This is a genomic window from Pantoea sp. X-Soil-MYKO-1785 (assembly GCF_059730675.1).
The window spans coordinates 1833486-2056744 of record NZ_AP036000.1; the positions used below are offsets into that span (position 1 = coordinate 1833486).

General features: G+C 56.8%; 235 protein-coding genes and 3 pseudogenes (1 of these 238 only partly in view). 134 read left to right on the forward strand and 104 right to left on the reverse strand.

The window, feature by feature from the left end:
* Positions 1 to 208 carry the start of a catalase HPII gene (gene katE / locus AC6I8D_RS08530; RefSeq protein WP_312056989.1) on the reverse strand. It extends 2057 nt beyond the left edge of the window, so only the first 208 of its 2265 coding nucleotides appear in the window; the start codon lies at positions 206 to 208; the stop codon falls past the left edge of the window.
* 195 nt (positions 209 to 403) lie between these two features.
* Between katE and AC6I8D_RS08535 the strand changes: the two genes are divergently transcribed.
* Positions 404 to 817: a VOC family protein gene (locus tag AC6I8D_RS08535; RefSeq protein ID WP_312056987.1), complete on the forward strand. Its 414-nt coding sequence runs from the start codon at positions 404 to 406 to the stop codon at positions 815 to 817.
* An 86-nt stretch (positions 818 to 903) separates the two neighbouring features.
* A complete protein-coding gene (gene zinT, locus AC6I8D_RS08540; protein WP_497819944.1) occupies positions 904 to 1554 on the forward strand; it encodes a metal-binding protein ZinT in 651 nt (216 codons plus the stop codon).
* A 125-nt stretch (positions 1555 to 1679) separates the two neighbouring features.
* On the opposite strand, the gene AC6I8D_RS08545 is transcribed toward zinT, so the two are convergent.
* Together AC6I8D_RS08545 and AC6I8D_RS08550 are read right to left on the reverse strand one after the other, a co-directional pair.
* The gene (locus tag AC6I8D_RS08545; RefSeq protein WP_031377378.1) at positions 1680 to 1856 is read right to left on the reverse strand and encodes a con-10 family general stress protein; all 177 of its coding nucleotides are present in this window, start codon (positions 1854 to 1856) and stop codon (positions 1680 to 1682) included.
* A gap of 154 nt (positions 1857 to 2010) precedes the next feature.
* Positions 2011 to 2376, reverse strand: coding sequence for an MmcQ/YjbR family DNA-binding protein (locus AC6I8D_RS08550; RefSeq protein WP_497819945.1), 366 nt, complete (start codon positions 2374 to 2376; stop codon positions 2011 to 2013).
* A gap of 96 nt (positions 2377 to 2472) precedes the next feature.
* On the opposite strand from AC6I8D_RS08550, the gene AC6I8D_RS08555 reads away from it, so the two are divergent.
* Entirely contained in the window at positions 2473 to 3441 is a 969-nt protein-coding gene (locus AC6I8D_RS08555; RefSeq protein WP_497819946.1) for an apurinic/apyrimidinic endonuclease family protein, read from the forward strand.
* Between the two features lie 48 nt (positions 3442 to 3489).
* Here the strand turns inward: AC6I8D_RS08555 and AC6I8D_RS08560 are convergent, their stop codons facing one another.
* The 3 genes from AC6I8D_RS08560 to AC6I8D_RS08570 form a co-directional block, all read right to left on the reverse strand.
* The gene (locus tag AC6I8D_RS08560) at positions 3490 to 4353 is read right to left on the reverse strand and encodes a glucose 1-dehydrogenase (RefSeq protein WP_312056981.1); all 864 of its coding nucleotides are present in this window, start codon (positions 4351 to 4353) and stop codon (positions 3490 to 3492) included.
* Positions 4354 to 4439: 86 nt separating this feature from the next.
* Complete coding sequence (locus tag AC6I8D_RS08565) at positions 4440 to 5288, reverse strand: manganese catalase family protein (RefSeq protein WP_312056980.1); 849 nt, start codon at positions 5286 to 5288, stop codon at positions 4440 to 4442.
* A 288-nt stretch (positions 5289 to 5576) separates the two neighbouring features.
* The gene (locus AC6I8D_RS08570) at positions 5577 to 5834 is read right to left on the reverse strand and encodes a biofilm development regulator YmgB/AriR family protein (RefSeq protein WP_312056979.1); all 258 of its coding nucleotides are present in this window, start codon (positions 5832 to 5834) and stop codon (positions 5577 to 5579) included.
* A 539-nt stretch (positions 5835 to 6373) separates the two neighbouring features.
* On the opposite strand from AC6I8D_RS08570, the gene AC6I8D_RS08575 reads away from it, so the two are divergent.
* Positions 6374 to 6598 carry a hypothetical protein gene (locus AC6I8D_RS08575; protein WP_031377372.1) on the forward strand — a complete coding sequence of 75 codons (225 nt, stop codon included), beginning with the start codon at positions 6374 to 6376 and terminating at the stop codon, positions 6596 to 6598.
* Between the two features lie 92 nt (positions 6599 to 6690).
* On the opposite strand, the gene AC6I8D_RS08580 is transcribed toward AC6I8D_RS08575, so the two are convergent.
* Positions 6691 to 6942, reverse strand: a complete 252-nt coding sequence (locus AC6I8D_RS08580) for a hypothetical protein (protein WP_312056977.1) — start codon at positions 6940 to 6942, stop codon at positions 6691 to 6693.
* A 336-nt stretch (positions 6943 to 7278) separates the two neighbouring features.
* Between AC6I8D_RS08580 and umuD the strand changes: the two genes are divergently transcribed.
* The 6 genes from umuD (at position 7279) to AC6I8D_RS08610 (ending at position 10823) form a co-directional block, all read left to right on the forward strand.
* A complete protein-coding gene (umuD, locus tag AC6I8D_RS08585; protein WP_312056976.1) occupies positions 7279 to 7698 on the forward strand; it encodes a translesion error-prone DNA polymerase V autoproteolytic subunit in 420 nt (139 codons plus the stop codon).
* Positions 7699 to 7700: 2 nt separating this feature from the next.
* On the forward strand, positions 7701 to 8969 hold the full coding sequence (umuC, locus tag AC6I8D_RS08590) for a translesion error-prone DNA polymerase V subunit UmuC (RefSeq protein WP_312056975.1): 1269 nt from the start codon (positions 7701 to 7703) through the stop codon (positions 8967 to 8969).
* A gap of 152 nt (positions 8970 to 9121) precedes the next feature.
* A complete protein-coding gene (locus tag AC6I8D_RS08595) occupies positions 9122 to 9400 on the forward strand; it encodes a hypothetical protein (RefSeq protein ID WP_312056974.1) in 279 nt (92 codons plus the stop codon).
* Between the two features lie 293 nt (positions 9401 to 9693).
* A complete protein-coding gene (locus tag AC6I8D_RS08600; protein ID WP_409456010.1) occupies positions 9694 to 10224 on the forward strand; it encodes a TetR/AcrR family transcriptional regulator in 531 nt (176 codons plus the stop codon).
* Positions 10225 to 10370: 146 nt separating this feature from the next.
* On the forward strand, positions 10371 to 10574 hold the full coding sequence (locus AC6I8D_RS08605; protein ID WP_312056973.1) for a hypothetical protein: 204 nt from the start codon (positions 10371 to 10373) through the stop codon (positions 10572 to 10574).
* 108 nt (positions 10575 to 10682) lie between these two features.
* Positions 10683 to 10823: a hypothetical protein gene (locus AC6I8D_RS08610; protein ID WP_312056971.1), complete on the forward strand. Its 141-nt coding sequence runs from the start codon at positions 10683 to 10685 to the stop codon at positions 10821 to 10823.
* Between the two features lie 182 nt (positions 10824 to 11005).
* Here AC6I8D_RS08610 and AC6I8D_RS08615 read toward each other — a convergent pair whose 3' ends face one another.
* The 3 genes from AC6I8D_RS08615 to AC6I8D_RS08625 all read right to left on the reverse strand — a co-directional run bounded on the left by AC6I8D_RS08615 (position 11006) and on the right by AC6I8D_RS08625 (position 12163).
* Entirely contained in the window at positions 11006 to 11278 is a 273-nt protein-coding gene (locus AC6I8D_RS08615; RefSeq protein ID WP_312056969.1) for a hypothetical protein, read from the reverse strand.
* 404 nt (positions 11279 to 11682) lie between these two features.
* Complete coding sequence (locus tag AC6I8D_RS08620) at positions 11683 to 11913, reverse strand: YgdI/YgdR family lipoprotein (protein ID WP_031377364.1); 231 nt, start codon at positions 11911 to 11913, stop codon at positions 11683 to 11685.
* A gap of 16 nt (positions 11914 to 11929) precedes the next feature.
* Positions 11930 to 12163 carry a YgdI/YgdR family lipoprotein gene (locus AC6I8D_RS08625; RefSeq protein ID WP_031377363.1) on the reverse strand — a complete coding sequence of 78 codons (234 nt, stop codon included), beginning with the start codon at positions 12161 to 12163 and terminating at the stop codon, positions 11930 to 11932.
* 306 nt (positions 12164 to 12469) lie between these two features.
* Here AC6I8D_RS08625 and AC6I8D_RS08630 point away from each other — a divergent pair, with 306 nt between their 5' ends.
* Complete coding sequence (locus AC6I8D_RS08630) at positions 12470 to 13150, forward strand: SOS response-associated peptidase family protein (RefSeq protein ID WP_497819947.1); 681 nt, start codon at positions 12470 to 12472, stop codon at positions 13148 to 13150.
* A 69-nt stretch (positions 13151 to 13219) separates the two neighbouring features.
* Here the strand turns inward: AC6I8D_RS08630 and AC6I8D_RS08635 are convergent, their stop codons facing one another.
* Positions 13220 to 13423 carry a hypothetical protein gene (locus AC6I8D_RS08635; protein WP_031377361.1) on the reverse strand — a complete coding sequence of 68 codons (204 nt, stop codon included), beginning with the start codon at positions 13421 to 13423 and terminating at the stop codon, positions 13220 to 13222.
* Between the two features lie 189 nt (positions 13424 to 13612).
* Here AC6I8D_RS08635 and AC6I8D_RS08640 point away from each other — a divergent pair, with 189 nt between their 5' ends.
* From AC6I8D_RS08640 to pdxY, 4 genes are all read left to right on the forward strand, one after another.
* Positions 13613 to 13927, forward strand: a complete 315-nt coding sequence (locus AC6I8D_RS08640; RefSeq protein WP_497819948.1) for an MliC family protein — start codon at positions 13613 to 13615, stop codon at positions 13925 to 13927.
* 25 nt (positions 13928 to 13952) lie between these two features.
* Complete coding sequence (gene pdxH / locus AC6I8D_RS08645) at positions 13953 to 14609, forward strand: pyridoxamine 5'-phosphate oxidase (RefSeq protein WP_312056963.1); 657 nt, start codon at positions 13953 to 13955, stop codon at positions 14607 to 14609.
* 140 nt (positions 14610 to 14749) lie between these two features.
* A complete protein-coding gene (gene tyrS / locus AC6I8D_RS08650) occupies positions 14750 to 16024 on the forward strand; it encodes a tyrosine--tRNA ligase (RefSeq protein ID WP_312056961.1) in 1275 nt (424 codons plus the stop codon).
* Positions 16025 to 16080: 56 nt separating this feature from the next.
* Positions 16081 to 16941 (forward strand): pyridoxal kinase PdxY, encoded by an 861-nt coding sequence (gene pdxY, locus AC6I8D_RS08655; RefSeq protein ID WP_497819949.1) that lies wholly within the window; start codon positions 16081 to 16083, stop codon positions 16939 to 16941.
* A gap of 58 nt (positions 16942 to 16999) precedes the next feature.
* On the opposite strand, the gene gstA is transcribed toward pdxY, so the two are convergent.
* Both gstA and dtpA read right to left on the reverse strand, forming a co-directional pair.
* Positions 17000 to 17605: a glutathione transferase GstA gene (gene gstA, locus AC6I8D_RS08660; protein ID WP_497819950.1), complete on the reverse strand. Its 606-nt coding sequence runs from the start codon at positions 17603 to 17605 to the stop codon at positions 17000 to 17002.
* A 148-nt stretch (positions 17606 to 17753) separates the two neighbouring features.
* Positions 17754 to 19250 (reverse strand): dipeptide/tripeptide permease DtpA, encoded by a 1497-nt coding sequence (gene dtpA, locus AC6I8D_RS08665; RefSeq protein ID WP_031377355.1) that lies wholly within the window; start codon positions 19248 to 19250, stop codon positions 17754 to 17756.
* A gap of 679 nt (positions 19251 to 19929) precedes the next feature.
* Between dtpA and AC6I8D_RS08670 the strand changes: the two genes are divergently transcribed.
* Positions 19930 to 20628, forward strand: a complete 699-nt coding sequence (locus tag AC6I8D_RS08670; protein WP_497819951.1) for a CTP synthase C-terminal region-related (seleno)protein — start codon at positions 19930 to 19932, stop codon at positions 20626 to 20628.
* A 37-nt stretch (positions 20629 to 20665) separates the two neighbouring features.
* Here the strand turns inward: AC6I8D_RS08670 and AC6I8D_RS08675 are convergent, their stop codons facing one another.
* The 13 genes from AC6I8D_RS08675 to AC6I8D_RS08735 form a co-directional block, all read right to left on the reverse strand.
* Positions 20666 to 22012, reverse strand: a complete 1347-nt coding sequence (locus AC6I8D_RS08675) for an enolase C-terminal domain-like protein (protein ID WP_497819952.1) — start codon at positions 22010 to 22012, stop codon at positions 20666 to 20668.
* Positions 21990 to 23333, reverse strand: coding sequence for an MFS transporter (locus AC6I8D_RS08680; RefSeq protein WP_497819953.1), 1344 nt, complete (start codon positions 23331 to 23333; stop codon positions 21990 to 21992). The genes AC6I8D_RS08675 and AC6I8D_RS08680 overlap by 23 nt, the downstream gene beginning before the upstream one ends.
* 217 nt (positions 23334 to 23550) lie before the next feature.
* On the reverse strand, positions 23551 to 24285 hold the full coding sequence (locus AC6I8D_RS08685; RefSeq protein WP_497819954.1) for an HPP family protein: 735 nt from the start codon (positions 24283 to 24285) through the stop codon (positions 23551 to 23553).
* A gap of 215 nt (positions 24286 to 24500) precedes the next feature.
* The gene (gene nth / locus AC6I8D_RS08690) at positions 24501 to 25133 is read right to left on the reverse strand and encodes an endonuclease III (RefSeq protein WP_312056952.1); all 633 of its coding nucleotides are present in this window, start codon (positions 25131 to 25133) and stop codon (positions 24501 to 24503) included.
* Positions 25130 to 25831, reverse strand: a complete 702-nt coding sequence (locus tag AC6I8D_RS08695; RefSeq protein ID WP_497819955.1) for an electron transport complex subunit E — start codon at positions 25829 to 25831, stop codon at positions 25130 to 25132. Before AC6I8D_RS08695 ends, nth begins: the two co-directional genes overlap by 4 nt.
* The gene (rsxG, locus tag AC6I8D_RS08700) at positions 25824 to 26456 is read right to left on the reverse strand and encodes an electron transport complex subunit RsxG (RefSeq protein WP_312057699.1); all 633 of its coding nucleotides are present in this window, start codon (positions 26454 to 26456) and stop codon (positions 25824 to 25826) included. The genes AC6I8D_RS08695 and rsxG overlap by 8 nt, the downstream gene beginning before the upstream one ends.
* Before the next feature lie 3 nt (positions 26457 to 26459).
* Positions 26460 to 27518: an electron transport complex subunit RsxD gene (gene rsxD / locus AC6I8D_RS08705; RefSeq protein ID WP_312057697.1), complete on the reverse strand. Its 1059-nt coding sequence runs from the start codon at positions 27516 to 27518 to the stop codon at positions 26460 to 26462.
* A complete protein-coding gene (gene rsxC, locus AC6I8D_RS08710) occupies positions 27519 to 30263 on the reverse strand; it encodes an electron transport complex subunit RsxC (RefSeq protein WP_497819956.1) in 2745 nt (914 codons plus the stop codon).
* Positions 30256 to 30834, reverse strand: coding sequence for an electron transport complex subunit RsxB (rsxB, locus tag AC6I8D_RS08715; RefSeq protein ID WP_031377347.1), 579 nt, complete (start codon positions 30832 to 30834; stop codon positions 30256 to 30258). The genes rsxC and rsxB overlap by 8 nt, the downstream gene beginning before the upstream one ends.
* Positions 30834 to 31415, reverse strand: a complete 582-nt coding sequence (gene rsxA, locus AC6I8D_RS08720; protein WP_031377346.1) for an electron transport complex subunit RsxA — start codon at positions 31413 to 31415, stop codon at positions 30834 to 30836. Before rsxA ends, rsxB begins: the two co-directional genes overlap by 1 nt.
* Before the next feature lie 123 nt (positions 31416 to 31538).
* Positions 31539 to 31982, reverse strand: a complete 444-nt coding sequence (locus AC6I8D_RS08725) for a DUF2569 domain-containing protein (protein WP_312057459.1) — start codon at positions 31980 to 31982, stop codon at positions 31539 to 31541.
* Between the two features lie 102 nt (positions 31983 to 32084).
* A complete protein-coding gene (gene ydgT, locus AC6I8D_RS08730; protein ID WP_031377344.1) occupies positions 32085 to 32300 on the reverse strand; it encodes a transcription modulator YdgT in 216 nt (71 codons plus the stop codon).
* A gap of 383 nt (positions 32301 to 32683) precedes the next feature.
* Positions 32684 to 33217, reverse strand: a complete 534-nt coding sequence (locus tag AC6I8D_RS08735; protein WP_497819957.1) for a cysteine hydrolase family protein — start codon at positions 33215 to 33217, stop codon at positions 32684 to 32686.
* Positions 33218 to 33297: 80 nt separating this feature from the next.
* On the opposite strand from AC6I8D_RS08735, the gene AC6I8D_RS08740 reads away from it, so the two are divergent.
* The 5 genes and pseudogenes from AC6I8D_RS08740 (at position 33298) to yjfF (ending at position 38512) form a co-directional block, all read left to right on the forward strand.
* A complete protein-coding gene (locus AC6I8D_RS08740) occupies positions 33298 to 33501 on the forward strand; it encodes a hypothetical protein (RefSeq protein ID WP_312756843.1) in 204 nt (67 codons plus the stop codon).
* A 487-nt stretch (positions 33502 to 33988) separates the two neighbouring features.
* Positions 33989 to 34945 (forward strand): galactofuranose ABC transporter, galactofuranose-binding protein YtfQ, encoded by a 957-nt coding sequence (gene ytfQ / locus AC6I8D_RS08745; RefSeq protein ID WP_312057457.1) that lies wholly within the window; start codon positions 33989 to 33991, stop codon positions 34943 to 34945.
* Positions 34946 to 34999: 54 nt separating this feature from the next.
* Positions 35000 to 36520: a sugar ABC transporter ATP-binding protein gene (locus tag AC6I8D_RS08750; RefSeq protein ID WP_312057455.1), complete on the forward strand. Its 1521-nt coding sequence runs from the start codon at positions 35000 to 35002 to the stop codon at positions 36518 to 36520.
* Positions 36513 to 37536 (forward strand): annotated as a pseudogene (gene ytfT, locus AC6I8D_RS08755) (galactofuranose ABC transporter, ATP-binding protein YtfT); the annotation flags it as partial. The gene AC6I8D_RS08750 and the pseudogene ytfT, both read left to right, overlap by 8 nt.
* Entirely contained in the window at positions 37526 to 38512 is a 987-nt protein-coding gene (gene yjfF, locus AC6I8D_RS08760; protein WP_031377340.1) for a galactofuranose ABC transporter, permease protein YjfF, read from the forward strand. The pseudogene ytfT and the gene yjfF, both read left to right, overlap by 11 nt.
* Positions 38513 to 38556: 44 nt before the next feature.
* Here the strand turns inward: yjfF and AC6I8D_RS08765 are convergent, their stop codons facing one another.
* The 3 genes from AC6I8D_RS08765 to AC6I8D_RS08775 form a co-directional block, all read right to left on the reverse strand.
* A complete protein-coding gene (locus AC6I8D_RS08765) occupies positions 38557 to 39024 on the reverse strand; it encodes a GNAT family N-acetyltransferase (protein ID WP_312057453.1) in 468 nt (155 codons plus the stop codon).
* Positions 39025 to 40286: 1262 nt separating this feature from the next.
* Positions 40287 to 41786, reverse strand: coding sequence for an L-arabinose isomerase (gene araA / locus AC6I8D_RS08770; protein WP_497819958.1), 1500 nt, complete (start codon positions 41784 to 41786; stop codon positions 40287 to 40289).
* Positions 41787 to 41933: 147 nt separating this feature from the next.
* Entirely contained in the window at positions 41934 to 43631 is a 1698-nt protein-coding gene (locus AC6I8D_RS08775) for a ribulokinase (RefSeq protein ID WP_497819959.1), read from the reverse strand.
* Positions 43632 to 43996: 365 nt separating this feature from the next.
* Here AC6I8D_RS08775 and AC6I8D_RS08780 point away from each other — a divergent pair, with 365 nt between their 5' ends.
* The 5 genes from AC6I8D_RS08780 to AC6I8D_RS08800 all read left to right on the forward strand — a co-directional run bounded on the left by AC6I8D_RS08780 (position 43997) and on the right by AC6I8D_RS08800 (position 49897).
* Positions 43997 to 44980, forward strand: a complete 984-nt coding sequence (locus AC6I8D_RS08780; protein WP_312056167.1) for an arabinose ABC transporter substrate-binding protein — start codon at positions 43997 to 43999, stop codon at positions 44978 to 44980.
* A gap of 130 nt (positions 44981 to 45110) precedes the next feature.
* Positions 45111 to 46631 (forward strand): L-arabinose ABC transporter ATP-binding protein AraG, encoded by a 1521-nt coding sequence (gene araG, locus AC6I8D_RS08785; RefSeq protein ID WP_312056166.1) that lies wholly within the window; start codon positions 45111 to 45113, stop codon positions 46629 to 46631.
* 12 nt (positions 46632 to 46643) lie between these two features.
* Entirely contained in the window at positions 46644 to 47630 is a 987-nt protein-coding gene (araH, locus tag AC6I8D_RS08790) for an L-arabinose ABC transporter permease AraH (RefSeq protein WP_031377613.1), read from the forward strand.
* Between the two features lie 77 nt (positions 47631 to 47707).
* Positions 47708 to 48625 carry an arabinose operon transcriptional regulator AraC gene (gene araC, locus AC6I8D_RS08795; RefSeq protein ID WP_312056165.1) on the forward strand — a complete coding sequence of 306 codons (918 nt, stop codon included), beginning with the start codon at positions 47708 to 47710 and terminating at the stop codon, positions 48623 to 48625.
* A gap of 225 nt (positions 48626 to 48850) precedes the next feature.
* A complete protein-coding gene (locus tag AC6I8D_RS08800; protein ID WP_312056164.1) occupies positions 48851 to 49897 on the forward strand; it encodes an oxidoreductase in 1047 nt (348 codons plus the stop codon).
* Between the two features lie 71 nt (positions 49898 to 49968).
* Here AC6I8D_RS08800 and add read toward each other — a convergent pair whose 3' ends face one another.
* The 3 genes from add to malX all read right to left on the reverse strand — a co-directional run bounded on the left by add (position 49969) and on the right by malX (position 53883).
* Positions 49969 to 50964 carry an adenosine deaminase gene (add, locus tag AC6I8D_RS08805; protein WP_312056163.1) on the reverse strand — a complete coding sequence of 332 codons (996 nt, stop codon included), beginning with the start codon at positions 50962 to 50964 and terminating at the stop codon, positions 49969 to 49971.
* 140 nt (positions 50965 to 51104) lie between these two features.
* Positions 51105 to 52277 carry a MalY/PatB family protein gene (locus tag AC6I8D_RS08810; protein WP_497819960.1) on the reverse strand — a complete coding sequence of 391 codons (1173 nt, stop codon included), beginning with the start codon at positions 52275 to 52277 and terminating at the stop codon, positions 51105 to 51107.
* A 16-nt stretch (positions 52278 to 52293) separates the two neighbouring features.
* Complete coding sequence (gene malX, locus AC6I8D_RS08815; protein WP_497819961.1) at positions 52294 to 53883, reverse strand: maltose/glucose-specific PTS transporter subunit IIBC; 1590 nt, start codon at positions 53881 to 53883, stop codon at positions 52294 to 52296.
* Between the two features lie 175 nt (positions 53884 to 54058).
* Between malX and malI the strand changes: the two genes are divergently transcribed.
* Positions 54059 to 55084 carry a Mal regulon transcriptional regulator MalI gene (gene malI, locus AC6I8D_RS08820; protein WP_409456006.1) on the forward strand — a complete coding sequence of 342 codons (1026 nt, stop codon included), beginning with the start codon at positions 54059 to 54061 and terminating at the stop codon, positions 55082 to 55084.
* A 55-nt stretch (positions 55085 to 55139) separates the two neighbouring features.
* Here the strand turns inward: malI and AC6I8D_RS08825 are convergent, their stop codons facing one another.
* Positions 55140 to 56639, reverse strand: coding sequence for a YdgA family protein (locus AC6I8D_RS08825; RefSeq protein WP_497819962.1), 1500 nt, complete (start codon positions 56637 to 56639; stop codon positions 55140 to 55142).
* A 134-nt stretch (positions 56640 to 56773) separates the two neighbouring features.
* A complete protein-coding gene (manA, locus tag AC6I8D_RS08830; RefSeq protein ID WP_497820665.1) occupies positions 56774 to 57949 on the reverse strand; it encodes a mannose-6-phosphate isomerase in 1176 nt (391 codons plus the stop codon).
* A 200-nt stretch (positions 57950 to 58149) separates the two neighbouring features.
* Between manA and fumC the strand changes: the two genes are divergently transcribed.
* Entirely contained in the window at positions 58150 to 59547 is a 1398-nt protein-coding gene (gene fumC, locus AC6I8D_RS08835; protein ID WP_497819963.1) for a class II fumarate hydratase, read from the forward strand.
* A gap of 57 nt (positions 59548 to 59604) precedes the next feature.
* Here fumC and tus read toward each other — a convergent pair whose 3' ends face one another.
* Entirely contained in the window at positions 59605 to 60534 is a 930-nt protein-coding gene (gene tus / locus AC6I8D_RS08840; protein WP_497819964.1) for a DNA replication terminus site-binding protein, read from the reverse strand.
* A 204-nt stretch (positions 60535 to 60738) separates the two neighbouring features.
* On the opposite strand from tus, the gene AC6I8D_RS08845 reads away from it, so the two are divergent.
* The 3 genes from AC6I8D_RS08845 to AC6I8D_RS08855 all read left to right on the forward strand — a co-directional run bounded on the left by AC6I8D_RS08845 (position 60739) and on the right by AC6I8D_RS08855 (position 63395).
* Positions 60739 to 61923: an MFS transporter gene (locus AC6I8D_RS08845; RefSeq protein WP_497819965.1), complete on the forward strand. Its 1185-nt coding sequence runs from the start codon at positions 60739 to 60741 to the stop codon at positions 61921 to 61923.
* A 207-nt stretch (positions 61924 to 62130) separates the two neighbouring features.
* Positions 62131 to 62625, forward strand: a complete 495-nt coding sequence (locus tag AC6I8D_RS08850) for an RrF2 family transcriptional regulator (RefSeq protein ID WP_094121564.1) — start codon at positions 62131 to 62133, stop codon at positions 62623 to 62625.
* Positions 62626 to 62969: 344 nt separating this feature from the next.
* Complete coding sequence (locus AC6I8D_RS08855) at positions 62970 to 63395, forward strand: type II toxin-antitoxin system HicB family antitoxin (protein ID WP_031377623.1); 426 nt, start codon at positions 62970 to 62972, stop codon at positions 63393 to 63395.
* Between the two features lie 206 nt (positions 63396 to 63601).
* On the opposite strand, the gene oqxB is transcribed toward AC6I8D_RS08855, so the two are convergent.
* Positions 63602 to 66754 (reverse strand): multidrug efflux RND transporter permease subunit OqxB, encoded by a 3153-nt coding sequence (gene oqxB, locus AC6I8D_RS08860; protein ID WP_497819966.1) that lies wholly within the window; start codon positions 66752 to 66754, stop codon positions 63602 to 63604.
* 12 nt (positions 66755 to 66766) lie between these two features.
* Positions 66767 to 67921: an efflux RND transporter periplasmic adaptor subunit gene (locus AC6I8D_RS08865; protein WP_497819967.1), complete on the reverse strand. Its 1155-nt coding sequence runs from the start codon at positions 67919 to 67921 to the stop codon at positions 66767 to 66769.
* Between the two features lie 299 nt (positions 67922 to 68220).
* Between AC6I8D_RS08865 and AC6I8D_RS08870 the strand changes: the two genes are divergently transcribed.
* From AC6I8D_RS08870 to AC6I8D_RS08880, 3 genes are all read left to right on the forward strand, one after another.
* Positions 68221 to 68562, forward strand: coding sequence for a helix-turn-helix domain-containing protein (locus tag AC6I8D_RS08870; protein WP_013357796.1), 342 nt, complete (start codon positions 68221 to 68223; stop codon positions 68560 to 68562).
* Between the two features lie 86 nt (positions 68563 to 68648).
* The gene (locus AC6I8D_RS08875) at positions 68649 to 69083 is read left to right on the forward strand and encodes a ribonuclease domain-containing protein (RefSeq protein WP_312056154.1); all 435 of its coding nucleotides are present in this window, start codon (positions 68649 to 68651) and stop codon (positions 69081 to 69083) included.
* 2 nt (positions 69084 to 69085) lie between these two features.
* Complete coding sequence (locus AC6I8D_RS08880; RefSeq protein ID WP_312756863.1) at positions 69086 to 69352, forward strand: barstar family protein; 267 nt, start codon at positions 69086 to 69088, stop codon at positions 69350 to 69352.
* Here AC6I8D_RS08880 and AC6I8D_RS08885 read toward each other — a convergent pair.
* The 4 genes from AC6I8D_RS08885 to AC6I8D_RS08900 form a co-directional block, all read right to left on the reverse strand.
* Positions 69349 to 71715 (reverse strand): virulence factor SrfC family protein, encoded by a 2367-nt coding sequence (locus AC6I8D_RS08885; protein ID WP_497819968.1) that lies wholly within the window; start codon positions 71713 to 71715, stop codon positions 69349 to 69351. The two genes, AC6I8D_RS08880 and AC6I8D_RS08885, sit on opposite strands and share 4 nt — an antisense overlap.
* On the reverse strand, positions 71712 to 74675 hold the full coding sequence (locus tag AC6I8D_RS08890) for a virulence factor SrfB (RefSeq protein ID WP_497819969.1): 2964 nt from the start codon (positions 74673 to 74675) through the stop codon (positions 71712 to 71714). Before AC6I8D_RS08890 ends, AC6I8D_RS08885 begins: the two co-directional genes overlap by 4 nt.
* 2 nt (positions 74676 to 74677) lie before the next feature.
* On the reverse strand, positions 74678 to 76015 hold the full coding sequence (locus tag AC6I8D_RS08895; RefSeq protein WP_312056150.1) for an SrfA family protein: 1338 nt from the start codon (positions 76013 to 76015) through the stop codon (positions 74678 to 74680).
* Between the two features lie 157 nt (positions 76016 to 76172).
* Positions 76173 to 77351 (reverse strand): benzoate/H(+) symporter BenE family transporter, encoded by a 1179-nt coding sequence (locus tag AC6I8D_RS08900; RefSeq protein WP_497819970.1) that lies wholly within the window; start codon positions 77349 to 77351, stop codon positions 76173 to 76175.
* A 133-nt stretch (positions 77352 to 77484) separates the two neighbouring features.
* On the opposite strand from AC6I8D_RS08900, the gene AC6I8D_RS08905 reads away from it, so the two are divergent.
* The 3 genes from AC6I8D_RS08905 (at position 77485) to AC6I8D_RS08915 (ending at position 79110) form a co-directional block, all read left to right on the forward strand.
* Complete coding sequence (locus tag AC6I8D_RS08905; protein ID WP_497819971.1) at positions 77485 to 78039, forward strand: helix-turn-helix domain-containing protein; 555 nt, start codon at positions 77485 to 77487, stop codon at positions 78037 to 78039.
* A 67-nt stretch (positions 78040 to 78106) separates the two neighbouring features.
* Positions 78107 to 78538 carry a MarR family winged helix-turn-helix transcriptional regulator gene (locus AC6I8D_RS08910; protein ID WP_312056147.1) on the forward strand — a complete coding sequence of 144 codons (432 nt, stop codon included), beginning with the start codon at positions 78107 to 78109 and terminating at the stop codon, positions 78536 to 78538.
* A gap of 11 nt (positions 78539 to 78549) precedes the next feature.
* A complete protein-coding gene (locus AC6I8D_RS08915) occupies positions 78550 to 79110 on the forward strand; it encodes an isochorismatase family protein (RefSeq protein WP_497819972.1) in 561 nt (186 codons plus the stop codon).
* 51 nt (positions 79111 to 79161) lie between these two features.
* On the opposite strand, the pseudogene pqqU reads toward AC6I8D_RS08915, so the two are convergent.
* A pseudogene (gene pqqU / locus AC6I8D_RS08920) lies at positions 79162 to 81039 on the reverse strand (TonB-dependent receptor PqqU); the annotation flags it as partial.
* Positions 81040 to 81227: 188 nt separating this feature from the next.
* Here pqqU and AC6I8D_RS08925 point away from each other — a divergent pair.
* Positions 81228 to 82406, forward strand: coding sequence for a tyrosine-type recombinase/integrase (locus AC6I8D_RS08925; protein WP_497819973.1), 1179 nt, complete (start codon positions 81228 to 81230; stop codon positions 82404 to 82406).
* Here AC6I8D_RS08925 and AC6I8D_RS08930 read toward each other — a convergent pair.
* From AC6I8D_RS08930 to AC6I8D_RS08975, 10 genes are all read right to left on the reverse strand, one after another.
* The gene (locus tag AC6I8D_RS08930) at positions 82387 to 82578 is read right to left on the reverse strand and encodes a helix-turn-helix transcriptional regulator (RefSeq protein ID WP_497820666.1); all 192 of its coding nucleotides are present in this window, start codon (positions 82576 to 82578) and stop codon (positions 82387 to 82389) included. The two genes, AC6I8D_RS08925 and AC6I8D_RS08930, sit on opposite strands and share 20 nt — an antisense overlap.
* Positions 82579 to 82625: 47 nt before the next feature.
* Complete coding sequence (locus AC6I8D_RS08935) at positions 82626 to 82973, reverse strand: hypothetical protein (RefSeq protein WP_497819974.1); 348 nt, start codon at positions 82971 to 82973, stop codon at positions 82626 to 82628.
* A 10-nt stretch (positions 82974 to 82983) separates the two neighbouring features.
* A complete protein-coding gene (locus AC6I8D_RS08940) occupies positions 82984 to 83406 on the reverse strand; it encodes a hypothetical protein (protein ID WP_497819975.1) in 423 nt (140 codons plus the stop codon).
* Entirely contained in the window at positions 83396 to 84130 is a 735-nt protein-coding gene (locus AC6I8D_RS08945) for a hypothetical protein (protein WP_497819976.1), read from the reverse strand. The genes AC6I8D_RS08940 and AC6I8D_RS08945 overlap by 11 nt, the downstream gene beginning before the upstream one ends.
* A 199-nt stretch (positions 84131 to 84329) precedes the next feature.
* Positions 84330 to 84773 (reverse strand): hypothetical protein, encoded by a 444-nt coding sequence (locus tag AC6I8D_RS08950; RefSeq protein WP_497819977.1) that lies wholly within the window; start codon positions 84771 to 84773, stop codon positions 84330 to 84332.
* 10 nt (positions 84774 to 84783) lie between these two features.
* Entirely contained in the window at positions 84784 to 85188 is a 405-nt protein-coding gene (locus AC6I8D_RS08955) for a hypothetical protein (protein ID WP_497819978.1), read from the reverse strand.
* The gene (locus tag AC6I8D_RS08960; protein ID WP_497819979.1) at positions 85185 to 85628 is read right to left on the reverse strand and encodes a hypothetical protein; all 444 of its coding nucleotides are present in this window, start codon (positions 85626 to 85628) and stop codon (positions 85185 to 85187) included. The genes AC6I8D_RS08955 and AC6I8D_RS08960 overlap by 4 nt, the downstream gene beginning before the upstream one ends.
* Before the next feature lie 11 nt (positions 85629 to 85639).
* Positions 85640 to 85804: a DUF1317 family protein gene (locus AC6I8D_RS08965; RefSeq protein WP_497819980.1), complete on the reverse strand. Its 165-nt coding sequence runs from the start codon at positions 85802 to 85804 to the stop codon at positions 85640 to 85642.
* A gap of 394 nt (positions 85805 to 86198) precedes the next feature.
* Positions 86199 to 86336: a hypothetical protein gene (locus AC6I8D_RS08970; protein WP_497819981.1), complete on the reverse strand. Its 138-nt coding sequence runs from the start codon at positions 86334 to 86336 to the stop codon at positions 86199 to 86201.
* 190 nt (positions 86337 to 86526) lie between these two features.
* A complete protein-coding gene (locus AC6I8D_RS08975) occupies positions 86527 to 87261 on the reverse strand; it encodes a LexA family transcriptional regulator (protein ID WP_497819982.1) in 735 nt (244 codons plus the stop codon).
* A 53-nt stretch (positions 87262 to 87314) separates the two neighbouring features.
* On the opposite strand from AC6I8D_RS08975, the gene AC6I8D_RS08980 reads away from it, so the two are divergent.
* From AC6I8D_RS08980 to AC6I8D_RS09060, 17 genes are all read left to right on the forward strand, one after another.
* A complete protein-coding gene (locus AC6I8D_RS08980) occupies positions 87315 to 87560 on the forward strand; it encodes a transcriptional regulator (RefSeq protein WP_497819983.1) in 246 nt (81 codons plus the stop codon).
* Positions 87561 to 87601: 41 nt separating this feature from the next.
* Positions 87602 to 88138, forward strand: a complete 537-nt coding sequence (locus tag AC6I8D_RS08985) for a YmfL family putative regulatory protein (RefSeq protein WP_279810411.1) — start codon at positions 87602 to 87604, stop codon at positions 88136 to 88138.
* A 282-nt stretch (positions 88139 to 88420) separates the two neighbouring features.
* Positions 88421 to 88603: a DUF4222 domain-containing protein gene (locus tag AC6I8D_RS08990; protein WP_094106108.1), complete on the forward strand. Its 183-nt coding sequence runs from the start codon at positions 88421 to 88423 to the stop codon at positions 88601 to 88603.
* Positions 88600 to 89484 (forward strand): conserved phage C-terminal domain-containing protein, encoded by an 885-nt coding sequence (locus tag AC6I8D_RS08995; protein WP_497819984.1) that lies wholly within the window; start codon positions 88600 to 88602, stop codon positions 89482 to 89484. Before AC6I8D_RS08990 ends, AC6I8D_RS08995 begins: the two co-directional genes overlap by 4 nt.
* Positions 89485 to 89496: 12 nt before the next feature.
* Positions 89497 to 89931, forward strand: coding sequence for a PerC family transcriptional regulator (locus tag AC6I8D_RS09000; RefSeq protein WP_497819985.1), 435 nt, complete (start codon positions 89497 to 89499; stop codon positions 89929 to 89931).
* Positions 89928 to 90050 (forward strand): hypothetical protein, encoded by a 123-nt coding sequence (locus AC6I8D_RS09005; protein ID WP_257023971.1) that lies wholly within the window; start codon positions 89928 to 89930, stop codon positions 90048 to 90050. The genes AC6I8D_RS09000 and AC6I8D_RS09005 overlap by 4 nt, the downstream gene beginning before the upstream one ends.
* Positions 90047 to 91384 (forward strand): ParB/RepB/Spo0J family partition protein, encoded by a 1338-nt coding sequence (locus AC6I8D_RS09010; RefSeq protein ID WP_497819986.1) that lies wholly within the window; start codon positions 90047 to 90049, stop codon positions 91382 to 91384. The genes AC6I8D_RS09005 and AC6I8D_RS09010 overlap by 4 nt, the downstream gene beginning before the upstream one ends.
* On the forward strand, positions 91381 to 91746 hold the full coding sequence (locus AC6I8D_RS09015; protein WP_497819987.1) for a RusA family crossover junction endodeoxyribonuclease: 366 nt from the start codon (positions 91381 to 91383) through the stop codon (positions 91744 to 91746). The genes AC6I8D_RS09010 and AC6I8D_RS09015 overlap by 4 nt, the downstream gene beginning before the upstream one ends.
* Before the next feature lie 143 nt (positions 91747 to 91889).
* Entirely contained in the window at positions 91890 to 92669 is a 780-nt protein-coding gene (locus AC6I8D_RS09020) for a KilA-N domain-containing protein (RefSeq protein WP_497819988.1), read from the forward strand.
* A 7-nt stretch (positions 92670 to 92676) separates the two neighbouring features.
* Positions 92677 to 93693, forward strand: coding sequence for a DUF968 domain-containing protein (locus AC6I8D_RS09025; RefSeq protein ID WP_497820667.1), 1017 nt, complete (start codon positions 92677 to 92679; stop codon positions 93691 to 93693).
* 20 nt (positions 93694 to 93713) lie between these two features.
* Positions 93714 to 94508, forward strand: coding sequence for an antitermination protein Q (locus tag AC6I8D_RS09030; RefSeq protein WP_497819989.1), 795 nt, complete (start codon positions 93714 to 93716; stop codon positions 94506 to 94508).
* 418 nt (positions 94509 to 94926) lie between these two features.
* Complete coding sequence (locus AC6I8D_RS09035; RefSeq protein WP_239670355.1) at positions 94927 to 95289, forward strand: phage holin, lambda family; 363 nt, start codon at positions 94927 to 94929, stop codon at positions 95287 to 95289.
* Entirely contained in the window at positions 95273 to 95905 is a 633-nt protein-coding gene (locus AC6I8D_RS09040) for a glycoside hydrolase family 19 protein (RefSeq protein WP_497819990.1), read from the forward strand. The genes AC6I8D_RS09035 and AC6I8D_RS09040 overlap by 17 nt, the downstream gene beginning before the upstream one ends.
* Positions 95893 to 96351 carry an Rz lytic protein gene (locus AC6I8D_RS09045; RefSeq protein ID WP_497819991.1) on the forward strand — a complete coding sequence of 153 codons (459 nt, stop codon included), beginning with the start codon at positions 95893 to 95895 and terminating at the stop codon, positions 96349 to 96351. The genes AC6I8D_RS09040 and AC6I8D_RS09045 overlap by 13 nt, the downstream gene beginning before the upstream one ends.
* Positions 96245 to 96490: an Rz1-like lysis system protein LysC gene (gene lysC, locus AC6I8D_RS09050; protein ID WP_497819992.1), complete on the forward strand. Its 246-nt coding sequence runs from the start codon at positions 96245 to 96247 to the stop codon at positions 96488 to 96490. Before AC6I8D_RS09045 ends, lysC begins: the two co-directional genes overlap by 107 nt.
* Entirely contained in the window at positions 96487 to 96870 is a 384-nt protein-coding gene (locus tag AC6I8D_RS09055; RefSeq protein ID WP_497819993.1) for a hypothetical protein, read from the forward strand. The genes lysC and AC6I8D_RS09055 overlap by 4 nt, the downstream gene beginning before the upstream one ends.
* Positions 96871 to 97030: 160 nt before the next feature.
* Positions 97031 to 97246, forward strand: a complete 216-nt coding sequence (locus AC6I8D_RS09060) for a hypothetical protein (RefSeq protein ID WP_497819994.1) — start codon at positions 97031 to 97033, stop codon at positions 97244 to 97246.
* A gap of 154 nt (positions 97247 to 97400) precedes the next feature.
* On the opposite strand, the gene AC6I8D_RS09065 is transcribed toward AC6I8D_RS09060, so the two are convergent.
* Positions 97401 to 97610: a hypothetical protein gene (locus AC6I8D_RS09065; protein ID WP_497819995.1), complete on the reverse strand. Its 210-nt coding sequence runs from the start codon at positions 97608 to 97610 to the stop codon at positions 97401 to 97403.
* A gap of 13 nt (positions 97611 to 97623) precedes the next feature.
* Between AC6I8D_RS09065 and AC6I8D_RS09070 the strand changes: the two genes are divergently transcribed.
* The 29 genes from AC6I8D_RS09070 to AC6I8D_RS09210 all read left to right on the forward strand — a co-directional run bounded on the left by AC6I8D_RS09070 (position 97624) and on the right by AC6I8D_RS09210 (position 121902).
* Positions 97624 to 99078 carry a glycosyltransferase family 2 protein gene (locus AC6I8D_RS09070; protein WP_497819996.1) on the forward strand — a complete coding sequence of 485 codons (1455 nt, stop codon included), beginning with the start codon at positions 97624 to 97626 and terminating at the stop codon, positions 99076 to 99078.
* A complete protein-coding gene (locus tag AC6I8D_RS09075) occupies positions 99060 to 99653 on the forward strand; it encodes a hypothetical protein (RefSeq protein WP_497820668.1) in 594 nt (197 codons plus the stop codon). The genes AC6I8D_RS09070 and AC6I8D_RS09075 overlap by 19 nt, the downstream gene beginning before the upstream one ends.
* Positions 99650 to 99844 carry a hypothetical protein gene (locus tag AC6I8D_RS09080; RefSeq protein ID WP_448309802.1) on the forward strand — a complete coding sequence of 65 codons (195 nt, stop codon included), beginning with the start codon at positions 99650 to 99652 and terminating at the stop codon, positions 99842 to 99844. The genes AC6I8D_RS09075 and AC6I8D_RS09080 overlap by 4 nt, the downstream gene beginning before the upstream one ends.
* Before the next feature lie 2 nt (positions 99845 to 99846).
* Entirely contained in the window at positions 99847 to 100197 is a 351-nt protein-coding gene (locus tag AC6I8D_RS09085; RefSeq protein ID WP_448309800.1) for an HNH endonuclease, read from the forward strand.
* A gap of 198 nt (positions 100198 to 100395) precedes the next feature.
* Positions 100396 to 100869 carry a phage terminase small subunit P27 family gene (locus AC6I8D_RS09090; protein WP_058956833.1) on the forward strand — a complete coding sequence of 158 codons (474 nt, stop codon included), beginning with the start codon at positions 100396 to 100398 and terminating at the stop codon, positions 100867 to 100869.
* A gap of 3 nt (positions 100870 to 100872) precedes the next feature.
* Positions 100873 to 102603, forward strand: a complete 1731-nt coding sequence (locus AC6I8D_RS09095; protein WP_497819997.1) for a terminase large subunit — start codon at positions 100873 to 100875, stop codon at positions 102601 to 102603.
* Positions 102603 to 103907, forward strand: coding sequence for a phage portal protein (locus AC6I8D_RS09100; RefSeq protein WP_497819998.1), 1305 nt, complete (start codon positions 102603 to 102605; stop codon positions 103905 to 103907). The genes AC6I8D_RS09095 and AC6I8D_RS09100 overlap by 1 nt, the downstream gene beginning before the upstream one ends.
* An 8-nt stretch (positions 103908 to 103915) precedes the next feature.
* A complete protein-coding gene (locus AC6I8D_RS09105; RefSeq protein WP_497819999.1) occupies positions 103916 to 104767 on the forward strand; it encodes a head maturation protease, ClpP-related in 852 nt (283 codons plus the stop codon).
* A gap of 9 nt (positions 104768 to 104776) precedes the next feature.
* The gene (locus tag AC6I8D_RS09110; RefSeq protein WP_497820000.1) at positions 104777 to 105985 is read left to right on the forward strand and encodes a phage major capsid protein; all 1209 of its coding nucleotides are present in this window, start codon (positions 104777 to 104779) and stop codon (positions 105983 to 105985) included.
* A gap of 50 nt (positions 105986 to 106035) precedes the next feature.
* On the forward strand, positions 106036 to 106362 hold the full coding sequence (locus AC6I8D_RS09115; RefSeq protein WP_497820669.1) for a head-tail connector protein: 327 nt from the start codon (positions 106036 to 106038) through the stop codon (positions 106360 to 106362).
* 9 nt (positions 106363 to 106371) lie between these two features.
* Positions 106372 to 106710, forward strand: coding sequence for a phage head closure protein (locus AC6I8D_RS09120; protein WP_497820001.1), 339 nt, complete (start codon positions 106372 to 106374; stop codon positions 106708 to 106710).
* Positions 106707 to 107153, forward strand: a complete 447-nt coding sequence (locus AC6I8D_RS09125) for an HK97-gp10 family putative phage morphogenesis protein (RefSeq protein ID WP_497820002.1) — start codon at positions 106707 to 106709, stop codon at positions 107151 to 107153. The genes AC6I8D_RS09120 and AC6I8D_RS09125 overlap by 4 nt, the downstream gene beginning before the upstream one ends.
* The gene (gene gp17, locus AC6I8D_RS09130; RefSeq protein ID WP_285064996.1) at positions 107150 to 107497 is read left to right on the forward strand and encodes a tail completion protein gp17; all 348 of its coding nucleotides are present in this window, start codon (positions 107150 to 107152) and stop codon (positions 107495 to 107497) included. Before AC6I8D_RS09125 ends, gp17 begins: the two co-directional genes overlap by 4 nt.
* Positions 107498 to 107557: 60 nt before the next feature.
* Positions 107558 to 108025 carry a phage tail tube protein gene (locus tag AC6I8D_RS09135; RefSeq protein ID WP_497820003.1) on the forward strand — a complete coding sequence of 156 codons (468 nt, stop codon included), beginning with the start codon at positions 107558 to 107560 and terminating at the stop codon, positions 108023 to 108025.
* A 69-nt stretch (positions 108026 to 108094) separates the two neighbouring features.
* Positions 108095 to 108508, forward strand: a complete 414-nt coding sequence (locus AC6I8D_RS09140; protein WP_497820004.1) for a phage tail assembly chaperone — start codon at positions 108095 to 108097, stop codon at positions 108506 to 108508.
* A 23-nt stretch (positions 108509 to 108531) separates the two neighbouring features.
* Complete coding sequence (locus AC6I8D_RS09145; protein ID WP_497820005.1) at positions 108532 to 108795, forward strand: phage tail assembly protein T; 264 nt, start codon at positions 108532 to 108534, stop codon at positions 108793 to 108795.
* 33 nt (positions 108796 to 108828) lie between these two features.
* Positions 108829 to 112113 (forward strand): phage tail tape measure protein, encoded by a 3285-nt coding sequence (locus AC6I8D_RS09150; protein ID WP_497820006.1) that lies wholly within the window; start codon positions 108829 to 108831, stop codon positions 112111 to 112113.
* An 8-nt stretch (positions 112114 to 112121) separates the two neighbouring features.
* Positions 112122 to 112463, forward strand: coding sequence for a phage tail protein (locus AC6I8D_RS09155; protein ID WP_497820007.1), 342 nt, complete (start codon positions 112122 to 112124; stop codon positions 112461 to 112463).
* Between the two features lie 52 nt (positions 112464 to 112515).
* Positions 112516 to 113253 carry a phage minor tail protein L gene (locus tag AC6I8D_RS09160; protein ID WP_497820008.1) on the forward strand — a complete coding sequence of 246 codons (738 nt, stop codon included), beginning with the start codon at positions 112516 to 112518 and terminating at the stop codon, positions 113251 to 113253.
* A gap of 2 nt (positions 113254 to 113255) precedes the next feature.
* Positions 113256 to 113975: a C40 family peptidase gene (locus AC6I8D_RS09165; protein ID WP_497820009.1), complete on the forward strand. Its 720-nt coding sequence runs from the start codon at positions 113256 to 113258 to the stop codon at positions 113973 to 113975.
* A complete protein-coding gene (locus AC6I8D_RS09170; protein WP_497820010.1) occupies positions 113968 to 114591 on the forward strand; it encodes a tail assembly protein in 624 nt (207 codons plus the stop codon). Before AC6I8D_RS09165 ends, AC6I8D_RS09170 begins: the two co-directional genes overlap by 8 nt.
* A gap of 55 nt (positions 114592 to 114646) precedes the next feature.
* Positions 114647 to 117892, forward strand: a complete 3246-nt coding sequence (locus AC6I8D_RS09175; protein ID WP_497820011.1) for a TipJ family phage tail tip protein — start codon at positions 114647 to 114649, stop codon at positions 117890 to 117892.
* Between the two features lie 9 nt (positions 117893 to 117901).
* Complete coding sequence (locus AC6I8D_RS09180) at positions 117902 to 118207, forward strand: hypothetical protein (protein WP_497820012.1); 306 nt, start codon at positions 117902 to 117904, stop codon at positions 118205 to 118207.
* The gene (locus tag AC6I8D_RS09185) at positions 118204 to 118854 is read left to right on the forward strand and encodes a DUF8377 family phage-derived protein (RefSeq protein WP_497820013.1); all 651 of its coding nucleotides are present in this window, start codon (positions 118204 to 118206) and stop codon (positions 118852 to 118854) included. The genes AC6I8D_RS09180 and AC6I8D_RS09185 overlap by 4 nt, the downstream gene beginning before the upstream one ends.
* 82 nt (positions 118855 to 118936) lie before the next feature.
* Positions 118937 to 119221 (forward strand): TonB family protein, encoded by a 285-nt coding sequence (locus tag AC6I8D_RS09190; protein WP_497820014.1) that lies wholly within the window; start codon positions 118937 to 118939, stop codon positions 119219 to 119221.
* A 61-nt stretch (positions 119222 to 119282) separates the two neighbouring features.
* A complete protein-coding gene (locus AC6I8D_RS09195) occupies positions 119283 to 120515 on the forward strand; it encodes a tail fiber domain-containing protein (RefSeq protein ID WP_497820015.1) in 1233 nt (410 codons plus the stop codon).
* 478 nt (positions 120516 to 120993) lie between these two features.
* Complete coding sequence (locus AC6I8D_RS09200; RefSeq protein ID WP_354474027.1) at positions 120994 to 121158, forward strand: con-10 family general stress protein; 165 nt, start codon at positions 120994 to 120996, stop codon at positions 121156 to 121158.
* Between the two features lie 179 nt (positions 121159 to 121337).
* Positions 121338 to 121577, forward strand: coding sequence for a DNA polymerase V (locus tag AC6I8D_RS09205; protein ID WP_308546676.1), 240 nt, complete (start codon positions 121338 to 121340; stop codon positions 121575 to 121577).
* A gap of 1 nt (position 121578) precedes the next feature.
* Complete coding sequence (locus AC6I8D_RS09210) at positions 121579 to 121902, forward strand: LexA family protein (RefSeq protein WP_497820016.1); 324 nt, start codon at positions 121579 to 121581, stop codon at positions 121900 to 121902.
* Positions 121903 to 121932: 30 nt separating this feature from the next.
* Here AC6I8D_RS09210 and pqqA (AC6I8D_RS09215) read toward each other — a convergent pair whose 3' ends face one another.
* From pqqA (AC6I8D_RS09215) to AC6I8D_RS09230, 4 genes and pseudogenes are all read right to left on the reverse strand, one after another.
* Positions 121933 to 122004 (reverse strand): pyrroloquinoline quinone precursor peptide PqqA, encoded by a 72-nt coding sequence (pqqA, locus tag AC6I8D_RS09215; protein WP_010617686.1) that lies wholly within the window; start codon positions 122002 to 122004, stop codon positions 121933 to 121935.
* 172 nt (positions 122005 to 122176) lie between these two features.
* A pseudogene (locus AC6I8D_RS09220) lies at positions 122177 to 122455 on the reverse strand (TonB-dependent receptor plug domain-containing protein); the annotation flags it as partial.
* Between the two features lie 219 nt (positions 122456 to 122674).
* Positions 122675 to 123253, reverse strand: coding sequence for a diguanylate cyclase (locus tag AC6I8D_RS09225; RefSeq protein WP_497820017.1), 579 nt, complete (start codon positions 123251 to 123253; stop codon positions 122675 to 122677).
* Positions 123240 to 123569: a hypothetical protein gene (locus AC6I8D_RS09230; protein WP_497820018.1), complete on the reverse strand. Its 330-nt coding sequence runs from the start codon at positions 123567 to 123569 to the stop codon at positions 123240 to 123242. The genes AC6I8D_RS09225 and AC6I8D_RS09230 overlap by 14 nt, the downstream gene beginning before the upstream one ends.
* An 11-nt stretch (positions 123570 to 123580) precedes the next feature.
* On the opposite strand from AC6I8D_RS09230, the gene AC6I8D_RS09235 reads away from it, so the two are divergent.
* The gene (locus AC6I8D_RS09235; RefSeq protein WP_312756882.1) at positions 123581 to 124444 is read left to right on the forward strand and encodes an NAD(P)-dependent oxidoreductase; all 864 of its coding nucleotides are present in this window, start codon (positions 123581 to 123583) and stop codon (positions 124442 to 124444) included.
* Positions 124441 to 125223, forward strand: a complete 783-nt coding sequence (locus AC6I8D_RS09240; RefSeq protein WP_312056141.1) for an AraC family transcriptional regulator — start codon at positions 124441 to 124443, stop codon at positions 125221 to 125223. The genes AC6I8D_RS09235 and AC6I8D_RS09240 overlap by 4 nt, the downstream gene beginning before the upstream one ends.
* Here AC6I8D_RS09240 and leuA read toward each other — a convergent pair.
* Positions 125144 to 126859 (reverse strand): 2-isopropylmalate synthase, encoded by a 1716-nt coding sequence (gene leuA, locus AC6I8D_RS09245; protein ID WP_312056170.1) that lies wholly within the window; start codon positions 126857 to 126859, stop codon positions 125144 to 125146. The genes AC6I8D_RS09240 and leuA overlap by 80 nt on opposite strands.
* A gap of 217 nt (positions 126860 to 127076) precedes the next feature.
* On the opposite strand from leuA, the gene AC6I8D_RS09250 reads away from it, so the two are divergent.
* From AC6I8D_RS09250 to AC6I8D_RS09285, 8 genes are all read left to right on the forward strand, one after another.
* Positions 127077 to 128093 carry a dipeptidase gene (locus AC6I8D_RS09250; RefSeq protein WP_312056169.1) on the forward strand — a complete coding sequence of 339 codons (1017 nt, stop codon included), beginning with the start codon at positions 127077 to 127079 and terminating at the stop codon, positions 128091 to 128093.
* Positions 128094 to 128239: 146 nt separating this feature from the next.
* The gene (gene pqqA, locus AC6I8D_RS09255) at positions 128240 to 128311 is read left to right on the forward strand and encodes a pyrroloquinoline quinone precursor peptide PqqA (protein WP_009090272.1); all 72 of its coding nucleotides are present in this window, start codon (positions 128240 to 128242) and stop codon (positions 128309 to 128311) included.
* A 54-nt stretch (positions 128312 to 128365) separates the two neighbouring features.
* Positions 128366 to 129283 (forward strand): pyrroloquinoline quinone biosynthesis protein PqqB, encoded by a 918-nt coding sequence (pqqB, locus tag AC6I8D_RS09260; RefSeq protein ID WP_497820019.1) that lies wholly within the window; start codon positions 128366 to 128368, stop codon positions 129281 to 129283.
* A gap of 3 nt (positions 129284 to 129286) precedes the next feature.
* Entirely contained in the window at positions 129287 to 130042 is a 756-nt protein-coding gene (pqqC, locus tag AC6I8D_RS09265) for a pyrroloquinoline-quinone synthase PqqC (RefSeq protein ID WP_031377893.1), read from the forward strand.
* Positions 130043 to 130045: 3 nt separating this feature from the next.
* A complete protein-coding gene (gene pqqD, locus AC6I8D_RS09270) occupies positions 130046 to 130324 on the forward strand; it encodes a pyrroloquinoline quinone biosynthesis peptide chaperone PqqD (protein WP_312056139.1) in 279 nt (92 codons plus the stop codon).
* Positions 130311 to 131453 (forward strand): pyrroloquinoline quinone biosynthesis protein PqqE, encoded by a 1143-nt coding sequence (gene pqqE / locus AC6I8D_RS09275; protein WP_497820020.1) that lies wholly within the window; start codon positions 130311 to 130313, stop codon positions 131451 to 131453. Before pqqD ends, pqqE begins: the two co-directional genes overlap by 14 nt.
* Positions 131454 to 131455: 2 nt before the next feature.
* On the forward strand, positions 131456 to 133837 hold the full coding sequence (gene pqqF / locus AC6I8D_RS09280) for a pyrroloquinoline quinone biosynthesis protein PqqF (protein ID WP_497820021.1): 2382 nt from the start codon (positions 131456 to 131458) through the stop codon (positions 133835 to 133837).
* Positions 133838 to 133955: 118 nt separating this feature from the next.
* Positions 133956 to 134540, forward strand: coding sequence for a YceI family protein (locus tag AC6I8D_RS09285; protein WP_069728278.1), 585 nt, complete (start codon positions 133956 to 133958; stop codon positions 134538 to 134540).
* Between the two features lie 44 nt (positions 134541 to 134584).
* Here AC6I8D_RS09285 and dld read toward each other — a convergent pair whose 3' ends face one another.
* Positions 134585 to 136282 carry a D-lactate dehydrogenase gene (gene dld, locus AC6I8D_RS09290; protein WP_497820022.1) on the reverse strand — a complete coding sequence of 566 codons (1698 nt, stop codon included), beginning with the start codon at positions 136280 to 136282 and terminating at the stop codon, positions 134585 to 134587.
* A 458-nt stretch (positions 136283 to 136740) separates the two neighbouring features.
* Here dld and AC6I8D_RS09295 point away from each other — a divergent pair, with 458 nt between their 5' ends.
* The 8 genes from AC6I8D_RS09295 (at position 136741) to AC6I8D_RS09330 (ending at position 142091) form a co-directional block, all read left to right on the forward strand.
* The gene (locus tag AC6I8D_RS09295) at positions 136741 to 137721 is read left to right on the forward strand and encodes a 6-phosphofructokinase (RefSeq protein WP_497820023.1); all 981 of its coding nucleotides are present in this window, start codon (positions 136741 to 136743) and stop codon (positions 137719 to 137721) included.
* A gap of 10 nt (positions 137722 to 137731) precedes the next feature.
* Entirely contained in the window at positions 137732 to 138046 is a 315-nt protein-coding gene (locus AC6I8D_RS09300) for a PTS sugar transporter subunit IIB (RefSeq protein WP_031377537.1), read from the forward strand.
* Positions 138039 to 139406, forward strand: coding sequence for a PTS sugar transporter subunit IIC (locus tag AC6I8D_RS09305; protein WP_497820024.1), 1368 nt, complete (start codon positions 138039 to 138041; stop codon positions 139404 to 139406). Before AC6I8D_RS09300 ends, AC6I8D_RS09305 begins: the two co-directional genes overlap by 8 nt.
* Complete coding sequence (locus AC6I8D_RS09310; RefSeq protein WP_312056132.1) at positions 139393 to 140235, forward strand: class II fructose-bisphosphate aldolase; 843 nt, start codon at positions 139393 to 139395, stop codon at positions 140233 to 140235. The genes AC6I8D_RS09305 and AC6I8D_RS09310 overlap by 14 nt, the downstream gene beginning before the upstream one ends.
* Before the next feature lie 110 nt (positions 140236 to 140345).
* Positions 140346 to 140615: a hypothetical protein gene (locus tag AC6I8D_RS09315; protein WP_497820025.1), complete on the forward strand. Its 270-nt coding sequence runs from the start codon at positions 140346 to 140348 to the stop codon at positions 140613 to 140615.
* A 9-nt stretch (positions 140616 to 140624) separates the two neighbouring features.
* Positions 140625 to 141062, forward strand: coding sequence for a PTS sugar transporter subunit IIA (locus AC6I8D_RS09320; RefSeq protein WP_312056130.1), 438 nt, complete (start codon positions 140625 to 140627; stop codon positions 141060 to 141062).
* A complete protein-coding gene (locus AC6I8D_RS09325; RefSeq protein ID WP_497820026.1) occupies positions 141059 to 141682 on the forward strand; it encodes a P-loop nucleotide/nucleoside kinase family protein in 624 nt (207 codons plus the stop codon). The genes AC6I8D_RS09320 and AC6I8D_RS09325 overlap by 4 nt, the downstream gene beginning before the upstream one ends.
* Positions 141651 to 142091 (forward strand): thiol-disulfide oxidoreductase DCC family protein, encoded by a 441-nt coding sequence (locus AC6I8D_RS09330; protein WP_312056128.1) that lies wholly within the window; start codon positions 141651 to 141653, stop codon positions 142089 to 142091. Before AC6I8D_RS09325 ends, AC6I8D_RS09330 begins: the two co-directional genes overlap by 32 nt.
* A gap of 14 nt (positions 142092 to 142105) precedes the next feature.
* Here the strand turns inward: AC6I8D_RS09330 and AC6I8D_RS09335 are convergent, their stop codons facing one another.
* Positions 142106 to 143041: a quinone oxidoreductase family protein gene (locus AC6I8D_RS09335; protein ID WP_497820027.1), complete on the reverse strand. Its 936-nt coding sequence runs from the start codon at positions 143039 to 143041 to the stop codon at positions 142106 to 142108.
* Between the two features lie 72 nt (positions 143042 to 143113).
* On the opposite strand from AC6I8D_RS09335, the gene AC6I8D_RS09340 reads away from it, so the two are divergent.
* Entirely contained in the window at positions 143114 to 143599 is a 486-nt protein-coding gene (locus AC6I8D_RS09340; RefSeq protein WP_312756906.1) for a MarR family winged helix-turn-helix transcriptional regulator, read from the forward strand.
* A 24-nt stretch (positions 143600 to 143623) separates the two neighbouring features.
* On the forward strand, positions 143624 to 144523 hold the full coding sequence (gene psrA, locus AC6I8D_RS09345) for an L-proline-binding transcription factor PsrA (RefSeq protein WP_497820028.1): 900 nt from the start codon (positions 143624 to 143626) through the stop codon (positions 144521 to 144523).
* On the opposite strand, the gene AC6I8D_RS09350 is transcribed toward psrA, so the two are convergent.
* The 5 genes from AC6I8D_RS09350 to AC6I8D_RS09370 all read right to left on the reverse strand — a co-directional run bounded on the left by AC6I8D_RS09350 (position 144498) and on the right by AC6I8D_RS09370 (position 148321).
* Positions 144498 to 145319, reverse strand: coding sequence for a molybdate ABC transporter substrate-binding protein (locus AC6I8D_RS09350; RefSeq protein ID WP_497820029.1), 822 nt, complete (start codon positions 145317 to 145319; stop codon positions 144498 to 144500). The two genes, psrA and AC6I8D_RS09350, sit on opposite strands and share 26 nt — an antisense overlap.
* Before the next feature lie 10 nt (positions 145320 to 145329).
* The gene (locus AC6I8D_RS09355) at positions 145330 to 146640 is read right to left on the reverse strand and encodes an MFS transporter (protein WP_497820030.1); all 1311 of its coding nucleotides are present in this window, start codon (positions 146638 to 146640) and stop codon (positions 145330 to 145332) included.
* Between the two features lie 269 nt (positions 146641 to 146909).
* Entirely contained in the window at positions 146910 to 147620 is a 711-nt protein-coding gene (locus tag AC6I8D_RS09360) for an ArsR/SmtB family transcription factor (RefSeq protein WP_497820031.1), read from the reverse strand.
* Entirely contained in the window at positions 147598 to 148008 is a 411-nt protein-coding gene (locus tag AC6I8D_RS09365; protein ID WP_497820032.1) for an amino acid-binding protein, read from the reverse strand. Before AC6I8D_RS09365 ends, AC6I8D_RS09360 begins: the two co-directional genes overlap by 23 nt.
* A 1-nt stretch (position 148009) precedes the next feature.
* The gene (locus AC6I8D_RS09370; RefSeq protein ID WP_497820033.1) at positions 148010 to 148321 is read right to left on the reverse strand and encodes an antibiotic biosynthesis monooxygenase family protein; all 312 of its coding nucleotides are present in this window, start codon (positions 148319 to 148321) and stop codon (positions 148010 to 148012) included.
* A 127-nt stretch (positions 148322 to 148448) separates the two neighbouring features.
* Here AC6I8D_RS09370 and AC6I8D_RS09375 point away from each other — a divergent pair, with 127 nt between their 5' ends.
* Positions 148449 to 149342 (forward strand): dihydrodipicolinate synthase family protein, encoded by an 894-nt coding sequence (locus AC6I8D_RS09375; RefSeq protein ID WP_497820034.1) that lies wholly within the window; start codon positions 148449 to 148451, stop codon positions 149340 to 149342.
* A gap of 119 nt (positions 149343 to 149461) precedes the next feature.
* On the opposite strand, the gene AC6I8D_RS09380 is transcribed toward AC6I8D_RS09375, so the two are convergent.
* The 3 genes from AC6I8D_RS09380 to AC6I8D_RS09390 all read right to left on the reverse strand — a co-directional run bounded on the left by AC6I8D_RS09380 (position 149462) and on the right by AC6I8D_RS09390 (position 151319).
* The gene (locus AC6I8D_RS09380; protein WP_497820035.1) at positions 149462 to 149959 is read right to left on the reverse strand and encodes a P-loop nucleotide/nucleoside kinase family protein; all 498 of its coding nucleotides are present in this window, start codon (positions 149957 to 149959) and stop codon (positions 149462 to 149464) included.
* Between the two features lie 316 nt (positions 149960 to 150275).
* Positions 150276 to 150509: a hypothetical protein gene (locus AC6I8D_RS09385; RefSeq protein WP_497820036.1), complete on the reverse strand. Its 234-nt coding sequence runs from the start codon at positions 150507 to 150509 to the stop codon at positions 150276 to 150278.
* A gap of 480 nt (positions 150510 to 150989) precedes the next feature.
* Positions 150990 to 151319 carry a cupin domain-containing protein gene (locus tag AC6I8D_RS09390; protein WP_497820037.1) on the reverse strand — a complete coding sequence of 110 codons (330 nt, stop codon included), beginning with the start codon at positions 151317 to 151319 and terminating at the stop codon, positions 150990 to 150992.
* Between the two features lie 139 nt (positions 151320 to 151458).
* Between AC6I8D_RS09390 and AC6I8D_RS09395 the strand changes: the two genes are divergently transcribed.
* A complete protein-coding gene (locus AC6I8D_RS09395) occupies positions 151459 to 152097 on the forward strand; it encodes an RpiB/LacA/LacB family sugar-phosphate isomerase (protein WP_031377996.1) in 639 nt (212 codons plus the stop codon).
* A 502-nt stretch (positions 152098 to 152599) separates the two neighbouring features.
* Positions 152600 to 154456: a methyl-accepting chemotaxis protein gene (locus AC6I8D_RS09400; protein ID WP_497820038.1), complete on the forward strand. Its 1857-nt coding sequence runs from the start codon at positions 152600 to 152602 to the stop codon at positions 154454 to 154456.
* A gap of 230 nt (positions 154457 to 154686) precedes the next feature.
* Here AC6I8D_RS09400 and AC6I8D_RS09405 read toward each other — a convergent pair whose 3' ends face one another.
* The 6 genes from AC6I8D_RS09405 to AC6I8D_RS09430 all read right to left on the reverse strand — a co-directional run bounded on the left by AC6I8D_RS09405 (position 154687) and on the right by AC6I8D_RS09430 (position 161154).
* Positions 154687 to 155451, reverse strand: coding sequence for an ABC transporter ATP-binding protein (locus AC6I8D_RS09405; protein WP_312056116.1), 765 nt, complete (start codon positions 155449 to 155451; stop codon positions 154687 to 154689).
* A 9-nt stretch (positions 155452 to 155460) separates the two neighbouring features.
* Positions 155461 to 156327 carry an ABC transporter ATP-binding protein gene (locus AC6I8D_RS09410; protein ID WP_312056115.1) on the reverse strand — a complete coding sequence of 289 codons (867 nt, stop codon included), beginning with the start codon at positions 156325 to 156327 and terminating at the stop codon, positions 155461 to 155463.
* Entirely contained in the window at positions 156299 to 157204 is a 906-nt protein-coding gene (locus AC6I8D_RS09415; RefSeq protein WP_312056114.1) for an ABC transporter permease, read from the reverse strand. The genes AC6I8D_RS09410 and AC6I8D_RS09415 overlap by 29 nt, the downstream gene beginning before the upstream one ends.
* Positions 157201 to 158232 (reverse strand): ABC transporter permease, encoded by a 1032-nt coding sequence (locus tag AC6I8D_RS09420; protein WP_069728294.1) that lies wholly within the window; start codon positions 158230 to 158232, stop codon positions 157201 to 157203. Before AC6I8D_RS09420 ends, AC6I8D_RS09415 begins: the two co-directional genes overlap by 4 nt.
* Positions 158229 to 159863 carry an ABC transporter substrate-binding protein gene (locus AC6I8D_RS09425; RefSeq protein ID WP_497820039.1) on the reverse strand — a complete coding sequence of 545 codons (1635 nt, stop codon included), beginning with the start codon at positions 159861 to 159863 and terminating at the stop codon, positions 158229 to 158231. Before AC6I8D_RS09425 ends, AC6I8D_RS09420 begins: the two co-directional genes overlap by 4 nt.
* A 136-nt stretch (positions 159864 to 159999) precedes the next feature.
* Positions 160000 to 161154: a mandelate racemase family protein gene (locus AC6I8D_RS09430; protein ID WP_312056112.1), complete on the reverse strand. Its 1155-nt coding sequence runs from the start codon at positions 161152 to 161154 to the stop codon at positions 160000 to 160002.
* Positions 161155 to 161628: 474 nt separating this feature from the next.
* Between AC6I8D_RS09430 and AC6I8D_RS09435 the strand changes: the two genes are divergently transcribed.
* From AC6I8D_RS09435 to AC6I8D_RS09450, 4 genes are all read left to right on the forward strand, one after another.
* Positions 161629 to 162744, forward strand: a complete 1116-nt coding sequence (locus AC6I8D_RS09435) for an ABC transporter substrate-binding protein (RefSeq protein WP_312054705.1) — start codon at positions 161629 to 161631, stop codon at positions 162742 to 162744.
* A 165-nt stretch (positions 162745 to 162909) separates the two neighbouring features.
* Positions 162910 to 163317 carry a DUF2231 domain-containing protein gene (locus AC6I8D_RS09440; protein WP_031377392.1) on the forward strand — a complete coding sequence of 136 codons (408 nt, stop codon included), beginning with the start codon at positions 162910 to 162912 and terminating at the stop codon, positions 163315 to 163317.
* Positions 163318 to 163329: 12 nt separating this feature from the next.
* Positions 163330 to 164631, forward strand: a complete 1302-nt coding sequence (locus AC6I8D_RS09445) for a PQQ-dependent sugar dehydrogenase (RefSeq protein ID WP_497820040.1) — start codon at positions 163330 to 163332, stop codon at positions 164629 to 164631.
* Between the two features lie 611 nt (positions 164632 to 165242).
* On the forward strand, positions 165243 to 165884 hold the full coding sequence (locus AC6I8D_RS09450) for a DapH/DapD/GlmU-related protein (RefSeq protein WP_497820041.1): 642 nt from the start codon (positions 165243 to 165245) through the stop codon (positions 165882 to 165884).
* 32 nt (positions 165885 to 165916) lie between these two features.
* Here AC6I8D_RS09450 and AC6I8D_RS09455 read toward each other — a convergent pair whose 3' ends face one another.
* Together AC6I8D_RS09455 and AC6I8D_RS09460 are read right to left on the reverse strand one after the other, a co-directional pair.
* Positions 165917 to 167242, reverse strand: a complete 1326-nt coding sequence (locus tag AC6I8D_RS09455; protein WP_312054701.1) for an MFS transporter — start codon at positions 167240 to 167242, stop codon at positions 165917 to 165919.
* Positions 167243 to 167445: 203 nt separating this feature from the next.
* Complete coding sequence (locus tag AC6I8D_RS09460; protein ID WP_312054699.1) at positions 167446 to 168426, reverse strand: GT-D fold domain-containing glycosyltransferase; 981 nt, start codon at positions 168424 to 168426, stop codon at positions 167446 to 167448.
* A 689-nt stretch (positions 168427 to 169115) separates the two neighbouring features.
* Between AC6I8D_RS09460 and AC6I8D_RS09465 the strand changes: the two genes are divergently transcribed.
* The 7 genes from AC6I8D_RS09465 to AC6I8D_RS09495 all read left to right on the forward strand — a co-directional run bounded on the left by AC6I8D_RS09465 (position 169116) and on the right by AC6I8D_RS09495 (position 178113).
* Positions 169116 to 171473 carry a membrane-bound PQQ-dependent dehydrogenase, glucose/quinate/shikimate family gene (locus AC6I8D_RS09465; protein WP_312054697.1) on the forward strand — a complete coding sequence of 786 codons (2358 nt, stop codon included), beginning with the start codon at positions 169116 to 169118 and terminating at the stop codon, positions 171471 to 171473.
* Between the two features lie 311 nt (positions 171474 to 171784).
* Positions 171785 to 172765 (forward strand): TIM barrel protein, encoded by a 981-nt coding sequence (locus tag AC6I8D_RS09470; protein WP_312054695.1) that lies wholly within the window; start codon positions 171785 to 171787, stop codon positions 172763 to 172765.
* A 63-nt stretch (positions 172766 to 172828) separates the two neighbouring features.
* Positions 172829 to 173869 carry a sugar ABC transporter substrate-binding protein gene (locus AC6I8D_RS09475; RefSeq protein ID WP_312054693.1) on the forward strand — a complete coding sequence of 347 codons (1041 nt, stop codon included), beginning with the start codon at positions 172829 to 172831 and terminating at the stop codon, positions 173867 to 173869.
* Between the two features lie 16 nt (positions 173870 to 173885).
* A complete protein-coding gene (locus AC6I8D_RS09480) occupies positions 173886 to 175376 on the forward strand; it encodes a sugar ABC transporter ATP-binding protein (RefSeq protein WP_312054692.1) in 1491 nt (496 codons plus the stop codon).
* A gap of 45 nt (positions 175377 to 175421) precedes the next feature.
* Positions 175422 to 176393 (forward strand): ABC transporter permease, encoded by a 972-nt coding sequence (locus tag AC6I8D_RS09485; RefSeq protein ID WP_312054691.1) that lies wholly within the window; start codon positions 175422 to 175424, stop codon positions 176391 to 176393.
* Positions 176393 to 177250, forward strand: coding sequence for a MurR/RpiR family transcriptional regulator (locus tag AC6I8D_RS09490; protein ID WP_312054690.1), 858 nt, complete (start codon positions 176393 to 176395; stop codon positions 177248 to 177250). The genes AC6I8D_RS09485 and AC6I8D_RS09490 overlap by 1 nt, the downstream gene beginning before the upstream one ends.
* A gap of 2 nt (positions 177251 to 177252) precedes the next feature.
* On the forward strand, positions 177253 to 178113 hold the full coding sequence (locus AC6I8D_RS09495) for a PfkB family carbohydrate kinase (RefSeq protein WP_312054688.1): 861 nt from the start codon (positions 177253 to 177255) through the stop codon (positions 178111 to 178113).
* 40 nt (positions 178114 to 178153) lie between these two features.
* On the opposite strand, the gene curA is transcribed toward AC6I8D_RS09495, so the two are convergent.
* On the reverse strand, positions 178154 to 179185 hold the full coding sequence (curA, locus tag AC6I8D_RS09500) for an NADPH-dependent curcumin/dihydrocurcumin reductase (RefSeq protein WP_312756935.1): 1032 nt from the start codon (positions 179183 to 179185) through the stop codon (positions 178154 to 178156).
* A gap of 262 nt (positions 179186 to 179447) precedes the next feature.
* On the opposite strand from curA, the gene AC6I8D_RS09505 reads away from it, so the two are divergent.
* Positions 179448 to 180260: an AraC family transcriptional regulator gene (locus AC6I8D_RS09505; protein WP_312756937.1), complete on the forward strand. Its 813-nt coding sequence runs from the start codon at positions 179448 to 179450 to the stop codon at positions 180258 to 180260.
* Here AC6I8D_RS09505 and AC6I8D_RS09510 read toward each other — a convergent pair.
* Entirely contained in the window at positions 180236 to 180874 is a 639-nt protein-coding gene (locus AC6I8D_RS09510) for a LysE family translocator (RefSeq protein ID WP_312054684.1), read from the reverse strand. The genes AC6I8D_RS09505 and AC6I8D_RS09510 overlap by 25 nt on opposite strands.
* 138 nt (positions 180875 to 181012) lie before the next feature.
* On the reverse strand, positions 181013 to 181546 hold the full coding sequence (locus tag AC6I8D_RS09515) for a GNAT family N-acetyltransferase (protein WP_497820042.1): 534 nt from the start codon (positions 181544 to 181546) through the stop codon (positions 181013 to 181015).
* 95 nt (positions 181547 to 181641) lie between these two features.
* Here AC6I8D_RS09515 and AC6I8D_RS09520 point away from each other — a divergent pair, with 95 nt between their 5' ends.
* Positions 181642 to 182034: a VOC family protein gene (locus AC6I8D_RS09520; RefSeq protein ID WP_497820043.1), complete on the forward strand. Its 393-nt coding sequence runs from the start codon at positions 181642 to 181644 to the stop codon at positions 182032 to 182034.
* Here the strand turns inward: AC6I8D_RS09520 and AC6I8D_RS09525 are convergent, their stop codons facing one another.
* Positions 182035 to 182409: a DUF4440 domain-containing protein gene (locus AC6I8D_RS09525; RefSeq protein WP_497820044.1), complete on the reverse strand. Its 375-nt coding sequence runs from the start codon at positions 182407 to 182409 to the stop codon at positions 182035 to 182037.
* Positions 182406 to 183782 (reverse strand): MFS transporter, encoded by a 1377-nt coding sequence (locus AC6I8D_RS09530; RefSeq protein WP_312756946.1) that lies wholly within the window; start codon positions 183780 to 183782, stop codon positions 182406 to 182408. Before AC6I8D_RS09530 ends, AC6I8D_RS09525 begins: the two co-directional genes overlap by 4 nt.
* Before the next feature lie 112 nt (positions 183783 to 183894).
* On the opposite strand from AC6I8D_RS09530, the gene AC6I8D_RS09535 reads away from it, so the two are divergent.
* Positions 183895 to 184803 carry a LysR family transcriptional regulator gene (locus AC6I8D_RS09535; protein WP_497820045.1) on the forward strand — a complete coding sequence of 303 codons (909 nt, stop codon included), beginning with the start codon at positions 183895 to 183897 and terminating at the stop codon, positions 184801 to 184803.
* Positions 184804 to 184860: 57 nt separating this feature from the next.
* Positions 184861 to 185490, forward strand: a complete 630-nt coding sequence (locus AC6I8D_RS09540; protein WP_497820046.1) for a glutamate racemase — start codon at positions 184861 to 184863, stop codon at positions 185488 to 185490.
* Here AC6I8D_RS09540 and AC6I8D_RS09545 read toward each other — a convergent pair.
* Complete coding sequence (locus AC6I8D_RS09545; protein ID WP_312054678.1) at positions 185483 to 186232, reverse strand: DeoR/GlpR family DNA-binding transcription regulator; 750 nt, start codon at positions 186230 to 186232, stop codon at positions 185483 to 185485. The genes AC6I8D_RS09540 and AC6I8D_RS09545 overlap by 8 nt on opposite strands.
* An 82-nt stretch (positions 186233 to 186314) precedes the next feature.
* Between AC6I8D_RS09545 and AC6I8D_RS09550 the strand changes: the two genes are divergently transcribed.
* Entirely contained in the window at positions 186315 to 186899 is a 585-nt protein-coding gene (locus tag AC6I8D_RS09550; RefSeq protein ID WP_312054676.1) for an NUDIX domain-containing protein, read from the forward strand.
* A gap of 45 nt (positions 186900 to 186944) precedes the next feature.
* Here AC6I8D_RS09550 and AC6I8D_RS09555 read toward each other — a convergent pair whose 3' ends face one another.
* Positions 186945 to 188048: an NADH:flavin oxidoreductase/NADH oxidase gene (locus AC6I8D_RS09555; RefSeq protein ID WP_312054674.1), complete on the reverse strand. Its 1104-nt coding sequence runs from the start codon at positions 188046 to 188048 to the stop codon at positions 186945 to 186947.
* A gap of 269 nt (positions 188049 to 188317) precedes the next feature.
* On the reverse strand, positions 188318 to 189067 hold the full coding sequence (locus AC6I8D_RS09560) for an SDR family oxidoreductase (protein ID WP_497820047.1): 750 nt from the start codon (positions 189065 to 189067) through the stop codon (positions 188318 to 188320).
* A 152-nt stretch (positions 189068 to 189219) separates the two neighbouring features.
* Here AC6I8D_RS09560 and AC6I8D_RS09565 point away from each other — a divergent pair, with 152 nt between their 5' ends.
* Positions 189220 to 190131, forward strand: coding sequence for a LysR family transcriptional regulator (locus AC6I8D_RS09565; protein WP_312054671.1), 912 nt, complete (start codon positions 189220 to 189222; stop codon positions 190129 to 190131).
* 37 nt (positions 190132 to 190168) lie between these two features.
* On the opposite strand, the gene uraH is transcribed toward AC6I8D_RS09565, so the two are convergent.
* Positions 190169 to 190597: a hydroxyisourate hydrolase gene (uraH, locus tag AC6I8D_RS09570; protein WP_312054669.1), complete on the reverse strand. Its 429-nt coding sequence runs from the start codon at positions 190595 to 190597 to the stop codon at positions 190169 to 190171.
* Positions 190598 to 191041: 444 nt separating this feature from the next.
* On the opposite strand from uraH, the gene AC6I8D_RS09575 reads away from it, so the two are divergent.
* From AC6I8D_RS09575 to AC6I8D_RS09590, 4 genes are all read left to right on the forward strand, one after another.
* Positions 191042 to 192061, forward strand: coding sequence for an alpha/beta hydrolase (locus AC6I8D_RS09575; RefSeq protein WP_497820048.1), 1020 nt, complete (start codon positions 191042 to 191044; stop codon positions 192059 to 192061).
* Positions 192062 to 192468: 407 nt separating this feature from the next.
* Positions 192469 to 192639: a hypothetical protein gene (locus tag AC6I8D_RS09580; protein WP_312054665.1), complete on the forward strand. Its 171-nt coding sequence runs from the start codon at positions 192469 to 192471 to the stop codon at positions 192637 to 192639.
* A 24-nt stretch (positions 192640 to 192663) separates the two neighbouring features.
* Positions 192664 to 193677 (forward strand): hypothetical protein, encoded by a 1014-nt coding sequence (locus tag AC6I8D_RS09585; RefSeq protein WP_497820049.1) that lies wholly within the window; start codon positions 192664 to 192666, stop codon positions 193675 to 193677.
* A 934-nt stretch (positions 193678 to 194611) separates the two neighbouring features.
* Positions 194612 to 194947, forward strand: a complete 336-nt coding sequence (locus tag AC6I8D_RS09590) for a gamma-glutamylcyclotransferase family protein (protein WP_497820050.1) — start codon at positions 194612 to 194614, stop codon at positions 194945 to 194947.
* Positions 194948 to 195288: 341 nt separating this feature from the next.
* Here the strand turns inward: AC6I8D_RS09590 and AC6I8D_RS09595 are convergent, their stop codons facing one another.
* From AC6I8D_RS09595 to AC6I8D_RS09615, 5 genes are all read right to left on the reverse strand, one after another.
* Positions 195289 to 196257, reverse strand: a complete 969-nt coding sequence (locus tag AC6I8D_RS09595) for a VOC family protein (protein ID WP_159222972.1) — start codon at positions 196255 to 196257, stop codon at positions 195289 to 195291.
* 177 nt (positions 196258 to 196434) lie between these two features.
* Positions 196435 to 197304 (reverse strand): NAD(P)-dependent oxidoreductase, encoded by an 870-nt coding sequence (locus AC6I8D_RS09600; protein ID WP_046288315.1) that lies wholly within the window; start codon positions 197302 to 197304, stop codon positions 196435 to 196437.
* A 7-nt stretch (positions 197305 to 197311) separates the two neighbouring features.
* Complete coding sequence (locus tag AC6I8D_RS09605) at positions 197312 to 198400, reverse strand: 4-oxalomesaconate tautomerase (RefSeq protein WP_497820051.1); 1089 nt, start codon at positions 198398 to 198400, stop codon at positions 197312 to 197314.
* Entirely contained in the window at positions 198397 to 199119 is a 723-nt protein-coding gene (locus AC6I8D_RS09610) for a 4-carboxy-4-hydroxy-2-oxoadipate aldolase/oxaloacetate decarboxylase (protein WP_069728314.1), read from the reverse strand. The genes AC6I8D_RS09605 and AC6I8D_RS09610 overlap by 4 nt, the downstream gene beginning before the upstream one ends.
* Complete coding sequence (locus AC6I8D_RS09615) at positions 199116 to 199853, reverse strand: PIG-L deacetylase family protein (RefSeq protein ID WP_497820052.1); 738 nt, start codon at positions 199851 to 199853, stop codon at positions 199116 to 199118. The genes AC6I8D_RS09610 and AC6I8D_RS09615 overlap by 4 nt, the downstream gene beginning before the upstream one ends.
* A 129-nt stretch (positions 199854 to 199982) precedes the next feature.
* Here AC6I8D_RS09615 and AC6I8D_RS09620 point away from each other — a divergent pair, with 129 nt between their 5' ends.
* Positions 199983 to 201209 carry a LysR family transcriptional regulator gene (locus AC6I8D_RS09620; RefSeq protein WP_031376888.1) on the forward strand — a complete coding sequence of 409 codons (1227 nt, stop codon included), beginning with the start codon at positions 199983 to 199985 and terminating at the stop codon, positions 201207 to 201209.
* Between the two features lie 240 nt (positions 201210 to 201449).
* Entirely contained in the window at positions 201450 to 202829 is a 1380-nt protein-coding gene (locus AC6I8D_RS09625) for an MFS transporter (RefSeq protein WP_069728316.1), read from the forward strand.
* 65 nt (positions 202830 to 202894) lie between these two features.
* On the opposite strand, the gene AC6I8D_RS09630 is transcribed toward AC6I8D_RS09625, so the two are convergent.
* The 5 genes from AC6I8D_RS09630 to hipB form a co-directional block, all read right to left on the reverse strand.
* Entirely contained in the window at positions 202895 to 204940 is a 2046-nt protein-coding gene (locus tag AC6I8D_RS09630) for an FUSC family protein (protein ID WP_497820053.1), read from the reverse strand.
* A gap of 146 nt (positions 204941 to 205086) precedes the next feature.
* Positions 205087 to 205728, reverse strand: coding sequence for a LysE family translocator (locus AC6I8D_RS09635; protein ID WP_497820054.1), 642 nt, complete (start codon positions 205726 to 205728; stop codon positions 205087 to 205089).
* A 61-nt stretch (positions 205729 to 205789) separates the two neighbouring features.
* Positions 205790 to 207190, reverse strand: coding sequence for a M24 family metallopeptidase (locus AC6I8D_RS09640; RefSeq protein ID WP_497820055.1), 1401 nt, complete (start codon positions 207188 to 207190; stop codon positions 205790 to 205792).
* Between the two features lie 67 nt (positions 207191 to 207257).
* On the reverse strand, positions 207258 to 208571 hold the full coding sequence (locus AC6I8D_RS09645) for a type II toxin-antitoxin system HipA family toxin (protein ID WP_312054641.1): 1314 nt from the start codon (positions 208569 to 208571) through the stop codon (positions 207258 to 207260).
* A complete protein-coding gene (gene hipB / locus AC6I8D_RS09650) occupies positions 208571 to 208819 on the reverse strand; it encodes a type II toxin-antitoxin system antitoxin HipB (RefSeq protein WP_312054639.1) in 249 nt (82 codons plus the stop codon). The genes AC6I8D_RS09645 and hipB overlap by 1 nt, the downstream gene beginning before the upstream one ends.
* Before the next feature lie 188 nt (positions 208820 to 209007).
* On the opposite strand from hipB, the gene AC6I8D_RS09655 reads away from it, so the two are divergent.
* Positions 209008 to 209442 (forward strand): GNAT family N-acetyltransferase, encoded by a 435-nt coding sequence (locus AC6I8D_RS09655; protein WP_497820056.1) that lies wholly within the window; start codon positions 209008 to 209010, stop codon positions 209440 to 209442.
* 48 nt (positions 209443 to 209490) lie between these two features.
* Here the strand turns inward: AC6I8D_RS09655 and AC6I8D_RS09660 are convergent, their stop codons facing one another.
* The 4 genes from AC6I8D_RS09660 to AC6I8D_RS09675 form a co-directional block, all read right to left on the reverse strand.
* A complete protein-coding gene (locus AC6I8D_RS09660) occupies positions 209491 to 210285 on the reverse strand; it encodes an inositol monophosphatase family protein (RefSeq protein ID WP_497820057.1) in 795 nt (264 codons plus the stop codon).
* A 24-nt stretch (positions 210286 to 210309) separates the two neighbouring features.
* Positions 210310 to 211371 (reverse strand): ABC transporter ATP-binding protein, encoded by a 1062-nt coding sequence (locus AC6I8D_RS09665; protein WP_497820058.1) that lies wholly within the window; start codon positions 211369 to 211371, stop codon positions 210310 to 210312.
* Positions 211368 to 213587: an ABC transporter permease gene (locus tag AC6I8D_RS09670; protein ID WP_312054632.1), complete on the reverse strand. Its 2220-nt coding sequence runs from the start codon at positions 213585 to 213587 to the stop codon at positions 211368 to 211370. The genes AC6I8D_RS09665 and AC6I8D_RS09670 overlap by 4 nt, the downstream gene beginning before the upstream one ends.
* 88 nt (positions 213588 to 213675) lie before the next feature.
* Positions 213676 to 214704 carry an ABC transporter substrate-binding protein gene (locus AC6I8D_RS09675; RefSeq protein WP_497820059.1) on the reverse strand — a complete coding sequence of 343 codons (1029 nt, stop codon included), beginning with the start codon at positions 214702 to 214704 and terminating at the stop codon, positions 213676 to 213678.
* A gap of 225 nt (positions 214705 to 214929) precedes the next feature.
* Between AC6I8D_RS09675 and AC6I8D_RS09680 the strand changes: the two genes are divergently transcribed.
* The 3 genes from AC6I8D_RS09680 to AC6I8D_RS09690 all read left to right on the forward strand — a co-directional run bounded on the left by AC6I8D_RS09680 (position 214930) and on the right by AC6I8D_RS09690 (position 219039).
* Complete coding sequence (locus AC6I8D_RS09680) at positions 214930 to 215964, forward strand: LacI family DNA-binding transcriptional regulator (RefSeq protein ID WP_312054629.1); 1035 nt, start codon at positions 214930 to 214932, stop codon at positions 215962 to 215964.
* 265 nt (positions 215965 to 216229) lie between these two features.
* On the forward strand, positions 216230 to 217123 hold the full coding sequence (locus AC6I8D_RS09685) for an SDR family oxidoreductase (protein WP_497820060.1): 894 nt from the start codon (positions 216230 to 216232) through the stop codon (positions 217121 to 217123).
* Between the two features lie 92 nt (positions 217124 to 217215).
* Complete coding sequence (locus AC6I8D_RS09690; protein WP_497820061.1) at positions 217216 to 219039, forward strand: glycoside hydrolase family 15 protein; 1824 nt, start codon at positions 217216 to 217218, stop codon at positions 219037 to 219039.
* Between the two features lie 29 nt (positions 219040 to 219068).
* On the opposite strand, the gene AC6I8D_RS09695 is transcribed toward AC6I8D_RS09690, so the two are convergent.
* From AC6I8D_RS09695 to AC6I8D_RS09715, 5 genes are all read right to left on the reverse strand, one after another.
* The gene (locus tag AC6I8D_RS09695; protein ID WP_497820062.1) at positions 219069 to 219542 is read right to left on the reverse strand and encodes an RES family NAD+ phosphorylase; all 474 of its coding nucleotides are present in this window, start codon (positions 219540 to 219542) and stop codon (positions 219069 to 219071) included.
* The gene (locus AC6I8D_RS09700; protein WP_031376718.1) at positions 219542 to 219994 is read right to left on the reverse strand and encodes an Xre family toxin-antitoxin system antitoxin; all 453 of its coding nucleotides are present in this window, start codon (positions 219992 to 219994) and stop codon (positions 219542 to 219544) included. Before AC6I8D_RS09700 ends, AC6I8D_RS09695 begins: the two co-directional genes overlap by 1 nt.
* A 218-nt stretch (positions 219995 to 220212) precedes the next feature.
* Complete coding sequence (gene ampC, locus AC6I8D_RS09705) at positions 220213 to 221352, reverse strand: class C beta-lactamase (protein WP_312054621.1); 1140 nt, start codon at positions 221350 to 221352, stop codon at positions 220213 to 220215.
* A 31-nt stretch (positions 221353 to 221383) separates the two neighbouring features.
* Entirely contained in the window at positions 221384 to 221629 is a 246-nt protein-coding gene (locus tag AC6I8D_RS09710) for a hypothetical protein (RefSeq protein ID WP_312054618.1), read from the reverse strand.
* Between the two features lie 67 nt (positions 221630 to 221696).
* Positions 221697 to 222884 (reverse strand): glycosyltransferase family 4 protein, encoded by a 1188-nt coding sequence (locus AC6I8D_RS09715; protein WP_497820063.1) that lies wholly within the window; start codon positions 222882 to 222884, stop codon positions 221697 to 221699.
* Between the last annotated feature and the right edge of the window lie 375 nt (positions 222885 to 223259).

The following is a 223259-nucleotide window of genomic DNA, read 5'->3' on the forward strand; positions in this document are numbered from 1 at the left end:
CGTTGAGCTGGTCGAGTTTAGCGTTATGGGTCTGCGGGGCTTTCAGGCTACCTGGCGCGGTCGGTTGTTTGCCAGGAGGCGTCGGTTCGGCTGGCGGCTGATGTGATCCATCCTGAGGTGCCAGCGAACCGAGTCCTGGCTCTGACGACTCCGGTCCGGTAGTGGGGGCGCGGTGGCTCAGTTCTTTCTTCTCTGTTTCTTTCGACATTAATCCATGCTCCAGCGGTTATTTTACTTTCGACGACACTAAATATAGAACAACCTGACCAATGCTGGGGGTAAACCGCGACGTTAACTGACCTCACCGGGTTTCTTTTTGGCGGACTAAAATAGAACCTTCACCCGGTGCGGCAGCCTGTCGTTTCGCTTATTGCCGGCCAACAGCAATTACCCGGAGGTCTGTATGCTCAGCTATCTGTTTATTGGTGCAAATGACGTGGCGCTGTCCGGTCACTTTTATCGGGCCGTTCTGCTGCCGCTCGGTTATCTGGCTGAGCCCGATGGCGAACAGCTGATCTTCTCACTGCCGGAGGTGCCCGATCGGCAAAACGGACCCGGTGCCGTTTTCATTGCGAAGCCGTGGGATGGAGCAGAAGCGCAGCCCGGTAACGGCAACATGGCCGGATTCCGCGCGCCAACGCGGCAAAGGGTTGACGAGCTTTACGCGGCGGGCCTGCGGGCAGGGGGCACAGATGAGGGCGCGCCAGGCATTCGTGAACGCTACAACCCGAATTTTTACGTGGCTTACCTGCGCGATCCGGCAGGCAATAAGCTGGCGCTGTTCTGTAACGACGATCCGGCCTACGCGTCGGTTTAATTGCCGCCGGCGTGCATTTCCTGATTGAAGTTGGAAATGTTATATCATAACATTTCACTTTGTAACTTCTATTGAGGATCGCGACGTTGGCAAATCATACAGGTAAGTGGGCGATGGCGCTGGGCGCGCTGTTGATCAGCAATCAGGTGGCGGCGCATGGCGATCATGCGCACGGCAAACCGTTGTCAGCTATGGAACAGAAAGCGGCGGAAGGGGACTTTGCCGATGTGGATGTTAAAGATCGCCCGCTGTCGGACTGGGATGGCCTGTGGCAGTCGGTCTATCCGCTACTGGAAAGTGGCGAGCTGGACCCGGTATGGCAGAAAAAAGCGCAGCAGGATGGCAGCAAAACGGCGCAGCAGGTTAAAGACTATTACCGCAAAGGCTACGCGACCAATGTCGACACCATCGGCATCGAAAACGGCGTGATGGAGTTTCATAGCGGCGATCGGGTCAGCGCCTGCCGCTACCATTATGCCGGACACCGCATCCTGACCTACACCTCGGGCAGGAAAGGGGTGCGCTACCTGTTTGAATGTCAGGAGGCGAACAGCGACGCGCCGAAATATGTGCAGTTCAGCGATCACACCATCGCACCGCGCAAATCAGCCCACTTCCATATATTTATGGGTAACCGCTCGCAGCAAGACTTACTGGCAGAGATGGATAACTGGCCGACCTACTATCCCTGGCAGATGATGAATGCGCAGGTGGTGGATGAGATGTTGCATCACTAAGGGTTCGCTTCGGCTTGTGACACACCCGCCCGCGACGGCGGGTTCTCAGGCGACAAACGCCGCCGGTTTATGCAGATAAATCGCCAATCCGTGGCGTACAAAATCCTAAAGCGCTTCACTCAGATCTACTTAGAGGTGCGCCGACTGACTTTACCGCCCTTGCGTCCAGCTTCCCTGGCTCTTTCAGGATCGTTCTTGAAATTGCCTCCGCTGGCTTTGCCACCGGCACTTCCAGCTTCACTGGCACGGTCCGGGTCATTGGCAAAGTTGCCTGCGCCACCGCGGTATTTCTGTTGTGTCATAGATAGGCCTCGTATCAGGTTCCTTAGATAAGAAGGACTAGCTAGTCACAGCATTAAGTTTAGTTTGCCGGCTGGATTATGCCAGCAAAACGGCAAAATCGAGGCGGCTGTCGCCTCGCTAATCTGTTGATTAATGACGTTAATTGTGTTGCTGTTAACCAACCCATGCTGGCCGGCGCGAGGCCGGTATTCCCTTCACTACCTGCTGGTACGAATCGCCGACCAGTTGCTGGATCAACCCTTCGGACAGTGCGTCGCCCGGGTAGACGGTGATCCAGTGCTGCTTATTCATATGGTAACCGGCGGTAATAGAGGGATAGATGGCGCGATGCAATTCCGCCTGCTGCGGCTGGCATTTCAGGGTGATGATCGGCACCCCCCGCAGCACGGTCAGCAGTAGAAACACTTTACCGCACACTTTATACACCTGATGTGCCGGTCCAAACGGATAGCTGGACTCGGCGGCAGGCAGCCGCTCGGCCGCCTCAATAGCGATGCGCTGGATATCAGCACCCTGCATAGCGAATCTCCTTGTTACCGGGTTGGTCAATCTCTGCCCACTGGCTGAGTGACTGAGGCCTGTTACACTTCTGATAAGCATAAATCAGGAGCAGACATGAAATTAGGCTTTGCATGTAAGTATCTCAACCACGATGGCAAACAGTTTTTCCCGTTCCGCGCCACCACGCGTAAACGGTTTCTGAGTTTACCGCACGATCAACGTAATCAACTGATTTATGAGATATCCGTTACCAACCTTAACCAGCTCTACCTGACGCTGGAGCAGCTGGCGACCTTACCGGAGCCGTTAAGGATGATGCGCATTGGCAGCGATCTGCTGCCGCTTTATACCGTTCCGGAGGCCACGTCGCTGTTTGCCGCGTTTTTACCCGAGCTTCATCCGCTGTTCGCCCGCTGCGGTGAACTGGCACGCGCGCATCAGATCCGGCTCTCCTTCCATCCGGGGCAATATACGGTGCTGGCGTCAGATAATCCGGATGTGGTGAGCCGCGCGCTGGAGGATGTCGAATATCACACCCTCTGCGCCTGCCTGATGGGCTACGGCCAACGCTTCCAGGATTTTAAAATCAATATTCATATGAACGGCAAGGCGGGATTCGACGGTTTTAAACGTTCGTTTGGTCAGCTGAGCGAGGAAGCGCGCCGGATGCTGACGGTAGAGAATGATGAAATATCCTGTTCGCTGGATGACGTATTGCAGGCCGCCGCGCTCTGCCCGGTGGTGCTGGATATTCATCATCACTGGGTGAAAGAGAATCAGTTTATCCAGCCTGACGATGCGCGGATTGCTGCGATAATCGCCTCATGGCGCGGCGTCCGGCCGGTGCTGCATTATTCGATTTCACAGGAGGGGATGATTCCGCCGCAGGGCTGGCCGGATCAGCAACAGCTCGGCGTGTCGAAAAGCAAACTGCGGGCGCACTCCGATTACTACTTCAATGACACGCTCAATGACTGGGCTCTGTCGTTTCAGGATTTCGACATCATGTGCGAAGTGAAAATGAAGAATCTGGCGCGGGAACAGCTCTATCAGTGGGCGAAACAGCAACAGCGGATGGCGTAACAGCCGACAGCGTTCCCCTTGCTGCCGATGCAGCAAGGGGAAGCGTCCTCAGATAATCGCCACGCCGCCGGTGACGGCAATGTTAGCGCCTGAAATATAGCTGGCCTCATCGCTGGCCAGCATCACATAGGTCGGGGCCAGTTCAGCCGGCTGACCGGCACGCTGCAACGGCACTTCGCTGCCAAAATTTTTCACCTGCTCAACCGGCATGGTCGACGGGATCAGCGGTGTCCAGATCGGACCTGGTGCGACCGCGTTGGCGCGGATGCCTTTTTCCGCCAGCATCGCGGCGAGGCTACCGGAAAAGTTGACGATAGCCGCTTTGGTCGCAGAGTAGGGCAGCAGCTTCGGTTTCGGCTGGTCGGCGTTGATCGAGGCGGTATTAATGATCGAGCCGCCCGCCGGCATATGCGGCACCGCCGCTTTGGTGATGCGGAACAGGGCGTAAAGATTGGTTTTCATCGTCCGGTCAAACTCGTCATCGCTGATTTCATCCAGCGATTCACGTGTCATCTGATAAGCCGCATTGTTCACCAGAATGTTGATCTCACCAAATGCCTCTACCGCTTTCTCAACAATGGCGGAACAGTGTGCTGCCTCAGTAATATCGCCTGGCACCAGAATCGCTTTCTGGCCTGCAGCTTCGACCAGCCGGGCGGTATCCTGCGCATCTTCATGTTCATCAAGGTAAGAGATCAGGACATCGGCCCCTTCGCGGGCAAACGCGATGGCGACCGCCCGGCCGATGCCGGAATCGCCGCCGGTAATAATGGCTTTTTTGCCCGCCAGCCGGCCTGAACCCTGATAACTTTGTTCACCATGATCGGGCTGTGGCTGCATGGCCGCGGTTTTACCCGGCGGCGTTTGTTGCTGTTCGGCGAAAGGGGGTTGCGGGCGTTGAGTTGATGACATGAATATTCCTCCATAAAAATCCGTTAGCGTAAAACAACCAATCAGGGCCGCGGGAATGGCGGCCCTGACTGACACGCTGGCGTCAATTAAGGTTTCGGTGACGCAACGCCGTTAATCTGCTCCTGCTGCGCGCCTGAGCCTGGACGAGCGTTACCGAGCAGCGGCTCATCACCGAGGATCTCCGGCTGCTGTTTCGCGCTGAACTGACCGTGACCGTCATAGGCCGGGCCGTTGCTCCAGCGGCCTTCCGGCAGCGGTTTATCCAGCGAGGTGTTCAGGCAGTAGTAAGAGTGCTCCTGCGCTTCATGCTCCTGCGGGAAGCTGTTCGGAATCGGCAGCGAAGCATTCAGGCCGCCCATCTCTTCAATCACCGCCAGCCACTGCTGCTGATGCATGGTGTCACGGGCGATAAGGAACGACAGGAAGTCCTTCATCCCTTTATCTTCCGTCATATTGTACAGCCGGGTCGCCAGCACGCGGCCGGTGGCTTCAGCCGTGACGTTAGCCAGCATATCGGCCGCCACGTTGCCGGAAGCATAGATATGGCTCATGTCGAACGGCATACCGTTGGCGTTCACCGGCATCGCTGACAGCCCGGATGAGAGAATATGGCGCGGGTTCATACCGCCCAGAATGGCGTTAACCACCGGATCTTTGGCTGAGGCTTCCTGATAGGAGAGCGGTGCGCCCTCAAGGTTGAGTGCCACTGCATAGCCCAGCATTTCGATATGGCTGAGTTCTTCGGTTGCGGTGGAGATCAGCAGATCCCGAATCCGGGCATCGCCACGCGCGCCCATTGCCTGGAAAAAGTATTGCATCGCCACACGGATTTCACCCTCTACGCCACCAATGGCTTGCTGTAACAGCATGGCGAATTCTGGATCTGGTTTCTCGACGCGAACCGGGAACTGGAGTTTTGATGAATGATGAAACATGATTTTTTCCTCGTCAGTGTTTGCACTCGATGCAGGAAAAAGCCTGGACAGGGATAGCGAAAAAAGAAAGCGTAACGAGAGCAATTAGCTGGCAAGTAAGGGGCGATAAGCGGCAAAAAAACGCGAAAAATGGATAAGCGGCTGGCCCGCCGATGAGGGCTGATTACAGCAGAATGACGACGCTGAACACCGGGAAAAAGGGCGTAAAAAAGCCCCGCAGGCGGGGCAAATTTTCGGAAAGAAAAGCATCCGTGCTAATCAGTGATCCCTCACAACAGACACAGGATGTCAGCTGTTACTGGTCGACGACGCATTTTGCAGAACGTGTTCCAGTGCCTGACGATAAATATCCTGTTTAACCACGTCACGCTCGCTCTCCAGGCGATGAATCAGGCCCAGAACGAGGTCTTTGTCGGAAACATGGGTTTTGTAATGCGCGAGTTCAGCATGGACGGCTGCAATAACTTCTTTCTCGCTGGTAACCGGAGTGCCAGAGTTCATGAAGTATTCAGAAATCTGAGACTCTGTATTGATTGTCGTTTGCATATCAGGCCTCATCAAAAAGGGGGGGTAAATGCGCCATTTCAGGTCCGGTCAGGGGACGACGCAAAAAAAGAGCATCTGAAGGTGGAAATCCACGACACCTTCAGATGCGGTGCAAGGCACCTTTCGTTACAAGTGACTTAACATCACGGCGCAAAGTTATACAAAAACGACAAACTTGTACAACGAAATTCGATAAAATTTTACTGGTCGGTGGTGTATTATATTTGCATGTTTAAAAAATTTAAGGTTTTTTATTATAAAACCCCATTAAATACAGCAATTTAAATATTTATGTTTGCGTTTCAGGCTCTTTATCCATCAAATCCGCTGAAACGATATCTCCGCTAAACGCTGTCCGGTCAGGTGATTTTTTACGAAAACCTGTACAGGTTTGGGCAGTAAAACGGCGTGGCGAGACACCAACAGACGACGCACCGGTTGCAATCTTATTCACCTGACCGTGAAGCCAGCACAATTCACTTCACACCTGCGACGCAGAAGGCTAAGGTTTAGCGCTTACTTATCAGAAGGAGATGATCATGATTAACGACTATTTCGCGCTTCCGCCTGCTGGCATCACGCAGGAACAACACAAGCGCACGGTGGCAGTGGCAGCTGCGCTGGCGGTAGCTAAAGAGTCAGTCAGTGCGTCAACCTCGGCGACCGGTTCCAAAACGGCGTGGGATCTGCAGGCGGTAGCCAATGAAATTGCTAATCTGGCGGATGCGATTCAGGATGCGCTGGAAAGCGATAGCGAGGTGTAAATCTGGCACCTGATGCGGTGTGGCGTCGGGCCGGGCGCCAGCACCGGATCGCCGCTGAGGCCCGGCAACGTATCGGCTGCCGGGTATAGCGCTTATTCTACTGACGGCGGCTCATATTTAATGTACTGCCGCAATGTGTCATGAATTGCCCGGTTATTGCCTTCATCCAGACCGCGTCCGGCATATTCTTTCGCCAGCGCCGCCAGCACATCATCAAACTTACCTTTGTAGTTGAGATTATTCAGCGCAATTTGCTGACCGAGGATCTCTTTTAATACCGTGGTCTCTACTTTTAGCTGACGGACTTCCTCTTCAAGATGTTTGATTCGCGCATCGTCTGACATAACACCTCCATGATTAAACACCGCAGAATAACCATGCCGCGCCGGATATTCAAACAACGCAGGTCGCCAACAGACTTTGTCAGATTTTCCTTAAGTCAGAATAATACAGTAGCCGGCGAGGTTATTCCGGCACTTCCGATCAACACTCCGCGTCAGTCAGGTAGTGCAGTGATAGCGATCACTTTCTGCTGAATATTACGCCAGCGCAAAAAAACGCCACAAAAAAAAGTGCATTGTCATCAACCCCTTCGCTTAAACCTTTTCCGTTGCGCTTGATTAAAAGGGTAATTCGATATTACTGTGTTTATATACAGTTATCTGAAAAGGAGTGTCATTATGGAATTCATCAAACCTGCGGACCTGCGCGCCGTTATGCCGTTGCCGTTGTACATCGAACGGGTACCCTGCGGATTTCCCTCTCCGGCGCAGGACTATGTCGAACAAAGAATTGATTTGAACGCGCTGATGGTTCAGCGGCCCAGCGCCACCTATTTCGTCCGGGTGAGCGGCGAATCGATGATCGACGCGGGTATTAACGACGGTGACATGCTGGTGGTCGACAGTTCGCTGACCGCCGCCCATGGCGATATTGTGGTCGCCGCCGTTGACGGTGAATTCACGGTCAAACGCCTCCAGCTCCATCCCTGCCTGCAACTGATGCCGATGAATACCCAGTTCAGGCCAATCGCCATTAAAACGGAAGATGCGCTTGAGGTGTTTGGTGTGGTGACCTTCGTCATTAAATCGACTCATTAATCATGTTCGCGCTGGTCGACGTGAACAGTTTTTATGCCTCGTGTGAAACGGTGTTCCGACCCGATCTGCGCGGCAAGCCGGTGGTGGTGCTGTCGAATAATGACGGCTGTGTCATTGCCCGCAGCGCTGAGGCGAAACGGGTGGGCATCAAAATGGGCGCACCCTATTTTAAAATGCGTGAGGAGCTGACGCGCCATGGGGTGCAGGTCTTCAGCTCGAACTATGCGCTTTACGCCGATATGAGCCATCGGGTGATGACCATCCTGGAAGAGATGGCCCCTTCGGTTGAGATCTATTCGATCGATGAAGCGTTTCTGGATCTGACCGGCGTGCGTAACTGTACGGTGCTGGAAACCTTTGGCCGCCAGGTCCGGGATCGGGTGTTGAAAGAGACGCATCTGACCGTCGGCGTCGGCATCGCCCAGACTAAAACGCTGGCGAAGCTGGCTAATTTTGCCGCCAAGAAGTGGAGCAAAACCGGCGGTATCGTCGACCTGTCGGACCCTGAGCGGCAGAAAAAGCTGCTGGCGTTAATTGATGTCGCCGACGTCTGGGGCGTGGGCCGCCGCATCGCGAAACGGCTGAATGCAATGGGGATCGAGACGGCACAGGATCTGGCCGCCCAAAGCCCCCCGTCCATTCGTAAACATTTTAATGTGGTGCTGGAGCGCACGGTCAGGGAACTGCGCGGCGAGCCCTGTCTGGAACTGGAAGAGTTCGCCCCGGTGAAGCAGCAGATCATGTGTTCGCGATCGTTTGGCAGCCGCATTTCAGATTACCAGCAGATGCGACAAGCCATCTGCGCCTACGCTGAACGGGCGGCAGAAAAACTGCGGCGGGAAAAGCAGTATTGCCGTCAGGTTGGCGTATTTGTGCGTACCAGTCCGCATGCGGCCAACGAAACGTTCTATGGCAATCAGTCCACCGGTCAGCTGCTGACGCCGACTCACGACACGCGTGACATTATCCGCGTCGCCATGGCGTGCCTGGATAATATCTGGGTAGAGGGCCACCGCTATATGAAAGCCGGTATCCTGCTGGGTGATTTTTTCAGTCAGGGCGTTGCCCAGCTTAATCTGTTCGATGAGGTGCCACCGCGAGCTGACAGCGAGGTACTGATGCAGCTGGTTGACCGCATCAACCAGAGCGGCGGTGGAAAGCTGTGGTTTGCCGGTCAGGGCATTCACAAAGAGTGGGCGATGAAGCGCGATATGCTGTCGCCCGCCTATACTACCCGTCTGACCGATTTACCGGTCGCGAAAGTGAAGTAAGAGCCTGCTATTTTTACTTGCGTTGTCGCATGATGATTTCTGGTTAAAAGCTTTTTTTATCACGAACTGAAATTATTTGGCCGTTATCCTTTACCTGGCCCGACCAGTTGTTAGCTGTTTGGGTATATTGATAAAATATTTAGGTGAATGTGATGAACTTTAGACAATTTGAAACCAGAATTAATCAATGGCCTGCCATACATTTCACCGCGATGGTAAAAAACCGTCGCGAAGATGAATATGAAATTTATGCAGTCGATGAAAGTAATAATATAAAATCCCAGCTATTTATCTGTTATGCGGATAATGAAAACCATGCCAGCCTGCTTATTAAACAGTTTATGCTGTGGCTGATCAAAATAAATAGCGAGAAACGTCGCCAGCAAAAGGCCGAACGTCAAGCCGGGTCGGCATTACTGCCGAATCAATAAGCATCGGGATTGTTCTGATAGCGAGAAAATAAATCGGCACTAAAAAGCATAAATTGAGTAGTATCATTAACCATTCAGCAGGTTAAATTTTCGGCCAGCCGATCTCCGGCCCGAGGATAAATCCTCTGCGCGGTATACTTATTATCAGCGACTGGGCTACAATCCCCTGTTGATTTTTACGGGAGCACCTTTCCCCCTGGCCGGTAATGATGATCACGATAGCCACAGTGCATAAAAACAAAGAGCGGGGCCGCCCGAGAGAGTTTGATATTGAACAGGCTCTGGACCGCGCCATGATTGTTTTTCGGCAAAAAGGGTATCACGCGGCATCACTGAGCGATCTGGGCGAGGCGATGAAGCTCTCTGCAGGCAGCATCTATAAGGCGTTTAAAGATAAACGCTCCCTGTTTTTGCAGGTGTTTGAACGTTATCTGCTGCTGCGTAATGCCGAGCTGCGCCGCCGGCTGCTGCCCTGTACCAGCGGCCGGGCAAAGATCACCGAACTGCTGCAGTTCTATCTCGACTCCGCGCGTGCCGTTGAAGGGCGACGTGGCTGTCTGGTGGTCGCCAGCGCGATTGAATTGCAGACGCTGGATGAGGCGCTGGCGTTACGCATCAATCAGGTGGTGGCGCGTAATCAGTGTTTCCTGGTCTCGCTGCTGGAGCAGGGACAGCAGGATGGCTCGGTCTCCGCCACGCTGGACGTTGAGTCGGCTGCCGGACTGATCCTCTGCATTGCCTATGGGATGCGGGTAGCGGGCAAAGTCAGCGATGTGGTAAACGAACAACAGACCCTTGCCCTGGCGTTAAAAGTGCTGGGTTAACATTTACCTGATTAGGAGGCGATCGCTTCCTAAAGTTGTTGATAAAACTGACAGAGGTCACCAACAGCGAACAAGGAAAACGCAGTGTCAAATATCATAACCTGCGGCAGGACCATCGCCGCCAGCCAGACGTCCGGGAGTGTGCAGTGACAGACGAAGACCTGACGATTAATGATGAAATCCGCGCCCTGATAGGAAAAGTGGTCTCACGCCTGATCAGGCCCGATGAAGTGCTGAGCGTTCATGAAATCATCAACGCGCTGCACAGTTTGCGCGTCCGTTCACCCGATCGTAATACCCGCTTATCCTGCCGGAAAGCGATTCGCATTCTGGCACGTAAACTCCATTAGCCTACCGCTTTTCAGGCAGAGAAATGCGGCGGCGGCCTTTCCGAACCGCTTATTGTGTGCCAGGCTTTTCTGCTCCATTCTCCTGCGTAAAAAATTAAGGCCTGTTTCGTGAAAACCTCAATCTTACTGACCCTGGTGGCCGCTATCGGCTGTTCTGTATTTGCCGCCCGTGGCGGGTTCGAAACCCATGCGACAAAGCATCCGTCGCAGCAGAGCGTCACCGAAAACGGCGAGCCCCTGACGAAATAAACCAGTGAATAACGCCACAGTCAGCTCTGACAGGCCAGTCTGCCGATGGCCAATACGCCGCAGAGCAGAGGGTTAGCTTTTCAGTTAGCGCCTCTGACGCAGGTTGATACGGTGTCAAAAGTCAGGCGATACGGGCACCAGAGAAGGTGCCCTCGGCAGGAACGTCAGCCGGAGAGGAAGGATTAGCGATAGTTTTTCAGTTCAACCGGTTCCTGTCCGGTCACCACCAGCCAGTTCAGCTCAGCCCGATCGCGGGTAGAGGCATTAATAAAGCTTTTCAGCCAGCTACGCGCATCAGCAATTTGCGCCACGCGATCGTCGTTACGCTCATTTTCAGCCATCTCACCCAGCTGTCGAATCAGTGCGACCAGCGTAATATCCTGTTGTTCAAACGCCAGGTTAATGGCGGCTTCACCAAGAATCATATGACCGGCTGATTTATCGTGAAATACCATGGGTAACCTCCTGAGTGAAAATGTAAGTAATGCAGTAATTATTTTAGTAAAAAGCAGCTTAAACGAAAGTGGAATAAACCAGGGCTGGCGCTATTAAAATCATCAGCAAATAAAATGAACTTTTATGGCTACCGTTAAATTACTGATATCTGGTTAAAACGCGGCGCTGCACTGTTTTTGACGCAAAGTGGATGTACGCATAATACCGGTAACAAAATCCGCATGTGCCTGAAATTCAGATAAGCGAAGGGGCGGAATAAAGCGCGGTACTCGCACCGGGCAGCCTGGTACAGATGAATAGCGGCGGTGATCAGCGTGACAGGGCAGGGAACGATTAAGCGGCCAGCTGAAAAAAGGCAAAAATAAAGCCGCCAGGCGGCGGCTTTATATCGCAATACTATTGATTATTTATTGGGTACTTCAGAGACCGCTTTAACGTCAGCTTTATTAATTTGCTGCTTAACGCCGTTGGCATCTTTATACGCCAGCAGGCCGGCATCTGACTCAGAAGGTTTGCCATCACTAATAATGGTGCGTCCATCATTGGTATGAATGGCATAGCTGGTACGGGTGCAACCGGTTAATACGGTCATACCAATCAATGCAGCAAGAGGTAAAATCAGCGCTTTTTTCATCGTATTCACCTTATAATTAGTTGTCGAGTTCACTCATGTTACTAATTTCGTTGCGATTGATTTGCTCGGTTTTGCCGGTCTGAGCATCGCGATATGACACCAGACCGGTATCATCATCAATTTGTGGCTTGCCGTCGGTTACAATAGTGCGGCCATCGGTAGTCTTAATCGATTGATTAGATGCGCAACCCGCCAGGGTGCCTAAGCAAAGGGCCACCAAAGCGACAGCCGAGAGGGATTTCATTTTCATTTTTTCATCTCCTTGAAGTAAATCCAGACGTATACAGCATAGACGCCTTTATAAATTTTGCTGGCCCTGTCGCGTTTCGTTGGCTATTTTTTCACCAGAAAGGCGCGTGCAGGGGAATAATCATCCACCTGCGCGCCGGATATAGCATTTATTGCCAATGAAAGGGGTCGGGCAGGATATTTGTCCGGCCGGTTAAATCGCAGGCAAATAACCCGCAGTGAAAAGGTCAGACCAGTAAAGTTAATCATGCTGCCGTCGCCGATGTTGTGATACCCGCATCAGCTATGCTTAAGCGAGGAGGTGCTTATGTGTGGACGATTTGCGCAGTACAGCAGCCGGAATGACTATTTCGATGCGCTGGGTATTCTGGCAGATGAAATTATTTACGACCCGCAACCGATCGGCCGCTACAACGTTGCGCCCGGCACCCGGGTGCTGTTGCTGAACCAGCGCGACAACCGGCTGCATCTTGATCCGGTGTTGTGGAGTTACGGTCCCGACTGGTGGCACAAGGCACCGCTGATCAATGCGCGCAGTGAAACCGCGGCGCAGGGGCGGATGTTTAAACCATTGTGGGCGCACGGTCGCGCTATTGTGCCGGCAGACGGCTGGTACGAATGGCAAAAGCAGGGCAAACAGAAGCAGCCGTGGTTTATCTATCATCGTCAGAAGCAACCGCTGTTCTTCGCCGCCATCGGCAAAGCGCCTTATGACCGTGAGCACGGTAAAGAGGGATTTGTGATTGTGACTGCCGCCAGCGATAAAGGGATGGTCGATATTCACGATCGGCGGCCGCTGGTGCTGGCGGCCGACGCTGTGGCTGAGTGGCTAAGCCCGAAGACCACGGCAGAGCGGGCAGTTGAGATTGCAAAGCAGGCGGCATTACCGGAGCAGGCGTTTGCCTGGCACCCGGTGAGCCAGGCGGTAGGGAATATTCATCATCAGGATGCCAGCCTGATCGCGGAGATTGTTGACCCGGCAGAGTGAGCCGTGACCGGGTCGGACAGGACGGATTAACCGTGCCGATCCACTGAGCCGATCGGCAGTGTGAGCCGATCAGAGAAGCGAGTCTTCCCCGGCTTTGGCGGCCGCTTTCTCAGCTTTCATCGCATTGATCGGATCGGAGGCGCTCAGCCAGCGATCGAATTTCTGGTAGGTGTCGATAAAGGTTTTAAAGTAGCTACTGGCTATGGTGGCGTTCTCTTTGTGGTTCATAAACGCTACCGCCAGTTTGAACGCATCTTCGTTATCAAATTTCATTTTTGTCTCCCTCGCTTCAGATCTATAGAGCGTAGCCTGATTAAGCCGCGCGTGCATTCAGACAACCGGCTGATAAACCGCAATAAAGCCCCTCAGGGTCAACTGTTGGCCAGATTGGCGTGGATTCCCACTTACTTCACGTCAAATCCTTCTTATAATGCCAGCTTCACTCGTAAAGGAGACCCGCTTATGTTGAAAGGATTAACCGTGGCCGCTGTGCTGCTGCTGTCGGGCTGTAGCCTGATGGATAAACAGCCACCGGCACCCCAGACCCTGCACTATCGCTGTGGTACGTTACCGCTGACCGTCACCCTTGATGACGCACAGCAGCAGGTCAGCTTTATTATGGATGGCCAGCCGCTGACGCTGAAACAGACGATATCCGCCTCGGGCGTCCGCTACAGCGACGGCAACTACGTCTTCTGGTCCAAAGAAAACGGCGCGTTTATCGAACGTAACGATAAAATTGTCGTCAATGATTGTGAGCTGCAACCCGCCAGCTGACTGTTTACCTGAATGAGCGAACATTATGAGCGACAGCGATACGCTACACACTATTGCCCATCTGCGACGTGAATATACCCGCGGCGGGCTGCGCCGTAAGGATCTGCCGGACGATCCTATCGCGCTGTTTGAACAGTGGCTGAGCCAGGCCTGCGAAGCGAAGCTGCCCGATCCGACGGCGATGACCGTGGCGACGGTGGATGAACAGGGGCAGCCGTGGCAACGCATCGTCCTGCTGAAGCATTTCGACGCGCAGGGCATGGTGTTTTATACCAACCTCGGCAGCCGTAAGGCGCTGCAGCTGGCGCACAATCCGCGTATTTCGCTGCATTTTCCGTGGCACTTTCTGGAGCGTCAGGTGCTGGTGTTGGGTGAGGTCGAAAAGCTGTCGCCGCTGGAGGTGCTGAAGTACTTTCACAGCCGTCCGCGTGACAGCCAGATTGGGGCCTGGGTGTCGAAGCAGTCGAGTCGCATCTCTGCGCGCGGCATACTGGAAGGCAAGTTCCTTGAGCTTAAGCAGAAGTTCCAGCAGGGCGAGATCCCGCTGCCCAGTTTCTGGGGCGGCTACCGGGTAAAATTTCATACCCTGGAGTTCTGGCAGGGAGGTGAACATCGCCTGCACGATCGTTTCCTCTATCAGCGCGATCACGACGGCTGGAAAATCGACCGACTGGCACCCTGAATCGGTAAGATTCCCACCTTTCAGCGCTGGCACAGAAGTCGTCAGCGCTTTATGCTATAGCCCTCATTTTTTTCGATTCCGCAACTCAGCGGAAAGCTGTGTACCAGCATAGGTGCAGTCTGATCAATTTGGAGTCAGTGATGACCAGCAGTAACCTGATACAACAATTGCAAGAGAGGGGCCTGATCGCCCAGGTGACGGATGAAGACGCGTTAACAGAGAAACTGGCGCAGGGGCCAATTTCGCTCTATTGCGGCTTTGATCCCACTGCTGACAGCTTGCATTTGGGCCATCTGGTACCGCTGCTCTGCCTGAAGCGTTTTCAGGATGCCGGACACAAGCCGGTCGCGCTGGTTGGCGGTGCTACCGGCCTGATTGGCGACCCCAGCTTTAAAGCAGCAGAGCGTAAACTCAATACCAGCGAAACCGTCAATGAATGGGTCGAAAAGATCCGCCAGCAGGTGGCACCCTTCCTTGATTTCGATTGCGGCAGCAACAGCGCCATCGCCGCCAATAACTATGACTGGTTTGGCAGCATGAATGTGCTGACCTTCCTGCGTGATATTGGTAAGCATTTCTCAGTGAACCAGATGATCAATAAAGAAGCGGTGAAGCAGCGTCTGAACCGTGACGATCAGGGCATCTCCTTCACCGAGTTTTCTTATAATCTGCTGCAGGGCTACGACTTCGCCTGTCTCAATGAGCGTTACGGCGTCTCGCTGCAGATTGGCGGCTCCGATCAGTGGGGCAACATCACCTCCGGTATCGATCTGACCCGTCGTCTGCATCAGAACCAGGTGTTTGGCCTGACGGTTCCGCTGATCACCAAGTCTGACGGCACTAAATTCGGTAAAACCGAAGGCGGCGCGGTCTGGCTGGATGCGAAGAAAACCAGTCCTTATAAGTTCTACCAGTTCTGGATCAACACCGCGGATGCCGATGTGTATCGGTTCCTGAAGTTCTTCACCTTCATGAGCATTGAAGAGATCAATGCGCTGGAAGAAGAGGATAAAAACAGCGGTACCGCGCCACGTGCGCAGTATGTGCTGGCCGAGCAGGTCACCCGTCTGGTGCACGGCGAGGAAGGCCTGGCCGCCGCCAAACGGATTACCGCCAGCCTGTTCTCCGGTTCGATCAGCGAAATGACCGAAGCCGATTTCGAACAGCTGGCGCAGGATGGCATGCCGACCATCACCCTGAGCGCTGAGGACGATCTGCAGCAGGCGCTGGTGAAAGCGGAGCTGGTGCCGTCACGCGGTCAGGCTCGCACCATGATCGGCTCAAACGCCGTCTCACTCAACGGTGAGAAGCAGTCGGACGCGGAGTACCGCTTCAGCGACAGCGATAAGCTGTTTAATCGCTACACGCTGCTGCGTCGCGGCAAGAAACATTACTGCCTGATTAACTGGCAGTAAGATTTCAGGGCCGGTTTCCGGCCCTTTTTTATGGCAAGGCAGGACAGGGCAAACAAGTGAAAAATATTTTAGCGATTCAGTCGCACGTTGTTTTTGGTCATGCCGGTAACGCGGCGGCCGAGTTTCCGATGCGCCGCATGGGCGCGAACGTCTGGCCGCTGAATACCGTACAGTTCTCCAACCATACCCAATATGGCCACTGGACCGGCACGGTGATGCCAGCCACTCATCTGACCGATATCGTGAAAGGCATTGCCGACATTGACCGACTGAAGACCTGTGATGCGGTGCTGAGCGGCTATCTGGGATCGGCGGAACAGGGCGAACAGATTTTAGAGATTGTCCGCCAGGTCAAAGCGGCCAATCCCGACGCCTGGTATTTCTGCGATCCGGTGATGGGCCATCCTGAAAAGGGCTGTATCGTGGCGCCGGGCGTGGCGGAGTTTCACTGTAAAATGGCGATGCCGGCCAGCGATATCATCGCCCCGAATCTGCTGGAACTGGAGATGCTGAGCGAGCGCAGCGTTACCGATGTTGATGCCGCAGTAGACGCCGCGCGGGCGCTGATTGCTCAGGGACCGAAAGTGGTGCTGGTGAAACATCTGGCGCGGGCGGGCCGTCGCAGCGATCGCTTTGAGATGCTGCTGGTCACCGCCGAAGATGCCTGGCACATCAGTCGTCCGCTGGTTGATTTTGGCGTCCGTCAGCCGGTTGGCGTCGGCGATCTGACCAGCGGTCTGCTGCTGGTGAATCTGCTGCACGGCAAGAGCTTACAGGATGCGCTGGAGCACGTAACGGCGGCGGTATATGAAGTGATGCTGAAAACCCATCAGATGGGCGAGTATGAACTGCAACTGGTGGCCGCGCAGGATGCGATTGCCGTGCCGACCCAGCACTTCGCGGCTGAAAAGCTGTAAAACAGAGCAGGGCCGGAAAACCGGCCCTGCTGACTGACCGCCTCATCGGGTTGCAGGGTTACTGCAAGCCTTCCGCGGTTAACGCCGCCTGCACCGCCGGCCGCGCAGCCACCCGACTGAACCAGCTTTCCAGCGCCGTACACGCCGATAAATCGAGCCTGAGCGCTCTGGCCCAGCGCGTCACCACATACAGATAGGCATCTGCCACGCTGAAGTGCAGCCCCATCAGCCACTGCTTGTCACGCAGCGCCTCATCCACAAAGCGGAACTTAGCCGTCAGCAGGGTCCGCGCCCGGCTTTTTTCCTCTTCCGTGCTATCCGGACGAAACAGCGGGGTAAAACTTTTGTGCAGTTCGCTGCTGATGTAGCTCAGCCATTCCACGGTGTGATAGCGCGTCAGGCTGCCGACCGGAGCCAGCAGATGGCGGTCAGGCTTGAGGTCCGCCAGATACTGCACAATCGCCACGCCTTCGGTCAGTACCGTGCCGTCGCTGAGCTGCAGCGCCGGTACCTGTCCTTTGGGATTGATTTGCCAATAATCGTCACCCCGTTCCGTGATTTTTTTTGCCAGATCAACATTCACCTGGGTGAAGTCGAGCCCGCATTCGCGCATGACAATGTGGGGTGAGAGAGAACAGGCACCCGCTTTGCAAAACAGTTTCATGACCAGCCTCCTTGATGCGATGGGATCATTGCATCATAAGGGCCTGGCCCGGAATTGCCAGTGACGACGATCGGGGAACGGAGAGAGGGCGACTGGGAGAGGAATAAAAAAAGCCGGGCAGTGCCCGGCGGGTAAGGGATCAGGCGGTTTACGCCTCGACCTCTTTAGTTTTAGCGTCGTTGTCCTGAGTCATACGGTTCAGCAACGGTGCCGTGATCAGCATCAGCAGGGCAATGACCGCGGTCACGATACCAATCTGCTGGAACACACGGCTGTAAGTGGCCAGCGAAATCAGCGGATCGGTCACGTTTTCCGGCACCGCCATCAGGTTAGCCACTTTACCGGCAATCACTGCTGCGCCGGCAGTAGTCAGGAACCATGAGCCCATGATAAAGCCCATCAGACGCTGTGGCACCAGCTGAGCGACCATCGCCAGGCCAAGGCCGGAGATCATCAGTTCACCGATACTCTGCAGCGCATAGCTCAGAATCAGCCAGTTAACCGAGACGATACCGGCATCGCTGGCGAACTTCGCGCCCACCGGCAGCACCAGAAACGCGCCTGAGCAGAGCACCATGCCGAAAGCGAACTTATGCGGCATCGGCAGTTTATCGCCCAGCTTGTTGTAGAGCGCCGCCAGCAGCGGACTGGCCAGCATAATCCAGAACGGGTTCAGTGCCTGGAACTGTTCCGGCGCAAAGGTGATGCCGAGAATGCTGTGCTCAACGTTGCGGATGGCAAAGAAGTTCAGCGAAGTCGGCATCTGCATGTAGAGCACAAAGAACAGAATCGCTTCGACCATCAGCAGGAAGGCGACGATCATCTTACGACGCGCGGCACCCTGCAGAGCAAAGGCCTCTTTGGCAAACACCAGCACGATACCCAGTGCAATCACCGCCAGCACCAGACGGGCGATAGACTGGTGATGCAGCATCCAGTTAGCCAGCGCCACCAGCACCACCACGCCAACCAGCGTCATCAGCAGCTTACCGATTTGCAGCGGGGCGAAGTCCGGTTTAGAACCGTAATCTTTAACCATGCGCTTGCAGAACAGGAAGTTGAACAGGGTGATCACCAGACCAATGACCGACAGCGAGAACGCCACGTTGTAGCCATATTTCTCGGCTAACCACGGGGTCAGCATCATCGAGAACAGCGAGCCGATGTTGATCGACATATAGAACATGGTGAAAGCACCGTCGATACGCGGGTCATCTTTGTCGTAGCAGGTTGACAGCAGCGAAGACGGGTTCGCTTTAAACAGGCCGCTACCGACGGCGATGGTCGCCATACCGATATAGACAATGCTGACGTTGTGTCCGGAGAAGGCCACCAGCGCATAACCCAGCGCCAGCACCAGCACGCCCAGCACAATCACGCGTTTGGTACCCAGCACCTTATCGCCGAGCCAGCCGCCAATCGCCACCAGTCCGTAGACCAGTGCGCTGAACGAGGAGAACAGCGTGATGGAGTCTGATTCGGACATCCCCAGCTGTTTCACCAGGTAAACCGCCATGATGGCCTGCAGGCCATAGAAACCAAAACGTTCCCACAGCTCAATCGAGAAGATTAAGTAGAACGCCTTTGGCTGTTTAAACGCATTGAGACTGACTGTCTCATCAGTGTGTTTGTTTGCAGTTGACACATGTACCTCAGTTTTATCACACCCTGTTTCGGGACAGGAATTAAGTCCGCGTCATGTGAGTTGTCCATGCGCAAGATTGTTATTAGAAGGGAAAAGCGGCGACTAATTTGGCTGATTAAGCGCGACAGGGCAAGAATTTTCTGACCACTGGTTTAGCCTGATATTGTCGGGTTAAAAAACTTATAACAAACTGTTAATCGGATTTAAATATTGCAAGTGTCGATTATAGCAGTATAAATGCTGTGGATGCGAGCCGGTAGCTGGATAATATTGATATTAACTGCTAACGGTGGATTATGCAGATTAATAGTTTGTTGAATAATAACTATCCAGCACTATTCGTCAGTCAGCGACTATATTCCAGGCGAAGCGGCGAAATATCCGTCATTTATCCGTCCGCTTTGCACTAAAAGTGAACAAATGACGATCCTGCGCACAAACAGATGATTTAATTCAGGAAGAAAAAGAAGAAACCGTTTGCGTGCTGAAAATCTACGCAGCAAAAAAAGGCCACAGGTAACAATCGAAGCATAAAAATTGCCGGCGCGGTCTGACGATCAGGCATCAGATGCCGGGTTTGATAGAGGGCCAGGCGCGGAAGAACGGGGCGCGTCCGGCCTCGCTCGACAGAAAATTAACATTGCTGTAACCTCATTCTTTCCCCTCATGAGGATGGTTTATGTCTTCCCCTTTACGTTTATCCCTGGTCGGCGATTACCGTGCTGATGCGGTAGCCCATCAGGCAATTCCGCTGGCGATAGAACGAGCCGCCGCCCATCTGAATATCGCCGTTGACGCTGAGTGGATCGCCACGGAACAACTAGGCGATCTCAGCCGGCTGCAACAGCGTGAGGCGATCTGGGTGGTGCCAGGCAGCCCTTATCACCATGATGCCGCGGTGTTTGCTACCATCCGTATGGCGCGGGAACAGGGCAAACCTTTTCTCGGCTCCTGCGGCGGGTTTCAGTATGCGGTGATTGAGTATGCCCGTAACGTGCTTGACTGGCAGGATGCGGCACATGCGGAGACCGACCAGAGCGGACGGATGGTGATAGCGCCGCTGAGCTGTTCGCTGGTGGAGCAGCGCGGCGCGGTCAGATTTGCCGCCGGTTCGCGTATTGCCAGGGCCTACGGCACGCTGAACAGCGATGAGGGTTATCGTTGTAACTTTGGCGTTAACCCGGACTTCAGCGCAGCGCTGGCCGACAGGACGCTGGCTATCACCGCCTGGGACTCAGACGGTGATGTACGCGGTGTTGAGCTGGTCGATCACCCGTTTTTTGTCGCCACGCTGTTTCAGTCAGAGCGGGCCGCGCTGCAGCAGCAGAACTCGCCGCTGCTTGTCGCCTGGATGCAGGCCGCGCTGGCGCAGCGCTGACCGCCAGCATCCAGTGACAGTGTCACCGGATGCGCAATTAATCGCGTAATAGCGCCGGGCGTCTGGCATCAAAGCGCCAGTTATTAATCAGGAACTGCATGCCGATTGCATCGTTACGGTTCTTATCCGGCAGCGCGTTGTAGAGAGCATGTGCCGCGTCAACCTTCGACATATCTAACGTAATACCCAGTCCAGGCCCCTCAGGCAGTTCCAGATAGCCGTCGCGAATCTGCGGCGCCTGCTGCGTCAGCTGCTGTCCATCCTGCCAGATCCAGTGGGTGTCGAAGGCGGTTAGTCGATCGCCAGGCGCAGCCGCTCCCAGGTGCGCCACCATCGCCAGCGAGACATCAAAATGGTTATTCGAGTGACAGCCGGTGGTCAGGCCCCATTCGTGGCACAGTTGCGCCACGGTATGCGCATTCCGCATCGTCCAGAAGTGCGGATCGGCCAGCGGAATATTGATGGCATTAAGCTGTAAAGCATGCTGCAACTGACGCCAGTCATTGGCAATCATGTTGGTGGCGACCGGAATGCCGGTGGCGCGCTTAAATTCTGCCAGCGTCTCGCGGCCGGAATAGCCGTTCTCCGCGCCGCAGGGATCTTCCAGATAAGGAATGCGACCCGCCAGCTGGCGTCCATAGTAAATCGCCTCATCCAGTGACCAGCTGGCGTTGGGGTCCACCGTGACCCGCGCATCAGGAAAGCGTGCCAGCAGGGCATTAACGGTTTCAACTTCCACCTCTGCGTGGTGCACGCCGCCCTTTAGCTTAAAATCACGGAAACCGTAACGATCCGTCGCAGCCTCCGCCAGCTGCACCACGGCAGCGGCATCCATCGCTTTTTCATGGCGCAGTTGCAGCCAGCCATCGCCACCGGCAGGACCGGACTGATAATTCATGGTGGTCAGTTTACGGTCGGCAATATAGAACAGGTAACCCAGCACCGGCACTCGATCGCGCTGTTTGCCGCTGGCCAGCAGCTCGGCGACCGGCAAATCGAGATGCTGTCCTAGCAGGTCAAGCAGCGCCGCTTCAATCGCCGCAGCGGCATTGTAGAACTTCTCGGGGTTCATCTGCGGAATGTGAATGTCATTGGTATGCGCGCTCTGCTGGTGTCGCGCATCGCTGGCAAACAGCGTCGAAATCGTTGCGTTGAGCCGCAGCAGATCGCTGCCCTCAATCTGTGGCCGGAAGCGCTCCAGCAGCGCCAGCGTCGAGGCGTGGCACGGGCTTTCGCCGACGCCGGTGCGGCCGGCGGAGTCGGTCATAATCACCAGAATGCGGGTGAAATAGCAGTTATGCGCGCCGCCAATATTCAGCAGCATGCTGTCATAGCCGGCGACCGGCACCACCCGCATCGTTTTAATGACTGGACTGGCTGACATGTTGATTCTCCATAGGTACAAGGGAAGACGGGGTGGGTTTACGGCGCAGCAGCAGCCACAGACCGGTCAGCAGCGACACGCTGGTCAGTGCGTAAAGGCCGCCGGTGGTCGAGCCGGTCTTCATTTCCAGATAGCCGAACACCGTCGGCGCGAAGAAACCGCCAAGATTGCCGATGGAGTTCACCAGCGCAATTCCCGGGGCGACAATCGATGCGGGCAGTTCACCCTGCGGCATGGGCCAGAAGAAGGTGGCGCTGACTTTCGAGCCGATGCAGGCGACGATCATCGCCAGAAAACCAAACCACGGCGATCCCAGCGTCGCCATAAAGGTACCGCAGGCGGCCACCAGCATGGCGACACCCAGCGCTTTATCCAGCTTATCGCGATGGCGATCTGAAAAGCGGCTCAGCAGATTGATGGCGACAATCGCGCACAGCCAGGGCACGGCGGTCAGAATGCCGATGCCAAAGCTGCTGAAGCCCTGGATACGCTGAATAATCTGCGGCAGCCAGAACACCAGCGTGTAGCCGGTCATGGTCATGGTGAAGAAAATGGCGCAGAAGAATAGCAGGCTACGGTTACGCAGCAGCGACATCCGGCCCGGCTGCTGGTTAAGCCGATCGCGATGGGCTTCTTCGTGCTGCAACTGCTGTGCCAGCGCCTGCTTTTCCGGCTCGCTCAGCCAGCGGGCATCGGCGGGCCGCGAAACCAGCACCCAGGCGGCTACGATCCCTACCAGCACCGAGGCACCACCTTCGAGGAACATCACCCATTTCCAGCCAGCAATAGCGAGAAAATTATGCAGCATCAGGATCGCGCCGGTGATCGGGCCGGAAAACAGAAATGCCCCGGCGGTGGCGCTCAGGACCATCGCAGTGGCCCGGCCGCGCCAGGCATTGGGCACCCACTGGCGAAAATAGAACAGCACGCCGGGGAAAAAGCCCGCTTCGGCAACCCCCAGTAAAAAGCGCAGCAGGTAGAACTGCAGCGGGGAGGTGATAAAGCCGGTCAGCACCACCACCAGACCCCAGGTGATCATGATGCGGGTTAGCCAGACCCGGGCGCCGTAACGCTTCATCATCAGGTTACTCGGCACCTCAAACAGCGCATAACCGATAAAAAACAGTCCGGCACCCAAACCAAAGGCCGCCGCGCTGATGCCAGCGTCGGTGTGTAGCTCTGACTTAATAAAGCCAATATTGGCACGGTCAATCTGGTTAATGATCAGCATCACGGCCAGCATAGGAATGATGCGGGTAAAAAACTTTTTGATGGCGGAGGTAATCAGCTGATCGTGCTGCGGTGACAGGGCGCTATCCATCGGTCTTCCTCGCGGCTGCGTAAAGAAGAGTAAAGTGTAGGGCGCTGAAAAGGCGGGCTCTATGGGCAATCGCCCAGGGGACACTGGGCGTCCGGCCTGGGCATGATTGTTATCAATATGTTACTTCAATAGCGTTTCGCTTTGACTGCGCAAAACTGTGGGGCGGATCATGTTCAGGGCCGGTCACGTCGGGCTGAAGCCGACCGGCCACGGCGGCTCACGCTTTGGCGGCCTGACGACGCTGGGCGATCTGCTCGGCACGCTGCAACAGCGCCTGCAAATCATCTTCATCGATATCCAGCAGTTCGCCGCCTTCCAGCGCCTGATGCAGATCCGCGCGCGTCAGCGGCACCGGAATTTCAACCGGAGCCGGTTTCACCTCTTCCGGTGCCAGCGGATGAGGATAGCGCCGCCCGGCGAGGTTGTTGAACAGGATAGCCAGCAGCGCCAGGGTCAGGGAGTTGAGCAACACCGGCGTCAGGACAAAATGATAGCCGAGCTGATTCACCGTTGGCCCGCCCAGAATGGCGGTCAGGGCGACTGCGCCGCCCGGCGGATGCAGGCAGCGTAGCTGAAACATCAGCAGGATCGCCATGCAGGCGGCGACGCCACAGGCGATCGCCGGATTGGGGATCAGCTGACCGATCGTCACGCCAGCCAGCGCCGACAGCGTATTGCCGCCGACGATTGCCCACGGCTGCGCCAGCGGACTGGCCGGTACGCCAAACAGCAATACCGCCGATGCACCCACCGGCGCGACAAACCACAGGTTCAGCTCGCCCAGCACCCAGTGACTCAGCAGACTGGTCAGGATCAATCCGATACCGGCTCCGAGGCTGGCGATCATCACATGCTTTTTACTCACCGCCAGCGGATGGGGCCACAGTCGGGACAGAAACAGACGCACCACCTGCCGCACACTGGAAGAACTTTTGTTGATTACTTTACGCACCGTGTCATAACTTTTTCTTATCGTCGGGGTCGGCGATTTTCCATCATCAACATCAATGTAACAACCCGACAAATTGTGCAGGTATCTTCGGGGCGATATTTACCCCGGAAAAAAGGGGAAATAATGGTGCCAGCAACGATGTTTATCGGTTGTCATTGACGCTGGCTGGTGAGCGCTAAATAAAAAGACCCGCCGTGGCGGGTCAGAAATGAAGGTTACTCAACCTTATCGGGATACTCACACAGGTCTTCAATCAGACAGGCACCACAGCGCGGTTTTCTCGCCACGCAGGTGTAGCGGCCGTGCAGGATCAGCCAGTGATGGCAATCGACTTTATACGCCGCCGGCACCACCTTCAGCAGTTTCTGCTCCACCTGCTCGACATTTTTACCCGGCGCAAAGTGGGTGCGATTGCAGACGCGGAAGATATGGGTATCGACCGCGATAGTCGGCCAGCCGAAGGCGGTGTTCAGCACCACGTTGGCGGTTTTACGGCCGACGCCGGGCAGCGCTTCCAGTGCCGCACGATCTTCCGGCACCTCGCCGTTGTGCTGTTCCAGCAGGATGCGGCAGGTCTTAATCACATTTTCCGCTTTGCTGTTAAACAGCCCGATGGTTTTGATGTACTCCTTCACGCCTTCTACGCCCAGCGCCAGCATCGCGGCCGGGGTGTTCGCTACCGGATAGAGCCGGGCGGTGGCTTTGTTGACGCTGACGTCAGTGGCCTGCGCCGACAGCAGCACCGCAATCAGCAGCTCAAACGGCGAGTTGAAGTTTAGCTCGGTGGTCGGATGCGGATTATTCTGCTGCAGCCGACGGAGGATCTCATTACGTTTGGTCTGGTTCACACCGCTTTCCCGGTCGCGCCCTGTGGAGCAGAGGCAGCGGCTTCTGCGCGCTGTGCTGCCCGCTGTTTCATTTTCTGGTCGATCAGATATTTACCCGCCAGCATCATGCCGAGGCCGATAAAGGCACCGGGCGGCAGCATCGCCAGCAGCATTGGCGAGTCAAAATGCACCACCTCAATCCGCAACGATTTAGCCCACGGACCCAGCAGCTGATCGGCGCCGTTAAACAGCGTGCCGCTGCCGATGATTTCACGCATCGATCCCAGCACCACCATGGCGCAGGTGGCACCCATACCGATAGCGAAACCATCCAGTGCCGCCAGCGGAATGTTGCTTTTCGAGGCGACAGCTTCGGCCCGGCCAACCACGATGCAGTTCGTCACAATCAGCGGGATGAAGATGCCCAGCGACTGATACAGACCATAGGCGTAGGCGTTGATCAGCATCTGCACACAGCTCACCACCGAGGCGATGATCATCACGTAAATCGGGATGCGGATCTCCGACGGCACCCAGCGGCGTGAGGCGGAGATAAAACTGTTGGTCAGGGTCAGCACCAGGGTGGTCGCCAGACCTAATCCCAGCGCGTTGGTGGCGGTGGCGGTCACGGCCAGTAGCGGGCAGAGCCCCAGCAACTGAACCAGCGCGGAGTTATTTTTCCACAACCCGCCGACCAGCAGGCTTTTAGCTTCACTCATTTGCGTCTCCACATGCCGGTAACGAAGAGAGTTTCTCCGGAAGGGTTTCTATTAATAGTGCGGCGCGTTTGGTGGCGTTGACCACCGCGCGTGGGGTGATGGTGGCCCCGGTGAACTGGTCAAACTCACCGCCATCCTTTTTCACCGCAAAGGCTTTATCTGTCGGACCCTGAACCACTTTGCCATTAAAACTGTTGATCCAGTCCGAAATACGCAACTCGATTTTATCGCCCAGACCCGGCGTTTCATGATGTTCGACTACCCGCACACCCAGCACTTTACCGTGAAAATCGGCCCCGACCAGCATCTGAATGGCACCGGAGTAACCATCCGGCGCGGTCGTTTCCAGCGCGGCCGCCACTGGCTGACCGTTGTTACGCGCCAGATAAAGATGGTGGGGCGCAGCATTGCCTAACGCCGGGTCCGTGACAACGTAACAATCCTGCTGGATGTTGTTGTCGTAGAGCGCGGTCGGCACCACCTGGTCGAGCAGGTTTTTCTGCTGTAGCTGAGTCTGATGTTCCACCGTGGGTTTGGTCACGGTGTTAACCACTGCGGTCGCCGCAGTGGTGATCGCGGCAAAAATCGCCAGCGTCACGCCATTTTTACGAATCGTCTCCAGCATCGCTTAATCCTTTAGATGGCCGTAAACGCGCGGCTGGGTGTAGTAGTCAATCAGCGGCACGCAGATGTTGGCCAGCAACACCGCGAAGGCCACGCCATCCGGGTAACCGCCGAAACTTCTGATCAGCCAGACCAGCAGGCCGATCAGCGCGCCGTAAATCAGTCGGCCGCGGTTAGTGGTGGAGGCGGTAACCGGATCGGTGGCGATGAAAAATGCCCCCAGCATGCTGGCACCGGAGAACAGGTGAATCAGCGGACTGTTGAGTGACTCCGGTGAAAATATCCAGCCAAGCGTAGCGCAGAACGCCAGCGACAGCAGCATAGCGGCGGGAATATGCCAGCGGATCGCATTTTTCCACAGCAGAAACAGGCCGCCCGCCAGATAACCGAGATTGACCCACTGCCAGCCGAGACCTGCCAGCACGCCGCTGTAGATCGGCTGCGCCAGTAACTGATCGGCGCTATGACCGGCGCGCAGCCCGGTTTTAAAGGTATCCAGCGGCGTCGCCTGGCTGACGCCATCAACACCAATCTGCAACTGCTGCATGGTTTCGCCCGCCAGCGTGTGGCCGCGGAACACCATGCTCAGGCTGTCCAGCAGCGTCGGTTTAATTGCCTGCAGCGTGTCGGGCGGCAACCAGCTGGTCATCTGCACCGGGAAGGAGATCAGCAGCACCACGTAACCGACCATCGCCGGATTAAAAGGGTTCTGGCCCAGCCCGCCATACAGCTGTTTGGCAATCACGATGGCAAATACCGTGCCGATCACCACCAGCCACCACGGCGCCAGCGGCGGCAGACTGATACCGATCAGCACGGCGGTCAGCAGCGCTGAATTATCTGCCAGGTTGCTGCCCACCGGCGCTTTACGCAGCCGTAAAATAGCGGCTTCGGTCAGCCAGGCGGTCAGCGTAGCCAGTAAAACCTGTAAAAAAGTGCCGTAGCCAAAGAAATAACACTGTGCGGCAAAACCCGGCACCGCCGCCAGCACCACCAGCAACATGATATTGCCGGTACTGCGGCGGTTATGGGTATAAGGAGAACTTGCGATACGAAAAGCCATTTAATCCTCAAGCGTCGTAGACGACTGCGCTTTACGCGCTTTGGCACGGGCGATGGCTGCCGCTATGGCGGCTTTACGCGCATCATCGGGTTGATTCAGTTCAGGTGCCTGTTCCGGTTCAGCATTGGCGTTGTTCGCTTGCTCCTGCGCCTGTTCGGCTTTTTCGACGGCGTAGTGTGCCTGGGTGGCCACTACCGCAGCATCACGTGAGGCTTCATCGGCCGCCGCTGCCTGCGCCTGTGCTTTCTTCGCTTTCGCACGGGCAATGGCGGCCTGCACCGCGGCTTTGCGCGGATCGTCAGTTTCAGCGGCAGGCTGTGCATCAGCGTCCGTTACCGGCTGTGGCTCCGCCGCGCTGTCTGCCTGGGCGGCTTTCTTCGCCTTCGCGCGGGCGATAGCGGCCTGCACCGCGGCTTTGCGCGGATCGTCAGTTTCTTCAGCAGGCTGTGCATCAGCGCCCGTTACCGGCTGTGCGGCTTTCTTCGCCTTCGCGCGGGCGATAGCGGCCTGCACTGCGGCTTTGCGCGGATCGTCAGTTTCTTCAGCAGGCTGTGACTCAGCGTCCGTTACCGGCTGCGCACTGTCTGCCAGGGCGGCTTTCTTCGCCTTCGCGCGGGCAATGGCGGCCTGCACCGCGGCTTTGCGCGGATCGTCAGTTTCAGCGGCAGGCTGTGCATCAGCGTCCGTTACCGGCTGCGCGCTGTCTGCCTGGGCGGCTTTCTTCGCCTTCGCGCGGGCGATAGCGGCCTGCACTGCGGCTTTGCGCGGATCGTCAGTTTCAGCGGCAGGCTGAGCGTCCGCGTCCGTTACCGGCTGCGCGCTTTCTGCCTGCGCCTGTGCTTTCTTCGCTTTCGCACGGGCAATGGCGGCCTGCACCGCGGCTTTACGCGGATCGTCGGTTTCAGCGACAGGCTGAGCGTCCGCGTCCGTTACCGGCTGCGCCGCGCTGTCCGCCTGGGCGGCTTTCTTCGCTTTCGCGCGGGCAACAGCCGCTTCAACCGCCGCTTTACGCGGATCGACTGCCGCCTCTTCACTGGCCTCGGTTCCGGCCCCGGCTGGCGTCATTTTCTTCGCTTTGGCGCGGGCAATCGCCGCCTCAACCGCCGCTTTACGCGGATCGGTGGTCTGACGGCTCAGCGCCTGGGTTTCTGCCTGAGCCTCGGCCTGACGCAGACGCGCCTGTGCATGACGGGCTTCACGCTGCGCTTCGGCGGCGGCTTCATCCGGTTCGGCACGACGGGCGGCGGCCCGCGCTTTCGCTGCCGCCAGCTCGCCGCTGTCACTGCGGGCAACGCGCTGTTTCGCCTCTTCATGTCGCGCTTCACGCGCCTGCTTCTCACGTTCCAGTCGGGCCTGGCGTGCTTCAAAGCGCGCTTTGGCTTCGAGGGTACGTTTCGCTTCCAGATCGATGGCGCGCAGCTCAGCTTTTTCCTGCCGGTAATACTGCACCAGCGGAATATTGCTCGGGCAGACATAGGCGCAGGCCCCGCATTCAATGCAATCATCAATGTGATGCGCACGCGCCTTATCGTGGTCGCCGCCCTGGCTGTACCAGTAAAGCTGCTGTGGCAGCAGTTTAGCCGGGCAGGCATCCGCACAGGCAGAACAGCGAATGCAGGATTGTTCTTCGTCGTTGTTGCCCATTTCGCTGCTGGACGGAGCCAGAATGCAGTTGGTGATCTTCACCACCGGCACGTCCAGCGACGGCAGGGTAAAGCCCATCAGGGGGCCGCCCATGATCACCATCTGGCGCGGGCCAGGACGGAACCCAACCTGATGCAGCAGATGGCTGATAGGCGTGCCGAGACGGCTCCAGACGTTGCGCGGCTGGGCGATCGCCTCGCCGGTCAGCGTCACGACGCGTTCTGTAATCGGTTCACCGTTGATAATCGCGCGCTTAACTGCCCAGGCGGTCCCGACGTTCTGCATCAGCACGCCGATATCGGTCGAGCGCCCGCCGTGCGGAACCTCCATCCCGGTCAGGATGCGGGTCAGCTGTTTAGCACCGCCAGAGGGGTATTTGGTCGGGATCACCCGGATTTGCAGATCGCGCTCGCCGCCTAACGCCTGCTTCAGTGCCGCAATGGCTTCAGGTTTATTATCTTCGATGCCAATCAGCACCCGTTCTGCCTGCAAAACCCAGGCGAGAATCCGGCTGCCTTCCAGCACTTCTGACGCGTAGTCCTGCATCAGGCGATCGTCTGCGGTAATGTAAGGCTCGCACTCTGCCGCATTGATGATCAGGGTTTTGACACCGCGCAGGCCGCCTTTCAGCTTGGTGGCGGTCGGGAAACCCGCGCCGCCCAGACCGGCGATCCCGGCATCGTGAATGCGCTGCACGATGTCGGCGCGCGGATGCTGTCGATAATCGGGCAGGGGATCAAGCGGCATCCAGCGGTCTTCGCCATCGGGCGTCAGGAAAATGCACAGCTCTGACAGGCCAGACGGATGGGCGGTCATGTGCTGACCGATTTCCTCAATAGTGCCGGAGGTCGGGGCATGCACCGGTAACATCCGGCCGGTGCCAAAAGTCAGTGGCTGACCGCGCAGCACCTTATCGCCCGGCGACACGCAGATTTCACCTTCGTGACCGATGTGTTGTTTCAGCGGGATGATAAAACGGTGTGGCAACGGCAGTTCGCTCAGCGGGGTACCGTTGGACTGGGTTTTCATTTCCGGCGGATGAATGCCGCCCTGAAAATCCCAGATCTTCTCTTTTTTAAAAAAATTCAACAAATTAAGCATGAGTTTCTACCGGAATCACCCGCACCGGGATGCTGTTAAGATCCCACTTCCAGTTGGCAGGCGTGGTCTCAACCGGCCGCATCTCAATGCAGTCAGTCGGGCAGGGCGCAACACAGAGATCGCAGCCGGTGCAGACATCGCTCAGCACGGTGTGCATGGCGCGGGTCGCCCCGACAATCGCATCGACCGGGCAGGCCTGAATACACTTGGTGCAGCCAATGCAGTTCGCTTCATCAATAAAGGCTACGGTGCGGACCGGTGCTTTGGCCGTCTCATCGCCATCAATCGGCTGCGGCTCAACGTTCAGCAGCTCTGCCAGCTTGAGCATGGTCTGCTCACCGCCTGGCGCGCACTTGTTGATGGCTTCACCGTTGTTGCCCACCGCATCGGCATAGGGCCGGCAACCGGGATAGCCACACTGCCCGCACTGACTCTGCGGCAGAATGGCATCAATCTGCTCAACGATCGGGTCTTCTTCGACCTCAAAGCGGCGCGAGGCGTAGCCCAGCAGCGCACCGAACACCAGGCTCAGCGCACTTAATACAGCCACTGCTATCCAGATCGCGGTCATCAGAATTTCACCAGGCCGGTAAAGCCCATAAACGCCAGCGCCATCAGGCCAGCGGTGATCAGGGCAATGGAGTTACCTTTGAACGGGGCCGGCACGTTGGCCAGCACCAGACGTTCACGCATGCCGGCGAACAGCACCATCACCAGCGAGAAGCCAAGGGAAGCGCTAAAGCCGTACAGTGCCGCCTGCAGAAAGGTGTGATTGAGGTTAACGCTCAGCAATGGCACGCCCAGCACCGCGCAGTTGGTGGTGATCAGCGGCAGGAAAATGCCCAGCAGGCGATAGAGCGACGGGCTGGTTTTACGCACCACCATCTCGGTGAACTGCACCACCACCGCGATCACCAGGATATAGGCCATGGTGCGCAGGTAGACCAGATCGAGCGGCAGCAGGATCAGATGATTCACCAGCCAGGCACAGATTGAGGCCAGTGTAATCACGAAAGTGGTGGCCAGGCCCATGCCGATTGCCGTTTCCAGTTTTTTGGAAACGCCCATAAACGGGCACAGGCCAAGGAACTTCACCAGCACGAAGTTATTTACCAGCACAGTACCAACAAACAGCAGCAGATAATCGGTCATTTTTTCGCCTGAAATCCAGAAAGCGGCTTATTATCATTGATAGCGCGGCGTATCTCAACAGCTACGCCGCAACCGGCCGGGCAGACCGCACTCAGAATTAAATTCCTGACACAGCTCACAGCGTTACGGCTCAATAAAGGTGCTCTTTACCCGCTTAGATCGTTTGAAGTAGGGAGCAAACACCGCTGCCGCCAGCAGTGAAAGCAATAGCGTCTGCAGAGCACGGCTGTCGGTAACCGGGGTAAAGGCGAAGGTTTTCAGCGCTAACAGCACCGTAATCAGCAACCACAGCAGATAGTGGCGCGGTAAACGGCGTGAGCGCTTAAAGAACAGCCAGCTAATCCACAGGCTGTAAGCCCAGACCGCCACGGCAGTCAGCAGAGAGATGGCCCAGTAAGAGAAAAGGGTGCTGCCATGGGAGAAGAGTGTCGCGCGCCATGCCGGATTAAACAGCGGTGTGAGGTACATCGCCAAGACCAGCGCAGTGGTTAACAGGGTCATAATCAGCCAGGCCAGCGGCAGCAAAAGCCAGCCACCGATGCGCGGCGCAGCAACCTGTTCATTCATAGTGGTAATTCCTGTCCTGAGAAGTCGAAGCGCAGCAGAATAGCATGTCCAGATGGGGCGCGCCCGCCTGGACAACGTGACAAAAAATCAGGCAGCAGGGAATTATACCACGTAGCGCCACACCGTCTTAGGCACACAGCCAAGATCATATAACCGTCCGCCCGACGCCAGTTCGGCGCGCCGGTGATCGGCAGCACGGTACATATTGATGATATCCATCTCATCGGTGAGCGAGTAATTGAGGTGATCGAAGAGCTTTTCCAGACTGTCTGAGTTATTCACTTTACGAAATTTAAGCAGGTAGTCGTACGCAGTCATCATTGCCATAACAGTAGAGGGAACAAAGGAGTGCTCAGTATAGGGGGCAAGCTAAAGCTGTCCAGATCCTGCGGTGAAAAAAAGGCGAAAATCAGACAAACGACCGGGATACGCGGCTAAAAGTCCATTTTTGCACGTTTATTCATGGATAGGGCCGCCTGGCCGGGACGCTGAACGAGGGATTTTGCACCAAAGCCAGCGTCAGAAAAGGCCTGGTCCGCGTTGACGAGCCAACAGCGACACTCCTCAGTCGCACGTAGCACCGCACGGTTTTTGCTGCTGTTCTGACCCGCCACCAGAGTGAGGTGCGGCAGCGGTGCAGCAAGCGGTTAACCGGCGCGGCAGTTGTTCTGACCGCGCAGATTTTAACGAGTCCATGCTGGCTAAAACTGCCACTCAGCGGCAGTGGTGAGGCTAACAAACGGACCGGCCAGGGTCAGATTATGGTGAGCAATGATTTTTTCTGCGGTCAGATGGGGATTATCCACCGTGGTGTGGGCATCAGAAACCAGCACCACTGAAAAACCGCATTCTGCGGCTGCCCGACAGCTGGTATCGACGCAAAACTCGGTTTTCATCCCGGTCACCACCAGCTGTTTAATCCCTTTTTCTCGTAACTGGCTCAGCAGCGGCGTGTCTCTGAAACAGCTGGGGAATTTTTTGATAAAAACACCCTCCTGCGCGTCATCAACGCCCAGTTCCGGCAACAGACGGGTTAACGGGCTCCGGGCGCTGAATGGGGAATCATCGGGTCCGGTATGGCGTGCAAAAAAGATCGGGACCTTAGCCTGACGCGCTTTTTCAATCAGCTGGCAAATATTCGCTAACACCCTATCGGCGTGATAAGGCGTGACAGCTCCGCTGAACAGGCCCTGTTGCATATCGATGACTAATAATGCGCTTTCAGATGAACTCATGTTGTTTCTCCATTCAGAGGGTAAAGAACGGAGAACAGGTCCCCGTCCGGTTGGGCGGGGAGCGAAGATCTGTTTGTCAGGTGCCGGTCACAGATACGCTCACGCCGCCGCTCAAAGCGGTGCGGGTGGTGGTAGTGGTGGTGATCGAACCTGAGATCAACATGATGTTGCCTTCCGTGGTGACTGCTGAACGAGTGGTGACTGCTGAACAACACGCTAACACAGATGGTGCAGTAAATACGCCGCAGCGGAGTAAAAAAACGCCTGGTCAGGGTCGCCCTTAACCCGGCAGTGCGCATTGCCTGCCGTCGTCTCAGGCCACCCGTGGTGGTCAGACGGCGTTGCGCTGTCAACCGATCGCCCGCAGAAGCCGCCAGAGAAACTTTTCGCCCGCCAGTCACCTGAAAAATGCACTCTGTAGGCACTATGCGAGCACGACGCTAGCACTATGCAAGCAATGTGCGGGCAATCACAAATCCCATTTTTTGTTCATCCCGCAGGCGGATAACCCATTTTGTACGCCTGGCTGTAATCGCTTTCAGTGGGGCTGAACATAAGCGATTCTGTTTATTACAATTATTTAACCCGTCCGGTTTTCACTTTCAGTTGTTTTATCCATAACAGCCTGCGCTATAAAACGGTTGCTGTTGACGTAACTCCTTTAAATTGCTCAATTTTGTGAAGCATGTCGCCATTATGCACCCTTTTTTAGTCCAGGCTAAGCGAGCTCTCTACCCTAAACAGCAAATGCCCTTCAGAGGAATAAAAACTATGTGGAAACGTTTACTTCTGACCACGCTGGTCAGCGCCGCGTTGACCGGACCAGTGTTGGCTGCGGACATGACGGTCGGCTTCTCGCAGGTGGGTTCGGAATCTGGCTGGCGCTCCGCCGAAACCAACGTGGCGAAAAGCGAAGCTAAGAAACGCGGTATCACGCTGAAAATCGCCGATGGTCAGCAAAAACAAGAGAACCAGATTAAAGCGGTGCGCTCGTTCATCGCTCAGGGCGTGGATGCCATCTTTATCGCGCCGGTGGTGCAGACCGGCTGGGAACCGGTGCTGGAAGAAGCCAAAGACGCCAAAATCCCGGTCTATCTGCTGGACCGCGCCATCGTGGTCAAAGACAAATCGCTGTATCAGGCGGTGGTTACCGCAGACAACGTGCTGGAAGGCAAGCTGATTGGCGACTGGCTGGTGAAAACCGTCGGCGACAAGCAGTGTAACGTGGTGGAACTGCAGGGTACGGTCGGGGCCAGCGTGGCGATCGATCGTAAGAAAGGCTTTGCTGAAGCGATCAGCGGCCATCCGAACATCAAAGTGATCCGCTCCCAGTCCGGCGACTTTACCCGCAGCAAAGGTAAAGAGGTGATGGAAAGCTTCATCAAGGCGGAAAACAATGGCAAAAACATCTGCATGGTTTACGCCCACAACGATGACATGGCGATCGGTGCCATCCAGGCGATCAAAGAGGCCGGCCTGAAGCCGGGCAAAGATATTCTGACCGGCTCGATTGACGGGGTACCGGATATCTATAAAGCGATGCTGGCAGGCGAAGCCAACGCCAACGTTGAGCTGACGCCAAACATGGCTGGCCCGGCCTTTGATGCGCTGGAGAAATTTAAGAAAGAGGGCACGCTGCCGCCAAAAGTGATCAAAACCGAATCGAAACTGTTCCTGCCTGCTGACGCTCAGCAGGAGCTGGAACGCAAAAAAGGCATGGGTTACTAAGCCGCAGACCGCCCTGCGGGGCGGTTTTTCATGACGTGAGGCGGAGTTAGCAGAATGACCACACACAATGAAACATCGCTGTTAACCATCAGCGGCGTCAGCAAAGGGTTTCCCGGCGTTAAAGCGTTGGACAACGTCTCGTTTGATATTCGCAAGGGCGAGATCATGGCGCTGCTGGGCGAGAACGGCGCGGGTAAGTCAACCCTGATCAAAGTGCTGACCGGCGTCTACAGCCGCGATGCCGGCACTATCACCCTTAACGGTAAGCCGATTACCCCGCACAACACCGCCGAGGCGCAGGAGATGGGCATCGGCACCGTTTATCAGGAAGTGAACATGCTGCCGAATATGTCGGTGGCCGATAACCTCTATATAGGCCGCGAGCCACGACGCTTCGGCATGATCGATCGGCGGCGCATGGTGCGGGATGCCGACGCGCTGATGCGCAACTACGGTTTTTCACTCGACGTGACGCGCCCGCTGGGACACTACTCAGTGGCGATGCAGCAGATTATTGCTATCTGTCGCGCGGTCGATCTCTCCGCCCAGGTATTGATTCTGGATGAACCGACCGCCAGCCTCGACGCCAGTGAAGTGGAGATGCTGTTTACCCTGATGGCGCAGCTAAAAGCCAAAGGGATGAGCCTGATTTTCGTGACCCACTTTCTCGATCAGGTTTACCGCATTACCGATCGCATCACGGTATTACGCAACGGGCAATTTATCGCTACCCGCGATACCGCCTCGCTGCCGCAAATTGAACTGATCAAACTGATGCTGGGGCGCGAGTTGCTGGAGACGGCGCTGCAGCGGCAGGGCAGTACTCTGCGCAGTAATCAGCCGGTGGTCTCGTTTGAAGATTACGGCAAAAAAGGCACCATCGAGCCGTTTAATCTGCAGGTCCGGCCGGGTGAAGTGGTCGGTCTGGCAGGGCTGCTGGGCTCGGGACGTACCGAAACCGCAGAAGTGCTGTTTGGTATTCGCCGCGCCGATCGCGGCACGGCAAAAATCAAAGGCAAGGTGCAGCGCATTACTAACCCGGCCCGCGCCTCGCAGCTGGGCATGGGGTTCTGTCCGGAAGATCGCAAAACTGACGGGATTATTGGCGCGGCCTCGGTGCGCGAAAACATCATTCTGGCGTTACAGGCGCAGCGTGGCTGGTTACGGCCGATTAAAAAGCGTGAGCAGCAGGCGATCGCCGAACGCTTTATTAAGAGCCTCGGCATTCGTACGCCGCACGCCGATCAACCGGTGGAGCTGCTGTCGGGCGGTAACCAGCAGAAGGTGCTGCTGTCGCGCTGGCTGGTGACGAAACCGCAGTTTCTGATCCTCGACGAGCCGACGCGCGGCATTGACGTGGGCGCGCACGCCGAGATTATTCGTTTAATTGAATCCTTATGTGCTGATGGACTGGCGCTGCTGGTTATCTCCTCTGAGCTTGAAGAACTGGTGGGTTATGCCGATCGGGTGCTGATTATGCGCGATCTGAAGCAGGTGGCAGAAATTCCGCTGGAGCAACTTTCGGTAGCGTCGATCGTCAACGCTATCGCTGACGGAGGGGCACAACATGCTTGAGACCCCTATGACACCTGAAAAACCGCAACGCCGTAAGCTGAAACTGCCACCGGGCATGCCGCAAATTGCGGCGCTGCTGCTGGTGCTGCTGATCGATAGCCTGGTAGCAAATAACTTTTTTGCTGTCCATCTGCAGGATGGCCGACTGTTCGGCAGTCCGATTGATATTCTCAACCGCGCCGCACCGGTGGCGCTGCTGGCAATTGGCATGACGCTGGTGATCGCTACCGGCGGTATCGACCTGTCGGTTGGCGCGGTGATGGCGATTGCTGGCGCGACGGCCGCCACTCTGACAGTGGCCGGACACAGCGTGCCGTTTATCATTGCCGCGACGCTGGCTACCGGTCTGGTCTGCGGCATCTGGAACGGGGTGCTGGTGGCGCTGCTGCGTATTCAGCCGTTCGTCGCCACGCTGATTCTGATGGTGGCGGGGCGCGGTATCGCCCAGCTGATTACTCAGGGCCAGATCGTTACCTTCGACAGTGACAGCCTTGGCTGGTTTGGCAACGGCTCGCTGCTGATGTTGCCGGTACCGGTGTGGATCACCCTGCTGGTGGCGCTGGCGGTCTGGCTGCTGACTCGCAAAACCGCGCTCGGCCTGTTTATTGAAGCGGTAGGGATTAACCTGCGTGCCGCGCGCAATGCGGGCGTCACAGGCTGGCTGGTGGTGATGTCGACCTACGCCATCAGCGGCGTTTGCGCTGCAGTAGCCGGGCTGATTGTTGCTGCCGACATTCGCGGTGCGGATGCCAATAACGCCGGATTATGGCTGGAGCTGGATGCGATTCTGGCGGTGGTGATCGGCGGGGCGTCGCTGATGGGCGGACGCTTCAATCTGGTGCTGTCTTTGATCGGCGCGTTGATTATTCAGTCGATGAACACCGGTATTTTGCTCTCCGGCTTCCCGCCAGAGCTGAATCAGGTGGTCAAAGCGGTGGTGGTGATGTGCGTGCTGTTACTGCAGTCACCCCGGTTTATTGCGATGTTAAAACGGAGACGCCCGACATGATCAAACGCCATCTGCCGTTGATGATCACCTTACTGGTTTTCGTCGCGGGTTATCTGTTCTGCCTGAGTCAGTTCCCTGGCTTTGCCTCAACCCGGGTAATCTGCAATATCCTGACCGATAATGCCTTTCTCGGCATTATCGCGGTCGGTATGACGTTTGTGATTTTATCCGGCGGTATCGATCTGTCGGTCGGCGCGGTGATCGCCTTTACCGGGGTGTTCCTGGCGCGGGCGATTGGCGATTTCCACCTCGATCCGCTGCTGGCCTTTGCGGTGATTCTGGCGCTGGGTGCCTTGTTCGGCGCGATGATGGGCTGGTTGATCGATGCGCTGAAGATCCCGGCCTTTATCATCACCCTGGCCGGCATGTTCTTTCTGCGCGGCTGCAGCTATCTGGTGTCGGAGAACTCGATTCCGATCGATCATCCGTTCTATACCATGCTCTCCAGCCTGGCGTGGAAAGTGCCAGGTGGCGGACGTCTCAGCCTGCTGGCGGTGATTATGCTGGTAGTGGTACTGGGCGGGATTATTCTGGCGCACCGCACCCGCTTTGGTAATCAGGTCTACGCGATTGGCGGTAACCTGACCTCGGCGCAGCTGATGGGGGTGTCGACTCGTGCCACCACCATCAAAATCTATATGCTTTCCACCACTTTAGCCACGCTGGCCGGTATCGTCTTCTCTATCTACACCTCGGCCGGTTATGCGCTGGCGGGACTGGGCGTGGAGCTGGATGCGATTGCTTCGGTGGTGATCGGCGGCACGCTGCTGTCGGGCGGGGTTGGCACGGTGCTGGGTACGCTGTTCGGCGTGCTGATTCAGGGGCTGATCCAGACCTGGATTAATTTCGACGGCACCCTCAGCTCGTGGTGGACCAAAATCGCCATTGGTATTCTGCTGTTTGCCTTTATCGCATTACAACGTCTGCTGACGGTGATCTGGGATCGCCAGCAGAATGCACCGGTAAAACGATTGAGTTCCTGACTACCTGAGTATCCCGCTAAAGGGCGGCTCGCCGGAGCCGTCCTTTACTGCGCCAGAGGCAACTTCATCACCGTGACCTCTTCACCCGCTATTTGCCGCTGTTCCACCGCCTGCCATCCTGAACGCTGATAGTACGCTTGCTGATCGGGCGTATAGAGCCACAGTTCACTGATTTGTTGTTTGATTGCTTTCGCAATCGCCAGTTGGATCAACGCTTTTGCCACGCCCTGACCGCGGAATCTCTTATCAGTGACCACCTCGCCAATCCAGTATTCCCGCGCGGCAATGTCATCCAGTTCATAGCGAATGACGCTACAGGTCGCAATCACCGTTTCGCCATCTGGCGTGGCAATAAGCGTAAATTCTGCCGAAGGTTTCTGATTGCGCTGTTTTAAACGCGCAACAATGGCAGGCGGGTGAGACCATGCAGGAAGATGTGACCATTCAGTGTACAGCAGCTGTGCGGTTTGTTCGGCGTAGCGGGGATGTTGATTCAGCTCGGCAATAAGCATGTGCGGGGCGCCTTTATTTTGTCAGGCATCAAGCAATACAGGCTGGTCGGTGAAAGAGCAAGATCATGAAGAGGTTACATTGCAGTAAAGGATGTTTGTATGTCCGGCTAAAACAATCGCTGGTAGCTTAAGGGGCAGGGTCAGGAAAGGCATGCCCGATCGCAAAGGATTCCCGCCTCCCTGCTGATCGGCCGCGCCATCCCGGGCGCGGACGCTTTGCTCTTCAGGCATGCATTTCCTTCCCGGCTGGGCTGATGTGTCGCTTTAAGAAGCAGGAAGCGGAGCGTTTTCTGGTGGATGGATAAAACAATGGCGGGTGGCTGAGGGGGCAGGGTCAGGAAAGGCATGCCCGATCGCAAAGGATTCCCGCCTCCCTGCGGATCGGCCGCGCCATCCCGGGCGCGGACGCTTTGCTCTTCAGGCATGTCTTTCCTTCCCGGCTGGGCTGATGTGTCGCTTTAAGCAGCAGGAAGCGGAGCGTTTTCTGGTGAATGGATAAAACAGTGGCTGGTGGCTGAGGGTGCAGGTGCAGGGTCAGGAAAGGCATGCCCGATCGCAAAGGATTCCCGCCTCCCTGCGGATCGGCCGCGCCATCCCGGGCGCGGACGCTTTGCTCTTCAGGCATGTCATTCCTTCCCGGCTGGGCTGATGTGTCGCTTTAAGCAGCAGGAAGCGGAGCGTTTTCTGGTGGATGGATAAAACAGTGGCGGGTGGCTAAGGGTGCAGGGTCAGGAAAGGCATGCCCGATCGCAAAGGATTCCCGCCTCCCTGCGGAGCGTCCGCGCCATCCCGGGCGCGGACGCTTTGCTCTTCAGGCATGCATTTCCTTCCCGGCTGGGCTGATGTGTCGCTTTAAGCAGCAGGAAGCGGAGCGTTTTCTGGTGGATGGATAAAACAGTGGCTGGTGGCTGAGGGTACAGGGTCAGGAAAGGCATGCCCGCTCGCAAAGGATTCCCGCCTCCCTGCGGATCGGCCGCGCCATCCTGGGCGCGGACGCTTTGCTCTTCAGGCATGCCTTTCTATCCCGGCTGGGCCGATGTATCGCGTTAAGCAGCAGGAAGCGGAGCGTGTGAGGCGAGTATCCTGGCGGGCGGGACTAGCGGGATCTATTGCCGGCGATGTTACGGAACGCCCACTGTTCCCGACTGAATAGCGCCGTTTTTATAAAAAAAACCGATGCCGCATAAGCCTGCATCGGTGGTTTCATTGACTTTAGCACGCGGCTAATCGTTAAAATGAGCAGTGCTGCCTCAGCGGCGTAGTTAACGTTTCAGCCGGTAGTACGCTTCATTCCAGCGCAGCGCATCTTTGAAGGCGGGCAGTCGGGTATGCTCGTCAATCACCAGCACTTCGATGTCGTTCATCTCGCCGTACAGATACATATCATCCAAAGTCAGCGCCTGGCTGAACACCGTATGGTGCGCGCCGCCGCCAAGGATCCAGGCTTCGGACGCGGTCGCCAATGACGGCTGGGCTTTCCACAATGCGCGCGCAACCGGCAGCTTCGGCAGCGGTTTCGGCTGTTCAATCGCATCTACTACATTAACCAGCAGACGGAAACGATCGCCCATATCAATTACGCTGGCGTTAATCGCACGCCCGGCTGGCGTTGAGAAGATCATGCGGGCCGGATCGGCTTTATCACCAATGCCGAGGAACTGCACATCGATTAATGGCTTCTCTTCAATGGCAATCGACGGGCAGACTTCCAGCATGTGGGAGCCGAGCACCAGATCGTTCCCCGGTGAGAAGTGATAGGTGTAATCCTCCATAAATGAGGTGCCACCTTTGCGATCGCCCGCCAGCACTTTGAAAATGCGTAACAGCGCCGCGGTTTTCCAGTCACCTTCACCGGCAAAGCCATAGCCCTGACCCATCAGACGTTGCACCGCCAGTCCCGGCAACTGCGTCATACCGTGCAGCGTCTGGAAGTTGGTGGTAAACGCCTGACAGCCTTCCGCTTCCAGAAAACGCTTCAGGCCCAGCTCGATACGCGCGGCATCCAGCACGTTCTGCCGTTTTTCTCCGCCAGAGGCTGCCACATCGGTAAAGCGATAGAGGCTCTCGTACTCGTCGATCAGCGCATTGACGTCGCCATCACTGACCTGATTGATCACCTCAACCAGATCGCCGACGCCCCAGCCGTTGACCGCATAACCGAATTGGATCTGCGCCGCGACTTTATCGCCTTCGGTAACCGCCACTTCGCGCATGTTATCGCCAAAGCGCGCCACTTTTAGCTGCTGGCTGGCCTGTTTCGTCAGCGCCGCACGCATCCAGTTACCCAGACGCTGCTGGCTGGCCCCGTCCTGCCAGTGACCGGTGACCACGCTGTGCTGCAGACCCATCCGTGCGCCGATAAAGCCAAACTCACGGCCGCCGTGCGCGGTCTGGTTCAGGTTCATAAAGTCCATGTCCATGCTGTCCCACGGAATCTCAGCATTGAACTGGGTATGGAATTGCAGCAGTGGTTTATTCAGCACGCTCAGGCCGCCAATCCACATTTTGGCCGGCGAAAAGGTGTGCAGCCAGGTAATGATGCCGACGCAGCGGGTGTCATGATTCGCGTCGCGGCACAGCGTCAGCGCTTCATCCGGTGATTTTACCAGCGGTTTCAGCTCCAGCTGCAGCGGCAGGCCAGCCTGATTTAATCCTTCGACGACCTGACGTGCATGCTGTTCGACCTGGCGTAACGTCTCCGCCCCGTAGAGGTGCTGCGTGCCAATCACAAACCACACGCTGTAGTTGTTTAACTGTTCCATAAATCCACTCCTTTACTTTGAGCCTACCCCAATAGGCTATTTTATTTGTCAGTCTGAACCTGGGCAGTGCTCACAATCCTCACGTACTCCGTGTACGCTCCGGTTGTTCCGCGCTGTCCGTGTCCAGACTGCCTGCAACAATTACGCCTACTGGGATAGGCTCTTAGCGGAAGCGGGGCGGGCGGCATATTGCGGTTCAGCCGTCACGCACCATTGTTGATAGCGTTGATAGAGTTGTTGATAGCGTGCCACGCGCGCCGGGTCGGGCTGCAGGGTGACGGCAATCGGACTGGCCATCACCTGCTGTGCCTCGGGCACGCTGGGATAGACGCCGGCCGCGACGGCGGCGAAAATCGCCGCGCCCAGCGCACAGCATTCATCGGAGGCGACAATATCCAGTGGCCGGTTCATCACGTCGCAGCAGGCCTGCATAATCGCCGGTGATTTACGCGCGATGCCGCCGAGGGTCAGGATGTTTTCTACCGGGATCTGCTGCTGTTCGAAGCACTCCATAATGGCGCGCGCGCCAAAGGCGGTGGCGGCAACCAGTCCGCCAAACAGCGCCGGCGCATCAGTGCCGAGGTTGAGATCGGTAATGACCCCTTTCAGGCGCTGGTTGGCATTAGGGGTGCGACGGCCGTTGAACCAGTCGAGTACCACCGGCAGGTGGTCGAGCTGCGGATTGGCAGCCCAGGCTTCGGTCAGATCTTTAATCAGCGTCTGCTGCATCTCCGCCAGTTGCGGTTTCAGCGCCGGATGACGCTCAGCGGCCAGCTGCAGCGGCCAGCCCAGCAGGCGGCTGAACCAGGCATAGATATCGCCAAAAGCAGACTGTCCCGCCTCCAGCCCGACCGCACCAGGCATCACGCTGCCATCAACCTGACCGCAGATACCTTTAATTGCGCGATCGCCAACCTGTTCAGCATCGGCAATCAGGATGTCGCAGGTAGAGGTGCCAATCACTTTGACCAGGGTATAGGGCTTCGCGCCGCCGCCGACCGCGCCCATGTGGCAGTCAAACGCACCGCCGGACAGGGTGACCGTTTGCGGCAGACCGAGCCGCTGCGCCCATTCCGGGCTGAGGGTGCCGACCGGCAGGTCAGCGGTCCAGGTGTCGCTGAACAGCGGTGAATCGAGCTGTTGCGTCAGCATCGGGTCCAGTGCATTGAGGAAGTCTGCTTCGGGCAGGCCATTCCAGTCGCCGTGCCACAGCGCTTTGTGTCCGGCGGCGCAACGGCCACGCCGCAGCCGATCGGGCGCCGTGGTGCCGCTCAGTAACGCCGGCACCCAGTCGCACAGTTCAACCCATGAGACCGCCGCGTCACGCACCGCCGCATCTTCGCGTGATACGTGCAGAATCTTGGCCCAGAACCATTCAGAGGAGTAAATGCCGCCGATATAGCGGCTGTAATCCTGAAAACGGCCGCTGTGACACAGCTGATTGATCTCTTCCGCCTCTTCAATGGCGGTGTGATCTTTCCATAACACAAACATGGCGTTGGGGTTGTCGGCAAATTCGGGGCGCAGCGCCAGCACGTTTCCGTCGCGATCGATGGGGGCCGGGGTCGAGCCGGTGGTGTCGACGCCAATGCCGACTACGGCGGCGCGCTGCGTTTCGCTGAGCGCATTCAGAACGCCGAGCATCGCCTGTTCCATCGCATCGATGTAATCCTGCGGATGGTGACGAAAACGGTTGGTGTGTGGATCGCTGTATAAGCCCTGTTGCCAGCGCGGGTAGCTGACCACCGCACTCTGCAGCTCTTTGCCGCTGTGACAATCAACGGCCAGCGCACGCACCGAATCACTACCAAAGTCCAGCCCAAGGGTGATGGCTCCAGCACGCATCGGAATCTCCTGTAGTTAATGAACTCCTACATCCTGTGACCGGCGCGCCAGAACGGTTAGTCATGGCTGGCTGACAATATGCACTTTTCTGTCATCGACAGTGATTTTGTGATCCATTGCAAAAGTTAACGTCCGGTTAAATTTGCTGAATATATGGACCATTCTGCCGTGATTTTAAGATGTGATACCGCTCTACATTTTTCTTCGCTATTCCCGCTAAAACTAGGCCAGCGTCTGAACAGGCTTTCAGCACATAGCACTCTAACGCACTGATTTATGGCTGTACCTACAAATGAGAAAACACTGGTAGCGTTTACACCGATTCGTTATTAGCAGTGAAAAACAACCTGGCACCGGAGAGCATCATGCATAAATTCACTAAAGCGTTCGCGGCCATCGGCCTGGCAGCGGTTATGTCACAATCCGCTATCGCCGAGACCATGAAGCTCGGTTTTTTAGTCAAGCAACCGGAGGAACCCTGGTTCCAGACCGAGTGGAAGTTCGCCGATAAAGCCGGCAAGGATTTGGGCTTTGACGTGATTAAGATTGCGGTTCCCGATGGTGAGAAAACCCTCAACGCCATCGACAGCCTGGCCGCTAACGGCGCAAAAGGCTTCGTCATCTGTACGCCCGATCCTAAGCTCGGCTCAGCAATCATGGCCAAAGCGCGTGGCTATGGTCTGAAGGTAATTGCGGTGGACGATCAGTTCGTGACCGCCAAAGGCAAGCCGATGGATACCGTTCCGCTGGTGATGATGGCGGCCACCAAAATTGGTGAACGTCAGGGTCAGGAACTCTACAAAGAGATGCAGAAACGCGGCTGGGATGTGAAAACCACCGGCGTAATGGCGATTACGGCAAATGAGCTGGACACCGCGCGTCGTCGCACCGGCGGCTCGATGGACGCGATCAAAGCGGCTGGCTTCCCGGCCGCGCAGATTTATCAGGTGCCGACCAAATCGAATGATATTCCGGGCGCGTTTGATGCCGGTAACTCACTGCTGGTACAGCATCCGGAAGTCAAACACTGGCTGATTGTCGGCATGAACGACAACACCGTGCTGGGCGGCGTGCGCGCCACCGAAGGTCAGGGCTTTAAAGCCGCTGACGTCATCGGTATTGGCATCAACGGCGTTGATGCAATCAGCGAATTGTCAAAAGACAAAGCGACCGGCTTCTACGGTTCTCTGCTGCCGAGCCCGGACGTTCACGGCTATAAAAGCAGCCAGATGCTCTACAACTGGGTCAGCAAAGGCGAAGAGCCACCAAAATTTACCGAAGTCACCGACGTGGTGTTAATCACCCGCGACAACTTCAAAACCGAACTGGCGAAGAAAGGGCTGATGTAAAGCCTGCTCCTGCCGGTGTCTGAACACAACGGCGTCACGATTTAGTCAGCCCGTGTATTTCGCGCCGCCAGACTGCCGCCGGGCATTAACACCCGGCGTGGCCAGGCGGCGCGAAATAGTGAGGATAAACATGAACACTGATTCAGCATTTCTGTCGTTTCATGGCATCAGTAAAACCTTTCCTGGCGTGAAAGCGCTGCAGGATATCTCTTTCGACTGCCGCAGCGGTGAAGTCCACGCCTTAATGGGTGAGAACGGCGCAGGCAAATCGACGCTGCTGAAAATTCTCAGCGGCAGCTACCAGCCGAGCGGCGGCGAGATTCGGATTAAAGGCCAGCCGGTTAACTTCCAGCACACCACCGATGCGCTGGATGCCGGGGTGGCAATTATCTACCAGGAACTGCATCTGGTGCCGGAAATGAGCGTGGCGGAGAACATCTATCTCGGCCAGATCCCGCATAAGCATGGCCTGGTCAACCGTAAGCTGATGCGCTACGAGGCCGGTCTGCAACTGAAAAACCTCGGTATGGATATCGATCCGGATATGCCGCTGAAGTACCTGTCGCTCGGTCAGTGGCAGATGGTGGAGATCGCCAAAGCGCTGGCGCGTAACGCGCGCATTATCGCCTTTGATGAACCGACCAGTTCGCTGTCGGCGCGTGAAATCGACAACCTGTTCCGCGTCATCCGCCAGCTCCGCGAGGAGGGCCGGGTGGTGCTGTATGTGTCACACCGGATGGAAGAGATTTTTGCCCTCAGCGACGCCATCACGGTGTTCAAAGATGGCCGCTTTGTCCGCACCTTTACCGACATGGCCAACACCCATCATGACGATCTGGTGCAGGCGATGGTGGGCCGCAACCTCGGCGACATCTACGGTTATTCACCGCGTGAAAAAGGCGCGGTGCGTCTTGAGCTGGACCAGGTGGAAGCGAAGGGAGTGCGAACGCCGATTTCGCTCAAGGTCCACGCTGGCGAGATCGTCGGGCTGTTTGGTCTGGTAGGCGCCGGACGCAGCGAACTGCTGAAAGGGCTGTTCGGCGGCACGCGCCTGCGCGGTGGCCGGGTGCTGCTGGATGGCAAACCGCTGACGCTGCGCGAGCCGATCGACGCCATCCGCGCCGGCATTATGCTGTGCCCGGAAGATCGTAAAGCTGAAGGGATTATTCCGGTGCACTCGGTGCGCGACAACATCAACATCAGCGCCCGGCGTCACAACCTTACCGCAGGCTGTCTGATCAAAAACGACTGGGAGAGCCGCAACGCCGACAGCCATATCCGCTCGCTTAACATCAAAACGCCTGGGGCAGAACAGCTGATCATGAACCTCTCCGGCGGTAACCAGCAGAAGGCGATTCTCGGCCGCTGGTTATCTGAAGAGATGAAGGTGATCCTGCTGGATGAGCCGACGCGCGGCATTGATGTCGGGGCGAAACACGAAATCTATAACCTGATTTACCAACTGGCCAGCGACGGCATCGCGGTACTGTTCGCCTCCAGCGACCTGCCGGAAGTGATGGGCCTTGCCGATCGCATCGTGGTGATGCGTGAAGGAGCGATTGCCGGTGAAGTGCTGCACGACGACGCCACGGAGCAGCAGACGCTGAGCCTGGCAATGCCAAAAACCACACAAGCGGCCGCCGTGGCCTGACAGGAGAGCAACATGGCTTCATCCACGACCTCAAATACGCCGCCGCCAGCCTCACGCAGCGGCCTGCAGTTTGGTCGCATCTGGGACAATTTCGGCATGCTGGTGGTGTTTGCGCTGCTGTTTATTGCCTGTGCGGTGTTTGTGCCGAACTTCGGTTCATTTATCAATATGAAAGGCCTCGGGCTGGCGATGTCGATGTCCGGCATGGTCGCCTGCGGCATGCTGTTCTGTCTGGCCTCCGGCGATTTCGATCTGTCGGTCGCCTCGGTCATCGCCTGTGCCGGCGTGGTCACCGCGGTGGTGATCAACATGACCGAAAGCCTGTGGATTGGCGTAGCAGCCGGTCTGGTGCTCGGCATGCTTACCGGCTTTATCAATGGCTTTGTCATCGCCCGCCTGAAGATCAATGCGTTGATCACCACCCTGGCGACCATGCAGATCGTGCGCGGGCTGGCCTACATCTTCTCCGACGGTAAAGCGGTTGGTATCGAAGATGAACGCTTCTTCGCACTCGGGTTTGCCAACTGGCTGGGCGTTCCTGCGCCCATCTGGCTGACCATCGCCACCATGCTGATCTTCGGCTTCCTGCTGAATAAAACCACCTTTGGCCGTAATACGTTGGCGATTGGCGGTAATGAAGAAGCGGCGCGACTGGCCGGGGTGCCGGTGGTGCGGACCCGAATCATTATCTTTATTCTGTCCGGTCTGGTGTCAGCCGCGGCGGGCATCATTCTGGCTTCACGCATGACCAGTGGTCAGCCAATGACCTCACTGGGTTATGAGCTGGTGGTGATCTCCGCCTGCGTGCTGGGCGGCGTCTCGCTGAAGGGCGGCATCGGTAAAATCTCCTACGTGGTTGCCGGGGTACTGATTCTCGGAACCGTTGAGAATGCGATGAATTTATTGAATATCTCGCCATTCTCACAGTATGTGGTGCGCGGTCTGATACTGTTAGCAGCGGTGATATTTGACCGCTACAAACAAAAGCATAAAGCCTGATTTGGCGAGCAGTTAACCCGCGGATGCATCAGGTGTCCGCGGGTGATCCGATCAATGACAGACTGAGTGAGGACACTATGTATCACCGTGAATTACCGGCCGAGCAGCAAAATCCCTTACTGCCGGGCTATTCGTTCAATGCCTGGCTGGTGGCGGGGCTGACGCCGATTACCGCCGACGGTCCGCTGGACTTTTTTATCGATCGTCCGCACGGCATGAAGGGTTACATTCTCAATCTCACCATTAAAGGCAAAGGACGGGTATTCGATGGCGAGCGGGCCTTTGACTGCGAGCCGGGCGAAATGCTGCTGTTTCAGCCTAAAACCGCCCACTACTATGGTCGCGCGCCTGACAGCCCACAGTGGTTTCATCGCTGGGTCTATTTCCGGCCGCGCGCCTACTGGCACGACTGGCTGCGCTGGCAGGATGAGCAGGAGGGCGTCGGCCGTCTGCTGTTGCCGGAATCGCTGCGCGGCGAATTCGACCGGCTGTTTGCCAGTATCGAACAGACCCATAACTCCGGCCGCCGCTTTGCCGAAGAGCTGGCGATGAACCTGCTGGAGCGCCTGCTGCTGCGGGCGGTGGAAGAGGATCCGCGTAGTCATCAGCTGATCCGCGATCCACGGGTGATTGAAGCCTGTCAGTACGTCACCAATCATCTGGCCAGCGAAGTGAAAATTGAAGAGGTGGCGCGCCACGTCTGCCTGTCACCGTCGCGGCTGGCGCACCTGTTCCGCGAACAGATGGGGGTTAACCTGCTGCGCTGGCGTGAAGATCAGCGAGTGATTCGCGCCAAACTGCTGCTGCAAACCACCCAGGAACCGATCGCTACCGTCGGGCGCGAAGTCGGCTATGACGACCAGCTCTACTTTTCCCGGGTGTTCCGTAAGCGGGTCGGCGTCAGCCCGAGTGACTTCCGTCGCCGTAATCAGGATGCGCACGACAACCTGGCGGCGCAAACCGCCTGGCCGATGGCACAGAGTGCTATCTCTTAGTTTTTTCGGGATATTCCTCCTTGTCCTGGCCTGGTTAATAGTCTTAAATCAATCAGGTTAGCAACTAAGTGCCTATCCCTTTAGGCTATTTTATTTGTCAGTCTGAACCTGGGCAGTGCTCACAATCCTCACGCACCCGGTGTACGCTGCGGTTATTCCGCGCTGTTCTGGCCCAGACTGTCTGCAAAATTACGCCTGGCGGGATAGACTCCATGAGGAATTAAAATGAGCGATAAACTGCGTGTTGGCCTGATCGGTTACGGTTTTGCCAGCAAAACGTTTCATGCCCCGCTGATTGCGGGCACCCCGGACGTTGAGCTGGCCGCTATTTCCAGTAGCGATGCCAGCAAAGTCCACGCCGACTGGCCTGCCGTTCAGGTAGTGGCCGATCCTCAGGCGCTGCTGGACGACCCGTCTCTGCAATTGATTGTTATTCCTACCCCCAACGATACCCACTTTCCGCTGGCCAAAGCAGCGCTGAATGCCGGTAAGCATGTGGTGGTCGATAAGCCGTTTACCGTGACGTTGTCACAGGCGCGCGAGCTGGATGCCTTAGCCAGGGCGAAAGGGCTGTTGTTATCGGTGTTCCATAACCGCCGCTGGGACAGTGATTTCCTGACGCTGAAATCGTTGATCGACGCCGGTACGCTGGGCGAGGTCCGCTATTTCGAGTCGCACTTTGACCGCTTCCGTCTGGAAGTGCGTCAGCGCTGGCGTGAAATGAAAGGCGCCGGTAGCGGTATCTGGTATGACCTGGGACCGCATCTGCTGGATCAGGCGCTGCAGCTGTTTGGCCCGCCGGTGGCGATTAACGTTGATCTGGCCGAGATGCGGCCGGGCGCGCAAACCACCGACTACTTCCACGCGACGCTGACCTATCCACAGCGCCGCGTGGTGCTGCACGCCAGCATGCTGGTAGCGGCCGAGTCACCGCGTTACACCGTGCACGGCACCCGCGGCAGCTACGTCAAATATGGTCTCGATCCACAGGAAGATCGCCTTAAATCCGGTGATTTCCCGCCGCAGGAAGATTGGGGTTACGACATGCGTGACGGCACCCTGACGCTGGTCGACGGCGATTCACTGACCGAAACCAGCCAGTTGACGCAGCCGGGTAACTATCCGGCTTACTATGCGGGCATTCGTGATGCGATTGCCGGTCGCGGCAGTAACCCGGTGACGGCAGAAGAGGCGATTCAGGTGATGGAGCTGATTGAGCTCGGACTGCAATCGGCCGAGAAACGCCAGACGCTGTCGCTGAAGCGCGGCTGATCGCCTGATTAACTGTCAGATGCAAAACGGGCCGGTTATCCGGCCCGTTTGTTTTCTCTGAAGCTACAGCCTTACTGCACGCGGGCGCGGACTGCGGCTTTCTCGGCGTCGCTGAGAAACGCAATCGTCAGACCATTTTCCTGCGCCTGACGGATCTGCGCCGCGCTAAGACCGGCAGCCGGTGCGGCATGGTGATACTCATGCGCCAGCTCAATGCCCTGAACCGCCGGATCATCTGTGTTGATCGTCGCCAGAATGCCGTGCTCAAGGAAGGCCTTCAGTGGATGCTGCGCCAGTGACGCCACGGTGCTGGTCTGAATGTTGGAGGTCAGGCAGGATTCAATCCCGATGTGGTGCTCTGCGAGGAAATCCATCAGCGCCCGATCTTCAATCGCCTTCACGCCGTGGCCGATACGCTCGGCACCCAGCTCACGAATCGCCTGCCAGATGCTCTCCGGGCCGGCTGCTTCACCAGCGTGCACCGTCACCCGGAAACCGGCATCGCGTGCCTGGGTAAAGTGGCTGAGGAACTCGCTGCCGGGGAAGCCCAGTTCATCGCCCGCCAGATCGACGGCGGTGATGTGATCGCGATGCGCCAGCAGGCCATCCAGCTCGGCCAGGCAGGCTTCTTCGCCGAAGGTCCGGCTCATGATGCCAATCAGGCGCACGTCGATATTGTGCTGCTGGCAACCGGCTCTGACGCCATCAATCACCGCTTCGACCACACCAGCAATCGGCAGATGATGGGTCATCGCCATATAGCCCGGCGAGAAGCGCAGTTCCGCATAGTGAATGCCGGCACGAGCCGCATCTTCAACATTTTCCAGCGCAATACGGCGGCAGGCTTCGAGGTCGCCCAGCACCTTCACGCCCCAGTCGAGTTTTTGCAGGAAGCTTACCAGGTCAGGCTCGTTGTCGCCCACCTGCACGTGCGGACGCAGCGTGTCCAGCGTGGTGGCGGGCAGGGCAAGGTTAAACTGGCGACCCAGATCAAGAATGGTTTGTGCACGGATGTTGCCATCGAGATGGCGATGAATATCGGTAAGAGGAAGGGTAGTATCGATCATGGTGCACTCGCTCAGTGGTAACTAAAGTGCATAACATTATAAAAATATCTTGCGCAACAGCGCCAGCTATTTGCGCAACAACCGGCCCGGATGCTGTTTAATTACTCACAACCGGCCGGTATGGCGCGCAAATCGCTTTGTCAGGCGGACGAGGCGTGAATCGCGGCAATCAGCCGGCTGACGCCGTCTTCGACCTTGCTGCGCGGACAGCCCACGTTGAGGCGCAGGAAACCCTGGCCGGCGCTGCCGTAGGTTGAACCGGGCATAATCGCCACGCGCTGCTGAATCAGCGCCTGCTGCAACGTCTGTTCGGCGATGCCGAGCGGATTAAGATCGATCCAGGCGAGATAGGTCGCCTGAGGCGGCTGCCAGTCAAGCTGCGGGAAGGCGGCGTTAAGCCGGTCGGCCACCCGCATCAGGTTACCTGTCAGATAGTCACGCAGCGCATCAAGCCACGGCGCGCCGTGCCGGTAAGCGGCGATGTGCGCGGCAACCGCGAGCACCGCCGGTGAGGAGAGTCCGTCGGCGTTCTTAAGCGCCTGAAACCAGGCCGCCCGATCGGCTGGCTGCGGAATAATGCCCCAGGCGCCGGTCAGCCCCGGCAGGTTGAAGCTTTTCGATGCCGAGGTAAACAGCGCCCAGTCGCCACCCGCCACCCGGGCCCACGGCGTATGTGGCCGATCGCCGACCATCATATCCATATGGATCTCATCACTGATCACCCGGACGTGATGACGCTCGCACAGTTCAGCCATCTGCTGCAGTTCGGCTGCCGTCCAGACTTTGCCGGTAGGATTGTGCGGGCTACACAGCAACAGGATTTTGCAGCGCGGACGCGCCAGCTTCGCCGCCAGCGCCGTCATATCACAGTGCCACTGCTGGCCCACCCGCTGCAACGGCATTTCCAGCACCTGTCGCTGGTTGCCGTGCACGGTTTTGTAAAACGCATCGTAGGCCGGCGTGTGGATCAGCACTTCATCGCCCACCTCGCTCCAGTGCCGGATCATCTGCGCCACCATGTAGATCACCGAAGGCCCATAAACCAGTGAATCGGGCAACGGCTGATAGCCGAACCGGCTGGCCATCCAGTGGCAGCAGGCCGACAGGAATTCATCATGCTGCCAGCGGCTGTAGCCGAACACGCCGTGATCGAGACGCTGACGCAGCGCGTCGAGCACCACCGGCGCGGTTTTGAAATCCATATCGGAGATAGTGAATGGCAGCAGATCGGGCACGCCAAAGCGATCGGCGACAAAATCCCACTGGGTCGACCAGCTGCCACGGCGATCGATAACCTGATCAAAATTAAACATTTCGGCTCCCGGTAGGTTAAGCGGTGACGTTCATCAGCGTCGACAGTTCGTCTTTCACCGACTGCACCTGGGGCCCAATCACCACCTGCAGGCTGGTCTGGTTAAGGTGCACCACGCCGATTGCGCCGTTGGCTTTCAGCGCCGCATCGTTGACCTTGCTCATGTCGGCGATGGTCAGACGCAGGCGCGTCAGGCAGTTATCCAGCGAGGTGATATTTTCCACCCCGCCCAGCGCCGCCAGAATGGCCGGTGAGTTGTAGCCTGACTTGCCTTTACCGGCATTGCTGACCTGCTGCGCCAGTGCGCTGGCACTTTCCACTTCGCGGCCCGGCGTTTTGATATTGAAGTGTAGGATGGCAAAACGAAAGATCAGGTAGTAACCGGCAAACCAGATCGCCGCCACCACCGGCACCCAATACCATTTGGTCGACAGTCCATGCAGCACGCCAAACACCACGAAGTCGATAACGTTGCCGTCGGTGTTGCCGATGGTCACGCCCAGTATCGCCATCAGGCTAAAGCCGATGCCGGTTAACAGCGCATGGATCAGATAGAGGAACGGCGCGACGAATAAAAACAGGAACTCAATCGGTTCGGTGGTGCCGCCAACCACACAGGCCACCACGCCGGAAATCAATAATCCTTTAATTTTATGGCGATTTTCCGGACGGGCGCAGTGATAGATAGCCAGCGCAGCGCCAGGCAGGCCACCGAGGAAGGCGGGCATTTTGCCCTGCGACAGGAAGCGGGTGGCGCTTTCGGCAAAGCCATGGGTTTCCGGGCAGGCCAGCTGCGCCTGGAAGATGGTCAGAGCGCCGCTGACGCTTTTGCCGCACACCTCAAGCGTGCCGCCCGCATCGGTAAAACGCATGATCGCCACCAGAATATGCTGCAGGCCAAACGGCAGCAGTAAACGCTCACCGGTGCCAAAGATCATCGGTCCGAAATCGCCGGCGCTGTTGATCATCCAGCCGAGTCCGGTAATGCCGCGTGCGAAGAAAGGCCAGATCAACGGGACTACCAGCCCCAGCATGCCGATCACCAGCGTGGTAATGATCGGCACAAAGCGGGTGCCGCCAAAGAAAGCCAGCGCATCGGGTAGCCGGATGTTATGAAAACGCTCATGCAGCCAGAACACCACAATGCCAACAATCACCGCACCCAGAATGCCGGTATCAATCGACGGAATACCGAGTATCGACTGGACGTTGTTGGCTTTCAGCACGGCGGCATCGGTGGTAGGCAGAATGCCATTGATATTGAGCCAGAAGTTGATACTGAGGTTAAGCACCGCATAGCCAACAAAGCCGGCAAACGCCGCCACGCCTTTGTTTTCACGCGCCATGCCAAGTGGGATCGCCACGGCAAACATCACCGGCAAATAACTAAAGGCGAAGGAGCCAAGTTTCGCCATCCACAGAAACAGATACTGCAGCCACGGCTGATCGAGCAGCGGTAACAGCGTCAAAACATCATGGCTGCTCAGCGAACTGCCGATACCCAGCATGATGCCGCAGAATGAGAGCAGGGCAACCGGCAGCATAAAGGTTTTCCCCAGGCTCTGGAAAAACTCCCAGACAGACATTTTTTGTTGAGGTGCGGGCATGATGGCTCCGGCGGCAGTGAGTCACAGTGAAAAAGTGAACAGATGATAAAACGTTTTATCAGGGTGATTTGCGCGCTGAATCACACTCTTCCGGCGAGGGCTGATATTATTTTTCCGCTTTAAGGTGTAACGTTTTATCAATTATTCTGGCATTTTTATTCGGGCAAATATCCGCATGAGCAGAATTACCATCCATGATGTGGCCGCCGCTGCAGGCGTTTCGGTCACCACCGTCTCTCTGGTGCTCTCCGGCAAAGGGCGGATTTCTGCTGAAACCATGGCGCGGGTTAACCAGACCATTGAGCAACTGGGCTTTGTGCGCAACCGCTCTGCGACCATGCTGCGCGGCGGTGAAAGCGGGGTGATTGGACTGATCGTCCGCGATCTCAGCCAGCCGTTTTACGCGGAAATGACCGCCGGGCTCAGTGAGGCGCTGGAAAAGCAGGGCAAATTGCTGTTTCTGACCCAGAGCGGCCGTCAGGGCCAGCAGCTGGAGCGCTGCTTTGAGTCGCTGGTGGCGCAGGGGGTGGACGGCGTGGTGCTGGGCGGCGGGGCGGATAAGGCTGACAGAATAGTGGCCCGTGCCCGTGAGCTGAACATTGCGCTGGTCTGCGCCGCGCGTGCCAGCAGTCTGGAACAGGTGGATGCGATCCGGCCGGATAACGCTCAGGCGGCGCGTCTTGCCACCGAATATCTGATCCGCCAGGGGCATCAGCGCATCGCCTGGCTGGGTGGCCATAGCGCTTCGTTAACCCGGGCAGAACGTCTTGGCGGCTACTGCGCCACGCTGCTGCAATATGGCTTGCCGTTCCGGCCCGAGTGGATTATTGAGTGCGGTAATACGCAAAAAGAGGCGGCCGAGGCGGCGGTCCTGCTGCTGCAACAGCATCCGCGACTGACGGCGATACTGGCCTACAATGCCACCACCGCGCTGGGCTGTTATTTTGGCCTGCTGCGCACCGGTCGGACGTTCGCCCGCGGCGCGGTCGACAGCTACTATGGACAACAGCTGGCGCTGATGGGATTTGGCGACGAACCGCAGGCTGAGCTGACCGATCCGCCGCTGACGGTTGTCACCAGTTCGGCGCGCGAGATTGGCCGCGTGGCGGCAGAACGTATCCTGCAACGGCTGGCGCAACCGGATGCCGCACGGCAGAATGTGATTATGCCGCCGCAGCTGATTATTCGCGGCTCAGCATAAAAAAAGGCGACGCCAGCGTTAACCCTGGCGTCGCCTTTTTATCACCGGTCAGCCGTTACTGCGGCATGCCTTCACTGGTCGGCATACCCAGCATATAGCGAGACATAAACTGCTCCAGCGTCATCTTGTCGCCGTTCATATTCACCTGGCCGTTAGCGTACTGCAGGCTGGTGACGATGTTGTTATCCTGCTGCTGGGTCAGACGGAACATCTGTCCCATCGCCGCCAGACCTTTAACCTGCTGATCGGCCAGCTTCTGTGCATCATCGGCCTGATAACCTTCCGCCAGACCCACTTTGTGCATGGTTTCGGTCGCCATCGGCATGTTGATGATCAGTTTCGCATCCAGCGTTTTCAGCACCCGGTCAACCATCGCGTTCAGCGTTTGCGGTTCGCCGGTCACGGTAGCGGGATCGTTAAAGTTGGCGGTCAGATTAAAGGTGCTTTCACCTTTATCATTCTTCCAGCTCAGCGGGGCGATGCTGATCGAAGGCGATCCTTTCAGCAGAACCGGCAGGTTGCTCATCAGGATGGCGTTGACGCCCGCCTGGTAGCGAATCGGATCGTCCGCCAGGCCTTTCTGGCTGGTGAGATCCTGCATCTGGGCGTTGTAGCGATCGGAGAAAGCTTTCACCGCCTGCGCATCGAACTGCGACAGCTTCATTTTCAGCGCAGCCTGACCGAAATCCTGTTTCTGCAGCTGAACGCTATCAACCTTGTAATCAATGTTGCCGCCGATCTTACCGGCACTGTTGTCGAACGAAGAGGAACCCTTCATCTTGTGCAGCGTCAGCGCATCCTGACCGTTAATGCTGGCGTTGACCTTCTCAACATCGATCGACTGATCGCCGACCCGCACGCCTTCCGGACTCAGATGGGTATTGCCGTTGAGCTTCAGGCCATTGACGGTGAACAGCACCGGCTGACCCATCTCATTTTTGCTGGTCAGCGCCAGGCTATCAACGTCACTTTCCAGCGAGACTTTATCGCCTTTATTGTCGGCGCTGACGTTAAGCGTGCCGCCATTGGTCGCCAGACGCTCGCCGCTCTGTGCATTCTGATAGTCGATCGGCAGAATACGCAGTGCGGTATCGGTCGCGCCGCTGTAGCCAATGCGGGTATCGGCATTGATCAGCGATTTGTTTTGCGTCAGTTCAAACAGCTTCTTCACCGCATCGGTGTTGGCCAGTTCACTGTGCACCGAGGCCATGCTCGGGATCAGATTGAAATGCTTCAGCTGCGCAAACGGGAACGGGCCGTGATCGATGGTTTCGTTCAGGATCACGCTCTGACCCGGCTTCAGCAGGGCGTTATCTTCCGTCTGCGAGCTGGCCTGAATCACCAGGTTGGCTTTGCTGCTGAAAACGCCGCGCTGATAATCCTGATAGCTGATCTTCAGTCGGCTGTTCGGGGCATAAGCATTCAGCTGGGTATTGGCGTTCTGCACCAGCTGGTCCATGTGATTTTCAAGCTGCTTGCCGGTGAACCATGCCGCGCCGGTCCAGATTACGCCCAGCGCGATGATCACGCCCACGGCAACGTTGGTCTTTTTCATTGCTGATTCGTCCTTATCCTTGAGTCCGCTTACGCCGCAGGTTAGCCCCGACGACTGAAGAAAAAACGCCCGCGGGCGTTTTAAAAGCTAATAGGTTGAAATAATAGCAGTTAACCGCAGATCCGTCAGCCGTATCACCCTAACTGGTTAAATACCCGTGCTAACCGGCCGGTTCCGGCGACCGTTACCGGCGTTTCGCTGGCGGCAACAAAACAGGATTCGCCCGGTTGTAGCGTCAGCTGCTGCTGGTCCTTCGCCACCACCGCCTGTCCTTCGATGCAGAACAACAGCGCCGCGCTCTGCTGATCCAGCGTCTGCGGCTGCGCGCTCAGGGTATGGATCGCAAAGGCGAAATCGTCGACCGGAATCGGAAAGTGCAGGCTGCTGCCATGCTGCTCCGGCTGCGTCAGCAGCGCACTGGCGGGCTTCTCGTCAAATTTGAGGTTGGCCATCAGTTCCGGGATATCGATATATTTCGGCGTTAAGCCGGCCCGCAGCACGTTATCGGAGTTCGCCATCACTTCCAGCGCCACGCCTTTCAGGTAGGCGTGCGGCGTTTCAGCATAGAGGAACATCGCTTCGCCCGGCTGCAGGGTAATCACGTTGAGCAGCAGCGGTGAAAACAGACCGCTGTCGTCCGGGTAGTTGGCGGCGATCACGCTGATAGTCTGCCAGGGTTCGCCCTGCTGGTGGCCGGACACCGATTTCAGTATCCCCAGCGCCAGCGATTTGGCTTCACCGTCCAGCGACAGCAGGGTGGAAAACAGGGTCGCCAGATTGTCCCGATCGGGATGCTGCAGGAAATGGGCAATCTGCGGATGGGCACCGGCCACCGGCTCAAGCAGCGAAACCATTTCGGTCAGCGGGCGGAAACCGTTCATCGCCTGGAAGGGCGTCAGGGCATAGACCAGCTCGGGTTTATGGTTGGCATCTTTATAGTTGCGTTCGGCGGCGTCCAGCGGAATGCCGGCGGCATTTTCACGCGCAAAACCGGCTTCCGCGGCGCTTTTGCTGGGATGTACCTGAATCGACAGCGGCTGCTCGGCGCACAGCACTTTGAACAGGAAAGGCAGTTCACCGAAGCGTTGTGCCACCGCATCGCCGAGGGTGGCGGTCGGGTTGGCGTCAATCACCTCGCGCAGCGAGCGCGAACTCCCCTGGTCGTCAACGGTAGACGGACTCTTCGGATGCGCCCCCATCCACAGCTCGGCCATCGGTAACCCCTGCGGATTGGCAATGCCGTACAGTTCGGTTAAGGCTGTTTTGCTACCCCACGCGTAATTCTGCAGCGAATTGTTCATTTTTTGCATCATATAACCCTTCATCACGGGATGTTATTGGCGCTATTAAAGCAGAAAGTGCCAGGGAAAATACATATCAAGTGCAAAAGGACGCTAAGCTCTCATAATGTTAAATTATTGTATGTCATTATCTTGCCCGCCCGAATGTCGCCCACAGGACGATGCGCTGGGCGGGCATTCACTTCAAACAGAGCGAAGGAGACGTATTCATGGCAGCCAACCGCATTGAGAAAGATTCAATGGGCCCCATTGATGTACCGGCTGATAAACTGTGGGGCGCGCAAACGCAGCGCTCGCTGGAACACTTCCGCATCTCAACAGAAAAAATGCCGACCGCGCTGGTTCACGCGCTGGCGCTGACCAAACGCGCCGCCGCTGCGGTTAACCGCGATCTGGGGCTGCTGCCGGCCGATCGCGCCGAAGCGATAATTAACGCGGCGGATGAAGTGCTGGCCGATAAGCACAGCGACGAGTTCCCGTTAGCCATCTGGCAGACCGGGTCCGGCACCCAGACCAACATGAACATGAATGAAGTGCTGGCCAACCGCGCCAGCGAAATTCTCGGCGGCGAGCGGGGCATGTCGCGCCTGGTCCATCCGAATGATGATGTTAACAAGAGCCAGAGTTCGAATGACGTCTTCCCGACCGCGATGCACGTGGCCGCGGTTATCGCCCTGCGCGAGCAGCTGATCCCGCAGATTCAGGTGTTAAAAAAGACCCTGAGCGAGAAGTCAGAGGCGTTCAAAGATATCGTCAAAATTGGCCGTACTCACCTGCAGGACGCCACGCCGCTGACGCTCGGCCAGGAGATTTCCGGCTGGGTGGCGATGCTCGAACATAATCTGAGGCACATCGAGCAGAGCATTCCGCACGTGGCGGAACTGGCGCTGGGCGGCACTGCCGTCGGCACCGGCCTGAACACCCATCCGGAATATGCGGTCCGGGTGGCGAAAGCGCTGGCCGACCTGACTCAGCAACCGTTTGTTACCGCACCGAATAAGTTTGAAGCGCTGGCAACCTGTGATGCGCTGGTGCATGCTCACGGCGCGCTGAAAGGGCTGGCGGCCTCGCTGATGAAAATCGCCAACGACGTGCGCTGGCTCTCCTCCGGTCCGCGCTGCGGCATTGGTGAAATCGCCATTCCGGAAAACGAACCTGGCAGCTCGATCATGCCGGGTAAAGTCAACCCGACCCAGTGTGAAGCGATGACCATGCTCTGCTGTCAGGTGATGGGCAACGACGTGGCCATCAACATGGGCGGCGCGTCCGGTAACTTCGAGCTGAACGTGTTCCGTCCGATGGTGATCCATAACTTCCTGCAGTCGATTCGTCTGCTGGCGGATGGGATGGATAGCTTCAATCATCACTGCGCGATTGGCATTGAACCGGTTCGCGAGCGTATCGAACAGCTGCTGAATGAATCACTGATGCTGGTGACGGCGCTGAATACCCATATCGGTTATGACAAAGCGGCCGAAATCGCCAAGAAAGCCCATAAAGAGGGGCTGACGCTGAAAGGCGCGGCGCTGAAGCTGGGCTATCTGACCGAAGAGCAGTTTGACGCCTGGGTGCGTCCGGAAGAGATGGTTGGCAGCATGAAGTCGTAAGCCTTCTGCTGTACATCTGCTGTAAAAAGGCCAGCGCGTGCTGGCCTTTTTTATGCCTTAAATCGGGCAGTCGACCCACAGATGCAGCCGCGGGATCAGCAGGTTAAGCGGCTCGGCGGCTGGCTTATGGCGATAGGTAATGTTATCGGCATCGTAATTCAGCAGTTCACCCAGCACCGGCACCTGGCTGCGGTCGCGGCAGATCACCAGAATCGGCGACGGACAGGCCAGCTGCGTCTGCTTTTTCTGATCGGCACGCCAGACCCGCGCCACCGGCTGGACTTTGACCGGGCGCTTAATCTTCAGCCTGGCCGAGGCGGGCAGGGCGCGCACGCTGGCTAACTCCTCCTGCACTTTTTCTGCCCACTGTTCGCGTGACCACGGCGCCTGCGCCCGACCCGCCTTCAGGCTTTTTTCCAGCTGAGCGATCACCTCTTCACGCTGCATATTTTTGATGATGTGCTTATTCGCCCAGCCAAAACGCAGGCTGTCGGGTGCGCTGAGCAGGGTGATAGTGCGATAGGCATTCAGGGTGATCAGCCCACGCAGATGCTGATGGACAAATTCGAAGCGTGCCTCGCTTGGCAAGCCGGACTCAACCGTAATCAGCTGCTCCAGTCGCGCTTTAAGCTGATTGATGCTGTCGACCAGCGCGCTGATCTCCGCCTCACGCTGCTCATCACACTCAATGCATAGCGCACCCGGCAGACGGACCGCCGCCTTGGTGCTGAGCTGCTCCGACTGATGCTGCATGAACAGACGGCAGTAGTGGTTCAGCGCCAGCGTTAAGGCGTGCTGCCCCAGATGCTGCTCTACTGTGATTTGAGTAATCGCCTCATGCTCACGGCCTTTCACTATCGGCGGCAGGCTGAATACCCGGGCAATCAGCAGCGGCTGGGCCTCAATCTGCAGGCGCAACTCGCCCAGCGCCTGCTCTAAATCGTTTACGCATTGATGCATATCTGACACTAAGTCGTAGCGCGCCATGTTGAGCCTCCATAGTTACAACGTCCATAATGTGGCAGAAGCGGCGGATGGACGCAATAGTGATACTAGTTACAACATACTGTTAGTCATGCCGTTAACAACCGTGCCGCCATCCGGGCGTGAGCAGGCTTAAACCGCGGCATCCATTTTTCCTTATCTCAGAACATGTTATAAAAATGGTTTGCCCGCTAACGGATAGCTGACGTGAACCAGACCAACAAACCCGGCGTCGCCGCCATTATTACGCTCGGCGCGATACAGATCCTGTCGTGGGGCGGATCGTTCTATCTGATGGCGGTAATGGCAAACCCGATAGCAGCAGAAACCGGCTGGTCGCAACAGTGGATTTATGGCGCGCTGTCGACCGGCATTCTGGTGTCGGGACTGCTGGCACCGCTCAGTGGCCGGATTATTGCCCGCACCGGTGGCCGCCTGCTGCTGGCGATGAGTGGAGCGGTGATGGCGCTGGGGCTGGTGATGATGGCGTTCAGCTATCATCTGCCGCTGTTGCTGTTCGCCTGGGTGATTATTGGCATCGGGATGGCGATGGGGCTGTATGATGCGCTGTTTGCTACCCTCGGCACCTGCTATGGCGCTCAGGCGCGCGCGGCAATTACCGGCATCACCCTGATCTCCGGCTTCTGTACCACCCTGGTGTGGCCGGGGACGGCACTGTTGATTCACGCCCTCGGCTGGCGGGGTGCCTGTCTGGCGATTGCCGGGCTGTTAACGCTCTGCGTGTTGCCAGCGTATCTGTATGCCTTACCGGCAACGCGGGCGGTAAAGCCGGTTAACGCCCGGACACCGCAATCGTCTTCCACGGAGATTGCCCCCGGTTTGTTCTGGCTGCTGTGCGCTATCTTCACCCTGGCATCGGTGATCATGACCGCCATTTCCGTGCAGCTGATTACCCTGTTGCAGGCCAGCGGCCACACGCTGACCTCGGCGCTGGCGATCAGCGCGGTACTGGGGCCCTGTCAGGTGGGGGCGCGAATTGTGGATATCGCCTTTAAGCGCAGCCACCCGATCCGCACCACTTTTTTCTCGGTCGGCCTGGTGGCGCTTGGCTTGCTGTTGCTGGCGCTGGCACCGCAGATGGCGCTGCTGAGCATGGTGCTTTACGGCGCAGGGAATGGTTTACGTGCCATTGTGCGCGGAACTTTACCGCTGGCGATGGTCAAACCAGAGTCTTATGCGATTGTGGTGGGCCGGATGGCCCGCCCGGCGTTGATGGGACAGGCGCTGACGCCGTTGATCGGCGGCTATGTATTTGAAAGGATGGGTGGTTCAGCAACACTGTGGTTGCTTTGCGGGTTAGCAATCTTTAACGTGGTGTTGGTGATGATACTGAAACACCGGTTGCCCGCCGCGCCAGCCGACATCGCCTGACGGGCTGACCGCACGGAACGCCGATGACGCGGGCTGTTAGCAGGCTAAGCACCTTGTGCTATCAGGCTGCCGGCTTTGGTGAATACGTGCCTTGTCACCGCTGGCTTGCTTCTAAAAAGCAACAGTGTTTGTTATATTTATTGCTCATTGATTGTTCACTTATGCGGCAATAAAACAATAAGATGCACCGCAACTCAGGATAAAGAAATGCTTGATTACCGCTTCCCGACAGCTTTGCAAATGGTTCTGAGCGTAGCGATGGCGGAGCAAATGGGAAAACGCTCTACCAGCGCGATTCTGGCCTACGGGCTGGAAGCGAATCCCAGTTTCATTCGAAAATTAATGGTCCCGCTGACCCGTGACGGCATCATCGTCTCGACGCTGGGCCGTACCGGTTCGATCCATCTGGGTCGCCCCGCAGCAGAGATTACCCTGCGGGACATCTACGTCTCGGTCATTGAAGACAAAAAAATCTGGGCGGCGCGTCCCGATGTCGCGCCGCGTTGCCTGGTCAGCGCCAACCTCTGCTGGTACTTCAAGTCGATTGCTGATGAAGCCGAGCAGGCGTCGCTGGACGTGCTGGCAAAACGCACCGTCGCAGATGCACTTAATGAGCTGAAAAAACGCGACACCAGCAACTGTACGGCGGTTCCGGAACCGGAGCCGGACGAGATTGATGATCTGTGTAAAAAAAGCCGCTAATGCGGCTTTTTTTATGCCTGCAAAATCATTTATTTCGTTCAGTTATGATTGAAAAACAGACAAAGTAAACATAAATGTTGTGTAAGGCATCACTGTTGTTATGATGAGTGACGGTTGAACTGAAGCGAGGGATCGCGATGAAATACAGTGAATTTCGGCGCTGGCTGTTACAACAGGGCGCCATTTTAATAAAGCACCGTAGCGGAAGCAGCCATTTCAAAGTGTTTTTGGGCGCAAGGTAGTCTGTTTTTCCCGATCACGGTGCAAAGGAAATGCCCGAGGGAACCCGCAAAAAAATTTTAAAGGATCTGGGGCTGTAATCCTGAGATTGATGAGGTAAGGGTATGTTTAATTACGCAGTCAGATTAAACCATGATGCACAAAGTGGCTGTTATGAAGTGTCATGCCGGGATTTACCGTTAATGCATTCGGTAGGCGACACGATTGATGGCGCGCTGTTAGAAGCGGAAGATGGAATTGTCACCGCAATCTCGCTTGAAATGGATATGCGCCGTCCCATCCCGTCAGCCAGCGAACCGCAGCCGGGCGAATATGTGGTTTATCTGCCGGTGCTGGTGGCGATGAAAGCCGCCTTATATAACGCCATGATCGAAACAGGAACCCGAAAAGCCGATCTGGCACGTCGACTGGGCGTGAATGGCCCTCAGGTTGATCGCCTGCTGGATGTTGAACACTCGTCAAAAGTCGAAAAAGTGGAACTGGCGCTGGCCCAACTGGGACGCAAAGCGCAAATCGAAATCCATACTTAACGCCGTTGTTGCCCGCAAAGCGCATGGCAGTGAACCGGTGTCTGAAGCCCGCCCTGGCGGGCTTTTTAGTGTCAATCTCCGGCTCAACACGGCGATGAATAACGGCGAATTATCATATCTGCCATCTTCAGCAGCCGCGAGAGCAGATTCAGTGGCTCGCAACGACAGCCAAAAAAAGGGCGACCCCGCGGTCGCCCTTTTGCAGTTTATACCGTCTGTAACGCGGCTTTGCTCGCTTTCCGCGTCACCAGCTTACGTAAGGTGACGTAGAACACCGGCGTCAGGAACAGCCCGAACAGCGTCACGCCGAGCATGCCGGAGAACACCGTAATGCCGGTCACGCCGCGGACTTCTGCACCTGCACCTTCGCCAAGAATCAGCGGAATTGTCCCGGCAATAAAGGCGATGGAGGTCATCACGATTGGACGCAGACGCAGGCGACAGGCTTCCAGCGCCGCCTCGACAATCCCTTTGCCCTGCATTTCCAGTTCGCGGGCGAACTCAACGATCAGAATCGCGTTCTTACAGGCCAGCCCCATCAGCACCACCAGTCCGACCTGCACAAACACGTTGTTATCGCCGCCGGTCAGCCAGACGCCTACCAGCGCAGAGAGCATGGTCATCGGCACAATCAGGATCACCGCCAGCGGCAGGGTCCAGCTCTCATACAGCGCGGCCAGCACCAGGAAAGCCAGCAACACCGCCATCGGGAACACAATCAGCGCAGTATTGCCCTGAGTCGATTGCTGATAACTCAGATCGGTCCATTCGATGTTCATACCGTTGGGTAACAGCTGACCGGACATCGTTTCCAGCTGAGTCATCGCCTGGGCTGATGAGAGCACCCGGGGATCGGCATCGCCAATCAGGTCGGCGGCAGGATAGCCATTGTAGCGAATCACCGGATCGGGACCGTAAGTGGTCGAAATGGTCACCATGCTGCCAATCGGCACCATCTCGCCGCGATCGTTACGGGTCCGCAGATTGGCGATATCTTCCACGCTGTCGCGGAAATCACCGTCAGCCTGAGCCATCACGCGCCAGGTGCGACCAAAACGGTTGAAGTCATTAACGTAAGACGAACCGAGATAGGTCTGCAGAGTGCTGAACAGATCGGTCAGCGACACGCCCTGTGCTTTGGCTTTATCCCGGTCAACCTGCACATCCAGCTGCGGGACGTTCGCCTGATATGAGGAGATAGGGAAGTGCATTCCCGGCGTCTGCATAATGGCACCCGACATGGTGTTGATGGCGGTCTGCAGCGCACCATAGCCGAGGCCCGCGCGGTCCTGAACATAGAGCGAATAGCCCGAACCCTGACCCAGTCCCAGAATCGGCGGCGGCATGATCGAGAAGCCGAAGCCCTGCTGAATCCGGGCGATTTTGGCATTGATCTCGGCGTTAATCTCCGCTGCGGTGTGGGTGCGTTGATTGAACGGTTTCAGGCCAAAGAATACCGTGCCGCTATTCGGGGTGTTGGTAAACTGCAACGCATTCAGGCCTGGAAACGCCACCGCATACGCCACGCCTTCGGTCTGCATGCCGATTTCGCTCATCTTACGAATAACTTCATCGGTGCGCGCCAGTGATGAGCCTTCCGGCATCTTAACGCCGCCGATCAGGTAGAGCTTATCCTGGGTCGGAATAAAGCCGCCCGGCACGCTGTGAAACATGAAACCGGCACCCGCCAGCAGCAGCACATAGACGCCAAATACCGCACCGCGCCGACGCAGGGTTTTACCGACCAGGGTTTCATAGCCGTGGGCACTGCGCTGGAAGAAGCGGTTAAACGGCCGGAACAGCCAGCCAAACAGCCGGTCGATAATCCGGGTCGGCAGATCTTTGGCCGCATGATGATCTTTCAGCAGCATCGCCGCCAGCGCCGGTGACAGCGTCAGCGAGTTAATCGCTGAGATCACCGTTGAAATGGCGATGGTCGTGGCGAACTGCTTGTAGAACTGACCGGTCACGCCTGACAAAAATGCCATCGGCACAAACACCGCACACAGCACCAGCGCGATGGCGATGATCGGCCCGGAAACCTCTCGCATCGCCTGATGCGCCGCCGCCCGCGGCGTCAGCCCCATCTCAATGTTACGCTCGACGTTTTCCACCACCACGATGGCGTCATCCACCACAATCCCGATGGCCAGCACCAGACCAAACAGGCTCAGGGTATTCAGCGAGAAGCCGAGCAGATAGAGCACGCTAAAGGTACCAACCACCGAAACCGGCACCGCCAGCAACGGGATAATCGAGGCGCGCCAGGTTTGCAGGAACAGGATCACCACCAGTACGACCAGCACCACCGCTTCCAGCAGGGTCTGCACCACCGCCTTGATCGAGTCACGCACGAAGACGGTCGGATCGTACGGTGCCGCCCATTTCACGTCGTTAGGGAAGCGGGTCGCCAGCTCATCCATTTTGGCCCGCACCGCGTTGGAGAGGTCGATGGCGTTGGCGCCAGGCGCCTGGAAGATGCCGATACCGACCGCATCTTTGTTATTCAGCTGCGAGCGCAGGGCATAGCTGCCGGAGCCCATTTCGATCCGCGCCACGTCGCGCAGCCGCACCAGCGAGCCATCTTCAGAGGTTTTTAAGATGATGTCGCCAAACTGCTGTTCGCTCTCCAGCCGTCCCTGGGTGTTGATCGACAGCAGAAAATCGCTCTGCTTCTTCAGCGGCTCGGCACCCAGCTGACCGGCAGAAACCTGCACGTTCTGCTCCTGCATCGCGCTGACGACATCAGCGGCGGTCAGGCCACGCGCCGCCACTTTATTCGGATCGAGCCAGACGCGCATCGCATACTCACCGGCACCGAAAATCTGAATCTGGCCGACACCCGGCAGACGCGCCAGCTCATCTTTCACCTTCAGGGTGGCGTAGTTACGCAGATAGAGCGAATCGTAGGTGTTGTTGGGTGAGAACATGTGCACCACCAGCGTCAGGGTCGGTGACATTTTCTGGGTAGTGATACCCAGCCGACGCACATCTTCCGGCAGCCGCGCTTCCGCCTGCGCCACGCGGTTCTGCACCTGCACCTGAGCCTGGTCGGGATCGGTACCAGGGCGGAAGGTGACGGTGGTCACCAGCACGCCGTCAGAACCGGCCACCGACTTCATGTACATCATGTTTTCGACGCCGTTGATCGCCTCTTCCAGTGGCGTTGCCACCGAATCAGCGATCACTTTCGGGTTCGCGCCCGGATATTCGGCCCGCACCTGCACGCTGGGCGGCACCACATCGGGATATTCACTGATCGGCAGCAGCGGAATGGAGATCAGCCCGGTGACAAAGATCAGAATCGATAACACCGCCGCAAAGATCGGCCGGTCGATAAAAAAACGGGAAAAGTCCATAACGGCCTCAGATTATTGAGCGGTTGCCGCACGCATGGCGACCTGCTGAGCAGTGACCGGCATGCCGGGCATAAATACTTTTTGCAGACCGGCGATGATCACCCGATCGCCCGATTTCAGGCCCGACTTGACGATGCGCAGACCGTCCACCATCGCGCCCGGTTCGATATCACGGCGCTGAGCTTTGCCCTGGCTGTCTACCACGTAGACATACTTACGGTCCTGATCGGTTAACACCGCTTTATCATCAATCAGCACCGCCTCAAACTGCGCGCTGCCGGGCAGACGAACCCGGGCGAACAGGCCTGGGGTGAACTGACGCTGCTGATTGTCGAGCAGGGCGCGCATACGGATGGTGCCGGTGCTGGCGGTCAGCTGGTTATCCAGGAAGTCCACCTTGCCCTGATGCGGGTAGCCCTGATCGCCGACCAGCGCGATTTCAACCGGCAATGCATGGCGCTGCTGGCCCTGACGCGCCATCGCCTGATAGTGCAGGAAGGTGTTTTCATCAACGTCGAAATAGACATACATGCTCTGCTGCGAGACCAGCGTGGTTAATACGCTGGCGCTGTCGCCGGCGGTCACCAGGTTGCCAGCGGTGATCATCGCCCGGCTGGCGCGACCATCAATCGGCGCGGTAACGCGGGTAAAATCGAGATTCAGCTGCGCCATATCGACCGCGGCTTCAGCTGCCAGCACATCCGCCTGCGCCTGGCTGGCGGCCGAACGACGCTGCTCCCACACTTCACGCGAAATCGCCTGGCTGCCAATCAGCTTTTCGCTGCGGCCCGACTCACTGCGGGCCAGACTCGCCTGGCTGCGGGCGCGGGCTAATTCTGCTTTGGCCTGCTCCAGCGCCGCACGATAGCTGCGGTCGTCGATGGTAAACAGCACCTGACCTTTTTTCACCTCATCGCCTTCGCGATAATTAACCGACTCAATGTAACCTGAGACGCGCGGACGCAGTTGCACGCTCTGCACCGCCTCAACCCGGCCATTGAAACTGTCCCACTGGCTGACCGGCTTGATCAGCACCGGCGCGGCACTGACCTCGGGCGGCGGCGGCGGGGCGTTTTGCGCCACCCCGTCATCGCAACCGCTTAGCTGGCTGATGAGCAGTACCATCCCTAAAAGGGTAAAACCCTGACGAACCCAGTTGGTAATCATTGTTGTTATTCCGCGATAAGTGAAAACGACCCACAGGCCAATATTTGCAACTTTTAAGATTGCAATTAATCGCGAGGAGTGTAGGCTTGCGTCGCGGGCAACTGCAAGAATAACAGATACACTTTATGTGCGGTTTGTTATTGGCAGGTTAAAAGCTAAGCGGCTGGCAAAAGACCCTAAAAATAGTGCGGCATTTAATGTACTAATAAAACTTGCATTAAATGACATAGTCAGTCACCCTTTAAGTGTAACTGCAACTAATACTGATACTGTTCGCCGCGGCGACGGGAGAGACTGGAATGATGAGTGACGCCTTTATTCACGATTTAATCGACTGGATTGATAACAACATTGAAGCACGTCTGGATCTGGACACCGTATCAGAGCGCGCCGGCTACTCAAAATGGCACCTGCAGCGGATGTTCAAAGAGCACACCGGCTATCCACTGGGTGAATATATCCGGGTGAAAAAACTGAAAAAATCAGCCGACCGCCTGACCAGCACCGATGAGCCGATCCTTAACGTGGCGATTTCATTAGGTTTCGATTCGCAGCAGTCGTTTAATCGCAGCTTCAAACGTCAGTACGGTGTGGCACCGGGTGCATGGCGTCGACACAGCGGTGAATCGCACGCTGCATAACCTCGCCAGGGCCAGCTCGTCTGGCCCGCGCTTTTTTCGGCGCGCAAAACTGCTATCATCTGCATCCTGTCGTCACGGATGCCATCATGTCAAAAAAACTCTGGATCGGACTTTTCCTTGTCCTCGCGGCCGCTTTCTACGGCCTTAAACCTTATCTGAACTCCTCTGTGGCACCTGCTCAGGCAGACATCGCCACGCTGACCGACGCCCATACGGTGGCGCGCTGGGTGCTGCAACATCAGCAGCTGCCGGACTATTACCTGACCAAAAGCGAAGCCCGCAAGCGCGGATGGAATCCGGCCAAAGGCAATCTGTGCGAGGTGCTGCCCGGCAAAGCCATCGGCGGCGATCGCTTCGCCAACCGTGAGAAACGCCTGCCGCAACGGGCGGGGCGCCAGTGGTATGAGGCGGACGTCAACTATCGCTGTGGACGGCGCGACGCCGACCGGCTGGTCTACTCCTCCGACGGGCTGGTACTGCTCTCTACCGATCACTATCGCAGCTTTAAACAGGTACCCTGATCATGCTGATCCTGCAATTTGATCTGCGCCAGCTGACCAGCCGCGCGGCATTCTACCAGCAGTTTGCCGCACAGAGCGGCGGTACGCCTGGCTATTTTGGCAACAACCTGGATGCGCTGTGGGACTGGCTGACCGGCGGTATTGCCTTGCCGGCGGAAGTGCGGCTGCAGCATTACGCCGAACATCATGCCGATCTGGCTCCGGTGCTGGCGTTACTGGAAGAGGCGGCGCAGTCGCTGAACGGCGAACTGCGCCTGGTGAAGGATTAAGCGCGCAGCGGTTTAAGCAGGGCGATCAGCGCCTCGCGTGACGCCTGCGGTAAATCGCCGCCGCCGGTATAGCCGTTGTTTTCGATAATCACCTGATTCAGGCCCACCAGCCAGTCGTAGATGTAATAGGCGGTGTGGTTGGCCGGGGCCGCTGACAGCTTAGTCAGCCGCTGTCCGGCGCTGAAGTTGACGCTGGGTGCCGGCGGCCGGGTAAAGATCGCCTGGCCGCGATTAACCCGGCTGGCCGGACGCTCCGCTTCCGGGCGCTGCAAAAACCCGAGCCAGGCGACAAAGTCACCCAGCACCGTCATGGCGCGGGTCACCTGACGATCGGCCCGCGACTCATGGGTGATGCTGTGGCTGTCGGGCTCATGCAGCGCCTGCTGCAGTTTTTGCGTCATGTCGGTGCGGAAACTGGCGGTGATCAACTCTTCCACCAGCCACTCCATGGTCGCCTTATCAATATTCAGCAACGTCAGCAGGCTGCGATTTTCCGGCAGCTGGCGCAGGTGATCGAGCCACAGCAGCAGTACCTTGCGCGGAAAATGCTGAGCGCCGTGCCCGCTCGGACGAGGCTGAACCGGCACTTCTGGCTCTGATTCGCTGAACAGATCAAACTCAAAGCCGATGCCGAACTGATTTTCTGCTGCCTGCGGATGCGGCGTGCTGCGGCTCAGGCTCGACTGATTAAGCCACAGCTGGCGCAGCGCTTCACGCGGCGGCTGCAGACGTTCCAGCAGTTCGCCATGCAGGCCGGTACGGTGCTGTAAACATTTCAGCAGGGTGTCGGCGATATTCTGTTTGCGCGCCGCCTGTTCCGGGCTGGCACCCGCCTCGGTCCACGGCAATAAACGCCGCTCAACCACGGTGTGCTGAATCTGCGCCAGCTGGCTCAGCAGCAGTTCGCGACGGGCCTCAGGCTGCATCTCATCCTGCAACCAGCTGGCCATGCGATCGACACCCGCGCGATCCAGCGCCAGCATCGATCCCCAGTGTCGTCCCGGCTGTCCCATCTGACGCTGCACCGCTTCATCGACGTTAATCTGTTGATGACGGGCGTCATGCGGGGTGATGGCCCAGATCAGCCGCGGTTTTTCAGCCGACTCCTGGGTCGGTTGCAGACGCTGCCATTCACGCAGCGACTGGCTGACCCGATCGGCATCCTGACGCTGGCTGGCGGCGGTACAGACCAGCAGCAGATCAATAGCCTGGCGCGCGGCATACAGGCCGGGCAGCAGGGCGCGTTTCTGTTCCAGCAGCGCAGCGCGCAGCGGATCGCGCTGTTGCAGGCGCAGGCGATCCTCCGCGGCGGCCTCATCATTCGGCTGGCCTGGTGCGGGCAGCTCCAGCATGTCGGCCTCATCATACAGCGCGGTGCGCGGCGTCGAACTCAGCGGGATCACCACTTCCAGCGTCAGTAACGCCAGTAACCCCAGCGCCACGCTTTGCGGTTTGCCGATTCGATTGCCGTTGGTCGGACAGACCTCGACCGGCTGCTGCAGATCCTGCTCGCTGGCCGGCACAATCAGCTGCTCGGCCGGCAGCAGGGCCGCATCGGTCAGCAGGCTGAGCGGCGCCAGCACCCGGCTGCTGTTGCGCAGCTGGTGGCGTAAATGCAGCAGGCTGCGCAGGGCATCGTTGAGCGCCGGTTGATTCGGCCACAGCAGCGAAAACAGCTGCACCCGGTCATCCACACTTAGCCAGGGGGCCAGCTCAACCGCCTGCGGCCAGAAGTGACGATCGAGGCGCGCGTCATAGTGCTGACGGCGGCGGCACCACGACCACAGCGTCACCAGCGCATCGCTCTCCAGGCCGGCCAGCGGGCTGGTCAGGCGGTGACGCTGCAAACGCTGCAGGCCGCTGTCAATCAGCGCCACATCCGGCGGCACGCTGGCGGACGCGCAGGCGATCATCAGCCGGATAATTTCCGCCTCGGTCAGCAGCGCCAGTTCGACCGGCCATTCGCCCGACAGCGGTTCACGCTGATGGCAGAAACGGGTGGCGGTGGCAAAATCGAGGTTGCCGGGGTTGATGTGCTGAAAATAGTTGAGCGATTTGTCGCCCAGTCGGGTCACCAGCTGACCCTGCGCATCGGCCACCATCTCGTTCAGCAGCCAGGCTTTACCGGCCTGTGACTGACCAAACAGCGCCAGCGTCACCGGCCGGGCCACCTGTTGAGCCAGCGCCTGGGTCTGCACCCGCGCCTGACGCAGTTGCAGAGTCAGGGTTTCCGCTTCCAGCGCCAGTCGTGGCGACTGTTCGCGGGTGGTCTCGATCCAGGCCAGGCTGTTGTTCAGCGCGTCCTGCAGCAGGTTAAGGCGTTTGGCCAGCGTCTGCGGCTGGCGGGGTTTGAGAACTTTCATCGTTTACATACGCTCCCGCTGTCAATCCAGTACTGCGCATTAGCGTTGCCGGTGGCCGACAGGGTATTCAGTTTCAGACTCAGCTGCTCCAGCGGCACGCGGCTGCCATCATCCAGCCGCGCATCGCTCAGCACCAGCGTTTCCGGACCCGGCGCATCAGGGCCGGCTTGCACCGCCAGCTTGATGCGCAACACGCTTTCACCGGCCACTTTACGCGCCAGGGTGGCATCGTTCAGCGTCAGGCTGTAGAGCGGTGAGGCGGGCCAGCGATCGTTATCCAGCTGGCGGAAGCCGAGGCAGACGTTGCCGCGAATGCGGAAGCTGCTCTTCTTATCCAGCGCAAAACCGGCATCGTCGAGGTCGATCTCGCTGTAGCAGAGGTTTTCGTCGGTCAGGGCCTGATTTTCATCCAGCATACCGAGGTAACGGATGGTGGAATAGGGTTCAAAATCGCCGGCGCGGAACCAGAAGCTGCTAAGGCGCAGGTCCAGGGCCAGCAGGCAGAGCATCGCGCCAACGGCGGCGGTCGATTTCGGATTATCGATGCGACCATGCTTGTTAAACGGATACCAGTCGCTGGTGTGATAGCCTTCCAGCGACAGAATACGGCTGCCCGGCAGCGGTTGCAGATGGCGTACCAGCGCCTGAATGCCGGGGAAGCGCGACGGACGGCCGGTCAGCAGCAGCACATCGCACTGATAGAGCGACACCACTTCACACATGGAGCGCAGCGCCGGGATGATCGCCATCCGGTGCTGCATAAACTCGCCGTGCAGCTGCGCCAGGCTGACCACCAGCGGCACCTGTAACAGGTCGAAGCGGCTGTTGACGCCCAGCTCACGCTGAATTTCACCGTTGACGAAAGCCAGTACCGCTTCGCCAGGCGACTGCTCTACCAGTTCGCCAAACAGGGCGTTGATCTCGGCGTGGCTCTCCAGCGGGTCCCAGTTTTCGTAGCGCTCCAGCACCGCCTGTGCCAGCGGAATAAACAGCTGCAGCGTTACCTGCTGGCGCAGGGTGGCCTGACCGTCCATCCGGCTGTCGTGACCGAACAGCTTGTTCATCAGCGGCTCAGCCAGCGTCAGTCCGGCTTTCTGCAGATGCTGTTGCAGCGCCGGCAGGATCCACAGCTGGATCACATCCAGCAGGATGTCGTCACCGGCCACCTTAAAGCCTTCACGGAACAGCAGCCGCGGGGTGATTTTCACGTTGTTGCCAAGCCCATCGTCCAGCCGGTACTGGGTGATAGCCAGATCGGTGGTGCCGCCGCCGATATCAATCGAGGCGATGCGCAGGCTTTTACCCGGCAGCTCATCCGCCTCACGCGGGCGATCCGGCCGGGCCATGCTGCTGAAAAAGTCTTCGGCGCGACCGGCAAAGTTCACCTGAGTTTCATTAAACAGCCAGACCATCTGGCCGCAGGTCGCTTCATCCCACTCCATCTGCACATCCGGCAGCGGTTTCGGGCTGTGGCGCGGACCGGCCGGCGCGACATCTTCGTCGTCGCTCAGCCAGCCTTCGGCTTTCCACACCAGCGCAATCGCCTGCTGCATCCGGCGGCGGAAAATTTCACGTTCCGGTTTTGGCATCGCTGAAGGCAGCGTCAGGATCACATGGCGCAGCTGACGCGGCGCGTGACTTTGCGGCATCCGCTGACGCTGGGCGGCGCTATTCATCTGCATCAGGGCCTGGGCCAGCAGCTCGCACAGCATAAAGGTCATCAGGGAACTGCGGCTGTAGTGCGGTGAGAACACCGGCAGCCGATCGTCCAGCGGCAGCGTATAGAGCGGCTGGCCTTCATCGTTCAGCAGGGTGGTAAACGGGGCGGCGCAGGCCAGCGGTTCAGACTGCGCGCCAGGATTATTAAAGCGCCAGCCTGGCTGGTAGCGCGCTTCGTCCCATAAATAGCGGCGTGGGCTGGAAAGGCCGGTACTGCCTTCCAGACCGACCCGCTGCAGGGCCAGGCGGCTCGCTTCACGGCCAACGCGGGTCAGCGACGGCCACATAAAGGCGTGCTCGCGGCCGCTTTCCAGCGAAAAGTTCTCTTTACCGAAACGGGTTTCGGCAAACTCCAGCCGGCTGTCAAACAGTTCGTTATAGACCTGATGCGGTTGGGATAAATCACGCAGCTGCAGCTCATAAGTCTGCTTCAGTCCGTTGCTCTCTTCCGGGTGATCTTCCACCAGAATGCCGCAGGTATGTGAGTTGCCGACGTCCAGAATGATATCGACGTTAACCGCTGGCGTTTGCAGCGTAGCGGCCTGAATGTGGAACTCGCTGAGGTTCAGCTGTTCGCCCAGCAGCTCCAGCAGATTGAGGTAGTGTGCCTGATATTCAAACTCACGCAGCGCCTGATTGATCGCCTGCTCGCGGCGGTCAGAGACCCGATCGGTAAAGGTTTCACGCAGCCAGCCGTCGACCCAGGTGTGGTCGAGAAACTCACCCAGCTCGTAGTTGTGCCAGGCCAGCGCGAAGGTCACGCCATTCTGCGCATCGGCCGCCGACAGGCCGAGCTTCTCGCCGCCATCCTGTTCCGCCACGCAGCGGGTATCAAACGCCAGGCTGACGCGATGGGTATTGCCGGCGGCGTCAGGGGTTTCCAGCGCCACCAGACGCATCCGCGCCCAGTTTTCCGGTCCGCCAATAAACCGCCGTCCACTGGCGCAACGCAGCATCGGCAGCGGCAGCCAGCAGCCGGAGAGCAGGGTCAGCGAATCAACCAGCGCGATGTCTGACTCCGGACGCACCACTTCCGGTGCGCCGCCATCTTCCGGGTAGAGCAGAAACTTACCGCTGTTGCCATCCACGTTCAGCCGCAGCAACGGGCCGTTGGCGGTCTGGCGCACAAACTGGCGGCGCGCCTGGGGAGCTGAGAGCTGCAGACCAAAATCCAGAAACTGCACGCCGCTGTTTTCAATCAGCGAAATTTTTTGTTTGTCATCGATCAGGGGAGCCAGCATGTTTATTTACTCTCACGCTTAATCGTCATCGGGAAGACCCGGTCATCAGCATATTGCGCTTCGCACACTGCGGCACCGATGCTGGCATGGCAGATCAGCAGCGGCATGCGATAGCGGGATTTATTCTCGCATTTAGCGGTGTAGCGGCTTTCGATCACCAGATTACCGGCGCTGGTCATCGCCGCGCTGACGTCCGCCTTACAACGGGTATTGTCCTGGGCGATCTGTACGCTGCCTTTGCCATTTTTAAACTGAAAACGCATCACTGCCGGCTTGCCGGTTGCGGTTGGCATTGAGCCAAGCGTGACGCGCCAGCGGCCATCAATCACCTCAACCTGGCCGTCGCGCACCGCATCCGGGGTGACGATCAGATCGTCCGGCCGGGCCGGCACTGCCGGGGTCACCACACTGGCAAGGGTAGCAGACGCGGCGGCAGGTGCAGCGGCGGCGGCATTAACCGTGGCCGGTTTTTGCGGCAGGGAAGCCGCCAGTTTTTCGGCGGCGTTGACCACCGACGGCGTTCTGACCACCGGCACAGCAGCCGGCGTCGCCGGCGGCGCAACCGGGGTGCTGACCGGTTGCGGACGGTGCAGCAGCACCGCCACGGCCACGGCGGCGGCAATCGCCAGCGGCGGCACTATCATCCAGATGCGGAAACGGCCCGCCGCAGCGGGTGCGGAAGGCGTAACGACCGCCGGTGCGGCGGGCAGGACAACCGGTTCGGCTGTCGGTTCCGGTTCCGGTTCGACCGGCAGCGGCTCGGCCAGTAACGGCTCGGCCAGCAGCGGTTCGATAGTGACCGGCCCGGCGACGGGCGCAGGCGAAGGCTCGACCAGCAGGGGCGGCAGGCTCTCTTCCAGCGTATCGCGCAGGCAGGCCAGCGCGTCATCGCGGCTGCGGGCCTGGGCATCGACAAAGCCCCAGAAGGTGATCACCGGTTTGCCATCGACCAGGTAAACATACTGCTGATCGGGAAACTGCAGGCTTTTGCTGAGCAGTGCGCCGAACAGGCGCATGGCCGGATTCTCTGCCGCGCGCGCGCGCGTACTGAGCGCCTGCATATCCTGCTGGCAGGCGGTGAGATGTTGCAGCGCGGCGCGGCGCTCATGATCGCTGGCGGCCAGCCAGGATTTCACCCGGCCGCTGAAGGGCGCATACCAGTCGAGGCGATCGCCCCGGTCGTTGGCCTGTGGAATGGCCAGGCAATCTGCCAGTGCGCCCTGACGGCGCAGACGCAGGGTCTCGCGAATTTGTAACGCTGAGGCATAGACCGGCTGGCCATTTTCACCTAACGCCAGAACTGCATCTAAATTACCGCTGCGCAGAAAAGTTTTTGCCACCTGTTGGGCCCTTATCGGTCGTTGTCTGAGGCAGAAAATCGCGTGTTATCGACGATTGGGTTGATTTTACGCGGGACAATGACAAATCAAACGGCGGAAAAGGGGGCAAATGCAGCGGTTTTTTCACCGGCTGCTGCAAAAACAACCGCGCTGAGCGCTAATCAGCGCGCTTACGCACCAGCAGCAGGTGGGCGATAACGCCGCCGACCAGTCCCCAGAAGGCCGGACCGATGCCGAGCAGCGAGACCCCCGAGGCGGTGATCAGAAAGGTGATTAACGCACTATCGCGCTCGGTTGGCTGCTCCAGCGCGCGTTGCAGGCTGCCGCCCAGCGTGGCCAGCAATGCCAGTCCGGCCAGCGCCTGGATCAGTTCCGCCGGCAGCGCGCTGAACAACACCGCGATCAGCGCGCCGGATGCGCCCGCCAGCAGATAAAACAGGCCGGCCAGTGCCGCCGCCCGCCAGCGTCGCTGCGGATCGGCATCCACCTCTTCACTCATGCAGATCGCCGCAGTTATCGCCGCGACACAGACCGAAAAACCGCCAAAAGGCGCCAGTAACAGCGCGATAAAACCGGTCCAGCCAATCAGCGCGGAAACCGGCGGACGGTAGCCGTTCGCCTGCAGCGTGGCGATGCCGGGCGCGTTCTGCGACGCCATGGTGACCAGGAAATAGGGCAGCCCGATGCCGATCAGCGTGGTCAGGGTAAAGTGCGGCATCACCGGCTGCGGCAGCTCCAGCATAATCGGCTGCGGTGGAAAGTGGATCGCCCGCTGCGCCAGCGCCACCGCCACGCCGATCAGCAGCGTCAGCAGGATGGCGTAACGCGCCAGCCAGCGACGGGCCAGCAGCCAGGCCAGGCACATGCTGCCGCACAGCACAAAGTTGGTTTGTAAATCGGCAAAGGTTTGCAGGCCAAAGCGCAGCAAAATACCGGCCAGCATCGCCGCCGCCAGCGAGGCGGGAATGTAATTCATCAGGCGGGCAAACAGGCCGGTCACGCCAGAGATCACAATCAGCAGGTTAGCGAAAACGAACACCCCGACCGCTTCATTGATGGTGATGCCGTGAAAGCTGGTCGCCAGCAGCGCCGCGCCCGGCGTTGACCATGCGGCCAGCACCGGCATGCGATAGCGCAGCGACAGCCCGAGCGTGGCAATGCCGAGCCCGAGTCCCAGCACCGCCAGCCAGCCGCCAATCTGACCGGGCGAGGCGCCAGCCGCCTGAAAAGCCTGGTAAACAATTGCACCGGTACTGCTGTATCCCACCAGCACGGCGACAAAACCCGACACCAGCATCGGCAGGGTAAAGCGGGGTTGAACGGCGACCTCAGACATCGGTTGATCCCCAATTGTGCGTTATAGCGCACATAGTCGCATGATGCGCTATAACGCACAAGTGCTACACTGCCGCCATCCGGTCAGCGAACAGGCTGATGACCGCAGCAGGCGTCTCAATTCAGGAGAATTAATGGGCAATCTTCAACACCATCTGAGCAGCGCACTCAGACAGCTACGTCAGGCCAACGGCTGGAGCCTGACGCTGACCGCCGAACGCACCGGCGTCAGTAAAGCGATGCTTGGCCAGATCGAGCGCGGCGAATCCAGCCCGACGGTGGCGACACTGTGGAAGATCGCCACCGGCTTTAACGTGCCGTTTTCGTATTTCATTGAGGGCGGCCCCGCGCCAGGCAGTCCGGCTGCCTTCAGCCAGCCCAATGCCGAAATGTCGGTCCAGCCGCTGTTGCCCTACGATCCGCAATTGCGCTTTGATCTGCTGGCGGTTGAACTGGCTGCCGGTGCGCAGAGCATCTCTTCGCCGCATGAGACGGGCTGCATCGAACAGGTGGTGGTGATTGAGGGAGAGCTGCTGCTCGGGGTCGGCGATCTGTGGCGGCGTCTGCCGCGTGGCGCGGCGTTTCAGTTTCGCGCCGACGTCACGCACAGCTACCGCAATCCGCTCAGCACGCCGCTGCGCTTTCATAGCCTGATCCACTATCTGCAACGGCCGGAAATTACAAATTGATACCAGGGCAAACTACACAGTTTACCTTCGTATCTCTATACTGACCGTCAAACCTGAGGAGAGGGCGATGTGCGATTTAAGCGAACCTGCTGCCACGCTGCGTATGCTGGTGGGCAAGCTGGGCCGCAAACTGCGTGAGTCTGCGCCACCGGGTGAACTCACCTGGTCGCAGGTGGCGGTGCTGGGCTACCTGGTGCGTGACGGGGCGATGACGGTCACTGAACTGGCGGCGGCGGAAGGAGTGCGCAGCCAGTCGATGGGGGCCACCGTGGCAACGCTGCTGGAGGCGGGTATGGTGACCAGCGAACCCGATCCGCACGATGGACGCAAAACCCGTTACCGTCCCACTGACGCCTGCCTGGCGGTGATCGCCGCCAGCCGTGCCCGGCGTGACGACTGGCTGATTGAGGCATTTGAGGCGCGACTTACCCCGGCCGAGCGACAGCAGCTGATTGACGCCATCCCTTTACTTCAACGACTGACTGAACATGAACCCTGAGAGGACTAAAGATGGCTGTAACCACACTTGATGCGAAAACCGCGCTGATTGTAATCGACCTGCAGCACGGCATCGTTGCGCTGCCACTGGTACATCAGCCGCAGCCGGTGATTGAGCAGTGCGCGCGCCTGGCACAGGCGTTTCGTGCCAGCGATCTGCCGGTGGTACTGGTCAACGTGGCGGGCGGTGCACCGGGACGGACTGAACAGGCACGGCATGGCGGCGAACTGCCGGCCAACTGGGCCACCCTGGTGCCGGAAATGACGCCGCAGCAGGACGACCTGAGCATCACAAAAAACACCTGGGGGGCTTTTCACGCGACGCCACTGCACCAGCAGCTGCAGCAGCGTGGCATTACGCAGGTGGTGATTTGCGGCATCGCCACCAGCATTGGGGTTGAATCCACGGCACGCCAGGCATATGAATTAGGTTACAACGTCACGCTGGCCACCGACGCGATGACCGATTTAGACCTCAATACCCACAACAATAGCGTCAACCTGATCTTCCCACGCTTAGGCGAAACCGGCAGCAGCGCTGATATTCTGGCGCAGCTGACTTCGCGCGCCTGATTAGCGTGTGAGCTTAAGAGTCGGGCCACCGCAATGGTAGCCCGACTTGTTTTAGCGGAAGGCGTAGCCGAGGGTTAAACCAACGCTGTAATTGCGGCCCGGTGCCGATTCGAAGTAGCGACCATTGCTCTCATTGACGATCACCGATCCGACGTACTCGCGGTCAAACAGGTTGTCGACCCGCCCAAACAGGTCCAGCGTCCAGTCGCTGACCTGCCACTTATAACCACTGTTCAGGCCAACCACGGTGTAGGACGGCGTTTTGACCTCATTCTGATCGTCAGCGGCGATCTGACTCAGATAACGCATTTCAGCCCCGGCATAGAATCCCTGTTCCGGCACATAGCCCAGTCCGGCGTACAGCATATTGCGGGCGATGCCCGGGATGCGGTTGCCGTCACAGCTGTCGCTGCCACAGGCGTTGCTGCGATAGCGCGCATCCAGCAGGGTGTAGGCCATTTTCAGCTGCCAGTCCCAGCCAAACTGCTGATCTAACGCCAGCTCCAGTCCGCGGCGGCGGGTCTCCCCGGCATTTTTATAGGTGGTGCGTCCACCACTGCTGGTATCAGCAACAATTTCATCCTGGGTATCGGTCTGGAACAGCGCCGCACTGACCAGGCCATTGCCGATCCGTTTTTTGCTGCCGATCTCCAGCGTGTCGCTGGTGGCCGGTTTCAGGCCAAGATTCAGGCCCGACTGACCATCAGAACGGTAAGAAAGCTCATTGATGGTCGGGGTTTCAAAGCCGCGACCGGCCGAAAGATAGGCGTTCCAGCTCGGATCAAACGCATATTTCAGCGACGCCGCCGGCAGCCATTTGTGATAACGGGCATTGCCGCTGTCGTCACCGTTGCCGTTACCAACGTAGAAGTCATTGGAGTCGAAGTTGACGGTGCTAAAGCGCACGCCCGCATCCAGCGACAGCTTATCGGTCAGCTGCCAGGCCGTCTGCAGATAGGGGTCGAGGTTCCACATCAGATTACGCTCGTTGCGGCGCAGGTTACCCTGATCGCCGTAATGCGTCACGCCGTTGCTGACGGTGAAGTTCTCATAGCCTTTACGCCGTTCGGTCATGGTCTCGTAGTCGAGACCGCCGGTCAGTGTCACCGGAATCGACAGCAGCGTGTCGCGGTGCGTCCAGCGGGTATCGATCCCCTGATAGTGGCGGGTCAGGTCGATCACGCCGCCGGGATGGCGGGCATTGGTCTGTAGGCTGGCGGGAATCGACTGAAACTGGGTGGTTTCCCGTACCCCGGCGTAGACCATCACGCTGAGATCGTCGTTGTCGCTCATCTGGCGCTGGTAGTGCAGGCCGCCCTGGGTCTGATCGACAGTTTTACGCGTATTGTAGAGCGAAACGTTGCTTACCACCTGACGCGGATTGTCGCGCCACTGGGACGGCGTCAGCCCGCCCGGGTCCTGCGCATCAATATGCACGCTGTTGAACAGCAGGGTTAAGGTACTGACATCATCAATCCGCACCCCGAGCCGCGCATTGCCGAGATTTTTCTGCGCCGAACTGTGATCGCGATAGCCGTGAGTGGTAAAGCGTGAGGCGGAAACGGTGTAGTTCACATCCCCGGCGTGGCTGCCGTCGCCGGTCGCGCCGCTGGCTTTGACGCTGTTGCGCCAGCTGCCATAGCTGCCGTACCAGCTGCTGGCCTCCAGCGTGGGCGGCTGTTGCCCGGCCTGGGTGGTGACATTCACCACTCCGCCAGAGGCGTTGCCGTACAGCGCGGAAAACGGCCCGCGCAGGACTTCAACGTGGTCGATTGAACCGATATCGATATTCGAGGTTTGCGCCTGGCCGTCCGGCATGGTGGCCGGAATGCCGTCGACATAGATGCGTAAACCGCGCACGCCATAGGTCGAGCGTGAGCCAAAGCCACGGATCGACAGCTGCAGGTCCTGGGCATAATTTTGCCGGTTTCAAATTTAACAAACAGTCAAAAACATCATCGTTCAATAGCTATCATTTTCGTTCATATCTCTCTGTTTTATAAATTTATTATTGTTCAGTTAATTATGCCTGCCTTCATTTCTGTACACTAATAAACATCTGTGTACAATGGCCTTTAAGTACATATTGAGTCATGGATTTTGATGGTGAGTACATAATGGCTATTAGCGACACAAAGCTACGCGGATTGCATGGCAAGCCCTATAGCGGACCAGCGGAAATCACAGATGCTGATGGTTTAGGGATAAGAATAACCCCTAAAGGGGTAGTCAGCTTTCAATACCGGTACAGAATAAATGGCAGCCAACATAGGCTTGGCATAGGTCGATACCCTGCTGTGTCACTACGTGACGCGCGTATAAAGGTAGGTGAGTATAAAAGCCTCATTGCTGAAGGCATCGATCCAAAACATCAGCAAATCGTAAAGAAAAAGAAGCCAACCGTACATGAGTGCATAACATATTGGTATGACAATTACGTACTCCAGTCATTGAGAAAAAGCACCGCTGAAGTGTATGAGCGCATAGTTCTCAATGAGATGGAAAAGTACTTTGCCGATCTACCAATCGAGCACATACCTGTCAGCGCCTGGGTGGATTTTTTTACTGAGCAAGAGCAAGCCAATCCGCTGAAAGCCCGTAAGCTGTTGGTGCATTTGCGTGGTGCCATAGCATGGTGCACGAGACGCCAATTTATTGAGGACTCATCACTTCTTAGACTGAATCCAAAAGAGTTTGGCCGAAACCCTAAAACTGGCGACACGGTTCTTACCTATCGACAATTAGCCAAAATCTGGATTGAGAATGACAAATCCACAGCTACATTTTCGAGTAAGATGCTCATCAAATGTCTCATCCTCTATGGCTCACGCAACAGTGAGTTAAGAGAGTCGCGTAAAGAGGAGTTTGATTTTGAAGAGGGCATCTGGACTCTGCCATCAGATCGCAGCAAAACTAATAAAATTATTAGAAGACCCATTTTCAAACAAATAGAACCTTTTCTCAAAAAGGCAATTGATTCCGGAAATGGCTTACTGTTTCAGGGCGCGTTCGAAAAGAGCATTCCCCTGAGCATTGGTTCCTCTACAAGGTATGTGCGGCTCTTGCGTGATCAACTCAACTTTGGTGATTTTACTGCACATGACTTTCGCAGAACGATGGCGACACGGTTAGCAGAGGAGGGTGTTGCGCCCCACGTCATCGAAAAGATGCTGGGGCACGACCTTGGAGGAGTGCTTGCTGTCTATAACAAGCACGATTGGTTAGCAGAGCAGCGTGTTGCTTATGAGCTTTACGCTGATAAGATTTTCGAACAGATTAAGCTGATCTCTGATTAACGCCACCATTCAAAATCCACTGTTCCACCTCAGCCAGTAGGTATTTCTTAGGGCGATTCCTAACTGGCTTGGGGAAGGAATAATTCAACACGTAAGTCCTCATTGTTGTTCGGGAAGTAACACCAATTTTTTCCATTGCTTCGCTTTCAAATATCATTTCAATATTGGCCATATCTATTCTCCACACTTCCTGCTGCATCAGGTTTTATCCGTGACGGGTCACGGCGTATCGATTTTCAACTTCAGTTTATGCCAGCCGCTGGTGGTCCAGCACGCCGCTTCACCCTGGCAAGGGCATGACCGCACCGGCAACTGATCGCCACACTTCCCGCATTTCTGCCTGGCCAGCGCTTCGATCTGCTGGGCCAGCTCTGCGGCATCTTTGCGGATGAGCAACGCTATGTATTCGTTCAGCTCATACGGTTCACGACCGGGGCGGCGTGCGGCGCAGTTCTGCGCCAGCATCTCCAGTTCCTGACTATCCAGCGCCAGTTCCAGCTTTTTAGCACCGGCAGCGGCCTGTCTGGCACGCTGCGCTGCTTTGCGTTCGGCGGGGGATTTAGGCATCAGTATATCCTCAGCGCATGTGGTCAAGTGTCACGCCAGCTTTAACCAGATCACGGCAATGACTGATGACTTCAGCACGGGAAGCACCGCGCCAGGACGAGTAGAACGGGGACTCATCAACTTCCACATCAGGATGCCAACCCACGGCGTCATGAGCCTTGCCGATGCCTTCCCAGTCTGTCGTATTATCAATAAGCCAAGAGTAAAGCAGCCAGTAGCATTCTGATTCGTCCCACTCACCGAAGTAGTCAGGGCCGAACCATACAACGTGCTGATCATGCCACACGGTGCCGCGATAGGATTTAAAGCTGTCACCCTCGACAGTGAAGTCATTGCCATTCAGGCTGGGATAAAGCGCCAGCAGCAGCTCTTTAGCGACCTTTGAAACCTTCTTTTCGATGCGGGCAGTTGTGTTACGGTGCTTAGCCATCATCCCACCTCCGGCGCTGCTGCCAGCATAGCCGCCCAGCATTGTGCAGTATTGCGGCGCGGCAGTATTCCCATATGTGCTGCGCATTAGCTGTCGTTTCTACAAATCCGCCGCACTCGTCATAAATCACGTTAAAAACGTTTTTAGGGATGGCTACCGGCACCAGTTCAGCCAGGTCAGCGGCGGGCGCGGGGTGGGTGAACACAATGCGGCCCTTATCGCCATTTCTAACGCATTCGTCATAGATATATTTCTCAGCGTCATACCAGTTACCATCATCAATAAGCTGATAAATAGGCTCCTGCTTCGCCAGTTCGTTCAGCTCATCGGCCAACCTGTCTTTGTGCCTGATAGCCTCAGCAAAACCATCCTGAAGCGCGCTCAGCTTCGCCTCTGCTGCTTCTGCCTTTCGTCTCAGCGCTTCGCTCACACCCTCGGCCTTTCTAACAGCTAATTCCAGATGGTTATTTAGCGCCTCTGCTGCTTCTGCGCGCTGCTCCAGCGCCCGGAATGCTTCGGCAATGGCGAGGATGTTTTCTGGACTGGCCGCCAATACGAAATCTTTATTGACCGTGCTGTCTGGCCCTATAAATTCGCCGATGATGAAGTTGCTGTTAACCATGTCCTGTTGAGAAATAATCGCGTCCCATCCCTCTCCAGAATCTGCAACCCACGCACCCTTTGTAGTCTTGCTCGCAAGCTCAACCAGCTCGTTCAATAATTCCATGATGGCTCTCCTGCGCGGATAACTGGCTCAGCCAGGCGGAATCTTGATGGTGCCCAGTCGCACACTTCATCTGTTGGGATGTGTCCAAAAATCATTGTGCAGCGGCGGCAATGAACGCAGTAACTACATGTCTTCCCTTCAGGCAGATTCATTTTGTCACTGTCATTTTTACAGCGTCGCATTGGCTCACGAGTATCCATCACTCACCATCCTTACCGGCGCGGAGTTGGGCGGCGAAATGAACGGCTGCTGCTGCAATTGATGCATGCCGGCGCTCACCGTCAGCGAATAGCGAATCACCATTGAGCGTATCAACGATAGCCTGATGTTTTGCGGCCAACATCTCCACGCCCTCAGCCCGCACAGAGTTGAGGTAGGCGTCGGTGGCTGGGGTGTTCTCTTTAAGGCGTTTCGAAGTGGCCCAGACAGCAGACAGCCATTCTCTATCAACCCATTTTCCACGCTGTTTAAACATTTCATCCACAGCCTGATGGCACCGTGATATTTCGAATTTGCATCGTGCATTCTCAGCCGCCAGTGCGTCACGCTCTGCTTTGAGGGCAGCGTAGTCTTCCCATTTGACTACCTCGCCATCCTCTTCCTCGACAATGCCCAAATAGCCGTAACGTTTTACTTCACTCATCTCGATCCCCTTAACCCATGCATTCCAGATACAGCCCGCTGGCAATCAGACGAGCACGGCGTGCAGCTGCTTCACGATGGCGATTAATAGCCTCTTCAGACCGGTCGTTGCTGTAGTTGATAACTATTGGCTTACATGCCGGGGGAGCAACACGGCGAGGATTTCTGACCAGGGTGTAAGTGCGGTCAATGGAGCCACCACCGAGACAGACCTGATTGGATGCCTCAACCTGAAGGGTTTCACCACCGCGGCGCATGATGTGAAGGACTAAGCGATTAAACTCACGCAGCGTCATGCCGAGACGTTCTGCCAGTTCGCTGCCTGTAGCCGGGCCTTTGGATAACTGCCAGGCCAACTTTTCACTGAAACCGGCATTGGGGCCTGTGCTGCGGCGAAATTGTGCGATCTTTTTCATGACACCACCTTCAGCGTTACCGGACGTGAGCGAAGTAAATCCATTTCCATTTGGGAAATGATGTTGATCGCGTGTGAAATGCCGGGCTGCTGGTGGTTACCCAGTGTTGAAATGGCGCGCCGTGCTTCTCCGAACGCTTCACCGCGGAGGGTGCGAATCCACTGATCGCTGGCTGGCGTGGCCATTGCTGCATTCAGGTCATCAATCAGGGTCATATCTGCGCCGGCCAAATGAAGCGCAGTGATCGTATCAGGCAGAACACTGTTGATACGCAGAACCTCTGCAGCCATCAGGCTGGCGCGGACGTTGGCAACGTCGAGACGAGACGCCAGCTCCGTAACCATCTTTGCCATCTCCAGCAGTGAGGTTTCCTTGCCTATGTTTTTGGCGAACTGGTGGCCAGCTGCCACAACTTCTTTATTTGATTTGAAAGAAAGCATGCTGCCGGCCCTCAGTGGATGGTGATGTTGATGGTTTTATTAAGCAGCTCTGCTTCACGCTGCGCCTTAATGGGATTACTGATTACCGAGCCATCAGGCAATATCCAGCCGTTCAGGATATGGCTGTAGGGCAGGGTAACGATGCCGACGGTGATATGGTCGTTTGGCTTTTCCATGAAATTCTCCACACACGATTTTTTTGGTTGCATGAATCCCTTGCCAGTGACGGCAATAAAAAACTTTTGGGATTCGTTTAAATTGGCTGGTGGGTTACTGCAATAACCCACAGCCCGATTACTCCACACACATGAAAGGTTGCTGCGGTGCCGGGTGCCTCCCGGTGCTCTGATCAGACTGACAAACACCAGAGCGGAAACTCTTAGACTTTCAGCATGCGCTGTTTGACAGTCTTCCGCGTGCGCTAGCCGCATTCACCACAACGAGAAGGACACTTACTCCACGCCTCTAAAGCGTTCGAAAACACCCGCTTTGCAAATGTCCTTGTCGTTGTGAAAAAGGGCGGTTAAACCAAGCCTTCTGAATAACCGCCAACACAGCAATTTCGTACCCTTAGAACGCTGGCCCGTAAGCCAGGCTTTCACTACCGCACTGCATGGTCACTACACCGATATCACCGTCACAAACCAACTCAGCATCCGGGAAGAGGTAAAGAAAGGTGATCAGTTCCCAGAGCTTTGTATTCGACATGTTCTTGATCACTTTCATTCTCACTCTCTAAAGTTTTGAGCAACTCCGATGTGTAGAATATAGCTACTTTAAGTAGAGAAAATCAACTACAAAAAGTAGAAAATAAAGGAGTGGCGTTGGATTTAGCCGTAAATGGCTGATATGCAGACGAAAAAAAACCGGCCTAAGCCGGTTTCTTCAGAAGGATTGTTTATCCAAAATCGAGCATCTTTAGAGGCAAGCACCTGATTAGCTTGCCGAAGATGTAAAGGTCAGCCATCTCGTTTTCTTCAATAAAGAAGGGAGGATATTTTTCGTTATCAGAGAGGACTGCTAGTTTTCTGCCCTTAACCTTTTGTAATCGCTTAACAAAAGTCGAGTCTTCAAAGTTAAAGACGTAGACGCCATCACCATTGAAGTGGTCTATTGCTCTATCAACAAACAATAAATCACGCGGGGAAAGCGTTGGCATCATGCTGTCCCCATCAACGTTAATTAATTCGATTCCTTCAAGTGTCCGTCTACCGAATAACTCATAAATCCTTGTCTCCGGTATCTCAATGGAGCTTATAACAGTGGGGAACGGAGGGTTTACATATCCATGACCAGCAGATGCATGCAGGTCTAACTGTTTGATCCTCACAGTTCCTTTGTCCGGCATATCAAAGTTTTCCATTACGCCGTAATCAAGATATGCAGGCGAGACAGAAAGCTTCTCAGCGATCCTCATCATTTTTTCATCCCTCGGCTTTGCAGTGCCAAGCGTATAGCGCCGCGCCATCTCATAAGAGACGCCACTGAGTTCTGAAAGCTCTTTAACTCCCAGCGCCTTGCTTTGGAGCGACTTGTTAAGCCTGTCGGCAAAGTCTTTGTATTTAGTTTCTTCCACCATAAGTGGAAGAGTAAGCGCACAAAACATAGTTGTCATTTCTATTTTAAGTTGCATAAAAATACTACTTTAAGTAGTATTGAGCTTACCCCACTTATGAGGACCCAAAGATGCCGCAAAGCTTCAAGAATGTTAGCGAAAAAGCTGTTCGTGCTGTTGGTTCAATGTCGGAAGTCTCTCGACGGTTTGGATTCAACTCCGTTCAGTCTGTCGCTAACTGGATTACAAAGAACCGAGTTCCGCCCGAGCGCGTCATTTCACTTTGTGAATGGGGCGGATGGGCAGTAACTCCCCACCAATTAAGGCCAGACATCTATCCCCACCCAAAGGATGGAATGCCAAGAAAAGCAGGATAAGTAAAAAAACATCACAGCATAACTACCCAAGGAAAAAACAAATGGTAGACACAATCAACACAGCAATTCGGCTGATGTGCAAGGCACATAAAGCGGGTCGTTTAGGTATGGCCGATGACTTAGGCATGACCATCGATCAGTTTCACAACCACATGTACCGCAAATGTGGCAGTCGTTTCTTCACCCTGGATGAACTCATGAAGATGGAAGAGTTATCTGGTACCGCATGCCTGGCCGAATTTTTCGCGGCACGTCACGGAAAACTGCTGGTGGATGTATCCGCAGTGAAAGAGGTCGATAAGGTCGATTTGTACGACATCGAAATGAAAACGAGCGCAGCAGCTGGTGAGTTAGCGATCGCCAAAATTGCCGCCGCGTCTGACGGTGTGATCGACAGCAAAGAGCGCAAAACCCTTTCCGCGTTGTTCCACAAAAAAATGCGTCACCAGATTCACGGTTTTCTTGGCTTCATGGCGTTGTATGGCGTCGGCGTTGCTGAGCACTCAGTGGATATGTTCGTGGCGAACGGCAGGAAGATTGATGCGTCAGGTGTGCAGATCGAAGCGCAGGATATTTGAGATGAAAAGTTTAAGCCCCAAAAAAGTGACGCCCAGGGATTGCAGCCCTGAGCGTCGGTCGCGACTAAATCAACGTGTGTGGAGAATCAATCGCATGTCCATTGTAAGCCAAACCAAAGCAGTTCGGCAATTCCGTTGCCGTGTTATCGCTGGCGTCCCTGTCTATGAGCAAATCATACCGACCGTTGGTGGCCCTAACAACTACCAGTCAACCACTCGTCTGGTAGTTGAGGCAGCGTGGAAATCGTTTTACCGCCGCCCGGCGCAGTCAGGTGTGAACTGATGGAAAACGAGATCATTAAACCCTGGGTGGAGCGTTATAAGGACCATCGGGGCGTCGTGGTGGAAACGGTAGGCGTAGACGTGGTGAATCATCGTGTGATTTACATGCGCCCCAACTATCCGCACCCATGCATGCAGCCCCGCGCTTTGTTCAGTCAGAAGTTCAGGAAGGTGGCGTCATGAGTTTATTGCTGAAGGTTAAGCCATTGGTAATCAGCCCGGTGCTGGCGCAGCGTATTGGTCTGAATGAGGCCATCGTGCTGCAGCAGATTTGCTACTGGCTGGAGGATACCAATTCCGGCGTGGAATATGACGGCAAGCGGTGGGTTTATAACAGCATTAATGCCTGGAATGAGCAGTTCCCCTGGTGGACTGGCAAGACGATACAAAGAACGGTTTCTTCATTGAAAAAGATGGGTCTGATTTATGTTGAGCAGCTTAAAAAAAAGCAGCACGACCAGACTAATTATTACGCAATTAACTACGAAAACCCTTTGCTGACCGATAGGGACAATTTGTCCCTATCGAGAGAGACAAATTGTCCTGATCGAAAAGGTCAATCTGTCCCTATGGATAAGGTCAAGTTGTCCCAGTCCATCGGGTCAATTTGTCCCACTCTTACAGAGAATACAACAGAGAATACTACAGAGATTACAACAAACCCTTCTTGTCAGGTTGCTGCGCAACCCGACCACGCCATTGATGCAAATCAGGCCGCTTTCAGTGTTCTGGAGCATCTGAACCGTGCAGCTGGTATGCGCTTTCAGAAATCAAAATCTTCACTGGCACCTATTCGCGGTCGCCTGGCTGAAGATTTTACTGCTGATGAGCTGATCCTCACCGTGGACTACTCAATCGCTAAGTGGGCTGAAGACTCAAAGATGTGCGAATACGTGCGACCGGAAACCATCTTTCGTCCTGGCAAGTTCCCGGGCTATCTGAGTTCAGCACAGAAATGGGACAGAGCCGGCCGGCCAAAATGCATCAACGGCAAGTGGCAGCGCGATGTGATGGCTGTTTCGTCAACTGACTACGCGATACCTGAAGGCTTTCGCGGGGCGTAAGGGGAGAGAATCATGGTTAACCACGAATCAAAAATTCTTGAATTGATCACCCGCAGAGGCCCGCTGAAAGTTCGCGATATCTGCAAGCTGACTGACCTGCATGAAACCTCAGTGAAACGCTTTATCAAACCGTTATTCACCAGAGGAGTCCTGAAGCGGTCAAGCGACTGGAGTTATTCGATCAACACTGCGCCGTTGCCTGAAGAGAGCGAAAAGCATCGCCATCTTGCGACGCAGGCCGCCGAACTGGAGGAGAAAGGGTTCTGGCTGCGTGCTGCACAGGTCTGGCGTGAGGCAATGCTGGTGGCGAAGTTTGAAGCATCCCGCAACGAAGCCAAAGAGAACTGCGATCGCTGCGCCGCGAAAGGCTCACTCAACTGTGGCAGCTACGGTGGACTAGACACCGGTCGCATCATTTCAGTCAGTGTGAACAGGGATTTGTTATGAAAGCGCACCTGAAGAGCCACTACCAACGCAATGAGATTTTCTACCGGGCCATCCGCACAGCAGCAGTGATGATTTTTGCCCTGATTATTGTCCTGACATGGGAGCTGACCACAGCATGAGCACATTAGCGCGCATTTACGACGACAAAAAAAATAGCGATACCGACATTACCACCCGCAAAACTTACCTGCTGGGCGTTGATGAGCTGTATGTCGAAACTAATTACAACATTCGTGATATCGATCAGACCCATGTCGAGGAATTCCGTGATGCCTTTATCGCTGGTGAGCATGTGCCTCCGCTGGCTGTTAAGGTCACTGAGAAGGGCATTAAAGTTATCGACGGTCACCACCGGTATTACGGTGCGAAGCTGGCACAGGAAGCGGGCTATACGCTGCGCCTTGAGTGTAAGGACTTCGTGGGAAATGAAGCTGACAGCGTGGCGTTCATGGTCACCAGTAGTCAGGGCCGCGCCCTGTTGCCGCTGGAACGTGCTGCAGCCTATCAGCGCCTCGTTAACCAGGGCTTAGAGCCAGCCGAGATTGCCGCAAAGGTGAAGCGTTCGATCACCGATGTTGAACAGCACCTCCAGCTGCTGACCGTTGGCGAGCCTCTGATTGAGATGGTGAAGTCCGGCGAAGTGGCCGCAACCACAGCAGTAGCCCTGCAGCGCGAACATGGCGTCAAAGCCTCATCGGTTGCACAGGAGCAGATGCAGAAAGCTAAGGCGGCAGGGAAGAAGAAGCTGACAAAGACCGATGCTATGCCGCAGTTCAGTGCTGCCCAGTCACGCAAGCTGGCAGAACTGATCGCTAAACACTGTCAGACAGAGCAGAGCGAGGAGGGCGCACGCATTACGCTGACGTTTGAAACTGACCTGCAGGCAGCAGAGCTGATGGATATTATCCTGCTCGCCAAAGAGCATTACGGCGTCACCAAATCAGTAAGTGAACAACCGGCACCCGCTATAGCTGAGAATGGTGATGGCGATGACCTTCCACTACTGAAGCACGAAATTCTGGAGCTGAGTGGCGTTGAGGTCTGGGCCTGCGTTCAGGCGGCGTTCAAAATGAAACATGAATACACCTATGCAGAGTCCAAATATGCACATACATGGGCGGCTGACTCCGTAGAGCACCCTGTGCACGTAGTTGTCCCTCAGGACACCATCCAGTCAGCTCTGCGCCTCATCCAGCAGCACCAGGACGAGCAGGCGATCAAACAGTGGCTCTCAGAGCAGCATGATGAACCAGAGCTGGTAACGGAGCAGCTGCAACGGTTCTCCGGCGCGCTGACTGATTTGCGCGTGGATCATCCGTGCACGGTTCATGAGTTCATCGGGCTGGTGGAGCAGGTAGACCGGGTTTGCTGGTCGAACTACCGCATGCTGCGACAGGCAGTGCAGTCGTTGGCCGGCCAGATTACCATGCCGGGTATTGGGGAGACTGCATGAAGTTAACTCTGCCGTTCCCGCCAAGCGTAAACGGCTACTGGCGGGCAACGAGTACAGGTATGAAAATTAGCGCCTCCGGGCGCTCTTTTCGCATCAATGCCTTTGCAGCCGTTATGGAACAGCTAAAGCGCGCACCACAGCCCATTACAGTGAACGTAGAAGTTAACGTGCTGCTGTTCCCACCTGACAAGCGTCATCGTGACCTTGATAACTACCAGAAAGCGCTATTCGACAGCCTGACGCATGCAGGCGTATGGGTGGATGACCGGCAGATTAAGCGATTCACTGTAGAGTGGGGACCGGTGACCAAAGGCGGTAAATCGGAGGTGGTAATCAGCGAGTTTCAGCCGGTGGCGGCATAGGTCCGCAACTGGTTACATGAACAGTAAAATTGGATATAGTGCGTGGTGTATTAGCGAATTGCAGTCGTTGGTACAAGGTTGGTCCCGTTCATTTGCAGATGATGGGGCGGGGCCAGTTAAAAACAGTGTGTGGAGAAAAAAGCATGAATCAGCTTTTAGTGATTGATGGGGTTTCCGTTCGTCAGGACAACTCCGGCCGTTATTGCCTTAACGATCTTCATCGTGCAGCAGGCGGCGAACGCCGACATGAACCTTCCTTGTGGCGTAACCTTCAACAGACCAGTGAACTCGTTCAGCTTCTGAGCGATACAGGAATTCCTGTATCGGTAATTAAGGGCGGAATGAGCCAGGGTACTTTCGTATGCAAAGAACTGGTCTACTCATACGCGATGTGGATCAGCGCCGAGTTCAGTTTGAAAGTAATCCGTACTTACGACTCTCTGGCATCAATGCCGCCAGTGGTTTCCATGCCAGAAGAGGTACAGGCCAGTATCATCCTGCTTGAATCAGCCTCCCGAATGCTGAATTTTTCCAACTCCTCAAAGCTTGGCGCATATCAGAAGATTCAACAGCATTACGGCATTCCCAACATGATGCCTGCATATGCCATCGACGCACCAATAGACGCTAAAGATGGTTCAAGCCGTCCGACGCTTTCGCTGAGCGCACTTCTGAAGGCCCACAGTATTCGAATGAATGCGAGCCAGGCTTATCGTCAGCTTGAGAAGCTGGGGATCGTGGAGCACAAAAGCAGAGCCAGCCGATCAGGAACTGATGGTGTAAAGCTGTTCTGGTCTCTGACGGCTAAAGGCTGCATGTACGGTAAAAACATCACCAGCCCTGCAAATCCGCGAGAAACGCAGCCTCATTTCTTCGAATCAAAATTTGCCGAGTTGCTTCGACTGCTCGAAACCGTGCACTGAGGTGACTGTGAGAGCATTACTTACTCCAGAGGTAGCACCGCGCACCGGGATTGTATTGCTGAAGCCAGGTCCAGACCTGTTAAAGCTGTTTCAGGGCCGGGTGGTGATCAGCACACCAACGATGGATATGGCAGACATGCCATCAGGGCGGATAAATGACTGGACACAGCCGTTACTGGACGAGCCCTCACTGCTTCCCTTTTTCAGTCACGAGCGCGTGATAAAAGCCGCTGGTGGGCGTAATGCGCTGGCGTCTTTCGTGCAGACGTTCAGCTGCTGCCAGTGGGAGCAGCCCGGGACATGGCATCACCACGAATTTACTGTGTCAGAAACTGAAAACGGCCTGGTGTCCCTTTGCTACAGCCACGATAATGAGTTCAGGCAGAATGGCGCGCCCGGTCGCCTGGAAAACATTGCGCAGGGCAACACCGCACTCTGGATTATCAGGGCCGCATGCAGCCAGATGGCTTTGCCTGGCGATCACCAGCTGTCACTTCCGGAACTCTGCTGGTGGGCAACCCTGAATGATGTAATTGACCTGATACCGGAAGCGCCGGCGCGACGCGTTCTGCGTATGCCGAAAGAGACTATCCAGACTGGCGAGCTAAGAGAAACCCGGATTGTTCCAGCGCGTCCGGCGCAGGAAATAATTCAGGATGCCGTGCAGGTGGTCAAAACGATAATCGACCTGCGCGCCGATCCGGAGTCGCCTGAGTCGTTTATGAAGCGGCCCAAGCGTAAACGCTGGGAGAGTGAGAAATACACACGTTGGGTAAAGTCGCAGAAGTGCGCATGCTGCGGCGTGCAGGCTGACGATCCTCATCACATCATTGGACACGGGCAGGGAGGAATGGCAACGAAGGCGCATGATTTATTTGTGATACCGCTATGCAGAGCGCATCACAATGAACTGCACCGGGATATGAGAGCGTTTGAAGCGAAATACGGCAGTCAGATAGAGCTGCTGTTCAGGTTCCTCGATCACGCGATTGCAGTCGGAGTGATTGGGACAGACAAAAAATAAAGTGTGTGGAGAGGGTAAGCATGAAAATTGAATCGGCGCTGAAGCACTTCAACCCGAAGAGCCTGCAGATAAGTGATTCTTCCCGGGCAACGGGGAGTGAAAACCTGACCGGTACAGACCTGATGGCCGCTATCGGGATGTGTCAGTCAAAGTCCCCGATGGGGATAGCCGCCGTTCTGGCTAAGTCCGGGGTAAGCGAAGGGGATAAAGATCGCGTAATTGGTCTTCTGATGGTGCATGCCCGGCGCATAACCCCAAAACTCGTTCTGAAAGCGGCTGGCTCAAAACTGCCTTCCTGTATCAGAGTTCTATCCAAGCTGGCATATGAAGATTATGTCCGCTCCGCATCAACTACCCATTCATGCCCCGACTGTGATGGCCGTGGCATTATGAACAGCATTGAGCATGTGATGATTCACCCTGGCTGCTCAACGCCGGATAACGATAATTACGTACCCCCGAAATACCGGCTTGAGACGCTAGAAAAGATGTGTGTGTCATGTCACGGCAAAGGCGAAGTGACTGAGCGATGCCGCTGCAATGGTACAGGCCGCGTTCGTGATATTGAGATGTCCAGGCAGAATAATTCTATCGTTGAAAAGAATTGTGATCGGTGTGGTGGCAGAGGATTCGCGCGTTCGCCTGGCACAAAAGCTTTCAGAGCTATCCGGGTGCTGATTCCTGACCTGCAGGAGAGGACCTGGAACCGCAACTGGAAACCTTTTTTTGATGCGCTGGTGGTTAAGCTTGAGCAGGAAGAATCTCACGCAGACCAGACCTTTCAGAAGATAACCAGAACTGGCAAAAATACCTGACCAAAGATAACTGTTGCTTTTGTCCGGAAATGGATTAATATCTCCTCATAGTGGGGATTTTATGAGTCTTCCGCACTAAAAAGATTTATCTGGTCCGCCGAATGCGGGTCAGTTGCATATAATGTGGATGCCAAGAAGCCCCGTAGCCTCACCAGCTAACGGGGCTTTTTTATTGGCTTATCCGCGATAAGGGATAGAGCAAATCTTATCCCTGATGCGGGATAAAAAATTAACCCTGTTGCCGACGGGCAAGGCAGTTACCGCTTTTGCGTCAGGGTCCCATTCAAAGAGGTCGCCATAGGGCGGCCTTTTTTCGTTTTTGCGCACGCCAATCAGTCTCCACACACACTTTGACACCGTGGCGTTGCGCAATTCTTATCTGACTACCGACAGCACCTGCCAATTAATGGAGGTGAGGATGAAACGTATGCCGGACAAAGACGTTGGGTTTTGGGCCAGCCTGATTGCCTGGCTTTACGCCCACAAAAACGAATCCGGTTATGCGGGACTGGCCGGAGTTATGGCGATTTTACGCGCTTCGTGGATTGGCAAAGACACGTGGCCCCGACGCTTGCTCGATGCAGCCATGTGCAGCGTATTCGCTTTTTTTCTTCAGCCGACGCTACAGCTAATCGGCTCGATCTTTAACTGGAACTTCAGCGACGACACCACGCGTGTTGTCGCGGTGTTCCTCGGCTTTCTCGGCGTGGATTGGCTTTCATCAAAGCTGCGCAGGCTGATTGATAAGCGCTTGGGGGATACCAATGCTGACACCCAGTGATTTTCAGCGCGCCACCGGCGTTACTAATGCGCTGCGTGATGCCTGGTATCCACACATTGTTGCCAGCCTCTCTGCATTCCAGATCAGCACGCCATTGCGTCAGGCTCATTTTCTGGCGCAGACAGGCCATGAATCCGCCGGGTTCCTGAAGGTGGAAGAGGGGCTTAATTACAGTGAGAACGCTCTAACCGCGATGTTCGGCAAACGCATTACCTCTGAGCAGGCACGAGCATACGGGCGTAACGCAATGCACCCGGCCAATCAGAAGATGATCGCCAGCATTATTTACGCGAACCGTAATGGAAATGGCGATGTGAATTCAGGCGATGGCTATCGATACCGCGGGCGTGGACTGATTCAGATCACAGGCAAGGCCAACTACGCGGCACTGGTAAAGCAGCTTGGCGCTGATGTAGTAGCAGACCCTGATTTGTTGCTGGGCTATCGCTTTGCTGCATTGTCAGCGGCGGCATGGTGGAAGAATCACGGATTAAATGAGCTGGCTGATTCTGATGATGTTAGCCGCATCACCAGAATTATTAACGGTGGCACCAATGGTCTGGACGACAGGAAATCCCGCTTAATCAAAGCTAAGGGGATTCTATGTTCAACGTAATCGGCTTTATCCGAAATTATTCGCATCTCATCATCATCGGCCTTATCTGCGTCTGCCTGTGGGGGCTTAACGCCCGTAATTCACAGCTGAGCGCCACTAATGACCGGCTGGAGCAGTTGGCAAACAGCAAAGATAGCCAGATAAACGATCTGCGCTCCAAAAACGATGACCTGGCCGCCAGCGTAAATGACCTGGTCAAAGCGGTTAACCAGCAGAATGCGGTGATGACACAGGTTACCGCACAACGCGCAGTGACGGCACAGCAGAACCGGAAGCTACAGAATGAAATTAAGCGTTATCTCGCAGCAAATAAAGCCGCTGCTGCTCCTGTTCCCCCTGATGCTGTTGACCGGTTGCGGGACGCAGCAAAAGCCGCCGGTGGTGGAGTACCGGACAGTAAAGCAGCCCCGGTTAAACCTGCCGGCGGAACTGACCAGCCAGATTGACGTTCCAGCACCGTCACAGGATATGACGTTCGGTGACAGCGTGGCGTTAAATGCAGAGCTTTATGGCGTGCTGGGGCAGTGCAATATCGACCGGGCAGCCATTCGTAAAATTGAATCATCCCGTCAAGGTAACCCATGAACGAACAAGCCAATAAAATTCTTGCTGACCTGTTGCAGAAGGCCAGTAACGGCATTGATGCGGCCGTGTCATTCAGCCAGGCGCAGATTCCTGATGTCATCCATCAGTTGCTGCTGTGGAACTTCGCTGTGAGCATCATCTTCAGCTTTTTTGGTGCAGCTTTATTTGTGGCTGCGCAATATGGCACGTGGAGAGGGATTAAATATCTTCGCAAAGAATGGGCGGGAGATGATTTTATTCAGCATCCCGAGGCTATTTTCCTGCTTATGCTTTGGCTGATTACCCTGCTTCCGCTTGGATGGCTGAATCTGACGTGGTTAAAAATCTGGCTGGCACCAAAGCTCTACCTCATCGAATACGCTGCCCACTTGGTTAAGTGACCATCACAAGGCGCATTTGCGAGTGCGCCTGATGATGAATCTCTCCGACAAGGGATAACGGTTAGCCACGCTGTGTAGTGTTGCGAAGCTTTGAGCATTATTCGCTTCCATAGGATAAATCTTAAGGATAACTTATAACCTCCATCAATAAGGAGGTTTTATGCTTGATAACTATCTAAGGTCTGCTGGCGGAGCTACTACGCCAGAGAAGCAGAGAATAATTGCTTTAAATGCTGCGTTAGAACTAGCAAAGGCAGCGTTAGGAGCTTCCTCATCAAATACCAACTCAACCCGCGTTGCTGATTCTCTTAATGGCGTAGCTAAAAGTATTGAAGCTTTAGCTGATGCAATACAGGAAGCAGCAAAGGTTAAGTAGTTAAATAGCCGCTCAAGGGCGGCTTTTTATTTTGTGCTGAAAACTGCATTCACTGAGTTCACTTTTCAGCATAAACACAATGAATCATCGGCTGGTGGTCTCACCATTGCCGAGTGTTAAACACATCCAGCCAGCAGGAAATGCAGCGTGGGTGTCATCTGACATCTTTAGCGAAGCCAGCACCTTTCATGTAGGTGATAGCTAAAACATAGCCAATGCAGCAACCAACTCCGGTGATCATAACTAAGGGAAAGGTGCTGCTAGAAAAATATTCATCAGAAACATACAAGCCTGCCTTCATAAAGGCGAATGCAGTTAAGCCAAAAATAAAATATGAAGCAACATAGGCCAAGAACCTTTTCACTGGGGAGAACTCCGTGCGCGTCATGATTGATGGGGTTGAGTATAAGCCAGGAACAGTTAATTCAAACATCGGTATAGCCATCAGCACCCATGACCGCCATAACGTCATATCCCGCGCGCTGGATCACCATCTGAAGTTTCTGCCGGCCGGTGCGCTGGTGGTTGTTATTGATGACGGGTCAGCCAAACCAGTGACTGTGCCGGAAGGCGTCAGGATTATTCGTCATGATGTTTCACGCGGTATTGTGGCCGCAAAGAATGCCAGCCTTGAGGCACTAACAGATGCCGGGTGTGAGCACCTTTTCCTGTGGGACGATGATGCCTGGCCGATTGCCGGTGGCTGGGAACAGCCGTACATCGAATCTACTGAGCCGCATCTGGCTTACCAGTTTCAGGACTTTGCGACAGGACAGAAGCTTAACGACATTGCGGTTCTCTACCGGGATGACCGGCACGTAGCTTACACCGGCCAGCGGGGAGTGATGCTTTACTACCACCGCAGCGCGATTGAGAGGGTTGGCGGATTCGATCCCATCTATCAGCGCGGCATGTATGAGCATTCTGATTTGGCGCTGCGCATTCACAACGCCGGATTAACCAGCTGGGCATTTGCTGATGTGGTTGGCTCAGACAAGCTGATTTACTCACTTGATGAGCATCAGGCAGTAGAGCGCTCAGTTCCAAAGCCAGACCGTGAAGCGCAGGTAAAGCGCAACGTGACCATTCACAACGAGCGCCGCAATAACGGATACACCGGTTATGCCGAATACCGGCAGCAGTGCAATGCGGTGATCACCACGTTACTGACCAGTCAGCCTGACCCACAGCGCGGCACCAAAATGACTGCATCGCCTGACCTGCTGGCTACGTGGGCCGCGTCGGTAAAAGGTGGTGACGTGGTTGTGCTGGCCGATGAGCTGAATACCGCACCTGAAGGAGCTTCGCTGGTAGCCGTCCCTGATGTGAAAATGAACGTCTATTTCCGGCGCTGGCTGCATATCTGGCAGCACCTTCGCGATCACCCTGAATATCACTTCGTCTGGTGCACAGATGGTACTGACGTTGAGATGCTTCAACAGCCGTGGCAGGAAATGGAAGAGGGCAGGATTTACGTTGGCTCTGAACCGAAGACGTATGCTGACCCATGGGCCACACAGTCTCACCCTGAAGCTATCTATAGGGCGTTTATCTCTGAGCATCGAAATGATGTGATGCTCAATGCTGGCCTGCTGGGTGGCTCCCGAGAAGATGTGATGGCAATAGCGCATGGCATCGTCCGGCTTTACTACCACATTGAATCGCTGCGCTTCTGGGGACAGGAATCATCGGCCTCTGCTGTTGGTGACATGATGGCATTCGGTATCGTTGCACACCGCTACAGTGACAGGCTGGTCACCGGGCCCAGCGTACATACAGTGTTCAAGTCAGATGGAATCGGTAAGGAGTTTGCCTGGTGGAAGCACAAATAAAGTTTGTTGTTGTCGGACACTACTCACGCAGGCACCAAGCCGAACAGCTGGCAGAGTCGCTTAAAGCATACCTGTTTATTGATGAAGGCTGGCACGGCGCGAACTGGAATCATCGACGCGCTGTTGAGTGGGCCAGCCAGCAGGATTGCCGGGTTGTGATACTGGAAGATGATGCGGTGCTGGTTAACGGCTTCACTGAGAAGGTGACAGCCTGGCTCAGACGTTTTCCTGATGATCTCCTCAGCTTCTATCTCGGCACGGGCCGACCGCCTCAGTATCAGCTTGAGATAGCGACAAAGCTTATTGATGCAGACAGGCGTCAGACTGATTACATCACCATCAACCGTTTAGTTCATGGCGTCTGCTACAGCGTGCCATTGCACAAGCTACAGCAGGTGATTAGCCGCTGGAATCATCGGTCACCTGCGGATTATGCAGTTGGTGATGCATGTGGTGGCTCGGTCATCTATCCGTGTTACTCGCTGGTGGATCATCTGGATAGCGGTGCTGTTGAGCGGCACCCTGATAACTCACCACGCACAGAACGACGCAAAGCCTGGAGGCTGGCCTCATGAAGAAGATTCAACTCGCGAAGATTTATCATGGCGATTTGTTCAAAGGTTTTGGTATTGCTGTAGACGGTGAGCTACTGGATCAGCAGGTTTGCACGACCATTGAATCCACTGGCACCGAGTTACCAACAATCGTTCCTACCTTCTATCTGAAAGATGAACAGGTAGAGAATGCTATACGGATTCAGGTTTAACGATGCCTGCCAGAATACCGAGAGCGTGTCGTAAACATGGCTGCGCTAAGACAACCACGGACCGCTCTGGCTACTGCGCCGATCATCTCAATGAAGGATGGCAGCAGCACCAGAACGGGCTCAGCAGGCATCAGCGCGGCTATGGCAGCGAATGGGATGTGAGGCGGGCACGTATACTGAAGCGTGACAAGCATCTCTGCCAGAACTGTAAGCGCAATGGCAGAGCAGCGGCAGCAAAGACTGTCGACCATATCAAGCCAAAGGCACATGGGGGTACCGATGAGGATTCAAACCTTGAGGCCCTCTGCTGGCCATGCCACAAGAGCAAAACCGCACGTGAACGCCTCAAATGATAATCAATATCAACAAATTAGTTGCAAATGCAACTTTATCGACCCAGATGAGAACGATTATCATCATAAGGGGAGGGCGGGTCGAAAGTTCAGGGCCTTGCGCCTGCAGGACCGCCGCCTAACCTTTTTTCACACCGCCGCAGGTTAGAAAACTTTTTTTGGGGTCCCCCAACCAGTTATTAATAGGAGTTTTCGATTATGCCTGGACCACCGAAAACCCCGACACATCTGGCTTTGGTGAAGGGGAACCCATCAAAACGGGCAGTAAACAAAAAAGAGCCAAAACCGCCTTCAGGGGTACCCCCAGTTCCGAAGCATCTGGACAAGATGGGGAAGTACTGGTTCAAGCGAATCGGCGAAGAACTTGATGCAGTTGGAGTGATGACCACTCTCGACGGTAAAGCACTTGAGTTGCTGATCGAGGCTTACACCGAGTACCGGCAACACTGCGATGTTCTTACTGAAGAGGGCTACACCTACAAAACGGTGTCAGCTACTGGTGAGGATATTGTTAAAGCACATCCGGCAGCAGTGATGAAGTCCGATGCGTGGAAGCGCATCCGGGCAATGCTCTCTGAATTTGGTATGACTCCGGCCAGCCGCTCCAAGGTTGGCGCATCCGGGCCAGCCGAAGCCGATCCTCTGGAAGAGTTTCTCAAAAAGCGCAAATGATGAATGGCAACTGTTCAGGCTGGTATTCAGTACGCAGAAAGCGTGCTGGCTGGCGAGATCGTTGCTGGCGAACTGGTGCGCCTGGCGTGCCAGCGATTCCTCAATGATTTAGAACACGGGCCGGAACGCGGTATCTACTTCAGTGAGGACCGCGCCCAGCACATTCTCGACTTCTACAACTTCGTTCCGCATGTGAAAGGTGCTCTGGCTGGAAAGCCGATTGAGCTGATGCCCTGGCACATATTCATTTTGATAAACCTTTTTGGATTCACCATACCGCTGATTGATGAAATGAGTGGCAAACAGGTTATGGATGATGATGGCGTTCCGGTGATGGTTCGCCGGTTCCGTACCGCTTATAACGAGGTGGCACGTAAAAATGCCAAATCCACAGTTTCATCGGGAATCGGGCTGTATATGACCGGGGCCGATGGCGAGGGGGGCGCAGAGGTTTATTCAGCGGCCACAACCCGCGATCAGGCCCGCATTGTATTTGATGATGCCAAGAACATGATCAAGAAAGCGCCCCGCACATTAGGGCGTCTCTTTGGTCACGTTAAGCTGAACATCCATCAGGAGCGTTCAGCATCAAAATTTGAGCCACTGTCCAGTGACGCTAACAACCTCGACGGCCTCAATATCCACTGCGGCATAGTTGATGAGCTCCACGCTCACAGAACCCGCGATGTCTGGGATGTACTTGAGACCGCCACTGGTGCGCGACTTCAGTCTCTGTTGTTCGCCATCACAACGGCGGGAACCAACAAAGAAGGCATTTGCTTTGAGCAGCGCGATTACGCCATCAAGGTTTTACGCGGCGTGGTGGATGATGACACTTACTTTGCGGTCATTTATACCCTTGATGAAGAAGACGATCCTTTTGATGAGGCCAACTGGCCGAAAGCTAATCCCGGTCTGGGTATCTGCAAGCGCTGGGATGACATGCGTCGCCTGGCGAAAAAGGCGAAGGAGCAAATTGCAGCCCGACCCAACTTTTTTACCAAACACCTGAATATCTGGGTAACCGCTGAAAGCGCCTGGATGGATATGGATCGTTGGTCAAAGATGCCTGCCATAGGGTCAGCAGAAGAGCGAAAAGCCTGGCCGCTTTGGGTTGGTGTCGATTTGGCAAACAAAATTGATATCTGTGCAGCAGTGAAGACATGGCGCGATCCTTCCGGTGAAACGCATATGCAGGGGCGATTCTGGTTGCCAGAGGGGCGGCTGGAAACGGCACCTGCCCATATAGCGGAGCTGTATCGCAAATGGGCTGACGCCGGGCATCTTGAGCTGACTGACGGTGATGTTATCGATCACGCCATGATCAAGGCTGACATTGTTGAATGGGTTAAAGGCGACAACATTAAGGAAATCGCGTTTGACCCGTGGAGTGCAGTGCAGTTCAGTCTGTCACTGGCTGAAGAGGGCCTGCCAATGGTGGAGGTGCCTCAGACGGTCAAAAACCTGTCGGAATCCATGAAGTCAGTACAGGCAGAGATTTACGGCAGCAAGTTTCACCATGATGAAAATCCGGTCATGGCCTGGATGATGTCAAACGTTACGGTCAGGCCGGACAAAAACGACAACATCTTTCCCAATAAAAGCACGCCGGAAAACAAAATCGATGGCCCGGTTGCCCTGTTTACGGCGAAGAGCCGCATGCTGGTTAATGGCGGAAACGACGCTCAGGACCTGAGCGGCTTCTTTGATTCTCCGATAATGATAGGTTTCTGATGAAAAAGAATAAGCAGCCTGGAAAGGTAAAAAGCGCACTGCTGAACTGGCTGGGGGTTCCTATCAGCCTGACAACGGGAACATTCTGGGAGGAGTGGTTTGGAACCAGCAGCAGCGGGCAGGTAGTTACGGCTGACAAAGCAATGCGTCTGTCAGCCGTATGGGCATGCGTCAGGCTGCTGAGCGAATCCGTTTCAACCCTGCCGCTTAAGGTTTACGAGCGGCAGGCAGACGGATCGCGTAAAGCGGCAACAAATCATCCGGCCTACGCCGTACTGTGCAAGCGGCCCAATGCGGAAATGACGCCGTCCCGTTTTATGCTGATGGTGGTGGCCAGTATCTGCCTGCGGGGTAATGCGTTCGTAGAAAAGAAATACATCGGGAGTAAGCTGGTTTCGCTTATTCCGCTTTTGCCGCAAAACATGGTCGTTAAGCGGCTTGATACCGGAGTGCTGGAATACACCTACACCGAAAGCAAACTGAAGCGCGTTATTCCTTTAAAAAACATCATGCATATTCGTGGGTTCGGGCTGGATGGTGTCTGCGGCATGATGCCCATGATGACCGGTCGGGACGTGATTGGCGCAGCGCTGGCGGTTGAACACTCTGCAGCCAAAATTTTTGAAAATGGTATTCAAAGTTCCGGGTTTCTCTCCTCAGAAACCGCTCTGAACGAAGAGCAGCGTGAACGCCTGCGCAGGTACATGCAGAACTTCACCAGCTCAAAGAACGCCGGAAAAATAATGGTACTTGAGGGCGGCATGAAGTATCAGGGTGTCACTATGAACCCTGAAGATGCGCAGATGCTGGAAAGCCGATCATTCAGCATTGAAGAAATCTGCCGCTGGTTCCGCGTGCCGCCGTTTATGGTTGGTCATGCAGACAAACAGAGCAGCTGGGCCTCAAGCGTTGAGGGTATGAACCTGCAGTTTCTGACCAACACCCTGCGTCCACTGCTGGTGAATATCGAACAGGAAATATCGCGCTGCCTGCTGGATGGTGATGACGATCTCTTTGCCGAGTTCTCAGTCGAGGGGCTTCTCCGTGCCGACAGTGCTGGCCGTTCGGCTTACTATACAACCGCGCTGCAGAACGGCTGGATGTCGCGTAATGACGTGCGCCGACTGGAAAATCTGCCGCCGATTGACGGTGGCGATATCTATACCGTTCAGCTGAATCTTACGCCACTTGATCAGCTGCGTGAAAACAACGCTGGCGCTCAGGCCAGCAATATCATGAAACTCCACGCCTTTCTTTTCCCGGATATTCCGCCGGAGCAGTCTCCGCTTAAAAAAGCGGCTTAGGAGAACCAATGAAGAAAATAAACACTCTTCCGGCAGCGCCGGAGGGGCGGCTTTCTGCGTCCGGAAAACGTGATTTACCAGCCGCTGCCATTGATCGCTGGGATGGGAGTATCCGCGCGGCCGCGCAGTCAGGTGAAAACACCATCACTATTTTCGATGTTATCGGTGAGGACTGGTGGGGCGACGGAGTGAGTGCAAACCGCATTGCCGCCGCGCTGCGCTCACTCGGCGGGGATGATGTGACGGTTCATATTAACTCGCCTGGTGGCGACATGTTTGAAGGGCTCGCCATCTATAACCTTCTGCGCGAATACCAGGGGAAGGTGACGGTTAAGGTGCTGGGGCTTGCAGCGTCGGCTGCCTCCATCATCGCAATGGCCGGAGACGAGGTTCAGATAGGCCGTGGCGCTTTTCTGATGATCCACAACGCGTGGATAGTTGCCGCCGGCAACCGGAACGACTTCCGGGAATACGCTGATTATCTGGAGCCTTTTGATAAGGCGATGGCTGACATCTATGCCGCCCGCTCCGGGATGCCGGTGGAGGAAATTCAGGCGCTGATGGACAAAGAATCCTTCATTGGCGGTGGTGACTCAGTTCAAAAAGGCCTGGCCGATGCGCTGCTCTCGTCTGATGAGATTACCAGTGATGAAGAAAGCCCCGCAGCGGCTATCCGAAAAATCGATGCGTTTCTGGCAAAGGGCGGCATGCCGCGCTCTGAACGCCGGAAACATCTGAAAGCTTTAGGCAGCATGCCGGGCGCTGCTGCCGAAGAGAACGACAAGCCGGGCGCTGTCGAAGAAGTAAAACCTGAAGTAATTAACTCCCTCAAATCTGCGCTGGCTTCGCTCGGCGAATAAGGAAAAAACATGTCTCAAGTAAACGAACTTCTGCAGCAGGTATCGGCCAAGCTGGAAAAGGTTTCATCTGAATTCAGCCAGAAAGCAGAAGATGCGCTGGCTGAAGCCCGTAAATCCGGCAACCTGTCCACTGAAACCAAAAACGCCGTAGATAAAATCGCGACCGAGCATAACGCACTGAACGAATCCCTGAAAACGCTGAAAGCGTCTGTTGGTGATCTGGAGCAGCACGTTGCCAGCATGCCGCTTAACGCCGCTAAAGATATTGTACAGTCGGTAGGCCAGCAGTTGGTTTCTGCTGAAGTGATGAAAGAAATTCGCTCCAGTATGGAGGGTGGCAAGCGTCTGAGCATCCCGGTCAAATCGGAACTGACTACTGTTGACGTTCCTGGTCAGATTATCGCACCTCAGCGCCTGCCGGGAATTGATCAGACTCCCAAGCAGCGCCTCTTTATCCGCGATCTGATTGCACCGGGGCGCACCCAGTCAAACACGATCTATTACGTGAAGCAGACCGGCTTCACCAATAACGCTGCATTGGTGCCGGAAAATACCACGAAGCCCTACAGCGAAATTGCTTTTGCTGAAGAAACCACACCGGTTCGAACCATCGCGCACATGTTCAAAGCGTCCAAGCAGATTCTGGACGACTTCGCTCAGCTGCAATCCACTGTGGATGCCGAAATGCGTTACGGTCTGAAGTATGTCGAAGAGCAGGAGATTCTGTTTGGTGACGGTACTGGCGCGCATCTGAAAGGCATCATTCCACAGTCTGTAGCTTTCAATCCGGCTTTCGCTGTAGAAAAGCAATCCGGCATTGATGTGCTGCGTCTGGCTATGCTGCAGGCTCAGTTGGCGCGTTTCCCGGCATCCGGCCACGTTCTGCACTTCACTGACTGGGCGCGCATCGAGCTGACCAAAGACGAACTGGGGCGTTACATCCTGGCGAATCCGGCGCAGCTGACCACGCCGACGCTGTGGGGCCTGCCTGTGGTGGCAACAGAAGCTGCTCAGTTCCTGGGTAAATTCCTGACCGGCGCGTTTAACTCTGGTGCTCAGCTTTTTGATCGTGAAGACGCCAACGTGGTGATCTCCACTGAGAACGCTGACGATTTTGAAAAGAACATGATTTCAATTCGCTGCGAAGAGCGTCTGGCGCTGGCCGTTTATCGTCCTGAAGCGTTTGTGTTTGGCTCCCTGACAGCATCAGGCAGCTAATCATTATTCCAGCGGCCTCCGGGCCGCTTTTAATGGTGCAGGCAATGGCGATGATTGAATTAGTAACGGTCAGGGCGCACTGCCGTATCGATGAGGATGACACCAGTGAAGATTCTTTGCTGAGCATCTACACCGGTGCAGCAAAGCGTTATGTTGAAACCTGGACCCGTAGAAAGCTGTATGAGACCAATGCCGAACCCGGTTTTGATACCGATGAAGATCGCCTTTTGCTGGATGATGACGTGCGCACGGCAATGTTGTTGCTTGTCGGGCACTGGTACTCAAACCGGGAGGCAGTGAACATCGGTAATATTACCAGCGAGGTACCACTGGCGGTTGAGGCTCTGTTACAGCCATACCGAATTTACGGTCTGTGAGGTGGGCTCATGCAGGCAGGAAGACTGCGTCACAAAGTGACGATTCAGAATTTCACATCAACACGCCTGCCATCAGGTCAGCCGAAAAACGTATGGGTTGATGGCATGACGGTGTGGGCTGAAGTTAAAGGCATCAGCAGTCGGGAGATTATGGCCTCAGGGGCAGAAAAACCAGAGGCAACGATACGAGTCTGGATTCGCTTCAGAACTGACGTTACAGCTGCTTCCCGGCTGAAATGCATTACGGGTCCATTTAAGGGGATGATTCTTGATGTGACCGGGGAACCGATACCGGACGCCAGAACGACTCAGCTCGAAATTCTCTGTAAACAGGGGGTGAAGACGTGATTGACACAAAGCTGGACTTTTCAGGCCTGCTGGATATTTCCGGCGATCTGGATGCGCTGAGTAAGGCTGAAAATGGTCGGGTGCTGCGTAACGCCACCCGTTCAGCAGCTACCGTGATAAAAGATGAAGCGGTGCGAAGAGCCCCCAGACGTACCGGTAAACTGGCGAAAAACATCGTAGTGCTTACGCAGCGCACGCGCAACGGTGATATTTCTTCAGGCGTTCATATACGTGGGCGCAACCCACGCACGGGCAACAGCGACAATAAGATGAAAACCAAAGATTCCCGCAACGCTTTTTACTGGCGCTTTGTGGAGCTGGGCACGTCTGAAATGGCCGCTATCCCGTTTATCCGGCCAGCATATGATGCCAGGCAGGAGGAGGCGGTTAAGATTGCGTTTGATACAGCGAACCGGGCCATCGATGAGGCGCTGACCAGATGACAGAGTCCTCAGTTTTCAACCTGATTGGTAGTCTGGCCGGTGGGCAGGTGTACCCCTATGTTGCACCATTAAACGCACAGGGTACGCCAGCCATCAGTCCACCGTGGATCGTATTCATGGTGGTCAGTGAAGTTTTCGGCGACACGCTGTGTGGGCCCGCTGAAGAAAGCGGTTCATTGCAGGTCGACGTATACGCCTCATCACCGGATGAAGCCCGATCATTGCGTGAGGCTGTGTCAGCAGCATTATCGCCACTGAACTTCACGCAGCTCAATAAAACCAACGGTTACGAATCCGAAACCGGCCTTTTCCGGGCGACTCTGGAAGTCCAGAGTATGCAGTAATCGCTCGTCTGAACACAATCACAGCCACCTCAGGGTGGTTTTTTTTCGCCTGGAGAAAACATGACCAGCAAATATGAAAAAACGCAGGGGATGACGATTGGCGTTTCATCCGCCCCGGTTACTGCGGATGCATTTAACGCCAGCGGCTTTCCGAACGGCATCACGTTCCTTGATGCGGAGTGCGCGACCAAAGAGGTCACCTACACTGGCGGACAGAAAAGCGATATCGACGTGACAACGCTTTGCTCTACTGAGCAGGAGCAGACCAACGGCCTTGCCGCGCCCGCTGAAATGGCGCTGACCCGTAACTGGGTGGGCGATGAAGAGTCGCGTCAGGCGCTGCAGCAGGCTTATGACAATGACGAACTGCGCGTTCTGAAAGTCGTATTCCCGTCCGGCAACGGCTATTACGCGCTGATTGAGGTGCGCCAGAGTTCATGGTCTGCCGGCACATCAGCGGTGGTTTCTTCTACCTATTCATTGCGCGTCCGGGGCAAGCCGAAGCCGATTGTTGCAGCGGGATCATAATCCTCAGCTATTCCCTGAGCCACTTAGTGTGGCTCTTTATTCCCCTTACCTGAACGCAGAGAAAATGAAATGTCGTCAACCAAACAAACCGAAACATCACCGGCTTCACTTCGTGCACTGGCGCTTGCTGCATCATCCGGCTTTCGCTCAAAGGTAATAGAGGTGCCGGAATGGAACGGCGCTAAGGTCATGCTGCGCGAACCGTCCGGTGAAGCCTGGGTGAAATTCCGTGAGATCATGACACCAACTGAGCCCGAGGAAGGTCAGGAGCCGCAGAATCTGAGTATTCAGGAAGAATACCTGCGTAACAAGCAGGCTGATGTCGTGATGTTTATCGATGTACTGCTGGATGAGAGCGGTAACCGCGTTTTCGGTGAAGGCGACGAACAGACCGTGTCTGAAATCTACGGCCCGGTTCACTCCCGACTGCTCTCTCAGGCTATTGGCCTGGGCATGTCACAGGAAAAAGCAGAGGCAAAGTAAAAGAGCCGCTGACTTTCTTTCTGATGACCCTTGCGCTCCGTATGGGGCGCACAGTGTACGAACTGCGTAAGTCGCTCACTGCCAGTGAGCTCAAAATGTGGATCGCCTACGACCGGCTGAGTCCGATTGGTGACTGGCGTGGCGATGTTCAGGCGGCGCAGGTATCGACGGCAATTATCAATACTCAGGGTGGAAAAGCCACTATTGATGAGATGCTGCTCAAATGGGGCAAAGCTGAGGAAGAGGAAGAAATCAGCGGCTTTGAAGAATGGATGAGTGCTCTTTAATTTCCGCGCCAGCGCGGTTCAGACGGGTGAGATATGGCAACGCTGCGCGAACTCATTATTAAAATTTCCGCGAACTCCAGTTCATTTCAGTCTGAGATTTCGCGCGCCTCACGCATGGGGGCTGATTACTATAAAACGATGGAGCAGGGCGGGCGGAAGGCTGCAGCGGCCACGCGGGAAACCCAGCGTTCTTTGTCTGACCTGAACTCCGAGCTGGCTACGGTAAAATCATCTGCAGCCGGGTTAGCGGGGGCGTGGGCTGGCGCGTTCGCAACGCATCAGCTTATTGAGTTTGCTGACACATGGAACCAGATGAACGGTCGCCTTAAGCTGGCGTCCACCTCTGCCGACGATTTTTCAACAGCCCAGCGCACACTGATGGAGATCAGCCAGCGTACCGGCACGTCACTGGAAGCTAACTCGGGCTTATACAGCCGTATCGCTCAGTCACTCCGCGCGGCGGGTTATGCATCATCTGACGTGGCGAAAGTCACTGAAACAGTCGCAACATCGCTGAAGCTATCCGGAGCCAGCACAGAAGAAGCGAGCTCAGTTATCACGCAGCTCAGCCAGGCGCTGGGTTCAGGTGTACTGCGTGGCGAAGAGTTTAACGCCATCATGGAAAGCGGTGGACGCCTGGCAAAACTTCTTGCTGATGGGCTGGGTGTTACCGTCGGTGGTCTGCGAAACATGGCGAACAACGGAGAGCTGACCACTGATAAAATCCTGCCGCTGCTGACCAATGTTGAAATCCTGCGAAAGGAATTTGAAAGCCTTCCTGCTTCCGTGAGTGGATCGGCTCAGAAGGTGCGGAACGCCTTTGTGGCATGGGTAGGCGGTGCCGACAGCGCGGTAGGCGCATCCTCTTCGCTTGCTGGCATACTGGACGGTCTGGCTAAAAATATCGATACGGTAGCGAACACTGCTGGCGTGCTGGTCAGCATCGGTCTGGCGCGTTATTTCGGCAACATGGTTGGCAGCGTTGCCCAGTCAACTGCGGCGGTGGTGTCGAATACTGCCGCTGAGGTAGGGCTGGCACAGGCTCAGGTTCGCGGCGCTCAGGTCAGTGTGGCAGCGGCACGTCAGACGGTGTACCGGGCTCAGCAGGCCAGAGCCGCTGCCGTCTCGATTGAGGCACAGATTGTCGCCGAACGTGCGCTGACAGCTGCGCAGTCCGGGCTTAACAGTGCCATAGCGGGCAGATCATCTGCCATCAGCAATCTGACTAACACCGCCTCTGTAATGTCGCGGCTTGGCGGCGGTGTGCTGAGTGTTCTGGGCGGCTGGCCGGGTGTGATTATCGGTGCCGGTGCGGCTATGTTCGGCCTTTACCAGCATACTCAGCAGGTGCACAAAGAGGCGGTAAGCTTTGCCAACAATCTCGATGAGATCAACAGCAAGCTTAAGCAGATGTCTGTGCTGGGCCTGAAGTCTACCGCTGCTGATGCCCGCACATCTCTTCAGGCGCAGAAGCAGGATTTGAATGACCTCGATACGCAGATCGCAAAAGTTAGAGACAGCCTGAGTGGCCTGGACCAGATTCAGCAGGATTACAACAGGCACCCCACGCTGACCTATATCAACACGTTCATGAATCAGGCCGACATCACGGCTAAGAACGTGGAGCTCACCGATAAGCTAAACCGGCTGGAGTATCAGCGAGAGCAGGCTGCAGCAAAAGTCGCCAGCACGCAAAAGCTGGTCAATGATGCGAGCGATCTTGCAACTCAGAAGGCCGTTGAGCAGGCTGGCGCTGTTTCGATTCTGAAGGGTGCCTATGATCTCCTGAACCGCTCAATGTCCGCCACTGCCGGGGCGAAACCGCCTCAGTATGCAGGTCCGGTTGTGAACGTTGCCAGCGCCACTCCGCAGCAGCAGACAGCGCTTGAAAAGGCCCGTCGCGATAACGAGCTTTCCAGCCTCAGCGGTTTGCAGAAGCTGCACGTGCAGCATCAGTACGAAGCTGATGACCTGAAACTGACCGGCGCACTCTATACCCAGTACGTTTACAACAAAGATCAGGCTGCAAAAAAAGATGCAGCCGCTGCAGAGGCAAAGAAAACCGGCACGGCCGCAACAAATGCACAGAACAAAGCTGAGCGGGAAGCCGCAACACAGGCTGAAAACTATGCCCGTAAAATCGCAGACCTCAGCGTTGCTATAGAGGTGCAAAAGGTTCGGGCCACTGAGGGTGAAAAGGCATCAGAGTTGTATGCCGCATCGCATCAGGCTGGCACCAAGTGGACAGAAGAGCAGCGCAAAGCCATTCGCGACAACTCATCTGAGTTGGCTATATGGACGCAGCGAGCTGAGGAGAATGTAAAAAAACAGCGTGATCAGGCTGAGGCGCTGAAGGATTTAACTGAAGCAGCGCGGAAATATCGTGATGATGCCACCCAGACCACGGCGACAGCGGGCCTCAGTGACCGTCAGCGCAGCCGTTATGAGGAAACGCAGCAGGTGGATCGCGTTTTCGATAAAACGGACAAAGGCGCGGCGGCGATTGCGGCGCGTCAGCAGGCTCTCGGCGATCTGGACAGGAAATACCAGGCCATAGCCGCAACAGAGGCAGACTGGCTTAGCGGGGCGTCGAAGGGATATCAGAACTGGCTTGAAAGCGCCAGTAATGTGTCCGGGGCCGTTGCCTCCGGCGTGACCTCTACTCTCGACAGCGCAATGGATAACATGTCTTCCATGCTGGCAGGCAGCAAAGCAGACTGGAAAAGCTGGGGCCTTTCGATCCTGCAGACCATCGCAAAAATTGCGCTTCAGATGGCTGTCGTCAATACGCTGAAAGCTTCTTCTTCATCATGGGGAAGTATTCTGGGCTCGGTTGCCAGCAGTGTCGGCGGCGCTGTTGCAGGCGGTGCCGCAGGCGGCACTACCGGTTCAACCGGCGCAATGGGGCTGTCAACCAGCTACAGCGCCTATGACAGTGGTGGTTTTACCGGTGCAGGCGGTAAATATGATCCGGCCGGCATTGTGCATAAAGGGGAATTCGTCTTCACCAAAGAGGCAACAGACCGCATCGGTGTATCAAATCTCTATTCACTGATGAAAGGCTATGCGGATGGCGGGGTTGTATCACCCGGGGCCGCTGTTTATTCCTCCGGTGTTAACCGCGCTTCCGGCAACGGGAATGCGGTTTTTAACATCAGCGCCCCGGTCACCATAAGTCAGGAAGGGGCGGCGGGTGAAACCTCTGCCAGCGGTACGGCTGACACTGCCAGACAGCTTAAATCTATTGTCGAAATGACGCTAACAGAGCGGCTCAGGAAGGAGATATCTCCGGGCGGACTGCTATACCGGACTTCGTGAGGTTATAAATGGCGACTGAAACTTTTAGCTGGTGCGTCAGAACGGGGGCGACGGAAGAGGTTAATGTTGCCACGCTTCAGGCCCAGTTCGGTGACGGCTATAAGCAGGTGGCCGGTGTCGGGATAAACGATCAGCGCGAGTCCTGGCCGGTAACCTGCAGCGGCAGCAAAGCAGAAATGGCGACCGTAAGGGCTTTTCTGAAAGCACACGTCACCGCCTCCTGCTGGTGGGTCAATCCATGGGGAGAGAAAAAGCTTTATCGCGTTAAGTCTGATTCAATCCGGCCCGCCTTCATCAACGGCAATTTCGTTGAAATCAGTTTTACCTTTGAGCAGGCTTTTGCACCGTGACATGTCACGATAACAACAGGGCGCTGATGCGCCCTTTTTTATTGGGTGAAAAATGAGTTTTAACCAGGACATTCAGGCGCTGGAGCCGGGGAGTCTGGTCCAGCTGATTGAGATTGACGGCACATCGTTCGGGCTTGATACCGTGCTGCGCTTCCATGCCTACAACCTGCCGACCGAAGGCTGGCAGTCGTTTGCAGCGGAAAACCTGCCGTCAATCATCTGGCAGGGCAATGAGTACGATCCGCATCCGTATGAGCTGACCGGTATGGAGATGAGCAGTACCGGTTCACAGCCGACGCCAAAGCTCTCAGTCGGCAACGTGGGTAACTATGTGACTGCGCTCTGCCTGCAGTTTGACGACATGGTAAAGGCGAAGGTGCGCATCCACACCACGCTGGCAAAGTATCTCGATGCGGCAAACTGGATGGCGGGCAATCCAAACGCAAATCCGCAGGAGGAACGCGTTCAGCTGTTCTATGTGAATGCGAAAACCTCCGAGACGCGCGCTCAGGTGGATTTCGAGCTCTGCTCCCCGTTTGATATCCAGAGCCTGCAGCTGCCATCACGCCAGATAACGCCGGTATGTACCTGGTGCATGCGTGGCTGGTATCGCACTGGCACAGGGTGCGATTACGCAGGAAACCGGTATTTTACCAAGGACGGCACGGCAACCAGCGACCCGTCAAAAGATGTCTGCGGCGGGCGTATGGCCGACTGTAAAGCACGCCTCGGTGACAATCAGCCGCTGCCTTTTGGTGGCTTCCCGGCGGCGAACCTTCAGGGAAAATAACCATGCGTAAAAAAATTCTTGAGGCGATCCGCGAGCACGTCGCCGCCGAGTATCCGAAAGAGGCGTGCGGACTGGTTATCCAGTCTGGCCGCGCTCAGACATATGTCCCCTGCAGAAATATTTCAGACGACCCGACAGAGCATTTTGTTTTGTCGCCGGAGGATAAGCGGGCGGCAGAGAAAGACGGCACCATTCTGATGGTTATCCATTCTCACCCGGATGTACCGCAGCTCATCCCGTCAGAGCGTGATCGCGTGCTATGTGACTATTCCGGTGTTGAGTGGGGGATCATGTCGTGGCCAGACGGCGACTTCTGCACTATTTCGCCACGGGTCAATCGTGAGCTGGTGGGGCGTCCGTGGGTACTGGGCTTTGCCGACTGCTGGACCCTCATCATGGACTACTACCAGCAGGAGCACGGAATCAGCCTCAATAACTGGTCAGTGGATTATGAGTGGTGGGTGGATGGCAAAGAAAACCGCTATGACGACAACTGGCAGGCGGAGGGGTTTATAGAGGTGCCGCCGGCTGATATGCGTGCGGGAGATATGATCATGATGCAGGTCAGCGCGCCGGTAACCAATCACGCGGCCATCTACCTGGGTAACAACATCATGCTGCATCACAACGCCGGAAGCCTGTCTACGCGGGTACCTTATGGTGATTACTGGCGTAACCGGACCGTGCGCGTGGTGCGCAGAAAGGAGCTGATGGATGATTAAGACGATGCGGCTAAAAGGTCCAATGGCGAAAATGTTCGGCCAGGTCCATCAGTTTCACGTCTCGGATTTGCGTGAACTGCTGCGGGCGATGTGCTCGCAGGTGCCCGGCTTCAAAAAATACGTTTCGAATGCACATCTCAACGGGGTGCGCTTTGCCTTCTTCAGCGGCAAAGACAATATCGGCCTGCAGGAATTCGACATGTCCTCAGCGGCAACCGAGTTTGAAATGGAGCCAATTCTGGAGGGGTCTAAGAGGGGCGGCACGTTGCAGATCATCATTGGTGCTGTTGCCATCGTCGCCGCGTTTTTCACTGCTGGCAGTACTCTTGCTCTTTATGGCGCAGCGCTGGGAACAACCACAGCAACAGGGCTTGCTGTGACAGCCCTGACCAGCATAGGCATCAGTATGCTGCTGGGTGGTGTTGTGCAGATGTTGACGCCGCAGCCTAAATTCAACGTGGGCGCATCTTCCAGCACTGACAACAAGCCTAACTACGCATTCGGTGCGCCGGTTAATACCGTGGCGATGGGTTATCCCATCCCCGTCCTGTATGGGCAGCGGGAAATTGGCGGGGCGATCATCAGCGCGGGCAGCTTTACCAGCGACCAGCAATAAGAAACCGGGATTAATTTTCAGGCCACCTTCGGGTGGCTTTTTTTATGGGTGAAATATGCGACTTCTTGAAGGTGCCACAATTCAGGGCAATAAAGGCGGTGGCGGCAGCGCTCACACCCCGGTAGAGCAGGCTGATGATCTGCTTTCAATCGCAAAATTAAAAATGCTGCTGGCTATCTCAGAGGGTGAGATTCAGGGCGATTTAACCGCTCAGCAGATTTACCTGAACGATACGCAGCTGGCGAACGACGACGGAACCTACAATTTCACCGGCGTAGTATGGGACTGGCGCAAAGGTACGCAGGACCAGACATATATTCAGGGCATGCCGGAAGTTGATAACGAGCTGTCCGTGGGCGTTGTGGTCACGCAAGCGGTGGCCTGGACCCGCCAGTTCACCAACCTCACTCTTGATGCCGTCCGGATTAAGCTGAGTCTGCCGGTTCAGTACCAGTACAAAGATAACGGCGACATGGTCGGTACCGTTACGCAGTACGCGGTGGACCTCTCAACAGACGGCGGATCATGGGTCACGGTGGTAGATGGGAGTTTTAACGGTAAAACCACGTCCGAGTATCAGCGCGATCACCGTATTGATTTACCGAAAGCAACATCAGGCTGGTCCATCAGGGTTCGGCGCATCACAGCGGACTCTTCATCCTCAAAACTGGTTAACGCTTTCAAAGTCTTCTCGTTCGCCGAGGTTATCGACAGCAAACTGCGCTATCCCAATACCGCGCTGCTTTATATTGAAGTCGATGCCAGCCAGTTCAGCGGGCAGGCACCTAAAGTAACCTGTAAACCAAAAGGCCGGCTGGTCCGTGTGCCGACCACCTATGACCCTGTGTCACGCACCTATGCCGGAACATGGCAGGGTGATTTCAAATACGCCTACACCAATAACCCGGCATGGATTTTCTATGACCTGGTGCTGGATAAAATATTTGGTATGGGTACGCGTGTCGATGCCACCATGATCGATAAGTGGGAACTTTATAGCATCGCACAGTATTGCGATCAGATGGTGCCGGACGGCGCTGGCGGGACGGAGCCGCGCTTTACCTGTAACGTCTTCATCCAGAGCCAGCAGGATGCTTACACCGTACTGAAGGACATAGCGGCGATATTCCGTGGCATCACGTTCTGGGGGAACAGCCAGATATTTGTGAATGCAGATGTGCCGCAGGTTGATTCTGACGGCAACGTTGACGTCGATTTCGTTTACCACGCGTCTAATGTGATTGACGGTCTGTTTACCTATGCCGGCGGCAGCTACAAAAACCGTTACTCATCATGCCAGGTGAGCTGGTCCGATCCGGTTAACCACTATTCTGACACCGTTGAAGGCGTTTACGATTCTGACCTGGTGCAGCGCTACGATGTCCGCGAGATGAGCCTGACGGCAATTGGCTGCACATCTCAGAGCGAGGCGCACCGGCGAGGGCGCTGGGCCATTCTCTCCAATGCCAAAGACGGGACCATTTCATTCGGTGTGGGCCTTGATGGTTACATCCCGATACCGGCAGAAATTATTGGTGTGGCCGATCCCTTCAGGTCGGGTAAACAGAACGGAGGCCGCATCAGTTCAGTGAACGGACTGCGCATCACCCTCGACCGTCCTGTTGATTACTCAGCGGGTGACCGGCTGGTGGTGAACCTGCCTGACGGCACGGCACAGACTCGGACCATTGGCAGCATCAGCGCCGATAAGAAAACGGTGAGCGTAAATACTTCATTCCGTATGACGCCGGTAGCGGGCGCGGTGTGGGCTATCGACAGTGATAATCTGGCAATCCAGTATTTCCGGGTCACCTCCGTCGCCGGGAACGATGACGGAACGTTTACTATTGCAGGCGTGCAGCACGACCCGAATAAGTACCGCTACATTGACGATGGTGTGCGCATTGAGCCAGCACCAATCACTGTCACGCCAATCAGTGTACTTAAAGCGCCGGCCAACATCAAAATCAGTGAAGTCAGCTTTGTTGAGCAGGGCCTTTCTGTCTCCTCGATGCAGGTGACGTGGGATCGTGTTGAGGGCGCTATCAGCTACGTGGCTCAGTGGCGCAAGGATAAAGGCGACTGGATTAACGTCGCAGTCACCAGCGCTCAGGGTTTCAGCATTCAGGGAATTTATACCGGCGTTTATGATGTCCGGGTGCGCGGCGTTAATGCGGCTGAGGTTTCTTCGCCGTGGGGTTATGCAGATTCAACTTCTCTCAGTGGCAAAGCAGGTAAGCCCGGCACGCCGGTTAACCTGAAAGCTACGGATAACGTAGTGTGGGCAATCGATGTAACCTGGACTTTCCCTGATGGCTCTGGAGATACTGCTTATACGGAAATTCAGGTAGCCACAACGGCAGACGGGCAAAACCCCCAGTTCCTCGCATACGTACCTTATCCGGGCGTCAGCTATCAGCACGGTCCGATGCCGGCCGGCGTGCGCCGCTGGTACCGCGCCCGGCTGGTGGACCGTATCGGGAACACCGGCGACTGGACTGCTTTTACTGCTGGCATGTCCAACGTTAACGCTGATGATCTCATTGGGAGCGTGGTGGAAGAGTTTTTGACTTCACCCGATGGCAAGCAGCTGCTGGAACCTCTTATCACAGACCCTCAGGCATTATTACAAAATATGCTGGCTGATTACGATTCAGTCAATCAGCAGTGGTCGCAGTACGGTAATAACCGCGCCGGGATACTTCAGGCGCAGAAAGTAGCAGCCGATGCTCAAAGCTCAATTGCACAACTTGAGACAAATGTAGTTGCCAGCTTTGAAGCTACAAATCAGAGGATAGATTCTCAGGGTCAGGCTATCGTCGCCAACGAAGCGGCAATTCAGCAGAAGTTTACCGCTTATGCGGATGCTTCAAGTCCATCCGCAATTTATACCCTGAAAACCGGCATTCGCTACAACGGTGTTAATTACGATGCCGGGATATCTGTTGCCGCAACTGTAAATGGTAGCGGTGGAGTGGACACACGCGTTGCCATCAACGCTAACCAGTTTGTTGTCATGAGCGGAGTCGGCAATAGCCTTTACTCACCGTTTGTCATCAAGGACGGCCAGGTGCTTATCAGCCAGGCATTCATTGGTGAAGGGTGGATTACAAACGCAATGATTGGGAATTATATTCAGTCAAACGATTTTGTCTCCGGCTCAAAAGGCTGGCGCCTTGATAAAGCGGGAACTTTTGAGCGCAATGCAGCAAATGGCTCGGGAAGAGTTATAGATACTGGCACGTTGCGGCAGGTATATGACTCTAATGGCACATTACGAATCAGAGACGGTCTTTGGTAAGGAGGTCAAATGGCTGGAGGTCTTCAATGCTGGGACGCAAACGGAAAGCTGATCGTCGATATTGGCGATTATAATACGCGGTACCTCGGAAGAACGACAGTTACGATGGCAGCAAATACCAACCTTGTCGCTGGTTCATTTGCAGGACTGACGGCATCAGGATCTTTTGTCGTTGTCGTCTCAGTTTCAAGTAGTTCGTATTTTACGCCATCTAATTTTGCAGTTCGTTCATACGATGGTGGCTTTCGTGTTTTCAAGTTATCGAGTTACACGGCTGCCGTCACTCTCACTTTGGATATGTATGCATTTATATGAGTGGATATCAGGTATTTAACTCGGCAGGTGCCCTTGTAATTGATTCGGATTTTAAGGGCACCTATTACCGGGATACGGTTAATTACGCAGGCATCACAGATATCGGTTACTACAACATCTCCTGCCAGTTAGGTAATTCAACTGACATGGGGCACGTGAGCGCCAGTGTTCCGCTTGATGACAACCTGCGTTGGTTCAAACCAAGTAATAACGCGAAAATGTTTTTCACCGGACCAGATTGGATGACTGCCAATGCTGGTTCAATGGCGCGGACACGTAGCGACATGCCCGTGGAAAGCGGTTACAGAGATGTCTTCAATTCAGCGGGGCAACTTGTATGGTCTGCTGTGATGGCGGCAAAAATACCACGTATACTGGGTTTCTTCGATGTGCCGGCTAACTTTGACTTAGATAATGCCGTTTATTCTCAGTACATAGGAACCAACACATGGTTTCTTATTAGCTCAGTGCCTGGAGGGAATATCTCCGATGATGGTGCCGCAACGGGATACTCTGGACCTTTCTTCAAATTTTCTAACGGGACTTTGCAGTGCCAGTGGGTAAACCAGCTTCAGCAGACTTGGGCTAGTACGCTGAAGCCATACGGAATGCGCATACCATACGGAATACTTTCTAATCTTAGTTAAAAGTATTGATCTAAACGATCATTTTTCCGACTTGATATTACTTAAATATAAAGGTGATATGCTTTCGGTTATGGAGGCAATTATGCGCAATTTTGTGATGGTTTTACTTTTTGTTTTTTCAACATTCGTACATGCAGGCAATAACATTACTTATCCTGAAAGGGCCGAAATGCTTCGCATCGGTGGTGAGGTTAATGTGATCTATGACATATCCCCTGAAGGAAAAACGGAAAACATTAGAGTCATAAGTGTTAAGCCCAAATATGTTTTTGACCGCGAAGTTAAAAAACAAATAGCAACATGGAAATACCCAAAAAACTCCCCACAAAAAGACGTTTCTTTAAGAGTCCTTTTTAAAGCGGATTGACGAAATCGACAACACGATAACCCGGCTACCACGCCGGGTTTTTTATTACCCGGAGAACGCTATGCCAGCAGGCACTATTACAGTTACCAACGGTTCAGCAACCGTGACAGGAAGTGGAACCAGTTTCATTACAGAGCTTAAAGCAGGTGATTTCATCGGAGTGATTGTAGGCGGGACACCTTACACTTTGATTGTGGCGTCTATCGCATCCAGTACTCAATTGACTATTGGAGCCGCTTATACTGGCCCGACAGCTGGCGGACTTGCATGGTATGCCGTGCCAGCCAGTTTAATGTATGCCGTAACTCAGCAAGCCATGAATGACATGGGTAAAATTCTGCGCGGCATGATTCAGGAAAAGGCGAACTGGCAGCAGGTTTATAGTGCAAGCGGCAATGTAACCGTTACGCTTCCAGACGGTACTCAGTACAGTGGCCCATCATGGAAAAGCCTGGCAACTTCCCTTGCAGGACTTGGGAATTCAGCAACGCGCAATGTGGGAACAACATCCGGGACAGTGGCTGCAGGTGATGATTCGCGGTTGAATACGATAAATGGTAAAACTGGGGGATTAATAAATGGTTCCGTGACATGTGACCAGCCATTTAGCTCAACTGTTTCTGGTAATTATGGTTTTGTTGCAGCCACTACAGCCGCTGACGCGACGGGTCAAACTGCTCGTGGAATGCTGATTAGAGGGTCTTCTACTTCTTACGATGTGCAAATCCACTACCGACTTGTTGACCTCCAGTATCACTGCGTGCGCTTTATCCAGAACAGCACGGAGATATTCCGGGCTAACAGTAACGGGGCTTGTTATGCGGCCTCATTCAACCCGACATCCGATTCAAGACTTAAGTTTAACAAGCGTTTCATTGGTGATGCGCTTTCCAGGTCCATGACGCTAAGGGGTATGACCTACCAGATTCAGGGAGAGGCTCGGGCAGGTGTTATAGCGCAAGACGCACAAAAAATTCTTCCAGAATCCGTCACCGTGGGCGGTGAAGAAATAGTATTAGAAGATGGAGAAATAATTAACGATCAGCTGTCTCTGGATTATGCCGGGATTACGGCATTGAATACTGAGGCATTAAAAGATGTAGTTAAGTTGATGCTAGAGTGTCTGACTGACCCCGATTCAGCTAAATCCAAGCTTATAAAGCTGGTTGATTCTATCAACGCATCAACAGATGACGCGAACGAAACTGATATGCGAATGGAGTGGGCTTTAGTCAATCAGTCTGAAACGCCACCAGAGCAACCAGCGACAGACTCACCTAATGCTGACCATTAAAAAAGCCCGGCGACCGGGCAATGACTCAGCCGCTCCTGTCTGAGCAGGTTGCGGGGTGGGTAATTTGATATTAGTCATCACTGAAACTGTGGGCAAAAAAATACCCGCCCCCCAATGAACAGGGCAGGTACAAAGTGAGGTGAAGCGTTCGAACGCGCAAAGGCATTCTGTTGTTTTTAGGCTCTCTACTGTGCTTGCAAGAAGGACGTAGGGTGGATTTCACTTCTTGCCGGATGGGAGTTGCATCCATTCACCTTCCACATTAAAAATTTTATTCATAAACAATTCAACAACAAGCGTAAGCGGTAAAAAATTCAGTTCGAAGAATTACGGTGACCTATCGTTCGGAGAAGTTAGGAAAGCCTGCTCGTTAGGTAATTTAGTACCGCAAGTAACCCGATGAGAAACATCTTGTACTGCCAGAAAGATTTTTAAAAGTATCCTATGCTTAGAAAGCCCTTAATTTTCAGAGATTATTATGACTAGTCACAGAGGTGGAGCAGGTAATTTCGCGGCCAATCCAGAGAGAGCTGTAGAGGCCGGACGAAAGGGAGGAGCCCTCAGTGGAGGAAACTTCAAGAATGACCCAGAGCGGGCAGTTATCGCAGGTCGAAAAGGCGGTATTAAAAGCCGTAGAAAGTAATTGTTTGTAAGTTAGGATGCTGTGAGGCTGGACTTCACAGCATCTGAAAAAAACTGCCTTATCTCGAATTCTCAGCAACTACCTCACCTTTACAAATCACACAACTGGTCAGCCTTGATCAAAACCACCGATCGATATTACTGTTTATCCATACAGTGTTTATCAATGGAGGATTTGTCATGCCGCGTGATTATGAGATTAAAGATGCATTTGTAAGCGCCATAAGGCGCAGCCCGGATGGTGGCGTCACTGTCACTACTCAGGAGTTTGTTCGCCAATTGGAGCTTCTCAACTGGCACTTCAGCCTGCGTGAGGCTAATCAGTGGATCAAGTCGCATACGGTGACGTTCCGGGACGTCTCTACTCAGGAGGGTGAGGCTAAGACGTATAAGCAGTTCAACCCGAACGGGGGAATCTGACATGGGCTTTCCATCTCCTGCGCAGGACCATATTGAGCAGCGTCTTAACCTGAACAGTATCCTGATGCCGAACCCGGCCAATATGATGCGCATTGAAACGCCGGAAGGATTCGTACTGGTAGACCGTTCTGCCCGGATGAAGCCAGGCGACACTGTTGTATATCAGCTTGAGGATTACCCGCAGATTGGGAAATTGTTCCCCAGCGGCATCATCACTCAGGATGGCGAGACGATCGACGGTCAGGGGCTTGATGGGGTAGTGGTGCTGGGGAAGGTGACAGCGGAGGTGCTGGCGGTTTATGAGCCATATCGGCCAACCATTTGAATAATGCCCGCAGCAATGCGGGCATTGGTATCAACGGTTAGAAATGTATAAAGTCACTTCCAGACCGAGGCGCAGATCAACAAATTCTGGCTTCTTCCACATAGCAATTCCCTCCTGATGAGTTAAACACCTCTCAATTATACCTCAAAAACAGAAGATAAATTGAGTACATAAATGAGTACACAAGTATTCATGACTCATTTCACGCAACCCTCGGTAAACCCAAGGGCAGCCTGAGGTCAGCCGTGTTTTTTATGGTTTAAACCCCGTAGTTTTGCCTGTTATGTTCAGAGTTTTGCCGGTTCTGGATTTGTAAGCCCGGCACGCTGCTAAGGTTTTCTGACAGGTTGACGCGTGGCGCGGCCTGACGCATCTCATCACCGCTGACCACACTGACCGCGGCGGGCGTGTCGAGTACATTCAGGCCGCTTTCGGACGGGGTCGCGCTGACCACCAGGCTATTGTCATTCTCTTCTGCCAGCAGCGACAGCGGAAACAGGGTGGGCAGGATCAACAGCGGCAGCGTCGCCTGACGCAGTAACGTTATTTTCATTTTTAGCGGCCTGAAAAAGATGAATAATGAACCAGCTGGAACAATTGGCGCGTATGGTAATGCTTTGCCGGGTTCTGGTATAGATCTTTACGTGTCGTCAGGCTTATTCCGTTCACCCGACAACGCAGACGCTATTTTATCAATCTGCGGCTGGCGACGGTTATTTCATTTTCTGCTGGTCTGCCGTGCGCAAATAACCGCCGCCGGCAGGTTGTGGAATTAATCGCCGGCTGCGGCTTTATTCGCGGCACGCTTACGCGCTTTTTTGCCGCGCCAGTACTCTTCCAGATAAGGCAGCATCTCCAGCAGGAAAATAGCCGACAGAACAAAAATGATATACCCGGTCGGCAGGGGATCGGCGCGCCACATTAGCTCAAAACGGGGCGGCTCAGCGCCGAAACCAAATAACGCCTGGAACTGCGGCCAGTGCCGTGAAATAACCAGCAGCAGCGCCATCAGCGGCACCATCTCCAGAAAACTGTGAACATGCTGCTCGATCGGCTTGACCTCACGCGCCGTCACCGCGTAGCTGACATCCCACAGCGCGGTGGCTTCGTGACAGAAAAACAGCACAATCATAAAGGCGATCACCAGCGCATTCACCTCTAAAAACAGGGCCGACAATAACGGCAGTCCCATCTCTAAAAACATCAGAATATGGATCCAGGTTTCTTTCAGGCCGGTGGTGTTTTCAATATCGGTCGCCCGATGACAGATCCAGTCAGCGAAACCAGCAATAAGCCAGACCGGTAACACGAAATAAAGTAACAGCAGCATTTGCGGATCAAATTGATGCATTACACAGCCTCTGCGGAATGAAAGTGAATAAAGCATAGACCTGGCAGGATGAGACGCAAAATGCGACCGCGGCAGGCGTGCTGTTTATTGTTGACTCAGGCGAAGAGGCGATTAGCGCCGCAGCATCAATAACAGGCGTGCGCGGCCGGAATATTAGCGCGCCGACAGCGTAGGCGCCAAAACAGGCCATTGCTGGCAGCCTCGTCGCGTTGGGCTGGATTTTTTGGCCGTTTGCCGTCAGGCTGAAGACAGCCTTTTTTAAGCCTCGTGCGTCGGGGCCTGTCGGGTCGCGGCGCATCATTTCTTCATTGATCAAAGGGAGTCAGCATGAGTCAACAACCTGAAGTGGCGGTTCTGGGATTGGGTGCAATGGGCCACGCGTTTGCCGCTAACCTGCTGAAGAAAGGCTTTAAGGTCCACGGCTGGAACCGGACCCGCGCTCGCGGCGAGGATCTGCTGGACGCCGGTCTGCAACTGGCCGATTCGCCCGCCGAGGCGGTGCGTCAGGCGGATGTGGTGATTGCGATGCTGTCGGACGGCGAGACCACTGAGCAGGTGCTGCAGCAGAGTCAGACGGCGTTTAAACCGGACGCCATTTTATGTCAGATGGGCACCATCGGCGTGGAAAAAACCGACGCGCTGATCGCCCTGTTCGCTGACGCGCGCAGCGACGTGCTGTTTATTGACGCGCCGGTATCCGGCACCAAAGCGCCAGCAGAAAATGGCCAGATTCTGGTGCTGGCCAGCGGCGATCGCCGCCGCGCCGCCGCGGCAGAAACGGTGTTTGCCGCGATTGGCAAGGGCACGCAGTGGCTGGGCGAGGCGGGTAAAAGTTCACGCATGAAGCTGGTGATCAACAGCTGGCTGATTGGCATGATGCAGAGTCTGGCGGAGAGCACCCAGCTGGCGGCGCAGTTTGGTTTTTCGACCGACGATCTCTGGCAGGTGCTGGAGGGCGGTCCACTGGCGGCCCCGTACGCAAAAATGAAGCTGGGGATGATCGCCAGCGACGACTACACCCCGCAGATGAATCTGGTCTGGGCGCTGAAAGATGCCCGACTGGCCCTTGAGGCGTCTGATATTGCGCTGCCGGCGCTGGAAAATATTGCTGATTTCTGGCAGCAGGCGGTGGATGACGGCCTGGGTGAACAGGATCTGGCGGTGGTCTACCGCTATCTGAACGCGCCATGAGTTGTCCGCCCGGCTTTGACTTCAGCCACCGGCCGCTGGTGCCGCTGGCGCACGATTACGCCCACGGTGCCAGCGAGCCGTGGCATCAGCATGACTGCGCGCAGCTGATCCACACGCTGAGTGGCGTGGTGCGGGTGGAAACCGAATTTGGCAGCTGGACGGTGCCGCCGAGTCGCGGGGTCTGGCTACCGGCGTTTACCCGGCATGCGCTACAGATCACCGGCAGGGTGGCGGCACGAACGCTGTTTATCCATCCGCTGGCGCGCGCCGATCTGCCGGCCAGTTGTCAGGTGGTGCAGATTACGCCGCTGCTACGTGAGCTGATTGTCAGCGCGCTGACGTTGCCGTCCGCCTATCTGGCTGACAGCCGGGCCGAACGGATCGTGGAACTGATTCTGGACGAAATCCGCGGCATGGACGTGTTGCCGTTTGCGCTGCCCGCACCGCACAGCGCCCGATTACAGGCGCTGTGCCAGCGTATTCAGCAGACGCCGGGCGAAAGCTGGACCCTGCTGCGTGCCAGCGCCAGCCTTAACGTCTCGGGCCGCACGCTGGCGCGTCACTTCAGCCGTGAAACCGGCTTACAATTCAGCGACTGGGTCCGTCGCGCCCGCCTCGCCATCGCCCTGACGCGACTGGCGCAGGGCGATTCGGTGCTGCGGGTGGCGCTGGATCTCGGCTATGACAGTCCCAGCGCCTTCAGCGCGATGTTTCGTCGCCTGCTGGGCGTGGCGCCGACGGACTATTTTCCCGCGCAGGAAAGCGACTCGCCGCGTTAAACAGCGCCTGCAGCGCGGCGCGCGCCGTATCATTATCGATGCTCACGCCCCAGTAGCGGTTGCCACTGGCATCCAGACAGCTGATATAGGCGACCGAGCGACTCTCACTGCGTTTCCCCAGCGTGTGTTCATGGTAATCCTCAATGGTCAGCGCCAGGTCGAACGCGTGGCGCAGGGCATTCACCCCGGCCGACAACCAGCCGTTGCCGCTGCCCTGTAAGCTGAGGGTGCGCGACTGAGAGCTGACGCTGGCGTTGAGCGTGGTCTGGCCGTGGTTATCGCTCTGGCTGCTGGCCTTCAGCAACTGCAGCGCCGGTTGATCGACGCCATACTGACGACAAAACAGCTGCCACAGCGCGTAATGGGTCATCTCTCCGCCATGATGGTCGGTGTGCTGCTGTACGCAGCGGCTGAAATCCTGCTGCAACGCGCGCGGCAGCTGTAAGCCGTGGTTTTGCTCCAGCAGCCACGCGGCACCGCTTTTGCCTGACTGGCTGTTCACCCGAATCACCGCTTCATAGCTGCAGCCAATATCGGCCGGATCGAGCGGCAGATAGGGCATCTGCCAGTGCGTTTCCTGCTGGCTGGCGCGCCAGGCAAAACCCTTGCGAATCGCATCCTGATGCGAGCCGGAGAAGGCGGTAAACACCAGCTCGCCGGCATAAGGATGGCGCGGGTGGACCGGCAGCTGATTACAACGGGTCACCACCTCCAGCACTTCGCTCATCTGGCTGAAATCCAGCTGCGGGGCGACGCCCTGGGTGTAGAGATTCAGCGCCAGGGTGACCAGGTCGACATTGCCGGTGCGCTCGCCGTTGCCAAACAGACAGCCTTCGACCCGATCCGCCCCGGCCAGCAGCGCCAGTTCAGCGCAGGCGACACCGGTGCCGCGATCGTTATGCGGATGGACGCTGATGCAGACTGCCTGCCGGCGGCTGAACTGGCGGCAGAACAGCTCAATCTGATCGGCATAAACATTGGGCGTGTTGACCTCCACCGTGGCGGGCAGGTTGATGATCATCGGCCGGCTGGCGTCAGGCTGCCAGACGTCGGCGACCGCTTCACAAATCTCCAGCACAAACGCCATTTCGGTAAAACAGAAGGTTTCCGGCGAGTACTCAAAGGTCCACGCCGTGTCGGGCTGCGCCTCACAGGCGGTGCGGATCTGCTGCGCAGCGGCCGTGGCCAGCGCCACGATCTCCGCTTTGCTCTGTTTGAAAACCCGTTCGCGGAACAGCGGGGCGGTGGCGTTATACAGATGCACAATCGCCCGCGGCGCGCCCTGCAAGGCGACGAAGGTGCGTTCAATCAGGTCATGGCGCGCCTGGGTCAGCACCTGCAACGTCACGTCTTCCGGAATGCGCTGCTGCTCTATCAGATCGCGCACAAAGTCGAAGTCGGTCTGCGAGGCCGACGGAAAGGCGACCTCAATTTCTTTAAAGCCGCAGCGCAGCAGCAACGCCCAGAACGCCATTTTGCGGTCGCGATCCATCGGTTCGGCCAGCGCCTGATTCCCGTCACGCAGATCGGTAGAGAGCCAGCGCGGTGCGTGGCTGAGCTGGCGCGCAGGCCACTGGCGATCGGGCAGGGTGATCAGCGGGGATGGACGGTATTTCTCAGCGGGATTGGTCAGCATCATCATTCTCTCCAGGGGTTTTTTTTCCAGTCTGGCGGCAGCGGGCCAGCGGCGCGCGCGCAATGCTGACAACCTGATGCGCAAAAGTGACAACCGGCGGGCTGAGCTGCGGAGAGCCGCGCCGCGCAATGAACCCTGGGTGCGCTGCGGTTTGATGAATCCGCCGGGCAGGGGTAGCATGGCGCGATCTTGGTTAGCGTTTTCCAGTCAGGTGTTTATGTTGATTTTTGATGGTCACAACGATCTGCTGCTTAATCTGTGGCTGCATCATCGTGATGCGCCGGTGCAGGCGTTTTACAACGGCATTGAGCGTGGGCATCTTGATTACCCGCGTATCCAACAGGGCGGCATGGGCGGCGGGTTGTTTGCGATTTTTGTGCCGCCGCAGGAGTACATCGCCAGAATGGCGCCGGCACGTGCCGACGAGCCGTATCAACCACTGCAGATTATGTGGCAACAGCTGGCGATTTTGCAGCAGCTGGCCGATGAGTCGGATGGCCGGGCGCGCATCTGCCGCAGCCATGACGAGATTGTGGCCTGCCGCGCCGCAGGCGTGCTGGCGATGGTGGCACATATTGAAGGCGCTGATGCACTGGACGGTGACGGCGAGGCGTTACAGGCGTTCTGGCAGGCCGGGGTGCGCAGCATCGGGCCTTTCTGGAATCTGCCTAACCGGTTTGGTCAGGGGGTCAGCGGCCGCTTTCCCGGCTCGCCCGATACCGGTCCGGGGCTGACGGCGGCGGGCGAAGCGCTGATTCAGCAGGCGAATGCGCTGCGGATGATGATCGACGTGTCGCACATGAATGAAAAAGCGTTCCGGGATACCGCGCGACTCTCTGATGCGCCGCTGGTCGCCAGCCATTCCAATGCGCATGCGCTCTGTCCCCAGCCGCGTAACCTGACCGATGCCCAGCTGGTGGCGATCCGCGACAGCGGCGGGCTGGTCGGGATTAATTTCGGCAACGCCTTTTTGCGCGCCGATGGTCAGCGCGACAGTAACACTCCGTTGACAGAAATTGTTAAGCATTGTGATCATCTGTTGAGGATAATGGGCAGCGACCATGTGGCGTTTGGCTCCGATTTCGACGGTATAACCCCGCCGGAGGCGCTGGGCGATGTCAGCGGATTACCGCGTCTGCTCGCCGCTTTGCGGGAAGCGGGCTATGATCAAACACTGACAGAGAAGCTGGCGTGGGGAAACTGGCAGCGGGTTTTAGCGCAAACCGGCCTGTGATAACAATTTCCTTACTTCTTTCGGGTTGATCTCGACGCGCCATTGGCGCAACATCTGTCGGCAAATTTGTGACTGGGATCGCGTTTTACCCTCAGTCGCCGGATTTTCTGGCCGCTAATTTACTGTTATTCAAGAGGAAATAAATCATGTGGAAAAAGCCAACTTTCGTTGATCTGCGTCTCGGCCTGGAAGTGACTCTGTACATCTCCAACCGTTAATAATTCTGCCCGCCATCTGCGCGGGCATTTTGTTTCAACTTCTGGTTTTCCTTCATGTTTATTAAAGTCCTCGGCTCAGCCGCTGGTGGCGGATTTCCGCAGTGGAACTGTAACTGCGCCAACTGCCATGGCGTGCGTACCGGCACCATTGAGGCCAGCGCACGGACCCAGTCGTCGATTATCCTCAGCGATAATGGCGAAGACTGGGTGTTATGTAACGCCTCGCCCGACATCAGTCAGCAGATTCTGCATACTCCCGAATTATCCCGTCACGGGGTGCTGCGTGGCACGGCGATCGGCGCGATTATTCTGACCGACAGTCAGATCGACCACACCACCGGGCTGCTCAGCCTGCGGGAAGGGTGCCCACATCAGGTGTGGTGTACGCCGGAAGTGCATCACGACCTTAGCAGCGGCTTCCCGATCTTTCCGATGCTGACCCACTGGAACGGCGGTTTGCAGCACCGGCCGATCGCGCCGCTGACGCCGTTCAGCGTCGATGTCTGTCGCGATTTGCAGTTCACCGCGATTCCGATTCTCAGCAATGCGCCGCCCTATTCGCCTTACCGCGATCGGCCACTGCCGGGCCACAACGTGGCGCTGTTTATCGAAAACCGCAGCAACGGCAAGACGCTGCTGTATGCGCCGGGCCTCGGCGAACCGGATGCGGTAATAATGCCGTGGCTGCAAAAAGCCGACTGCCTGCTGATCGACGGCACGGTCTGGCAGGATGATGAGCTGCTGACCACCGGCGTCGGTAAAAATACCGGCAAAGCGATGGGTCACCTGGCGCTGGCCGAAGAGCAGGGCCTGATGGCGCTGCTGGCCTCGCTGCCGGCAAAACGCAAAATTCTGATTCACATTAACAACACCAATCCGATTCTCAACCAGCAGTCCCCTCAGCGACAGTTCCTGACGCAGCAAGGGATTGAGGTGAGCTGGGACGGAATGGCGATCCACCTTCAGGACTAAATCATGCAGATCACTGACACGCTGTCGCCGCAGGCTTTTGAACAGGCCCTGCGCGACAAAGGCGCTTACTACCATATTCATCATCCGTATCACATCGCGATGCATAACGGTCAGGCAACGCGCGAGCAGATTCAGGGATGGGTGGCGAATCGCTTTTACTACCAGACCACCATTCCGCTGAAAGATGCTGCCATCATGGCTAACTGTCCCGATCCGGCGACCCGGCGTAAATGGGTGCAGCGTATCCTCGATCACGACGGCAGCAATGGCGCTGAAGGCGGAATTGAAGCCTGGCTGCAGCTGGGCGAAGCGGTCGGGCTAACGCGTGAAGAACTGATCTCCGAGCGGCACGTGCTGCCAGGCGTGCGCTTTGCGGTTGACGCCTACGTCAACTTTGCCCGTCGCGCCAACTGGCAGGAAGCGGCCTGCAGCTCGCTGACCGAGCTGTTTGCACCGCAGATCCATCAGTCGCGCCTCGACAGCTGGCCGCAGCACTATCCGTGGATCAAAGAAGAGGGCTATTTCTACTTCCGCAGCCGCCTGAGCCAGGCGAACCGCGATGTGGAACATGGCCTGGCGCTGGCGCTGGAATTCTGCACCACCGCTGAAAAGCAGAACCGGATGCTGGAAATTTTGCAGTTTAAGCTCGATATTTTGTGGAGCATGCTCGACGCGATGACCATGGCCTATGAGCTTAAGCGTCCGCCTTACCACACCGTCACCGACAAGGCGGCGTGGCACACCACCCGACTGGTATAACACATGAACGAAAAATCTATTGCCGCGTTCCGTCGCGGCTACCGCATGCAGTGGGAAGCCGCGCAGGATAGCCACGTAGTGCTCTATCCGGAAGGGATGGCGAAGCTCAATGAAACCGCCGCGGCCATCCTTGAGCTGGTGGACGGCAAACAGGATATCGCCGCGATTATTGCCACCCTCGACAGCCGCTTTCCGGAAGCCGGCGGCGTCGGCGACGATGTGAAAGAGTTCCTGCAATCAGCCTATGAACAGAAGTGGATACAGTTCCGTGACCCCGAGTAAACCTGGCGTAAATCCGCCGCTCTGGCTGCTGGCGGAGCTGACCTATCGCTGCCCGCTGCAGTGCCCGTACTGCTCGAATCCGCTCGATTTCGCCCAGCAGGAGAAAGAGCTGACCACTGAGCAGTGGATCGAGGTGTTTCGTCAGGCGCGCGCCATGGGCAGCGTACAGCTCGGTTTTTCCGGCGGTGAGCCGCTGGTGCGTAAGGATCTGCCTGAGCTGATCAAAGCGGCGCGTGACCTCGGCTTCTACACCAATCTGATCACCTCTGGCATTGGCCTGACCGGGAAAAAGCTGGATGCGTTCAGCGAAGCCGGGCTGGATCATATTCAGATCAGTTTTCAGGCCAGTGATGAAACCCTGAACGCCGCGCTGGCCGGTTCGAAAAAAGCCTTCCAGCAGAAGCTGGAGATGGCGAAGGCGGTTAAGGCGCACGGCTATCCGATGGTGCTGAACTTTGTGCTGCACCGCCATAACATCGACCAGATCGATAAAATTATCGATCTCTGCATCGAGCTGGAAGCGGATGATGTAGAACTGGCGACCTGCCAGTTTTATGGCTGGGCGCAGCTCAACCGTGAAGGGCTGCTGCCGACCCGCGAACAGATCGCCCGCGCCGAAGCGGTGGTCAGCCGTTACCGTGAGCGGATGAGCGCCAGCGGCAACCTGACCAACCTGCTGTTTGTCACGCCTGACTATTATGAAGAGCGGCCGAAAGGCTGTATGGGCGGCTGGGGCGCGATTTTCCTCAGCGTTACACCGGAAGGCACCGCGCTGCCGTGCCACAGTGCGCGCCAGCTGCCGGTGGAGTTTCCGTCGGTGCTGGATCAGCGGCTGGATGACATCTGGTATCACTCGTTTGGTTTTAACCGTTATCGCGGTTACGACTGGATGCCGGAGCCGTGCCGCTCCTGCGATGAGAAAGAGAAGGACTTTGGCGGCTGTCGCTGTCAGGCTTACATGCTGACCGGCAATGCCGACAACGCCGATCCGGTCTGCAGTAAATCGCCGCACCACGACAAAATCCTCGCCGCACGCCGCGAAGCCGATTGCAGCGATATCAAAATTGGACAGCTGCAGTTCCGCAATCGCAGCAATTCTCAGCTGATCTACAAGACCCGGAACCTGTAACCGTGCGCCGCCTGGAGATTAACGGCCTGCGGGTGGAACTGGTGCATCAGCCTGATGCGCGCCAGGCCGCAGCGTTAATTCAGGTCGGCGCCGGCAGCCATGATGAGCCGGACCGCTGGCCGGGCCTGGCGCACCTGCTGGAGCATCTGCTGTTCACCGGCAGCGCTGGCTGGCCGGACGACGGGCGGCTGATGAGCTGGATCGCCGCGCAGGGCGGTCGGGTCAACGCCACCACGCTGGCCCGGCGCAGCGCCTGGTTTTTTGAGGTTGCGCCGCCGCAGCTGGCTGACGGACTGGCGCGCCTGCAGGATATGCTGTGCCATCCGCTGCTCGATCATCAGGCAATCCGTCAGGAAATCGCGGTGATTGAGGCTGAATATCAGCTGATCCAGCAGCATCAACCTTCGCGTACCGAAGCCGCGCTGCTGCATGCCGCCAGCTCACCACCGGCGTTTCAGCGCTTTCAGATTGGCAGTCGCGCCAGCTTTGGCGAAGAGATGACCGCGCTGCAACAGGCGCTGCGTCAGTTCCATCAGCGCCATTTTTATGCCGCTAACATGCAGCTCTGGCTACAGGGACCGCAGTCGCTGGATCAGCTGGAGCAGCTGGCGCGCACCTTTGCCGCCGCGCTGCCGGACGGGCAGTGGCAGCAGGAGACGCCGCGGCCCACGCTGCCGGTCAGCGACGGGTTGCGCCTTGCCAACAGCACACCGGCCGCGCTGTGGCGCAGCTGGCTGCTGGACAGCAGTGACGGTGTCACGTTATGGCGTGAGTTTCTGCTGGATGAAGCGCCGGGTTCGCTGCTGGCTGCACTGCGTCAGCAGCAGCTGGCCGATCGGCTAAGCCTGAAGTGGCTCTACCGGGCGGATAACGCGGTGTGGCTGGCGCTGGGCATTGAAACCGAGCGGCCTGAAGCGGTTAACGCACTGCTCGATCGCTGGTTATCCGCCCTCCGGCAGACCGATCGGCCGCAGCATCAGCACTATCTTCAGCTGGCGCAACAGCGCTTTGCGGCACTGACGCCGCTCGATCAGCTACGCGAGCGCGCCTTTGGCTTCGCCCCGCAAACCGGGATCGGTGCGTTTGCGTCATGGCTGGCCACGCTGGCGGATGCGCCTGGCACCACGCTGGTGTGCAGCCCGCAGGCGGCTGAGGAAAATTGCCACAGCCAGGGCTTCAGCCTGGCGCTGCACCCGTGGCAGCCTGCGCTGCCCGTCGCCGACAGTGCGGCAGCGTTCGCTTTCTATCCGCTGGCGGCAGCGCTGACCCATCAGCCGCTGCCGTCACAGGCGGTGCCGTTACCGCATTATTCTGCTGTGGAACCTGTCGCCGAACCCGAACTTATCGGCCACGGCGAGGCTGACAGTCCGACCGCTGAGCCGGGTGCCGACGCCGATCCGGCTGGCGATAATACCGCTACGCTGCTGCTGCGGCCGGAGTTCTTTTCAACCTTCAGCGCGGCGATGGGGCACGCCTATGGTCGCCGGCTGCGCCCGTTATTTGCCGCCTTGCGTCACTCAGGTGGCCAGGGCGAATGGCAGGAGGTGGAGGGCGTGTGGCAACTGACGCTGCAACTCCCCCGCGATCTGGCGGTGGCGGACTGGGCGCTGCATCAGCTGGTGCTGGCGCTGACGCCGCCGGTCGACGACGAACTGCTGCCGCCGCCCGACACTATCGCCATCCGCGCGCTGCTGCAGCAGTTGCCCTATCAGCTGGCATCAACCTTTGCGCCAGGCTGCTGGCGGGCGTTGCTGACCGGCGGCAGCACGGCGCTGCAGACGCTGATTGCCCGCCGTCTGAGCGCGCTGCCGCTGCCGGTTAACCCGGCGGCGTCGCCGATGCGCACCAGCGCGCCGAGCGGCATGATTGCGCTGCCGCACGCCAGCCGCGATAACGCCTTGCTGCTGTTTATCCCGCTGCACCAGCCGTCACGCGCGTCGACTCAGCAGGCGCAACAGCTGGCTGCGCTGCGGGCGCTGGCGCTGCTGTATGAGCCGCGTTTCTTCCAGCGTTACCGGGTCGAACAGCAGATAGGGTACGTGGTCAGCAGCCGCTACCTGCGCTGTGCCGATCAGGATGGCGTGCTGTTCGCGCTGCAGTCGCCCGATTACAGCGCGCTGTCGCTGCTGCGCTACTGCCGTAATTTTCTGCGTTCGCTGAATGAGGCGCTGGCGAGCTGCGATCTGGCGGCGCTGAAGGCCAGTCTGCATCGCGAACGGCTTGATACACCGCTGGCCCGCTTACGTCAGCTGAATGGCCTGGCCGATGCGGATGCGGCGGCGATTGACGCGCTGGACGTTGTCAGACTGCAGCAGCTGCACCACGATTTGATTCAGGCGCGGCGTCGCTGGCGGGTATTATTTACCCCCGGTAGCGCAAGCTAAGCGGCAGCCGCAAAGTTGCTGAATTTATTTGAAAATTACCGACAAATCTCTTCACTGTTTATTCCGGCCGAGTTGCACCACACTCAGTTTACTTTTTGAGTTGTACAAGGAATTTATCGTGAAGAACCTCAAGCGTATTGCGCTGCCCCTGTTAGCCGTTGCCAGCCTGTATGTTCCTGTCTCTCAGGCAGAAGCGATGCACTACCAGCTCAATCCAGAGCACACCTCGGTGGTGGTCAGCTGGAATCATTTCGGTTTCTCACACCCGACCGCCGATATCCCGGATGCCAGCGGGACGCTGGTGTTCGATAAAGATCATCCTGAGCAGTCACGTGTTGATGTGACGCTGCCGGTCAGCAAAATCGACAGCCACGTTGCGGCACTGACCAAAGAATTTAACGGTGCAGACTATTTCGACACCGCGAAATACCCGACCGCTACCTTCCACAGCACCAAAGTGGTGGCGAAGGGCGATAACCGTTTTGACGTTGAAGGTAACCTGACGCTAAAAGGCATCACCAAACCGGTGACGCTGCACGCCACGCTGAACAAGCAGGGTGAGCATCCGATGGTGAAGAAGCAGGCGATTGGTTTTGATGCCACCGGCACCATCAAGCGCTCCGACTTTAAGCTGGATAAATATGTTCCGGCGGTAGGTGATGAGGTTGCGCTGACCCTGTCGACTGAAGCCTACGCTAAATAGCGGCGGGCCACGCAATAAGGGCCGCCGCCCTTATTGCGTATCGCTTACTGCGCCCAGAATTTCTTCTTGCTGGTTTTACCGATCCCCGGATTAAAACTGTTGGTCGGGTCCAGCGTCCGCCAGTGCGCTGCGTGTTCGTCTGACGCGCAATAGAGATGGCCGACATTGTGTTCCGCCGGATACTTCGCCCCGCGCTGCTCCAGCACCGCAATCACCGCCTGCTTAAACGCCTTCGCATCCACGCCCGGTTTCAGCACATAATCCTGATGATTGACGTAGCAGAAAAAATGGCCGCAGCAGGAGTCGACCTGCACCTGTTCCGCCAGCTCGGGCGGCAGTTCAATGCGCCATGATTGATCGTTACGCCGTAACGCCACGTCAAATGCCACCAGCCGCCGATCGGGGTCATAGCCGAGATAATCACAGTAAGAGATGGTGCAGCCGCCCACGCCGAAGCGCACCAGAAACGCATCGCGCGCTTCCTGCTGGTTACACAGGAAAAAATCGCCCTGACCCTGACTGAAGAAGCGGGTCAGCAGGCCCTCCAGCTCTGCGGTCTGCTGTGCCTCCACTTTGATCATCAGATGATGCTCAAACCGATCGCGGTAGGCCATAATGCGCGGCGCCACTCCGCGCGGGGTGATCTGATTAAACAACTGCAGCAGTCGATCAACACTGTTACGCGGTAAAAACGGCAGATGGCTGACCCGCACATCCCAGCGGGCTTTCTTCGCCATCAGTCCGGGCAGCGCCTGCGGACCGAGTTTGCCAATCGCCAGCATCATATGTTTGCTGTAGCGCACCGTGAGATCAAAGGCGTTGCGATGGATATATTCAGCCTGAATCGGCAGCGCCTGCATTTCTGCCAGCAGCACCCGCCGCAGCGCCACCAGCTGCTGCTCATCGTCGCTGCCGATATAGAAGGTGCGGGTCTGCGGACTGGCTTCAAAGGTCGGCAGACGCACCGCAAACACCACCACTTTACCGGCGCTGCCCGCGCTTTCATGCAGATAACGCCGATCGCCATTAAAGCGCGACGGGCTGTCCGCCGCCGTGTCCCGCAGCTGGCTGGCGTAGTCGTCTGCCCAGATTTTCCCCGCCCAGTCGGGTCGGTCGCCGGTGGTGTAGTTCTGCTGCTCCAGCCGCTGCAACATCTCTTCCGGGCTCTCTCCCAGATCGATACCCAGATGATTCACCATCTCCAGTCGCCCATCGTCATGCAGACGGGCAAACAGCGACTTTTCGGTAAAGGCCGGCCCGCGCCGGATCAGCGATCCGCCGGAGTTATTACAGATACCGCCAATCACCGATGCGCCGATACAGGAGGAGCCGATCACCGAATGGGGTTCCCGGCCCAGCGGGGCGAGAATGTTCTCCAGCTCGGTCAGGGTGGCACCCGGAAAGGCGATCACCTGACGCGCCTGATCGATCACCTGTACCCCTTTCAGCCGACGGGTACTGACAATCACCACCTCGCGATCGTAATCATTGCCATCCGGCGTCGAGCCGCCGGTCACCCCGGTATTGGCCGCCTGCATCAGCACGATGGCGTTGCTGGCGCAGCAGATTTGCAGGACCTGCCACAGCTGCAGCAGCGTCTGCGGCAGCACCACGGCCAGCGCTTCCCCCCGACCGACCCGAAATCCTTTGGTGTACCAGGCTTTATCATCCCGATCGGTGAGCAGATTTTTCACACCGACCCGTTCGCCAAGCTGGCGGAGCATGAGCTGAGAGGAGGTCATTTGATCTCAATATTTTGGTTAACAACAGAGAGTCATTGGACAGCCCGCGCCATTCCACTGTCAATCATTGATCGCCAGCGAAATAACAAAAATTGCGATTATTGCGGCGTTTTTAATCAGCTTTCTGCATCCGAAGCCCGACGAAAATAGTCGCCGAACCGCAAAAAATGAGGTGAAAATCACAAATTTGTCACGACGATTCGCCCGCCAATCGGCCGGTCAGCCTCTGGCAACAATATTCCCTGAATACGTTAGCTAACTCGCTGATATATCAGGATTCACACCACGCCGATCGGCGCTGACTATTGTGATGGTGCTCACAAATATTCCTGGTAATAATCCGCTGTCAATCATCTCATCCGCAAAATACCGCTCATAACTGTGATCTCCGTTGCAAATAACAACGCCTTATCCCGGAACAATGAAACCCGACACCAATTAAGCCAGCGGGGTGAATAATGCGAATCGGAATAGTGATCAGCGGTGGCGATGTCAGCGGCATTAATAACTTTGTTTTTCAGATCGGCCGACTCACTCAGGCAGAGATCGTGATATTTGATGGCGGCATACCCGGTTTATTAAGTCATTGCCACCGGGATATTAGTCAGCGTGATCTGCTGGACTTTTCTATCGCCCCGATCCCGGTGATGCAATCGGGACGGACGCAAAAAAAATTGCTGCGCAGTGAATATGAAATGATTGCCCGCCAGCTAAAGAGCGCACGGATTGAAGTATTAATTATGGCGGGCGGTGACGGGTCGCTGCAATTTCTGCATACCCTGTCGGAATCTGGCGTCAATTGTTTTGGCGTCGGCATGACGATTGATAACGATGTATTTGGCAGTGATTATACCCTCGGTTTTTCCACCGCCTGCGAGCAGGTATTAAAAGAGGTGGCAAAGCTGCGCAATACCGGTCGGGCATTACCCGGACGGGTATTTATGCTGGAATTACTCGGCGGCTATTGCGGCGAGTTAACCCTGCAGTCGGCGTTAAAATCCAATGCCGATTTTGCGCTAATCCCGGAGTGCCAGATCCCGCTGCCGCAGCTGGCTCAACGCATCACCCAGCGGCTGGCGCAGCAGAACAGCGTGGTGATCCTCTGCTCAGAGGGCTACACCCGTGAATATTCGCCCGGTTTTCAGGGGGCGATCGATACCTTAATCAAACAGCTTGAACCGTTAATTGGCGTTCGCATCCGCAAAACCATTCTCGGTTACGGGCTGCGTAATGGTGAACCGACCTGTGAGGAAATTTATCAGGGCACCATTATGGCCAGTGAAGTGGTGCGTTGTATTCAGTCAGGAATGCGCAATAAAGCGGTGATTATTAATGGCAGTAATAAACCGATTCCGATTGATTTAATAAGCATGCAAAAACGCCTGGTCGATATCGACGGGCATCATTACAAGCTCGCTAAACAACTGCAAATTCTGTGAGGAGAAAACCATGCTGAAAATTTTATGTGTCTGTGGCTGCGGATTAGGATCCAGTTTTGCGATTGAGATGAGCGCAAAAGCAGTTTTAAAAAAACTGGAAATTGACGCGGATATTGACCACACCACCATTTCTGAAGCCAACGCGTTTAAATCAGACATGATCCTGACGCAAAAAGCGTTTGCCGATGTATTAAATGCCGATGCCAGTCCGGAACAGATTAAACGGGTGATTATTCTGAATAAGCTCACCGATAAAGCGGAAATCGAGCAAAAGATCGTCGCCTTTTTAAAAGAACGCAACATGAAGGTCGCTGCCCATGAATAGTGTGATCGACTTCCTGGTAAAAGACTTATTAGGGCAGGCCTCGATTCTGATCGCCTTTATTGCCCTGATTGGTCTGCTGCTGCAAAAAAAATCGGCCGGCAAGGTGGTGGAGGGCACCTTCAAAACCCTGCTGGGCTTTTTAATTATGATGGCCGGTATCAATATTATTGTCGGCACGCTGACCTTCCTTAACACCATTTTTACCCACGGCTTCGGGATGCAGGGCTACATCACCGATGTGGCGGCGATTGCCGGGCTGGCCAACCGTGAACTGGGATCGGAGGTGGCGCTGACCCTGCTGGTGATTTTTATCGTCAACATCATCATCGCCCGCCTGACGCCGTTTAAGTATATCTTCCTCACCGGCCAGGCGCTGCTGTGGATGGCAACGATTGGTGCGGTAATTGGCTGCAAGGCGGGACTGAGCGGTCTGCCGCTGATCCTGACCGGCGGCATTTTCGGCGGGATTATGGCGGTGGTGATGCCTGCACTGGCGCAGCCGGTGGTGCGGCGGATTACCGACTCTGATGATGTCGCGCTGGGCCACTTCTGCACCATCGGCTATCTGGTGACGGCAGCGGTGGCGAAGGTGGTCGGTAAAGGATCGCGCTCAACCGAAGACCTGAAGCTGCCGGATAACTTCAAGTTCCTGCAGGACACCTATCTGTCGATGGCGCTGGTGATGGTGCCGATGTACCTGATCCCGGCGCTGGCGGCTGGCCCGGCGTTTATTGCCCAGTACAGCAACGGCATGAACTATCTGATGTACGCCTTTATGCAGGCGATTCAGTTCGTCGCCGGGGTGTTCGTGCTCTACAGCGGGGTGCGTCTGCTGCTTAACGAACTGGTGCCAGCCTTCCGTGGCATTGCGATGCGGGTGGTGCCGGACGCTAAACCGGCGCTCGACTGCCCGGTGATGTTTCCCTACGCGCCGAACGCGGTGATTGTCGGCTTCCTCGCCACCACGCTCGGCTCCATCGTCGGCATGCTGGTCTTCCCGATGTTTGGCCTGGCGATGATCCTGCCTGGTCTGTTGACCAACTTCTTCGCCGGCGGCACCGCCGGGGTGTTTGGTAACGCCATCGGCGGACGGCGCGGGGCGGTGATTGGTGGCTTCGTCCACGGCCTGTTTATCACGCTGCTGCCGGCAATTCTGGTTCCGATGCTGGAGAGCTACGGCTTCACCGGCGTGACCTTCAGCGATTCCGACGTGATCAGCACCGGGCTGGTGCTCGGCCACGCCTTCCAGAACAACTGGCTGTTTGTCGCCCTGTTTATCGCTTTCGTTACTGCACTCGCCTGGTTTGTTAACGGGAAATCCACTCAGCCACAAGAGGAAAAAATCCATGAAACTTTATAACTTCGCCGATCTGTTACAGCTGGCTAAGCAACGCGATTTTAAAGCGGTCGGCTCGTTTAACCTGCACTGCCTGGAGATGCTGCCGGCCTATTTTAAAGCGGCGGAAAAAACCAACAGCCCGTTAATGATTCAGATCTCCACCGGTACGGCGAAATACCTGGGTCATAAACTGCTGGTCGATGCGATTAAATCATTGTCAGAAAGCACCGGCGTCCCGACCTGTCTGCACCTTGATCACTGTTCCGACCTGGCGGCGATTCAGACCGCCATCGACGCCGGTTTTAGCTCGGTGATGTATGACGGATCGCATCTGCCGATTGAGGAGAATATCGCCAACACCCGTCGGGTCATCGACATGGCGCGGCCGCACAACGTCTCGGTAGAGGCGGAGCTTGGGGCGATTGGCGGTTCAGAAGATGGTAAATGCGTCGAAATGGAGGCAATTGCCTTCACCCCGGTAGAGGATGCCAGACGCTTCGTGGAGGAGACCGGCGTCGATATGCTGGCGATTTCGATCGGCACGGTGCATGGCCTGTATACCGGTAAAGCGCATATTCAGCATCAGCGGCTGGCGGACATAACCGCCGCCACCCACACGCCGCTGGTGCTGCACGGCGGGACCGGCGTCAGTGACGAAGATATGCGTTTAGCGGTGCGCAGCGGCATTGAAAAGGTCAACGTCGGCACGGAAATGAATGTGCAGTGGGTCGCACAATGCAAAACCAGCTTTGAAAAAGGCAAGGTCAACGACAGCGTGCGTAATTTCCTGCTGCCGGCCAATGATGCGGTGACCAGCGTGCTGGTTGAGAAGATGCAGTTGTTCCGTTAATCGCCCGGTCTGAGGATGCGGCCGACCTGAATCAGCGGTCAGTCGATCATTTCATTCTTTATTACGCCTTAACCTGAGGTGCCCCGGCGCCGGTCGGGGCAGGAGACGCTATGTTTGGATTCTTAAAAAAGTCGCCGCCAGCTGAACAACCGGATACGGAACAGCAGGACCAGCAGGCGCAAGCCAGCCGCGAGAAAATGATCGAACTGGAAAATAAGCTGGCTGCCAATCCGCGTGATGGCGAGACGCAGAAGCAATTAATGCTGGAATATAACCGGGCATTAAGCTTATTTGCCAAAAGCCGTCGCTACCGAAATGAAATTGATGCGCTGTTTGTCAAAATCGATGAATTACGCAATCTGGTTCGCCAGTCGATTTAAGGAGAGTGGATGAGCATTAAGCAGCTATTGCAACAGGCTAACGCGATTCAGGTCGGCATTGACGCCACGGACTGGCGTCAGGTGATCGCCCTGGCCGCTGAACCGCTGGTGAGTGGGGGCTACCTCGACGCGCGCTATCCGGCAGAGGTGATCGCCAATACGCTGACCCACGGCGCCTATTACGTGTTTGATGAGGGCATCGCCATGCCGCATGCCCGACCGGAAGCCGGCGTGATCCGCGACTGCTTCAGCCTGATCGTGCTGGCGCAGCCGATCTCATTTGCCGGCAGCGAAAAAGCGGACATCGTGATTATGTTCGGCGCGCGCGACAGTAATGCGCATATCGAAGAGGGCATTCGCGCCATTGTCTCGCTGCTGGAAGATGAACAGACGCTGGTCAGATTACGCCAGGCCCGCAGCGCCGCGGAGGTGATTGATATCTTATGACGACAACAACCCCGTTAAAATGCGTGGTGCTGGTGAACGGAATTCCGGCCTCGGGAAAAAGCACCCTGACTCGTGCGCTGTCGCAGCGCTTCGGCTGGCCGGTGCTGACGCTCGACAGCCTGAAGGAGCCCTTTATGGCCTGCTTTGCGCCGGTCGACCGGCAGCGTAACCGGCAGCTCGGCTGCGCCGCCTATCAGGCGATCTGGAACATTGTCGGTCAGGCACCGGCCAGTCAGATCTGGCTGATTGACGCCTGGTTCGGCTTTCAGTCGCGCGCGGTGCTGGAACAGGGCCTGCAGCAGGCTGGCGTCGACACGGTGCTGGAGCTGTGGATGCAGATCGCCCCGGAGGCGGCGGTGGCGCGTTATCAGGCCCGGCTATCGCAGCGGCTGCCCGGCCATCCCGGCGCGGAGTATCTGCCTGAACTGCGTCAGCTGGCGCAACAGGCAGAGCCGATGGCGCTGGGGCCGGTGCTGCGGGTCAACGCCAGCGCGCAGGATGAACGGGCGGTGGCCGGCTGGTTACAGCAACAGCTGGAGAGAAACAGCTACACTTCACCTCAATGTCCGACGAGTGAGGAGTTGCAGCATGTCATCACCCCCTTATCTGCAAACCGGTGAAAGCGCCGTGCTGTATGACGGCGTCTGTAAACTGTGCAACGGCTGGGTCCGGTTCCTGCTGCGCCATCGGCTGGCGCGGCAGGTTCGTTTTGCAGCGGTTCAGAGCGAGCAGGGCAAGGCGCTGCTGCGCTGGGCCGGATTACCGCAGGAGAACGTCAGCACTATTGTCTATATCGCCGATAATCAGCACTGGCTGCGGGCACAGGCGGTATTCCGCGTGATGCAGCAGATGCCGGCACCGTGGCGCGGCCTCAGCGTGTTGCGCCATTTTCCGGATGCCATCAGTAATTTTGCCTACGATCGTATCGCCCTGAATCGCTACAAGCTGTTTGGCCGCTACGACAGTCAGCAGGCAATTACCCCCGATTATCCAGAGCGCTTTTTGCATCCGCTGGAGCCATCGCGCTGAAGCGGCCAGTGACATTACAGGGTAAACACCGTCCGGCAGCGGCTGTCATCTTCCTCCCACGCCTGCGCAACCTCGCTTAACGGTCGCGCGCGGAACGGCACCGAAAAGTGGTGAGGACCGGCGGCCTGCAGCATCTCCCCGATTGAGGCGATCAGCTCGCGGTCGGCGACGCTGCCCAGGCCGCTGCCCATCAGCGTCAGCCCGGAGGAACGCAGCAACTTGCTGTGCAGCGGGATCTCCTGACCGCTCAGCGACCCAATCTGCACAAAACGCACCACTTTATCACCGCCGCTGACGGCGGCCGTCATGATCGCCAGCGCGCTCTCTCCCCACAGATAATCCAGCACCACATCAACGCCTGCTGCCATCAGCGCTGGCAGCTCGGTCGGCAGCGCCGCCAGCGTCAGGGTGATATCGGCTCCTTCCTGTTGTAGCTGTTGCAGCGTCTCGCTGTTGCGGCCGGTGGCAATGATTTTTCCCGCGCCCAGGCTGCGGGCAATGCGGACTGCCAGCCGACCCGAGGTGCCGGTCGCGCCGTTAATCAGCACCGTTTCACCGGGCCGCAGCGCCGCCCGGCGGGTCAGTGCGGTCCAGGATGACATGCCCGGATTGGCGATAGCCGCAGCGACCACCGGATCAAGCGTCGGCGGCAGTGCAATCAGGCACTCGCTTCGCACCAGGGTGCGCTGCGCCATGCTGCCCCAGCCCGCGTCGAATGCCAGAAAATAGACCGCATCGCCGTTATCGAGGTAGCCGGTGCCATCAATGCCGGGAATCAACGGATAGCGTGCCGCGCCACTGTAATGGGTGCCCGCCGCCCGTGATTTTGCCAGCTGGCTGATGGCGGCGGCTTTCACCGTCACCCGCTGCTGGCCTGCTGCTGCCTGCGGTTCGGGAAAATCACCGTAGTGGGGTGTCGCGCCTGCCCGATCGATTATTGCTGCTTTCATGGAGTGTGGCCTTCTGTCTGCGGGATAATAAGTGTAGAGTACACACATTATTCCTGCCTCTGGATGGCGTCAATGAAAAAAGTGCAAAATACACATAACTCATCGTTCGATGCGCTGCACAACAGCTTACTCACCATTGTGGCGGCCTTTAACCGGCCACAGCGCGATCTGGCGATGATCAGGGGCGCGGGCATTGAGCTTGATCGCGCCCTGTTCCCGCTGCTGGTGCAGGTCGGCCGCTTCGGACCGATCGGGGTCGGGGAGCTCGCCGATCGGGTCGGACGTGATTACACCACCGTCAGCCGCCAGGTGGCGAAGCTGGAACAGACCGGCCTGGTGCAGCGACAAAAAAATGCCGCGGATAAGCGGATCAACGAGGCGGCAATTACCCCGGCCGGTAAAGCGATGACTGATAAAATCGATGCGCAACGGGCGCAGATCTACCAGCGGGTATTCGCTGACTGGCCGCAGAGAGACCGTGCCGCACTGGAACAGTTGCTGCAGCAATTTGTGAACGATTTTAGCGCGTTGCAGGGCGATGAGAGGGACGACGCATGATGCGGGTGACAGGAGGGCGCAACCGTGCCGGTTAATATCGATCTCAACGATCTTTATGCGTTTCGCGCGCTGGTGGAGTATGGCAATTTTCGTCTCGCGGCGGACTCTATCTGCCTGTCACAGTCGGCGCTGAGCCGCAGAATAGACAAGCTGGAAACGGCGCTGGGGATCCGTTTGTTTGAGCGCACCACCCGGCGGGTCACCCTGACGCTGAAAGGCCACGCCTTTGCCGAACGGTCAGACAAGCTGCTGGTGGATTTTGAAGAGGTGATGGCCGATCTGAGTGAGGTCAGCCTGGCGCGGACCGGGCTGATCACCGTCGCCTGCGTGCCCTCCGCCGCCTATTACTTTATGCCCAACATTATCCGGCTGTTTCAGACGCGCTATCCTCGGGTGCGGGTCAGGTTAATCGACAGCAGCGCCGCAAATGTCTATGACGCGGTGATTGGCGGTCAGGCCGATTTCGGCCTCAGCTTTTCCGGCCGGGCGCAGCCGGACGTCCATTTTCTGCCGTTAATCGACGATCCTTACGTGGCGGCCTGTCGGCATGAACATCCAGTCGCGGCAAAACAGAGCCTGAGCTGGCGGGAGTTTTACCAGCAGGAGTGGGTCGGGCTGGATAAGACCTCCGGCAACCGCAATCTGCTCGATCAGGTGCTGGAGCATATCGTGCCGGAGAAAGCCTGCATCTGTGAAACCCGGCATGTCACCACGATGCTCGGCATGGTTGAAGCGGGCCTCGGCATTGCTGCCGTGCCCGCTATGTCGATGCCGACCGCCGGCCACTCCGCGCTGACGGCGGTGCCGCTGACCGACCCGGCGGTGAAACGCACGGTGGGCCTGCTGCGGAAAACCGGCCGCACGCTGTCACACGTCGCCGGTGAGCTGGAAGCGCTGATTATTGAACAGTATCAGGCTGTCTGACTGGCTGGGTCGCATCAGCCGGTTGGGGCTGGCCGACCGGATGCAGCCCGGTTTCACGTACCACCTGTTGGACCTCGGACGAGGCGAGCCAGCGCAGCAGCTGGCGCGCTTCATCGGGCTGCGCTGACTGCCGTACCACCGCGCCGGCAAAGCGGGTGGTGTATTGCAGGCTGTCAGGCAACTCGCCAACAAAGGTTACACCGGGCACCGGCAACAGTTCACTGACCTGCTGGAACCCGATAGCATATTTGCCGGCCGCGACCTGTGAGGCGACCGGAATCCGCTCGACTTTAAACGCCCTGGCGTTGACCCGATCGGCGATCCCCAGCCGATTGAACAACTGGCTGCTGATGTACTGGCCGCTGGCGCTGTCGGAGTAGGCTATCGAGCGTGCACTGAGCAGGGTGGCGCGCAGAGCGCTTTCACTGTTGATGGCAACCGGCGTTGCGCCTTGTTTGATCACCGCCCCGATGCGTGAATCGGCCAGTTCAACCCGCGAACCCGGCAGCGTGCGCCCCTGTTGTTCCAGATTGCCCAGCGCATCGCCCACCATAATCAGCAGATCGGCGCGTTCGCCCCGCGCCAGCCGGGCCGGGATCGCCTGCGGCGTTTTGCCCATTGACGGACCGGCCACCGTATTGATGCGGATCCCTTCCCGCGCCGCATAGCGAGGAGATAACTGGTCCCACGCCGCTTTAAAGCCGCCCGAGATCATCACGGTCAGCTCCCGGGTCTGGGCGCTGGCACTGCCCGCCACGCTGATAAGCAGAGCGACCAACAGAGAATAGCGTTTCATATCAATCTCCTTAGCTCACGGCATTATTGGCGACAGGCAACGGATTGCCGGTCCGGCGGTAGAGGTAGAGCGTCGCCAGAAGGGCGCAGACGGCAGCAAAACTCATCCAGTAACCGGGCGAGGCTTTATCGCCGGTCAGTTCAATCAGTCCGGTCGACATCACCGGCGTGAAACCGCCGAACAGCGCGGTGGCCAGGCTGTAGGCCAGCGAGAAGCCGGCAACCCGCACTTCACCCGGCATAATTTCGGTCAGCGCCGGGATCATCGCGCCGTTATACAGGCCGTAAATCAGTGACAGCCACAGCAGGACCCCGAGCATCATCGAAAAGCTGGGGGCCGCCGCCAGCAGGCTCAGCGCCGGGTAGCTGGTGGTCAGCGCCAGCAGCGTCATGGCGATCAGCAGCGGCTTGCGGCCGAAGCGATCCGACAGTGCGCCGCCAATCGGCAGCCAGATGAAATTCGACACCGCCACCAGCAGGGTCACCAGCAGGCTGTCAGAGGCGCTGAGCATCAGCACTTTTTTGCCAAAGGTCGGGGCATAAACGGTGATCAGGTAGAAGGCGGTGGTGGTCATCGCCACCATCAGCATGCCGGCGATCACCACCTGCCAGTTAGCCAGCAAAATTTTAAATACCTGTCCCAGCGCGGGCGGGTGGCGTCGGGCGCTGAATTCCGCCGTCTCTTCCAGTTTGCGGCGCAGCACGAAGATAAACGGCACGATCATGCAGCCGAACAGGAACGGAATCCGCCAGCCCCATTCGCGGATAGCGCTCTCGGCCAGCAGCGCATTGAGGATAAAGCCCATCGCTGCAGCCACCATGATCGCCACCTGCTGGCTACCTGACTGCCAGCTGGTATAAAAACCTTTGCGGCCCGGCGTGGCGATTTCGGCCAGATAGACCGACACGCCGCCCAGTTCGGCACCCGCCGAAAAGCCCTGCAGCAAACGTCCGGTCAGCACCAGCAGCGGTGCCCACAGGCCAATGCTCTGATAGGAAGGGATCAGCACAATCATGAAGGTGCCTGCCGCCATGATCGACAGCGTTACAATCAGCCCCTTTCGGCGGCCCACTTTGTCAATATAAGCCCCGAGTACCACTGCGCCGATCGGCCGCATCAGGAAACCGGCACCGAACACCGCAAAGGTCATCATCAGCGAGGCAAACTCGCTGCTGGCCGGAAAGAAGGTATGGGCGATGTAGGTGGCATAAAATCCAAACAGAAAAAAATCAAACTGTTCGAGAAAATTGCCTGAGGTGACACGGAATATTGCGCCGATCCGGGCGCGGGTGGAAAGTGTTGTCGGTGAGGGGGTCTGCATCAGTGAGCTCCAGTCGGTGATTGACGCTTTTTGCCGCGCCTGTGACTGAAGAGTGGATCAGCGACCGGCGGTTAATAAGTGCAAAAAGGGCATCGATTGATGCGTGGCCTGCATGATTCGGCGAAGCTTGTGGGTTAAGTCGATTAATATCAGCGCGTTAGCGTAAAGATGCGGGCGGCGGCGTTGCGGCTAACCCGCGCCACGAGTTTGCGGAAATGTGACAGAATTCATAACTGTGTAACAGCGCCGCTGTGGCGCTGGCCGGCAGGTCAGGAGCGCGTCACGCCAAACGTCTGTTGCAGCCGCTGTAAACCGGCCGCGCTGAACTGCACTTCACGGTAGCCGGGGTTGCGCGTAAGCCAGCCCTGCTGTTCCAAGGCGCTCAGCAGCGCCGCACCGGCATAGCCGCCGAGGTGAAAGCGGCGTTCGCTCCAGTCCAGACAGCCGCAGCAGGCTTTGCGCCGTCCCGGCGGAGAGAGATCGATCTGTAACGCCGCAAACTGCTGCTGGCCGTAAAGCGTGACGGCGCTGCCGTCCGCCGTTATCCACGCCTGTTGCTGCATGGCGGCGTAAATCTGCACTGCAATTTCGCCCGCCAGGTGGTCGTAACAGGTGCGGGCAGTTCGCAGCGCTGCCGGCGTGCGACTGTCCGGAGCAGAAATCCGCCGCCACGACACGCCCATCATATTTTCAATCAGGGCGGCGATGTCACTGCCGGTCAGCCGGTAATAACGGTGGCGACCCTGCGCCAGGCAGACGATCAGCCCGCTGTTGATCAAACGGTTGAGGTGCGCGCTGGCGGTCGAAGGCGCAACGTCGGTGACGGCGCTGAGTTCCGTGGCGGTCCAGGCGCGGCCATCCATCAGTGCTGACAGCATCCTCACGCGCGAGGTGTCGGCCATGGCGGCAGCGACCGCGACAATCGCCGCCTCAAGGGCGACGCTGTCGTCGGGGCGTTCATTCAGTTGTGATTTTGCCATCTGCCGGGACTGCCCATGCGGTGGTCAGCCTCGCGGCTGAGTGATTGTCGTCGGTGATCAGGATCAGCTGGTTAGCGTGGTCACTGTACTGCACCAGAATATTAATGCCGGCGCTGGCCAGTCGCGCCGTTATCTCAGCCAGTTCACCGGGGCGCTGCTGGGGTAATTTGCGGATCAGCGGGGCGGTTACCGCCTGTACCGCGATCCCTTCCGCCGCCAGCACCGCCCGCGCCCGCTCGCCCTCCGCCACCAGAAAATGGGCGTGGCTCAGCGCGCCAGCCGGGAACAGGCCGCCGCCTTCCAGTCCAATGCCGTGCTGGCCCAGCAGGCCGGTGAGACGGGAAAGGGTACCGGGGCTATTTTGCAGGATCACATGAATATCGAACATCTTAATTTGTCTCCGGTTTGGAGGCATACTCTCTGACCAGCGTCGCGATGCGCAGCGAATAACCGGCGAACAGTGTCTCACGGCCTTCCCGTTGCGCCGCCTGATGCTGCGGATTGTTTTTCCAGGCCAGTATCGCCGCTTCATCGCGCCACCAGGAAAGGGAGAGGATTTTTTCATCGGTCAGGCTTTGAAAGCGCTCAATCGCGATAAATCCGTCGACCTGCGCCAGCAGCGGTTTCAGTTCTGCCGCCAGCTGCAGGTAGCGGGCCTGGTGTTCGGGTCGGGCGTGGGCTTCAAACAGTACAGCGATCATCGGTTGTCTCCTTAGGGTGTCAGCAGCACAGTAGCGGGCGGGGCGGCGTGATGCTTCGGCCTGCTACGAAATATGCCTGTACGGCTAATCAACCAGACCATCATTTCACTATCATGGAGCAGGTAATATGTTCACCGGACTGAGTGCGTTTCCCCTTACCCCGTTTACGGCTGACAAGCCGGATGAAGCGGCATTTTTACGGCTGTTGCAGCGGCTGACTGAGGCCGGAGTGGACTCGCTTGGCGTGCTGGGCTCTACCGGCAGTTACGCTTACCTGACCCGCACGCAGCGCAGGCGTATCGCCGAACTGGCGGTCGCCCATGCTGGCGCTGTCCCAGTGATGATCGGTATCGGTGCGGTCAGCAGTGCTGAGGTGCTGCATCTGGCGGAAGATGCCCAGCAGGCGGGCGCATCGGCGCTGCTATTGCCGCCGCTTGGCTATCAGGCGCTGCGGGATGAAGAGGTGTTCACCCTCTACCAGACGGTGGCGCGTCACGCGTCGGTGCCGATCTGCGTCTATGATAATCCGGGCACCACCCATTTTACCTTTTCCGATGCGCTGATCGGCCGCATCGCCGCGCTGCCTGGCATCGCCTCAATAAAAATTCCCGGTGTACCGGCAGAATTGCCGGCGGCTGTTCAGCGCATCGCCCAACTGCGGGCCATGCTGCCTGAAACTGTTTCAATCGGGGTCAGCGGCGATGCGTTTGCCGCAACCGGCCTGCTGGCGGGCTGTGATGGCTGGTACTCGGTGTGTGGCGGACTGTTTCCGCGGGTAGCCCAGGCGATCGCTGAGGCGGCACAGGCGGGCGACGATCGGCGCGTCACAATGCTGGATGCGCAACTGCAACCTCTGTGGGCGCTGTTCCGTCAGCATGGCGGCAGCCTGCGGGTGATGGCAGCAGCAGCGGCGATTCTGGGGCTGACCGCAGCAGATTGCCTGCCGCGCCCGCTGTTACCGCTCTCCGCCGCTGATTATCAGCAGATCGCTGAGGTCGTGACCGGGCTGGAACTGGCGTAGCAGGCGCGGGCAGCAAGGCCACAGCCTGCCGGGCGATGCTGGCTGCCCGGGGTAGCTGGCTACCGGCCTGGCCCGTGGTTTATTGCGCCGCGACCGGCGTTTCTCTGCCGTCAATAGCCTCAGCGATGATACACCAGGTGAAAGCCTTCGCTTGCCTGCGGTGGCTCGAAGTAGCGGGTAATAAGCTCAAACTGCTGTTCGGTGGTGGCGAAGGCATGTTCACCCGACTGATTGCGGGCATGCAGGCGGGCTTTACAGCGATCGTCCGGCAGATCGAGATAGTGCAGCTGGTGCTGTGCCGCCGAGCGTTTGATCAGCGACATCATCCAGCCGCGATTCGCCTGAGTGTTGGCGGGAAAGTCGAGCACCACCGAAACCCCCGCCGTGAGCAGCGCCAGCAGGTGTGGGGTAATGGCATTTTTCAGCAGCGCCGCACAGCGCACATAGTCGGCGACTGACTGCAGCCGATCCGGATAGAGTGCTGCCAGCCACTGATCTTCACTCAGAATGACGCAGCCCGGTTCAGCGCCCAGCCGGGCCGCAAGGGTGGATTTACCGGAGGCCCTTTTGCCGCACAGCAGATGCAGGGTAGCCGGCGTAACGGTGTCGTGCTTCATAGGGTTCCTTAGCGGATTAACACCGGTAAGGCCCGCCTTACCGGCGGGTATAAGAGACAGCTTATCCCACCGCGCAACAGACGGTGTAAATAATCATCGCTGGTTGGCAAGCTGGGTATCGGTTCATCCGGTGAGACTAGCAAAGTGGGCGGGATTATCCAGCAGAATGTTGTCGCGCTATCGTCCGGAGTCAGGCGGTACTGTGAACTGAGCAGCAAAACAGTGAGCCGCACAGCAGGGTGAGAGACACGGTGGTGTCCGGTTGTCAGCAAGCCGCTCGCTTACCGGTTCACCACCTCGCCGCAGGCTGTGGCCATTATGCCTGTTTCGCCATCAGTAACGTCAGCAGTTCCCGACAGCACGCCTCTTCCTCAGCACTGTCTGCCGCCGCCAGATGGCGCAATAGCGCCATGCAGCTGTGTTCCTTGCCCGCTTCCATCAGTTCCTCAACCAGGAAATTCATTTTTTCCCGCTCGGTGGCGTGCAACGCCGGGTTGATCAGGTGGACATTTTCCTTCACGGCCAGGGTGGCGCTCTCTGAGTGATTCATAGAATTATCCTGTATTGGGTTAAAAAATGACCTGGTGGGTGATCTAAACTTATACACGAAAGTTAATTTTGTACAGTTTTGGCGGGCTTCTTTTTTTGCTGAGACGGGCGTCAGGGAGTGAGTAAACAAAATAAGAATAGTTGAGCCAGGCCCGGTTGGCGCGGGTTACAGCGCGGTGTCAGCCCGCTAACAGGTAGCGGTTACTGACTAAAAGCCTGCTAATCATTTGGTTAGCTAACTACCGGCCAGTGAAAATTTTTTGAAAAAATAGCCACTGTAACGGCCAGCGATAGCCAGAGTGACGTTAAGGGCTGACATCCCGGCGGATATGTGCGGCTGATATTTCGGTGGGTATGTCTGGCTGGCCATTCTGACGGGTATGTTGGGCTGGTATTTTGGGCTGCTATTGTGGGCTGAACGTGCACGGCATTCGAACGGCCGCCGTGCTGACAGGCAACACGGCGGCGTCAGGAAGCGGGGTTAGCGGGCAGGCAGAAAATCTTCACGCTGCGGGGTAAAGGTATCCAGCAGCATACCGGGCTCAAGGCAGACGCAGCCGTGTACCACATCGGGCGCTTTGTAGAGGGTATCGCCCGCCCCGACTTCCCGCGTCTCATCCCCGATGGTGAAGGCGAAACGGCCGCTCAGCACGTAGGTTAACTGCTCATGGGGATGGTGATGTAACGGCCCGATGGCACCTTTTTCGAAGCTAACTTCCACCGCCATCATTGTGCCGCCGTAAGCCAGAACCCGACGGGAGACACCCTGACCTAAATCTTCCAGTGGACGCTCTTTTTTATAAATAAACATCGCAACTCCAGTGTGTGGTTGGACGCCTGGGTAGTCGTTTTGTGACGCTACTCACAGCGTAAAGGTGAATTAGTCCATGCACTTTAGTGGTTTTTCATTAAAATGAAACGGTGTTTCAATTAAATGTTAAGGGCAGATCATGAAAATCGCGTTAATGATGGAAAATAGCCAGGCGGCTAAAAACGCTATCGTATTGAAAGAACTGGAAGGCGTGGCGCAGCCGCTGGGCCATCAGGTCTTCAACGTCGGCATGAGCGACGAGCAGGATCACCATCTGACCTATATTCACCTCGGCATTCAGGCCAGTCTGCTGCTGAACAGCAAGGCGGTCGATTTCGTGGTGGCCGGTTGTGGCACCGGGCAGGGCGCGCTGATGTCGCTCAACATTCATCCTGGCGTCAACTGTGGTTACTGTATCGATCCGGCCGATGCCTACCTGTTTGCGCAGATCAATAACGGTAATGCCCTGGCGCTGCCGTTCGCCAAAGGCTTCGGCTGGGGTGCTGAACTCAACCTGCGCTTTATCTTTGAGAAAGCCTTTACCGGCGAAAAAGGCATGGGCTATCCGCCAGAGCGTAAAGAGCCGCAGGTGCGTAACGCCGGCCTGCTGAATCAGGTGAAAGCTGCCGTCATCAAAGAGAACTATCTCGATACGCTGCGCGCCATCGATCCTGAGCTGGTGCAGACCGCGGTCAGTGGCCCGCGCTTCCAGCAGTGCCTGTTCGAACACGGGCAAAATCAGGAGATCGTCTCCTTTGTGCGCCAGTTGACGCAGTAAAAGTACCAGCACCACACGAGGCCAGGGCAACCTGGCCTTTTTTTTTGCCTGCACGCCGCACGGTGATTGTCTGGCAGACGCTGCGCTGGCGCTATCACCGATGATGCAGAACCGGCGACTTTGTTTAAACCGGCTGGCGGAAACTGTCAGCCACCTGGCGCAGATTTTCGAACGCGGCCGGGTAGCCTCGATTCTTTTATGATTGTCAGCGCCTGACTGACAACATCCTCAGCCACTTCGGTTGCCGCCATTTTTCCTGCTGGTGTTAATTCTTGCCGCAACGGCGCAAAAAAATCTCAAAAAGAGTTAACCGGTAGCGGCTTACGTCGGGTGGGATTCACGCCTGTGACGCCCGTCAGCAGCGGGCTGGGCCGATTTTAGTTAGCAGTAACTAATTGATTAATGAGAAAAGTTCTCATACAGCATACCTCTTTAGAGGTATTTAGCGATCGCTGTTCCGACCGATTATATTCTTTAATGTATAAAAAAAAAGGATACCCACATGTATTTGTTATATCGGACTTCGCTGAAGCAGAAATTACTGCTGTTATTATTACCGCTGCTGGCGACTACCGTATGGCTTAGCTACAGCAGTGTTTATGCCAAATATCAGCTAAAAAAGCAGATGTGGGCGGTTGAACAACAGGTGCAGTTAGCCCAGGCCGTCGGTAATTTAATTAATGAAATGCAAAAAGAACGGGGATTAACCTCAGGATTTCTGATCAGTAAAGGCACAGAGTTTTCAACCGATCTGGACCGGCAAAAAAAACAAACCGATGCCGCCAGACAAAACGTTTCGTTACTCCATTATAATGCCCAACGGTTGGATGAGTTGAAAAAGATGCGTGAGGATATCGTTAATTTTCGCGTTTCCGCCGCTAGCGCCATAAAATTTTACAATAACGACATTGGCACGCTGCTTAACGTGATTGGTAAAAGCGATACGCAGGTTCAGAACGGCGGCATTGCCCGCCAGCTCGGCGCGTATTATGCCCTGCTGAATTTAAAAAATATGATGGGAAGTGAGCGGGCGTTTATGTCCGGCGTTTTTGTCCTTGACCATTTTCAACCGGGGCAGTTAGCGGCGCTGAACGCTTTGGTGGCGGGTCAGGCGGTCTGGCAACACTATTTTCTGATGAAGGCGACCCCGCAGCAGGCGGCGCTTTTTACCGAGGCGAGCCTTACACCGAGCTTTATGCAGGCATTATCGCTGCGCAACACCGCACTGAGTCGGGCAGATAGCGGCGGATGGCAAATTTCCGCAAGGGAGTGGTACGAGGCGCAAACCCAGCGTATCGAAGCACTGCATGATATTGAAAAGAGCATTAATAAGGATATTAAACGCGCGGCGCTAAATAATTATAAGCAAGCCAGTCGCGAGGAGATTATGTTTTTAATTATCTGCCTGGTGGCCTTTATTACCTCAGCGCTGGTCGCATGGATTGTAATTCGCACCATTAATTTACAACTGCGCTCTACCATTAATATTATCGAGAATATGGACGGCGATTTGACTCAGCGTCTGGCGGTGCGGGGCACCGATGAAATATCGGTATTAAATAAGTTTTACAATCAATCAATAGAAAATATTCAGTCGATGGTGCTGGAAATTAAAAATAACGCAGCCATTGTGCGCAAGGTCAGTTCAGAAATTGCCTCAGAAAATGATGAGCTGGCAAAACGAACCGAAGAGCAGGCGGCGTCCCTGACGGAGACGTCAGCCAGTATTGAGCAGATTTCTACCGCCATAGATCAAAACTCAGATAACGCCCGACGTGTAGAAACGTTAGCCCAGCACATGGTCGAACATGTCGAATCGGCCAGTAAGAGTGTGGGCGAGGCTAACCTTTCTATGCAGGATATTCGGAGCTTCAGTGAGCAGATCGCCGGCATTGTGTCATCGATCAACAATATCTCTTCTCAGACCAACCTGCTGGCGTTAAACGCCGCCGTTGAAGCGGCGCGGGCGGGCGACTTAGGCAAGGGCTTCACCGTGGTTGCGGCTGAAGTCCGCAACTTATCGCGGCTGTGCGCCAACGAGGCCGATATGATTCAAAAACTGATTGCGCAGAATATCAATAAGATTGAAGAGGGGGCAGAAAGAGTCCTCTCCTCTGAGCATATTCTGCGAAGCGTGGTGGGCGATGCCGGGCAAATGAAGCGATTTATTGATGATATTGCGGATGCTTCTGCTGAACAGTCGGCGGGCATTGCGCAAATTCAACAGGCGCTAAACCAGATGGGTCAGGTGACCGAACAGAATGTGAGTATGGTTTCAGAAGCCGCCAACAGCAGCCATCTGCTGCATGATCAATCTGAGGCGATGAGCAACCTGGTGAACAAGTTTATCGTTGAATAGGCGGCAGTAAGGGGGCAGGCCCGGACAACTGCAGACGCAGCTGACCGGGCAATGCCGCTGAGGCGCTGTCCTCGGGCGTACTGTGAACACAGCCCGCGCTAGCGAGCGGGCAATGCCGCTGAGGCGCAGCTGCGTGACGCGGCCTGAGGTGTTCATTCTGCCGCAGCCGCGTTTCCATTATCGGTTATGCAGTCTGACAATCATCCGGCCTGACCGGCATCAGCGCCAGCTCAGTGCGCCTGTAGCCGCACCGGAGCCGCGTGCCGGCTCGCCTCCACCAGCATCCGGGTATAGGCCACGCTCGCCCGATTGCTCACCAGCGTCGGCACATCCAGCGTCTCCAGCACTTTTCCCTGTTGCATCACCGCCACCCGATGGCAGAGGTGCGCCACCACGCCCAGATCGTGGGTTACCATCAGATAGGTCAGGTTGTCCTGCTGCTGCAGATCGCTCAGCAGATTCAGGATCTCCGCCTGCACCGAGACGTCGAGCGCCGAGGTCGGCTCATCCAGTAGCAGCACCGCCGGCTCCAGAATCAGCGCCCTGGCGATCGCCACCCGCTGACGCTGTCCGCCCGACAGCTGGTGGGGATAGCGGGTCAGCCAGGCGCGGTTCAGGCCGACCTTTTCCAGCATGGCGATTACGCGCTGCTGGCGCTGCCCGATGCCCTGAATCTGTAGCGGCTCTTCCAGAATATCGCCAATGGTATGCCGCGGATGCAGCGAACCGTACGGGTCCTGAAAGACCATCTGTACCCGCCGGCAGCGCGCCCGATTAATCCGGTGCGCCAGCGGCTCGCCATCGATCGCCAGCGTACCCTGCCAGTGATTAAACAGGCCGGCCAGGCACTTCAGCACCGTGGTTTTGCCGGAACCTGACTCGCCGACCAGGCCAAAGATTTCGCCCTGATTGACCCGCAGATTAACGTCGAACAGCACCTGATTGCGGGCATTCTCGTCGCCAAAACTGAGGTTAAGATTGTTCACTTCAATCATCGCTACTCCTTATTCGGTGAGCCAGCTTGGGTGACGTTGTAACACTGGCAGACGACTGCGGCGGTGATCGATGTCTGGCAGCGCGGCCATCAGGCCCTGGGTGTAGGGATGCTGCGCGCGATCCAGTTCACTGGCGGCCAGCGACTCCACCACCCGGCCGGCATACATCACCAGCACCCGGTCGCAAAAACTGCGCACCAGGTTGATGTCGTGGCTGATAAAAATCAGCCCCAGCCCGCGCGCATTGACCAGCTCATCCAGCAGCGTCAGCACCTGCAGCCGTACCGAAACATCCAGCGCTGAGGTCGGTTCATCGGCTATTACCAGCTCCGGTTCGGTAATCAGCATCATCGCAATCATCACGCGCTGCCCCTGACCGCCGGAAATTTCATGCGGATAGAGCTGATAAACCCGCTCAGGATCGCGGATCTGCACCTCCTCCAGCATCGCCAGCGCCCGCTGACGGGCGGCGGCATGCTGGCCGCGATGGTGGCTGCGCCACGCCTCAGCGATCTGTTCACCGACCCGTACCACCGGATTAAGCGAATATTTCGGGTCCTGCATGATCATCGAGATCCGTTTGCCGCGGATTTCGCGCATCCGGGCCGGACTGGCGTGTAACAAATCGACCGCGCCAAACTGCATCCGGCTGGCTTCAATTCGTGCCTTCGCCGGCAGTAACTGCAGCAGCGCCCGACCGACGGTGGATTTACCGGAGCCGGATTCACCGACGATCGCCAGCTTCTCCTGACCCAGCTGAAACGAGACGCCGCGAACCGCCGGGGTGCTCTGGCGTCCGTTAACAAAATTTACGTGCAAATCGCGCACGTCGAGCAACGGCGTGGCGTTACTCACTGCGGGGATCGAGCAGGTCACGTAGGCCATCTCCTAAAAAGTTGAATGCCAGACTGTTAATCAGAATCGCCAGGCCAGGCACGGTAACCACCCACCAGCACTCCAGCATGTAGGTGCGGCCGCTGGCGATCATCGCGCCCCATTCCGGATCGGGCGGCTGCGCGCCCAGCCCGAGGAAGCCGAGCCCGGCGGCGGTGAGGATAATGCCTGCCATATTCATGGTGATGCGGATAATCACCGACGGCAGGCAGAGCGGGATGATGTGCTTCCACAGCACCCGCAGCGGCGAGGCACCCTGTAAACGCACCGCAGAGATAAAGTCAGCCTGACGCAGCGACAGGGTTTCCGCCCGCGCCAGACGCGCAATTGGCGGCCAGGCGGTGAGGGTAATGGCGATCACCACGTGTTCCAGTCCCGGACCCAGCGCGGCGACGAACGCCAGGGCCAGGACCAGGCTGGGAAACGAGATAAAAATGTCGGTCACCCGCATCAGCACGCTGTCGACCCAGCCGCCAAAATAGCCGGCGGTGACGCCGAGCAGCAGGCCGAGTGGCCCGACGGTCACCGACACCAGCAGCACGATATACAGCGTGATGCGCGCACCCCACACCAGACGGCTGAAGATGTCGCGGCCAAACTCATCGGTACCGAACCAGTGGGCGGCACCCGGCGGCGAGAGCGCATTATTCAGATCCTGAATCAGCGGATGATACGGCGCGATCCACGGGGCAAACAGCGCCACCACGCAGAGCAGCAACACAATGCCGCCGCCGATAGCGGTCAGCGGATTACGGGCCATGCGCCAGATAAAGTGAGCGCTGCGGGCAGCGAAACGGCGGCAGCGCGCCAGTCGCTCACCGGTAGTGCTGACAGCGGGGGCATCAAAGGAAAGGGTCATACTTTGGTCCTCGGATCGAACACCTGATAGAGCAGGTCAGAGAGCAGGTTAAGCAGCACGAAAATCAGGCCAACCACCAGTACACAGCCCATCACCGCGTTCATATCGCCCAGCATCAGGCTGCCGGTCAGGTAGGAGCCAAAGCCGGGCCACGAGAAGACGGTTTCAATCAGCACCGCTCCCTCCAGCAGTGAACCGTAGGCCAGCGCCACCACCGTCAGCAGCTGCACCAGAATATTGCGGAAGGCGTGCTGCCAGATCACCTGCCACTCGGTTAAGCCTTTTACCCGGGCAGTGAGGATGAACTCCTGCGACAGCTGCGCCAGCATAAAGCTGCGCGTCATGCGGCTGATGTAGGCCAGTGAATGAAAGCCCAGCAGGGAGGCGGGCAACACCAGGTGATTAAGTGCGTTCCAGAACACCTGACTGTTACCGGCCAGCAGTGCGTCAATCAGCATGAAGCCGCTGCGGCGTGGCACGATGCCATCAAGGCTGAAATCTACCCGGCCCGCGCCGCCGACCCAGCCGAGATGGGCATAAAACAGCAGCAGACCCATCATCCCGACCCAGAAAATCGGCGTTGAGTAACCGGCGAGGCTGATCATCCGCACCAGATAATCGATTACGCTGTTACGTCGGGCGGCGGCCAGTACCCCGAGCGGCACGCCGAGACCGGCACCGATCACAATCGCCAGCGTTGCCAGTTCCACCGTCGCCGGGAAGACGCGCAGGATATCGTTGACCACCGGCTGGCCGGTTAGCAGCGCATGGCCAAGATCGCCGTGCAGCAGCGCATTAAGGTAGAGGCCAAACTGCACCCACAGCGGCTTATCAAAACCGAGCTGGTGGTAAACCTGTTGATAGGTGGCCTGATCGGCATCTGGCCCGACAATCGCCAGCACCGGATCGAGCGGCATAACCCGCCCGATAAAGAAGGTCAGCATCAGTAAGCCCGCGAGGGTGATTAGCACCTGCAGGCCGCGTTTGCTGATGCGGCGACAGTGGCTGCGGGTAAGTGTCAGGGTCATTGGGGTCCTCCTGCCAGGCTATCCGGGGTTTTCCAGACGTCGCGCAGAAAGGTGGTGGCCGAAGGGTGTGGCTGATAATCCTGCACCCGGTTGTTGACCACCACCGAATCGAGCATCTGGGAGATCGGCATCAGCGCCGGTACCAGCTGGTCGTAGCGTTGCTGAATAGCGAAGTAAGCCTGCTGTTGCCGGGCGCTGTCGCGTTCCACCAGCGCGCGATCGATCATGCTGTTGAGCTGCGCATCGTAAAAACCGGTGCGCCAGCCCTGGAAATTAGTCAGACGGGCGCTGTCGGCATTGTTCGGGTTATAGACCAGCGAGCGCAGGCTGGAGTGAGGATGGGGCTCCACGCCGCTGCCGCCGCGTCCGACCAGCAGGCTGAACTGACGGTCGCGCATCGCGCCGTAGATCTGGTTACCGGTGCCGGTGATGATGCGGGCGCGAATGCCGGCCTGCAGCAGCGTCGACTGAATGGCAATGGCGATATTCAGGAACGGCTGGTCGGCCAGTACCCGCAGCGTGGTGTCGAAGCCGTCCGGATAGCCCGCCTCGGCCAGCAGCGCCCGGGCGCGTGGCACATCCAGCCGGTAGCCAGGGTCGGGCAGCGTAGCGGGCATACCCGCCTGAATCGGCCGCTGATGCAGTTCGCCGTAGCCGGTCATCAGGCTCTTATTGATCCCCTGATAATCCACCAGATAACGCACCGCTTCACGTACCCGGCTGTCGTCAAAATGCGGGTCCTTAATGCTCATCGCCAGGTAGTAGATCGTGCCGCGCCGCACCGCATCAATGGTGAGATCGGGATCGTGGCGCAGAGCGCGCACGTCGGGAATCGACATGTTGCTGGCGATATCGAGGTCGCCTTTCTCCATCATCAGGCGCAGGGTCTGCGACTCCTGCAGATGGCGGAACACCACCCGCGACATTTTCGCTTCACCGCGCCAGTAACCGGCCGAGCGGCTCATGCGCAGTACATCTTTGGCCTGCCAGATATCCAGCCGGAACGGGCCGGAACCCGCTTCGTGGGTGGTGAGCCAGCGGTTGCCCCAGTCACCGTTGATCTCATGCTGCTGCACCGTTTTGCGATCCAGCACCACCATGCTGCCGAGCGCCGCCAGCGAGTAGATGACCAGCTGCGGATCGTTGGGTTTAGGCAGGGTGATCACTACGGTGCGGGCATCGGGAGCGGTGATCATCTGGTCAACGTTGTCGCGGCTGAAACCGTAGGATTTCCACACCGAGGCCTGCGCCAGGTTAAGGTGCAGCACCCGCCGCATCGACCAGATCACATCGTCGCTGGTCAGCGGATTGCCGGAATGAAAGGTGACATTGTCACGCAGGTGGAAGGTCAGGGTGCTGTTATCGGCACTGACTGACCAACGCTCAGCCAGCGCCGGACGTACCTCGGTCAGCTTTTTCGGGTTGAGTTCCACCAGCCCGTCATAGAGGTTGACCACGATGCCCACCACCTCGTTGCCGGTCATGGCGGCCGGATCAAGGGTGAGCAGGTTATTCATGTTCATGCCGACGATCAGCTGGTCGTCAGGCGTTTGTGCCTGCAGCGCGGGGCTGCCCGTCAGCAGCAGCAGCAGCGCAATCAGCCCGCTGCCACACGATTTAAACAGTTTCATAAGTCGGGTCCGGCAGGTCAGAGGTTGCCCGATCGTCTTTCAGCCGGTCAGCCCGCTGACCGCAGAACGGTCAGCGCGGCGCTAAGCCGGTGGCGATTCGGAATTATTATTGTTGGCTGTAGGGGACGATCGCGACTTACCAGCGATTCAGCGTATGGGTCTCGATCCAGCTAAAGTTGATGTCCTCGCCCAGTCCGGCGCGGCTCGGCAGGGTAACAAAACCCTGCTCATCCATCGGATCGACCAGGCTGTTGAGATAGGCTGGCGGCGTGTCGTAATCGAGGAACGGATGCAGCAGACCGCGCTCATACCAGCGGCAGTTACGGATCGCCCCGACCACCGCCAGGCTGGCAGCGCCGTTGCCGTGGACTTCACAGTCCATGCCGAACGCCTCGGCGAGGTTAGCCACTTTGATCGTGGCAGAGATACCGCCGACGCCGTTGGCCCCGGCACGCAGAATGTCGCAGGCCCCGGCACGCACCCAGTCTGCCCGGCTGTGATGCTTGCCGCCGAGGCTCTCCGGGCCGAGCACGTCAATCGACAGGTTGTCCGCCAGCCAGGCGTAAGAGGCCATGCTCTCTTCTTCCATCGGCTCTTCAAACCAGGCGAAGTTGAGCTTCTCCAGCGCTTTGCCAATGGTCAGCGCATCGCTGCGGCTATACCAGTGGTAGCCATCCAGCATCAGCGCGATATCCGGACCGACCGCTTCACGCACCGCGGCGCAGGCTTTAATATCCATCGCCGGGCTGGGCGCAAACGACACTGGCGGCATCCAGGTGTGCAGTTTTATCGCCTGATAACCGCGCGCCACCAGTTTTTCCGCGAACTGCGCATATTCATCCGGAGTAGAGAGGCCGCCGCGCAGCTCATCGCCGCACATGGTGCTGCCGTAGGCCGGGATCTTTTCGCGATAGCCACCCAGCAACTTATGCACCGGCTGGTTAAGCTTGCGGCCAATCAGGTCCCACAGCGCCTGTTCCACCGCTGACAGCGCCCGTTCGGTGAGCTGATGGGCGCTGCCGCGCTGCCAGTGCACCAGATCCTGCCATAAGCGCTCACGATCAAAGGCGTTCTGGCCGATCAGCACTTTACGGAAGAAGGCATTAACCACATGTGGACGGATCACTTCGGGCGGGGCAAAGGCGTAACCGCAGTCACCGTCCTCGCTGGTCAGGGTGAGCAGCGCCATCTGCGCCTCATTTTCCGGACCGGGATGGGAATGCCCGGCGCTGTCGCTGCAGCGTTGGGTCGGATAGGTAAAGAGAGTGACATCAATCGCGCTAATCTTCACGGCTAAGCTCCTGTGGCTGGCTATCCTGACGAAATATTAAAACGTCGTTTCATTTTTCAATCTAGCCGTAACATTTTATTAACGCATTAGCCAAAGGGCGTATCTTGCTGGCTAATATGTGTGCAAGCGCCCAGGGTGTTGTGAGCATATTCACGAAAGCTGTCCGTTTTGTGAGCAGTAACACAGCCGTTTGTCAGCAGACCGCCCCGTGCTTACCAATACTTTTGCCCGAAGCCCGAAGCCCGAAGCCCGAAGCCCGAAGCCCGAAGCCCGAAGCCCGAAGCCCGAAGCCCCAAGCCCGAAGCCCAAAGCCCGAAGCCCAAAGCCCAAAGCCCGGCGTTCGCGCACGGCCTGCCGCGCTGCGACCCAGCGGAAAAACATTTCGCGCCATCACTTCCCCCATTGCTGTTTTTAGGTGATAGTAACGCCGCTTTATATTAATAATTCTCATTATCATTACTGTGGATTCTGACTATGAAAAAATGGCTTTTAGCACTGGGGCTAATCACGCTGGCAGGGATGGCTTCGGCCAAAACCATTACCGATGTGGCCGGACGCCAGGTCGAGGTGCCGCAGGAGGCAAAACGCATCATTCTGGGTGAGGGACGGCAGATTTACCTGCTGGCAGCGTTTGATACCGATGCGCCGTTTAAGCGGGTGATCGGCTGGCGCGATGATTTTCCTAAAGCGGACTGGGACGGTTACCAGGCGTATGAGCAGCGCTATCCGCAGATAAAGCAGCTGCCGACCTTTGGCGGCGCAAAAGATGGCACGTTCAACGTTGAGCAGGCGTTAACCCTCAAGCCCGATCTGGTGCTGATGAACCTCGAATCGAAAGCGGCAACCGATGAAGGTAAGTTAATCGAGAAGCTGCAGGCAGTTGGCGTCCCGGTGGTGTTTATCGATTTCCGTGAATCGCCGTTTGTTAATGCTGAGAAAAGCATTCACATCATGGGCGAACTGCTGAACAAGCCAGAGCGGGCGCAGGCGATTATCCGTTTTCGTCAGCAGCAGATCGACCGGGTGACCTCAAAGCTGGCCAACTTTACCGGTTACCGGCCAAAAGTGATGATTGATCGGGCCGGTGGCTACAGCGATGAGTGCTGCATGTCCTTTGGTAATGAAAACTTTGGTCAGATGGTGGAGATGGCCGGCGGACGCAACATCGCGAAGGATTTGATCCCCGGCACCTTTGGCACGGTTAACCCGGAGCAGATCATTGCCAGCCAGCCGGATGTGGTGGTGGTGACCGGTGCCAACTGGAAGAACTACAACACCGTCGGTAAGTGGGTCGGCGTCGGTCCGGGTGCCAACCTGACAGAAGCCCGCGCACGGCTCAACGCCCTGATGATGCGGGACGCGTTCAAAACCCTGCCGGTGGCGCACAACGGCAACGCGCACGCCATCTGGCATCAGTTCTATGACAGCCCGTATCAGTTTGTTGCGATTCAGGCGCTGGCCAAATGGCTGCATCCCGATCTGTTTGCCGATCTCGATCCCGACGCGACCTTCCGTGAGTTTCATCAGCAGTTCCTGCCGCTGCCGTATCAGCCAGGCTACTGGGTGACGCTGCCGGCCGATAAGTCCTGATCCGCAGGCGGTGACCTGCCGGTCGCCGCCCTGATTTTCACTTCCTGCCGAATTAACCCTTCGCTTTTCTTCATGTTTACTAATCTTTTACAGGCACGATATCGGTTGCTACCGGCAGCCTGACGTCTGGCCTGATCTGTATTCATCGTTAAAATGGAGAGAAACATGCGCAATACCTCGGGAAGATCGGCATTCGCCGTGACGCTGTACGCTCTGCTGGAGCCGGTGCCGCTGGGCTTTTTTGTCGCGGCCTGGCTGTTCGATATCCTCTATAGCCAGACCTTTGTCCAGTTCTGGACCGACGCCGCCGGCTGGCTGATCGCGCTGGGGCTGGTGCTGGCGATTGTGCCGCGACTCATCGCGCTGGTTTATCTGTTCCGCGGCAGCGACAGTGCAGAAAAGAGCCATTTCTGGCTGTGGCTGGTGGCGATTGTCATCGCTATCGTCAATGCGTTTATCCACAGTCGCGACGCTGCCGCGGTGATCCCGCTTGGCGTAACGCTTTCCACGCTGGTGGTGGCGCTGTTGCTGCTGGCGAATGTGCAACTTGCGTTACGTCAGCGTAGCGCTTAAGGAGGAGCCACCATGAAAATGCAGCATAAATCTATCCTGGCGCTCACCCTGACGGCTCTGCTGGTGGGCTGTGATGATGGCGCGCTGGTCGATCCGCAGAAACAGACTGGACCCAACCCGGAACTGCCGCAGGCGCAGAACTTCTTTATGCCGCCAATGCAGGTGCCGGAAGGCACGCCGTGGAAAGCGGGCGAAATGCCAACAGTGGCGCAGGGGCTGAAGATCGAGAAAATCGCCGAGAATCTGCAGCATCCGCGCCACGTCTATGTGTTACCGAATAACGATGTGCTGGTGGCGGAATCAAACGGGCCGGCGAAGCCGACCACCCGACCTAAGCAGCTGATCATGGGCATTGTGCAGAAAGCCTCAGGCAAAGGCGGGGCCGGTGGCAATCGCATCACGCTGCTGCGTAACGTTAACGGTAAATGGGAGCAGCATCGCTTTATCGAAAACCTGCATTCGCCGTTTGGCATGCAGCTGGTTGGCAACACGCTTTACGTCGCTAATGCCGATAGCCTGGTGAAATTCCCGTATCGCGAAGGGGACACCGAAATCCGCACCCCACCGGAAGAAGTGACCGAACTGCCGGGCGGCCCGATTAACCATCACTGGACTAAAGCGCTGTTAGCCAGCCCGGACGGCAGCAAACTGTATGTCGGCGTTGGCTCCAACAGTAACGTTACCGAAAACGGCATCGGGGCCGAATACCGGCGTGCGGCGGTGCTGGAAGTGGACGCCGCCAGCGGTGCCAGCCGCATTTACGCCAGCGGGCTGCGCAATCCGACCGGCTTACAGTGGGAACCGCAGAGCGGCAAGCTGTGGGCCATCGTCAACGAGCGTGACGAAATCGGTTCCGATCTGGTGCCGGACTATATGACCTCGGTGCAGGATAAAGGCTTCTACGGCTGGCCCTACAGCTACTTTGGTCAGCATGTCGATAGCCGCGCTGAACCGCAGCGTCCAGATCTGGTTGAGAAGGCGATAAAGCCGGATTACGCGCTCAGCTCGCACGTCGCACCGCTCGGACTGCTGTTTTACGGTGCCGATAATATGCCGCAGTATCGCGGTGGTGCCTTCATCAGTGAGCACGGCAGCTGGAACCGCACGCCGCTCAACGGCTACAAAGTGGTGTGGGTGAAGTTTGAAAACGGCAAGCCGGTCGGGCAGCCACAGACGGTGGTGTCCGGCTTCCTGACGGAAGATGAGAAGCAGGTGCGGGGACTGCCGGTTGGCCTGGCCAGCGACCAGCAGGGCGGCGTTTTGATCGCTGATGATGCCGGCAATACCGTCTGGCGGATCAGCGCCGCAAACTAAAAGTTTATGACCGGCATAAAAAAAGGATTTGGCGTAATGCCAAATCCTTTATTTTTTTGTTCGCTACCCGGCTGGTAACCGCGCTGCGAACGAGGTGCTCAGCACTCTCCACACAGCAGATTGTAAAATGTGCGGCTAAGGATTTCAAGTTTCGCCAAAATACTGTATGTTTATACATGTGTTGAGCGTTGGGCGAAGCCTCATTGTCGACTGGCCGCTCCCAGGGGCACGGTTTCCAAAATCCCGGCAGGCATCAGGTGGTGCTGGCCTGTGGCTTTAACCATGAGTGCCGCTCAGCCCTCTCCACAAAGATGTGCTTAGGCGCCCGGCGGGTAGAGTCAAAGCCTCGGTTGCCGAACAGCGCGCTCCTGTTACAGGAGAAGGAAAGTGATGGAACTGACTAAGCTGATTCTGGATCTGATCCGGGTCATCTTGCAGATCATCGTTGCCCTTATGCAACTGACCGGTCACGCAGGTTAACCGGAACTTGAATCAAGGCGGAGCTAACCACTCCGCCTTTTTTCGCTGTCAATTGGCTGTCATGCTGGCCGGGTAGAGTGGCGCGACAGCGTGACGCCAGCCTGGCGTCACCTTTCGCTATCGGGAGTGTTATGTCAGTTGCCACCGTTATGCCCGCCAGACTCCAGCACACCCGGATTGATGAGAGTGTGCGTCTGCGTGAAACCCACATCGGCCAGCAGTGTGAAATTCTGGCCCACAGCGCGCTGGAATATTGCGCGCTGGGGGACTTCTCTTACGTCGGGGAGCATTGCAGCATCGCCGATAGCCAGATTGGCCGCTTCTGCGCCATCGCTAATCAGGTGCGCATCGGTGCGCCCAATCATCCAATGGATCGCGCTTCCCAGCATCGCTTCACCTACTGCCCGGAGTATTACCACCCTGACGCTCAACGCGATGGCGGTTTCTTTGCCGCGCGTCGTGCCGATCGGGTGACCATCGGGCACGATGTCTGGATTGGCCATGCGGTGATTGTACTGCCCGGCGTTACCGTTGGTGATGGCGCGGTACTGGCGGCGGGTGCGGTAGTGACCAAAGATGTCGCGCCTTACAGCGTAGTGGGCGGCGTGCCAGCCAGGCCACTGCGGCTGCGGTTTACCCCGGCGATTGCCGCCCGGTTGCAGCGTATTGCCTGGTGGGACTGGCCACTGGAAAAACTGCTGGCTAACCTGGCGGACTTTCAACAGGGCGATATTGAACAGTTCTGCGATCGTCACGACCGCCGAACCGCGTAACGGTCGCCCCGCGCGAACCGGGGCGACAACCATCATGCCACCGACCTCTCTGCCACCTCAGACGACGCGGTATCAGCGACCAGCGGTTTTTCCGGTTGCAGCAGAGTCATCGCCAGCATACTGCCAAACGCGATCAGCGCGGTGACGGTAAACATCGCGTTGTAGCCGTAATATTCCGCCAGCCAGCCGCATAACATCGGCGAGATGATCGCGGCCAGATTGGCAATCGCCAGCGTCATGCCGCTGTAGGTGCCGACTGAGGCTTTCGGGGTGACGTCAATCACCACTGACCAGTAGACGTTATTCACCAGCGCGTTGAGCGCGTTGCCCAGCGTCATCAGGGCAATAATCCCGGCGGCTGACGACACGTAAGGGATCGCCATAAAGCAACAGGCGGTGCCGCACAGCGTGACTGCGGCGAACAGGTTGCGCGCCAGCCGCAGGTTATTGAAACGGGCCAGCAGGGTATCGGCGATCCGTCCGCCCAGCAGTACGGTCACACAGGCACCGCTCCACGGGATCATCGCTACGTACCACAGCGAATGCAGGTCGTAATGGAAATTATCCTGCAGGTATTTCGGCATCCACGTCACCAGGGTAAAGGTGATGTAGAGGAAGGAGAAGTAGCCCAGTGCGTTGCACACCAGGGTGCGGCTGGTGAAGAAGCGCCACCACGGCAGCGCCACGCCATCGGCTGCGCGCTGACGCTGGCCGTCACGGATCAGCTTGCGTTCGGCTGCGCTGGTGGCGGGACTGCTCTCTGGACCGTCACTGAAGGTGCGGGCAAACAGCGCCATCGCCAGTAGCGAAAACACCCCCAGCAGAATAAACATCATCCGCCAGTCACCGGTCAGCAGCAGCAGCCCGACCGCAATCGGCGCGGTCAGCAGCGCGCCAACCTGGGTGGAGAGCAGGCCAATGCCGAGCGCCAGGCCGCGTTCGTTATCCGGCGCCCAGTGCGCAATCGCCTTGTTCATCAGCGCGTAGGCGGGACCTTCTGAGAAGCCAAACAGGATGCGCAGGGCGGCAAAGCCCATAATGGCGGAACCGCCAAACAGCGCCATACCCAGCTCACCGGCCCAGGCGGTCGCAATCTCCAGCAGCGACCAGAGTACGCCTGCCAGTAACCAGACCTTTTTGGTGCCGATGCGATCGGCAAGAAAGCCGCCGCACAGTGAACCAAACAGATAACCAAAGCCAAAGTAGCCCAGCACGGCACCCAGCTGCACTTTACTGAAGTGGTACTCGACGGCAATCGCGTTGGCGGCAAACGACAGCGCGCCGCGGTCGATGTAGTTGATCAGGGCGATCAGGAACAACAGTGAAAATATGGTGTAACGGTAACGGCTGGCCTTCATCTCACTTCTCCTGAATGGAATTAACAGGATCGATTAAGCAAAATGAGTGCCGGAAATGCGGGCCGGGCTGAAAAGCCAGCGGGTGCAGGCGGTGCAGACCGCCTGACGGGCGAGCGGTGATGAAGAATTACCCGGCTAATTATTCGCCTGCGCATCAATCCGGTGCAGAGCGTGCCTGATAACAGGGAGTGCAGGGTTCAGGCTCAGGTTGCGTTGTGCTGCGTCTGACTGGCGTGGGGGAGCGGCATTAGCGGTGGCTCTTCCGGTTCGCCAACATGTTGCAGTACCTGCTGCTGATAGCCGGCATCCGCCACCGCGCTCTGCTCACTCAGCAGCACGCCTGCTTCATTGACGTTTTTGCCCGCCACTTTAATTTTATCGGTGGCACTGGCCAGCATCCATTCATATTCAATATCAACGTGGCCACTATCAATACAGCGAATGCCCTGCTGGCTGAGATCGTAAGCCAGTACCGTTGCGGTTGGGCCGAGTGAAATTAAGACCAGATCAAAATCAGCAGCATGGGATAAAACGGCGGCATACAGGCGGTCATAAATTGAAAAAGCGTTACGGTTTAAGGTGGTGATTCTTTTAACTTCACCCGCCCCGGCCAGTAAATCATTACCTAATCCCAGTCGCGTGCCGCTGCCTTCAACAATTAATACCCGTCGGTCTTTATAGAGCAGCTTGAATTTATCAAAGATGGTGCGGGATAACTGCTTGGTTTTATAATCGTGATAGGGTCGGGTCACCGAAGTATTACCATACTGGTACTGCTTATTCAGCAGAGAGTGATAATATTTAAAATAAAACGATTTGTGAAAGAACCAGAACAGGGCCGATCCGTTACGCATATTTCGCGTAGTGCGAAAGGCGTCCGGCAGGCAGAGCAGGCAGTGCGGGTTGGCTTGTGGTCCTTGCTGCAACAGTGTCTTAAGCCTTGCCGAGAGGCGTGGGTCGAAGGGCTGAAAACCGATGTTCTTATAATAGGTCATCTCCAGTTCCCCATCGCCGTAGCGGGCCAGCGATAACTGCGGATCGCTTAATAGCCGATCGATGGTCTCTTCTATCGACATCACTGAATAAGATTTAACTCTGGCCTGAGCAGCCGGATAACGAAGCGCTGCATTAATAAATTTAAACGGGAAACGAATCTTACGATAAATCGCATTTATTGCCGACATGATTAGCCTGCCTGTTTTATTTTGCCGGCGATAAATGTGCTGCGCCTGCATGAACGGAAATAAAGGTCTGCCTGATCTATATCATACTGCATTAATGTTGCCAGGCTGAGGAATATCTTAAAGCTATTTAGCGCAATAAGTTAACAGCAACGTTAATATTTTATCGGGCTTATCGGACTCGATGTAAACAAACGCTTTAAGCAGAAAAGGGGTAATAAATAAAAGCGCTGCCGGTCGGGCGGCGTTAACCTCTTGTTCGCAGGCACTATTTCACACCGGGTGACGCAAAGATGAAAATAAGCGCAGCTTATTCGCTGGCGGGGTTAAGATTTAGCGCAGTCAGCTCCCCGCGTTCTGATTACACAATTTTGTCAGTTGAAAAAGGTTTAAGCGACGTTGTGGTGGCGTGTCGCTGAAGTTTAACTTGTTGATTAAATCCACAGCTTTGAACAAAAGGTGCGGTTCACTCAGGCCATTGGTTAATTTTTTGTGATGAATGTCGCGGTTTTACCGCTTCGGAAAGTAAAAAAAGCGGCGATTAGGCTATTGAGGGGGGGGGTATTAATAAGTCTGTCTAATGTCTTACCTTTCGACATGTTTTTACATATTTCTTACGTTAGTTAAAATCCCGTTGATTTTATGTTTTCTAATTTGATTTTCTACCGCCGCTAATGACCCGAGGATGGATCATGATTAACAAAATTACCAGTGTAATCATGGCGATATTTGCTATCGCCCTGATTTACATGGGAGGACAACTCCTGCTGGTGGGAGGGAGTGCATTCTATGCGCTAATCGGCGTGGGCGTTTTGCTCAGCGCTATCCTGCTGTTTATGAACAAGCGCAGCGCGCTAACGCTCTATGCGTTGCTGATGTGGATCACCCTGTTCTGGATTATCTGGGAAGTGGGCTTCGACAAGTGGCAGTGGATCCCGCGCGGTGACCTGTTTGGGGTACTGGGCGTCTGGCTGGCACTGCCGTGGGTGGTCCGGTCGCTCTATCAGGGACAGCGCCGTTTCCATCCGTTTTTGGGCGGGACAGTTATCCTGATGGTGCTGCTGGTGATCGGCCTGTGCTTCTACGATCCGGTTCCTCAGCAGGGCACCATCAGCAACGCGCGCACGCCATCTGCGACTAACGGTGCAGCTGACGAGTGGAGCGCTTATGGCGGCACCACTGACGGCCAGCGCTTCTCGGCACTGAAGCAGATCACCAAAGACAACGTGAAAGATCTGGAAGTGGCGTGGACCTATCATACTGGCGATCTGCGTCAGGGTGATGATGCCACCGAGTACACCTTTGAAGCGACGCCGCTGAAAGCCAACGGCATGCTTTACTTCTGTACGCCGCATAACGAAGTCCACGCGCTCGACCCGGAAACCGGTGCGGTGAAGTGGAAGACGGCGCCGGATAAAAACCGCTCTTATCTGCAGCAGCACCAGACCTGTCGCGGCGTCAGCTACTTCGACGCGGGCCAGGCGGCTCAGCCGCAAAGCAGCGCGCAGCCGGCCCTGTGCCGCAAGCGTATCTTCAACGCCACCACCGACGCTCGCCTGATTGCGCTGGATGCCGACACCGGTAAAGCCTGTGCTGACTTCGGTGATAACGGTGTGGTGAACCTGCGCGCTAACATGGGCGATGTCCGTCCCCATGCGCTGATGCAGACCGCTGCGCCACTGGTTGCTGGCAATCTGGTGATTGTCGGTGGCTCAGTGATGGATAACGGTTTCAACACCGGCAACCCGTCTGGCGTGATCCGTGCTTACGATGCGATCAGCGGTCGTCTGGTGTGGAACTTCGATCCGGCCAATCCGGAAAATACCGCGCCGGTAGCGGCAGCCGCCACCTACCCCCAGGATACCCCGGTTGCCTGGGCGACCCTGAGCGCTGACCTGAAAAATGGCCTGGTCTATGTGCCGTTTGGCAACGCCTCGCCGGATGAAGTCGGCATTGAGCGTGACCCAAACAGCAACACCGAGAAGTTCCGCGATGCGCTGGTGGCGCTGGATCTGAAAACCGGTGCCTTTAAATGGCGTTATCAGAGTTCAAACCACGATCTGTGGGACCGTGACAATCCGTCACAGCCTTCGCTGATTGATATCGACTATCAGGGCAAGTCACAACCGGCGGTGATCCTGCCGACCAAAACCGGCAACCTGTTTGTGCTGAACCGTCTGACCGGCGAACCGGTTTATCCGGTGGAGCAGGTTAAGGTCTCGACTGATGGCATCAAAGGCGAGCAGTATGCCGCCACGCAGCCGGTCTCCAGCCTTAACTTCATTCCGCAGCCGCTGACTGAAAAGTCGATGTGGGGTATCACGCCGTTTGACCAGATGAGCTGCCGGGCCGATTTCCGTGAGCTGCGTTACGACGGTAACCCGTGGACGCCGCCAACCGAGAAAGGCTCGCTGATCTTCCCAGGCAACATCGGGGTGTTCAACTGGGGCTCGGTGGCCGTTGATCCGCAGCGTCAGATGCTGATTGCAGCGCCAGTCCGTCTGGCCTACAAATACAACCTGATCAAGCGCACGCCGGAAACCGCAACCCAGCGTACCTTCACCAAAGATGGTGCGCCGTACTGGAATGAAAACTTCCACGGCGACTATGCGATTCACATCCAGCAGCTGGCTTCTGGCCTCGGCATTCCGTGCATCGCGCCACCGTGGGGACGCATGGTCGGTGTCGATCTGAAAACCGGCAAAACCGAATGGCTGCGTCGGGTGGGTAACACCAAAAACCTGAAAACCAGCTTCCTGCCGGGCCGTTTCCCTATCGGCTTCCCGATGGGGATGGTGGCACACGGTGGTCCGTTACTGACCGCGGGCGATCTGGTGTTCCACGGTGCCACGGCGGATAACTTCTTCCGTGCCTATGACAGCACCACCGGCGAGCTGCTGTGGCAGACCGAACTGAGCGCTGGCGCGCAGGCCACGCCATCTACCTTTATGGGTAAAGATGGTAAGCAGTACGTGGTGATTGCCGCTGGCGGACACGGTTCGCTCGGCACCACGGCGGGCGACAGCGTGGTCGCTTTCCGTCTGAAGTAACCTGACAGGCTGAGCGCCACTGGCTGGCGCTCAGCTTTTTTTCTTCCCGCTGCCGCACCGTTTTTTACCTGCTTTCGCCTGACACCTTCCTCGTCTAACTCCTTGTTGTCGCAGTTTTTTCAGAGACCGGTCCGCGCAATTCATCTAATCACTCCACGAAACTATTTCGTGATGGCTCTCTCAGTTCAGAGATTCAGCAGCGCTGCGATGCTTGCGCAGCACAGCACATAGAGTAGATTAATGCATAACTTCACAAATAACTGTGAATATGGAAAGTACATCACAAGTCGCTATCTGAAGGATTGATCACCATGTCCGAACTGAAATTCGCCACTCGTCTTAACTCCTTCGCCTCGGGCGCTCATCTCTACTGGCCCGATTTACAGGGCAAACCGTCGGTGCTGCAGATGATTGCCCGCGCCGGTAAGGTGAAGGGCTTAACCCATCTCGATCTCAATTTCCCGCAGCACCTCACCACTGACATCCCGACCCTACGTCAGGCGATTGCCGACGCCGGGCTGGCCGTCAACGGCATGCAGATGCGCTGGGATGCGCCGCAGTTCAAAATCGGTGCCTTTACCCATCCGGATGCGAAGATACGTCGTGAGGCGATCGAGCTGACCAAGCGCGGCATTGACACCGGCCGGGAGTTTGGCTCACGGCTGATGACGCTATGGATGGGGCAGGATGGTTTCGATTACTGCTTCCAGGCGGATTACAAGAAGATCTGGGAAGATGCGGTCAGCGCGGTACGTGAAGTGGCGGAGTATGCGCCGGACGTCGACGTCAGTATTGAATACAAACCCAACGAGCCACGGGCCTACAGTATTTTCCCCAATGCCACCACCTGCCTGCTGGCGGTGGAAGAGGCGGGCTGCCCGAACCTCGGCATCACGCTCGACTTCGCCCACGTGCTGTTTGCCAATGAGATCCCGGCGTACGCAGCGGCGATGGTGGCGCGCCGTTCCCGCCTGCTGGGGCTGGATCTGAACGACGGCTGGGGCAAACGCGACGACGGACTGATGGTGGGTTCGGTCAATCCACGCGCCACGCTGGAGTTTCTCTGGCAGATGCAGCGTGACGGCTACAGCGGAGCCTACTACTTCGATACCTTCCCGGATGCCAGCGGCCTTGACCCGATTCGTGAAGCGGAAAGCAATATCGCCACCGTCACCCGCCTACTGAGATTGTGTCAGCAGCTGGATGACAACGCGCCATTACAGGCGGCAATCGATCGCCAGGATGCGGTGGCGTCACAGCAGATCGTCAATGACATTATGCTGGCGCGCTAACGGCTGTAGCGCCGATAAAACAGAAAAACCTCTCCCCAACACCCGAGAAGAAAAGGCCATTGTATGAAGAAACTCCTGCTCGCCGTCATCGCTTCCTCACTGCTGTGCAGCACCGTTTATGCGGCTGAACTGGCCCCGCTGCAGTCCGACACCGAACCGGATCGCACTGACTGGACCCAGCTCGATACCAAATATGGTGCGCTGCCCAACGCGGACAAATCGCTGAAGATTGGTGGGGTATCGAAAACTCTGACCAACGAATACTGGCGTTCACTCGGCCAGGGCTATCAGAACGTGGCGAAAAAATATGGCTTCACCGTTGCGTATCAGGCGGCAGCCAATGAAGACGATCAGCTCGGTCAGCTGTCGATTGCCGAAACCCTGATTTCGCAGGGCTTTAACGGCCTGCTGGTTTCACCGCAGACCGACATCAACCTCGAACCGGCACTGGAAACCGCCAACAGCAAGAATATCCCGGTGGTTAACGTCAACGATGCGGTGATGCCCAACGCGCAGTATTACGTCGGTAACGTGCAGAAAGACAACGGCGTGCGGGTAGCCAAATGGTTTATTGAACACCATCCGCAGGGCGGAAAAGTGGCGGTGATTGAAGGGCAGCCGGGCGTCTACGCGGCCGGACAGCGCACCCGTGGTTTTAAAGAGACCTTGCAGGCCAACGGCAAATTCACTATCGCCGCCAGCGTACCGGCCAACTGGAGCCGCGAGCAGGCGTTTAACGCCGCCTCGACCATTCTGCAACAGCACCCGGACCTGATTGGTTTCTACGCCAACAACGACACCATGGCGCTCGGCGTGGTGGAAGCGGTACGGGCGCAGAACAAAGCAGCGCAGGTGGCAATCTTTGGCACCGACGGTATCTCTGACGCCTATGCCTCAATCAAGCGCGGCGAACTGACCGGCACAGTGGACAGTTTCCCGGTGCTGACCGGCGAAGTGGCGATGGATGTGATGATTCGCCTGATCAACGGCCAGAAACTCTCGCGGGTGATTTCAACCCCGCAGGCGCTGATCACCAAAGAGAACGTCGAGGCCTTTTCGACCAAAGACAACACCCGGTTACGTCAGCTGCTGACCCAGCAATAAGTCAGGCGGAGTGCCCATGGAACAGAATCGTTTGATGATGCGTGGCATCAGTAAAACCTACGGCAACGCCGCCGCGCTGCAGAACGTCGATTTTTCAGTGCGGCCCGGCGAAGTGCATGCCCTGATTGGCGAGAACGGCGCCGGCAAATCAACGCTGCTGAATATTCTCTCCGGCGTGCGGGCGGCGGACAGCGGCGAAATCAGCGTCAACGGGCAGGCGGTGCAGATGAAGAATCCGCTCAGCGCCCGTCACGCCGGTATCGCGATGATTCATCAGGAGTTGCAGCACGTTCCCGAACTCTCGGTGGCGCAGAATATGTTTCTCGGTCGTCCGCTGACCCGAGCCGGTGGCTGCTGGGTGGATAAAAGCGCCCAGCTGGCGCGGGCGACGCTGATCCTGAAAACGCTGGACCCGAGCATCGATCCCAGCACGCCGATTAAGAATCTCAAGGTGTCGCAGCAGCAGATCGTTGAAATTGCCCGGGCGCTGCTCGATGACGCCAAAATAATCGCCATGGATGAGCCGACCTCCAGCCTGACGCCGACCGAGTTTGATCGGCTGGCCGAGCTGATTGCTGACCTCAAGTCGACCGGCGTCTCGCTGATCTACGTGTCGCACAAGATGAATGAGATCTTCCGGGTCTGCGATCGCGCCACCATCATGCGTGATGGTAAACAGGTTGGGGTGGTCAATATCTGTGATGAGGATGAAGAGAGCATCGTCGCCAAAATGGTCGGGCGTAAGATCGACAAGCTCGACCACCAGGCGTTTGTCAGCGACCGCGAAGTGCTGCGGGTGGAGAACCTCGGACGCGGCAACGCGGTGGTGGCGGCCAACTTCAGCGTGCGAGCCGGTGAAGTGCTGGGCATTGCCGGGCTGGTCGGCGCGGGCCGTACTGAACTGCTGAAGCTGATTGCCGGCATCGACAAACGCACCAGCGGCACGGTAAGCGTCAACGGTAATCCGGTGAAGAACCATAACGTGCGTGCTGCCATCAAAGCCGGCATCGGTCTGGTGCCGGAAGACCGCAAAAAAGAGGGCATCATTAAAGAGCGGGCGGTGAAGATGAATATGGCGCTGCCCTCGATGCACCATTTCACCTTCGGCGGTTTACTCAGCCAGGTGCGGCTGAACCGCAAAGCGCAAACGGTGATGGGCGATTTAAAACTGCGGCCGCTGGATATCGAGAAAAGCATCGGCACGCTGAGCGGCGGTAATCAGCAAAAAGTGATTATTGGTCGCTGGGTGGCGGCGGATGCCAGCGTCTTTTTATTTGATGAACCGACCCGCGGCATTGATATCGGCGCCAAGTCTGAAATTTACCATTTAATTGAAAAACTGGCTCAGGCGGGCAAAGCCATTGTGGTGGTCTCGTCTGAAATGACCGAAATCATGCGGATCGCCGACCGGGTGCTGGTAATGCGCGAGGGGCGAATAACCCAGCAATTAACCGGCAGCGCGATCACTGAAGAGAATATTGCCCGCTTTGCCATTAAACAGAGTTAACCGACTGCCTGACTTCTTATCCGGACCCTATTGAAGGTTATAACTATGATGACTCAGACGACTCCCCAGGCGGGTGTGCGCACGCCCGCGCTGCTGAAATTTAATCTGCGCGATGCCGGTACCTTAATTGGATTATTAATTATCGTGGTGACATTTTCATTTCTGTCGCCGGTATTTTTTACGTTGCCGAACCTGTTGAATATTCTGCAGCAGTCCTCGATTAACGCCTTAATTGCGCTGGGGATGACGCTGGTGATTATCTCTGGTGGTATCGACCTCTCGGTCGGTCCGACCGCGGCGCTGTCGGCGGTGCTGGGCGCAACGTTGATGGTAGCCGGGGTGCCGGTGCCGCTGGCGATCCTCGCTACGCTGGGCGTCGGGGCGATGTGTGGCCTGTTCAGCGGCACGCTGATTGCCTATGCCGGCCTGCAACCCTTTATCGTCACGCTCGGCGGTCTGTCGCTGTTTCGCGCCATTGCGCTGATCTACACCGGCGGTAATCCGATCTTCGGCATTCCGCTGTCGTTTCGCAGCCTGGTCAACAGCACCCTGTTTGGGGTCCCGATGCCGATTGTGGTGGTGGCGGTGATTGCGCTGCTGCTGTGGACGGTGATGAACAAAACCCCGCTGGGCGAATACATTCTGGCCATCGGCGGCAACGAAGAGGCGGCGCGGGTCGCCGGGGTACCGGTGAAGCGCACCAAAGTCACGGTCTACATCTTCTCCGGTTTGCTGGCCTCACTGGCGTCGCTGATCCTGATTGGCCGTCTGGGCGCGGCGGAGCCGACCATCGGTAACCTGTGGGAACTGGATGCTATCGCGGCGGCGGCGATTGGCGGCGCCTCGTTAATGGGCGGCAAGGGCAGCGTGTTTGGCACCCTGATTGGCGTGATTATCCTGGGTGCGTTACGTAATGGTTTGACCTTACTGAACATTCAGGCCTTTTATCAATTGCTCGCTACCGGTCTGATTATTATCATAGCGATGTTGATTGACCGGGCGACCCGAGGCAAGTAATGAAGCAAGATCCACGAGCCATTGGTGCTCAGATTCGTATGCGTTTGCCCCAGCTGACGCCGTTAGAACGCCGTGTTGCTGAGGCGATTATCGCCAGAACCGACATGACCGAGCAGTCGTCATTAAAAGAGATTGCCGGTGAGAATAATGTCTCTGAGGCGATGATCGTTAAGATTACCAAAAAGCTTAACTTCACCGGCTTCCGGCATTTCAGAAGCAGCCTGATTTATTACAATCAGTCTGAGGTGGCGGGACTGCATGCGGAAATTGAGCCGGATGATTCGTCGGAACAATTGCTGGCAAAAGTATTCAGAACCTCTATCCAGGCCATCGAAGAGACCCTGTCGATTCTGGATGTCTCTGAATTTAATCGCGCGGCGGACATTATCTTTAAAGCGCGTCATATCGATCTGTATGCGGTGGGCGGATCGGCGGCGGTTGCGCGCGATCTCTCGCACAAAATGCTGAAGATAGGCATTAAGTCGACCGCCTATGATGACGCCCACATTATGCTGATGTCCGCCGCGGTGTTATCTGATGACGATGTGGTTATCGCCATCAGTCATTCGGGTGCCACGCGTGCGGTGAACGATCCGGTGAAACTGGCGGGACGGAATGGCGCGAAGGTGATCGCCATTACCAATTATGCCGAATCACCGATTGCTCGCAGCGCGCACGTGGTCCTCAATTCAACGTCTCAGGGATCGCATCTGTTAGGGGAAAACGCCGCGTCACGCATCGCCCAGCTGAATATTCTGGATGCGCTGTTTGTCGCTATCGCCAAGAAAGATTTAAAGCGGGCGGAGAAAAACCTGATGAAAACCCAGCATGCGGTTCAGGATCTGCGGGAATTCTAGCTATGAGCAAAATTGCAGTCACCGGCAGTCTTCATTACGACATTATGCTGGACGCGCCACATCGTCCGGAGAAAGGCGAAACGGTGATGGGCAGCGCCTGTCACTATAAGTTTGGCGGCAAGGGCGGTAATCAGGCGGTGGCCGCAGCCCGTGCGGGCGCAGCGGTGCGCTTTGCCGGAGCGGTCGGCAGCGATCCGCAAGGCCGTTTTCTGCTCGATCAGCTGCTACAGGCCGGAGTGGATTGCACTGCGGTCACCACTGTCGATCATCTGCCGTCAGGTATCAGCGTGGCGATTACCGATGCCGAAGGCGACTATGGCGCAGTGGTGGTCTCAAACGCCAACCAGCACATTGCGCTGGCGGCGTTTGACCAGCCGGCTTTCTGGCAGGATGTGACGATGCTGGTGTTGCAAAATGAGGTGCCGGAAGCGGTCAATCTGCGGGCGGCACAGGCGGCAAGGTCGCGTGGCATTGCGGTGTGCGTTAATGCTGCGCCAGCCAGAACGCTGTCAGCGGAGTTTGAACGCTGTATCGATCTGCTGGTGGTGAATGCGATTGAAGCGCGCGATATGTGTCAGATCAGCGTGCAGGATCTGGCTTCGGCGCGGGCCGCTGCTGAGGCGCTGGGCAGACGTTTTGCCCGGGTGGTGGTCACCGCAGGCGAACATGGCGTGGCGTATAGCGAGGCCGGCCACAGCGAGAGTCTGGCGGCGCAGAAAGTGACGCTGGTCAGCACCCATGGCGCGGGCGATTGCTTTGTCGGGGTGTTGTGTCAGCGCTTAAGCGACGGGGCAACGCTGGCGGCTGCGGTTCAGGCGGCGAACCGGGCGGCGGCAGAGCACGTGTCGCGACTGCCGCACTGATCAACCGGCGTGCAGCGTCAGTGACGCTGCACGCTTTACCTTACGACGCCACTTTCACCACGGTTTTACCGAAGTTTTTGCCGTTCAGCATATCGATAAACGCCTGTGGCGCATTCTCCAGTCCTTCAATTACATGCTCGCGATAGTGGATTTTTTTGCTTTCCACCAGTGGACGCATCGCCTCAAGGAATTCCGGATAACGATCGCCGTAATCCTGGAAGATGATAAAGCCCTGCATGCGGATCCGGCGTTTAAGAATGCCCGCCATGATCAACGAGGTGCGGTCCGGGCCGGGCGGCAGCTCACGCTGGCTGTAGGCGGAGACCAGCCCACAGACCGGCACGCGCGCCGCAGTATTCAGCAGCGGGAACACCGCATCGAACACTTTGCCCCCGACGTTCTCAAAGTAGATATCAATGCCGTCCGGACAGGCATTTTTCAGCTGCTGTTCAAAATCGGCGCTGTGGTGATCGAGACAGGCGTCAAAGCCCAGTGTATCCACGGCATAACGGCACTTCTCTTCACCTCCGGCGACCCCAACGACCCGGCAGCCTTGCTGTTTGCCTAACTGGCCAACCGTCGCCCCGACCGGTCCGGTCGCCGCCGCCACCACCAGCGTTTCACCGGCTTTTGGCTGACCAATATCCATCAGGCCCATGTAGGCGGTGAAGCCTGGCATACCGAGAATGCCCAGGGCCCATGATGGGTGCGGCAGATCGTTGCCCAGCTTCGCGATCTCTTTGCCATCCGAGACGGCATATTCCTGCCAGCCGCTTTGTGACAGTACCCAGTCGCCGCTCTGGAAATCGCTGTTTTTTGATTCAGCGACCTGACAGACGGTACCGCCGACCATTGGCTGGTCCAGTTCGGCCGGCGCGGCATACGATTTACCCTCATCCATGCGGCCACGCATGTACGGGTCGAGCGAAAGGTAGATAGTGCGCAGCAGCACTTCACCCTCTTTCAGTTCCGGTATCGGCTGCGCTACATGGCGGAAATTCTCTTTGGTCGGTTCGCCCTGTGGGCGAGAGGCCAGTAACCAGGCGTGGTTCTGCGTCGCGTGTTCAGTCATGCTGTCATCCTTTTAGTGCGGGGCAACGCGCTGTGCATTGCCAGGTGAACGTCGACAAAGTGTAGATGACATCTGACAGAGTGCGTTTAGCGCTGTGGGCGGTATGAGATCGGGTCCCGCTGACAACGGAAGCGCTGACCCGCATTCGGCACGGCGTGAACGGCGGCGGACCGATTGCATTCGCAACGGCAAAATGGTGTGATGATTCATCGTGACAGAGAGATCCGCTGGCAAAAATCCGCTGGCAAAAAAGGGCGGCAGAATGGCGCTACACTCCTCAGCGTGGTTCAGTTTTAACGGCATTGAATGCTCGCAGGTCAGCGCCTGCGACGCGGTTTTCCCACGTCATCTGCATGATGAGTATGTGATCAGCGCCAACCTGACCGGCGTTGAGCAGATCTGGCTGGCGGGCAAAACCGCCGAGGTGAAGGCCGGGCAGGTCACCTTATACAATCCGGCCACGCTGCAGGCCTCGCGATTCGATCGTCAGGGGGTGAGCTTTATCAGCGTGCATCTGCCACAGTCATTGCTGCAGAGCCTTGCCCGCGCGCACAACCTGGCCAGTCACCAGCAGGCACCGGCGTTGCGTGAAGGAGTGCTGGACGAACCGCGGCTGTTTAGCGCTATATGTGACTTCGCTGCGGCGAGCCGGGACCATGAGCTGGCGGATCAGCAACAGCGGCTGCTGTCGCTGTGTGGCGAACTGCTGCAACCCGAAGCGCCGGCTGACCCGGCAGAGCATCGGCTGGTGGCCGCGGTCAAAGCTGAACTGCATGCGACGCTGGAGAGCAAACCTTCGCTTGACCATCTGGCCCGCCAGGCGGGTGTGAGCAAGTATCACCTGGTACGCTGCTTTACCCGCCACACCGGTCTGCCGCCGCTGCAATATCATATGCAGCTGCGTCTGCACCGGGCCCGTCAGCTGCTGCGTAACCGGGTCCATCCGCTGGAAGCGGCGCTGGCGCTGGGCTTTTACGATCAGAGTCATTTCATCAATGCCTTCCGGAAAGTGATGGGCGTGACGCCGCATGACTATGCCCGGCACACCGCTCACGGCAGCATAAATTCCCGATAGCCAGAGACGATTACGTAGACAGCGAAATAGCTGAAGATGATGGCCGAGGCGATGGCGCAATATTTCAGCAAGCGCTGACCCAGCGCCCGGCCGCCCAGATGCCCGACCAGGCACAAGGCGCAGGTCCAGAGCACGCCGGCGATGAAGAAGCCGCTGAGAAAGGCGGATGAGGTGGCCGCGCTCTGCTGACCGATGCGGGAAATCAGCGCACCGCCGACGGTGGCGAACCACAGAATCGCACTCGGCGAGGAGAGCGCCAGCAGTACGCCACGGGAAAACTCACGTTTCAGCGGGCGCGGCGGCGCGCCCGTCTCCAGACCGACCGGCGCTGCGGGGCGGGCGGCGGCAAACGCCATTTTGACCGCGAACCACAGCAGCATAGCGCTGCCGCCAATCCACAACACCCAGCGTACCGCGCTGAACTGCAGCAGCACCGCCATGCCGGAGAGCGCCAGCAGCGCATACACCAGATCGCCGACGCAGGTCCCGATGCCCAGCCAGAACCCCTGGAAATAGCCGCGCTGCATCGCCAGCGTGATCATCGCGATGTTCGCGATACCGATATCGAGGCACAACGACAGGCTCAGCAAAAAACCATTAGAAAATGGCATCATGCGGCACCGCCCGGCAGGATGAATTGGGTGAGGAGTAAGGCTGGCATCAGGCTTCCTGTTAGCAGTAAAAAGGAAACCCGATTTCATCACCGGCGGGCGAGAGGAATATTGGAAAAAATTGCGGAAAAAATGGCGGATTCACTCCGGCCGGGCCAGCCACGCTGCGCGCGACAGCGCATAAAGCTGGCTCGGTGCAGCATTGGCGACGTCCTGAATCTCACTGATATAGCGCAGTCCGGCTTTCTCCAGCACCTTAATCGACGCCTGATGGTGTTTTCTGACCCGCGCTTCAATGGTACTTAACGCCAGCGCCGTAAAGCCATAACCGACGGTGAAACAGGCGAATTCCGTGGCGTATCCCTGGCCCCAGGCGGCGGTTTCAAAGCGGTATCCGAGATTATTCATCCGCCGTTCATCCTGCAGGTGCACGCTCAGGCCGCCAAAACCGATCGGATTATCGGGATGCGCCTGACGGGCAATCGCCCAGCGGCCGAAGCCGTCATCCTGCCAGCCCTGTAGCCATGCCTGTAGTACGTCATGGGCCTGCTGGCGATCGCGCAACGGACCGGCCGGATTAAAGGTGTTGGTGGCCGGATCGCCATAGATTCGCCACAGGTCGGCTTCATCTTCTGGCCGGACCGGCCGTAGCAGTAAACGTTCAGTGTGCAGCATGTTATCAGCCTCGGCGGGATGCGGTTGCGCACCCGGAGTAACGGGGAGATCAGGATGCTGTGATAAATAACAGTAAACCCGAAGGAGAGAAAGCGATGAATATTCAACAACTGCGTATCGCGCGGCCGGTGGCCGATCTGAACCGAAGCAGCAGGATGTATTGTCACGGCCTGGCGCTCAGCCCGATTGGCGCGTTTGATCAGCATCAGGGATTCAGCGGCGTGATGCTGGGTCGGGTCGATTTAAACTGGCATCTGGAATTTACCCGCTGTGATGCGCATCCGCTGACGCCGCAGGTTTCCGACGACGACCTGCTGGTGCTCTATATTCCGGCCCGAGAACAGTGGCTGACCCACTGTCAGCGGATGGATCAGGCAGGATTCCAGCGGCGGCCGGCCTTTAATCCCTACTGGGATCGGCAGGGCATCACCTTCCTGGATGCTGATGGCTATCGGGTGGTGTTGCAGCACGCCGCCTGGCAACCCTGACTACTCTGGCTGGCGCGTCTCGTGCAGGTGCCGCCACAGTAGCCGCTCACCCTGTCGCGTAAACAGCACGCTGGACCAGCGGACAATCGGCGTCTGGCCCGGCTGGTGGTGGTGCTCACGGTATAACACCACCGCGCCCTGCGGCCATTCCGCCAGTAAGGTCAGCCGATCGAGCGTAATCTGCAGGCCTGGCCGGGCGGCGCGCTGGCTGCTGAACATCGCGCTCAGCGCGGCGTAATCAATCACCGCGCCGCTCAGGGTAATCATTGAAAAGTCGGTATCAAAACGGCTCAGCAGCGCGTCGCCGCTGCCTGCACTCAGCCAGGCTTCTATCGCCTGATGGGCTTCGATGACTTCACGAAAATAACGGTTCATACGGACTCCTTGTGGGGGGATAAGCGCCTGACAATGGCGCGGTTATCAAAACCAAAACTGGCCAGAATCGGCAGCAGGCCGATCAGCGCGGCGCTGTAAAAGGTCAGCTGGTAGGCGAGAGGTAACGCCAGATGGGCGGAGAGCAGATCCAGCAACAGGCTTAGCAGCGCCACGCCAAAGCAAAAGCTCAGCTGGCGGTTAACCGTCCACAGGGCGCTGGCGTGCGGCAGCGCATCGTCGTCGGTTTCAAGAAATGCGCTGCTCTGAGCGGTGCTGCTGCACAGGCTGCCGCCAGCCCCCATCAGGGCAAAAGCCAGTATCAGCCCCGGCAGCGGTGCCGGCGCGCTGACCTGCGCCAGTACGCCTATCCCCAGCGCCTGGAGCAGACAGCCGGTGACGATCAGCGGACGCGGGCCGGTGTGATTGAAGCGTTTACCGGTCAGCACGATCGCCAGTCCCGACGCCAGCGACCACGGCAGCATCAGCATGCCGCACGCCACCGGCGTCAGCCCGAGCTGTGCCTGCAGATAGAACATGGCGAGCAGGCTGAGACCGATAAACATTCCCGGCACGCACTGATAGACGATCATTGAGAAGCGCATCAGCTGGCCGGGATGCATCGGCAGCAGCGGATGAGCATGGCGACGGCTACTGCGGATAAACAGGGTAGCCAGCAGCCCGCCGGACAGCAGCAGCGCAACCGCCTGCGGTCGCCGGGCCGGATCGCTGATCCAGGTTAATCCCAGTAACAGCGTAGCCAGCGCGCCACAGCCGCTGAGCAGGCCTGTCAGATGCAGCGGCGGCCGGATGGCGGGCAGGGGTTCGCGTTTGATCCAGCAGGCGGCCAGTAATAGCGTCAGCAGTGAAACGGGCAGGCTGACCATGAAGATGCCGCGCCAGCTAAGCGTTGTCACCAGCAGGCCGCCCAGCGAGGGTGATAACGCCGGGGCTAACAGACCGACCAGCATTACCGCCGCCGACAGCCTGGCGCGTTGCTGTGGCGGATAGAGACGCCAGGTCAGCGCCTGACCGACCGGAATAATCAGGCCGCCGCCGATGCCCTGAATGACCCGCCAGCCGATCAGCGCCGCCAGGCTGGGTGCCAGTCCCGCACCGGCGGTTGCCACGCTGAACAACAGTAAGGAGATCAGAAATACCCGCCGCGCGCCGATACGCTGGCTTAGCCAGGCGCTGAGCGGGATGACTAAGGTCAGGCCAAGAATATAGCCGTTGCTCACCCAGGCCAGCTCTGCCACCGAGGCATGCAGGCTGTGGCCGATAGTCGGATAGGCGACGCTGCCGATAAACAGGGTGATCAGGTCGATAAAAAAGCCGAGCAGGAATACCGTGGCGACTTTACTGCGATAGGTCATAAGTGGGCTCTCTCCGGAACGATGAGCACACTTTAGGCGCGGCAGAATGTCAGATAAACTCCGGATTCAGCGATATACTGTCAACGCATTTTTGACAATAAGGATGATGCCGATGCTCAATCTACAGCGGGTGGCGATGTTTGTGGCGGTGGTGGAGAGCGGCAGTTTTACCGCCGCCGCCGCTTCGCTCGGCCAGACTAAAGCGGCAGTGAGTTTCAGCCTGCGGCAGCTTGAAGCGGAGCTGGGCGTCAGCCTGCTGCTGCGCACCACCCGACGGCTGGCGCTGACCGCGGCAGGCGACGCCTTTTATCGCCGTAGCGTGACGCTGTTGCAGGATGCGCATGGGATGCTTGACGACGTGCAGCGCGATCACCGCGGGTTAACCGGCGAGCTGCATATCACCAGTACGCCGGAATATGGGGTGCAGATGATTATTCCGGCGCTTACTGCCTTTCAGCGGCGACATCCCGATTTGCGTATCCGGCACGTCGCCTCGACCGCGACCGACGATCTGATTTCCGGCCGTTTTGATGTGGCTATCCGGTTGGGCCGGTTAGCGGATTCCACCCATCGGGCGGCGCTGCTGGATCGATTTGCGATACTGCCGGTGGCCTCACCTGAATGGCTGAACCACCATCCGGTTGACTCGCTGAGCGCGCTGGCGCAGGCCGACTGGATTGTGCATAACCGGCTTACCGACCCGCTGCGCTGGCAGCTTAGCGGTCCGGACGGTCAGCGGGTACCGTTTGAGATAACCCGGCCGGTCAGGTTTTCAGCGGACAGCGCGGCGGCACTGATGGCATTTGCGCTGCAGGGTAATGGGGTCGCGCTGCTGCCGGCGTGGCTGGTGAGTGAGGCGATTGAACGCGGCAGTCTGTGTCATCTGCTGCCGGATTACGCTTTTCCGATGCAGGGCATTTATGCCGTCTATCCGGATACCCGACACGTTGCGGAAAAGGTGCGCGGCTTTATCGACTTTTTACGTCAGCGGATCGCCTTAAGCGCTGGACAGGGCAGCTAAACGGGTAAAGTCTGTTAGCTGCTCACTCATCTCACATCACCCAGCCCGGAGAGAACCATGAACCTGCTCTGCCTTCATACTGCGGCCAGTAATATCGCCATTTTTGACGACGCTGCCGCCTCGCTGTCTACCACTACACCGCCGCTTAACCACCTGGTGATGCCCGACTGGCTGGCAGAGGCGGAGCGCAGTGGCGGCATGACGGCGGAATTACGCGCCCGGATCGCCCGGCTGATTGATGCCTTGCTGCCGCAGATGGATGCGATTGTGATTACCTGCTCAACCCTGGCACCGGTCGCCGATGATTTTGTCGCGGCCGGTCAGCATGGCTGGGTGCTGCGTAGCGATAAAATGCTGGCCGAAGCGCTGCAGCGTCATCAGGGACCCTCGGTTGCGCTTTGTGCTGCGGAATCGACGCTGGAAGCGACCCGATCATTGTTTTGCCGGGCCGGCAGCGAGGTTGAGGTCCGGCTGGTGGAAGGTGCCTGGGCAGCCTTTAAAGCCGGAGACAGTGCAGGTTATTTTGCCCTGATTGCGGACGCGGTGCAGCAGGCTTATCAGCAGGGCGCAGGTCAGGTGGCACTGGCGCAAAGCTCGATGACGCCGGTGGCGCAGCAGTTTGCTGTCAGCCAGCGGCCGCTGACCGCGCCGCATCTGGCGTTACAGGCCTGTTACGCCCTCAGATAAGGGTGACGCCGTGGGCGGTCAGTGCCTGACGCAGCGGCTCGCCCGGTGGCGTATCGACCACCAGCGTACTGGCCAGCGAGAGATCGCCAATTGCAAAAGCGGAAGCGGAATTGAGTTTCTCCGCAGAGGCCATCACCACGGTTTCCGCCGCCCGACCGGCCAGCGCGCGTTTTACCGTGGCCTCTTCGAAATTACCGGTGGTAAAGCCTGCGGCCGGATGCACACCGGTGACCCCCATAAAAAACAGATCGGCGTTGATGCGGTTGATCGATTCCAGCATCGCCGCACCGACCGCCACCACCGAGTGCTTATAAAGCTGGCCGCCAATCAGGATCACCTCGACGCGCGGATGATCGGCCAGCGCCAGCGCTACGCTCGGACTGTGAGTCACCGCGGTAAATTCCAGCGTCGCCGGCAGCAGTCGCACCAGTTCAGCGCTGGTGGTGCCGCCGTCGATCAGAACGATCTGTCCGGGCTGAATCAGCGCAACGGCTTTCTGTGCAATTGCCCGTTTTGAGTCGGCTTGCACGTTTTTGCGTGTTTCAAATCCCGCCAGCGCAGCGGAAACCGGCAGGGCGCCGCCATGGACCCGCTGCAGCAATCCTTCAGCCGCCATTTCACGCAAATCCCGCCGCACAGAGTCTTCTGAGACGCCAAATCGCTGACTGAGGTCGCGCGACTGCACCTGCTTTTCGCTGGCGAGCAGCGCCAGAATCGCCTGTTTACGTTGCCCTGATAACATCAGCTTGCCTGCCTGTTTTTTCTTGATATTGCACGATTGTGCATGATAGCGTGACCGCTGTCCACTCATCGAGGAGATCACTATGCAGCAGAACCGTGACCGTGTGCGCATCATCAGCGAGCAGTTGCTGTCGGATAACTGGTACACCCTGAAAAAATACACCTTTTCGCTGTTACGGCGTGATGGGCAATGGCAGGAGCAGAGCCGGGAAGCCTATGACCGGGGCAACGGTGCGGTGGTCCTGCTGTATAACCGTGACAAAAAACGGGTGGTGCTGACGCGTCAGTTCCGTTTACCCATCTACCTTAACGGCCACGACGGCTTCCTGATTGAAGCGGCGGCGGGATTACTGGATAACGCCTCACCGGAGACGCGCATCGTCGCCGAAGCTGAAGAGGAGACCGGTTTTCGCGTCACGCAGATCGAGAAGGTGTTTGAAGCCTTTATGAGTCCCGGCTCGGTCACCGAAAAGCTCTACTTCTTTATCGCTGAATATGCCGATCGGCAGCGCAGCGGTGAGGGCGGTGGTATCGCTGAAGAGGGGGAAGATATTGAGGTGCTGGAGATGGACTTTGACCAGGCGCTGCAGGCGATTACGGACGGTGAAATCATGGATGCCAAAACCATCATGCTGCTGCAACATCTGCGGCTGAAGGGCATTCTTTAGCATCCAATGACAGGCAGGCCGCCTCGCGATGGCCTGCCTGTGTGCTTATTCGTCGCCGGTCAGGATGCCTTTGACGTCGTGCGGCTCCGATCGCAGATACTGTGGCGGAACCCGGACTTTTCCGTCCAGCGCGGCGGCGGCGTGCCACGGCCAGCGCGGATCGTAGAGAATACCGCGTGCCAGTGCCACCAGATCGGCTTCACCCTGCTGCAACAGATCTTCTGCCTGCTGCGGCTCGGTGATCAGACCAACCGCAATCACCGGAATGGAAACCTGCTCACGAATATCGCGGGCAAACGGAACCTGGTAATTCGGGCCGACGCTGATTTTCTGCTTGTCAGACAAGCCACCGCTGGAGACGTGAATATAGGCGCAGTTGCGCGCTTCCAGCTCGCGGGAGAAGGCGATCGACTGATTCACTTCCCAGCCACCCTCAACCCAATCCGTTGCCGAAATACGCACGCCAACCGGTACTGACGCCGGTACCGCATCACGCACCGCCTGGAACACCTCCAGCGGGAAGCGCATCCGGTTTTCCAGCGAGCCACCGTACTCATCGCTGCGCTGGTTCGACAGCGGCGAAAGGAACTGATGCAGCAGATAGCCGTGTGCGGCGTGCACCTCAATCAGCTCAATGCCAAGCTTTACCGCCCGGCGGGCGCTGTCGACAAACGCCTGTTTGACCCGCGCCAGCGCGTCGGCGTCCATCGCCAGCGGTTTGGCTTCATCTTCGCTGTAGCTCAGCGCCGAAGGTGCCACGGTTTGCCAGCCCTCTGCGGCATCAGGTGCAATCTGTTTGCCGCCTTCCCACGGTACCGCGCATGACGCTTTGCGTCCGGCGTGCCCCAGCTGAATGCCAATCGGAATCGACGAGTAGCGACGGACATCCGCCAGCACTGACTTCAGCGCCGCTTCATTGTCATCATTCCACAGCCCTAAATCACCGGGAGAGATACGGCCGATATCTTCGACGGCGGTGGCTTCAATGATCAGCAGACCGGCGCCGGAAAAAGCCAGCTGGCCAAGGTGGATGCGGTGCCAGGCCGAGGCATTGCCGGCTTCGGCTGAATACTGGCACATCGGCGCAATCACAATGCGGTTTTCCAGCGCAAGTTCGCCCAGTGAGACAGGGGAAAAAAGTTGGCTCATGTTATCTCCATGGTTGTATGACTAACGTGACAGGGAATAACTATAGCGGGGGATTAGCCGGATTGGGGGCGGTGCAACGTGTCATTTTATGACAGCGAGCAGGGTTGCTGCGGTGCCGCGTCGCCAAATCGGCTTATGGAGGCGGCCGGACGCGGCCAAAGGCTGCATTTGCCTGGTCCGATGCGGCGATGATTTGCCGCACGGGTTAGTTATCCGCAGAGATAACGGCCTGACCGTGCCGCTCCCACTTATCCGTCGCGGGATGATTGTCAGACCTGCGCCATGCCGCCATCAACAAACAGTTCGGTGCCGTTGATAAAGCTGGCCGCATCCGAGGCGAGAAACGCCACCGTTTTGGCAATCTCTTCGGGTTTACCCAGCCGACCGAGCGGGATCTGCGCCGCCAGCGCATCAAACAGTCCCTGTTGCTGATCTTCACTCACCAGCCCGCCCAGACCCGGGGTGCGGACCGGGCCGGGGCTGACGACGTTGACGCGAATGCCACGCTCTTTCAGATCCACTGCCCACGAACGGGCGAAGTTACGCACGGCGGCTTTGCTGGCGCTGTAGACGCTAAAGGCTGCGGTGCCCTGAATCGACGCGGTAGAACCGGTCAGAATAATTGATGCGCCATCGACCAGCAGCGGTAAGGCTTTCTGCACGGTAAATAGCACGCCACGCACGTTGGTGCCGAAGATGCGATCAACATGCTCTTCAGTGATCGCCCCTAATGGCATCATGTCACCACCGCCCGCGTTGGCGAACAGAATATCAAGCCGTCCGGCCTGACTGGCGATGCGGGCGTAAACCGTATCAAGGTCAGGCAATTGTGAAGCATCGGCGCGGATGCCAGTGGCGGCGCTGCCGATTTCAGCAACTGCGGCATCCAGTTCAGCCTGACGTCGACCGGTGATAAACACCTGCGCGCCCTGTGATGCCAGTTCGATAGCCGCTGCCAGACCAATTCCGCTGGTGCCGCCGGTGATCAGTGCAATCTTTCCTGCCAGTGCTGCGTTCATCTGTTGCTCTCCGGATAAGGTAGTTATAAAGCCGATGTGTCCCGGGCCGTTACGTTGCCCGACTGATGGCTACTGTAGAGCGGCAGGATTGGCAGATAAATCGGGTAAAATGAAAATGACTATCCACGGGGATGGATAATAAGGGGGAGGAAATGGATCAGTTACTGGCGATCAAAGCCTTCGCTCGGGTGGTGGAGAGCGGCAGTTTTACCCGTGCGGCTGACTTGCTGAATATGCCGAAAGCGACCCTCAGCAAGCTGGTCCAGCAGCTGGAAAACCATCTGTCGGTCAGGCTGCTCCAGCGCACCACCCGGCGGGTAACGGTGACCTCAGAAGGGCGGGAATATTATGAAAAATCGCTGCGTATCCTGCACGATCTCGACGATATCGATGCCTCTTTTAATCTGCTGCGCAGTAAACCAAAGGGGCATTTACGCGTCGATATCGGCGGTTCCACCGCCCGGGAGGTGCTAATCCCGCTGCTGCCTGAATTCTTTGTCCGTTATCCTGATATCACGCTGGATCTTGGGGTGGCCGATCGGCCGATCGATTTGGTCAGCGATAACGTTGACTGCGTGATACGCGGTGGGCCGCTGGTCGATTCTTCACTTATTGCCCGTAATATTGGCTACGCCACGTTGATCACCTGCGCCACGCCCGCCTATCTGAAAGCCTTTGGCGTGCCGGCGTATCCGGATGAGTTGCGCAATGGTCACCGGCTGGTCAGCTATCTGTCACCGCAAAGCGGCAGACCATTTCCACTGCGTTTTGAACGTAACGGCGAGAAAATCGAGATCAAGAGTGCGCACCGGATTGGCGTGAATGAAAGTAATGCCCATCTGGCGGCGGGACTGGCGGGGCTGGGAATTATTCAGACCTTCAGCTATAGCCTCGGGGCACTGCTACAGCAGGGTGAAATGGTGGAAATACTGCGCGACTGGCGACCTGCGGGCTATCCGTTTCATCTGGTTTATCCGCAGAATCGGCACGTTACTCATCGGTTGCGGGTGTTTATCGACTGGCTGGCGGACTGTTTCCCGGCGCGGGTGGCGGGAGAGGGTTAATCCGGCACGGTCGGCGTGCCGGATGCATTCGAAAGGCTTAGTTACCGCGATAGGTTGAATAACCGAACGGGCTCAGCAGCAGTGGAATGTGGTAGTGCTCGCCGTTAGCGTCCATGTTGAACTCAACCGGAATTTCCGGGAAGAAGGTTTTCTGGTTGTTCTTTTTATAGAAATCACCGGTTTTGAACACCACGCGATAGCTGCCGGCGCTGGCGGTTTTATCCTGCGGGAACAGAGCGCTGATGCGGCCATTATTGTCGGTCACGCCTGAAGCCAGTTTCACCCAGTTGTCCTGCTGTTTCTGATCCAGTTCAACTTCAATACCGGCGGTCGGCTGGCCGGTTTGCAGGTTGAGGACGTGGACGCTTAACGGATTTTTTGCCGCAGCCGGTTGTGCAGCGACAGCAGAAGCAGAAACGCCAGTGGCCAGAAGTACGGTTGCGATCAAAGCATGTGAGGTTTTCATCAATGTTTCCTTTATTGACGGGGTTTATTTGCCGCAATAGTAGAGCGGTTGGCGGCAGAGCGATAATTTGCAGCGGAAAATGTGAAATTTCCGAGGCGCAACCCTCAGAAGTCGGGGGCTATGGCTCTTATTAGTTACATCATACATTTACTCTTCCAACTAACAGTCATCCGACAATGTGCGGATATTAATGGCTAATTAGCGAGGAAAGCAGGGTCTTAGAGTAATTTTTGCTTTTGTTAACTTCTCAGGAAGGACGCGTATAGGCAGGTAATCGATGCAGATAACCGCAAGGTTGGCTGTTAAGGCCGAAGAATAACCAGCAGGGTGAATGCATCATTTAAATAGCGCACTATTTGATAGTTTACAATTCAGTTGCGGCGTGTCATTGTCTTGCCAACCAGATAGCGCACTACTTAATAGCAAATTAAAGGAAGCCCTGTGATGAAAATGAAACTGACCGCCAGCGCATTATTGTTAGCCAGCCAGATGAGTACCGCGTTTGCTGCACCGATTGAAAACAGCCCGCAACCCACCGCCGGCGTTGCCGCTTTTCTGACAGCGCTGAACAGCGGCGGTGGCAAACCGATTGAGCAGCTGTCGGTTAAAGACGCCCGTGCGGTGTTGACTGGCGCGCAGAAGGGCGCAGAACTGCCGCCGGCACAGGTTTCACAAAAGATCATCACCGTACTGGGCCAGCCACTGACGCTGACCATCGTTAAGCCCGAGCACGCCAGCGGTACGTTGCCGGTGTTTATGTTCTTCCACGGCGGCGGCTGGGTGCTGGGCGATTTCCCGACCCATGAGCGGCTGGTACGTGACATAGTGAATGCTTCCGGCGCAGCTGCGGTATTTGTCAATTATCAGCCGTCGCCAGAAGCGCATTTCCCGGTGGCGATTACTCAGGCTTATGAAGCCACTAAATGGGTTGCCGAACACGGCGCTGAAATTGGCGTTGACGGTAAACGTCTGGCGCTGGTTGGCAACAGCGTTGGCGGTAACATGGTGGCTGCGGTTGCTTTGCAGGCGAAACAGTTTAAAACCCCAGCCATTCGTTATGACGTGATGCTTTGGCCGGTTACCGATGCGCGGTTTGATACCGCGTCCTATGATCAGTTTGCTGACGGACATTTCCTGACGAAGAACATGATGAAGTGGTTCTGGGATAACTACACCACATCAGAAAAAGATCGTAATAACATCCTGGCGTCGCCGTTGCGGGCAACGACCGCACAGCTGAAAGGGTTGCCACCGACGCTGATTCAGACCGCAGAACTGGACGTGTTACGTGATGAAGGTGAAGCGTTTGGTCGTAAGCTGGATGCAGCGGGCGTACCGGTTACCGTGACGCGTTATAACGGCATGATTCATGATTACGGTTTGCTGAACGCATTAAGCCAGGAACCCACGGTCAGAACGGCTATCAGCCAGGCCGGTGAAGAGCTGCGGTCACATCTGAAATAAGCAGGCCGGGCGGTATCATGATGCCGCCCGAATTCTGTTTCACCAATACGGCATTTTCACCGCATTAGTGGTTCAGCAACCGTTAACATCGCAACACTAACCTTATACCGGTGGACTTCAGGCCAGCGCAAGCTGTTGAGATAATGTTTCCCGGAGGTTTCTGCGTGTAAATGAAAACGATAGGAAAGGGTGGTTACTTATTGATTTACAACCATAAAATATTAATAAAATTAACTGATTTTCATTTTTAAATCACATCGGCAGTGTGTAAGTGTAGTCATCTTATCTGTTTAAGCATCAGGAGCTGGCCGAGGCTGAATCAGCCCGCAGACGAGATTTTGTCGTTCGAAACACTGGAATGGTCAGACGAAAGGGTATAAATTTGTAGCATTGTCTACTGAAAGGTAATGTGGTTTCTTAAAATGACTCCGTCTGAAATCAAAGAAGCACAGCACAAGCGCTATAATGAAAAAGCGGCAGCAATTGTCCGGGGTGAAGACGGATATAAACCTGCTGAGAAATCGCGCTACAGTAAATCCTGTAAACTTTTATCTAAGCATATCGTCAGCTTTTCCTGATGCTGTCTGATAAGGCAAAGCAAAATGAACCATCTTCCAGCAGATGGTTTTTTTATGTCACCTGATCCTGTCATCCCGCCTTTTGAACAAGCCTATATTCTCAATAAGAAATTGATTGATAAGGCCCATACTTTATCTGATCCCGTAATAACCGTTGGCGGACAAGCCATTCAGTACTGGGTTGCTTACTACCGGGAGCTTTACAGAGATGCTCTGCCAGATGCCCGTCTTGTTACCTCCGTAGATGTCGATTACGCCGCCCGACGCCATGATGTCGCTGCAATAGCTGCAGCTCTCGGTGTGGATCCGAATATGAATGAACAAGGACAGCCACCCTCACTGGCACGATTTGCCCTGGTTGACCTTAAAACACAACAGATTAAAAACGTTGATGGCCGATTCTTTGCAGACCCGGATAGTCCTGAACGGCCAAACACGGTGGATGTTATCGATTTTCCATCAGGATTCAGCTACAAAGACTTTTCTGGCGATAGACTGCAGTTAAACACTGAGAGGTTTATGATTGAGCAAGATAGCGCCACATCTGCAGAATCACACGAACTTATCAGGGTCATCAATCCGATCGCTTGTATCCGTGCAAGGTTAAGCAATCTAAGCGATTTGAAACGTAATCCGGCAATAGAAGTCGCTCGTATCAAAGCGATGATGCTTCCTGTTGTCTACTTTTTACTGGAGAAATTTGATGCAGTCACCGATCCCGCTGATGAAGCGGAAAGGTGTCCAGTCAGTTTTCGTGAGATGAAAGCCTATCTCGACGAGTTCTTCCGGATATCCATGCAGGAAACAAATATACGTGTTCAGGTCGAGCACAACATAAACCTGCATCTGATTCCTGAGCAGCTTGCTGCGGTATTTGAAGCTGAGCCAGAAAGTTACTACGTGCCGCAAGCTTTCTGGGCTAAAGAGTTGCCGATGAAAGCCGCGGCGCTGAAAAAGAATGTTGCCAGGATTAGTCGGGATAAGCAGAGCCGCGCTGAACAACAACGGCAAAAAGAGATGCGTAACCGGGAGCGTTGAAATGTCTTACTGTCGACGCTCAGACGCGGGCCTCATAGACGAGGGATAAAATCGGGAAGGTAGAGGAAAGGGGATAATATGATCGCTATGGCTGAGTCAGATATTGCCGTGTTAATACCTTATTTAACATAATATACATTATGCGCCTTTAGATAACCGCCTGATTATGATGGCCGGACATCGCTTGATTCTGCCGTTTACTCTCGTTCGCCCCATGATCCTGACTGGCTCAATACCTTCTTTACTCTCAGACCAACCTATAGATCATTCCCCGGATTCTCTTTCTGCGTTCGCTGGCATAAACCGCTTTCCTCTGTGTCAGGAACGCCGTAACTCCAGCGATCATTCTGCAATCCTCTTTGCGACAACTTTCCCGTGCGACATCGTTCTCGCTCAACATGCTTTGCGGCCTCATCCTTTGATTCATCACGTCTTGCTTCCGTATGCTTTGCGGCAACCGTACTTCTGCAACGGCACGTTCGGTTGGCCACACCAGACGCAGCGGCAAACAATCTCCTGCACCATTGTTATTAAACGGCTCGACGTCGTTACTGATTGTCGCGCTGCCAGATAAACCGCACTGTACCGGGCTTTGTCGTTGCTGTCTTCCTGCCAGCTATTGCCTACTAAACCGGCCTTTGCTACTGCTACTGCAAACACGCTAAGTCACTGGCATTGCCCGATGAGGATTGTCTGCTTCCTTTACCGGCCAATCGGGATAAAACGGCTGAAACAACCCGCGATTTTGACAACGCTACGTGAATTCTGCACCTGCCGCGTGACTACTGGGCCGCAGAATTTATCACAGCGCGTCATTTTATCGCTGGCTGAATTACCGTCCGATGATAAAAGCCGAAATCCGCCCGGCTGACATGACAATGGCTTTCAGGCAGGTTAAAGTTGCCGGCTTCGGCTGTGATCCTGATGAGGAAAAATGAAACGCTTATTTGTTTATGGCACGCTTTGCCCTGGCCGTGAGAATGCCCACATCCTGGAACAGATTGGCGGTGAATGGCTGCCCGGTTCGGTGACCGGCATTTTCTACCCGCGTGGCTGGGGTGCGGCGGCTGATTTCCCCGGCATCATTCTGGATGACCAGGCGTCACCCGTGCCGGGTTATCTGTTCATCTCCGATCGGCTCGATGAGCACTGGCCGATGCTGGATGAATTTGAAGATGGCTACGATCGGGTTGAAGTGACGGTTAACACCGGCAACAATCAGCAGTTAACCGCCTGGATTTACCAGCTGCAGCCGGCATTATCTGCCTGACGGCGCAGCCATCCCCGGCCGGTTTGCCCTGCGCACGCCCTGCTCTTTTAGCGTTTTTATCGCCGGTATTGATGCCGATCCTGTGGATGATGCCGATCGTGTATCGGGCCAGCGTGCAGCGCGGTAATGCCAGCCGCTTTGATTAATCGGTTACCCCGAAGCCCCCTTTATATCGACCTCTCATGCTGATTCGCAAAAACCAACAGGCACAATGTTTGATGACTTATTAACGGAACAACCAATGTATGATGTAACTAATACCCGTTATCGATCCGACTTTTCTCTGTTTTAACAACAGCCAGATGACCGGTTTGAAGATTTCGTCATCTGACTGCCGATGTTCACTTCGCGACGGGTGGCGTACCGTGCGTGTGGAAGGTTTCAATCGTCTTCAGGCCCCACGCCTGGCCTTTTTTGCGCTCCGCTTCGGTCCAGATAATTGGCTGCCAGTCTGGTGCCAGAATCAGCCGCGCGCCTGAGTTAGCCAGCTCCACTCGATTGCCGGCCGGCTCCCAGACATAGAGGAAAAAAGTGCCCTGAATCGCGTGCTTATGCGGGCCGGTTTCGATATGTACCCCGTTTTCCAGAAAAATATCGGCGGCGCGCAGGATATCTTCCCGGGTGTCGGTGGCATAGGTGATGTGATGCAAACGGCCCCTGCCGCCTCCCTGCTCTTCAGTGCAGGCCAGATCGTAGGTTTTGTTATTGATGGTGAACCAGCAGCCGCCAATCCGGCCATTATCCAGCGCGATCATCTCGGTGACCCGTGAACCGAGGCAGACTTCCATGAAGCGTTTGAACTCTCTGACATCCTCTGCCAGCAGATTAAGGTGATCGAGACGACGGGGAGACGCGCCACGTCCGTGATAGCGTTGAGCCATATTTTTTAACGAAGGCCGCTCATTGGCTTCAGCCTGATAGCGAACGGTATCGTAGTAAATCTCAAACACATGTCCAAAGGGATCGGCAAAACGGAATGCGCGCCCGTGGCCCTGATCGTCCTCTCTCCAGCCAATCACCTCATATCCACTTGCCTCAATGGCCGCGACGCGCCGCATCAATGCCGCCTGCGAACTGGCCCGGTAAGCGATATGTCCGACTCCGGTGGTGGTATGACGCGTCAGTTTTAAGGTGTGAAATTCATAATCGTCCCAGGCACGTAACCACGCGTGATCATTGTCCCTGGCCGAGACCGTAAGACCATAAACGTCGACGAAAAAGGCGAGACTCTCCTCGAATTTGTCGGTATAAATCTCAACATGTGCAAGATGTGCAATATCATGACAGGGCTCAGAATGCGCTGTGGTCATGAGGACCTCCTTATTGGTGTAGGCGTACTAATTTTTTTATTTAAGGGTCAGACGTTACCGATCTTTCTGGCTGAAAATCAGGGAGTTTTAGCCGCTAAGCGATGAGTTTCCTTGTTTGTGTGATGACGTTACCAGCCGGTTGCGGCCAGCAAATCTCAGCCGGTGAGCCGGAAAACGTTATCTCAATCGTTGCAGTGCCTCCTGCCAGATAAAGGGACTGAGATCGCGGTAAGCAATCCCCAGCGCCGCCATCCGGGCCGGTAAATCGGCCTGTACCTGCTGAGTCGCCTGGCTCATGACGCCCGCCACAGCCACATCATGCAAGGTTTTGACCACTTCAGCCATCTCCTCTGCCCGCCGGACGCCATGCTCGGCCACCCGACTGATCAGATAATGCGGCAAGTGGTGGTTCCATCCCAGCGCAGGAAAACTGGCGTGCAGCGAGGCGAGTACCGCCTCTTCCACCCCGTATTGCTGCGCCGCGCTGAGGCATTCAGTGGTCAGCGCTTCCAGTCCTTTAATCATTACGCTGCGACACATTTTAATGGCTGAGACATCGCCAATACGATCGCTGGCCGCCGTGGCGTTAATGCCCAGATGATTCAACCGGGCCGCGACGTTGTCTGCTGCCGGTCCGCCGATTAACAGCGGTGTGCCCAGCCGTTTGGGCGGCACCGGTGCCATGACCGCCACATCCAGATACGTCCCCGCGCCGCCAGCGATTGCTTGCGAGGCGGCACGTTTTGTCTCGGGTGAAACCGAATTAAAGTCCAGCAGTTGCTGGCCGTTCGCCAGCAGCGGAGCAACCTCGCGCGCAACGCAGAGTGCGTTTGATGCGGTAACCAGCGATATCACCCAGTCTGCGCCATCCAGTGCTTCAGCAACGGAATCCGCCGGCTGCACGCCAGACTGCTGAGCCACATCCCGCAGGCCAGAAGCCTGCTGCCCGCAGAATTTTTTATCCCAGACCCGCACCTGCGCCACACTCGCCAGATCGTGAGCATAAATTTGTCCCGCCTCGCCAAATCCGATAATGGCTATCTGCATAACTGTCTTATCCCTCCTGCCGTGACCAGACTGAACCCGGAATGGCCACGCGCCCGTCAAACAGCAGGCGCGCAGTGCGGATCAATCCACTGTTAATCACATGTCCCGCCGCATCACGCGTCAGCATCACGCTAAACTCGCCGCTGGGATGTTCGACAATCAGACGTTGTTCAGCAGCCGCGCTGATTTTTGCCAGCCCTTGAGCCACCGAACCGGCAACCAGACAGGCCGTAGCGACACTGACCGCGCCTAACACGCCAATCGCGGCGTGACAGCGGTGAGGAATAAAGGTCCGGGTGGTGATCGAACCGTTGTCGACCGGTGCGGAGATCAGCGTCATTTTCGGCACGCTGCGCTGCGCTACATCGCCCAGATGCATCAACCGTCCCGCCTGTAAGCGAATCGACTCCAGCCGTGCTTTCAGCGCCTCATCTTTATTAAGCTGATCCGGCGTTTCGCGTCCGCTGCGCTGCAAATCGGCGGCACGGATTACCACAACCGGCATACCATTATCGATGCAGGTCACCTCAATGCCGTCAATGCTGTCGCGCGCATTACCGGTCGGCAGCAGTGCGCCGCAGCTTGCTCCGGCGATGTCCTGGAAATTCAGGATTTGTTGCGCGGCGTAACCCGGCACGCCGTCAATGCGGGTATCGCCCTGATACTCAACGCAGCCCTCCGGCGTAGCGATGGCCGCTTCAGCAAGCTGGCCGGTATTGACCATATAAATGCGCACTGTTGTCAGCGCACCGGTTACCGTTACCAGCCCTTTTTCAATCGCAAACGGCCCGACTGCGGCAAGAATATTTCCGCAGTTCTGTCCGTAATCAACCACGGCTTGTTCCACGCTAACCTGAGCGAACAGGTAGTCTACGTCGGCATCCGGACGCGATGAAGGAGAGATAATCGCCACTTTACTGGTCAGTGAATCGGCACCACCGATACCGTCAATCTGTCGGGCATCAGGCGAACCCATCGCCGCCAGCAGGACGCGATCGCGCGTGGCGCTGTCCGCCGGCAGATCCGTGGCCAGAAAGCAGGCGGCTTTTGACGTTCCGCCGCGCATCAGCATGCAGGGGATCAGGGTCTGTTTCATACACCGCTCTGCTGCAGTTGATCAAGTGAGTCAACGTAGCGCAGCCCCTTTTCAGCCAGCTGCGAACGCATCTGATAAATATCGAGGCCATACTCACCGGCAGCCAGCCGCTGACGTTTGCTCTGTTCCAGTGCTTCACGTTTCTGTGCAGCGACCGCGACCGATTCGGCCTGCAGACGCGGCACAATCACCACGCCATCATCATCCGCGACCACGATGTCTCCCGGATGGATCAGCTGCCCGGCACAGATGACCGGCACGTTAACTGAACCCAGCGTCTCTTTCACCGTGCCCTGCGCGTAAACCGCCCGTGACCAGACCGGAAACTGCATATCTCTCAGCGTCTGGCTGTCACGAATCCCGATATCCCCCACCAGCGCCACCACGCCGTGCGCCTGTAAAGAGGTCGCCAGCAAATCGCCAAAATAACCATCGTGACAGGCTGAAGTCGGGGCCACCAGCAGAATGTCACCGGGCTGGCACTGCTCAACCGCCACATGAAACATCCAGTTATCGCCGGGCGAAACCAGCACGGTCACCGCGCTGCCGGCTACCGCGCAGTTCTGCTGGATGGGACGAATACCAGCGTCGAGCAGACCACTGCGTCCCTGAGCTTCATGGGTAGTCGCCACGCCGTAACGGGCAAAACCGGCCACCAGCGCGGCATCAGCACGCGCAATGTTGCGCACAACGATACCTTTTTTATTCACCAGACTCATGACAGATCCTCCGTGACCCGTGGCAACAGGCTCTGATAACCTTCAGCGTGGCTGATCACTTTCGATGAGCCGATCCCGACGTTACGTTTGGCCTGAACGCCCCGCTGCAAAGCTACCCGCGTATAGTATTCCCACAGGTGTTCCTGACCCGCCATGCACTGGATGGCCGCATATTTCTTGTCCCAGACCGCGCTGATATCAAGCAGCACGTCAGGTTTCCAGTTGCACTGCTCAGGCTGATGCGGCTCAAAGCTATAGACCGGCGGCGCGCCGATAATGGTTTCACCAGGACGATAACCTTCGGCCTGCGCAATGATCCGCGCTTCCTGCGTCAGATGCGCAGCCAGCGGATGATCGTAGTTATAGGGATCGTTAACCGAATGCGTCAGGACGAAGTGCGGCTGCACCTGACGGAATATGTCCGCCAGCCGGAATAGCGTCTCTTTATCAGCGCGCAGCGGATAATCACCCAGATCCATAAAGCTAATAGTTGCCCCGAGAATGCGGGCAGCCGCCTCGGCCTCTTCCTGACGACTCTGCTTTACCTTCGCCTCGGCCATGTTGCCGCTGCGCCACAGCTTCGCCGATTCGCCCCGCTCGCCATAAGAGAGGCATACCACATGCACCTCATAACCCCGCGATGCATGCAGCGCAATGGCACCCCCCGCACGCCAGACAAAATCAGCTGAATGGGCGCTGACAACTAACGCACTCTTTTTACTCATCTTTTCCATTATCTCATCCTGCCTTTGCCGTTTTTTTCATCCTGGCATGCAGCACTGCGGCTGGATAATGTCTTTCATTGCATGCGTTATGACTTTTATTTATGTTGTGATTCAGGGCTCATCGCTGGCGTAAGAAAAATGGAAAACGGCAGACAGGAATTTGACATTAAAATCATGCAAATACGCGCTTTTTGTATGATTGCGGACTGCGGCACGATTTCCGAAGCGTCGATAAATTTATTTCGTACCCAGTCGGCGATCACCCGTTCGCTGCGTGATCTGGAACACAGTTTACAGACGCCGCTGTTTGAACGGCATGCCAGCGGGATGCTGCTGACCGAGATGGGCAAATGTGCCCTGCCGCGCGCCCGGCGAGCCATTACCGAACTGCACGCGATCCCGCCAATCCTCAGCAAAATGCGGCGGCGGGATAACGGCCGTGAAGAGGCGGAACCGATCTGGTTATTTAACCTGCGACGGCTGCAAATTTTTTTAGCGCTGGACCGGCTTCATCACACTCAAAGCGTGGCGACGTTGCTGGGTATCAGTCAGCCAGCGGTGAGCGCGGCGTTGAAGGTGCTGGAAAAAGGGGCCGGGCTGCCGCTGTTCCAGCGCACGCCAAAAGGCATGATGCCAACGTCAGCGGGACAGGAGATCGCCCCGTTTATCAGCCGTGCCCTCAATGAGATACGGCATATCCCGGAAGACCTCGCCGCACAGCGCGGCATTCTGACCGGGACGGTGCATGTCGGTGCGCTCCCGCTGTGCCGCAGTAGCCTGTTACCGCTGGCGATCACCCGTCTGGTGGCGCGCTATCCCGGGATAAAAGTGGTGACCAACGAGAGCGCCTTTGATGCGCTGATTAAAGAACTGCGCGCCGGAGATATTGATTTTATTCTCGGTGCGCTGCGTCAGCATCACAGCGCGTCCGATATCCAGAACCAGCTGCTGTTCGATGAAGAACTGATTCTGCTGACGCGTCCGCAGCACCCACTGAGCGGGCGTGCCGTCAAACCGGAAGATCTGCAGCAGGTGCAATGGATCCTGCCGCGTGAGAACTCTCCTGCCCGTCATCTGCTGGACCGCGCGTTTCAGGCCGCAGCGCTGACTGCGCCTCAGCCGGTGGTAGAAAGTGGCGATCTGGCGATAGTGCGCGGACTGCTGCTGAATTCGGATATGGTAGCGGTGGTCTCTTCGCATCAGCTTGAATATGAGTTGCAGGCCGGAATCCTGACGCCGCTGGCGCTGAACCTGCCCGATACCCGCCGTGAGATAGGACTGACCTTTCGTCTGGGGGCGCTGCATTCGCCTGCTACTCAGGCGCTGCTGCGCTGCATTGATGAGACGCTGACCCGGACAGCCTAAATGAAACTCATAGCGATAAGGATGTCACCCGTTACCCGTGCAGGCCCGGCCTGCCTTACCACAGCCGTTTGGTCGCGCAATGACAATGCCAGACGCATCACACTATAAAGCTAACTCATATCGCTAAAAGCCTTTTTTGACAGACACCGTCAGGTGCCCCGCTTACCGTGTTATCGGATTATTACCTTTCTCTCACCACAACGACGGCTGCCGCTGGTAGCAAAGCAGAGAGCGTACCCGATGACAGCGAATAACCTGATTAATGTAAAACAGTGGATTGATGCACGCCCGGTCTCTTCTTTCCAATGGCGCGTACTGGTGCTGTGTCTGATCATCATTATGTTTGATGGTTACGATGCAGCCGTAATGGGCTTTATCGCGCCGGCGCTGATCGAACACTGGGGCATCAGCCGCTCAGCGATGGGCCCGATCCTCGGCGCGGCCATGGCGGGCGTGGCGCTCGGCGCGCTGATCGCCGGTCCGATGTCCGATCGGATTGGCCGCAAGCGGGTCATTCTGGTGTCAGTACTGATCTTCTCAGCCTTCAGCCTCGCCTGTGCTTTCGCCGCTTCGCCGACACAAATGGCATTATTACGCTTTATCGCCGGTCTGGGGCTGGGCGCGGTGATGCCAAACTGCGTGACGCTGCTGTCTGAATACATGCCCGAGCGTCGCAAAGGCATCATGATTACCCTGATGTTCAGCGGATTTAATATCGGCTCGGGACTGGGTGGATTCATTGCCGCCGGGCTGCTGGCACGCTTTAACTGGCCTGCGGTCCTGGTGTTTGGTGGCGCGCTTCCCCTGCTGCTGCTGCCGGTGATTGCCTGGCTGTTACCGGAATCGGTGCTTAACCTGGTGGTGCGAAAAGCGCCACGCGCAATCATCGCCTCGCTGCTGAATAAAATGGGCGGTGATTTTAGCCCGGATACGGCGTTTATCCTGAGTTCGCCTGGCGTAAAGCGCAACAGCACCATTGCAGAGCTGTTTCGCCACGGCTTCGCCCGCGGTACCGTAATCCTCTGGCTGACCTATTTCATGGGGCTGTTCGTTATTTATCTGCTGAACGGCTGGCTGCCTACCATTATGCGTTCAGGCGGCATTTCTCTTGAGCAGGCGGCGATTGTCGCCGGACTGTTCCAGCTGGGCGGACCGGTCGGCGGCATCATCGTTGGCGGCTTAATGGATAAGCTGCACGCCAGATGGGTGATTGGCGTGGTCTATTTAATCGGCTGTGCCTGTTTGATCACCCAGGGTTTGCTTGGGCTGAGCGGCGTGTGGTTGGGTGTGATTATTTTTATCACCGGCATGTGCATCAACGGTGCGCAGAACGGACTTCAGGTCTATTCGCCGGCCTACTATCCGACCGAGATCCGCGCAACCGGCGTCAGCTGGATGCATGGCATCGGCCGGATGGGCGCCATTCTCAGTTCGTCTTTAGGTGGCGTGCTGATGGGCGTGTTCCCGGCACAGTCGGCTATTTTCTACATTCTTGCCCTGCCGGCGCTACTGGCGGCGGTCAGTATTATTTTACACCGCAATGTCGAACTTACCCTGAAGGTTAAAGGAGCGGAACTCGGCGATATTCCTGCCTTATCGCAAAATCTGAACAACCGATAGCGGCGTAAGCAGGCTGACATCGGTTTTTCTCCCCCTGAAATAGCGCGGCAACCTTTATAGCACACTCAGCCCGGCCAGCGCTGTTGCGGGAACAGCGAGACGCGAATGTTAAACAGGTGAACCAGCGGAGCCACCGCCGCACTCTCCTGCAGCGCAATCTTCTCCAGCCGGAGCAGCAACTGATCCAGCTCCTCCAGCAGATCCTGATGCGGCAGCAGCTGAAGCGACTTCATTTTACGCTTCAGATAGAGACCCAGTTCGTGGAACATCTGGCCGCTGTCGATGCGGTGCGCCTCCAGCACCTCCCGATAGCGGGCATAAAAGTCATAGCAGTTAGCGCCGAGCCAGGTTTCACTGATCAGATAGCCACCGACCACGATATCCGGCACCGGATCGAGCCGTTTACGCGGCAGAATAATGTTCACCCGGTCCAGCATGCGCGCAATAAACTGCTGGCGTGATAACAGCGTGGCGGAATTGCGTTCGACCTTTTTAATAAAGCTCAGCAGGTCGCGCAGCCCCCGCAGCACCGCCCTGCGGGCAATCCACGAGGGACGCTTATTGCGGATCAGCGCCGTCAGCACCACCGCAAACATGATCCCCACCAGCGACGAGATTGCGGCGTTCAGGGTGACGATCAGATCGGGCACATAGTGGTGACTCAGCCCGATAAAGCCTGGAATCTGGATCGCCACGCTCAGACCTATCAGATTGGTGGTCGGATTGGCAATCACCAGGCTCAGCAGCATCAGCCCCGGCAGCAGGCAGATCATTAACGCCTGCAGGGTGTTGGCCTGCGGGATAAGAAACGCGATATAAAACAGGCTGACCACCAGCGCAATCATCACCCCTTTAACGAACAGCTTCATCGGCGTAACCGGCGAATCCACCCCGGCAAAAAACGAACTGATAATCGCCGCCATCAGCGGTGCATTGGCCCCATCGGCCCAGCCGCTGCCAATCCAGAACAGACTGGAAAGAAAGGTCGACAGAAAGGCCGTCAGCACCGACAGGCTCAGCAGTCCGTTATCAATGTGGCGATGCTCGCGGATGTTCCTGATCGCCGCCCCGTCGCCATGACTGTAGAGATCGCCGGCTCGGGCGCTGACGTTCTGATACGCATCGGCGATACGGACAAAGTTAGCCAGCCGCTCCAGTAAGCCAATCAGCAGCAGGCTCTCTTCAGTAGCCAGCTTTCCCGCCTGCCAGTCCGCTTCCAGCGTCGCCTGACCCGCAGCGATGGCGTTACGCAATCCTTCGATATCGTTAACCCGATCATGATTGAGCCACAGCAGAAATTGCTGGAACACCGAGGTGACACACAGCGGAAAGCGTATATTCAGTTCTGCCAGCACCCCAAGCCGCGATTCAATCGCCGTCAGCGTCGGCAGCAGGTAGGTCAGATGCTGATACTGCACGCTGACCAGACGGATCACATTGCGCGCCGCTTCCCCTTCATAAACACAGTGCGTCAGCAGCGTTTCGACATTCAGCGGATAGCCCGCCATCTGGATCAGAATATCTTCCCGCTCGAGGGACTTGTTGTTCGCCATGCCGTTGACCAGCTCATTACACAATTTACGCGCATTCTGAAACCAGCGGTCCACGCTCTGCCCGAGCAGATGGTGCATCGATACCGGAAAAACCAGCCGGTGTACCAGCGTGCTGCACAAAATGCCAAGGGTGATCTCCTCGATACGCGAAATCACCGTATTGGTAATCGCCGACGGCGTGTTCACCTCCGGAAAACCCATGATCGCCGCGCTATAGCCTGCCAGCATGAAGACGTAGCTTTTGGGCGTGCGGTCATGCAGCGACAGATAGAGGCAAAACGTCACCCACAGCGAGACGCACAGGCTGAACAGCAGTGGCGACTGCACCGTTTCCGGATAGATCAGCAGGATAAATACGCCGCCCAGCACGGTTCCGATCAGACGAAAAACCGATTTCGAGACGGTTGAGGCGGCATAAAGTTGGGAAGTGACAAAAACGGTGGTCAGCGCCCAGGCTGGTTTTTCAAAGTTAAGGATTAGAGCAACTGATAACGCGATAAACGCGGCCAGGGAGGTTTTGCAGGCAAACAAAACCGCGTTTTTGGTAAACCATTTCATCGAATGAGAGGACCGAAATACTTCTGTGGCGCGTATCCTGACAGAAGCGTCAGCGTTTTACTCTCAGTTAACTTATACAAATTATTACCGGCCTTCCCTGACCGGTTCAGGTTGCTGCTGACCGTGCCTGGCGCGTCAGATTTGGCTCAGCGACGGGTCAGCGCCAGACGGATCCCCAGGCCGATAAAAGTGGCCCCGACCAGCCGATCCAGCACTGTCTGTAACCGCTTATTGTTGGCCACCGCGCCTGCGGCCCCGCCCGCCAGCAGCGCAAACATCCCGTCAGTCATCAGGCCAACCAGCGCATAGGTCATCCCCAACAGCAGGAAGGCGCTGGCGTGATACTGACTGCCGATCGCCACAAACTGCGGGAAAAAGGCGATAAAAAACAGCAGCACTTTGGGATTGGTGATTGAGGTGATGAAGCCGCGCAGCAGCAGTAAGCGGGTGCCGGTCTGCGCGGGCGGCGGTGACGCAGTCTCCGCTGCTGCGGATGCGATAAAGGTTGATCCGATCATTCTGACGCCCAGGTAGATCAGATAGGCCGCACCGAGATACTTAATCAGCGTGAACAGCAGCGGCGAGGCGGCAATCAGCGCAGTCAGACCCAGCGCACTGGCGACGGCATGGGTACAGCTGCCCAGCGCAACACCGGCGGCTGACAGAATACCGGCACGTCGTCCCCTGGCGACACTTTGTCCCACCACATAGGCCAGGTCGGGACCCGGCGTAATACAGAGCAGCACAACGGAAGCTACAAACAGCGGGAAATGCACGATATCGGACATCACGGCTCCTGACCTTTATTAGGGTTTATCAGCTATTAACCTAACAGCCGATCGCTCTTTTTCAAACCCCGTCATTCACCGGCTGCCGCACCAGCGCCCGCTGCGGGTCCAGTAAAAACGGACGCAGATAGCCCACCGTGTTCGACAGCAGGATCACCTCATCGGCCAGTTTCAGCCGCAGGACGTCGCTCAGCCAGGCTTTGCGCTCGGTCATCCGCTGCCAGACCGCCGGAAATTCCGCCGCCAGCTGGGCACGCAACGCCGCATCCGCCAGACCGACGGTGTCCTCAATACTGCAGCCGCCGTAGCCGGCCACCGAAGGAATAATGTCGATCTGCAACAGCATGCCGCTCTTCAGGGTGATGGCTGAATCGGGCCAGATTGGCGAGCATAACCACTCTTCATCCGCCACCAGATGCCCCGGATTAAGGTGCCAGCCATACTGTGCTTTAGGAAATACCGCCTCGATTAACGCATACAGTTCGCCACCGGTGATGCCGATGCGTAACTGCTCCAGCCAGCTGACCACCGCGTGATAATACGGGATCGCCAGCCGGGGTAGCCAGTCTGAAACGTGACAGGGTAACTCTGATGCCTGACTGACCGCATAAGCAGTGCGGCTGCTTAGCCCGCCTTTATAGCCGACGGTTAACGACAGCTTATCGCCGACCTTAATCGTTTTGTCGCTGGGATAAAGCTGCGCCTTAGCAAAGCGATCGCCGGTGGCGGCAATGGTCATCACGCTATTTGGCTGGCCGTCGGCATTAAGACGCGCGCCAATGTGCTTCTCGCTTACGCCTGGCGTCACGCTGTTCAGCGCCGCCAGCATGGCGGTTGAGGCACGATTCGCGCCCGCCTCGTAAAATGCCACCTCATCGGCGCTGTTAATGCAGCGCGCTCCCTGATCAGGTGAGATAAACAGCCCGGTGGCATTGACCAGATGCGAGACGCCACCTGCCGCGTCGGCCGCCGCCGCGCAGATAAACTGCGGCAGATCAAACAGAGTCTGCTGAGCGGGGCTGAACAACTTCCAGCCCACCAGCCCGGTGCGCGCCCCCGCGACGATCCCTGCCTGGCTCAGCAGCAGGGACAGCGATGCCTCACCACTCATCGGCTGATTGGGCAGCGAAAAGAGTGGCGCGTGCAGGCATCTGCCGGGATTACGGGCAAACGGCACCAGCTTGAGGTTTTCGTTGCCCATGATGTAGGCCAGTTCGCCCTGCTGATTAACCACCAGCAGCGCCTCTTCGAAGCGCGGAATAAAGCCCGCCAGATACTCAAAGTTGCTGCCGTGCTCTTTATCCGCATAAACGATCAGCTGCGTAATCTGATGCTGTTTCATGCGCTGAACAATCGCCGCCAGCCGGCGATGCAGGGTTTCATCCGCCATCACGTGGCTCGCCACGTCGGGAAAAGTGGGTGGCAACGGGATCGGTTCCAGTGCGTAGCGATCGCGATTCATATCAGACTCCGGTTAAACGGGAAAACAGCAGTCTAGCCGTTGCCGGGCCACCCTGTTGCTGTCTGCCTCAATCTTTCTGCCGTAACCGCTCCAGCATAATCAGTGAATGACTGAAAATGGCATCGGCAATGTGCTGCGGAAATCCTGCGGGCAACGCATCGCGCACCGCGATAACCGCGGGTGGAAAAGCGCGGATAAAGAAGTCGAAGATCTGTTGCAGGCTACCGCTATCAAAATTGACGCTTTTTGCAGTGGCAAAGAAATGACGCGGGAATATCTTATCGATTTCGGTTTTTTTGCCTTTGCTGGCCCGCAGCCCCATCGCCAGCTTCAGCGCCCGCTTATTCAGGCCGGTGCCGCCCAGTACCGGATAGGCGGAAATCACATCATAGAAAGGGGTCAGCCGGTAGCTGCCGCCGCGCTCAATAAACAGCGAGAAGTTCTTGGCGTGGCCGTCCGTCGCCCCAATCAGCCACTGAAACACCTGAAACATCATGAAGTGATAACGATCCTCTATCGCGTTACTCGATCCCATCAGCAGCTGCATGATCTCCGCAATGCCCGGCCCGCCGTCTGACTCATACTTCGTCGATGACGGCAGCCCCAGCGCCTGACAGAAATCCTCCTGCGGCAGACGAATAAGCCGGCTTCTGTCACGTGACCAGCGCCGGTCGAAGCGCTCGACAGCCAGCGCACGCATCGCGCCGGCGCGGATAAGGGTTGCCTCAGGCACCTTCATTCCCAGCGCCCTGGCCAGCGCCAGACAGAGATACTCATTTTCAACGCTTTCGCGCATGTCCAGCGTCGCCGTCGGCTGCTTAATTTCTCCGATCGGTAGTTTGATAATGTGTGAGGTCGGCGTGGCCCCGGTCGGGATGCTCCAGCCCTGTTCCGTGTGCAGCAGCGCCGTTTTCTCCTGCGCACCCGCCACCGAAATACGGAAGTCGGTCTCTTCGCGCAGCATCCCGAGCGGAATGTCGGACTGATAGGCTGACAGTACGCTTTCCAGCCGCGCCTCGTTCAGCAGCTCATAGCGCACCTGTAACGGCGGCAGCGGCATCTCAGGCGGCAACAGCATGGTCGCACCGACGCTGTCTCGTCCCACTTCCTGCAACAGATCAAACGGCTGACGGGATTTTATCTGGTAGCGCGCCACAATCCGGTCACGAATCAAGGGGCTATCCGGCAACAGATTATCGAAAAAGTTAATTACCGCGTGGGAGGTGATCGCCGGAACCTGCAACGGCATCGAGAGCGACAGCGGCCTGGCGAGCGGATTACTCAGCCACGCTTTGTCGTACTGAAATTCGTGCGCACCGTTGCGCTGACGGGTCAGCACGCCGACCCGCTCGCCGTTCATCCACGCAATCAGCTTCTGCATTACCAGTCATCCTCGTCATTGAGCGGCGGCGGTGCGGCGGCCGTTTTCTCCTGCACCTCAAGACTCAGCTCCAGCGACTGCAACAGCTTAAACAGCGTCGCCAGCGAGGTGTTGTCCGGCGCATTTTCAAAATGCGAAATGGTCGCCTGTTTCAGACCAACCTTTTTGGCCAGCTCGCTCTGGGTCCAGCCATTACGCTGACGGATAAGTTTCAGCCGGTTAGCCAGCTGCAGCGGACTGTATATCATGGTGTCTGTTCCTCCGGGGTCGGCAGACGATCAGCATAGCGCATCCTGATTATCCCCGAAAGAGGATAATTAGTTTATTATCCCCAATAAGGGATAAATAACTATTTATACCTTTGCGGGTATAAATAGTCTATTATCCCCTGACACGGATATTCGACTTCATGGCGTAGCATAACAGGAGAAAAATCATGACATTACGTGCGGGTCTTACCGTGACGGAGCAGCCAGAGGACCAGGACCGGGAGGCGTTATTCGCCGGGCTCGGCAGCTACAACCGGCAGTTTATCGACAGTGAAAATCGGGGAGCGCTGGCGGTATTTGATCATGACGCAGACGGTAAGTTGCGGGGTGGCGTAATGGCCTCGCGTAAGGGGAACTGGCTCTGTGTCGATTATCTATGGGTAGATGATACGCTGCGCGGCACCGGTCTGGGCAGTGCTTTACTACGGGCAGCAGAGCAGCAGGCGATAGCTTACGGCTGTCAGCAGGTGCTGGTGGATACCTTCAGCTTTCAGGCGCTACCGTTTTATCTGAAACAGGGTTATCAACAGCTGATGTCCCTGCCCGACTTTCCGCAACCCGGTATGCAGCGGCACTACCTGACCAAAACGCTCAACGGCTAAAGGTCACGACGCTAAGGTGGCTGTACTGACCTGCGCGTCGTGACAGGGTCACAGACTGGCGATGCGACGCAAATCCGCTTCGGCACCGGGAGCCACCGCCAGCACCTGCGCCCCTTTGATGATGCGCTCCCCGTCGGTGTTGAAAGGATGCACCCAGCCCCCCGCCTCTTTCACCAGACAGTAACCGGCCAGACAATCCCAGGCGTGCATATACGGTTCGTAGTAACCAACGACCCGACCGGCCGCCACCCACGCCAGCATCAGTGCGCCTGAGCCGATGCGGATAAAGTTACCGCCGGCTGCCAGCAAGGCCGCCACAATCTCGCCAACCTGCTGCGGGCTGACGTAGCTGTTGGCACCAAAGCCGGTCACGTGATTCTGCAGGGTACGTGCCGGATCGACCTGCAAGCGTCGGCCATTGAGAGTCGCGCCCTCACCCAGCGCTGCCACATAGCACTCCTCAAAGGTCGGTGCGAAAATCACCCCGATGACCGGCACGTCGTCGCGCAGTACGGCAACCGACACGCACCAGTTTGGCATGCCGTTGAGAAACGGACTGGTGCCATCAATCGGATCGACCACCCAGGTGTAGGCGCTCCGGCCCGGCTGCAGGCCGCTCTCCTCACCGAGAAAGCCATCATCAGGGAACGCTTCACGGATGCGGGCGGCGATCGTCTGTTCCACTTCGCGATCGGCAATCGACACCACATCCTGCAGATCGTATTTGGTTTCCACCACCAGCGTATCGCGGCGGGAAAAGTAAGATAAGGCCGTAGCACCGCCAGCGCGGGCGACAGCTTCAGCCAGCGCCAGACGCGACATCATTTCATCGTGCAGTTCCATTGTGACTCCTTGCGGTTAAGCAGTTTAGCGGGCAATCAGGGCCAGACCCTGCGGCTTGAAGTTAACGCCGACCCGGGCGGCCAGCGGCAGGCGCTGTTCCATGTGGGGATCGATGATGAACAGCGATCCCAGTTCGGTGGTCACTTCATATTCGATATGATCACCCAGCCAGGTACTGTGAATAATCTCACCCTGCAGGGCGCCCTGACCGTCGCCAGACAGGGTGATAAACTGCGGCCGCACCGCCAGCTGACCGCTGCCGGTTTTCGCTCCGTCGCCACGCACCCGGAAGCGCTGGTTACCGACGCGGATCAGCGCCTCACCGCCTTCGGCCTGCTCAACGTCGCACGGCAGAATATTGGCTTCGCCCATAAAGTCGGCGATAAACACCGAATTGGGCGAATGGTAGAGGGTTTCCGGCGCGCCCTGCTGCGCAATATCCCCCTCTTTCATGACAATAATTTTATCGGAGACCGCCAGCGCTTCTTCCTGGTCGTGCGTCACATAGACCGCGGTAAAACCCAGCCGCTGTTGCAGATCGCGAATATCGGTCCGCACCCGTCGCCGTAAACGTTCGTCCAGATTCGACAGCGGCTCATCCAGCAGCAGCACCTGCGGTTCCAGCACCAGCGCGCGGGCCACCGCAATACGCTGCTGCTGTCCACCGGAAAGTTCAGACGGTAGCCGCTCACCCTGGCTTTCCAGCCCGACCAGCCTCAGCCCTTCCCGCGCCCGATCCAGCGCCTCCCGTTTGCTCATCCCCGACGACAGCAGCCCATACAGGATATTGTCGAGAGCATTCATATGAGGAAACAGCGCGTATGACTGAAACACCATCGCCACGTCGCGCTCATTGGCTGGCAGATGGGTAACCTCTTTACCGCCAATCAGAATGCGGCCAGCGGTAGGATGCTCCAGCCCGGCCAGCAGGCGCAGCGTGGTGGTTTTGCCACAGCCGGAGGGACCGAGCAGCGTCACCAGCGTGCCTGGCTCGACGGTTAACGACAGATCCGGCAGCGCTGTAAAACCGGCAAAGCGTTTAGCAACATGTTCAAACACGACCGATCCCGCGTTGATGGTGGTCATACGGCTCTCTCCTGAGTCAGAGTGGCGACAGCAGCGGCCGCAGCCGCAGGTTGAGTAACACGGCGCAGGCGGCGTTCACCCACCAGCAGCTGGAACAGGCCGATGATGGCTAACATCACCACGATCAGTACCGACGAATAGGCAATCGCGACACCATATTCCCCGTTCTCCACCAGCCCGACGATGTAGGACGTCGCCATGTTGTATTGCGCGCTGACCAGAAAAATCACCGCACTGATTGAGGTAATGGCGCGCACAAAGGCGTAGACCAGCGCCGCGCTGATCGCTGGCTTGAGCAGCGGCAGCACCACTTTACGTAAGGTGCGGAAACTGTTGGCACCGAGGGTTAGTGAGGCTTCATCCAGGCTTTTATCGAGCTGACTCATCGCCGCAATACCGCCACGCACCCCGACCGGCATATTGCGGAACACAAAGCAGGCGATCAGGATCATCGCGGTACCGGTGATCTCCAGCGGCGGCAGGTTATACGCCATCACGTAACTCACGCCGATCACCGTGCCGGGAATGGCGAAACTCAGCATCAGCATGAACTCAAAGGTCTGCCGTCCGGCAAATTTCTGCCGCACAATCAGCCAGGCGGTCAGCAGGCCAACCACCGCGGTCAGCGGCGCGGCTATCAGGGCGATCTCCAGCGTGGTCCAGAAAGAGTTCCAGGCGACGCCGCTCCATACCAGCTGTCCCTGATTCAGGCTGACGCTAAAAGCGCGGATATAGTGGTCGAGCGTCAGCGCGTTATTCAGCCCCCACGACTGCACGAAGCCGCCAATCATGATCATGCCGTAGATCACCAGGGTAAACAGACCCCACGGGATCACCATGCCATAAACGCTGTAGCGCACCGGACGCGGCAACTGCACGTGACGGCCGCCGTCGCCTTTGCCGGTTACCGTGGCGAAGCTTTTACCCGACAGCCAGACCCGCTGCACCAGAAACGCCGCCAGCGTGAAGCCCAGCAGAATCATCGCCAGCACCGCCGCACGGCTTGGATCGTTCTGCGCGCCGACCACCGAGAAGAAGATTTCGGTCGACAGCACGCCGTGACTGCCGCCCAGCACCATCGGGTTGCCGAAGTCCGCCATGCTTTCGATAAAGCTGATCAGAAAGGCGTTAGCCAGTCCCGGCGCCATCAGCGGCAGAGAAATTCGGGAAAACGTGCGCCAGCGGCTGGCGCGCAGGGTCTGAGACGCCTCTTCCAGCGACGGGCTGACCCCTTCAACTACCCCAATCAGCACCAGAAACGCAATCGGCGTAAAGGAGAGCACCTGGGCGATCCAGATGCCGGTCAGGCCATACAGCCAGCGGCCCGGCTCGACGCCAAACAGCGTCGCCAGCGAGGTGGTGATCACCCCGGAACGACCAAACAGCAGAATCAGCGCCAGCCCGATAACAAACGGCGGCGTAATGATCGGCAGGATAGTCAGCATCCGCAGCGCTTTTTTGCACGGCAGCGAGGTGCGGGTCGCCGCCAGCGCAAACGCCAGTCCCAGCAGCGTCGAGCCGCTGGCGGTCATCAGCGCCAGGCCCAGCGTGCGCCACGCCGTCCCGCAGGTGCCGCCGGTGACACAGGCGACGCTCCAGATAGCCGGGTCCTGCAGATTGGCGATCAGGCCATCCGGTTTAAAACTGCCATCAATGTCCTGCACCGAGGCGACAAACAGGCTCAGCACCGGATAGAGCACAAAGGTGGTCACCAGCGCTACCAGCAGTACGATCGCCGACACCACAAACGCATCGCCTTTCAGCACGCCGCGTTCGGCCAGCGCAAAGGAAAAAATCAGCAGGAAAACCGTCAGCAGCAGTAACGCGCCCGCGCCCATCGCCGGCTGGCCCAGCGCGAGCGGGCCGGCCAGGTTCTCCAGCCACAGCCAGTTCCAGCCGCTGAACCCGATAGCATGCCCTTCCAGCACCAGGAACAGAATGCCGCAGACGCTGAGCAGCAGCAGCAGGCCGCTACGGATACGCCCCGGCGGCAGGAAAAGGCAGGCGGCAGAAGCGAGCCACAGCGCCACGGCGACCGTCAGCCAGCGATGCTGCATCAGTTGCCACAGCGCCGGCGCGCTATTCTCATCCTGCCATAAGCTCATCAGCCAGTGGCCAGAGAAGAAACCCTGCTCCAGGCTGTACCAGGGCAACACCATCAGGGCCAGTGCGCCAGCAACTAACGCGCCGGTTAAGCGGCGATTGTGCGCATTCATGAATCACCTCGATCAGCTGCGGACACCAGGCTTGCGCCACCGCGGTTCAGCGTGGACCCGGCATCACTGCGCCGGACGGAAAACAGCCTTATTGTGCGCTGGCACCAATCTCTTTATCCCAGCGTCCGAGCAGCGCTTTACGTTTCGCCGCGTCACCGTAGGTTTTGAAGTCGTAATCAATCAGCTTGATGTTCTCAAAGCGCGGCGCGTATTCAGAGATCTCCGCCTGGCGGTTCGACGGCAGCTGGAACGATTTCGCCTCTTTCATCAGCGACTGAGCCTCGGCACTCAGCGCCCAGTCGTACCAGCTTTTGGCATTCGCCAGGTTACGCGCCCCTTTGATGATCGACATGGAACCAATCTCGTAGCCGGTGCCTTCACAGGGAGCGACCGGTTTGATCGGGAAGCCATCGACCTCCATCGCCACCGCATCGTGCATAAAGACGATGCCGAGGGTGGTTTCGCCACGGGCGGCGGCTTTCACCGGCGCTGAACCCGACTTGGTGTATTGCGAAACATTGGCGTTGAGTTTTTTCAGGTATTCAAAAGCCTTGTCTTCTCCCATGATCTGCACCAGCGTCGCCAGGGTGTTATAGGCAGTGCCGGAGGAGTTCGGATTGGCGATCTGGATTTCACCTTTAAAGCCCGGGTCGAGCAGATCGGCCCAGCAGGCCGGCACCTTGAGCTTTTTCTGCGCCAGCAGTCGGGTGTTGTAACCCCAGCCCAGCGCACCGGCATAAACGCCCACGGTGCGATAACCGGAGATCTCCGCTACTTTTTGCGACCACGGCTGCTGCTGGTCGAGCAGCGGCGATTTATACACCTGAGTTAAGCCCTCTTCGGCTGCCTGCATATGCGGATCGCCGGTGCCGGCCCACCAGATATCGGTCCGCGGATTGCGCGCCTCGCTGCGGATACGTGCGTAAGCCTCCCCGGCTGACAGCCGCACCATGCTGAGATTGATGTCGGGATGGGACTGGCTGAACTGGCGGGTCATCTGTTCACAGACCACCACATCCGCAGAGCAGATCATGTTGAGATTACCGGCCGCAGCCGCCGCAAACGGTAAGGCCGGACAACTGACGATGACCGCAGCGAACAGAGATGAGTAACGCATGGTGTTCTCCTTGAGGGCGGGAATGGCGCCTGATCGCGCTTTTTGCACTGCTGTGCAAAGTAGTAAGGCGACCCTCAGGATGTGTCAATCGGCATGTTAAGCAACTGTGAGGCGTCTTCACAAATTTTGTACAATTTGCCTGCAATTTGTTTTGCACAGCCTTGCAACTTCAGGCAGACTCAAAACGTTTAACGGTGGCAGCTAACGGCAGCAGCGGAGAAAACCATGCATCAACTTAAGGCGGTAGTCAGTGCGCAGGATGTCGCTGACCGGGCAGGCGTCTCCCGCTCTGCGGTGTCGCGCACCTTTACGCCAGGTGCCAGCGTGTCGGATGCTACGCGGGCGCGGGTGATGAAAGCAGCTGAAGAGCTGGGCTATCACGTTAATCATCTGGCACGCGGGCTGGTACGCAACCGCAGCGGCATTGTCTGCCTGATCGCTTCTGAAGTGGACACCCCCTACCGCGCCAGCCTGGTACGCTGGATGACCCAATACCTGCAGGAAGCGGGAAAGGTGGCGATGCTGATTAACACCGATCGCTCAGATGAACGGGTCTCTGCCGCCTTACAGCAGGCGATTAACTTCCGTGCCGATGCCTCAATCATCCTCTCCGGCATGCCTGACAGCGCGATAACCCAGCTCTGCTACAAGCACGGGCAGCATCTGGTGCTGATTAATCGTGATGAGTCCCTGCCCGGCTCCCTCAGCATTAATCTCGACTCGCGTCCGGCAGCCGAGATGGCGGTCAACGCCTTTATCCGTGCTGGCTGTCAGCGCATCGCGTTTGTTAACTCACTGGCCGGTACCCCGAGCCTGCTGAAACGCGAGCGGGATTTTCTGGCAGCGGCGGAAAAAGCGGGGGTCAGCGTCCTGGTTGAGCACTTTGGTTCGACCTCCTATGAAAGCGGTCAGATCCTGGCGCAGCGGCTGCTGACCCGTAAAATCCGTCCTGACGCGGTATTCTGTGCCACCGATTTACTGGCGTGTGGCTTTATGGATGAGGCGCGCCACCGTTTTGCCCTGCGTATTCCGGAGGATCTGTGCATTGTTGGCCACGACAATATTCCGCAATCGGGCTGGTCCTCCTACAACCTCACCACCTTTGCCCAGCCGGTGGAGCAGTTTGCCGGTGATGCGATACGCTGGCTGACCGACACCGAGGCGCAGCAGGATCAATTACCCCCCACCGCCGAACAGCAAAGCGATCGACGGATATATCAGGCTGATGTGGTGTGGCGCGGTTCAGTACGCGGCGGGTAAATCGTCTGATTTAATTTTATTGCCGCTGCGGTTACACCGGTAAAATAACCCTTTCGCGGCTTTACGCTTCGCTTTAAATAAGCCGGCTTATTGCCGCAAATTATCGCCCTGCGGTGGCGCAGCATCCCGATTTTCTGTCTATCCTTGATCAGCATTATTAATTTACCTGACGCTTCACTGCTCAATGAATAAGCAGTCAGATGTGACAAATATCACATTTGTGCCAGGCTTAATCACTCAGATAATGATGTTCAAGGAGCTTACAATGACGACACCAACGAACAAGACGCTCGATCTCGATCAATTTCCTAAGCCTCCTTTTGAGGAACAACCGCAACAGGCACCTGGCTTAGCCAGCAAAATGATCCCGGTTCCCGATCACGGTGAAACCAGCTACCGCGGCACCGGCCGACTGACCGGTCGTAAAGCGCTGATCACCGGCGGCGACTCCGGTATTGGCCGTGCGGTGGCCATCGCTTATGCCCGTGAAGGTGCAGATGTGGTGATCAACTATCTGCCAGAAGAACAGCCCGACGCCGATGAAGTGATTAAATTAATCGAAGCGGAAGGCCGTAAAGTTTTCGCTATTCCGGGTGATATTCGTTCTGAAGAATTTTGTCAGCAGCTGGTAAAACAGGCGGCCGATAAATTAGGCGGTCTGGATATTCTGGTTAATAACGCCGGACGCCAGCAGTTTAATGAGTCCATTCGTACCCTGAGTACCGAAGATTTTGACGCGACGTTTACAACCAACGTTTATGCGATGTTCTGGATCACCAAAGCGGCGCTGGAATATCTGCCACGCGGTGCATCGATTATTAATACCTCGTCGGTGCAGGCGTTTAAACCCAGCGATATTCTGCTGGATTATGCCCAGACCAAAGCGGCGATTGTTGCCTTTACTAAGTCACTGGCGAAACAGCTGGGCGGCGAAGGCATCCGGGTTAATGCGGTCGCACCTGGCCCATACTGGACCGTGCTGCAATCCAGCGGCGGTCAGCCTCAGGAAAAAGTGAAGCAGTTTGGTGCCGACTCACCGATGGGCCGCCCTGGCCAGCCGGTTGAAATCGCCCCGCTCTACGTTACGCTGGCCTCGACGGAGAGCAGTTACTCCTCCGGCCAGGTCTGGTGCTCCGATGGCGGCACCGGCACCCTGTAATCACGCTCCCCGGTGGCCGCATAATGCGGCCACTTTTTTGTCCTGCCTGCGCCCGATTTGTCAGTTGTCACAGTGAAACAAGGAAGAAAACCATGGAAAACCAGATCTTCCATCAGCCGGCCCGAGATAACGGCTTTGCCGGTCTGGGTGATTATGCCGCCATTGGCGAGGGGCGCTCAGTGGCGCTGATTGCGCCGGATGGCGCGATTGACTGGTGGTGCGCGCCAAACCTGGATGCTAAACCGCTGTTTGATCGCCTGCTGGACGCCGGTATCGGCGGCTACTTTCAAATCGTGCCGCGCGATCCCTATCGGGTGACGCGCCGCTATCGCGATAACAGCAACGTGCTGGAAACCCGTTTTGACACCGACCGCGGCAGCGTGCTGCTGACCGAATCGATCAACAGTACGCTGGCGGGAAGATTGCCGTGGGGCGAACTGGCGCGCCGGATTGAAGGAGTCAGCGGCGAAGTGGAGCTGCAGATTATCCTGCGATTCGGCACCGCCGCTGAAACCCGTTCGCCGTGGATTGCCGACACCGAGAAAGGCAAGGTGTTCCACATTGCTGACGTCATGGCGATGTTCCGCACCAGCGACGATATCCACATTACGCTGCTGGATGATGAACAGGTCTGCGCTACGCTGCGGACCTCGGCCGGGTCGCGCTCACTCTGCGCGCTGCTGATCACCGAAAACGAGCCGCTGGCCGTCCCAGAACTGTCCGCCATCGATCAGCGAATCGAAACCAGCCACACCGGCTGGACCAGCTGGGTAGAAAGCCTGAGCTATGACGGCAGCTACCCGGCGCTGGTGAAGCGCTCTGCCCTGTCACTGAAATTTCTCTGGTACTCACCGACCGGGGCGCTGGCGGCCGCAGCCACCACCTCGCTGCCGGAAGGGATCGGCGGCGAGAAGAATTACGATTATCGCTACGCCTGGGTGCGGGACGCCTGCCTGATTATTAAAGCCTTCGTCTATCTCGGCGCACTGGAAGATTGTAAAGCGGCCTTTTCGTGGTTGTCGCAGACCATCCTGCGGCACGGCGTCAGGCTGCGCGCCTGCTATGCGCTGAATGGCGATGAAGTGCCGGAAGAACGTTTTCCGCCGTTAAGCGGCTATCAGGATTCCCAGCCGGTGCGGGTCGGCAATAATGCCCGTGACCAGGTGCAGCTCAGCATGTATGGCGACATGCTGGCCACCGCGCAGCTGTTTATCGAGGCCGGACACGTGCTGGATATCACCACCTCGCGCATGCTGGGTGAGCTGGCTAACTGCTGTGCCGATCACTGGCGGCAAAAGGATTGCGGCATCTGGGAGTTGCCGGACCTGCAGCACTATACCCATTCTAAAATGGCCTGCTGGATGGCGCTGGACCGGGCGGTGGCGCTGGCCGAAAACCAGCACATCGAACCCACCTGGCTGGGGCGCTGGCAGCGGGAACGCGACCGCATTCGTGACTGGATTGAGACGCACTGCTGGTCAGAACAGAAACAGGCTTACCTGTTTTATGTCGGCAGCGAGGATCGCCTTGACGCCTCGCTGGCGCTGGTACACAGCTACGGCAACGCGGTCAATCCACAGCGGATGCTGGCCACCTATCGCGCCATCCAGCAGACGCTGGGCAACGGCAGCGCAATGCTCTATCGCTACAGCGGCGTCGAGGTTGAAGAGAGTACCTTCCTCGCCTGCGCGTTCTGGCTGGCGGAAGCCTGGGCTGAAATGGGCGATGTCGGGCAGGCGGAACAGACGATGCAGCAGATTCTCGCGACGCTCGACCAGCACGGCAACGTCGATATTTTTAACGAAATGTTTGATGTCCGCAGTCAGAGCTGGCGCGGGAATATGCCGCAGGGCCTCAGTCATCTGGCGCTGATTTGTGCCGCGCAGGCGATTTCAGAATCGAAAGCGAGCGGCTGAGGTGCGCGGCTGTCGTGTCGGGGCAGAAGCTATTGCAGCCTGAAACGGGGATCGAAGAAAAAAGGCTCGACTACCACGTTGCTGATTATCGCGGCGGCGGCCGGATGCGCAGGATTAAACAGCGCGTTCCACTCGCCGGTCAGGGTACTCGGGACCTTGAGGATCAGCCCGTGATCCGGGCTGGCGAGCCAGCCATCCCCGATCTCCCGGGTCGAGGGCGGTGCGGGATCGGCCTGCCAGTCGTCGGGGAGCGCCGTCAGCGACAGCTCGGTGATCAGCGTTTCAGGCACGCTGATCGACAGCATCGAATAGTCATGCGCCAGATCCTGAATGCTGAGATGCACCAGCGCCTCCAGCACGCACAGCGCCCGGCTTGATCCCAGATAGACACAGCCGGTACCGACTGAATTCCAGCGTCCGCCGTAGGTGCGGGCACCGAAACCGTCAAAGGCAGTCATCGCATATTCGCTTTTCACCAGCCGGAAAAAGCGCACCGCCGCCATCAGGTGATCACGCCATGTTCAAGCTGACCAATCAGGTTGAGCACCGCTTCCGCGCCCGCGACGGTGGTGGTCATCTCCGCCGGCTTTCTGCCACCCAGCGCCTTGGCTGGCGTTTCCAGCCACTGCACCAGCCGCGCCGGATCGTCACGCAGCAGCGTGCTGGCGGCGGACAGGACGCGGATCAGCATGTAAATCCGTCCGCTTTGATCGGGCGAAAAGGTCTGCTGAGGATCTTTGACTTTGCGGTTGTAGGTACTGCGATCGATGCCCGCCAGGCGGCAGAGCCAGATTTCATCGAAGGCGGATAATGACGCGGTACGTTTCAACACCCCGCTGCTGAAGCCGACGGCAATCCGCTGATGCGCATCCGGCAGGGTTTCCGGCAGGTTCAGCGCATGCAGCAGCGAACTGTTGCGGCGACTGCTGGCGGGCGTATAAATGGCAATTGACATAGCATGGCCCTCTGTTCATTTGATTTTTATTTTAGCGCAAATGAACATGGTGCGCCAGCTTAACCCCTGACGTATCAGTCGGCGATAGCGCGCTGGCGTCAGGCCGGTGACCCGCACAAAGGCAAACGTCCGACTTTCCGCCGCTCAACTGCTGCGAGGTGACCCGCCCTTCCCGCCGGCCATGAGATGGCAAGGCCAGCGGGCGCTGGCGACCCGGATTACTGCAACGCTTCAAGAATTTCCCAGGCGGTTTTTATTCGCAGCGGATTGGGGTAGTTCTTGTTGGCGAGTATCACGATGCCGGTGTTCTGCTCGGGAATAAACGCAACGTAGGCGCCAAACCCGTTGGTGGCGCCGGTTTTATGCACCCAGCTGGCGCGTTGCGATGGCACGGCAGGATTCAGTAGCGTCGCCGGCTGAGGTTTAAGCGCGACGCTGCTTTCGCTGTCAGCGATTAGCGTGGCGGCACTGGCCGGCCAGTCGTAAATCTCCCAGCCCAGCCCCTGATAGAAATCCCGCACTTTGAAATAGCGTGACTGGGCGGTACGAATCGCATTCCGCAACACGGTATTGCCTGACGATAAGCGGTTAGGATCGGCATTGGCCTGCATAAAGGTCAGCATATCGCGGGCGGTAGATTTCACCCCATACGCTTCCGCATCCAGCATGCCGGGCGACACCCGCACCGGCTGTCCGTTTTTATAACCCCAGGCGTAGTCCAGCATCATTGAGGGCGGTACGGTGATATAAGTGCGCGTCAGGCGCAGCGGCTGAAAGACGTTTTTCTGCATCGCCTGTTGGTAATCGCCCTTCACCATCAGCGCGCCAAACAGACCGATACTGGCATTGGAGTACTGACGCAGCGTGCCCGGCTCAGCCTGCGGCTGCCACTGCTGATAATAGTTGAGCAGCGAAGCCTGGTCGGTCACCTCATCCGGCAACTGCAGCGGCAGGCCACCTGCGGTGTAGGTCGCCAGATGCAGCATCCGGATGTTGTGCCACTGGGTGCCGGTCAGCTGCGGCCAGTACTTCTGCACCGGATCGTTAAGGGCGATGTCACCATTGCGGATCATCACCCCGGCCAGCACCCCGGTGAAGGTTTTACTGACCGAGCCGAGTTCAAACAGGGTGTTTTCAGTGACTCTGCGGCCGGACGCCAGATCAGCCACACCGGCGTTGATGAACTGGGCCCGGCCTTTATAGAGTATTGCCACCGACATACCGGGGATCTCCTGCTGCTCCATCAGCGGTTCAATAGCGGCTTTAACCAGAGAGGTGACCTGCTGTGAGGTTAAGTCGGCGGCAACACAGCTGGCAGAAAGGGACCACAAAACAAGGTAAGGCAAAGACTTTTTCATTGGCAATTAACGGTTTCTTCACTGAATCGATTTATTTGCACTGGTCGGCGCAGGCCTGCACACAGATCTGTGCTTGTGAGCTGCACGCCCCGGTATCACGGGTATTACAATGGGATCGTTCGACGTAGCAGTTGGTCTGACAGGCGGAGACGTCGCATCGTGCGGCGGCAGGCGTCAGCTGTGGCAGCGGCGCACGCGCCGGAAACTGGGGTGCAGGTTGAGCGAAGGCGCTGCTGCCCAGCAGTCCGGACAGCAGCAGGCTGATGAGTAATTTCATGATTGATCTCCAGATGAACGCTGCACTAAGTATGACTACTCTGGCACGCGTCGTCCGGGAAATCTTATCAAATTGGCAGGACAGGTGGATGTTGAGTGACGTTGATCACGCCGCGGCGATAAATATCATGCAGCCGGACAATATAGCGCTGGGGATCGTGCTGATCTTTAATCCGCAGGATCGCCGCCTCGCCTTTCTCCTGCAATATTTCCGGCCGCTCAATGATGGCCAGCAGCGTCTGCTTCAGCCCGTCCACCAGCGCCTGGCGCAGCTGCTGTTTTTGCTGTGGCGTGGTGATACTGTATTCACGATCGCCATTCAGGGTTCCGCCAATCACCCAGCCGGCGCTGGCCGGATTGATTTCCGGCAAGGCGCGTACGTTACTGGTAATCACCGGACAGCCGCTGGCCTGCATTTCCAGTACTGAAAAGCCGTACGTCTCCTGCCAGGTCGGCAGTAAACCGACGTCGCTGCGCCGAAACAGCTGCAGCAGCACCGCGTTTTCCAGCCGCGCCAGATGCGTGAAGCAGCGATAACGGCCGATGCGGCTCTCAATTGAACGATAAAATGCCTCGTCATCCTGATGTTGCCGGTGCGCCACGTTATGACGCCTGGTGAGATCGCCGATTAACTGCACATCCAGCTGCGACTCATCCAGCTTTCGTTCTTCAATCAGCTCACTGACGGCCAGCACCACTTCGGCGCCGCCTTTCCGGTAAAACTCATTGCCGGCGAACACCAGGCGGAACACCCCCGGCTGGCGTGGCGCTTTATGCGCGGTGAACAGGGTCTGTGGCGGATGCAATACCACCGTTTTCCGTCTGATCTGCTGGGCAATGCCGCCATCGGACGGGAACAGTTTCATCTGTATATTCAGCGTCGCGTCTGAAATGGCAATCAGCCCCAGACAGTTATCTTTCAGCAGATGGGGAATTAGCCGCTGCAGTTCAGGATTATCCTGCTTGGCAACACCCGGCACCGGCAACACCCGCGGTAATTCAGTTTCAAATGAGGCAACCCATTTCTGACGGGTAATGGCGACTTCATTAAACAGGTGCAGAATGTCGGGCCGGGATGCAGGTAAAAATGGCACCGGCAGAAAAACAAAAGCTTTATTCTTTTTGAGTAAGCGCGTCCGTAACGGGTTAATAAAGTAAAACAGATTGTACTTTTTGAGATTAATATATTCGTTTTCCGGATTAACCAAAATATTGCGCTGCTCCGGATAGTGATTATTAGTGATTCCAATTTTCATGATCGTATTCCAGAGTCCTTGAGTCCCGGATAATCTATATCATGCGATCCTGAATGCTGCGCCTGCGTAATATCCTAAAAATTGTTTTCGCCGCCAGCTGGCAGAAATATTAATGATTGCACAGTGCGCCTTATTGCTGACTTGCTGGTGCGGATAGAGAAATAAGGCATTTTATTTACATCCATAATCTTTTTAGCAGCGGTAAGCCTCTGATTTATGATGAACAGTGAAATAGCAGCAAACAGCGAGCCAATATTGATGTGCAAAATTAAATATTTGTTAAAAATAAACCCTGCCAGCCCTGAATAAATTAGTTGATAAGAATTCAACTAATCAATTTTATTACACTGACTTTGAGTCTGATGGGCAAAGAGT

What these genes read in the sequence shown, in the direction of transcription:
- AC6I8D_RS08535 (WP_312056987.1), top strand. Translation starts at nt 404, where the DNA reads ATGCTCAGCTATCTGTTTATTGGTGCAAATGACGTGGCGCTGTCCGGT.
- AC6I8D_RS08545 (WP_031377378.1), bottom strand. Translation starts at nt 1,856, where the DNA reads ATGACACAACAGAAATACCGCGGTGGCGCAGGCAACTTTGCCAATGAC.
- AC6I8D_RS08550 (WP_497819945.1), bottom strand. Translation starts at nt 2,376, where the DNA reads ATGCAGGGTGCTGATATCCAGCGCATCGCTATTGAGGCGGCCGAGCGG.
- AC6I8D_RS08555 (WP_497819946.1), top strand. Translation starts at nt 2,473, where the DNA reads ATGAAATTAGGCTTTGCATGTAAGTATCTCAACCACGATGGCAAACAG.
- AC6I8D_RS08560 (WP_312056981.1), bottom strand. Translation starts at nt 4,353, where the DNA reads ATGTCATCAACTCAACGCCCGCAACCCCCTTTCGCCGAACAGCAACAA.
- AC6I8D_RS08565 (WP_312056980.1), bottom strand. Translation starts at nt 5,288, where the DNA reads ATGTTTCATCATTCATCAAAACTCCAGTTCCCGGTTCGCGTCGAGAAA.
- AC6I8D_RS08570 (WP_312056979.1), bottom strand. Translation starts at nt 5,834, where the DNA reads ATGCAAACGACAATCAATACAGAGTCTCAGATTTCTGAATACTTCATG.
- AC6I8D_RS08575 (WP_031377372.1), top strand. Translation starts at nt 6,374, where the DNA reads ATGATTAACGACTATTTCGCGCTTCCGCCTGCTGGCATCACGCAGGAA.
- AC6I8D_RS08580 (WP_312056977.1), bottom strand. Translation starts at nt 6,942, where the DNA reads ATGTCAGACGATGCGCGAATCAAACATCTTGAAGAGGAAGTCCGTCAG.
- umuD (WP_312056976.1), top strand. Translation starts at nt 7,279, where the DNA reads ATGGAATTCATCAAACCTGCGGACCTGCGCGCCGTTATGCCGTTGCCG.
- umuC (WP_312056975.1), top strand. Translation starts at nt 7,701, where the DNA reads ATGTTCGCGCTGGTCGACGTGAACAGTTTTTATGCCTCGTGTGAAACG.
- AC6I8D_RS08595 (WP_312056974.1), top strand. Translation starts at nt 9,122, where the DNA reads ATGAACTTTAGACAATTTGAAACCAGAATTAATCAATGGCCTGCCATA.
- AC6I8D_RS08600 (WP_409456010.1), top strand. Translation starts at nt 9,694, where the DNA reads ATGATTGTTTTTCGGCAAAAAGGGTATCACGCGGCATCACTGAGCGAT.
- AC6I8D_RS08615 (WP_312056969.1), bottom strand. Translation starts at nt 11,278, where the DNA reads ATGGTATTTCACGATAAATCAGCCGGTCATATGATTCTTGGTGAAGCC.
- AC6I8D_RS08620 (WP_031377364.1), bottom strand. Translation starts at nt 11,913, where the DNA reads ATGAAAAAAGCGCTGATTTTACCTCTTGCTGCATTGATTGGTATGACC.
- AC6I8D_RS08625 (WP_031377363.1), bottom strand. Translation starts at nt 12,163, where the DNA reads ATGAAAATGAAATCCCTCTCGGCTGTCGCTTTGGTGGCCCTTTGCTTA.
- AC6I8D_RS08630 (WP_497819947.1), top strand. Translation starts at nt 12,470, where the DNA reads ATGTGTGGACGATTTGCGCAGTACAGCAGCCGGAATGACTATTTCGAT.
- AC6I8D_RS08635 (WP_031377361.1), bottom strand. Translation starts at nt 13,423, where the DNA reads ATGAAATTTGATAACGAAGATGCGTTCAAACTGGCGGTAGCGTTTATG.
- AC6I8D_RS08640 (WP_497819948.1), top strand. Translation starts at nt 13,613, where the DNA reads ATGTTGAAAGGATTAACCGTGGCCGCTGTGCTGCTGCTGTCGGGCTGT.
- pdxH (WP_312056963.1), top strand. Translation starts at nt 13,953, where the DNA reads ATGAGCGACAGCGATACGCTACACACTATTGCCCATCTGCGACGTGAA.
- tyrS (WP_312056961.1), top strand. Translation starts at nt 14,750, where the DNA reads ATGACCAGCAGTAACCTGATACAACAATTGCAAGAGAGGGGCCTGATC.
- gstA (WP_497819950.1), bottom strand. Translation starts at nt 17,605, where the DNA reads ATGAAACTGTTTTGCAAAGCGGGTGCCTGTTCTCTCTCACCCCACATT.
- AC6I8D_RS08670 (WP_497819951.1), top strand. Translation starts at nt 19,930, where the DNA reads ATGTCTTCCCCTTTACGTTTATCCCTGGTCGGCGATTACCGTGCTGAT.
- AC6I8D_RS08675 (WP_497819952.1), bottom strand. Translation starts at nt 22,012, where the DNA reads ATGTCAGCCAGTCCAGTCATTAAAACGATGCGGGTGGTGCCGGTCGCC.
- AC6I8D_RS08680 (WP_497819953.1), bottom strand. Translation starts at nt 23,333, where the DNA reads ATGGATAGCGCCCTGTCACCGCAGCACGATCAGCTGATTACCTCCGCC.
- AC6I8D_RS08695 (WP_497819955.1), bottom strand. Translation starts at nt 25,831, where the DNA reads ATGAGTGAAGCTAAAAGCCTGCTGGTCGGCGGGTTGTGGAAAAATAAC.
- rsxG (WP_312057699.1), bottom strand. Translation starts at nt 26,456, where the DNA reads ATGCTGGAGACGATTCGTAAAAATGGCGTGACGCTGGCGATTTTTGCC.
- rsxD (WP_312057697.1), bottom strand. Translation starts at nt 27,518, where the DNA reads ATGGCTTTTCGTATCGCAAGTTCTCCTTATACCCATAACCGCCGCAGT.
- rsxC (WP_497819956.1), bottom strand. Translation starts at nt 30,263, where the DNA reads ATGCTTAATTTGTTGAATTTTTTTAAAAAAGAGAAGATCTGGGATTTT.
- rsxB (WP_031377347.1), bottom strand. Translation starts at nt 30,834, where the DNA reads ATGACCGCGATCTGGATAGCAGTGGCTGTATTAAGTGCGCTGAGCCTG.
- rsxA (WP_031377346.1), bottom strand. Translation starts at nt 31,415, where the DNA reads ATGACCGATTATCTGCTGCTGTTTGTTGGTACTGTGCTGGTAAATAAC.
- AC6I8D_RS08725 (WP_312057459.1), bottom strand. Translation starts at nt 31,982, where the DNA reads ATGAATGAACAGGTTGCTGCGCCGCGCATCGGTGGCTGGCTTTTGCTG.
- ydgT (WP_031377344.1), bottom strand. Translation starts at nt 32,300, where the DNA reads ATGACTGCGTACGACTACCTGCTTAAATTTCGTAAAGTGAATAACTCA.
- AC6I8D_RS08735 (WP_497819957.1), bottom strand. Translation starts at nt 33,217, where the DNA reads ATGAGTTCATCTGAAAGCGCATTATTAGTCATCGATATGCAACAGGGC.
- ytfQ (WP_312057457.1), top strand. Translation starts at nt 33,989, where the DNA reads ATGTGGAAACGTTTACTTCTGACCACGCTGGTCAGCGCCGCGTTGACC.
- AC6I8D_RS08750 (WP_312057455.1), top strand. Translation starts at nt 35,000, where the DNA reads ATGACCACACACAATGAAACATCGCTGTTAACCATCAGCGGCGTCAGC.
- yjfF (WP_031377340.1), top strand. Translation starts at nt 37,526, where the DNA reads ATGATCAAACGCCATCTGCCGTTGATGATCACCTTACTGGTTTTCGTC.
- AC6I8D_RS08765 (WP_312057453.1), bottom strand. Translation starts at nt 39,024, where the DNA reads ATGCTTATTGCCGAGCTGAATCAACATCCCCGCTACGCCGAACAAACC.
- araA (WP_497819958.1), bottom strand. Translation starts at nt 41,786, where the DNA reads ATGGAACAGTTAAACAACTACAGCGTGTGGTTTGTGATTGGCACGCAG.
- AC6I8D_RS08775 (WP_497819959.1), bottom strand. Translation starts at nt 43,631, where the DNA reads ATGCGTGCTGGAGCCATCACCCTTGGGCTGGACTTTGGTAGTGATTCG.
- AC6I8D_RS08780 (WP_312056167.1), top strand. Translation starts at nt 43,997, where the DNA reads ATGCATAAATTCACTAAAGCGTTCGCGGCCATCGGCCTGGCAGCGGTT.
- araG (WP_312056166.1), top strand. Translation starts at nt 45,111, where the DNA reads ATGAACACTGATTCAGCATTTCTGTCGTTTCATGGCATCAGTAAAACC.
- araH (WP_031377613.1), top strand. Translation starts at nt 46,644, where the DNA reads ATGGCTTCATCCACGACCTCAAATACGCCGCCGCCAGCCTCACGCAGC.
- araC (WP_312056165.1), top strand. Translation starts at nt 47,708, where the DNA reads ATGTATCACCGTGAATTACCGGCCGAGCAGCAAAATCCCTTACTGCCG.
- AC6I8D_RS08800 (WP_312056164.1), top strand. Translation starts at nt 48,851, where the DNA reads ATGAGCGATAAACTGCGTGTTGGCCTGATCGGTTACGGTTTTGCCAGC.
- add (WP_312056163.1), bottom strand. Translation starts at nt 50,964, where the DNA reads ATGATCGATACTACCCTTCCTCTTACCGATATTCATCGCCATCTCGAT.
- AC6I8D_RS08810 (WP_497819960.1), bottom strand. Translation starts at nt 52,277, where the DNA reads ATGTTTAATTTTGATCAGGTTATCGATCGCCGTGGCAGCTGGTCGACC.
- malX (WP_497819961.1), bottom strand. Translation starts at nt 53,883, where the DNA reads ATGCCCGCACCTCAACAAAAAATGTCTGTCTGGGAGTTTTTCCAGAGC.
- malI (WP_409456006.1), top strand. Translation starts at nt 54,059, where the DNA reads ATGAGCAGAATTACCATCCATGATGTGGCCGCCGCTGCAGGCGTTTCG.
- AC6I8D_RS08825 (WP_497819962.1), bottom strand. Translation starts at nt 56,639, where the DNA reads ATGAAAAAGACCAACGTTGCCGTGGGCGTGATCATCGCGCTGGGCGTA.
- manA (WP_497820665.1), bottom strand. Translation starts at nt 57,949, where the DNA reads ATGCAAAAAATGAACAATTCGCTGCAGAATTACGCGTGGGGTAGCAAA.
- fumC (WP_497819963.1), top strand. Translation starts at nt 58,150, where the DNA reads ATGGCAGCCAACCGCATTGAGAAAGATTCAATGGGCCCCATTGATGTA.
- tus (WP_497819964.1), bottom strand. Translation starts at nt 60,534, where the DNA reads ATGGCGCGCTACGACTTAGTGTCAGATATGCATCAATGCGTAAACGAT.
- AC6I8D_RS08850 (WP_094121564.1), top strand. Translation starts at nt 62,131, where the DNA reads ATGCTTGATTACCGCTTCCCGACAGCTTTGCAAATGGTTCTGAGCGTA.
- AC6I8D_RS08855 (WP_031377623.1), top strand. Translation starts at nt 62,970, where the DNA reads ATGTTTAATTACGCAGTCAGATTAAACCATGATGCACAAAGTGGCTGT.
- oqxB (WP_497819966.1), bottom strand. Translation starts at nt 66,754, where the DNA reads ATGGACTTTTCCCGTTTTTTTATCGACCGGCCGATCTTTGCGGCGGTG.
- AC6I8D_RS08865 (WP_497819967.1), bottom strand. Translation starts at nt 67,921, where the DNA reads ATGATTACCAACTGGGTTCGTCAGGGTTTTACCCTTTTAGGGATGGTA.
- AC6I8D_RS08870 (WP_013357796.1), top strand. Translation starts at nt 68,221, where the DNA reads ATGATGAGTGACGCCTTTATTCACGATTTAATCGACTGGATTGATAAC.
- AC6I8D_RS08875 (WP_312056154.1), top strand. Translation starts at nt 68,649, where the DNA reads ATGTCAAAAAAACTCTGGATCGGACTTTTCCTTGTCCTCGCGGCCGCT.
- AC6I8D_RS08880 (WP_312756863.1), top strand. Translation starts at nt 69,086, where the DNA reads ATGCTGATCCTGCAATTTGATCTGCGCCAGCTGACCAGCCGCGCGGCA.
- AC6I8D_RS08885 (WP_497819968.1), bottom strand. Translation starts at nt 71,715, where the DNA reads ATGAAAGTTCTCAAACCCCGCCAGCCGCAGACGCTGGCCAAACGCCTT.
- AC6I8D_RS08890 (WP_497819969.1), bottom strand. Translation starts at nt 74,675, where the DNA reads ATGCTGGCTCCCCTGATCGATGACAAACAAAAAATTTCGCTGATTGAA.
- AC6I8D_RS08900 (WP_497819970.1), bottom strand. Translation starts at nt 77,351, where the DNA reads ATGTCTGAGGTCGCCGTTCAACCCCGCTTTACCCTGCCGATGCTGGTG.
- AC6I8D_RS08905 (WP_497819971.1), top strand. Translation starts at nt 77,485, where the DNA reads ATGGGCAATCTTCAACACCATCTGAGCAGCGCACTCAGACAGCTACGT.
- AC6I8D_RS08910 (WP_312056147.1), top strand. Translation starts at nt 78,107, where the DNA reads ATGTGCGATTTAAGCGAACCTGCTGCCACGCTGCGTATGCTGGTGGGC.
- AC6I8D_RS08915 (WP_497819972.1), top strand. Translation starts at nt 78,550, where the DNA reads ATGGCTGTAACCACACTTGATGCGAAAACCGCGCTGATTGTAATCGAC.
- AC6I8D_RS08925 (WP_497819973.1), top strand. Translation starts at nt 81,228, where the DNA reads ATGGCTATTAGCGACACAAAGCTACGCGGATTGCATGGCAAGCCCTAT.
- AC6I8D_RS08930 (WP_497820666.1), bottom strand. Translation starts at nt 82,578, where the DNA reads ATGGCCAATATTGAAATGATATTTGAAAGCGAAGCAATGGAAAAAATT.
- AC6I8D_RS08935 (WP_497819974.1), bottom strand. Translation starts at nt 82,973, where the DNA reads ATGCCTAAATCCCCCGCCGAACGCAAAGCAGCGCAGCGTGCCAGACAG.
- AC6I8D_RS08940 (WP_497819975.1), bottom strand. Translation starts at nt 83,406, where the DNA reads ATGATGGCTAAGCACCGTAACACAACTGCCCGCATCGAAAAGAAGGTT.
- AC6I8D_RS08945 (WP_497819976.1), bottom strand. Translation starts at nt 84,130, where the DNA reads ATGGAATTATTGAACGAGCTGGTTGAGCTTGCGAGCAAGACTACAAAG.
- AC6I8D_RS08950 (WP_497819977.1), bottom strand. Translation starts at nt 84,773, where the DNA reads ATGAGTGAAGTAAAACGTTACGGCTATTTGGGCATTGTCGAGGAAGAG.
- AC6I8D_RS08955 (WP_497819978.1), bottom strand. Translation starts at nt 85,188, where the DNA reads ATGAAAAAGATCGCACAATTTCGCCGCAGCACAGGCCCCAATGCCGGT.
- AC6I8D_RS08960 (WP_497819979.1), bottom strand. Translation starts at nt 85,628, where the DNA reads ATGCTTTCTTTCAAATCAAATAAAGAAGTTGTGGCAGCTGGCCACCAG.
- AC6I8D_RS08965 (WP_497819980.1), bottom strand. Translation starts at nt 85,804, where the DNA reads ATGGAAAAGCCAAACGACCATATCACCGTCGGCATCGTTACCCTGCCC.
- AC6I8D_RS08970 (WP_497819981.1), bottom strand. Translation starts at nt 86,336, where the DNA reads ATGTCGAATACAAAGCTCTGGGAACTGATCACCTTTCTTTACCTCTTC.
- AC6I8D_RS08975 (WP_497819982.1), bottom strand. Translation starts at nt 87,261, where the DNA reads ATGCAACTTAAAATAGAAATGACAACTATGTTTTGTGCGCTTACTCTT.
- AC6I8D_RS08980 (WP_497819983.1), top strand. Translation starts at nt 87,315, where the DNA reads ATGCCGCAAAGCTTCAAGAATGTTAGCGAAAAAGCTGTTCGTGCTGTT.
- AC6I8D_RS08985 (WP_279810411.1), top strand. Translation starts at nt 87,602, where the DNA reads ATGGTAGACACAATCAACACAGCAATTCGGCTGATGTGCAAGGCACAT.
- AC6I8D_RS08990 (WP_094106108.1), top strand. Translation starts at nt 88,421, where the DNA reads ATGGAAAACGAGATCATTAAACCCTGGGTGGAGCGTTATAAGGACCAT.
- AC6I8D_RS08995 (WP_497819984.1), top strand. Translation starts at nt 88,600, where the DNA reads ATGAGTTTATTGCTGAAGGTTAAGCCATTGGTAATCAGCCCGGTGCTG.
- AC6I8D_RS09000 (WP_497819985.1), top strand. Translation starts at nt 89,497, where the DNA reads ATGGTTAACCACGAATCAAAAATTCTTGAATTGATCACCCGCAGAGGC.
- AC6I8D_RS09005 (WP_257023971.1), top strand. Translation starts at nt 89,928, where the DNA reads ATGAAAGCGCACCTGAAGAGCCACTACCAACGCAATGAGATTTTCTAC.
- AC6I8D_RS09010 (WP_497819986.1), top strand. Translation starts at nt 90,047, where the DNA reads ATGAGCACATTAGCGCGCATTTACGACGACAAAAAAAATAGCGATACC.
- AC6I8D_RS09015 (WP_497819987.1), top strand. Translation starts at nt 91,381, where the DNA reads ATGAAGTTAACTCTGCCGTTCCCGCCAAGCGTAAACGGCTACTGGCGG.
- AC6I8D_RS09020 (WP_497819988.1), top strand. Translation starts at nt 91,890, where the DNA reads ATGAATCAGCTTTTAGTGATTGATGGGGTTTCCGTTCGTCAGGACAAC.
- AC6I8D_RS09030 (WP_497819989.1), top strand. Translation starts at nt 93,714, where the DNA reads ATGAAAATTGAATCGGCGCTGAAGCACTTCAACCCGAAGAGCCTGCAG.
- AC6I8D_RS09035 (WP_239670355.1), top strand. Translation starts at nt 94,927, where the DNA reads ATGAAACGTATGCCGGACAAAGACGTTGGGTTTTGGGCCAGCCTGATT.
- AC6I8D_RS09040 (WP_497819990.1), top strand. Translation starts at nt 95,273, where the DNA reads ATGCTGACACCCAGTGATTTTCAGCGCGCCACCGGCGTTACTAATGCG.
- AC6I8D_RS09045 (WP_497819991.1), top strand. Translation starts at nt 95,893, where the DNA reads ATGTTCAACGTAATCGGCTTTATCCGAAATTATTCGCATCTCATCATC.
- lysC (WP_497819992.1), top strand. Translation starts at nt 96,245, where the DNA reads ATGCTGTTGACCGGTTGCGGGACGCAGCAAAAGCCGCCGGTGGTGGAG.
- AC6I8D_RS09055 (WP_497819993.1), top strand. Translation starts at nt 96,487, where the DNA reads ATGAACGAACAAGCCAATAAAATTCTTGCTGACCTGTTGCAGAAGGCC.
- AC6I8D_RS09060 (WP_497819994.1), top strand. Translation starts at nt 97,031, where the DNA reads ATGCTTGATAACTATCTAAGGTCTGCTGGCGGAGCTACTACGCCAGAG.
- AC6I8D_RS09080 (WP_448309802.1), top strand. Translation starts at nt 99,650, where the DNA reads ATGAAGAAGATTCAACTCGCGAAGATTTATCATGGCGATTTGTTCAAA.
- AC6I8D_RS09085 (WP_448309800.1), top strand. Translation starts at nt 99,847, where the DNA reads ATGCCTGCCAGAATACCGAGAGCGTGTCGTAAACATGGCTGCGCTAAG.
- AC6I8D_RS09090 (WP_058956833.1), top strand. Translation starts at nt 100,396, where the DNA reads ATGCCTGGACCACCGAAAACCCCGACACATCTGGCTTTGGTGAAGGGG.
- AC6I8D_RS09095 (WP_497819997.1), top strand. Translation starts at nt 100,873, where the DNA reads ATGGCAACTGTTCAGGCTGGTATTCAGTACGCAGAAAGCGTGCTGGCT.
- AC6I8D_RS09100 (WP_497819998.1), top strand. Translation starts at nt 102,603, where the DNA reads ATGAAAAAGAATAAGCAGCCTGGAAAGGTAAAAAGCGCACTGCTGAAC.
- AC6I8D_RS09105 (WP_497819999.1), top strand. Translation starts at nt 103,916, where the DNA reads ATGAAGAAAATAAACACTCTTCCGGCAGCGCCGGAGGGGCGGCTTTCT.
- AC6I8D_RS09110 (WP_497820000.1), top strand. Translation starts at nt 104,777, where the DNA reads ATGTCTCAAGTAAACGAACTTCTGCAGCAGGTATCGGCCAAGCTGGAA.
- AC6I8D_RS09115 (WP_497820669.1), top strand. Translation starts at nt 106,036, where the DNA reads ATGATTGAATTAGTAACGGTCAGGGCGCACTGCCGTATCGATGAGGAT.
- AC6I8D_RS09120 (WP_497820001.1), top strand. Translation starts at nt 106,372, where the DNA reads ATGCAGGCAGGAAGACTGCGTCACAAAGTGACGATTCAGAATTTCACA.
- gp17 (WP_285064996.1), top strand. Translation starts at nt 107,150, where the DNA reads ATGACAGAGTCCTCAGTTTTCAACCTGATTGGTAGTCTGGCCGGTGGG.
- AC6I8D_RS09135 (WP_497820003.1), top strand. Translation starts at nt 107,558, where the DNA reads ATGACCAGCAAATATGAAAAAACGCAGGGGATGACGATTGGCGTTTCA.
- AC6I8D_RS09140 (WP_497820004.1), top strand. Translation starts at nt 108,095, where the DNA reads ATGTCGTCAACCAAACAAACCGAAACATCACCGGCTTCACTTCGTGCA.
- AC6I8D_RS09145 (WP_497820005.1), top strand. Translation starts at nt 108,532, where the DNA reads ATGACCCTTGCGCTCCGTATGGGGCGCACAGTGTACGAACTGCGTAAG.
- AC6I8D_RS09150 (WP_497820006.1), top strand. Translation starts at nt 108,829, where the DNA reads ATGGCAACGCTGCGCGAACTCATTATTAAAATTTCCGCGAACTCCAGT.
- AC6I8D_RS09155 (WP_497820007.1), top strand. Translation starts at nt 112,122, where the DNA reads ATGGCGACTGAAACTTTTAGCTGGTGCGTCAGAACGGGGGCGACGGAA.
- AC6I8D_RS09160 (WP_497820008.1), top strand. Translation starts at nt 112,516, where the DNA reads ATGAGTTTTAACCAGGACATTCAGGCGCTGGAGCCGGGGAGTCTGGTC.
- AC6I8D_RS09165 (WP_497820009.1), top strand. Translation starts at nt 113,256, where the DNA reads ATGCGTAAAAAAATTCTTGAGGCGATCCGCGAGCACGTCGCCGCCGAG.
- AC6I8D_RS09170 (WP_497820010.1), top strand. Translation starts at nt 113,968, where the DNA reads ATGATTAAGACGATGCGGCTAAAAGGTCCAATGGCGAAAATGTTCGGC.
- AC6I8D_RS09175 (WP_497820011.1), top strand. Translation starts at nt 114,647, where the DNA reads ATGCGACTTCTTGAAGGTGCCACAATTCAGGGCAATAAAGGCGGTGGC.
- AC6I8D_RS09180 (WP_497820012.1), top strand. Translation starts at nt 117,902, where the DNA reads ATGGCTGGAGGTCTTCAATGCTGGGACGCAAACGGAAAGCTGATCGTC.
- AC6I8D_RS09185 (WP_497820013.1), top strand. Translation starts at nt 118,204, where the DNA reads ATGAGTGGATATCAGGTATTTAACTCGGCAGGTGCCCTTGTAATTGAT.
- AC6I8D_RS09190 (WP_497820014.1), top strand. Translation starts at nt 118,937, where the DNA reads ATGCGCAATTTTGTGATGGTTTTACTTTTTGTTTTTTCAACATTCGTA.
- AC6I8D_RS09195 (WP_497820015.1), top strand. Translation starts at nt 119,283, where the DNA reads ATGCCAGCAGGCACTATTACAGTTACCAACGGTTCAGCAACCGTGACA.
- AC6I8D_RS09200 (WP_354474027.1), top strand. Translation starts at nt 120,994, where the DNA reads ATGACTAGTCACAGAGGTGGAGCAGGTAATTTCGCGGCCAATCCAGAG.
- AC6I8D_RS09205 (WP_308546676.1), top strand. Translation starts at nt 121,338, where the DNA reads ATGCCGCGTGATTATGAGATTAAAGATGCATTTGTAAGCGCCATAAGG.
- AC6I8D_RS09210 (WP_497820016.1), top strand. Translation starts at nt 121,579, where the DNA reads ATGGGCTTTCCATCTCCTGCGCAGGACCATATTGAGCAGCGTCTTAAC.
- AC6I8D_RS09225 (WP_497820017.1), bottom strand. Translation starts at nt 123,253, where the DNA reads ATGCATCAATTTGATCCGCAAATGCTGCTGTTACTTTATTTCGTGTTA.
- AC6I8D_RS09235 (WP_312756882.1), top strand. Translation starts at nt 123,581, where the DNA reads ATGAGTCAACAACCTGAAGTGGCGGTTCTGGGATTGGGTGCAATGGGC.
- AC6I8D_RS09240 (WP_312056141.1), top strand. Translation starts at nt 124,441, where the DNA reads ATGAGTTGTCCGCCCGGCTTTGACTTCAGCCACCGGCCGCTGGTGCCG.
- leuA (WP_312056170.1), bottom strand. Translation starts at nt 126,859, where the DNA reads ATGCTGACCAATCCCGCTGAGAAATACCGTCCATCCCCGCTGATCACC.
- AC6I8D_RS09250 (WP_312056169.1), top strand. Translation starts at nt 127,077, where the DNA reads ATGTTGATTTTTGATGGTCACAACGATCTGCTGCTTAATCTGTGGCTG.
- pqqB (WP_497820019.1), top strand. Translation starts at nt 128,366, where the DNA reads ATGTTTATTAAAGTCCTCGGCTCAGCCGCTGGTGGCGGATTTCCGCAG.
- pqqC (WP_031377893.1), top strand. Translation starts at nt 129,287, where the DNA reads ATGCAGATCACTGACACGCTGTCGCCGCAGGCTTTTGAACAGGCCCTG.
- pqqD (WP_312056139.1), top strand. Translation starts at nt 130,046, where the DNA reads ATGAACGAAAAATCTATTGCCGCGTTCCGTCGCGGCTACCGCATGCAG.
- dld (WP_497820022.1), bottom strand. Translation starts at nt 136,282, where the DNA reads ATGACCTCCTCTCAGCTCATGCTCCGCCAGCTTGGCGAACGGGTCGGT.
- AC6I8D_RS09295 (WP_497820023.1), top strand. Translation starts at nt 136,741, where the DNA reads ATGCGAATCGGAATAGTGATCAGCGGTGGCGATGTCAGCGGCATTAAT.
- AC6I8D_RS09300 (WP_031377537.1), top strand. Translation starts at nt 137,732, where the DNA reads ATGCTGAAAATTTTATGTGTCTGTGGCTGCGGATTAGGATCCAGTTTT.
- AC6I8D_RS09305 (WP_497820024.1), top strand. Translation starts at nt 138,039, where the DNA reads ATGAATAGTGTGATCGACTTCCTGGTAAAAGACTTATTAGGGCAGGCC.
- AC6I8D_RS09310 (WP_312056132.1), top strand. Translation starts at nt 139,393, where the DNA reads ATGAAACTTTATAACTTCGCCGATCTGTTACAGCTGGCTAAGCAACGC.
- AC6I8D_RS09315 (WP_497820025.1), top strand. Translation starts at nt 140,346, where the DNA reads ATGTTTGGATTCTTAAAAAAGTCGCCGCCAGCTGAACAACCGGATACG.
- AC6I8D_RS09320 (WP_312056130.1), top strand. Translation starts at nt 140,625, where the DNA reads ATGAGCATTAAGCAGCTATTGCAACAGGCTAACGCGATTCAGGTCGGC.
- AC6I8D_RS09325 (WP_497820026.1), top strand. Translation starts at nt 141,059, where the DNA reads ATGACGACAACAACCCCGTTAAAATGCGTGGTGCTGGTGAACGGAATT.
- AC6I8D_RS09330 (WP_312056128.1), top strand. Translation starts at nt 141,651, where the DNA reads ATGTCATCACCCCCTTATCTGCAAACCGGTGAAAGCGCCGTGCTGTAT.
- AC6I8D_RS09335 (WP_497820027.1), bottom strand. Translation starts at nt 143,041, where the DNA reads ATGAAAGCAGCAATAATCGATCGGGCAGGCGCGACACCCCACTACGGT.
- AC6I8D_RS09340 (WP_312756906.1), top strand. Translation starts at nt 143,114, where the DNA reads ATGAAAAAAGTGCAAAATACACATAACTCATCGTTCGATGCGCTGCAC.
- AC6I8D_RS09350 (WP_497820029.1), bottom strand. Translation starts at nt 145,319, where the DNA reads ATGAAACGCTATTCTCTGTTGGTCGCTCTGCTTATCAGCGTGGCGGGC.
- AC6I8D_RS09355 (WP_497820030.1), bottom strand. Translation starts at nt 146,640, where the DNA reads ATGCAGACCCCCTCACCGACAACACTTTCCACCCGCGCCCGGATCGGC.
- AC6I8D_RS09360 (WP_497820031.1), bottom strand. Translation starts at nt 147,620, where the DNA reads ATGGCAAAATCACAACTGAATGAACGCCCCGACGACAGCGTCGCCCTT.
- AC6I8D_RS09365 (WP_497820032.1), bottom strand. Translation starts at nt 148,008, where the DNA reads ATGTTCGATATTCATGTGATCCTGCAAAATAGCCCCGGTACCCTTTCC.
- AC6I8D_RS09370 (WP_497820033.1), bottom strand. Translation starts at nt 148,321, where the DNA reads ATGATCGCTGTACTGTTTGAAGCCCACGCCCGACCCGAACACCAGGCC.
- AC6I8D_RS09375 (WP_497820034.1), top strand. Translation starts at nt 148,449, where the DNA reads ATGTTCACCGGACTGAGTGCGTTTCCCCTTACCCCGTTTACGGCTGAC.
- AC6I8D_RS09380 (WP_497820035.1), bottom strand. Translation starts at nt 149,959, where the DNA reads ATGAAGCACGACACCGTTACGCCGGCTACCCTGCATCTGCTGTGCGGC.
- AC6I8D_RS09385 (WP_497820036.1), bottom strand. Translation starts at nt 150,509, where the DNA reads ATGAATCACTCAGAGAGCGCCACCCTGGCCGTGAAGGAAAATGTCCAC.
- AC6I8D_RS09390 (WP_497820037.1), bottom strand. Translation starts at nt 151,319, where the DNA reads ATGTTTATTTATAAAAAAGAGCGTCCACTGGAAGATTTAGGTCAGGGT.
- AC6I8D_RS09395 (WP_031377996.1), top strand. Translation starts at nt 151,459, where the DNA reads ATGAAAATCGCGTTAATGATGGAAAATAGCCAGGCGGCTAAAAACGCT.
- AC6I8D_RS09400 (WP_497820038.1), top strand. Translation starts at nt 152,600, where the DNA reads ATGTATTTGTTATATCGGACTTCGCTGAAGCAGAAATTACTGCTGTTA.
- AC6I8D_RS09405 (WP_312056116.1), bottom strand. Translation starts at nt 155,451, where the DNA reads ATGATTGAAGTGAACAATCTTAACCTCAGTTTTGGCGACGAGAATGCC.
- AC6I8D_RS09415 (WP_312056114.1), bottom strand. Translation starts at nt 157,204, where the DNA reads ATGACCCTTTCCTTTGATGCCCCCGCTGTCAGCACTACCGGTGAGCGA.
- AC6I8D_RS09420 (WP_069728294.1), bottom strand. Translation starts at nt 158,232, where the DNA reads ATGACCCTGACACTTACCCGCAGCCACTGTCGCCGCATCAGCAAACGC.
- AC6I8D_RS09425 (WP_497820039.1), bottom strand. Translation starts at nt 159,863, where the DNA reads ATGAAACTGTTTAAATCGTGTGGCAGCGGGCTGATTGCGCTGCTGCTG.
- AC6I8D_RS09435 (WP_312054705.1), top strand. Translation starts at nt 161,629, where the DNA reads ATGAAAAAATGGCTTTTAGCACTGGGGCTAATCACGCTGGCAGGGATG.
- AC6I8D_RS09440 (WP_031377392.1), top strand. Translation starts at nt 162,910, where the DNA reads ATGCGCAATACCTCGGGAAGATCGGCATTCGCCGTGACGCTGTACGCT.
- AC6I8D_RS09445 (WP_497820040.1), top strand. Translation starts at nt 163,330, where the DNA reads ATGAAAATGCAGCATAAATCTATCCTGGCGCTCACCCTGACGGCTCTG.
- AC6I8D_RS09450 (WP_497820041.1), top strand. Translation starts at nt 165,243, where the DNA reads ATGTCAGTTGCCACCGTTATGCCCGCCAGACTCCAGCACACCCGGATT.
- AC6I8D_RS09455 (WP_312054701.1), bottom strand. Translation starts at nt 167,242, where the DNA reads ATGAAGGCCAGCCGTTACCGTTACACCATATTTTCACTGTTGTTCCTG.
- AC6I8D_RS09460 (WP_312054699.1), bottom strand. Translation starts at nt 168,426, where the DNA reads ATGTCGGCAATAAATGCGATTTATCGTAAGATTCGTTTCCCGTTTAAA.
- AC6I8D_RS09465 (WP_312054697.1), top strand. Translation starts at nt 169,116, where the DNA reads ATGATTAACAAAATTACCAGTGTAATCATGGCGATATTTGCTATCGCC.
- AC6I8D_RS09470 (WP_312054695.1), top strand. Translation starts at nt 171,785, where the DNA reads ATGTCCGAACTGAAATTCGCCACTCGTCTTAACTCCTTCGCCTCGGGC.
- AC6I8D_RS09475 (WP_312054693.1), top strand. Translation starts at nt 172,829, where the DNA reads ATGAAGAAACTCCTGCTCGCCGTCATCGCTTCCTCACTGCTGTGCAGC.
- AC6I8D_RS09480 (WP_312054692.1), top strand. Translation starts at nt 173,886, where the DNA reads ATGGAACAGAATCGTTTGATGATGCGTGGCATCAGTAAAACCTACGGC.
- AC6I8D_RS09485 (WP_312054691.1), top strand. Translation starts at nt 175,422, where the DNA reads ATGATGACTCAGACGACTCCCCAGGCGGGTGTGCGCACGCCCGCGCTG.
- AC6I8D_RS09490 (WP_312054690.1), top strand. Translation starts at nt 176,393, where the DNA reads ATGAAGCAAGATCCACGAGCCATTGGTGCTCAGATTCGTATGCGTTTG.
- AC6I8D_RS09495 (WP_312054688.1), top strand. Translation starts at nt 177,253, where the DNA reads ATGAGCAAAATTGCAGTCACCGGCAGTCTTCATTACGACATTATGCTG.
- curA (WP_312756935.1), bottom strand. Translation starts at nt 179,185, where the DNA reads ATGACTGAACACGCGACGCAGAACCACGCCTGGTTACTGGCCTCTCGC.
- AC6I8D_RS09505 (WP_312756937.1), top strand. Translation starts at nt 179,448, where the DNA reads ATGGCGCTACACTCCTCAGCGTGGTTCAGTTTTAACGGCATTGAATGC.
- AC6I8D_RS09510 (WP_312054684.1), bottom strand. Translation starts at nt 180,874, where the DNA reads ATGATGCCATTTTCTAATGGTTTTTTGCTGAGCCTGTCGTTGTGCCTC.
- AC6I8D_RS09515 (WP_497820042.1), bottom strand. Translation starts at nt 181,546, where the DNA reads ATGCTGCACACTGAACGTTTACTGCTACGGCCGGTCCGGCCAGAAGAT.
- AC6I8D_RS09520 (WP_497820043.1), top strand. Translation starts at nt 181,642, where the DNA reads ATGAATATTCAACAACTGCGTATCGCGCGGCCGGTGGCCGATCTGAAC.
- AC6I8D_RS09525 (WP_497820044.1), bottom strand. Translation starts at nt 182,409, where the DNA reads ATGAACCGTTATTTTCGTGAAGTCATCGAAGCCCATCAGGCGATAGAA.
- AC6I8D_RS09530 (WP_312756946.1), bottom strand. Translation starts at nt 183,782, where the DNA reads ATGACCTATCGCAGTAAAGTCGCCACGGTATTCCTGCTCGGCTTTTTT.
- AC6I8D_RS09535 (WP_497820045.1), top strand. Translation starts at nt 183,895, where the DNA reads ATGCTCAATCTACAGCGGGTGGCGATGTTTGTGGCGGTGGTGGAGAGC.
- AC6I8D_RS09540 (WP_497820046.1), top strand. Translation starts at nt 184,861, where the DNA reads ATGAACCTGCTCTGCCTTCATACTGCGGCCAGTAATATCGCCATTTTT.
- AC6I8D_RS09545 (WP_312054678.1), bottom strand. Translation starts at nt 186,232, where the DNA reads ATGTTATCAGGGCAACGTAAACAGGCGATTCTGGCGCTGCTCGCCAGC.
- AC6I8D_RS09550 (WP_312054676.1), top strand. Translation starts at nt 186,315, where the DNA reads ATGCAGCAGAACCGTGACCGTGTGCGCATCATCAGCGAGCAGTTGCTG.
- AC6I8D_RS09555 (WP_312054674.1), bottom strand. Translation starts at nt 188,048, where the DNA reads ATGAGCCAACTTTTTTCCCCTGTCTCACTGGGCGAACTTGCGCTGGAA.
- AC6I8D_RS09560 (WP_497820047.1), bottom strand. Translation starts at nt 189,067, where the DNA reads ATGAACGCAGCACTGGCAGGAAAGATTGCACTGATCACCGGCGGCACC.
- AC6I8D_RS09565 (WP_312054671.1), top strand. Translation starts at nt 189,220, where the DNA reads ATGGATCAGTTACTGGCGATCAAAGCCTTCGCTCGGGTGGTGGAGAGC.
- uraH (WP_312054669.1), bottom strand. Translation starts at nt 190,597, where the DNA reads ATGAAAACCTCACATGCTTTGATCGCAACCGTACTTCTGGCCACTGGC.
- AC6I8D_RS09575 (WP_497820048.1), top strand. Translation starts at nt 191,042, where the DNA reads ATGAAAATGAAACTGACCGCCAGCGCATTATTGTTAGCCAGCCAGATG.
- AC6I8D_RS09580 (WP_312054665.1), top strand. Translation starts at nt 192,469, where the DNA reads ATGTGGTTTCTTAAAATGACTCCGTCTGAAATCAAAGAAGCACAGCAC.
- AC6I8D_RS09585 (WP_497820049.1), top strand. Translation starts at nt 192,664, where the DNA reads ATGAACCATCTTCCAGCAGATGGTTTTTTTATGTCACCTGATCCTGTC.
- AC6I8D_RS09590 (WP_497820050.1), top strand. Translation starts at nt 194,612, where the DNA reads ATGAAACGCTTATTTGTTTATGGCACGCTTTGCCCTGGCCGTGAGAAT.
- AC6I8D_RS09595 (WP_159222972.1), bottom strand. Translation starts at nt 196,257, where the DNA reads ATGACCACAGCGCATTCTGAGCCCTGTCATGATATTGCACATCTTGCA.
- AC6I8D_RS09600 (WP_046288315.1), bottom strand. Translation starts at nt 197,304, where the DNA reads ATGCAGATAGCCATTATCGGATTTGGCGAGGCGGGACAAATTTATGCT.
- AC6I8D_RS09605 (WP_497820051.1), bottom strand. Translation starts at nt 198,400, where the DNA reads ATGAAACAGACCCTGATCCCCTGCATGCTGATGCGCGGCGGAACGTCA.
- AC6I8D_RS09610 (WP_069728314.1), bottom strand. Translation starts at nt 199,119, where the DNA reads ATGAGTCTGGTGAATAAAAAAGGTATCGTTGTGCGCAACATTGCGCGT.
- AC6I8D_RS09615 (WP_497820052.1), bottom strand. Translation starts at nt 199,853, where the DNA reads ATGGAAAAGATGAGTAAAAAGAGTGCGTTAGTTGTCAGCGCCCATTCA.
- AC6I8D_RS09620 (WP_031376888.1), top strand. Translation starts at nt 199,983, where the DNA reads ATGGAAAACGGCAGACAGGAATTTGACATTAAAATCATGCAAATACGC.
- AC6I8D_RS09625 (WP_069728316.1), top strand. Translation starts at nt 201,450, where the DNA reads ATGACAGCGAATAACCTGATTAATGTAAAACAGTGGATTGATGCACGC.
- AC6I8D_RS09630 (WP_497820053.1), bottom strand. Translation starts at nt 204,940, where the DNA reads ATGAAATGGTTTACCAAAAACGCGGTTTTGTTTGCCTGCAAAACCTCC.
- AC6I8D_RS09635 (WP_497820054.1), bottom strand. Translation starts at nt 205,728, where the DNA reads ATGTCCGATATCGTGCATTTCCCGCTGTTTGTAGCTTCCGTTGTGCTG.
- AC6I8D_RS09640 (WP_497820055.1), bottom strand. Translation starts at nt 207,190, where the DNA reads ATGAATCGCGATCGCTACGCACTGGAACCGATCCCGTTGCCACCCACT.
- AC6I8D_RS09645 (WP_312054641.1), bottom strand. Translation starts at nt 208,571, where the DNA reads ATGCAGAAGCTGATTGCGTGGATGAACGGCGAGCGGGTCGGCGTGCTG.
- hipB (WP_312054639.1), bottom strand. Translation starts at nt 208,819, where the DNA reads ATGATATACAGTCCGCTGCAGCTGGCTAACCGGCTGAAACTTATCCGT.
- AC6I8D_RS09655 (WP_497820056.1), top strand. Translation starts at nt 209,008, where the DNA reads ATGACATTACGTGCGGGTCTTACCGTGACGGAGCAGCCAGAGGACCAG.
- AC6I8D_RS09660 (WP_497820057.1), bottom strand. Translation starts at nt 210,285, where the DNA reads ATGGAACTGCACGATGAAATGATGTCGCGTCTGGCGCTGGCTGAAGCT.
- AC6I8D_RS09665 (WP_497820058.1), bottom strand. Translation starts at nt 211,371, where the DNA reads ATGACCACCATCAACGCGGGATCGGTCGTGTTTGAACATGTTGCTAAA.
- AC6I8D_RS09670 (WP_312054632.1), bottom strand. Translation starts at nt 213,587, where the DNA reads ATGAATGCGCACAATCGCCGCTTAACCGGCGCGTTAGTTGCTGGCGCA.
- AC6I8D_RS09675 (WP_497820059.1), bottom strand. Translation starts at nt 214,704, where the DNA reads ATGCGTTACTCATCTCTGTTCGCTGCGGTCATCGTCAGTTGTCCGGCC.
- AC6I8D_RS09680 (WP_312054629.1), top strand. Translation starts at nt 214,930, where the DNA reads ATGCATCAACTTAAGGCGGTAGTCAGTGCGCAGGATGTCGCTGACCGG.
- AC6I8D_RS09685 (WP_497820060.1), top strand. Translation starts at nt 216,230, where the DNA reads ATGACGACACCAACGAACAAGACGCTCGATCTCGATCAATTTCCTAAG.
- AC6I8D_RS09690 (WP_497820061.1), top strand. Translation starts at nt 217,216, where the DNA reads ATGGAAAACCAGATCTTCCATCAGCCGGCCCGAGATAACGGCTTTGCC.
- AC6I8D_RS09695 (WP_497820062.1), bottom strand. Translation starts at nt 219,542, where the DNA reads ATGGCGGCGGTGCGCTTTTTCCGGCTGGTGAAAAGCGAATATGCGATG.
- AC6I8D_RS09700 (WP_031376718.1), bottom strand. Translation starts at nt 219,994, where the DNA reads ATGTCAATTGCCATTTATACGCCCGCCAGCAGTCGCCGCAACAGTTCG.
- ampC (WP_312054621.1), bottom strand. Translation starts at nt 221,352, where the DNA reads ATGAAAAAGTCTTTGCCTTACCTTGTTTTGTGGTCCCTTTCTGCCAGC.
- AC6I8D_RS09710 (WP_312054618.1), bottom strand. Translation starts at nt 221,629, where the DNA reads ATGAAATTACTCATCAGCCTGCTGCTGTCCGGACTGCTGGGCAGCAGC.
- AC6I8D_RS09715 (WP_497820063.1), bottom strand. Translation starts at nt 222,884, where the DNA reads ATGAAAATTGGAATCACTAATAATCACTATCCGGAGCAGCGCAATATT.